The organism is Microbacterium sp. Leaf203 (assembly GCF_001421275.1).
GTDB classification, from domain to species: domain Bacteria; phylum Actinomycetota; class Actinomycetes; order Actinomycetales; family Microbacteriaceae; genus Microbacterium; species Microbacterium testaceum_A.
Genome location: NZ_LMKF01000031.1, coordinates 218623 through 412278 on the forward strand (window position 1 = coordinate 218623; position 193656 = coordinate 412278).

Annotated in this window: 200 protein-coding genes, 5 tRNA genes and 1 pseudogene (1 of these 206 only partly in view); 139 read left to right on the forward strand and 67 right to left on the reverse strand. The window is 69.7% G+C overall.

Annotated elements, in window-relative coordinates; all coding sequences use genetic code 11:
* The 10 genes from ASE56_RS13710 to ASE56_RS13750 form a co-directional block, all read left to right on the forward strand.
* Positions 1-148, forward strand: partial view of a hypothetical protein gene (locus tag ASE56_RS13710; protein WP_056230793.1) — the 3' portion only. It extends 134 nt beyond the left edge of the window; 148 of the gene's 282 nt are visible here — the last part of the coding sequence; its start codon lies beyond the left edge, outside the window; the stop codon is at positions 146-148.
* Positions 145-477, forward strand: coding sequence for a hypothetical protein (locus ASE56_RS13715; protein ID WP_056230795.1), 333 nt, complete (start codon positions 145-147; stop codon positions 475-477). Before ASE56_RS13710 ends, ASE56_RS13715 begins: the two co-directional genes overlap by 4 nt.
* Complete coding sequence (locus ASE56_RS13720) at positions 477-941, forward strand: hypothetical protein (protein WP_056230797.1); 465 nt, start codon at positions 477-479, stop codon at positions 939-941. The genes ASE56_RS13715 and ASE56_RS13720 overlap by 1 nt, the downstream gene beginning before the upstream one ends.
* The gene (locus ASE56_RS13725) at positions 941-1159 is read left to right on the forward strand and encodes a hypothetical protein (RefSeq protein ID WP_056230799.1); all 219 of its coding nucleotides are present in this window, start codon (positions 941-943) and stop codon (positions 1157-1159) included. The genes ASE56_RS13720 and ASE56_RS13725 overlap by 1 nt, the downstream gene beginning before the upstream one ends.
* Positions 1160-1328: 169 nt before the next feature.
* Positions 1329-1760, forward strand: coding sequence for a hypothetical protein (locus ASE56_RS13730; RefSeq protein WP_056230803.1), 432 nt, complete (start codon positions 1329-1331; stop codon positions 1758-1760).
* Entirely contained in the window at positions 1745-1930 is a 186-nt protein-coding gene (locus ASE56_RS17075; RefSeq protein ID WP_156371743.1) for a hypothetical protein, read from the forward strand. Before ASE56_RS13730 ends, ASE56_RS17075 begins: the two co-directional genes overlap by 16 nt.
* Positions 1908-3464, forward strand: coding sequence for a hypothetical protein (locus ASE56_RS13735; protein ID WP_056230806.1), 1557 nt, complete (start codon positions 1908-1910; stop codon positions 3462-3464). The genes ASE56_RS17075 and ASE56_RS13735 overlap by 23 nt, the downstream gene beginning before the upstream one ends.
* A complete protein-coding gene (locus ASE56_RS13740) occupies positions 3461-3817 on the forward strand; it encodes a hypothetical protein (protein WP_056230808.1) in 357 nt (118 codons plus the stop codon). The genes ASE56_RS13735 and ASE56_RS13740 overlap by 4 nt, the downstream gene beginning before the upstream one ends.
* A gap of 57 nt (positions 3818-3874) precedes the next feature.
* Positions 3875-5647, forward strand: a complete 1773-nt coding sequence (locus ASE56_RS13745; RefSeq protein WP_082450705.1) for an AIPR family protein — start codon at positions 3875-3877, stop codon at positions 5645-5647.
* Positions 5648-5722: 75 nt separating this feature from the next.
* Positions 5723-6751 carry a hypothetical protein gene (locus ASE56_RS13750; RefSeq protein WP_156371744.1) on the forward strand — a complete coding sequence of 343 codons (1029 nt, stop codon included), beginning with the start codon at positions 5723-5725 and terminating at the stop codon, positions 6749-6751.
* Position 6752: 1 nt separating this feature from the next.
* Here the strand turns inward: ASE56_RS13750 and ASE56_RS13755 are convergent, their stop codons facing one another.
* Positions 6753-7061 (reverse strand): hypothetical protein, encoded by a 309-nt coding sequence (locus ASE56_RS13755; protein ID WP_056230815.1) that lies wholly within the window; start codon positions 7059-7061, stop codon positions 6753-6755.
* A gap of 24 nt (positions 7062-7085) precedes the next feature.
* Between ASE56_RS13755 and ASE56_RS13760 the strand changes: the two genes are divergently transcribed.
* Complete coding sequence (locus tag ASE56_RS13760) at positions 7086-8123, forward strand: hypothetical protein (RefSeq protein WP_056230817.1); 1038 nt, start codon at positions 7086-7088, stop codon at positions 8121-8123.
* A 330-nt stretch (positions 8124-8453) separates the two neighbouring features.
* Here ASE56_RS13760 and ASE56_RS13765 read toward each other — a convergent pair whose 3' ends face one another.
* A complete protein-coding gene (locus ASE56_RS13765) occupies positions 8454-9530 on the reverse strand; it encodes a DUF4349 domain-containing protein (RefSeq protein WP_056230820.1) in 1077 nt (358 codons plus the stop codon).
* Positions 9527-10081: an RNA polymerase sigma factor gene (locus ASE56_RS13770; protein WP_056230823.1), complete on the reverse strand. Its 555-nt coding sequence runs from the start codon at positions 10079-10081 to the stop codon at positions 9527-9529. The genes ASE56_RS13765 and ASE56_RS13770 overlap by 4 nt, the downstream gene beginning before the upstream one ends.
* A gap of 175 nt (positions 10082-10256) precedes the next feature.
* On the opposite strand from ASE56_RS13770, the gene ASE56_RS13775 reads away from it, so the two are divergent.
* A complete protein-coding gene (locus ASE56_RS13775) occupies positions 10257-11324 on the forward strand; it encodes a TerC family protein (protein ID WP_056230825.1) in 1068 nt (355 codons plus the stop codon).
* Positions 11325-11427: 103 nt separating this feature from the next.
* Here ASE56_RS13775 and ASE56_RS13780 read toward each other — a convergent pair whose 3' ends face one another.
* Complete coding sequence (locus tag ASE56_RS13780; RefSeq protein ID WP_056230827.1) at positions 11428-12741, reverse strand: LLM class flavin-dependent oxidoreductase; 1314 nt, start codon at positions 12739-12741, stop codon at positions 11428-11430.
* Positions 12738-14048 carry an O-acetylhomoserine aminocarboxypropyltransferase/cysteine synthase family protein gene (locus ASE56_RS13785; protein ID WP_056230829.1) on the reverse strand — a complete coding sequence of 437 codons (1311 nt, stop codon included), beginning with the start codon at positions 14046-14048 and terminating at the stop codon, positions 12738-12740. Before ASE56_RS13785 ends, ASE56_RS13780 begins: the two co-directional genes overlap by 4 nt.
* 259 nt (positions 14049-14307) lie before the next feature.
* On the opposite strand from ASE56_RS13785, the gene leuC reads away from it, so the two are divergent.
* The 6 genes from leuC (at position 14308) to ASE56_RS13815 (ending at position 20663) form a co-directional block, all read left to right on the forward strand.
* On the forward strand, positions 14308-15768 hold the full coding sequence (leuC, locus tag ASE56_RS13790) for a 3-isopropylmalate dehydratase large subunit (protein ID WP_056230831.1): 1461 nt from the start codon (positions 14308-14310) through the stop codon (positions 15766-15768).
* A gap of 1 nt (position 15769) precedes the next feature.
* On the forward strand, positions 15770-16366 hold the full coding sequence (gene leuD, locus ASE56_RS13795; RefSeq protein ID WP_056230833.1) for a 3-isopropylmalate dehydratase small subunit: 597 nt from the start codon (positions 15770-15772) through the stop codon (positions 16364-16366).
* Between the two features lie 62 nt (positions 16367-16428).
* Positions 16429-17802: a UDP-N-acetylglucosamine 1-carboxyvinyltransferase gene (gene murA / locus ASE56_RS13800; protein WP_056230836.1), complete on the forward strand. Its 1374-nt coding sequence runs from the start codon at positions 16429-16431 to the stop codon at positions 17800-17802.
* 3 nt (positions 17803-17805) lie between these two features.
* A complete protein-coding gene (locus tag ASE56_RS13805) occupies positions 17806-18546 on the forward strand; it encodes a 1-acyl-sn-glycerol-3-phosphate acyltransferase (protein ID WP_056230838.1) in 741 nt (246 codons plus the stop codon).
* Complete coding sequence (locus tag ASE56_RS13810) at positions 18536-19678, forward strand: NAD(P)H-dependent glycerol-3-phosphate dehydrogenase (RefSeq protein ID WP_056230840.1); 1143 nt, start codon at positions 18536-18538, stop codon at positions 19676-19678. The genes ASE56_RS13805 and ASE56_RS13810 overlap by 11 nt, the downstream gene beginning before the upstream one ends.
* Positions 19578-20663 carry a D-alanine--D-alanine ligase family protein gene (locus ASE56_RS13815; RefSeq protein ID WP_082450708.1) on the forward strand — a complete coding sequence of 362 codons (1086 nt, stop codon included), beginning with the start codon at positions 19578-19580 and terminating at the stop codon, positions 20661-20663. The genes ASE56_RS13810 and ASE56_RS13815 overlap by 101 nt, the downstream gene beginning before the upstream one ends.
* Before the next feature lie 126 nt (positions 20664-20789).
* On the opposite strand, the gene ASE56_RS13820 is transcribed toward ASE56_RS13815, so the two are convergent.
* The gene (locus ASE56_RS13820) at positions 20790-21293 is read right to left on the reverse strand and encodes a DUF3515 family protein (RefSeq protein ID WP_056230842.1); all 504 of its coding nucleotides are present in this window, start codon (positions 21291-21293) and stop codon (positions 20790-20792) included.
* Between the two features lie 25 nt (positions 21294-21318).
* On the opposite strand from ASE56_RS13820, the gene thiL reads away from it, so the two are divergent.
* Entirely contained in the window at positions 21319-22323 is a 1005-nt protein-coding gene (gene thiL / locus ASE56_RS13825) for a thiamine-phosphate kinase (RefSeq protein ID WP_056230844.1), read from the forward strand.
* A gap of 4 nt (positions 22324-22327) precedes the next feature.
* Here thiL and rsmD read toward each other — a convergent pair whose 3' ends face one another.
* Positions 22328-22894, reverse strand: coding sequence for a 16S rRNA (guanine(966)-N(2))-methyltransferase RsmD (rsmD, locus tag ASE56_RS13830; RefSeq protein ID WP_056230846.1), 567 nt, complete (start codon positions 22892-22894; stop codon positions 22328-22330).
* 83 nt (positions 22895-22977) lie between these two features.
* Here rsmD and ASE56_RS13835 point away from each other — a divergent pair, with 83 nt between their 5' ends.
* From ASE56_RS13835 to ASE56_RS13865, 7 genes are all read left to right on the forward strand, one after another.
* The gene (locus ASE56_RS13835) at positions 22978-25152 is read left to right on the forward strand and encodes an ATP-dependent DNA helicase RecG (RefSeq protein ID WP_056230848.1); all 2175 of its coding nucleotides are present in this window, start codon (positions 22978-22980) and stop codon (positions 25150-25152) included.
* Between the two features lie 41 nt (positions 25153-25193).
* On the forward strand, positions 25194-25691 hold the full coding sequence (gene coaD / locus ASE56_RS13840; protein ID WP_056230849.1) for a pantetheine-phosphate adenylyltransferase: 498 nt from the start codon (positions 25194-25196) through the stop codon (positions 25689-25691).
* A gap of 157 nt (positions 25692-25848) precedes the next feature.
* Entirely contained in the window at positions 25849-26343 is a 495-nt protein-coding gene (locus ASE56_RS13845; RefSeq protein ID WP_056230851.1) for a DUF177 domain-containing protein, read from the forward strand.
* Between the two features lie 2 nt (positions 26344-26345).
* The gene (gene rpmF / locus ASE56_RS13850; RefSeq protein WP_013586329.1) at positions 26346-26555 is read left to right on the forward strand and encodes a 50S ribosomal protein L32; all 210 of its coding nucleotides are present in this window, start codon (positions 26346-26348) and stop codon (positions 26553-26555) included.
* Between the two features lie 10 nt (positions 26556-26565).
* Entirely contained in the window at positions 26566-27258 is a 693-nt protein-coding gene (gene rnc / locus ASE56_RS13855; RefSeq protein ID WP_056230854.1) for a ribonuclease III, read from the forward strand.
* Positions 27251-28141: a bifunctional DNA-formamidopyrimidine glycosylase/DNA-(apurinic or apyrimidinic site) lyase gene (gene mutM, locus ASE56_RS13860; RefSeq protein ID WP_056230856.1), complete on the forward strand. Its 891-nt coding sequence runs from the start codon at positions 27251-27253 to the stop codon at positions 28139-28141. The genes rnc and mutM overlap by 8 nt, the downstream gene beginning before the upstream one ends.
* 187 nt (positions 28142-28328) lie before the next feature.
* On the forward strand, positions 28329-28880 hold the full coding sequence (locus ASE56_RS13865) for a hypothetical protein (protein WP_156371745.1): 552 nt from the start codon (positions 28329-28331) through the stop codon (positions 28878-28880).
* Positions 28881-28898: 18 nt separating this feature from the next.
* Here ASE56_RS13865 and ASE56_RS13870 read toward each other — a convergent pair whose 3' ends face one another.
* Entirely contained in the window at positions 28899-29978 is a 1080-nt protein-coding gene (locus tag ASE56_RS13870; RefSeq protein ID WP_056230863.1) for a GNAT family N-acetyltransferase, read from the reverse strand.
* Positions 29979-30046: 68 nt separating this feature from the next.
* A complete protein-coding gene (locus ASE56_RS13875; RefSeq protein WP_056230865.1) occupies positions 30047-30334 on the reverse strand; it encodes a hypothetical protein in 288 nt (95 codons plus the stop codon).
* 454 nt (positions 30335-30788) lie between these two features.
* Between ASE56_RS13875 and smc the strand changes: the two genes are divergently transcribed.
* The 4 genes from smc to ASE56_RS13895 all read left to right on the forward strand — a co-directional run bounded on the left by smc (position 30789) and on the right by ASE56_RS13895 (position 36239).
* Complete coding sequence (gene smc, locus ASE56_RS13880) at positions 30789-34349, forward strand: chromosome segregation protein SMC (protein WP_056230867.1); 3561 nt, start codon at positions 30789-30791, stop codon at positions 34347-34349.
* 4 nt (positions 34350-34353) lie between these two features.
* A complete protein-coding gene (gene ftsY, locus ASE56_RS13885) occupies positions 34354-35226 on the forward strand; it encodes a signal recognition particle-docking protein FtsY (RefSeq protein ID WP_056230868.1) in 873 nt (290 codons plus the stop codon).
* Positions 35227-35305: 79 nt separating this feature from the next.
* Positions 35306-35806 carry a DUF2004 domain-containing protein gene (locus ASE56_RS13890; protein ID WP_056230870.1) on the forward strand — a complete coding sequence of 167 codons (501 nt, stop codon included), beginning with the start codon at positions 35306-35308 and terminating at the stop codon, positions 35804-35806.
* A gap of 4 nt (positions 35807-35810) precedes the next feature.
* The gene (locus ASE56_RS13895; RefSeq protein WP_056230872.1) at positions 35811-36239 is read left to right on the forward strand and encodes an MSMEG_6728 family protein; all 429 of its coding nucleotides are present in this window, start codon (positions 35811-35813) and stop codon (positions 36237-36239) included.
* 1 nt (position 36240) lies between these two features.
* Here the strand turns inward: ASE56_RS13895 and ASE56_RS13900 are convergent, their stop codons facing one another.
* The 4 genes from ASE56_RS13900 to lipB form a co-directional block, all read right to left on the reverse strand.
* On the reverse strand, positions 36241-36567 hold the full coding sequence (locus tag ASE56_RS13900; RefSeq protein WP_056230874.1) for a hypothetical protein: 327 nt from the start codon (positions 36565-36567) through the stop codon (positions 36241-36243).
* Positions 36564-37733 carry an inorganic phosphate transporter gene (locus ASE56_RS13905; RefSeq protein WP_056230876.1) on the reverse strand — a complete coding sequence of 390 codons (1170 nt, stop codon included), beginning with the start codon at positions 37731-37733 and terminating at the stop codon, positions 36564-36566. Before ASE56_RS13905 ends, ASE56_RS13900 begins: the two co-directional genes overlap by 4 nt.
* 127 nt (positions 37734-37860) lie before the next feature.
* Positions 37861-38865: a lipoyl synthase gene (gene lipA / locus ASE56_RS13910; protein ID WP_056232290.1), complete on the reverse strand. Its 1005-nt coding sequence runs from the start codon at positions 38863-38865 to the stop codon at positions 37861-37863.
* Between the two features lie 26 nt (positions 38866-38891).
* On the reverse strand, positions 38892-39530 hold the full coding sequence (gene lipB / locus ASE56_RS13915) for a lipoyl(octanoyl) transferase LipB (protein ID WP_056230878.1): 639 nt from the start codon (positions 39528-39530) through the stop codon (positions 38892-38894).
* Positions 39531-39594: 64 nt separating this feature from the next.
* On the opposite strand from lipB, the gene ASE56_RS13920 reads away from it, so the two are divergent.
* Positions 39595-40143 carry a TetR/AcrR family transcriptional regulator gene (locus tag ASE56_RS13920; protein ID WP_056230880.1) on the forward strand — a complete coding sequence of 183 codons (549 nt, stop codon included), beginning with the start codon at positions 39595-39597 and terminating at the stop codon, positions 40141-40143.
* A gap of 155 nt (positions 40144-40298) precedes the next feature.
* Positions 40299-41843, forward strand: a complete 1545-nt coding sequence (gene ffh, locus ASE56_RS13925; RefSeq protein ID WP_056230883.1) for a signal recognition particle protein — start codon at positions 40299-40301, stop codon at positions 41841-41843.
* 33 nt (positions 41844-41876) lie between these two features.
* Here the strand turns inward: ffh and ASE56_RS13930 are convergent, their stop codons facing one another.
* Positions 41877-42602, reverse strand: coding sequence for an SGNH/GDSL hydrolase family protein (locus tag ASE56_RS13930; protein WP_056230884.1), 726 nt, complete (start codon positions 42600-42602; stop codon positions 41877-41879).
* Between the two features lie 49 nt (positions 42603-42651).
* Complete coding sequence (locus ASE56_RS13935; protein ID WP_056230887.1) at positions 42652-43815, reverse strand: glutamate--cysteine ligase; 1164 nt, start codon at positions 43813-43815, stop codon at positions 42652-42654.
* 233 nt (positions 43816-44048) lie between these two features.
* Between ASE56_RS13935 and rpsP the strand changes: the two genes are divergently transcribed.
* From rpsP to trmD, 4 genes are read left to right on the forward strand one after another with little or no spacing between them, the layout of a single operon-like run.
* Positions 44049-44462, forward strand: coding sequence for a 30S ribosomal protein S16 (gene rpsP, locus ASE56_RS13940; RefSeq protein ID WP_056230889.1), 414 nt, complete (start codon positions 44049-44051; stop codon positions 44460-44462).
* A gap of 5 nt (positions 44463-44467) precedes the next feature.
* A complete protein-coding gene (locus tag ASE56_RS13945; protein WP_056230892.1) occupies positions 44468-44698 on the forward strand; it encodes an RNA-binding protein in 231 nt (76 codons plus the stop codon).
* Positions 44698-45345, forward strand: coding sequence for a ribosome maturation factor RimM (rimM, locus tag ASE56_RS13950; protein ID WP_056230895.1), 648 nt, complete (start codon positions 44698-44700; stop codon positions 45343-45345). Before ASE56_RS13945 ends, rimM begins: the two co-directional genes overlap by 1 nt.
* A 1-nt stretch (position 45346) precedes the next feature.
* Positions 45347-46036, forward strand: coding sequence for a tRNA (guanosine(37)-N1)-methyltransferase TrmD (gene trmD / locus ASE56_RS13955; protein WP_056230897.1), 690 nt, complete (start codon positions 45347-45349; stop codon positions 46034-46036).
* A gap of 70 nt (positions 46037-46106) precedes the next feature.
* Here the strand turns inward: trmD and map are convergent, their stop codons facing one another.
* Positions 46107-46889, reverse strand: coding sequence for a type I methionyl aminopeptidase (map, locus tag ASE56_RS13960; RefSeq protein WP_056230899.1), 783 nt, complete (start codon positions 46887-46889; stop codon positions 46107-46109).
* A gap of 118 nt (positions 46890-47007) precedes the next feature.
* Between map and ASE56_RS13965 the strand changes: the two genes are divergently transcribed.
* The 10 genes from ASE56_RS13965 (at position 47008) to ASE56_RS14010 (ending at position 54978) form a co-directional block, all read left to right on the forward strand.
* A complete protein-coding gene (locus tag ASE56_RS13965; RefSeq protein ID WP_056230901.1) occupies positions 47008-47499 on the forward strand; it encodes a hypothetical protein in 492 nt (163 codons plus the stop codon).
* A gap of 186 nt (positions 47500-47685) precedes the next feature.
* Entirely contained in the window at positions 47686-48033 is a 348-nt protein-coding gene (rplS, locus tag ASE56_RS13970) for a 50S ribosomal protein L19 (RefSeq protein ID WP_056232294.1), read from the forward strand.
* A gap of 144 nt (positions 48034-48177) precedes the next feature.
* Positions 48178-48927, forward strand: a complete 750-nt coding sequence (lepB, locus tag ASE56_RS13975) for a signal peptidase I (RefSeq protein ID WP_056232298.1) — start codon at positions 48178-48180, stop codon at positions 48925-48927.
* Complete coding sequence (locus tag ASE56_RS13980) at positions 48924-49577, forward strand: ribonuclease HII (RefSeq protein WP_056230902.1); 654 nt, start codon at positions 48924-48926, stop codon at positions 49575-49577. Before lepB ends, ASE56_RS13980 begins: the two co-directional genes overlap by 4 nt.
* Positions 49578-49663: 86 nt before the next feature.
* Positions 49664-49987, forward strand: coding sequence for a DUF2469 family protein (locus ASE56_RS13985; RefSeq protein ID WP_055836674.1), 324 nt, complete (start codon positions 49664-49666; stop codon positions 49985-49987).
* Between the two features lie 92 nt (positions 49988-50079).
* The gene (locus tag ASE56_RS13990) at positions 50080-50442 is read left to right on the forward strand and encodes a YraN family protein (protein WP_056232302.1); all 363 of its coding nucleotides are present in this window, start codon (positions 50080-50082) and stop codon (positions 50440-50442) included.
* Positions 50439-51962 carry a YifB family Mg chelatase-like AAA ATPase gene (locus tag ASE56_RS13995; RefSeq protein WP_056230904.1) on the forward strand — a complete coding sequence of 508 codons (1524 nt, stop codon included), beginning with the start codon at positions 50439-50441 and terminating at the stop codon, positions 51960-51962. The genes ASE56_RS13990 and ASE56_RS13995 overlap by 4 nt, the downstream gene beginning before the upstream one ends.
* On the forward strand, positions 51959-53131 hold the full coding sequence (dprA, locus tag ASE56_RS14000; RefSeq protein ID WP_056230906.1) for a DNA-processing protein DprA: 1173 nt from the start codon (positions 51959-51961) through the stop codon (positions 53129-53131). Before ASE56_RS13995 ends, dprA begins: the two co-directional genes overlap by 4 nt.
* A gap of 63 nt (positions 53132-53194) precedes the next feature.
* On the forward strand, positions 53195-54190 hold the full coding sequence (locus tag ASE56_RS14005; RefSeq protein WP_056230908.1) for a tyrosine recombinase XerC: 996 nt from the start codon (positions 53195-53197) through the stop codon (positions 54188-54190).
* 170 nt (positions 54191-54360) lie between these two features.
* Complete coding sequence (locus tag ASE56_RS14010; RefSeq protein WP_056230910.1) at positions 54361-54978, forward strand: DUF3060 domain-containing protein; 618 nt, start codon at positions 54361-54363, stop codon at positions 54976-54978.
* A 14-nt stretch (positions 54979-54992) separates the two neighbouring features.
* On the opposite strand, the gene ASE56_RS14015 is transcribed toward ASE56_RS14010, so the two are convergent.
* Entirely contained in the window at positions 54993-55496 is a 504-nt protein-coding gene (locus tag ASE56_RS14015) for a murein hydrolase activator EnvC (protein ID WP_056230913.1), read from the reverse strand.
* Positions 55497-55810: 314 nt separating this feature from the next.
* Between ASE56_RS14015 and rpsB the strand changes: the two genes are divergently transcribed.
* The 9 genes from rpsB to ASE56_RS14060 all read left to right on the forward strand — a co-directional run bounded on the left by rpsB (position 55811) and on the right by ASE56_RS14060 (position 62594).
* Positions 55811-56707: a 30S ribosomal protein S2 gene (rpsB, locus tag ASE56_RS14020; protein WP_056230916.1), complete on the forward strand. Its 897-nt coding sequence runs from the start codon at positions 55811-55813 to the stop codon at positions 56705-56707.
* Positions 56708-56860: 153 nt separating this feature from the next.
* Positions 56861-57688: a translation elongation factor Ts gene (gene tsf, locus ASE56_RS14025; protein ID WP_056230918.1), complete on the forward strand. Its 828-nt coding sequence runs from the start codon at positions 56861-56863 to the stop codon at positions 57686-57688.
* 144 nt (positions 57689-57832) lie between these two features.
* Positions 57833-58552 carry a UMP kinase gene (gene pyrH, locus ASE56_RS14030; protein WP_056230920.1) on the forward strand — a complete coding sequence of 240 codons (720 nt, stop codon included), beginning with the start codon at positions 57833-57835 and terminating at the stop codon, positions 58550-58552.
* 75 nt (positions 58553-58627) lie between these two features.
* On the forward strand, positions 58628-59182 hold the full coding sequence (gene frr, locus ASE56_RS14035; protein WP_056230923.1) for a ribosome recycling factor: 555 nt from the start codon (positions 58628-58630) through the stop codon (positions 59180-59182).
* A 5-nt stretch (positions 59183-59187) separates the two neighbouring features.
* On the forward strand, positions 59188-60240 hold the full coding sequence (locus ASE56_RS14040) for a phosphatidate cytidylyltransferase (RefSeq protein WP_056230926.1): 1053 nt from the start codon (positions 59188-59190) through the stop codon (positions 60238-60240).
* Entirely contained in the window at positions 60237-60812 is a 576-nt protein-coding gene (locus ASE56_RS14045) for a DivIVA domain-containing protein (RefSeq protein ID WP_056230928.1), read from the forward strand. Before ASE56_RS14040 ends, ASE56_RS14045 begins: the two co-directional genes overlap by 4 nt.
* 49 nt (positions 60813-60861) lie before the next feature.
* Positions 60862-61575 (forward strand): transglycosylase SLT domain-containing protein, encoded by a 714-nt coding sequence (locus tag ASE56_RS14050; protein ID WP_074695091.1) that lies wholly within the window; start codon positions 60862-60864, stop codon positions 61573-61575.
* A gap of 9 nt (positions 61576-61584) precedes the next feature.
* The gene (locus ASE56_RS14055; RefSeq protein WP_056230930.1) at positions 61585-61872 is read left to right on the forward strand and encodes a hypothetical protein; all 288 of its coding nucleotides are present in this window, start codon (positions 61585-61587) and stop codon (positions 61870-61872) included.
* Positions 61872-62594 carry an alpha/beta hydrolase gene (locus tag ASE56_RS14060; RefSeq protein ID WP_056230932.1) on the forward strand — a complete coding sequence of 241 codons (723 nt, stop codon included), beginning with the start codon at positions 61872-61874 and terminating at the stop codon, positions 62592-62594. Before ASE56_RS14055 ends, ASE56_RS14060 begins: the two co-directional genes overlap by 1 nt.
* A 49-nt stretch (positions 62595-62643) precedes the next feature.
* Here ASE56_RS14060 and ASE56_RS14065 read toward each other — a convergent pair whose 3' ends face one another.
* Positions 62644-63720, reverse strand: coding sequence for an AI-2E family transporter (locus tag ASE56_RS14065; protein ID WP_056232310.1), 1077 nt, complete (start codon positions 63718-63720; stop codon positions 62644-62646).
* A 170-nt stretch (positions 63721-63890) separates the two neighbouring features.
* On the opposite strand from ASE56_RS14065, the gene ASE56_RS14070 reads away from it, so the two are divergent.
* Together ASE56_RS14070 and ASE56_RS14075 are read left to right on the forward strand one after the other, a co-directional pair.
* Positions 63891-65702, forward strand: a complete 1812-nt coding sequence (locus ASE56_RS14070; protein ID WP_056230933.1) for a hypothetical protein — start codon at positions 63891-63893, stop codon at positions 65700-65702.
* The gene (locus ASE56_RS14075; RefSeq protein WP_056230936.1) at positions 65699-66649 is read left to right on the forward strand and encodes a tetratricopeptide repeat protein; all 951 of its coding nucleotides are present in this window, start codon (positions 65699-65701) and stop codon (positions 66647-66649) included. The genes ASE56_RS14070 and ASE56_RS14075 overlap by 4 nt, the downstream gene beginning before the upstream one ends.
* 119 nt (positions 66650-66768) lie before the next feature.
* Here the strand turns inward: ASE56_RS14075 and glgB are convergent, their stop codons facing one another.
* The 3 genes from glgB to glgX form a co-directional block, all read right to left on the reverse strand.
* Positions 66769-68907, reverse strand: a complete 2139-nt coding sequence (gene glgB / locus ASE56_RS14080) for a 1,4-alpha-glucan branching protein GlgB (protein ID WP_056230939.1) — start codon at positions 68905-68907, stop codon at positions 66769-66771.
* Positions 68904-70871, reverse strand: a complete 1968-nt coding sequence (locus ASE56_RS14085; RefSeq protein WP_056232312.1) for an alpha-1,4-glucan--maltose-1-phosphate maltosyltransferase — start codon at positions 70869-70871, stop codon at positions 68904-68906. The genes glgB and ASE56_RS14085 overlap by 4 nt, the downstream gene beginning before the upstream one ends.
* 185 nt (positions 70872-71056) lie before the next feature.
* The gene (glgX, locus tag ASE56_RS14090; RefSeq protein WP_056230941.1) at positions 71057-73135 is read right to left on the reverse strand and encodes a glycogen debranching protein GlgX; all 2079 of its coding nucleotides are present in this window, start codon (positions 73133-73135) and stop codon (positions 71057-71059) included.
* A 46-nt stretch (positions 73136-73181) separates the two neighbouring features.
* Between glgX and ASE56_RS14095 the strand changes: the two genes are divergently transcribed.
* From ASE56_RS14095 to ligA, 5 genes are all read left to right on the forward strand, one after another.
* On the forward strand, positions 73182-74366 hold the full coding sequence (locus ASE56_RS14095; RefSeq protein WP_056230945.1) for a cysteine desulfurase family protein: 1185 nt from the start codon (positions 73182-73184) through the stop codon (positions 74364-74366).
* Positions 74367-74375: 9 nt separating this feature from the next.
* Positions 74376-75473, forward strand: a complete 1098-nt coding sequence (mnmA, locus tag ASE56_RS14100) for a tRNA 2-thiouridine(34) synthase MnmA (protein WP_074695086.1) — start codon at positions 74376-74378, stop codon at positions 75471-75473.
* Between the two features lie 79 nt (positions 75474-75552).
* Positions 75553-76011 carry a carboxymuconolactone decarboxylase family protein gene (locus ASE56_RS14105; RefSeq protein WP_056230947.1) on the forward strand — a complete coding sequence of 153 codons (459 nt, stop codon included), beginning with the start codon at positions 75553-75555 and terminating at the stop codon, positions 76009-76011.
* 38 nt (positions 76012-76049) lie between these two features.
* The gene (locus ASE56_RS14110; RefSeq protein WP_056232315.1) at positions 76050-76907 is read left to right on the forward strand and encodes a sigma-70 family RNA polymerase sigma factor; all 858 of its coding nucleotides are present in this window, start codon (positions 76050-76052) and stop codon (positions 76905-76907) included.
* A 50-nt stretch (positions 76908-76957) separates the two neighbouring features.
* A complete protein-coding gene (gene ligA, locus ASE56_RS14115) occupies positions 76958-79405 on the forward strand; it encodes an NAD-dependent DNA ligase LigA (protein ID WP_056230949.1) in 2448 nt (815 codons plus the stop codon).
* A 59-nt stretch (positions 79406-79464) separates the two neighbouring features.
* Here ligA and ASE56_RS14120 read toward each other — a convergent pair whose 3' ends face one another.
* Together ASE56_RS14120 and ASE56_RS14125 are read right to left on the reverse strand one after the other, a co-directional pair.
* Positions 79465-79965 carry a hypothetical protein gene (locus tag ASE56_RS14120; protein ID WP_056230950.1) on the reverse strand — a complete coding sequence of 167 codons (501 nt, stop codon included), beginning with the start codon at positions 79963-79965 and terminating at the stop codon, positions 79465-79467.
* A gap of 134 nt (positions 79966-80099) precedes the next feature.
* Positions 80100-81779: a long-chain-fatty-acid--CoA ligase gene (locus ASE56_RS14125; RefSeq protein WP_056230953.1), complete on the reverse strand. Its 1680-nt coding sequence runs from the start codon at positions 81777-81779 to the stop codon at positions 80100-80102.
* 61 nt (positions 81780-81840) lie between these two features.
* Between ASE56_RS14125 and gatC the strand changes: the two genes are divergently transcribed.
* The 6 genes from gatC (at position 81841) to ASE56_RS14155 (ending at position 87644) form a co-directional block, all read left to right on the forward strand.
* A complete protein-coding gene (gene gatC, locus ASE56_RS14130) occupies positions 81841-82140 on the forward strand; it encodes an Asp-tRNA(Asn)/Glu-tRNA(Gln) amidotransferase subunit GatC (RefSeq protein ID WP_056230955.1) in 300 nt (99 codons plus the stop codon).
* Between the two features lie 64 nt (positions 82141-82204).
* On the forward strand, positions 82205-83725 hold the full coding sequence (gene gatA, locus ASE56_RS14135) for an Asp-tRNA(Asn)/Glu-tRNA(Gln) amidotransferase subunit GatA (protein ID WP_056230957.1): 1521 nt from the start codon (positions 82205-82207) through the stop codon (positions 83723-83725).
* The gene (gatB, locus tag ASE56_RS14140; RefSeq protein WP_056230960.1) at positions 83725-85242 is read left to right on the forward strand and encodes an Asp-tRNA(Asn)/Glu-tRNA(Gln) amidotransferase subunit GatB; all 1518 of its coding nucleotides are present in this window, start codon (positions 83725-83727) and stop codon (positions 85240-85242) included. Before gatA ends, gatB begins: the two co-directional genes overlap by 1 nt.
* A 193-nt stretch (positions 85243-85435) precedes the next feature.
* Positions 85436-86692 carry a DNA polymerase IV gene (locus tag ASE56_RS14145; RefSeq protein WP_056230962.1) on the forward strand — a complete coding sequence of 419 codons (1257 nt, stop codon included), beginning with the start codon at positions 85436-85438 and terminating at the stop codon, positions 86690-86692.
* 63 nt (positions 86693-86755) lie between these two features.
* The gene (locus tag ASE56_RS14150) at positions 86756-87076 is read left to right on the forward strand and encodes a hypothetical protein (protein WP_056230965.1); all 321 of its coding nucleotides are present in this window, start codon (positions 86756-86758) and stop codon (positions 87074-87076) included.
* Entirely contained in the window at positions 87051-87644 is a 594-nt protein-coding gene (locus ASE56_RS14155) for an aminobenzoate synthetase (protein ID WP_056230967.1), read from the forward strand. Before ASE56_RS14150 ends, ASE56_RS14155 begins: the two co-directional genes overlap by 26 nt.
* A gap of 19 nt (positions 87645-87663) precedes the next feature.
* Here ASE56_RS14155 and ASE56_RS14160 read toward each other — a convergent pair whose 3' ends face one another.
* The 6 genes from ASE56_RS14160 to ASE56_RS14185 form a co-directional block, all read right to left on the reverse strand.
* Positions 87664-88146, reverse strand: coding sequence for a DUF2017 family protein (locus ASE56_RS14160; RefSeq protein ID WP_056230969.1), 483 nt, complete (start codon positions 88144-88146; stop codon positions 87664-87666).
* Complete coding sequence (gene clpS / locus ASE56_RS14165; RefSeq protein ID WP_143017876.1) at positions 88143-88448, reverse strand: ATP-dependent Clp protease adapter ClpS; 306 nt, start codon at positions 88446-88448, stop codon at positions 88143-88145. The genes ASE56_RS14160 and clpS overlap by 4 nt, the downstream gene beginning before the upstream one ends.
* A complete protein-coding gene (locus ASE56_RS14170; RefSeq protein WP_056232320.1) occupies positions 88448-88789 on the reverse strand; it encodes a metallopeptidase family protein in 342 nt (113 codons plus the stop codon). Before ASE56_RS14170 ends, clpS begins: the two co-directional genes overlap by 1 nt.
* A gap of 178 nt (positions 88790-88967) precedes the next feature.
* Positions 88968-89043, reverse strand: a tRNA-His gene (locus ASE56_RS14175).
* Between the two features lie 36 nt (positions 89044-89079).
* Complete coding sequence (gene orn / locus ASE56_RS14180) at positions 89080-89706, reverse strand: oligoribonuclease (RefSeq protein ID WP_056230973.1); 627 nt, start codon at positions 89704-89706, stop codon at positions 89080-89082.
* A 35-nt stretch (positions 89707-89741) separates the two neighbouring features.
* Positions 89742-89817 (reverse strand) — tRNA-Arg (locus tag ASE56_RS14185).
* 101 nt (positions 89818-89918) lie between these two features.
* Between ASE56_RS14185 and ASE56_RS14190 the strand changes: the two genes are divergently transcribed.
* Positions 89919-90128 carry a hypothetical protein gene (locus ASE56_RS14190; protein ID WP_056230976.1) on the forward strand — a complete coding sequence of 70 codons (210 nt, stop codon included), beginning with the start codon at positions 89919-89921 and terminating at the stop codon, positions 90126-90128.
* Positions 90129-90175: 47 nt separating this feature from the next.
* Here the strand turns inward: ASE56_RS14190 and ASE56_RS14195 are convergent, their stop codons facing one another.
* Positions 90176-90784 carry a YitT family protein gene (locus tag ASE56_RS14195; protein ID WP_056230978.1) on the reverse strand — a complete coding sequence of 203 codons (609 nt, stop codon included), beginning with the start codon at positions 90782-90784 and terminating at the stop codon, positions 90176-90178.
* A 61-nt stretch (positions 90785-90845) separates the two neighbouring features.
* On the opposite strand from ASE56_RS14195, the gene ASE56_RS14200 reads away from it, so the two are divergent.
* A complete protein-coding gene (locus ASE56_RS14200) occupies positions 90846-92264 on the forward strand; it encodes a PLP-dependent aminotransferase family protein (RefSeq protein WP_056230981.1) in 1419 nt (472 codons plus the stop codon).
* A gap of 48 nt (positions 92265-92312) precedes the next feature.
* Here the strand turns inward: ASE56_RS14200 and ASE56_RS14205 are convergent, their stop codons facing one another.
* A complete protein-coding gene (locus ASE56_RS14205) occupies positions 92313-92570 on the reverse strand; it encodes a hypothetical protein (protein ID WP_056230983.1) in 258 nt (85 codons plus the stop codon).
* Positions 92571-92776: 206 nt separating this feature from the next.
* Between ASE56_RS14205 and ASE56_RS14210 the strand changes: the two genes are divergently transcribed.
* From ASE56_RS14210 to ASE56_RS14225, 4 genes are all read left to right on the forward strand, one after another.
* Positions 92777-93307, forward strand: coding sequence for a single-stranded DNA-binding protein (locus ASE56_RS14210; RefSeq protein WP_056230986.1), 531 nt, complete (start codon positions 92777-92779; stop codon positions 93305-93307).
* A 95-nt stretch (positions 93308-93402) separates the two neighbouring features.
* Entirely contained in the window at positions 93403-93900 is a 498-nt protein-coding gene (locus ASE56_RS17330; protein ID WP_056230988.1) for a hypothetical protein, read from the forward strand.
* A gap of 55 nt (positions 93901-93955) precedes the next feature.
* The gene (gene ettA / locus ASE56_RS14220) at positions 93956-95635 is read left to right on the forward strand and encodes an energy-dependent translational throttle protein EttA (protein ID WP_056230991.1); all 1680 of its coding nucleotides are present in this window, start codon (positions 93956-93958) and stop codon (positions 95633-95635) included.
* Positions 95628-96173, forward strand: coding sequence for a thioesterase family protein (locus ASE56_RS14225; RefSeq protein WP_056230995.1), 546 nt, complete (start codon positions 95628-95630; stop codon positions 96171-96173). The genes ettA and ASE56_RS14225 overlap by 8 nt, the downstream gene beginning before the upstream one ends.
* A 197-nt stretch (positions 96174-96370) precedes the next feature.
* On the opposite strand, the gene ASE56_RS14230 is transcribed toward ASE56_RS14225, so the two are convergent.
* The gene (locus tag ASE56_RS14230) at positions 96371-97240 is read right to left on the reverse strand and encodes an acyl-CoA thioesterase II (protein WP_200914203.1); all 870 of its coding nucleotides are present in this window, start codon (positions 97238-97240) and stop codon (positions 96371-96373) included.
* 53 nt (positions 97241-97293) lie between these two features.
* Between ASE56_RS14230 and ASE56_RS14235 the strand changes: the two genes are divergently transcribed.
* Both ASE56_RS14235 and ASE56_RS14240 read left to right on the forward strand, forming a co-directional pair.
* On the forward strand, positions 97294-97962 hold the full coding sequence (locus tag ASE56_RS14235; protein ID WP_056230999.1) for a hypothetical protein: 669 nt from the start codon (positions 97294-97296) through the stop codon (positions 97960-97962).
* A 276-nt stretch (positions 97963-98238) separates the two neighbouring features.
* Positions 98239-98958: a DUF3106 domain-containing protein gene (locus tag ASE56_RS14240; RefSeq protein WP_235557007.1), complete on the forward strand. Its 720-nt coding sequence runs from the start codon at positions 98239-98241 to the stop codon at positions 98956-98958.
* Here the strand turns inward: ASE56_RS14240 and ASE56_RS14245 are convergent, their stop codons facing one another.
* From ASE56_RS14245 to pepN, 5 genes are all read right to left on the reverse strand, one after another.
* Positions 98959-99408 carry a globin gene (locus ASE56_RS14245; protein ID WP_056231007.1) on the reverse strand — a complete coding sequence of 150 codons (450 nt, stop codon included), beginning with the start codon at positions 99406-99408 and terminating at the stop codon, positions 98959-98961.
* Positions 99405-100649, reverse strand: coding sequence for a mechanosensitive ion channel family protein (locus ASE56_RS14250; RefSeq protein ID WP_056231010.1), 1245 nt, complete (start codon positions 100647-100649; stop codon positions 99405-99407). Before ASE56_RS14250 ends, ASE56_RS14245 begins: the two co-directional genes overlap by 4 nt.
* A 66-nt stretch (positions 100650-100715) precedes the next feature.
* Positions 100716-101519, reverse strand: coding sequence for an ABC transporter permease subunit (locus tag ASE56_RS14255; RefSeq protein ID WP_056231014.1), 804 nt, complete (start codon positions 101517-101519; stop codon positions 100716-100718).
* Entirely contained in the window at positions 101516-102427 is a 912-nt protein-coding gene (locus ASE56_RS14260) for an ABC transporter ATP-binding protein (protein WP_056231016.1), read from the reverse strand. The genes ASE56_RS14255 and ASE56_RS14260 overlap by 4 nt, the downstream gene beginning before the upstream one ends.
* Positions 102428-102557: 130 nt before the next feature.
* Positions 102558-105107: an aminopeptidase N gene (gene pepN / locus ASE56_RS14265; protein WP_056231021.1), complete on the reverse strand. Its 2550-nt coding sequence runs from the start codon at positions 105105-105107 to the stop codon at positions 102558-102560.
* Between the two features lie 126 nt (positions 105108-105233).
* On the opposite strand from pepN, the gene ASE56_RS14270 reads away from it, so the two are divergent.
* The 5 genes from ASE56_RS14270 to ASE56_RS14290 all read left to right on the forward strand — a co-directional run bounded on the left by ASE56_RS14270 (position 105234) and on the right by ASE56_RS14290 (position 110259).
* Positions 105234-106421: a ferrochelatase gene (locus ASE56_RS14270; protein WP_056232326.1), complete on the forward strand. Its 1188-nt coding sequence runs from the start codon at positions 105234-105236 to the stop codon at positions 106419-106421.
* Between the two features lie 89 nt (positions 106422-106510).
* Positions 106511-107053: a ribose-5-phosphate isomerase gene (locus ASE56_RS14275; RefSeq protein WP_056231025.1), complete on the forward strand. Its 543-nt coding sequence runs from the start codon at positions 106511-106513 to the stop codon at positions 107051-107053.
* On the forward strand, positions 107053-108045 hold the full coding sequence (locus ASE56_RS14280; protein WP_056231030.1) for an Fpg/Nei family DNA glycosylase: 993 nt from the start codon (positions 107053-107055) through the stop codon (positions 108043-108045). Before ASE56_RS14275 ends, ASE56_RS14280 begins: the two co-directional genes overlap by 1 nt.
* 97 nt (positions 108046-108142) lie before the next feature.
* On the forward strand, positions 108143-108769 hold the full coding sequence (locus tag ASE56_RS14285; protein ID WP_200914206.1) for an FMN-binding negative transcriptional regulator: 627 nt from the start codon (positions 108143-108145) through the stop codon (positions 108767-108769).
* Entirely contained in the window at positions 108766-110259 is a 1494-nt protein-coding gene (locus ASE56_RS14290; protein ID WP_056231034.1) for an amidohydrolase, read from the forward strand. Before ASE56_RS14285 ends, ASE56_RS14290 begins: the two co-directional genes overlap by 4 nt.
* Before the next feature lie 167 nt (positions 110260-110426).
* Here the strand turns inward: ASE56_RS14290 and ASE56_RS14295 are convergent, their stop codons facing one another.
* From ASE56_RS14295 to ASE56_RS14315, 5 genes are all read right to left on the reverse strand, one after another.
* Positions 110427-110912 (reverse strand): Dps family protein, encoded by a 486-nt coding sequence (locus ASE56_RS14295; protein WP_056231037.1) that lies wholly within the window; start codon positions 110910-110912, stop codon positions 110427-110429.
* A gap of 110 nt (positions 110913-111022) precedes the next feature.
* Complete coding sequence (locus ASE56_RS17245) at positions 111023-112156, reverse strand: signal peptidase I (RefSeq protein ID WP_056231042.1); 1134 nt, start codon at positions 112154-112156, stop codon at positions 111023-111025.
* A 74-nt stretch (positions 112157-112230) separates the two neighbouring features.
* On the reverse strand, positions 112231-112722 hold the full coding sequence (locus ASE56_RS17250) for a hypothetical protein (protein WP_056231045.1): 492 nt from the start codon (positions 112720-112722) through the stop codon (positions 112231-112233).
* The gene (locus tag ASE56_RS17255) at positions 112719-113240 is read right to left on the reverse strand and encodes a hypothetical protein (protein WP_056231048.1); all 522 of its coding nucleotides are present in this window, start codon (positions 113238-113240) and stop codon (positions 112719-112721) included. Before ASE56_RS17255 ends, ASE56_RS17250 begins: the two co-directional genes overlap by 4 nt.
* Before the next feature lie 10 nt (positions 113241-113250).
* Complete coding sequence (locus ASE56_RS14315; protein WP_056231050.1) at positions 113251-113844, reverse strand: alternate-type signal peptide domain-containing protein; 594 nt, start codon at positions 113842-113844, stop codon at positions 113251-113253.
* Positions 113845-114003: 159 nt separating this feature from the next.
* Between ASE56_RS14315 and ASE56_RS14320 the strand changes: the two genes are divergently transcribed.
* Both ASE56_RS14320 and ASE56_RS14325 read left to right on the forward strand, forming a co-directional pair.
* Positions 114004-114582: a gamma carbonic anhydrase family protein gene (locus tag ASE56_RS14320; protein WP_056231054.1), complete on the forward strand. Its 579-nt coding sequence runs from the start codon at positions 114004-114006 to the stop codon at positions 114580-114582.
* A 10-nt stretch (positions 114583-114592) separates the two neighbouring features.
* Positions 114593-114952, forward strand: coding sequence for a hypothetical protein (locus ASE56_RS14325; RefSeq protein WP_056231057.1), 360 nt, complete (start codon positions 114593-114595; stop codon positions 114950-114952).
* Between the two features lie 10 nt (positions 114953-114962).
* Here ASE56_RS14325 and ASE56_RS14330 read toward each other — a convergent pair whose 3' ends face one another.
* Positions 114963-115487: a hypothetical protein gene (locus tag ASE56_RS14330; protein ID WP_143017874.1), complete on the reverse strand. Its 525-nt coding sequence runs from the start codon at positions 115485-115487 to the stop codon at positions 114963-114965.
* 252 nt (positions 115488-115739) lie between these two features.
* Positions 115740-115813, reverse strand: a tRNA-Gly gene (locus ASE56_RS14335).
* 194 nt (positions 115814-116007) lie between these two features.
* On the opposite strand from ASE56_RS14335, the gene ASE56_RS14340 reads away from it, so the two are divergent.
* The 11 genes from ASE56_RS14340 (at position 116008) to ASE56_RS14390 (ending at position 124515) form a co-directional block, all read left to right on the forward strand.
* A tRNA-Pro gene (locus tag ASE56_RS14340) sits at positions 116008-116081 on the forward strand.
* A 72-nt stretch (positions 116082-116153) separates the two neighbouring features.
* The gene (gene tig / locus ASE56_RS14345; protein WP_056231063.1) at positions 116154-117656 is read left to right on the forward strand and encodes a trigger factor; all 1503 of its coding nucleotides are present in this window, start codon (positions 116154-116156) and stop codon (positions 117654-117656) included.
* A 178-nt stretch (positions 117657-117834) separates the two neighbouring features.
* A complete protein-coding gene (locus tag ASE56_RS14350; protein WP_056231066.1) occupies positions 117835-118323 on the forward strand; it encodes a tetratricopeptide repeat protein in 489 nt (162 codons plus the stop codon).
* Positions 118324-118400: 77 nt separating this feature from the next.
* Positions 118401-118985 (forward strand): ATP-dependent Clp protease proteolytic subunit, encoded by a 585-nt coding sequence (locus ASE56_RS14355; RefSeq protein WP_056231069.1) that lies wholly within the window; start codon positions 118401-118403, stop codon positions 118983-118985.
* A 23-nt stretch (positions 118986-119008) separates the two neighbouring features.
* The gene (locus ASE56_RS14360) at positions 119009-119671 is read left to right on the forward strand and encodes an ATP-dependent Clp protease proteolytic subunit (RefSeq protein WP_056231073.1); all 663 of its coding nucleotides are present in this window, start codon (positions 119009-119011) and stop codon (positions 119669-119671) included.
* 428 nt (positions 119672-120099) lie between these two features.
* Positions 120100-121368 carry an ATP-dependent Clp protease ATP-binding subunit ClpX gene (gene clpX / locus ASE56_RS14365; RefSeq protein WP_056231076.1) on the forward strand — a complete coding sequence of 423 codons (1269 nt, stop codon included), beginning with the start codon at positions 120100-120102 and terminating at the stop codon, positions 121366-121368.
* A gap of 41 nt (positions 121369-121409) precedes the next feature.
* Positions 121410-122606: a hypothetical protein gene (locus ASE56_RS14370; RefSeq protein WP_056231079.1), complete on the forward strand. Its 1197-nt coding sequence runs from the start codon at positions 121410-121412 to the stop codon at positions 122604-122606.
* On the forward strand, positions 122606-123109 hold the full coding sequence (locus ASE56_RS14375) for a hypothetical protein (protein ID WP_056231081.1): 504 nt from the start codon (positions 122606-122608) through the stop codon (positions 123107-123109). Before ASE56_RS14370 ends, ASE56_RS14375 begins: the two co-directional genes overlap by 1 nt.
* 17 nt (positions 123110-123126) lie before the next feature.
* Positions 123127-123417 (forward strand): WXG100 family type VII secretion target, encoded by a 291-nt coding sequence (locus ASE56_RS14380; protein ID WP_143017870.1) that lies wholly within the window; start codon positions 123127-123129, stop codon positions 123415-123417.
* 74 nt (positions 123418-123491) lie between these two features.
* Positions 123492-123983 carry a hypothetical protein gene (locus ASE56_RS14385; RefSeq protein ID WP_156371746.1) on the forward strand — a complete coding sequence of 164 codons (492 nt, stop codon included), beginning with the start codon at positions 123492-123494 and terminating at the stop codon, positions 123981-123983.
* A 22-nt stretch (positions 123984-124005) separates the two neighbouring features.
* Positions 124006-124515 (forward strand): GNAT family N-acetyltransferase, encoded by a 510-nt coding sequence (locus tag ASE56_RS14390; protein WP_056232332.1) that lies wholly within the window; start codon positions 124006-124008, stop codon positions 124513-124515.
* A 42-nt stretch (positions 124516-124557) separates the two neighbouring features.
* On the opposite strand, the gene ASE56_RS14395 is transcribed toward ASE56_RS14390, so the two are convergent.
* Entirely contained in the window at positions 124558-126609 is a 2052-nt protein-coding gene (locus ASE56_RS14395) for a M3 family metallopeptidase (RefSeq protein WP_056231091.1), read from the reverse strand.
* Positions 126610-126689: 80 nt separating this feature from the next.
* Here ASE56_RS14395 and ASE56_RS14400 point away from each other — a divergent pair, with 80 nt between their 5' ends.
* Positions 126690-127286: a helix-turn-helix domain-containing protein gene (locus ASE56_RS14400; RefSeq protein WP_056231093.1), complete on the forward strand. Its 597-nt coding sequence runs from the start codon at positions 126690-126692 to the stop codon at positions 127284-127286.
* Positions 127283-127495 (forward strand): hypothetical protein, encoded by a 213-nt coding sequence (locus tag ASE56_RS14405; protein WP_056231098.1) that lies wholly within the window; start codon positions 127283-127285, stop codon positions 127493-127495. Before ASE56_RS14400 ends, ASE56_RS14405 begins: the two co-directional genes overlap by 4 nt.
* A 145-nt stretch (positions 127496-127640) precedes the next feature.
* Here the strand turns inward: ASE56_RS14405 and ASE56_RS14410 are convergent, their stop codons facing one another.
* Positions 127641-127889, reverse strand: coding sequence for a hypothetical protein (locus ASE56_RS14410; protein ID WP_056231099.1), 249 nt, complete (start codon positions 127887-127889; stop codon positions 127641-127643).
* Positions 127889-130456, reverse strand: coding sequence for a valine--tRNA ligase (gene valS / locus ASE56_RS14415; RefSeq protein WP_056231103.1), 2568 nt, complete (start codon positions 130454-130456; stop codon positions 127889-127891). Before valS ends, ASE56_RS14410 begins: the two co-directional genes overlap by 1 nt.
* 259 nt (positions 130457-130715) lie before the next feature.
* Here valS and ASE56_RS14420 point away from each other — a divergent pair, with 259 nt between their 5' ends.
* The 8 genes from ASE56_RS14420 to ndk all read left to right on the forward strand — a co-directional run bounded on the left by ASE56_RS14420 (position 130716) and on the right by ndk (position 141590).
* Positions 130716-132329 (forward strand): ABC transporter substrate-binding protein, encoded by a 1614-nt coding sequence (locus ASE56_RS14420; protein WP_056231106.1) that lies wholly within the window; start codon positions 130716-130718, stop codon positions 132327-132329.
* A gap of 28 nt (positions 132330-132357) precedes the next feature.
* The gene (locus ASE56_RS14425) at positions 132358-133335 is read left to right on the forward strand and encodes an ABC transporter permease (RefSeq protein ID WP_056231109.1); all 978 of its coding nucleotides are present in this window, start codon (positions 132358-132360) and stop codon (positions 133333-133335) included.
* On the forward strand, positions 133332-134147 hold the full coding sequence (locus ASE56_RS14430) for an ABC transporter permease (RefSeq protein WP_056231112.1): 816 nt from the start codon (positions 133332-133334) through the stop codon (positions 134145-134147). Before ASE56_RS14425 ends, ASE56_RS14430 begins: the two co-directional genes overlap by 4 nt.
* Positions 134144-135691: an ABC transporter ATP-binding protein gene (locus tag ASE56_RS14435; RefSeq protein ID WP_056231115.1), complete on the forward strand. Its 1548-nt coding sequence runs from the start codon at positions 134144-134146 to the stop codon at positions 135689-135691. Before ASE56_RS14430 ends, ASE56_RS14435 begins: the two co-directional genes overlap by 4 nt.
* Before the next feature lie 339 nt (positions 135692-136030).
* Entirely contained in the window at positions 136031-139411 is a 3381-nt protein-coding gene (gene ileS / locus ASE56_RS14440) for an isoleucine--tRNA ligase (RefSeq protein WP_056231118.1), read from the forward strand.
* Positions 139408-140760: a folylpolyglutamate synthase/dihydrofolate synthase family protein gene (locus ASE56_RS14445; protein WP_056231121.1), complete on the forward strand. Its 1353-nt coding sequence runs from the start codon at positions 139408-139410 to the stop codon at positions 140758-140760. The genes ileS and ASE56_RS14445 overlap by 4 nt, the downstream gene beginning before the upstream one ends.
* Positions 140757-141170 carry a DUF4233 domain-containing protein gene (locus ASE56_RS14450; RefSeq protein WP_235557008.1) on the forward strand — a complete coding sequence of 138 codons (414 nt, stop codon included), beginning with the start codon at positions 140757-140759 and terminating at the stop codon, positions 141168-141170. The genes ASE56_RS14445 and ASE56_RS14450 overlap by 4 nt, the downstream gene beginning before the upstream one ends.
* Positions 141171-141173: 3 nt before the next feature.
* Positions 141174-141590 (forward strand): nucleoside-diphosphate kinase, encoded by a 417-nt coding sequence (ndk, locus tag ASE56_RS14455; protein WP_013586434.1) that lies wholly within the window; start codon positions 141174-141176, stop codon positions 141588-141590.
* Between the two features lie 201 nt (positions 141591-141791).
* On the opposite strand, the gene ASE56_RS17080 is transcribed toward ndk, so the two are convergent.
* From ASE56_RS17080 to ASE56_RS16710, 7 genes are all read right to left on the reverse strand, one after another.
* The gene (locus ASE56_RS17080; RefSeq protein ID WP_156371747.1) at positions 141792-141938 is read right to left on the reverse strand and encodes a hypothetical protein; all 147 of its coding nucleotides are present in this window, start codon (positions 141936-141938) and stop codon (positions 141792-141794) included.
* A gap of 39 nt (positions 141939-141977) precedes the next feature.
* On the reverse strand, positions 141978-142574 hold the full coding sequence (locus ASE56_RS14460; protein ID WP_056231127.1) for a vitamin K epoxide reductase family protein: 597 nt from the start codon (positions 142572-142574) through the stop codon (positions 141978-141980).
* 325 nt (positions 142575-142899) lie between these two features.
* Complete coding sequence (locus tag ASE56_RS14465) at positions 142900-144318, reverse strand: hypothetical protein (protein WP_156371748.1); 1419 nt, start codon at positions 144316-144318, stop codon at positions 142900-142902.
* A 104-nt stretch (positions 144319-144422) separates the two neighbouring features.
* Positions 144423-144740, reverse strand: coding sequence for a hypothetical protein (locus ASE56_RS14470; protein ID WP_056231133.1), 318 nt, complete (start codon positions 144738-144740; stop codon positions 144423-144425).
* Complete coding sequence (locus tag ASE56_RS14475; RefSeq protein WP_156371749.1) at positions 144737-145186, reverse strand: hypothetical protein; 450 nt, start codon at positions 145184-145186, stop codon at positions 144737-144739. Before ASE56_RS14475 ends, ASE56_RS14470 begins: the two co-directional genes overlap by 4 nt.
* Positions 145183-145482, reverse strand: a complete 300-nt coding sequence (locus ASE56_RS14480; RefSeq protein ID WP_056231138.1) for a WXG100 family type VII secretion target — start codon at positions 145480-145482, stop codon at positions 145183-145185. Before ASE56_RS14480 ends, ASE56_RS14475 begins: the two co-directional genes overlap by 4 nt.
* Positions 145479-146042, reverse strand: a complete 564-nt coding sequence (locus ASE56_RS16710) for a YbaB/EbfC family nucleoid-associated protein (RefSeq protein WP_162234521.1) — start codon at positions 146040-146042, stop codon at positions 145479-145481. Before ASE56_RS16710 ends, ASE56_RS14480 begins: the two co-directional genes overlap by 4 nt.
* Before the next feature lie 150 nt (positions 146043-146192).
* On the opposite strand from ASE56_RS16710, the gene ASE56_RS14490 reads away from it, so the two are divergent.
* Positions 146193-148793, forward strand: coding sequence for an Rne/Rng family ribonuclease (locus ASE56_RS14490; protein ID WP_082450718.1), 2601 nt, complete (start codon positions 146193-146195; stop codon positions 148791-148793).
* Between the two features lie 149 nt (positions 148794-148942).
* Here the strand turns inward: ASE56_RS14490 and ASE56_RS14495 are convergent, their stop codons facing one another.
* Complete coding sequence (locus ASE56_RS14495; RefSeq protein WP_056231145.1) at positions 148943-149218, reverse strand: DUF4031 domain-containing protein; 276 nt, start codon at positions 149216-149218, stop codon at positions 148943-148945.
* A gap of 214 nt (positions 149219-149432) precedes the next feature.
* On the opposite strand from ASE56_RS14495, the gene rplU reads away from it, so the two are divergent.
* The 10 genes from rplU to ASE56_RS14545 all read left to right on the forward strand — a co-directional run bounded on the left by rplU (position 149433) and on the right by ASE56_RS14545 (position 157443).
* Positions 149433-149741 (forward strand): 50S ribosomal protein L21, encoded by a 309-nt coding sequence (rplU, locus tag ASE56_RS14500; RefSeq protein WP_055836929.1) that lies wholly within the window; start codon positions 149433-149435, stop codon positions 149739-149741.
* A gap of 18 nt (positions 149742-149759) precedes the next feature.
* Positions 149760-150020, forward strand: a complete 261-nt coding sequence (rpmA, locus tag ASE56_RS14505; RefSeq protein WP_055836932.1) for a 50S ribosomal protein L27 — start codon at positions 149760-149762, stop codon at positions 150018-150020.
* Between the two features lie 94 nt (positions 150021-150114).
* Positions 150115-151659 (forward strand): GTPase ObgE, encoded by a 1545-nt coding sequence (obgE, locus tag ASE56_RS14510; RefSeq protein WP_056231150.1) that lies wholly within the window; start codon positions 150115-150117, stop codon positions 151657-151659.
* Positions 151656-152501, forward strand: a complete 846-nt coding sequence (proB, locus tag ASE56_RS14515) for a glutamate 5-kinase (protein WP_056231153.1) — start codon at positions 151656-151658, stop codon at positions 152499-152501. Before obgE ends, proB begins: the two co-directional genes overlap by 4 nt.
* Positions 152498-153757 (forward strand): glutamate-5-semialdehyde dehydrogenase, encoded by a 1260-nt coding sequence (locus ASE56_RS14520; RefSeq protein WP_056231155.1) that lies wholly within the window; start codon positions 152498-152500, stop codon positions 153755-153757. Before proB ends, ASE56_RS14520 begins: the two co-directional genes overlap by 4 nt.
* Before the next feature lie 50 nt (positions 153758-153807).
* The gene (locus tag ASE56_RS14525) at positions 153808-154032 is read left to right on the forward strand and encodes a hypothetical protein (RefSeq protein ID WP_056231158.1); all 225 of its coding nucleotides are present in this window, start codon (positions 153808-153810) and stop codon (positions 154030-154032) included.
* Positions 154033-154042: 10 nt separating this feature from the next.
* Positions 154043-154639: a nicotinate-nucleotide adenylyltransferase gene (gene nadD / locus ASE56_RS14530; protein ID WP_056231161.1), complete on the forward strand. Its 597-nt coding sequence runs from the start codon at positions 154043-154045 to the stop codon at positions 154637-154639.
* Positions 154636-155727 (forward strand): hypothetical protein, encoded by a 1092-nt coding sequence (locus tag ASE56_RS14535; RefSeq protein ID WP_056231166.1) that lies wholly within the window; start codon positions 154636-154638, stop codon positions 155725-155727. Before nadD ends, ASE56_RS14535 begins: the two co-directional genes overlap by 4 nt.
* A complete protein-coding gene (gene rsfS / locus ASE56_RS14540; protein ID WP_056231168.1) occupies positions 155724-156104 on the forward strand; it encodes a ribosome silencing factor in 381 nt (126 codons plus the stop codon). The genes ASE56_RS14535 and rsfS overlap by 4 nt, the downstream gene beginning before the upstream one ends.
* A 91-nt stretch (positions 156105-156195) precedes the next feature.
* Entirely contained in the window at positions 156196-157443 is a 1248-nt protein-coding gene (locus ASE56_RS14545; RefSeq protein ID WP_056231171.1) for an LCP family protein, read from the forward strand.
* A gap of 7 nt (positions 157444-157450) precedes the next feature.
* Here ASE56_RS14545 and ASE56_RS14550 read toward each other — a convergent pair whose 3' ends face one another.
* Genes ASE56_RS14550 through ASE56_RS14560 form a run of 3 tightly spaced genes read right to left on the reverse strand, consistent with a single transcriptional unit; the run spans position 157451 to position 160421 of the window.
* Complete coding sequence (locus ASE56_RS14550; protein WP_162234522.1) at positions 157451-158383, reverse strand: TAXI family TRAP transporter solute-binding subunit; 933 nt, start codon at positions 158381-158383, stop codon at positions 157451-157453.
* On the reverse strand, positions 158380-159768 hold the full coding sequence (locus ASE56_RS14555; protein WP_056231178.1) for a HAMP domain-containing sensor histidine kinase: 1389 nt from the start codon (positions 159766-159768) through the stop codon (positions 158380-158382). Before ASE56_RS14555 ends, ASE56_RS14550 begins: the two co-directional genes overlap by 4 nt.
* Positions 159765-160421 carry a response regulator transcription factor gene (locus ASE56_RS14560; RefSeq protein ID WP_056231182.1) on the reverse strand — a complete coding sequence of 219 codons (657 nt, stop codon included), beginning with the start codon at positions 160419-160421 and terminating at the stop codon, positions 159765-159767. Before ASE56_RS14560 ends, ASE56_RS14555 begins: the two co-directional genes overlap by 4 nt.
* Positions 160422-160602: 181 nt before the next feature.
* Between ASE56_RS14560 and ASE56_RS14565 the strand changes: the two genes are divergently transcribed.
* Positions 160603-161967, forward strand: coding sequence for an MFS transporter (locus ASE56_RS14565; RefSeq protein WP_056231185.1), 1365 nt, complete (start codon positions 160603-160605; stop codon positions 161965-161967).
* A gap of 270 nt (positions 161968-162237) precedes the next feature.
* Here the strand turns inward: ASE56_RS14565 and ASE56_RS14570 are convergent.
* The 5 genes from ASE56_RS14570 to ASE56_RS14590 form a co-directional block, all read right to left on the reverse strand.
* Positions 162238-162313: transfer RNA gene (locus ASE56_RS14570), tRNA-Ala, on the reverse strand.
* A 40-nt stretch (positions 162314-162353) separates the two neighbouring features.
* Positions 162354-163235, reverse strand: coding sequence for a 3-methyladenine DNA glycosylase (locus ASE56_RS14575; protein ID WP_156371767.1), 882 nt, complete (start codon positions 163233-163235; stop codon positions 162354-162356).
* Positions 163236-163258: 23 nt separating this feature from the next.
* Positions 163259-163969 carry an SOS response-associated peptidase gene (locus tag ASE56_RS14580; RefSeq protein WP_056231192.1) on the reverse strand — a complete coding sequence of 237 codons (711 nt, stop codon included), beginning with the start codon at positions 163967-163969 and terminating at the stop codon, positions 163259-163261.
* Positions 163970-164133: 164 nt separating this feature from the next.
* Positions 164134-165165 (reverse strand): App1 family protein, encoded by a 1032-nt coding sequence (locus ASE56_RS14585; protein WP_056231197.1) that lies wholly within the window; start codon positions 165163-165165, stop codon positions 164134-164136.
* A gap of 5 nt (positions 165166-165170) precedes the next feature.
* Positions 165171-165851, reverse strand: coding sequence for a DedA family protein (locus tag ASE56_RS14590; RefSeq protein WP_056231200.1), 681 nt, complete (start codon positions 165849-165851; stop codon positions 165171-165173).
* A 42-nt stretch (positions 165852-165893) separates the two neighbouring features.
* Here ASE56_RS14590 and ASE56_RS14595 point away from each other — a divergent pair, with 42 nt between their 5' ends.
* Together ASE56_RS14595 and leuS are read left to right on the forward strand one after the other, a co-directional pair.
* Positions 165894-167132: an anthranilate synthase component I family protein gene (locus ASE56_RS14595; protein ID WP_056231205.1), complete on the forward strand. Its 1239-nt coding sequence runs from the start codon at positions 165894-165896 to the stop codon at positions 167130-167132.
* A 66-nt stretch (positions 167133-167198) separates the two neighbouring features.
* On the forward strand, positions 167199-169772 hold the full coding sequence (gene leuS, locus ASE56_RS14600) for a leucine--tRNA ligase (RefSeq protein WP_143017866.1): 2574 nt from the start codon (positions 167199-167201) through the stop codon (positions 169770-169772).
* Between the two features lie 145 nt (positions 169773-169917).
* Here leuS and ASE56_RS14605 read toward each other — a convergent pair whose 3' ends face one another.
* Positions 169918-170415, reverse strand: a complete 498-nt coding sequence (locus ASE56_RS14605) for a DUF2087 domain-containing protein (protein WP_056231212.1) — start codon at positions 170413-170415, stop codon at positions 169918-169920.
* 108 nt (positions 170416-170523) lie between these two features.
* Here ASE56_RS14605 and ASE56_RS14610 point away from each other — a divergent pair, with 108 nt between their 5' ends.
* The 4 genes and pseudogenes from ASE56_RS14610 to ASE56_RS17785 all read left to right on the forward strand — a co-directional run.
* On the forward strand, positions 170524-171255 hold the full coding sequence (locus ASE56_RS14610) for a ComEA family DNA-binding protein (RefSeq protein WP_326493365.1): 732 nt from the start codon (positions 170524-170526) through the stop codon (positions 171253-171255).
* Between the two features lie 83 nt (positions 171256-171338).
* Positions 171339-173603 carry a ComEC/Rec2 family competence protein gene (locus tag ASE56_RS14615; protein WP_082450828.1) on the forward strand — a complete coding sequence of 755 codons (2265 nt, stop codon included), beginning with the start codon at positions 171339-171341 and terminating at the stop codon, positions 173601-173603.
* Between the two features lie 66 nt (positions 173604-173669).
* The coding region (holA, locus tag ASE56_RS18075; protein WP_369111674.1) for a DNA polymerase III subunit delta at positions 173670-174523 on the forward strand (854 nt) is incomplete at its 3' end.
* 1 nt (position 174524) lies between these two features.
* Positions 174525-174639 (forward strand): annotated as a pseudogene (locus ASE56_RS17785) (DNA polymerase III subunit delta); the annotation flags it as partial.
* Positions 174640-174767: 128 nt separating this feature from the next.
* On the opposite strand, the gene rpsT reads toward ASE56_RS17785, so the two are convergent.
* Both rpsT and ASE56_RS14630 read right to left on the reverse strand, forming a co-directional pair.
* On the reverse strand, positions 174768-175028 hold the full coding sequence (rpsT, locus tag ASE56_RS14625; protein ID WP_056231218.1) for a 30S ribosomal protein S20: 261 nt from the start codon (positions 175026-175028) through the stop codon (positions 174768-174770).
* Between the two features lie 118 nt (positions 175029-175146).
* A complete protein-coding gene (locus tag ASE56_RS14630) occupies positions 175147-175869 on the reverse strand; it encodes an alpha/beta fold hydrolase (protein WP_056231222.1) in 723 nt (240 codons plus the stop codon).
* An 87-nt stretch (positions 175870-175956) separates the two neighbouring features.
* On the opposite strand from ASE56_RS14630, the gene lepA reads away from it, so the two are divergent.
* The 16 genes from lepA to ASE56_RS14710 all read left to right on the forward strand — a co-directional run bounded on the left by lepA (position 175957) and on the right by ASE56_RS14710 (position 192123).
* Positions 175957-177801 (forward strand): translation elongation factor 4, encoded by a 1845-nt coding sequence (gene lepA / locus ASE56_RS14635; RefSeq protein ID WP_056231225.1) that lies wholly within the window; start codon positions 175957-175959, stop codon positions 177799-177801.
* Between the two features lie 25 nt (positions 177802-177826).
* The gene (locus ASE56_RS14640) at positions 177827-178471 is read left to right on the forward strand and encodes a DUF1990 family protein (RefSeq protein ID WP_056231228.1); all 645 of its coding nucleotides are present in this window, start codon (positions 177827-177829) and stop codon (positions 178469-178471) included.
* Complete coding sequence (hemW, locus tag ASE56_RS14645) at positions 178471-179688, forward strand: radical SAM family heme chaperone HemW (protein WP_056231232.1); 1218 nt, start codon at positions 178471-178473, stop codon at positions 179686-179688. The genes ASE56_RS14640 and hemW overlap by 1 nt, the downstream gene beginning before the upstream one ends.
* Before the next feature lie 180 nt (positions 179689-179868).
* Entirely contained in the window at positions 179869-180909 is a 1041-nt protein-coding gene (gene hrcA, locus ASE56_RS14650) for a heat-inducible transcriptional repressor HrcA (protein ID WP_056231235.1), read from the forward strand.
* A gap of 62 nt (positions 180910-180971) precedes the next feature.
* Positions 180972-182096, forward strand: coding sequence for a molecular chaperone DnaJ (gene dnaJ, locus ASE56_RS14655; protein ID WP_056231240.1), 1125 nt, complete (start codon positions 180972-180974; stop codon positions 182094-182096).
* A gap of 2 nt (positions 182097-182098) precedes the next feature.
* Positions 182099-182833: a 16S rRNA (uracil(1498)-N(3))-methyltransferase gene (locus tag ASE56_RS14660; protein ID WP_056231246.1), complete on the forward strand. Its 735-nt coding sequence runs from the start codon at positions 182099-182101 to the stop codon at positions 182831-182833.
* Between the two features lie 65 nt (positions 182834-182898).
* Positions 182899-183246, forward strand: a complete 348-nt coding sequence (locus tag ASE56_RS14665; RefSeq protein WP_056232343.1) for an HIT domain-containing protein — start codon at positions 182899-182901, stop codon at positions 183244-183246.
* Between the two features lie 49 nt (positions 183247-183295).
* Positions 183296-184321 carry a PhoH family protein gene (locus tag ASE56_RS14670; RefSeq protein ID WP_235557024.1) on the forward strand — a complete coding sequence of 342 codons (1026 nt, stop codon included), beginning with the start codon at positions 183296-183298 and terminating at the stop codon, positions 184319-184321.
* Positions 184318-184785 (forward strand): rRNA maturation RNase YbeY, encoded by a 468-nt coding sequence (ybeY, locus tag ASE56_RS14675; RefSeq protein ID WP_056231259.1) that lies wholly within the window; start codon positions 184318-184320, stop codon positions 184783-184785. Before ASE56_RS14670 ends, ybeY begins: the two co-directional genes overlap by 4 nt.
* Positions 184782-186092, forward strand: coding sequence for a hemolysin family protein (locus ASE56_RS14680; protein WP_056231264.1), 1311 nt, complete (start codon positions 184782-184784; stop codon positions 186090-186092). The genes ybeY and ASE56_RS14680 overlap by 4 nt, the downstream gene beginning before the upstream one ends.
* On the forward strand, positions 186089-186982 hold the full coding sequence (gene era / locus ASE56_RS14685; RefSeq protein ID WP_056231267.1) for a GTPase Era: 894 nt from the start codon (positions 186089-186091) through the stop codon (positions 186980-186982). The genes ASE56_RS14680 and era overlap by 4 nt, the downstream gene beginning before the upstream one ends.
* A gap of 71 nt (positions 186983-187053) precedes the next feature.
* Positions 187054-188001, forward strand: a complete 948-nt coding sequence (locus ASE56_RS14690; RefSeq protein WP_056231271.1) for an NADP-dependent oxidoreductase — start codon at positions 187054-187056, stop codon at positions 187999-188001.
* Between the two features lie 44 nt (positions 188002-188045).
* Complete coding sequence (locus ASE56_RS14695) at positions 188046-188597, forward strand: GNAT family N-acetyltransferase (protein WP_056231275.1); 552 nt, start codon at positions 188046-188048, stop codon at positions 188595-188597.
* 138 nt (positions 188598-188735) lie between these two features.
* Positions 188736-190496, forward strand: coding sequence for a 2-isopropylmalate synthase (leuA, locus tag ASE56_RS14700; protein WP_056231278.1), 1761 nt, complete (start codon positions 188736-188738; stop codon positions 190494-190496).
* A gap of 23 nt (positions 190497-190519) precedes the next feature.
* Entirely contained in the window at positions 190520-191308 is a 789-nt protein-coding gene (locus ASE56_RS14705; RefSeq protein WP_081349740.1) for a methyltransferase domain-containing protein, read from the forward strand.
* Positions 191309-191340: 32 nt separating this feature from the next.
* Positions 191341-192123, forward strand: a complete 783-nt coding sequence (locus ASE56_RS14710) for an MOSC domain-containing protein (RefSeq protein WP_056231282.1) — start codon at positions 191341-191343, stop codon at positions 192121-192123.
* Positions 192124-192294: 171 nt separating this feature from the next.
* Here the strand turns inward: ASE56_RS14710 and ASE56_RS14715 are convergent, their stop codons facing one another.
* Positions 192295-192993, reverse strand: a complete 699-nt coding sequence (locus ASE56_RS14715; protein ID WP_143017865.1) for a trimeric intracellular cation channel family protein — start codon at positions 192991-192993, stop codon at positions 192295-192297.
* A 60-nt stretch (positions 192994-193053) separates the two neighbouring features.
* Between ASE56_RS14715 and ASE56_RS14720 the strand changes: the two genes are divergently transcribed.
* Positions 193054-193503 (forward strand): hypothetical protein, encoded by a 450-nt coding sequence (locus ASE56_RS14720; protein ID WP_056231291.1) that lies wholly within the window; start codon positions 193054-193056, stop codon positions 193501-193503.
* Positions 193504-193656: the final 153 nt, after the last annotated feature.

Consider the following 193656-nt stretch of genomic DNA (forward strand, 5'->3'; position numbering starts at 1 on the left):
ATCCATTGTGTTCGCGGTGCTCTGCCCCGTAGCCCTCGCTACTCCGGCAGTTGCGAAGCTCGCGAAGCCGCGGTGCCACCAGACGTTCGTCGCCACGTACGTGGCTCACTCATACGCGGTCGAGCACAACCTCGGCGGTGCACGATGAGCGTCTACTACCAGGACGGCGCCCCCGCACACCGTCGCTTCTCGACGCCCGGCAAGGGCTTCTGGGCGCTGCTCATCGTGAGCCTGGTGCTGTTCGGTGGTCCGGGCATCAGCCCTGCGGTCGTCTCCGCGGCGTCCGGCTACGTCGCGGGCACCGTGGACCAGCGCACGCAGCAGGCTCACGAAGCCTCCCAGGCTCTTGCCGAGACCGGCGATGAGCGCGGCATCGAGGCGGGCGAGCGGTTCGTCTCGAACGCATCCGGCATCCTGACGGAAGTGTCGAACCTCATCGAAGACGTGAAAGCGTCGCTCGCTGGGGAGGTGCGCTGATGGCTACCGACCCCATGCTCATCATCGGAGGCGTCGTTCTGACCGTAGTCACGACCGTTGGTGCCGCCATCGCCATCCCCGCCTGGGCGAACCAGACCGCTGACGCTGTGAACACGGCCTACTCCGTCTGCTACGACCCGCAGACCAACAACCTCGAAACGCTGTCCTCGTCGGCTGAGGCGGCGACCGCTGGCGGCGCCGGAGTGGACGCGAAGACCGCGGAGTGCCAGGCGCTCTACGGTGTCCTCGAACCTGCTCTGGACGCCTACCTGGCGGGCGTTGCCCGGCTGGAGGACTTCGACTTGGAGACCGCGACGCCGGAGCTGCGTGCGGAGGTCGCGAAGTGGCAGGCCGTCCTCACGCCGGGGGTGCTGGAGCAGATGCAGCGCACTGAGTCCACGGACGAGGCGCTCGCGTACTGGCGGTCCATCGTGGCCACTGCTGAGAAGGGCGGTGAGCTGTGATGGTCGGTCCCAACTACCAGCAGTGGTTCATTACCGCGTTCTTCGCATGGTTCGTGCTCGGGTGGTTGCTGACGCCCTGGCTCGGCTTCATGGCGTTCCTGTACGTGCCGCTGTTCGTGTTCTTCGTTTCCGCTGGACTCGTCGCCGTGACGACCATCGAGGGCTGGCTGCGTGAACTTCGGGAAGGGCACCGCTCGCGCGACAGAGGTGTGCGATGAGCGCCCTCGCGGTCGTCGCAGCTCATCTCATCCTGTGGCGTGACCGTCGAGCCGTGGAGCGGAACGCGCAGCGTGATGCTCGCATCGCGACCGCGGCGCGCGCGCTCATCCCCGGATGCGACGGTCTAGACGACCGTGCCGCGGTCCGTGTGGTTCTGGAGGCTCGACCATGAGCGTGTTCGAGACCGTCGCCGACCTGGTGCAGCAGATTCGTGCGGCACGCCAGGGGTGGCAGGGCGAGTGGGATGACAGTCGCGGTGTCCTTGCCTGGATGGATGACGACGGCGCGGACCTCATCGTCATTCCGAAGGCGCGCACGTGTGGCACCCATTCGGAGGACGCCTGGCTTACACATCCGGCTGTCTTCCTCGTGGCCGATGAACCCCGAACGCGCGCGAGTCAGGAGGTCGCGCTGGCTTCATGGGCGCTCGACGACGGAGCGCTCGATGCGGTGCTCGCGGCTGAGGTAGACCCGGAGTATGCGCGTGCCGCGCAACGTGCCGGTGTGACCGATGCGTGGCAGCTCATCGAAGCGTGGCGCGACGGCATCCCAATCGAGTTTCTGAGCGCGCTGGCAGGTGACGTATGGGCGGCACGGTGACGACCGATGCGGAGAGCATCGCGTTCTACGACGCGCTGAAGGCCGCGTGCCCGGACGCCGGTGAAGCCTTCACACAGACCGCCCACGCTGACTCGCTGCGTCAGCTCCGGGATACCGCGACCGAACTCGGCGCAGAAAGGAGCAGCAATGACCTACGTAATCACCGATGAGCGCCCCACGACGCCCGACCAGTTCACCACCTACCTCGACCGGCGGGTGCGCCCAAGCGTCGCCGACCTCTGGCGATTCGTCCTAGCCGCGCTCGCGGACGCGAAGAAGCCGAATCCCGATTGGTACCTCGCGAACGACACGCCGCCGCTTCTCGTAGCTGAGCTAAACCTCGACCCTACGGCGGACGGACGCGACGGACAGGTCATCGCCCATGTTGACGCCGACGGTTCCGTGTTCCTGCACCTTTATGAGCTGTGCGGCTGGGTGAGCGACGACGGGAAGTTCTCCAAGATGGCGACCCGTGAGGACGAGTGGTCCAACTCATACGACTTCGCCGTAAACGCCTTCGGGCGGCATGTCCTGGTCGCGGACGAAGTCGAATACTGGCACTCGCCCGACGAAGGTGGAGTGTTCGACATTCAGCCCGTCCGCTTGAAGCTTGACTATGCGGCACTGATGGCCCTCGTGAATCGCCTGGGAACCGTGGACGCCGATACCATCGCACACGCCGCCGGTCTGCTTCACGGTGTTCAGGACTTCCAGCCAGTTCACATCACCGCAGCGCAAACGTTGACGCACCTCAGTGAGCGCCCGTTCGTGGATGCCGACATGCTTTGGCGCGCTGTCCTGTACCTGGTTGCCCGTGACAATCCCGCGTATCCGGGCGACCATTCGCAGGCGCGCCACTGGCAGTGGTCGGGCCGGGAAACGCCAGACGTGGGCGCGCTATACAACGCGCGCGTTATCTCGGTCGGCAGCGAGCGAGCGACGCTTCACCTGGACGGTATTTTCCGGATGCTGCGATTGTCAGCGGGGGACCAGGCGGGGGAGTCTCCGCGACACGCAGAGCTTGAAGCGTTCGTCCGCTCTCCACTCGTATGCGGTGCTCTGAAATGGGCGCCCGTGAAGAAGTCGCCCTATGACCGTCGTCGGGAGAACCCGACCGAATGGGACGTGGTTTACCCCGAATCGGTTGAGTTGGCGGTTCCTTGGAGCGTACTCGTGAAGGCCATCGGCTACGTGGATGGGCCTACGCCGCAGGTCATCGACCCGGACGAGGTGTGGGCACGGTCGCAAAGCCACGACCTAGATGAGTACAACCGGTACATCGACGAGCTAGTCGAGGCTGAAGTGAGCGGGCCGGGCGGTTGGCGCGCAGCCTTCGAGGCCGGTCTCTCCCCCGATTTTGTGCGCCTCCTGGGGAGAGAGAGATTCCTCTATCCGGCAGACTCCCGAGGGGTCGATTGGCGGACGCACGACTTGCCGAACACCTGCGCGGCACTCCGCGAAGCGATGGAACACGGGATTCCGGCGGAGTATCTCGCGACGCTCACCCGACAGTTCCGGCCTTGGGGGCCAGAGTCGCTGCGACTCGCTACAGAAATCTTCGACTCCGGTGCGCCCGCTGACTACGTAAATGCGTTCGCTGTCCGGTACGGGGGGCTTGCTGATGATTGGGAGCGAGCGCAACCGTATTGGGTGTCGGGAATCCCGCTGGAGTTCGCTGTCGCAATGCTGCCGGAGGCAGCATGACGGTCGTGGTCCGGTTCATGGCGTCGGCCAGCGGGGGCTTCGTCGCCCTCGCGGCCGTCGCCGTGCTCACGGCAACTCCGGGCGCGCCGCTCACGGTACTCGCGTCGCTTCTCGGCATACCGCTCGCGTGGCTGGCGGCGCCGCGCATCGTGCACTCGGTCCGCGAGCGGTTCGCCACTGCGCATCGGGCGATGCGGTGCCGGACGATACTCGCCGCAGTGCCCGAGGACTGGCTGCGACTGGCGACCGGTGCTGACGTGGACGACCTCTCGCTTCCCGCTCGCCGCGCTCAGCAGCTCGTGGTGCAGTACGTATCCGGGGTGCCCGGGGAGATGGTCGGGGTGCGGGTCTGACCGACACGCCGCTCTGCGAGAAGATGCGGCACCGAGTTTCGTCAATAGAGTGACCGCATGGCGCTGACGCAATCTCAGGAAGTTGTGAAGTTCAAGTTCGAAGAGTTCAAGAAACTTCACTTCCCGACACTCAGCGACGGACTCGCCTTCATGCAGTTCGCAACAAGCCTCGCGCTTGCACAGTTTCAGCTCTCGGAGCCGGACATCCAGGCCGGTATCACCGAAGGTCCGCATGACGGTGGCATCGACGGGTTCCACATCATCGTCAACCAGACCGAGGCAGTATCGCAGGCGACAAGCGGGTTGAGCCGCGTGAAGACGGCGCCCGCTGGGGTGGCTAAGAATGTGCCGTTCGACATCGTGGTGGTGCAGTCGAAATCCACGATGGACGGCGCACTCGACGGGAAGGCGCTCCAGGAGCTTCACGGGTCACTGAACCGCATCCTCTCCAACGAAAGCCTGGCCGACCTGCGCACATACCCGCTGAACGAAAAGGTCATCTCCCAGGTCGATGCCTACCGGCGTTACCGCTCGAAGCTTGTGTCGCTCGACCCCATCCGCAGCTTTACTGTCTACCTGATGCAGCCCATCGCTGACACGAAACTCACTCAGCCAGACAAGCGCCGAGCTGGTGACCTAAAGAAGATGATTGAAGGTCACCTCGGGTCTTCGACGAAAGTAGCCGTTGAGTTGTTGACCGCCGACGGCATCGAGAAGCTCCGCAACGCGCCACGCGATGTCGAGGGCATCCTGAAGTTCGCATCCAAGCCCCTTGATGAGAAGCACGGTAAGAGCAGTGCCCTGCTCGGACTGGTCACCGTCGGCGACCTGCTGAGCTTCGTACGCCGGGGAAAGACGGCGGTCCTTCGAGACGAGTTCTTCACCACGAATGTGCGCGAGTTCGCCGGGTCGAGCACCCCGGTCAACGCTGCTATTCGGAACACGCTCTCTACGAACAGCGATACGGCGTTCTGGTGGATGAATAACGGAGTCACAATAATCGTGGACCGTGTCGCTTACCAGAGCGACAGCTCCTGGTTGCTCGTGAACCCACAGATTGTGAACGGGTTGCAGACGACCAACGTCATCCACGAAGCGGCGAACGATTCGGTCATTACGAGCAAGCGCCGCAAGGAGAGTCTGCTGGTCCGGGTCATCAGCGAGCTGGACCCGAAGCTGCGCGAGTCGGTCATCCAGGGCACGAACAACCAGACTCAGGTGAACAGCGTCCAGCTCTACGCGAACGACTCGCGCCAGCTCGAAATCGAGACGTTCCTTGAAACGAAGGGGTGGTTCTACGAGCGGCGCCGGTGGCAGTACCGGAACCGAAAGGTTTCGCGTTCTCGTATTCGCTCCATCCTGGAGTTGGCGCAGGTAATCATCGCCGCCGTTCTGCTGGAGCCGGAGACCGCCCGCGCGCGGCCCCGCGACCGGCTGAAGACGGAGGCGGGCTACCGGCGGGTGTTCTCCGACACGGTGGACATGGCGGTGTATACCAAGCTGCTGGACATGCAGGTCCAGGTCGAGAAGTATCTGACTTCGGCTGCTGCGCTCGCAATCTCCAATGACCCGACTAACGACCGATTCTTCATCCTCGCGGGCGTGGCGCTGCGGCTCTCCGGGGTGAAAGCCAAAGCTGACCATACGCCGGTGGTGCTGAAGGCTCGGCTGACGACGCCCACGGACGCGATGCTCGAAGACGTACACAAGCGTCTTTACGCGCTTGTCGGCGCGAAGAAGGACAAGAAGGAGCGAGACAATGCCTTCAAGAGCCTTGCGCTGCGCGACCAGCTCGTGAACGACATCCTCTCGTGGAACGGGAAGCCGTAGGCGTTACATCGGGATGGTGCTGACCACGTCCCCGACATGCCATTGCGTCGAGCAAACGCTCGATACGCTGACCGCGTGCGAGATACCCGTATGGACCCGTTGCCCTCGGAGCTGATTCGTCGTCGCGAGCAAGCTGCCGCCGAAGCCCAGGCGGGCGTCACCTGGCTGGATGTGTGCCCGCCTTCCGTAGGTAGTGAGGTTTTCGTCGCGGTGGAGCAGCTCACAAACGCGGCTTATCGAGTATGGAACCGTGCGGACCGACGCTTGCTTGCCCCGGAATACCAGGGGTGGTTAAGCCCAAAAGTGCTCCAAGGTGAGGGCACGGATGCGGAGCGATTGGACGTGCTGGCCGCTGTCATCAGCGCGTTCGCGTGGCTCGCGCACAACGACGACGAGCTAATCGAGTCCCATGAGAATCGGCCGGACTATCCGCCTGAGTACAGCCTCGACACACTCATCGAGGTCGTAAACGACAGGCTGTTGCACGCTCGGGTCGGCTGGTCGTTCGAGGACGGCAGATTCCAAGAGAGGGGCAACTTCGTGATGCACTCCGAGGTGCTCCGACCCGCAACCATTCTGCTTGCGGACGACCCGCACTTTAGAACGGCCTCCGAAGCGTTCCAGAGTGCGTTGACGCGTCTCTCCAAAGGAGAGACAGATGTGGCCCTCACTCAGGCGGCGACCTCTCTCCAGGAGTTTTTCCGCGCCCTCGGTGTGGAGGGCAACTCAGTGTCCGACCAACTCGACAAGGCTCAGAGTCAACGCGTCATCAGTCCTGCTGACCGCAACCTTATGAAGCCGCTGATTGGGTGGGTGAACGCCGACAGGTCAGACCGCGGGAATGCTCATCGTCACCGCGAGGGAGATGTGACGAAGGCTGATGCCTGGCTGATGATGCATGTGGTGGGTGCACTCATGGTGCGGTTGTCCGACCGAGAGCCGCGCGACATTGTGGCAGCGCGCGAGAAACGGGAAGCTGATGCTGTCGCAGCGCGGGACGAGCAGGCTCGGCTCGAACGGGAGGCGGCGCAGGTGGTAGTCGCGGTGCAACCGGCTGACCCTTGGGTCGCCCCCGGCCGGTTCGGCGCGGACACCCCGTTCTGACTCACCGCCGATTACTCTGCGATGGGCCGGTGGCGCGCACCCACTCCTGCCAGGTGACGACCGCGGCGAGCTTCAGCCCGCCCGCGTCGTTAGGGAAGTACCCGATGAGCTGACGCTCTGTCGGGTCCGGATAGTACGTGACAGACCGAATCAGCGAGCGGTCGGTCCCACGGATAGGAACGACCCGGAGTATCGCGATGCGCTTCGAGCGGTCGAACATGAACCATGTGCCCTGCTCAATGCCGCGCTGAAGCTGCGACATCGGGGACCAGTGCTGCACTGCGCTGACAATACGGGCGAGCGCCGACATTTGGCGGTGCGATTCAATGGGGTGATGGGGACAAAGAAGGCCTTCCGCAAGCACCTCGTGCGAGCATCATCGGAGATGGCGTGCCTGGCGCTCGACGCCGTCGCTGCGGAGGAACGCGCGGATGTCGCGTCTGCGGCAGTGCGCGCAGGGATGGCGATGGAGTTCGCCCTCCGCGCCGTAGTCGCGACCGTCTCTCCCGCACTCCTCTTCGTGCCGCGCGGGCTGAAACCCACGACCCCCGCGGCGATGGTGCACGCTCATCGAACAGCGACAGTGAGCGTCGAGTGGTTGAGCGCTCAGACCAGTACCGACATGAGCCTGGTGCGCGGTCTCGCCGCGGCAACGGTGGGCGGGCTGACGGACTACAACGACGACATAGAACGCGTCGTCAAACGCCGCGACGCAGTGGTGCACATGTATGCAGTCGAGACCGACGGGCTACGCGAATCGCTGACATCGCTCGCTCGCGTTATCGGCGTTCTTCTCCCGCACCTGAAGGTGACGGGGGAGAAGTTCTGGGGGAGTGGGCGGCTCGCGTTTGTCAGTGAACTCATCGACGAGCGGGCTGGCGCTGTCCGCGCCGACGTAGCAGTGAAGGTCCGCGAGGCGCAGCTTCGAGTGGAAGCGGCAAGCAGCGGCATTCTTCGAGCTGACGCGCGGCACCTGATGTCCGTGCTGGAAGACCAGGGGAGTGTGTTCTTCCCTCCTGGCCCGCTGGAGGTGTTTCGAGAGGATTGCCCCGCCTGCGGCTTCCAGGCGGAGGTACTCGTGAAGACAGAAGACGACATCGACAACCCAGATGACCTTGAACTTGTGGATTGGGAGAATGACGTGCCGACCGCGGTTCTCATCCCACAGGCGCCCCTTTCAGCAAGGCTTCAATGTCCTGTATGTCGTCTCGCGCTGGGCTACGTGGAGCTGCAAGAGACGCAGCCGGGGCTGGCAGACCTCATGCGATACGAACTCGCGCCGCGGCGCGGGACGATGCAGGAGTACGACGAGATTTTGTGGCCCTATCAAGACCAGCCGGGTCGTATCCCGCACGGCCCTCACGTTGGCTAGCAACACTCGGTTGTGATTCGGTTGACCCCCTCGGCGTGGGGTGAAGAACGAACCTGTATAGCGACTTGTATAGCGACTTTGCCCGCTCTGCCGCAGATTGTCCCATGTCCCGCCCGCGATTGGGGGCTTTTCGCGCATATGACTGACCTCCCGCTGGGGTCACCAACACGACGAAGAGCTTCGACCGAATGGTCGGAGCTCTTCGTCGTTGTGGTGGGTGCGGCCGGGGAGAAGGAGCTCGCGGACGCTCGAGCGGACTCGGATGCCGAGACGATCCGGCATCCGATCCCCGGCTCCTTCCGTCGGTCCGAGGCTGCTGAGCGTTGCAGCTCAGCCTTCGCGCGCCTCGCGACGGCGCCGCAGCGCCCGGCGCACGCCCCACGTCACCGCGAGGACCACTGCCGCGACCGCGATCCAGGGCAGCAAGAAGCCGAGGCCGATTACGATGCCGTTGAGCGTGGCCACCAGACCGTTCCAGCCGGCGCCGAGCCCGTCGCCGAAACCGGCGGGGTCGGCGGCGACGGCGGGGGAGCGTTCGACGAGCTGCACGCTGAGCGACGACATCGCGACCTGTGTCTCGACCGACTGCAGCACCTGACGGTCGGAGTCCAGTTGCGCCTGTCGCTCGGCCAGGGCGGATTCCGCCGTGATCAGGTCGGACACCGAGCCCGCCTTCGCCATCAGCTCCGTCAGTCGCGCCACCGAAGCCTCGCCGGCCGCGACGCGCGCGCGCAGGTCGACCGTCTGCTCGGTGACGTCGGAGCGGTTGACGGTCGTGGCCGTGATCACTCCGACCTGGCGCAGTCCGTCCATCGTGCTCGCGAGGGCGGCGGCGGGGACGCGCACGGTGATCCAGCCCGAGGATGCCGCGGGCCCGGTCGCCGAGCCCTCGTACGGCACCGCGCCGATCGCACCGCCCAGCTGCGACGACTCGACGTATCCGCCCGCCCCGGTCGCGGCGGAGCCGATCGCGTCGATCGCCGCGGCGATGTCGTCCACTTCGACCGTGCTGGAGCCGGTGGCGACGATGTCGCGGCTCGCCGCGTCGCGCGCCGCCGCGTCTCCCGCGGCGGCCCCGGACGACGAGGACGACCCCGCGGCCTGCTCGCCCGGGGCGATCGGCGCGACGGGTGGGTTTAGGGCGGATCCGCTCGAGTACTGGTCCGTGAGCCCCTGGCTCTCGGCCCCGGCGACGGTGCTCGATCCGCTGGACCCCGAGGTGGCGGTCAGCGACGGGCCGACGAACGCGGCGACCACGACCACGGCGGCCGCGGCTCCGGCGCCCGTCCAGATCCCGCGACGACGGCGGCGCGTGCGCTCGCGCTCGTCGGCGATCCGGCCGAAGACGGCGGCTTCGATGGCATCCATCCGGTCAGCGGGGAGAGGGGGAAGAGTGGGCGTGGTCATGGGGTCTCCGTCTCCATCGCGGTGGCGCGCACCCGGGAGCGGATGCGGGAGAGGCGGTTGCGAACGGTCCCGTGCGACACGCCCAGCGAGGCGGCGGCGGCTTCGTACCTGTAGCCCTCGGCGGCGCACAGGCGGAAGATCTCGCGGTCGAGGTCGCTGAGCCGATCGACGGCGGCCAGGATCGCGGCCACGGTCTGCGCCTGCACGACCTGAGCCTCGACGTCGACGGCCGAGGGGATCTCGTCGTCGAGCGCCGCGTGCGATCCATGGCGACGACGCGCCCTCAGTCGGTTCTGCGCCTGCAACCGGCAGACGGTCGCGAGCCAGGGCAACAGGGACTCGCCCTCAAGCCGCAGCGACGGAATCTTCCGCCAAGCGACCACGAACGTCTCCTGCACCACGTCCTCGGCGTCCGCGGGCTCGCCGACCAGACCGAAAGCGATCCAGTACACGGGTCGCGCGTACGCCCGATACAGCTCGCGATACGCGACCTCCGACCCGCCGGCGGCGCGCGCCACGAGGGCCCTGTCGTCGATGACTCCGTGGGTCATGGCATCCGTTCCGCTCTCCGGGTGAGCCCCGGGAAGCACTCTCTCACTCAGAGGTGTCCGGCCCGCGCGGATCGTCTCACGGATGTACGCACGTTATGAGCACTAGGTGCACAACCCCGTGCCCGGCGGGAGCGAGCGGATAAACTCGAGCGTTTCCCCGATGAAAGGCCCCGCGATGGAGCTGCAGCTCGACCCCCTCTTCCAGACGATCACGCTCGTCGTGCTCGTGCTGATTCTGGTCGCTGACCTGCTGATCATCCTCAAACGCCCGCACATCCCGGCGGCGAAAGAGTCGACGCTCTGGGTCGTGTTCTACGTGACCCTCGCGCTCATCTTCGCCGGCGTCCTCTGGATCGTCGCCGGGGGAGAAGTCGCGGGACAGTTCGTGGCGGGCTGGCTGACCGAGTACAGCCTCTCGATCGACAACCTCTTCGTGTTCGTGCTGATCATGGGGCAGTTCGCGGTGCCGCGTCGGTACCAGCAGGAGGTGCTGATGGTGGGAATCATCATCGCGCTCATCCTGCGCGGCGCCTTCATCCTGGTCGGCGCGACGATCATCGAGAACTTCAGCCCGATCTTCTACCTGTTCGGTGCGTTCCTGGTCTACACGGCGATCCGCCAGGCGTTCCCGGGCGACGACCACGACGACGACTCGCAGAAAGAGAACCTCATCGTGCGGACGCTGCGTCGCGTGCTGCCGATGAGCGACTCGTACGACGGCAAGAAGGTCATCACGCGCGTCAAGGGCAAGAAGCTCTTCACCCCGATGATCATCGTGTTCGTCGCGATCGGCGTGACTGACCTGCTGTTCGCGATCGACTCGATCCCGGCGATCTTCGGCATCACGCAGAGCCCGTTCATCGTCTTCACGGCCAACCTCTTCGCGCTGATGGGTCTGCGCCAGCTGTACTTCCTGCTCGGCGACCTGCTCGACCGCCTGAAGTTCCTGCACTACGGCATCGCGTTCATCCTCGCGTTCATCGGTGTGAAGCTGATCCTGCACGCGATGCACGTCAATGAGCTCTCGTTCATCAACGACGGTGAGCCCATCGAGTGGGCGCCCGAGATCTCGACGTGGGTCTCTCTCGCGGTGATCGTGGTGTCGATGGCGGTCGCGACGATCGCCAGCCTCATCGCCGCCCGCCGCGAGCCTGCGTCCGTCGACGGCCCTCGGGATGCCGCGGCCGACGTCGCCAACGAGAAGGGGACGCCCCGCACGGTCGAGCAGCCGAAGGGCGACTGAGCCGACGAGGACCCTGCGCGTCGACGACCCGGAGCCTGTCGAAGGGTCCGGGCCCCCGCGACCCCCGCCGGGCTCAGCCACCTGAGGCCACGGCATCCGGAATCTAGAACGCGCGCAGATTCGCCTGAAGTCCGCCGTCGACGTACTCCTCGCGGAGGATGCCACGCCGACGCAGGATCGGCACGAGGTCATCGAGTACGCGATGCACGGTGACAGGGTGCAGGTCGCCCCACAGCAGGACGCCGTCGTTGCCCCACTCGCCGAGTTCTTCGATGCGGTCGGCGAACTCGTCGGCCGTCCCCACGAAGCCGGAGCCGTCGTTCAGGCGGCCCAAGCGTGCGTGCGCGGCGAGGATCGTGCGCAGGGGAGCGTCGTCGTCGTGCTTTCCGACGAGCCGCTTGATGCTGCCCTCCGACACGTGCTCGCCAAAGATCGACCGGTCGAGCGGCTTGTCGAGGTCGAGACCGGTGAGGTCGGTCTCGAGATCGCTCGACTGCTTGCGGGCGATGGCGACGAGCGCCTCGTCATCGGGGTGAGCGGATGCCGCGACCAGGCGGTCGGCTTCCTCCGGCGACGAGACGAGCACGGGCTGGATCGCGAAGAGGATCTTGATGTCTGCCGATGTGCGCCCGGCGGCCTCGGCTGCCGCGTGGATGCGGCCGCGGTAGGCCCGGATGCTCTGTTCGTCGAGAGGTGCGAGCGCGAGCTGCACGTCGGAGTTGTGCCCGGCGAACGACAGGCCGCGGCCGGATCCGCCGGGGGACACGATCGCGGGCGCGCCGTCGGTGAAGGGCACCGCGTTCAGCGGCCCGTCGAAGCCGAAGTGCTCTCCCCGGTGCCGCACCGCCTCGAGCTTCGTGCCGTCGGCATAGACACCCGTCTCTTCGTCGGCGACGAGAGCGCCCTCGCCCCAGCTGTTCCAGAGCTTCCGGATGCCGTCGAGCCACTCCTCCGCCCGGTCGTAGGCCGCATCGTGCCCGAGCTGCGGCGCGGTCGAGAAGTGGCGCGCGCTGCCGGTGTCGGTGACGACGTTCAGGCCGAGACGGTGGCCGCTCAGGTGCTGGAGCGTCGCGAACTGTCGAGCGGCGGTGTACGGCAGGTACGCGGCCGGGTTGACCGTCGGCACCACGCCCAAATGCTGCGTCGCCGCGAACAGGTACGGTGCGAGCAGCAGCGGGTCGTGCTTGGGCCCGCCGAAGGCGTGACGCACGCGCAGGTCGATCGTGTCGGCGCTGCCCAGCGAGGGCGCGTCTTCGATGATCAGCAGGTCGAAGCCGGCCTGCTCGAGCGTGCGGGCGGAGTCCTGGTAGAGGCCGGGCTCGGTCCAGCGGTGGTTCCAGCGCAGGTAGGGGTGGCCCCACCCGTGGGGGCCGAAGCCGCGCGCGAGGAACCAGCCGAAGTGCTGCAGCCGGCTCACAGCACGACCGTCTCGCGCTCGAGCACGGGGACGCGCACGAGCGCCTGTTCGAGGTCGGCGAGCAGGTCGTCGATGTCTTCGATGCCGATCGACAGGCGGATCGTGCCGGGGAAAACGCCCGCCCGCTCGCGCTCGGCGACGGTGCGGGCGGCGTGCGAGGTGCTCTGCGGGTGCAGCACGAGCGAGCGCACGTCGCCGAGGTGGGTCATGTGCGTGATGACCTCGACCGACTGCACGACGTGGCGCGCCGCCTCGAGACCGCCGCGCAGGGTGACGGTGAAGACCGACCCGAAGCCGCGCGTCAGGTAGCGCTCACCGAGACCGTGGTGGGGGTGCGAGTCGAGACCGATGTAGTCGACGCGCTCGACCTCGGGGCGCTGTTCGAGCCAGCGGGCGACGGCGAGGGCGTTCTGCGACTGCCGCTCGACGCGCAGGCTCAGGGTCTCGATGCCCTGGCCGATCAGGAAGGCGTTCAGCGGCGAGGGCGAGGGGCCGAACCGCGGCGCCACGCTCTCGCGGATGTACTGCCCGCGCGCGCGGGCGCCGTACTTCTCGGCGTAGCTCGCCCCGCCCAGACGGTCGGTCTGCACGAGGTGGGCAAAGCGGTGACCGGATGCCGCGGCGTCGAATCGACCGTCGTCGACGATGACACCGCCGAGCACGGCACCCTGACCCGCCAGGAACTTGCTCGCCGAGTGCACGACGACGGCGGCCCCGTGCTCGATCGGGCGAAGCAGGTACGGAGTGGTGAACGTGCTGTCGACGACGAGCGGGATGCCCTGCTCGGCGCCGATGGCCGCCACCGCGGCCACGTCGAGCACGTCGTTGCGGGCGTTCGAGAGCGTCTCGGCGAAGAGGGCCCGGGTCCGGGGCGTGATCGCGGCGCGCCAGGCGTCGAGGTCGTCGGTGTCGACGAAGGTCGTTTCGACGCCGAGGCGCGCGAGGTTGTCGAGCAGGAGGCCGCGCGTGCCCTCGTAGATGTGCTCCGACACGACGACGTGGTCGCCGGCTCCGGCGAGGGCGAGCAGCGCGACGGTGACGGCCGCCTGACCGCTCGAGACGAGCACGGCCTGGTCGCCGCCCTCGAGCGAGGCGAGACGCTCTTCGACCGCGTGCACTGTGGGGTTGCCGGTGCGGCTGTAGCCGAAGCCCGTGCCCTCGCCGAAGTGCGCGGCCGACTCGTCGAGGTCGCTGAACGTGAAGCCCGCCGTGAGGTAGATCGGGGTCGCGCGCGGGCTCGCCTGCGCGGTCGCCGCTCCTGCGTGGACCTGGCGAGTGGAGAAACCGGTGTCGGCGCCTGCGGCCATGGCGCACTCCTTCCTTCGGGTCGGCCCAGATTCGCACGCGCGGGCTCCGGGCGGCGAAACGTGCGTCGCTCTGTGACGCCGCCGACGCGGCATCCGCCACCCGTCCCCGGCGGCGGGGGTGTCGGACGCCGGTGGTATCGTGACGACGTGCGGATCGCTCGCCTCCTCCTTAGCGGCCGCGACGAGACCTTGTTCTAGGCCTCTCTCGTCGCGGAGTTCGTCGCGGGCCTCACACCCCCTTCCGAGGAGAAACGCAAACATGAGCACGATTCCCGAGAACCCTCGCACCCTGGCCGAGAAGGTCTGGGACGACCACCTCGTGGTCAAGGGCGAGAACGGTCAGCCCGACCTCATCTACATCGACCTCCACCTCGTGCACGAGGTGACGAGCCCTCAGGCCTTCGACGGCCTGCGCGCCGAGGGTCGCCCCGTGCGCCGGCTCGACCTGACGATCGCGACCGAAGACCACAACACCCCGACGCTCGACATCGACAAGCCGATCGCCGACCTCACCAGCCGCACGCAGATTGAGACGCTGCGCCGCAACGCCGACGAGTTCGGCGTGCGCATCCACTCGCTGGGCGACAAGGAGCAGGGCATCGTCCACGTGGTCGGCCCGCAGCTCGGCCTCACCATGCCGGGCATCACCGTCGTGTGCGGCGACTCGCACACCTCGACCCACGGCGCGTTCGGCGCGATGGCGTTCGGCATCGGCACCAGCGAGGTCGAGCACGTGCTCGCCACCCAGACCCTGCCGCTCAAGCCCTTCAAGACGATGGCGATCACCGTCGAGGGCGAGCTGAAGCCCGGCGTCACCGCGAAGGACATCATCCTCGCGATCATCGCCAAGATCGGTGCCAACGGCGGCCAGGGCTACGTGCTCGAGTTCCGCGGCAGCGCGATCCGCTCCCTCTCGATGGAGGGGCGCATGACGATGTGCAACATGTCGATCGAGGCCGGCGCCCGCGCGGGCATGATCGCCCCCGACGAGACGACCTTCGCCTATGTCAAGGACAAGCCCCACGCGCCGCGGGGCCAGGACTGGGACGACGCGGTCGCCTACTGGCGCACGCTGCCGAGCGACGAGGGCGCGGTCTACGACGCCGAGGTCTTCCTCGATGCGAACGAGCTCGAACCCTTCGTCACCTGGGGCACGAACCCGGGCCAGGGCGTCTCGCTGAGCGACGTCGTTCCGACCCCGGCCGACATCACCGACCCCAACGAGCGCGCCGCCGCCGAGCGGGCGCTCGAGTACATGGACCTGCAGGCCGGCACCCCGATGAAGGACATCCCAGTGGATGCCGTGTTCATGGGTTCCTGCACCAACAGCCGCATCGAAGACCTCCGCGCCTTCGCCTCGGTCATCGAGGGACGCACCAAGGCCGAGAACGTCCGCGTCATGGTCGTGCCGGGATCGGCGCGCGTGCGCCTCGAAGCCGAGGCCGAGGGCCTCGACAAGGTCTTCACCGACTTCGGCGCCGAATGGCGCTTCGCGGGGTGCTCGATGTGCCTGGGCATGAACCCCGACCAGCTGGCCCCGGGGGAGCGCTGCGCGTCGACCTCGAACCGTAACTTCGAAGGACGCCAGGGCAAGGGCGGGCGCACGCACCTCGTCTCGCCGCTGGTCGCCGCGGCCACGGCCGTGCGCGGAACGCTGTCGAGCCCGGCCGATCTGGACCCCGTTCCCACCGAGACCGTTTCGACCGGGGCGGAGGCCTGACATGGAGAAGTTCACTACGCACACCGGTGTCGCCGCGCCTCTGAAGCGCTCCGCCGTCGACACCGACCAGATCATCCCCGCGGTGTTCCTCAAGCGCGTCACCAAGACCGGCTTCGAAGACGCCCTGTTCTCGAACTGGCGCCAGGACCCCGGGTTCGTGCTCAACCAGGACGCCTACCGCTCGGCATCCGTCCTCGTCGCCGGCCCCGACTTCGGCACCGGATCCAGCCGCGAGCACGCCGTGTGGGCGCTGCGCGACTACGGGTTCCGCGTCGTGCTGAGCCCCAAGTTCGCCGACATCTTCCGCGGCAACTCGGGCAAGCAAGGCCTGGTGACGGGCGTGATCACCGAGGACGAGGTCGAGCAGATCTGGGCCGTCCTCGAGGCGAACCCGGGCATCGAGATGACCGTGGACCTTACCGCGAAGACCGCCACGGTCGGCGACCTCCAGCTCTCGTTCGAGATCGACGATTACACTAGGTGGCGGCTTCTCGAAGGGCTCGATGACATCGGGCTCACTCTGCGTGACGAAGACAAGATCACGCAGTTCGAGGCGCGCCGCGAGGCATGGCGGCCGCAGACCCTTCCGGTCCGCTGAGCCCGATCGACCCGATCGGGTCGATCTGCCGCCCCTCGTCCACGAAGTGAGGTCCACCCCCCATGAGCACACTCGTCACCGACTCCGGAGACCAGAACCCCGGACAGCCCGACTGGGAGGCGGCCGAAACTCTTTCGATCCGCGGCGGTCGGCCCCTGCGCGGGACCGTCGAGGTCAAGGGCGCGAAGAACCTGGTGACGAAGGCCATGGTGGCCGCGCTCCTGGGCGAGACCACGAGCACGCTCCGCGACGTGCCGATGATCAGCGACGTCAAGGTCGTCCGGTCGCTCCTCGAAGTGCACGGCGTCACCGTGACCGAGGGTGACGAGGAGGGCACGCTCCACCTCGACCCCTCGGGCGCGGTCGCCGCGCACTTCGAAGAGATCGACGCGCACGCGGGGGCCTCGCGCATCCCGATCCTGTTCTGCGGGCCGCTGCTGCACCTGCTCGGCGAGGCGCTCATCCCCGACCTGGGCGGATGCCGCATCGGCGATCGCCCGATCAACTTCCACATGGACGCCCTGCGCGCCTTCGGTGCCGTCGTCGACAAGAGCTACGAGGGCATCCGCATCACGGCCCCGAACGGCCTCCACGGCGCCAACATCACCCTGCCCTACCCGAGCGTCGGCGCGACCGAGCAGGTCCTGCTCACCGCCGTCCGCGCGAAGGGCGTCACCGAGCTGCGCAACGCCGCAATCGAGCCCGAGATCATGGATCTCATCGCCGTCCTGCAGAAGATGGGCGCGATCATCTCGTACGAGCCCAACCGCGTCATCTTCATCGAGGGCGTCGACAAGCTCGTCGGCTACGACCACCGCGCGATCTTCGACCGCAACGAAGCCGCCTCGTGGGCCTGCGCCGCGCTGGCCACCGACGGCGAGATCTTCGCCAAGGGCGCCCGCCAGCAGGACATGCTGACCTTCCTCAACGTCTTCCGCAAGGCCGGCGGCTGGTTCGACGTCCGTGAAGACGGCATCCTCTTCCGCCGCGGCGACGCCCTCAAGCCCGTCATGGTCGAGACCGACGTGCACCCCGGCTTCATGACCGACTGGCAGCAGCCGCTCATCGTCGCGCTGACGCAGGCCCCGGGCACCTCCACGGTGCACGAGACGGTCTACGAGAATCGTCTCGGCTTCACCGAGGCCCTCAACAAGATGGGCGCCGACATCGTCGTGCACCCCAAGGGCATCGCCAGCCCCGATCGTCGTGTTCCGCGTCGCTCGCTCGAGCAGGCCGCGGTCATCAACGGACCGACCCCCCTGCACGGCGCCGACGTCGAGGTCCCCGACCTGCGCGGTGGATACAGCTACGTCATCGCGGCCCTGGCCGCCGAGGGCGAGTCGACCGTGCGCAACATCGGCATCATCCGCCGTGGGTACGAGAAGTTCCTCGAGAAGCTGACCGCTCTCGACGCCGACTTCGACGTCGTGGGCTGATCCGTGGCCGCCTCGCCCGAGAAGACGAAGCCGAGCGCCTTCTGGCCGCTCGCGGCGATCATCGTGCCCATCACGGGCCTGTTCGCCCGGATCGAGATCCGCGGGGCCGAGAACCTCCCGAGCGAGGGCGCTTACGTCATCGCTCCGAACCACAACTCGGAGTTCGACCCGGTGATCGTGGCCGTCGCCGTCTGGCGGCTCGGTCGCGCCCCGCGGTTCATGGCCAAAGAGAGTCTGTTCAAGGTGCCCGTCCTCGGTGCGGCGCTCCGTGCCACCGGCATGGTCCCCGTGCCGCGGGCCTCGACCAGCGCGAACCAGTCGATGAAAGCGGCCGAGCAGATCGCCCGCGACGGCCGCGGCGTGATCGTGTACGCCGAGGGAACCCTCACGCGCGACCCCGACCTGTGGCCGATGCGCGGCAAGACCGGGGCGGTTCGCCTGGCCCTCGCCGCCGATCTGCCGCTCATCCCCATGGCGCAGTGGGGCGTGCAGCAGATCCTCCCGCGGTACGGGAAGCTGAAGTTCCCCCGCCGCTCGCACGTCATCGTCGAGTTCGGCCCCGCCATGGACATGAGCGCCTACGCCGCCACGCGCACCCAGCCGGTCACTCTGACGAAGGCCACTGACGCGATGATGAACGAGATCACCGCGATGCTCTCCGGCATCCGGGGTCTTCCCGCCCCCGCGGAGCGCTGGAACCCGTCGCAGCACGGGCAGAACGAGACGGGTCGCCTTGAGCCGTAAGAGCCCCGCGCCGGTCGCCGGACCGAAGGTCGCCGTCGTCGGCGCGGGCAGCTGGGGCACGACGTTCGGCAAGATCCTCGCCGACGGCGGAGCCTCGGTGGTCATGTGGGCGCGCCGCCCCGAGCTGGCCGCAGAGATCACCGAGTCCAAGCGCAACAGCCGCTACCTCTCGGGCATCAACCTGCCGCGGACCATGACGGCCACCACCGACCTCGCCGAGGCGCTGAACGGCGCGGAGCAGATCTTCCTGTCGGTGCCGAGCCAGTCGCTGCGTGAGAACCTCGCCGCCATCCGACCCCTCGTCGAGCGCACCGACGTCCCCCTCGTCTCGCTCATGAAGGGCGTCGAGAAGTCGACGGGCCTGCGCATGAGCCAGGTCATCGAGCAGGTGCTCGAGTGCGACCCGGCCCGCATCGCCGTGGCATCCGGTCCCAACCTCGCCCTCGAGATCGCGCGGGAGCAGCCGACGGCTGCGGTCATCAGCTCGCTGAGCCCCGAGACCGCGGAGGCCGTCGCCCGGCGGGCCCGCAACCGCTACTTCCGCTCGTTCGTGAACACCGACGTCATCGGCACGGAGTTCGGCGGGGTGCTGAAGAATCTCATCGCGGTGGCCATCGGCATCGTCGACGGCGTCGGCTACGGCGAGAACACGAAAGCCTCGATCATCACGCGCGGCCTCGTGGAGATGACCGACTTCGCCGTGGCGCAGGGCGCCCAGCCCGAGACCCTGCAGGGCCTCGCCGGCCTCGGCGACCTCATCGCGACGTGCCAGTCGCCGCTCAGCCGCAACAACACCGCCGGGCGCCTGCTCGGCCAGGGCTACGGCTACAAAGAGGTCGTGACCCAGATGCAGCAGACCGCGGAGGGCTTGGCATCCGTCGCGCCCGTCCTGCAACTCGCGAAGCAGGTCGGCGTCGACATGCCCATCGTGCAGCAGGTCAAGATGGTGCTGGACGGGACCATGGACCCGCGCGACATCGCACCGCACCTGACGACAGACGACGACCAGCCGCAGGGCGAGAGGACGCAGAATGACCAAACCGGTGGTGGTGGTGCTCTTCGGCGGGCGCTCCAGCGAGCATTCGATCAGTTCCGCCACGGCGGGCGGGGTGCTGCGGGCGATCGACCGTGACCGCTTCCGGGTCATCCCGGTCGGCATCACCCGCGACGGCGCCTTCGTTCTCGAAGACGACGATCCCGACAAGTTCGCGTTGATCCCCGACGCGCTACCCGAGGTGCGCGACAACGGCACGCGCGTTCGCCTGCCCGAATCGACGCTCTCGCGCGAGTGGACGGTGACGGATGCCGAGGGCACCCGCTCGCTCGGAGACGTCGACGTCGTCCTGCCGATCCTGCACGGCCGCTTCGGTGAGGACGGCACGGTGCAGGGGCTGCTCGAGCTGCTCGGCATCGCGTACGCCGGCGGCGGAGTGCTCATGTCGGCGATCGGCATGAACAAACACGTGACCAAGCAGGTGCTGCGCGCCGCGAACGTGCCCGTGGTGCCGTGGGTCGCGGTGACCCGCGCCGATCTCGCGCGCGACCGCTCGCTGTGGGAGCGCCGCATCCACGCGCTCGACCTGCCCGTGTTCGTCAAGCCGAACGAGGCCGGCTCCAGCGTCGGCGTCACGAAGGTGTCCCAGTGGGACGACCTCGACGCCGCTCTCGACACCGCGTTCGCCGAAGACGGCCTGGTGCTGGTCGAGAAGGCGATCGTCGGTCGCGAGGTGGAGTGCGGCGTGCTCCCCGGGCGCGACGGCGGACCGGTGCGCGTCAGCGTCGCCGGCGAGATCGTCGTGACGGGACGCGAGTTCTACGACTTCGAGGCGAAGTACCTCGGGGCGGCGGGCGTCGAGCTCGTGTGCCCCGCAGACCTGCGCGACGGTGAGCTCGCCGAGATGCAGCGGATCGCCGCTCAGGCGTTCGAGGCGATCGGTGGCCAGGGCCTCGCGCGCGTCGACTTCTTCTACACCGGCACCGAGTTCTACGTGAACGAGGTCAACACCATGCCCGGGTTCACGCCGATCTCGATGTTCCCGACCTGCTGGATCGCCTCGGGCCTGTCCTACCCCGACCTCATCAGCGACCTGCTCGACGCGGCCCTCGCGAAGGCCTGAGTCGCGGCCCGGCGCGCCGTGCGCAACGGCGGGCCGGGCCGGCGGCGCGCCGTCGCCGGGGTCGGTGACGCCGGTGTGTCGGGAAGAGTCCCGCGGTTGTGCACGCGGGGTCGGACGCGGCGCGCGCTACGGCGTCGGGCTCGGCGAGGGCGCGACGTCGGACGCCGAGGTGCACACGGCGCCCGTCGACGGCAGGTACTGGCTGATCAGCGGTCCGAGGGCCTGGGCCACATCGGCGCTGCTGGCCTCTTTGTAGTCCAGGTAGACCTGGACCGCGGGGCTGCGCCCGAACGTCGTCAGCGTGTACCGGTTGTCGGCCGCCTGCGACTCGTCGACCAGCCAGTCCACGCCGTTGAACGGGCGACACGGCAGGGTGGACGGGCCGGGCGTCTCGAGCCCGCACGTCATGAGGATCGCGGCGGGATCTCCCCACGCACCGGTCGACTGCGCGTCGGTCCAGCGGCGGTTCTGCCCCGAGATTGTCTGGGGCAGTCGCGAGGTGATCTCGGCGCACGCCGGGTCGTTCGCGTCCTTGGCCGGCTGCATCGCGACCGTGGTGCTGCACGCCGCGAGCCCGGGGAGGAGGGCGGCGGCGGCAAGGAGCGCGAGGAGGCGGGAGGAGCGGGGCACCCCTCCAGGCTAATAGCGTGGGGGAGTGACCGACGCCGAGACCACCCGTGCAACCACTGTGCGCGAGCTGTCCGAGGGACAGATCCTGCGCGGCATCCTGGACCGTCTTCCGCCGTCGACCGCCCCGGTCGGGCCCGGTGACGATGCCGCTGTGCTGTCTGTTCCCGACGGGCGGGTCGTCGCGACGACCGACACGCTCGTGCACGGGCCCGACTTCCGGCTGGCGTGGTCGTCGCCGTTCGATCTCGGCTTCAAGTCCGCGGCGGTGAACCTCGCCGATGTCGCCGCGATGGGTGCGCGCCCCATCGCTCTGCTCGTCGCGCTCGCGATGCCCGACGACACTCCCGTCTCGTTCGTCCGCTGGTTCGCCGACGGCCTCGCGGCGGCCTGCGCCGAACTGGCACCGGACTGCGCGGTCGAGGGCGGCGACCTCACGGTCTCGGACACCCTGACCATCGCCGTGACGGCCCTGGGGAGCCTCGACGGCCGCGATCCCGTGCGTCGCTCCGGTGCCCGCGTCGGAGACGGCGTCTACGTGATCGGCGAGCTCGGCGAGGCCGCGCGGGGACTCGAGGTGCTCTTCGCGCGGTTCCGGGATGCCGACGGCACTCCCGTCGTGATCACGTCCGAGGCCCGGGCGGCGCTCGGTGCCGACGACGCGCGCGGACTGGCTCGCCAGCTCACGCCGCGACCGCCGATCGCGGAGGCTTTGCGGGCCGCGGATGCGGGGGCCACCGCGATGATGGACATCTCCGATGGGCTCGTCCTCGACGCCACGCGCCTGGCCGATGCCTCGGGGGTCACGATCGCGCTCGACTCCGCGACCCTCGGCGACGACCCCGACCGCGCGCTCGGCGGGGGAGAGGACCATGGGTTCCTCGTGACGTTCGCTGCCGAAGCGGACCCGCTGGGCCGTCGTGTGGGAACGGTCGTGGCGCGCGGGAGCGAAGCCGTCACCGTCGACGATCATCCCTGGTCGGGCCGGGGCGGCTGGGATCCCTACCGCGACTGGGACGCCGGTCGCGGCTGAGGGATCAGACGCTTCGCGGTCGTCCCCACCACATCGTGGTGTCGCCGTAGGCGCGGTCGCGCTCGGCCTCGAGTCCGGCGGCGGCCCACTCGGGGGCGGCGGATCGCTTCGCCCGCTCGACGATCACCGTGGCGTCGGGGTGCAGGCTCGGCGCGAGCGCGACGAGCGCTTTCGTGAGCTCGTCGTCGGCGAGGTCGTAGGGCGGATCGAGGAAGACGAGGTCCCATTCGAGGGTGGATGCCGAGAGGAACGTCGTGACGTTCGCCTTGTGCACGCGCGCGGGGGCGGTGACGCCGGCCGTCTTCACCCGTTCGGCGTTCTTGCGGATGAGGGCAGCGGCGGGTGCCGACAGCTCGACGAGGTCCGCGGAGGCGGCGCCGCGGCTGAGGCTCTCGAGCCCCAGGGCGCCGGAGCCCGCGAACAGATCGGCCACGCGTGCGTCGTCGAGCAGGCCCGCGGACTCGAGCGCTCCGAAGAGCGACTCGCGGACGCGGTCGCTCGTGGGGCGGGTGCCCTTGGGGGGCACATCGAGGACCGTGCCGCCGGCCCGGCCCGAGATGATGCGCGTCACCTCTCCAGCCTAGGGTCCTCGGTGCGGCGGTCGCGTGCGCGCGAGCGAACGGCGATGTCCGGGGGCCTGCCTAGACTCGGAGTATGCCCGGATTCTCGCTCGCGTCGCGCCTGGACGGCGCCATCGGCGGCAAGACCGCGACGGCATTCGAGAAGGCGTTCGGCGTGAAGACGGTGGGCGAGCTGCTCGAGCACTACCCCCGCCGCTACGCCCGTCGGGGTGAGCTCACGCCCATCGATTCCCTCCCGCTCGGCGAGCCGGTCACGATCGTCGCCGAGGTGGTCAGCGCGAACGAGCGTCGCATGCAGAACCGCCGCGGCTCGCTGCTCGAAGTCGTCATCAGCGACGGAGACGGGCGCATGTCGCTCACCTTCTTCAACCAGCCCTGGCGCTTGAAAGACCTGACTCCGGGGCGCCGCGGCATCTTCTCGGGCAAGGTCGGCGAGTACCGCCGCCAGACGCAGCTGACGAACCCCGACTACGAGCTGTTCGACGACATCGCCGAGGCTCGCGCCGAGGCCGAGGTGACGGCGAAGCGGCCCATCCCGATCTATCCCGCGACGAGCTCGATCCCCAGCACTCTCGTGCAGAAGACGATCTCGCTCGTGCTCGACGGACTCGGAGAGGTCGAGGACCCTCTGCCCGACGACCTGCGAGCTCGCCGCGGTCTCCTCCCGGCGCGCGCGGCGTTCGAGCAGATCCATCGCCCCGAGACCGATGACGACATCCCGCCCGCGATCGCGACCCTGCGCATGCACGAGGCCTTCGTGCTGCAGACCGCCCTGCTCCAGCAGCGGCAGTTCGTGCGGGCTCTGTCGGCGACCAAGCGGCCGGCGGCGCCCGGTGGTCTGCTCGAGCGCTTCGACGCGATCCTTCCTTTCGAGCTGACCGCCGACCAGCAGAGCGTCGGCGCTCAACTCGAGGCCGACCTCGTCGCCGACTGGCCCATGAACCGTCTGGTGCAGGGCGAGGTGGGATCGGGCAAGACGCTGGTGGCGTTGCGCGCGATGCTGCAGGTCGCCGAATCCGGCGGGCAGTCCGCCCTCATCGCCCCGACCGAGGTGCTGGCCGGTCAGCACCTGCGCTCGATCGCCCGCATGCTCGGTCCCGAGCTCGCCCCCGAGGTCATGCCGACCCTGCTCACCGGGCAGATGCCGGCGGCAGAGCGTCGCCGCGCAGCCCTGCGGGTCGCCTCAGGCCAGGCGCGCATCGTCGTGGGCACTCACGCGCTCCTGAGCGCGACCACCACCTTCGCCGACCTCGGCTTCGTCGTCGTCGACGAGCAGCACCGTTTCGGCGTCGACCAGCGCGAGGCGCTGCGCGCCAAAGGCAGTTCTCCGCACACGCTCGTGCTGACGGCGACCCCCATCCCGCGCACCGTCGCCATGACCGTGTTCGGCGACCTCGACGTCTCGACCATCCGCACCATGCCGGCCGGGCGAGCCGGCATCCAGTCGTTCGTCGCTCCGCTCGCCGAGAAGCCCGCCTGGTTCGCCCGCGTGTGGGATCGCATCGCCGAAGAGGTCGCCCTCGGGCGCCAGGCGTTCGTGGTGTGCGCCGCTATCGACTCCGACCAGCTCACCGCCGACGAGAAGACCGACGAACCGGCGGACGCACCGGCCGCCGCCGCCGAGGGCGCCCGCACGCGGTGGGGTGTCGTGCAGGTCGAGGCGTTGCTGTCGCGATTGCCGACGTTTAGCGGCATCCGCGTGCAGATCCTCCACGGCAAGATGCCCTCCGACGAGAAAGACGCCGTGATGCAGGCCTTCGCGCGCGGAGACATCGACGTTCTCGTCGCCACCACGGTGATCGAGGTCGGCGTCGACGTGCCCAACGCCTCCACGATGGTCATCCTCGAAGCCGATCGCTTCGGCGTCTCGCAGCTGCATCAGCTGCGCGGACGCGTCGGGCGAGGGGGGCTCCCGGGCCTCTGCCTGCTGGTGACCGAAGCCTCGCCCGGAACCTCGGCGCGCTCACGCGTCGAGGCGGTGGCAGCGACCCTCGACGGCTTCGCCTTGGCCGAGGTCGACCTCGACCTGCGCGGAGAGGGCGACGTGCTCGGCGGCGCGCAGTCGGGAGCGCGTTCGTCGCTGCGTCTGCTGCGAGTGGTCACCGACGCCGACCTCATCACCGAGGCCCGCGCTGAGGGCGAGAGACTTCTCGCCGACGATCCGGCTCTGCGCCGGCATCCCGGGCTCGCCGCCGCCCTCGATCGCCGTGTCGGAGTCGAGGAGCGCGCTGCCCTGGCGAAGTCCTGACCGTCGGGTCGCTGCCCCGGTCGCATCGGTAGGCTGGCGGCATGAACCCCCGGATCGCCGTCGTTCCCGGCTCGTTCGACCCCCCCACGCTCGGTCACCTCGATGTGATCCGGCGCGCGGCGGGTCTCTTCGACCAGCTGCATGTGCTCGTGGTCCACAACCCGGGCAAAGAGGCGATGCTCCCCATCGCTCAGCGGCAGAGTCTGCTCGAGCAGTCGATCGCCGAGGCGGGCGTCGACGGCGACGTCATCGTCGCCGCGTGGAGCATGGGCCTGCTCGTGGACTACTGCACCGAGGTGGGAGCGAAGGTGCTCGTGAAGGGCATCCGGTCGCAGGTCGACGTGGCGTACGAGACGCCCATGGCGATCGTGAACCGCGACCTCGCCCACGTCGAGACGGTCTTCCTGCTCCCCGATCCCTCTCATGCGCTGGTCTCGAGCTCGCTCGTGCGTCAGGTGGCGGGTCTCGGTGGCGATGTCTCGCCGTACGTCCCGCCCGCGGTGGCGCGGTTCCTCGACACCGGCGCTCGCGGCATCTGACTCGCTCGGGCCTCGGTCAGGCGACCGCACGGCCGCGCCGACGGGCGACGCCCGGCCCCCGCCCAGGAGCGCACGGGTAGCATTGACGACCGTGAGAACTCGCCGACCCGGACCTTTCCAGCTCCCCGTACGCGACATCGAGCGCCACCCGGGCGAGATGCGCGAACACACGCTCGACCTGCCCACCCCCGAGAAGTGGGGCGAGGGACTGCTCGCGATCCCCGAGGGCGAGATCCTCGAGCTCGACGTGCGTCTCGAGTCCGTGCACGAGGGCATTCTCGTCTCGGGCACCGTCGACACCACTGCCGTCGGAGTGTGCGGACGCTGCTTGATCGACATCGCCGAGCCTGTCGAAGTCGAGTTCCAGGAACTTTTCGCGTATCCTGGGGACGAAGCGAACGACTTCGACGTTCAAGACGACCACGTGGATCTTGAAAATCTGGTCCGGGATGCCATTGTCCTTTCGCTTCCGTTCCAGCCGGTGTGTCAGCCGGACTGCCCCGGGCTCGACCCGAACACGGGCGAGAGGCTGACGGAAAGCCCCGGCACCACGGAGCAGACGCCTGTCGATCCTCGATGGGCTGCGCTCCAGCAGTACACCCCAGACGACGGCGATGCGCCCCGCGCCGCCCCCAAGACAGAGAAGAGCTAGTCATGGCAGGTAACCCCCCGAAGCGGAAGGTCTCCCGCTCCAACACCCGCTCGCGTCGTGCGCAGTGGAAGGCTGAAGCCCCCGCGCTGGTCAAGACCATCGAGAACGGCAAGGTCGTCTACAGCCGCCCCCACCAGGCGAAGGTCGTCACCGACTCGCAGGGCACCGAGCTCTTCCTCGAGTACAAGGGCCGCAAGGTCGCCGACGTCTGATCGGCGATTCGTGACGCGTAACAACGTCGAGCGCGCAGCGCTCACCGAGAAGCTCGGGGTCGAGATCGACCCCGAGCTTCTTTCTCTTGCTCTGACCCACCGTTCGTTCGCGTACGAGAACGGCGGCATTCCGCACAACGAGCGCCTCGAGTTCCTCGGCGACTCCGTGCTCGGCCAGGCCGTCACGGTCCGGCTGTTCACGCGGCATCCCGATCTCGACGAGGGAAGCCTCGCCAAGCGGCGCGCGAGCGTCGTGTCGACGGTCGCGTTGGCCGAGGTCGCCCGCACGATCGGACTCGGCGACCACGTGCGGCTGGGTCGCGGCGAGATCCTCACCGGTGGGCGCGACAAGGACTCGATCCTCGCCGACACCATGGAGGCGCTGATCGGCGCGACCTTCCTGTCGGCCGGCCCCGACGCGGCGACCGGCATGGTGCTGCGCCTGGTCGAACCGCTTCTCGCGGACCCCGAGCGGTACGGCGCGGCGATGGACCCGAAGACGAGCCTGCAAGAGATCGCGGCCCGACTCGGTCTCGCGGCTCCTGTCTACACGGTCGAGGCGACCGGGCCCGATCACGACCGCCGGTTCACCGCCACCGTCACCACGGGCGACGTCGTGACCACGGGCGTCGGCTCCAGTAAGAAGCACGCCGAGATGGCTGCGGCTCTCACCGCGTGGCGCGAGCTCGACGCGCGTGCCTGAGCTTCCCGAGGTCGAGGTCGTCCGCGCCGGTCTCGAACCCGCCGTCACGGGCGCCCTCATCTCGTCTGTCGATGTGCGCGACGACCGCGCGCTGACCCGTCACACCGGGGGAGCCGCGCACTTCGAGGCGGAGCTGACCGGCCGACGCATCGCGTCCGCCGTGCGCAGAGGCAAATTCCTGTGGATGCCGGTGGCCGACGACGAGGCCATCGTCACCCATCTGGGAATGAGCGGCCAGATGCTCCTCCGTGCCCCCGGAGCGCCGGAGGAGCGACACGAGCGCATCCGCATCGAGCTGGAGCACCCGGTGCACGGGCCACTGTCGGTCGTGTTCGCCGATCAACGCACGTTCGGTTCGCTCGCGATCGACAGCCTGGTCGACACGCCCGACGGCGCTGCCGGCGGCCGCGGCTCGGATCTCGCCCGCGTACCGACGCAGGTCGCGCACATCGGCCGCGATCCCCTCGACCCCGCATTCGACGCCGTACGATTCCGCGCGCGATTGGCGCGTACCTCCTCGGGGATCAAACGCGTGTTGCTGGATCAGACGGCGGCGAGCGGCATCGGCAACATCTACGCCGACGAATCGCTGTGGGCTGCGCGCATCCACCCCGAGACCACGGCATCCGATCTTCCGACGCGCGCGGTGAACCGCCTGCTCGCCGAAGTGCAGGCGGTGCTCGAGAAGGCCCTCGCCGAGGGCGGAACGAGCTTCGACGCCCAGTACGTCAACGTCAACGGGCAGGCCGGCTACTTCGCGCACTCGCTCAATGCGTACGGGCGCACCGGCCAGCCGTGTCCGCGGTGCGGGCGACCGATCGTGCGCGTGTCGTTCATGAACCGGTCGAGCCACTTCTGCCCGCACTGCCAGAAGCGGCGTTGAGAGTAGAGGCGTCATGTGGTTCTCGCGTGCACGTTCCGATACCTCACGGCTCGCGAGGGACATCCGCCCCGCGCAGCAGAACGCGTGACCTCCGGCACCCTACGATGAAGGGATCGCTGGGGGCGGCGAGACGGGAGACCTTTTCCGCGGCGTCCGGCACGGCAATGGTCGAGGGACGGGGTGCGAGTTGACGCGTTACCGAAGAGGGATCATCGCGGTCGTCGTCGCCGCAGGAATGGTCGGACTGACGAGCTGCGGCCCGTCTCGGGCTGACCTCATTCCGCACGACGCTCCCAGCGGTGGCCAGACGCTCAGCGAGGCGCGGTCCGCCATCGCACGGATCCCGGGTCTGACCGTCGACTTCCAGGGTGGGGAACGCCCGAACATCAAGGGAAACACCGGCTACGACATCGCGGTCACGGTCGATCCCGGTTATCGGATCGTCGATGGTCCCGCGCTGGTCACCTTCCTGACCGAATCGGCGTGGTCGGTGCGAAACGGATACCTGCCCAACGCCCAGATATCTCTGACGGTGACGGACGACCCCGCGAACGGTTTCGACGTCGCGAAGGCGGCCGCTGCGGCGGAGTGGATCGAACCGAGAGACCCTGTTCCGGAATCGGAGGGCTTCACCGTGGCCAACGTCGACACTGTCGAGGGATCGCCTGCCCGCGTACGGTTGGGCGATTGGCCGGGCGAGGTGCCGGCCGTCCCGACCGGGGTCACCGCCGCGCGATGACAGCGCCCCTCCACTGCGTCACAGCACCTTCTTCCACACCCCTTCGTACGAGATCGGTGCGAAGCCGATGGCCTCGTTGATCGAGAGCATGGGGCGGTTCTCCTCGGCGTTGTAGGTCAGCACGCGGGGCGACCGGGGAGCGACGTCGTTCCAGGCCAGGAGCCCGGCGCACTTCACGAGCATTCCGAGCCGGTGGCCTCGGTGCGACGCGACGACGAGGGTGTCCTCCTGGCTGGTCGCCGCGGTGCGGTCCTTGCCGATGACCAACTCGTTGAAGGCCGCGAGCTCGCCGGTGTCGACGTGCTGGGCGGCGGTGACGAGCATGTGCCGCCCCGCGTCGGTGTAACCCGCTTCGTAGCGGCGGACGCGAGCGGCATCCCAGACCTCCTCGTCGAACTCGAGGTCCGCCGAGGGGGCGTCCGTCACCATGCGGGACTTCATCCACGCGAAGGAGTCGACGAACTCGTCGGGAGTGGGGAGCGCCCACTGAACGATCCGGTACCCGACGGCCGCCCGCTCCGCCTCGGCGAGAAGTTCCTCGAGACGCGGTCGTGCCCCGGCGAGATCGAGCGCGCTCACCCGCACGATCTGCTCGAGCGAGAATCCGGATGCAAGGAGGAACCGCGCCGCTCGATCCCGGGGAATCGAGCCGAACCCCGTCGGCGCCTCGAGGCGCGGTCCATCAGCGGCGGGGTGCTCGGCCCACGACTGCAGGACGGTACGCCCGTGCTCGCGCGCGATGCTCTCGATGAGCGCGTAGGCGGCGCGCCCGATTCCGTGCCCCCACGCGGAGCGGCGCAATTCGATGAGCCAGAACCCGGTGCGGGCGCCTTCCTCCTGCGGGAAGTCGAGACCCACGCGCCCGACGACCTCGCCGTGGTGAACGGCGATCCACGCGAATCGCTTCATCTCGGGTCGGGGGTGGTAGAGCGGGAGGAGTTCGTCGGCGGGCATCGACGAGTCGTCGTGGCCCGAGATCTCGGAGGAGATCAGGTTGCGGAGGCGGACCATCTCGCGGAAGTCCGTGGCATCCGGAGCATCGATCCGGGAGGGGATGTGAAGAGGGCGCAGCTCGAGGCCGGCGGGGAGGGAAGTCACTGGAAGGTCTTTCGTCGGATGAGAAGAGGGTGGGGGTGGGGTCGACCCGAAGGCCGACCCCACCGGGATCAGAACGGCGGGCGGCTGAACGCCGCGGCGCTCTGCCAGGCCTGCTCGCGGCGGGCGCGCTCGGCGGCCGCGTCGCGGGCTCGAAGAGCCTCGACTGCTCGGGTGTCGAGGGCGCGGGCTCTGTTGGCATGCCGGTTCAGCAGCCAGAGACCCAGACGCAGCGACAGGCGGTCGAGCAGACCCAGCGGCCGGTACGCCGTCGTGTCGAACGTGATCGTCGAGGGGGTGGGCAGGGGGGAAGGCGCGGCCGAGGAGTGCTGCGGCGCGCGCGTGAACAGGGCGTTCATGCGGAAGCTCCGTAAGAAGATCTAGCGGGGGAGAGACGCGTCGAGCAGACAGCTCACGCGGGGGCGGACGCAGAGGGTCCGGGTGGCCGACGTCGAGAAGACGGGGCTCACGAGAAGCGGAGACGACGAGGCGTCTCGACGCGACGAACTAGCCCTGACGAGGGGGCATGCCGACGGCGGTGGTCACTCCCGTGGCGTATGCGGAGAGCACGGGGACGGCGGTGAAGCCTGGGGCGGTGAAGCCGGTCGTGGTGCGAATCATGGAAGTAACCTCCTTTCGACGTCGGTTGCGACCTCAGACGCTAGCGAAGGCTGTCAGCGAATGTCAAGCTCTCGCTCAGATTCGGATGGACGCCGGGCGCGTCGAACTCCGCGCACCGGCCCGCCGCCGCGGAATCCCGCGGTTTCTCGGCTACCGTGAACACGCGGGTCGATCGAGCGGAAGGCGGGTGACATGCACCTGAAGAGCGTGACGCTCAAGGGCTTCAAGTCGTTCGCCCAGTCGACCACCTTCGCGCTCGAGCCGGGGGTGACGTGCATCGTCGGTCCGAACGGCTCGGGCAAGTCCAACGTCGTCGATGCGCTCGCCTGGGTCATGGGGGAGCAGGGGGCGAAGACCCTCCGCGGCGGCAAGATGGAGGACGTCATCTTCGCCGGCACGTCGACGCGAGGCCCCCTGGGTCGCGCCGAGGTGCAGCTCACCATCGACAACGCCGATGGGGCCCTTCCGATCGACTACAGCGAGGTGACGATCAGCCGCACGCTGTTCCGCACCGGCGCGAGCGAGTACGCGATCAACGGGCAGACGTGTCGACTTCTCGACGTGCAGGAACTCCTCAGCGACTCCGGCCTCGGCCGCGAGATGCACGTCATCATCGGGCAGGGACGCCTCGACACCGTGCTCCAGGCGTCGGCGGAAGACCGGCGAGGCTTCATCGAAGAGGCCGCGGGCATCTTGAAGCACCGCCGCCGCAAAGAAAAGACCGTCCGCAAGCTCGAGGCGATGGAGACGAACCTCACGCGCTTGAGCGACCTGGCAGGCGAGCTGCGTCGGCAGCTGAAGCCACTGGGCAAGCAGGCCGAGATCGCTCGCGAAGCCGCCACGATCGCCGCCGTGGTCCGAGACGCGAAAGCGCGACTGTACGCCGACGAGCTCGTCCGTCTGCGCGCCGAACTGGCTGACGCCGCACGCGCCGAGAGCGAGCGCCACACCGAACGCCTGGGCCTGCAGGAGCAGTCCGAGGGACTCCGCGGACGAGTGGAGCGCCTCGAACACGACCAGCGTTCGGACGCCGTCGATCGTGCGCGCAGCGTTGCCTTCGCCCTCGAGCAGGTGCAGGAGCGACTCCGCGGGCTCTATACGCTCGCGGGCCAACGACTGACACTCCTCGGCGACGACGAGACCGACGGAGCCGGGTTCTCGCCCACCGTCACCCAGTCGATGATCGACGACGTCCGCGCCGAGATCGACGAGATCGCGGCGGGCCTCGGAGATGCGCAGGATGCCGCGGCTGAGGCGGCACGCGCCGTGACGCGCGCCCGCAGCGACCTCGACTCGCTCGACGTCGACATCGCCGCGCAGAGCGCCCTCGTGTCGGAGCACGACATGAAGATCACGAGCCTGCGGGGCGCGGCGGACGCCGCGAACTCCGCCCTCGCCGCCGTGCGCGCCGGGGTCGAACGCCAACAGCGGGCGCTCGACGCCGCTCTCGTTCGACGGGCCGAGGCGGAGAAAGCGCGAGCCGAGCTCGACCCCGACGTCGTTCCCGAAGCCTCTACCGCCGAGCACGCGGCCGCCTACGAGCGCGCGCAGCGCGACGCGAACGACGTCGAGGCGCGAGTCGCCGCACTCCGCGAACGGCTTCACGCGGCCGAGCGAGAGCGCGACGCGCTCACGGCCCAGACCACGGCGCTCGGCCGTGCTCTGGATGTCCGCAACGCGGCCGCCGACCTGATCGCGGCCGGGGGTGCCGGCATCCGGGGTCTGGTCGGCGACGACGTGAAGGTCAGAGCGGGGTACGAGGCGGCGGTGGCCGCGGTGCTGGGCACCCTCGCCGAGGGACTGCTCGTCGACGACGCGGTGTCCGCCTTCAGCGCCGCGCACACCGCGGCCGAGGCCGATCTGGGTCTGGTCGAGATCGTCTTGGCAGACGCCCCCGGGCCGGATTCGTCCGGGCCCGTGCTCAAGAGCGCGATCGCCGCGGCGGATGTCGTGACGGCGTCGGCCGGGGTGCTCGGCATCCTGTCTCGCGTTCTCATCGTCGACGATCTCGACGCCGCGCGCGCGGCGCAGTCGAACCTCGCGAACGACGTGACGGTGGTCACGCGCGCCGGCGAAGTCGTGACCGCGCGGACCGTCCGCGCCGGCTCGGGATCGGGGCGCTCACGCCTCGAACTCGCCGCCGAGAGGGATGCCGCCGCCGAGCGACTCGACGAGATCGTCGTGATCGCCGACTCGCTCCGCGAGGCGCTGGCCGACGAGCAACGCGCCCAGGTCGATGCGCGTCAGCGCACGAAAGACGCACTCTCGACGCTGCGCGCCCACGACGCGGCCCTCGCGGCCCACGCCGAGAAGGTCAACCGGGTGACCGTACGCCACGAGGCGGTGGTCGCCGAGTGCGATCGCCTGGCCGCGGGTCTTGCGCAGACCGAGACGGCTGTCGCCGAGGCCGAGGAGGCGGCGCGCCGCGCCGACGAGACCCTCACCCGCGCGCTCGAGGCGCCGCGTCCCCTGCTCGACGCGTCGGCCCGCGAAGGTCTCGCGGCCGAGGTCGACGCCGCGCGGGAGGGCGAGATGCGCGCACGGCTCGACATCGAGACGCTGAAGGAGCGTGTTCGCGCGGGGGAGGCCCGTATCGTCCAGCTCGAACAGCAGCGCGAGCGCGAGCGCTCCGCGGCCGCGGAAGCCGCACGGCGTGCGGTGCTGCGTCGCGCGCAGCGAGAGATCGCCGCCGAGGTCGCAGGTCACCTCCCGGCCCTGCTCGACTCGGTGGACCGCTCGGTCAGCCAGGCGCGTGTCGAGCTCGCGGCCGCGGAATCCGCCCGCACGGCGATCACCGCAGAGCTCGCGCGGGCGCGCGCCGACGAAGCCCTCGTGCGCGAGCGTCTCGCGCGGTTGACCGAGAGCGTGCACGGGCTCGAACTTCAGATGCACGAGAAGAAGCTGCACGTGACGGGGCTGCTCGAACGCGTCCAGTCCGAACTCGCCCTCGACGAGAACATTCTCGTTTCGGAATACGGTCCCGACCAGCCGATCCCCGCCGAAAACACCGAGGCGGGGGTCCCGTTCGAGCGGGCCGCGCAGAAGCGCAGGCTGCAGGATGCCGAGCGCAAGCTCTCACAACTCGGCAGGGTGAACCCGCTGGCGCTCGAGGAGTTCGCCGCTCTCGAACAGCGGCACGCCTTCCTCACCGAGCAACTGGCGGATCTGCAGCAGACCCGCGCGGATCTGCAGACGATCATTGCCGACCTCGACGAGCGCATGCAGACGATCTTCGTCGCGGCCTTCGAGGACACGCGGGCCGCCTTTACCGAGATCTTCCCGATCCTCTTCCCCGGAGGCGCGGGGAGCATCTCGCTCACCGACCCCGACCACCCGCTGACGACCGGCATCGAGGTGGCGGTGCGTCCGGTGGGCAAGAAGATCGAGCGGCTGTCACTGCTGTCGGGCGGGGAACGCTCGCTCGCCGCCGTGGCCTTCCTCACGTCGATCTTCACGGCGCGACCGAGCCCCTTCTACATCCTCGACGAAGTGGAGGCGGCACTCGACGACGCGAACCTCGGCCGCCTGCTCGGGGTGTTCGAGAAGCTCCGCGCGAGCAGCCAGCTCATCGTCATCACACACCAGAAGCGCACGATGGAGATCGCCGACGCGCTGTACGGGGTGTCGATGCGTCAGGACGGGGTCTCAGCCGTCGTCGGTCAGCGTGTCGGCGATCGCGCCGCCGCCGGCGCCGAGGCGACTCCCGCGGCATCCGTCGACGCCGCCCGTGACGAAGCCACCCCCGTAAGCTGAAGCAATGGCTGAGAACTCCTGGTCGCTGGGCCGCGCGCTGCGCGGACTGTTCGTCAAACCCACGATCGACGAGACCACGTGGGACGACCTCGAGACCGCTCTGCTGACGGCCGACTTCGGCCCCGACGTGACCGAGCGCCTCGTCGACGAACTCCGCGAGAAGGTCGAGCGCTTCCGCACGACCGACCCGCGCGACCTGCAGCGCATGCTCCGCGAGACGCTCGAGGAGCACTTCGCGAAGTTCGACACGACGCTGCGGCTCACCGAGCGCCCCGCGGTGGTCCTGGTCGTCGGCGTCAACGGCGTCGGCAAGACCACCACGATCGGCAAATTCGCGAAGTTCCTGCAGCGCTACGGCCGCACCGTCACGGTCGGGGCCGCCGATACGTTCCGCGCCGCCGCCGTCGATCAGCTGGCGACCTGGGCCGAGCGCGGGGGAGCGACGATCGTCCGCCCCCAGCACGAGGGTCAGGACCCGGCATCCGTCGCCTTCCAGACCGTCGCCCACGCCAAGGAGACCGGCACCGAGATCGTCCTCGTCGACACCGCCGGCCGCCTGCACACCAAGGGCGGCCTCATGGACGAGCTCGGAAAGATCAAGCGCGTCATCGAGAAGCAGGCGCCCATCAGCGAGGTGCTGCTCGTGCTCGACGCGACGACCGGTCAGAACGGCCTCATGCAGGCCCAGGCCTTCCTCGACAGCGCCGGGGTCACGGGACTGGTGCTCACCAAGCTCGACGGTTCCGCGAAGGGCGGCTTCGTCCTCGCGGTGCAGGAGCGCACCGGCATCCCGGTGAAGCTCCTCGGCCAGGGCGAGGGCATCAACGACCTCACCGGTTTCACCCCGCACGTCTTCGCGGCCTCGCTCGTCGACTGAGCCCCGCGCGCCTTTACCGCACGCACCGACCGTGGCGGGTCGTCTTCCCGAACACCGGGCGGACTGCTTACATGGAGGCATGGCGATCGAGCACGACTTCTTCGGACTCCTCGAGTCGGGCCCCGACGGGTCGATCTTCTGGAGCGAGAACGTCGAGTTCGGCGACCAGAGCGTGACCGTCGATCTGACCGCACCCGACCAGGACGACGTGTCGGTCGAGGCGCTCGATGTCGCGGCATCCATGGTCTCCTCACTCGAGTCGATCGACCTCGCCGCGCGCAACGCCATGGTGAACGAACTCGATTCGCGCACCAGCGAGGTGACCGAGTACATCCTTCAGCAGCAGGCGACCCTCGGCGAGGAGCTCGAGGACCTTCTGACGGACGTCTCGGGCGACACGCACATCGACGTCATCAAGGCGCTGCAGTTGATGAGCATGACGATCCTCGCCGACGAGCACGGGGGTGCCGACCCCTTCGCCGTCCTCGAGTACGCGCTGGACCCCGACGCGACCGACGACGTGCTCCTGGTGAACCTCGCCTCCGACGGCAGCGTCCAGTCGGTCACCAGCGCCGACTGAGCGCGTGCAGACCTTCCTGCCGTACCCCTCGTTCACGGCATCCGCCGCCGCCCTCGACCTCAAGCGCTTAGGCAAGCAGCGTGTCGAGACGTTCCAGCTGTTGCGCGCGTTGACCGTACCCGACCATGGCTGGCGTCATCATCCGGCGGCGAAGATGTGGGACGGACACCTGCCGGCGCTCGTGTCGTACGGCCTCGTCATGACGGACGAGTGGATCGCCCAGGGTCGAGCCGACACCGTCCGAGAGAAGATCCGCGTCTTCGCGCCCGAGGTCGACGGCCTCACGCAGAACGAGCTCGACCTCCCGCCCTGGATCGGAGACGAGGCGTTCCACCTCGCGCACCGCTCCAACCTCGTGCGCAAGGACCCCGAGTTCTACGTCCCCCGTTTCGGGGACGTCGCCGACGACCTGCCGTACGTCTGGCCGGTCTGATTCACTTCCCGTGGAAAAGCGGGATCACCAGGTAGATCCCGTAGACCACCGCGGCGGCGACGCCGGCGAAGCAGACGAGACCGGCCATGGTGGCGGGCAGCGGTCGCGGCGTCTCGCGCGGCGCGACCACCGCGGTCGGTCCTTCGGGGTCGTCTCCATCCGGCACTCGAACGTCGGGGGCGCCGACGGCGAAGAATCGGATGCCGAGGGCGTACAGCCCCACGATGATGAGGGTGGCGGCCAGCCCCACCACGAAGACGAGCAGGATCGACCCTGCTTCGGTGCCGAGCCAGCCCGAGGCGCCGGCGCTTTCAAGGGGAGTGATCACGCGCGTTCTCCTTCGGTCTGGCGCTGGCCGATGCGATCGGCATCCACCGCCTCATCGTTGACGTTCTCGGCCGACACCGGGCGTCGGCGAGCGAGCAGGAACAGGCCCACGCAGACGGCCAGGCCGCCCACCAGCACGACCACGAGGCCGGCGATGCCCGACGAGGCCGCCCATGCGGCGCCTCCGCCGACGACGGCGGCCGCGGGCAGCGTGACGACCCACGCGAAGGCGATCCGGGTGACGACATTCCAGTGCACCGACGCGAGACGCTTGCCGAGCCCCGAGCCGATCACGGCGCCGGAGGTGACCTGCGTGGTCGAGAGCGGGAAGCCGAGGGTCGACGAGATGAGGATGGTCGAGGCGGCGCTCGTCTCGGCTGCGAAGCCCTGCGGAGGTTTCACATCGGTGATGCGCTTGCCGACCGTGCGCATGATGCGCCAGCCGCCCAGGTAGGTACCGAGGGCGATCGCGAGGCCCGCCGACAGGATGACCCACGGCTGCGGACCGGTGCCCGCCTCTTGGAAGCCGGCGACGATGAGGGTCAGCGTGATGACACCCATCGTCTTCTGGGCGTCGTTGGTGCCGTGCGCCAGCGACACGAGCGAGGCCGAGACCGTCTGGCCGTGACGGAAGGCGGTGGACGATCCGGCGACGGTCGCCATCTTCGTCACGCGGTACACGAGATAGGTCGCGGCGAGGGCCACGATCCCCGCGATGAACGGCGACAGCAGCGCGGGCAGCACGATCTTCGACAGCACCCCTCCCCACTCGACGGTCTGGACGCCGACGCCGATCACCGCGGCGCCGATGAGGCCGCCGAAGAGGGCGTGGGTCGAGCTGGAGGGCAGCCCGAGCCACCAGGTCAGCAGGTTCCACACCACGGCGCCCATGAGCCCCGCGAAGATCATCGGCACGGTGATCTGCGGAAGCCCCTGGTCGTTCTGAGCGAGGATCCCCTCCGACACCGTCTTGGCCACCGCGGTCGACAGGAACGCGCCGACGAGGTTGAGGATCGCGGAGATGAGCACCGCGACTTTGGGTTTCAGCGCGCCCGTGGCCACTGACGTCGCCATGGCGTTGGCGGTGTCGTGAAAGCCGTTGGTGAAGTCGAAGAAGATCGAGAGGGCGACGACGAGAAGGACGGGGACGAGGACGGTGAGATCCACCGCGACTCCGATCGAGGGGTGATACCGGAAGCGGGTCGGTTGGCCCGGCGACACGGTAGACCTCGGCGGTGAACGAAGTGTTCCCTATCCCGTGGGAGCGGAGAGGTCTACTCTCCGGTCTGCGCGCTCACACCGCCTGCGCGAAGCCCGCGTCGACGGACGCGATGTCCTTGGCCAGGTGCGCGAGGTGCGGAGGGATCTCGCGGCCCTTGGACACCATCGACTGCGCCCACAGGCGTCCGGCGCGGTATGACGACCGCACCAGGGGCCCGGCGAGCACGCCGAGGAAGCCGATGCGCTCGGCCTCTTCCTTGAACTCCACGAACTCGGCCGGCTTCACCCAGCGCTGCACGGGGAGGTGGCGCGGGGTGGGGCGCAGGTACTGCGTGATCGTGATGATGTCGGTGCCCGCCGCGTGCAGGTCTTCGAGGGCCTGGACGACCTCTGCGGGCTCTTCGCCCATGCCGAGGATGAGGTTCGACTTGGTGATGAGTCCCGCCTCTCGCGCCGCGGTGAGCACGCCGAGGGAGCGTTCGTATCGGAACGCCGGGCGAATGCGCTTGAAGATGCGGGGCACGGTCTCGACGTTGTGCGCGAAGACCTCGGGTCGCGACGAGAAGACCTCTTCGAGGTGCGCCGTGTTGCCCGAGAAGTCGGTCGCGAGGATCTCGACCCCGGTACCCGGGTTGTCGGCGTGGATGCGGCGCACGGTCTCGGCGTGCAGCCACGCGCCCTCGTCCGGCAGGTCGTCGCGGGCGACGCCGGTAACGGTGGCATAGCGCAGCTGCATCCGGGTGACGCTCTCGGCGACGCGGCGCGGTTCGTCGCGGTCGTAGTCGGCGGGCTTACCGGTGTCGATTTGGCAGAAGTCGCAGCGGCGCGTGCACTGCGAACCGCCGATGAGGAAGGTCGCCTCGCGGTCCTCCCAGCACTCGAAGATGTTGGGGCAGCCCGCCTCCTGGCAGACCGTGTGGAGTTCCTCGGTCTTCACGAGGTTCTGCAGGGCGGTGTACTCGGGGCCCATCTTGGCCTTGGTCTTGATCCACTCGGGCTTGCGCTCGATCGGCGTCTCGGCGTTGCGCACTTCGAGGCGCAGGAGCTTGCGGCCGTTCGGAGCGGTGGATGCCGGCACCCCGGCGTTCCCGGTTCCGCAGGCGCTCACGCGGCCACCACCGCGTCCTCGGCGCGGAAGACGCGCTCGATAGCGGGGACGAGGTCGGCGGGGGAGACGTCGGCGCCGAGCACCTCGCTGACGGTGGTCACTCCGGCATCCGTGATCCCGCAGGGGACGATGTGGCGGAAGCCCGCGAGGGTGTTGTCGCAGTTGACGGCGAAGCCGTGCATGGTCACTCCTTTTTCGACGCGGACTCCGATCGCCGCGACCTTGTCCACGCCGAGGGGGCGCCGTACCCAGACGCCGCTTCGTCCCTCGACGCGGAAGCCGTCGACGCCGAGGGCGCCGAGAGCGTCGATGAGCAGGGCTTCGAGGCGCCGGACGTGCGCGACGACGTCGATGGGTTCGGGGAGTCGCACGATCGGATACCCGACGAGCTGGCCCGGGCCGTGCCACGTGATCTTCCCGCCGCGGTCGACGTCGATCACGGGGGTGCCGTCGTCGGGGCGTTCGTGCGCCTCCGTGCGCTTTCCCGCGGTGTACACCGCCTCGTGTTCGAGAAGGAGCAGGGTGTCGACGCGGGCTCCCGCGACGACGTCGGCGTGGATGCGACGCTGATGCGCCCAGCCGTCGAGGTAGGGAACGTAGTGCGGGGACAGGCCCACCTGCTGGATGTCGATCATCGACCGCCTCCGATGTTGGATCGCGTCCAACAATACACGCGAGGTGCGCCCGTAGGCTGGGGCCGTGACCCCTGAGCCTCGAAGCGGACGACCGCGCGCCTCCTCGCGCGAAGTGCTCTCCGAGGCGGCCTGCGAACTGTTCCTGGAGCAGGGCTACGACGCGACCAGCGTGTCCGACATCACCCGCCGCGCGGGAGTGAGCCGGTCGAGCTTCTTCAACTACTTCTCCGCCAAGAGCGACGTGCTCTGGTCGGGATACGACGAGCAGGCGGATGCCGCGATCGAGCGCCTCCGCGAAGGCCAGCCGGTCGCCGAGTGCCTGCTGGCGATCGGCGCGGGTCTCGCACCCGACGCGCTCGCCCTCGCGATCACCAACGCCGACGCCATGGGCATCTCCGTCGAGCTCGACCGCGACCGGGCCGTCCGTCAATTCCGGCTGCAGCGGGAGCTCGCGGCGCGGTTCGTGCGCGATGGCACGCCGGAGCTGGCCGCCCAGGTCCGCGCGGGCGCGCTCGCGGCCGCCGTCCTGGCCGCCGTGTGGGCGTGGGCGGACCGCACCGCCGCCGGGCGGCCCCTCGCCGAAGTGCTGGACGCCGCGCTCGCTCTCGCGTGACGCGACAGGGCCGTCCACCCCACCCCCGAGAGATGGCCGGGGTCAGCGGCATCCCTCCGCGGAGGGTCCGGGTTCGGCGGATTGCCCGCGTCGCGCGCCCGGCGGGTGAGTGCGCGGCGGCGAACGCGGCGCGCCCCGCGTAAACTCGTCACATCATGGCGACTTTCGGCACCCTCTCCGACCGGCTCACAGAGACCTTCCGCAACCTCCGGAAGAAGGGCCAGCTCACGCCCGCCGACGTCGACGGGACGGTGCGCGAGATCCGCCGCGCCCTCCTCGACGCCGACGTCGCGCTGCCCGTGGTCAAGGAGTTCACCGCCGCGGTCCGCGAGCGCGCCCTGGGCGATGAGGTCAACCGGGCGCTGAACCCCGCGCAGCAGGTCGTGCAGATCGTCAACGACGAGCTCATCGGCATCCTGGGCGGTCAGCAGCGTCGCCTGCAGTTCGCCAAGAACCCGCCGACGGTCATCATGCTCGCCGGCCTCCAGGGATCCGGTAAGACGACCTTCGCCGGCAAGCTCGCCAAGATGCTCGAGAAGGACGGCCACACCCCGCTCCTCGTCGCGTGCGACCTCCAGCGTCCGAACGCCGTCAACCAGCTGCAGGTCGTCGCCGAGCGCGCCGGAGCCGCGATCTACGCTCCCGAGCCCGGCAACGGCGTCGGCGACCCGGTCAAGGTCGCCCGCGACGGCGTCGCGTACGCCACGCGTCAGCAGCACGACATCGTCATCATCGACACCGCCGGTCGCCTGGGAGTCGACGCCGAGCTGATGAAGCAGGCGTCCGACATCCGAAAGGCCACCGAGCCCGACGAGGTGCTCTTCGTCATCGACGCGATGATCGGTCAGGACGCGGTGAACACCGCGAAGGCGTTCCAGGACGGCGTCGACTTCACCGGCGTCGTGCTGTCGAAGCTCGACGGCGACGCCCGCGGTGGCGCCGCGCTGTCGGTCGCCTCGGTCACGGGTCGCCCCATCATCTTCGCCTCGACCGGTGAGGGTCTCGACGACGTCGAGCCCTTCTACCCCGACCGCATGGCATCCCGCATCCTCGACCTCGGTGACATCCTCACCCTGATCGAGCAGGCGCAGTCGGCCTTCGACGAGGCCGAGGCGATGAAGGTCGCCGAGAAGCTCGCGACCGAGACCTTCACGCTCGAGGACTTCCTCGAGCAGATGCAGCAGATGAAGAAGATGGGCTCCATGAAGAAGATGCTCGGGATGCTCCCGGGCATGGGAAACATGAAGCAACAGCTCGAGAACTTCGACGAGCGCGAGATCGACCGCACCGAGGCGATCATCCGCTCGATGACTGTCGCCGAACGACGCAACCCCAAGATGCTCAACGGCTCGCGCCGCCTGCGCATCGCCCGCGGTTCGGGCATGACGGTCACCGACGTCAATCAGCTCGTCCAGCGATTCGACCAGGCCGCCAAGATGATGAAGACCGTCGCGCGCGGCGGGGTGCCCAACATCCCCGGCATGGGACCTGTCGGCGGCAAGCCCGGCGCGTCGTCCAAGCGCGGCAAGCAGCAGAAGGCGAAGGGTTCGCGTTCGGGCAACCCCGCCAAGCGCGCGGCCGAGAACGCCGGTATCACGGCATCCGCACCGGCTACCGGCTCGGGCTTCGGCCTGGGCGGGCAGGCGGCGCCGAGCGAGGCCGATCTCGCCGAGCTGCAGAAGATGCTCGGACGCGGCTGACGCCATTGCCCGGGGGAGACCCCGGCGTCCGCCTCAGGGCAGGACGTCGGCGTCCTGCAGGGCGGACATGACCGTTTGCTCGATCGCGCGCTGACCGCGCGGGGTGGGGTGGACGTCGTCCTCCTGCATCCACTCCGGGTGGCCCGCGAGGGGCTGCCCGACGTCGATGAAGGTTCCCCCGACCTTCTCGACGGCGTCCTTGAGCGCGTCGGAGGTCACCTTCGTGTCGGTGGGGACGTCGGCGTCGTCGTTCCAGATCGTGCTCAGGCCAATGATGCGGGCATCGGGAGCGGCCCCGTGCAGCTGGTCGACGGTGTCGGCGGTGTCGGTGCGGATCTCGTCCTCGTCCTCCCAGAAGTCGTTGCTGGAGGACTCGACGACGAGCAGCTGCGGCTGCAGAGCGGCGACAGCGGGAACCAGGCCGGCGTAGGCGGTTCCGCAGTCGCCCTGCGCCACGAAGCCCATGCCCGGGCAGGCGAGGTTCGTCAGCGACACGTGGGCGCGTGCGGAGAGGAGTGTCGGCCACGCCTGCTGCGGTTCCAGGCCGAAGCCCGACATGAGGGAGTCTCCCAGGGTGACCACCCGCAGGGGCCCCGTCGGCGTCGACGACGGCGACGGGCTCGCCTCGAGCGCGGGGGCGGCGAAGGTGGGCAGGGCAGCGGGGTCGGCGGGGTCGGCGGCGCAGCCGGCGAGCATCGCGACCACGCCTGCGGAGAGGGCGGTCAGCGAAGCCACGGTGGCGCGGCGTCCGAAGGTCATGACGCGATCCTAGGTTCGCGCACCTATGAACGAGCGCGGAGGTTCACCTCTAGACGCGCAGGGCCGCGAGGTGCTCGCGCAGGGTCGGGCCCCCGCGGAACTCGCGGATGAGGTGCTGCACCACCTCGCGCAGATCGCCGTCGGCCGCGTCGGCGACCGCGATCTGCCGCGCCGAGCTGCCGCCCGTGGCGAGGATCGTCTCGAGGCTCGCGAACTCCTTCGCGCACTTCAGCTCGAGGGCGATGTCGGCGAGCTCCTCCATCGTCTCGCGCAGGTGCTCGACCACGGGGCGCTGCGTCCCCTCGCGGTCGACGATCACGCGCGCGTCGAGACCGTAGCGGGCCGCGCGCCACTTGTTCTCGCGGGCGTACCAGGGCGGGATGCCGGGAAGTTCGCCCCCCTCGTCGAGCAGCCGCGAGAAGTGCTCGACGAGCGTCTGCGCGAGCGAGGCGACCGCGGCCAGCTCGGGCAGGGTCGACATGCCGTCGCAGGCGCGGATCTCGATCGTGCCCCACTTGGGCGCCGGACGGATGTCCCAGCGCACCTCGCTGGCATCCGCCATCACTCCGGTACGGACCATGTCGTCGAGGTAGCTCTCGAAATTGCCCCACGAGTCGAGCTGCCAGGGCAGGCCCGCCGTGGGGAGCTGCTGGAAGACGAGAGCGCGATTCGATGCGTATCCAGTGCGCTCGCCCGCCCAGAAGGGGCTGGATGCCGACAGCGCCTGCAGATGGGGGAGGTAGACGTTCAGTGCGTTGACGATCGGAATGACCTTCTCGACGTCGTCCACGCCGACGTGCACGTGGATGCCCCAGATCATCATGTTGCGCCCCCACCACTGGGTGCGCTCGATGAGCGAGTGGTAGCGCGTCTTGTCGGTGACCTCCTGGTCGAACCACTGCGCGAAGGGGTGACTGCCGGCGCACAGGATCTCGACCCCGCGCGGCTCGGTCTCGTCGCGCAGGGCGCAGATGGCGTCGGCGATGTCGTCCACGGCCTCGGCGACGGTGTGCCCGACGCCGCTGGTCACCTCGACGGTGTTCGTGAGCAGCTCACCGGTGACCGTGAACCGCTCGAGCGCGGTCTTGTCTTCGAGCTGGTCGAGGATCTCGGGCGCGCGGGGGACCAGATCGCCCGTCTCGCGGTCCGCGAGCATGAGCTCCCATTCCAGACCCACGGACGAACGCGTCGATGCAGCGAACGGCAGCCTCATGCGGCTCAGTCTGACATGGGGGTCGGATGCGGGGATCCTCCGCTACCCTTCGAGACGCCGCGTGTCGCGGCGCGTCGCGTGTCATTGCGAGGCCCGGGGATCTGGCAGAATAGAGGGCTGGACCCGCTACTCGACCCTCTATCCAGTATCGGTCCACCCTTTTGAGCTTCCGCCGGGTGTGCACCCCACTCTCCAGGCGTTCGGTTCGTTCGTTTTCATCATTTGGAGTCATCGTGGCTGTCAAGATCCGTCTCAAGCGCCTCGGAAAGATCCGCGCGCCCTACTACCGCATCGTCGTCGCCGACTCGCGCACCAAGCGCGATGGTCGTGTCATCGAGGAGATCGGCAAGTACCACCCGACCGAGGAGCCCTCGTTCATCGAGGTCGACTCCGAGCGCGCGCAGTACTGGCTCTCCGTGGGCGCGCAGCCCACCGAGCAGGTCGCCGCCATCCTCAAGCTCACGGGCGACTGGGGCAAGTTCAAGGGCGACAAGAACGCCGTCTCGACCGTCAAGGTCCGCGAGCCCAAGGCCGCGTTCGAGGCCGACGCCTCGAAGAAGTCGGTCGTCAAGCCCAAGGCCGAGAAGAAGGCCGAAGCTCCCGCCGAGGCGCCCGCTGAGGACGCCGCCGAGACCTCGGCCGAGTAATTCCCGTGCTGTCTGCCGCGCTCGAACACGTCGTCAAGGGGATCGTCGATCACCCCGATGCCGTGACCATCCGTTCCAGCTCTTCGCCTCGCGGCGACGTGCTGGAGGTTCGCGTGCACCCCGATGACCGGGGTCGCGTGATCGGGCGCGGCGGACGCACCGCCAAGGCACTGCGCACGGTCGTGTCGGCTCTCGCCGACGGACGTCGCGTGCGCGTCGACGTCGCCGACGACTGATGGCGAACGGCGACACCGCGGGCGCGCAGCCCGCCAAGACCCAGCTCCGCGTCGGACGACTCGTCAAGGCCCACGGCCTGAAGGGTGCGTTCAAGCTCGAGCTGTACACCGACGATCCCGACGGGCGCTTCACACCGGGGAGCACCTTCACCCTGCAGGTTCCGGAGTCCTCGCCGTGGCACGGACGCGAGCTGACGGTCCGTGAATTCCGGTGGATGAACTCGCACCCGGTCGCCTTCTTCGAGGGCGTCGACGACCGCAACGCGGCCGAAGAGCTCGTCAAGGCCATTCTGTGGATCGACCAGGATGCCGAAGCCGCTCCCGCCGAAGACGACGCCTGGTACGACCACCAGCTCGTCGGTCTCGACGTCGTGCGCGACGGCGCCGTCATCGGCCGCGTCGTCCGCGTCGACCACTTCCCGGCGCAGGACCTCTTGATCGTCCGCATGGCCGGCGAAGACCGCGAGGTCCTCGTTCCTTTCGTGGGCGCCATCGTCCCCGAGGTCGACATCGCGGGTGGCCGCGTCGTCGTCACTCCGCCCGCGGGGCTCTTCGAAGAGCTCCCGGCCGACGCTGACGACGAGCCCGAACCCGTCTCGGCGTCGGACAAATCCGACGGCGAGACGCCCGACACCTCCGAGGACTGACGTGCGCATCGACATCGTCTCGATCTTCCCGACGATCTTCGATGCTCTCGAGGTGTCGCTGCTCGGCAAAGCCCGGCAGAGCGGTCTGCTCGACGTCCGCATCCGCGATCTGCGGGACTACACGCACGACCGTCACCGCACCGTCGACGACACCCCGTACGGCGGCGGCGCCGGCATGGTCATGAAGCCTGAGCCCTGGGGTGAAGCGCTCGACGACGTGACGAGCGACGCCGAAGCGCGCCCGGTCATCATCTTCCCCTCGCCCGCGGGCGAGCGGTTCACGCAGGCGACGGCGCGAGAGCTCTCCACCGCCCCGCACCTCGTCTTCGGCTGCGGCCGGTACGAGGGCATCGACGAGCGCGTCTTCGACTACGCCGCCGAGCGGGGCGACGTGCGCCTGATCTCTTTGGGCGACTACGTGCTCAACGGGGGAGAGGTCGCCGTCATGGCGATGGTCGAGGCGATCGGACGACTGATCCCCGGCGTCGTCGGCAACCCCGAGAGCCTTGTCGAGGAGTCGCACGAGGACGGCCTGCTCGAATACCCCTCGTTCACCAAGCCGGCCGTGTGGCGCGAGCGAGAGGTGCCGCCCGTGCTCCTGAGCGGCAACCACGGCGCCGTGGCGACCTGGCGTCGCGCGCAGCAGATCGAGCGCACGCGCGAGCGGCGGCCCGACCTGCTCGCTGACTGACGCGGCAGAGCTCTTCCGTCGCTGCCGGGAGGATGCCGCGACCTCGGGCCGCGGCATCCGGGATCATCCGTCAGTCGACGCCCAGGAACGAGCGATCGGTCAGGACGATGGGACCGTCGGCGGTGATCGCCACGGTGTGCTCGGAGTGCGCTCCGCGCGATCCATCGGCGCTGCACAGGGTCCATCCGTCGGGGTCGGTGATCAGCTCGTCGGTGGTCTGCAGGAACCACGGCTCGAGCGCGAGCACGAGGCCGTCGCGGAGCGGGTAGCCGCGGCCGGCCTTGCCGTCGTTGGCGACGTGCGGGTCGCCGTGCATGGTGCGGCCGACGCCGTGGCCGCCGAAGTCGGTGTTGATGCTCAGGCCCTCGGCGTGGGCGACGGCGGCGATCGCGGCGGAGATGTCGCCGATCTTGCGGCCCACGCTCGCGGCCTCGATCGCGGCGGCCAGCGCGCGCTGCGAGGTGTCGATGAGGGCGAGGTCTTCGTCGCGAGCGGTGCCCACGACGAAGGAGACGGCGGAGTCGGCGACCCAGCCGTCCACGGACGCGGCGAAGTCGAGCGAGACGAGGTCGCCGTCACGCAGCACGTAGTCGTGGGGGAGTCCGTGCAGCACGGCGTCGTTGATCGACGTGCAGAGGACCTTGCCGAAGGGGCTCGCGCCGAAGGACGGGTGGTAATCGATGTAGCACGACTCCGCGCCGGCCGAGCGGATCATGTCGTGCGCGCGACGGTCCAACTGCAGCAGGTTGGTCCCCACCTTGGTCTCGGCGCGCAGCGTGGCCAGCACCTCCGCGACGAAGCGTCCGGCGGGGCGCATCGCGTCGATCTCGGCCGGGGTGCGCAGTTCGATCATGGGTGGTTCCTCTCGCGTCGAACCTCCATTGTCTCCGATCCGCGGCGCCGCCGCCCGATGCGCGTGCGCCATAGCCTTCTCAGAGGCGAAGCACATGCGCGAGCCCTAGTCTCGGGTCATGGCGTTGCGACGGATGTTCCTCCACTGGCTGTTCCCGGCCGCGTTCGTTCTGCCGCTGTGGCTGTTCGTCGGGTGGATCGTCTTCTCGGGAGGCAGCGCGTGGGGCCTGCTCTGGCTCTTCGTCGCGGTTCCGGCCGTCTTCATCTCGCAGCTCGTCCTGACCCTCATGGTGCGAGCGCGGGGGAGTGTGCGCGAGAACCGCGCGGTGTCGTGGCGGGATCTGGCGGGCCTGGGCATCTGGCAGGTCGTGATCGTCGCCCTCGGATTCTTCGACTCCCGGGTCTTCTTCCCGCTGCTCGTGCTGTCGATCGCGGGAGCGCTGGTGTTGTTCTGGTCGTCTCTCGCGCAGCTCTGGAACGAGGCGCGCGGCGCGGTGACGGTGCTGCACACGACCGACGGGACCGCGTACATCCCGCCGCCGCGCGAGAGTCGCGAACAGACACGGGATGCCGAGGTCATCGTCGTTCCGGAGACGCGGCGCCCCGACTGACGTCGTCGCGTGCCCGCGGCGGAGCGCACCGTTTTGGCGGGTCGGCCTGCGCGTGGCAGAATGAACGCTTGTGCCCTGACCGGCTCTGCCTCAGGGGAGTCAGCTGCTTCGGCGGCTTCGGGCACGCCTCACCTTTTTCCCTCTTATCGTGCGATCGACCTGTGGCGGTCGCAGGAAGTGATGATCATGCAGATCCTCGACTCCGTCGACGCGGCTTCGCTCCGCTCCGACATCCCCGTCTTCGGCCCCGGCGACACCGTCAAGGTGCACGTCAACATCACCGAAGGCAACCGCTCGCGCATCCAGGTGTTCCAGGGCGTCGTCATTGGCCGCTCGGGCGACGGCGTGCGCGAGACCTTCTGCGTCCGCAAGGTCAGCTTCCAGGTCGGCGTGGAGCGCACGTTCCCCGTCCACAGCCCCGTGATCGACCACATCGAGGTCGTCACCCGCGGTGACGTGCGTCGCGCCAAGCTGTACTACCTGCGCAGCCTGCGTGGCAAGAAGGCCAAGATCAAGGAGAAGCGCGACCGCTGAGTCCGCTCTCTCGAACGCCCCGTGGGTTTCACCCGCGGGGCGTTCGGCGTTCTCACGGCGTCGTCGGTCACGGGGCGGCTCCTCGATGTGCGACCCTGGTTCCTGCGGTTCGCTCGGTGTGCGTCGAACCCGGTGAAGGAACACATGAGCGACCAGACCGCCTCGACCCCGGATGCCGTGGCATCCCGCTCCGCCGGACGGCGTCGACGCGGATGGGGGGCGTTCTTCCGCGACCTGCTCGTGATCGTGCTGATCGCGCTCGTGGTGTCGTTCCTCGTCAAGACCTTCGTCGTCCGCTCGTTCTACATCCCGTCGGCGTCGATGGAGAACACGCTGCTGATCAAGGACCGCATCCTCGTGGACGAGCTGACCCCGAAGTTCGGTCAGTACTCGCGGGGTGACGTGGTCGTGTTCCGCGACCCCGGTGGATGGCTGCCGCCGAGCCCCACCGAGCAGCGGTCCCCGGTGGTCGAGGGCGCCGACTGGGTGCTGTCGCTCTTCGGGCTGTCGGCTCCCGACAGCGACGATCACCTCATCAAGCGCGTGATCGGCACGGCGGGCGACCACGTCGTCTGCTGCAACGCCCTGGGGCAGACGACGGTCAACGGCGTCCCGCTCGATGAATCGTACGTGCGGCTCGCTCCGGGGGCGACTGCGCCCGAGCCCGTTCCCTACGACATCACGGTTCCCGACGGCTCGCTCTGGGTCCTCGGCGACAACCGCAACAGCTCGCGCGACTCGCGTTTCAACCAGGACCAGCCCGGGCAGGGCTTCGTCCCCGTCGACAACGTCGTGGGACGCGCGTTCCTCATCACGTGGCCGTTCACGCGCTTCGGTCTGATCGACTTCCACCACGAGGTGTTCGCGGGGGTCCCCGCGCCGGGAGCGCAGTGATCGAACCCACCCTCACCCTCGAGCGCCGTCTGCTGAAGGATCATGCGATCGTCATCGCGTGCGACGAGGTCGGGCGCGGGGCCCTCGCGGGGCCGGTGGCGGTCGGCGCCGCGGTCATCGACCCGGCGCGTTCGCGCAAGCGGGTTCCCGCCGGCCTGCGCGACTCCAAGCTCGTTCCCGAGGCGCGACGGCCCGAAGTGGCCGCCCGGGCGGCCGCGTTCGTCCAGCACAGCGCCGTCGGGTGGGCGAGCTCGGTCGAGGTCGATGAGATCGGCATCATCCGGGCTCTGGGTCTCGCGGCCGTCCGCGCGATCGCGGATCTGCGCGCGCACGGCGTCGTGCCCGAAGAGGCCCTCGTCATCCTCGACGGCAACCACGACTACATCACGCCGGCGGGGGAGACGGGGCTGACGGTGCGTCCCATCATCAAGGCCGACCGTGACTGCGCGAGTGCGGCCGCGGCATCCGTCATCGCCAAGGTCGCCCGCGACACCCTCATGACGGGACTGCACGACGATCACCCCGCCTACGGGTGGGCGCGCAACAAGGGCTACGCGAGCCTCGATCACCGCGAGGCGATCACCGCGCACGGAATGAGCGCGCACCACCGGCACTCGTGGGCCATCGCCGCGGCCCCGACGCTCTTCTGACCCCGCTGCGGACACGGCGCCCGAACGCGCCCGGGCGGCTGCACCGTGCGGCCGGGGCGACGGCGCGCGCCTAGGATGAAGAAACCATGGATGACGACGTCTTCGAGGACTACGACCGCGAGCTCGAGCTGGCCCTGTACCGCGAGTACCGCGATGTCGTGCGCCAGTTCACCTACGTGATCGAGACCGAGCGCCGGTTCTATCTCGCGAACGACGTGAACGTCGTGCGGCGCGACACCGAGCACGACTTCTACTTCGAGATCTCGATGACCGACGTGTGGGTGTGGGACATCTACCGCGCCGACCGCTTCGTGAAATCCGTGCGCGTGCTCACCTTCAAGGACGTCAACGTCGAGGAGCTCTCGCGCCACGACTTCCAGTTGCCCGACGAACTCTCGCTCGACAACTGAGGTCCCTCCCCAGTCGGATCTTCCCCCGGGTTGTCCACCGATAGGTCCCTCCGCTCCGCGCGAGGGGGAGGGTGGATGCCACGCTCTCGGGCATGGCAGCGAAAGACGAGCTCGGCAGAGCAGGCGAAGATCGCGCCGTCGCGTACCTGAGGGACGACGGCTACCGCATTCTCACGCGCAACTGGCGGTGCGATCAGGGCGAGATCGACATCGTCGCCGCGCGCGACGACACTCTCGTCGTGGTCGAGGTGAAGACCCGACGCACCGAGGACTACGGCCACCCCTTCGAGGCCATCGACGCCCGGAAGGCGCAGCGGCTCTGGCGCCTCGCCATGGCGTGGTTGGCGGCCCATCCCGAAGAGGCGAGGGGGCGACGCCTCCGGGTCGACGCGATCGGCCTCGTCGGTCCCGATCCCGCGCGGGCGCGCCTCGAGCACCTTGAGGACGCCTTGTGACCCTCGCGCGGACCTGGGCCGTGGCGTTGTCGGGGCTGCACGGCGATCTCGTCGAGGTTGAGGCCGACGTGTCGTCTCAGACCCCGGAGTTCTCGATCATCGGTCTCGCCGACAAGGCCCTGGGCGAAGCCGGTCGGCGCGTGCGGGGCGCGTGCACCAACCGCGGCCTCGACCTGCCCAAGCGTCGGATCACCGTCAACCTGTCGCCCGCGAGCCTGCCGAAGCGCGGATCGGGGTTCGACGTGGCGATCGCCGTGGCCGCCCTCGCGACGTCGGTGCGGATGGATGCCGCCCGCGTCGCGCGGACCGTGCACATCGGCGAACTGGGACTCGACGGACGACTCCGACCCGTTCCCGGGGTCCTGCCGGCGGTCGTGGCCGCGCAGCGCGCCGGTCATCGGCGCGTGGTGGTCCCGGCGGCCAATGCCGCGGAGGCGGGACTCATCGAGGGGATCGAGGTGTTCGCCGCCACGTGCCTCGCCGACGTGGTGAGGTGGCACGGCGGTACGAGCGACGCGCCCGACCTCGAGCCGGTCGAGGCGCCCGCCACCCGTGCAGACGACGAGGAGCAGCTCGACCTCGCCGATGTCGTGGGGCAGGGGGACGCCGTGGATGCCCTCGTCGTCGCCGCGGCGGGCGGGCACCACCTGCTCATGAGCGGCCCGCCGGGCGCGGGCAAGACGATGCTGGCGCGCCGGCTCCCCGGCATCCTTCCGCCCCTCGATGACGAGGCGGCCCTCTCGGTCGCGTCGGTGCGCTCCCTGTCCGGCGAGGCGGTGACTCGGTTGTCGCGCACGCCCCCGTTCGAGAGCCCACACCACGGGGCGACCGCCGCGGCGCTGATCGGGGGAGGCTCCGGCGTGGTGCGTCCGGGTGCCATCGCCCGCGCGAGCGAGGGAGTACTGTTCCTCGACGAGGGCGGCGAGTTCCCGGCCTCCGTTCTCGACGCCCTTCGTCAGCCCCTCGAGAACGGCGTGATCCAGGTGCACCGCTCCGGGGTCTCGGCGACGTACCCCGCGCGGTTCCAGCTCGTGGTGGCCACGAACCCCTGCCCGTGCGGCCAATACGGCGTCCCGGGTGGATCGTGCGAGTGCGCTCCGCAGGCGATACGCCGCTACACGCGGCGCCTCTCGGGCCCGCTTCTCGATCGGATCGACATCGACCTGCGGCTGCAGCGCGTGTCCACCGCCCGGCACGAGTGCAGTTCCCGGACGGTGTCCTCGGAACGCGCGCGCGAGATCGTCGCCGTCGCTCGTGCGCACGCCGCTCGACGGTGGGCCCAGACGCCCTGGAGACGCAACGCCGATGTGCCGGGCACGTGGCTGCGCGGCCCGGCCGCCCCGTCGCCCGAGGTCCTGCGTCCGCTCGACACCGCCCTTCGCCGCGGCGCAGTGACCTTGCGCGGATACGACCGCCTGCTCCGTGTGGCGTGGACGGTTGCCGACATCGCGGGCCACGAACAGCTCCGGTCCGACGATGTGGGCCGCGCCCTCTACCTGCGCCGAGGTGGGGGCGCATGACGCCCTACGAGGTCGACGAGATCGAGGCCGCACGCGCCCTCCGGGGCCTGCGGGACGACGATGACCATGGGGGTGCCGTGGAGGCGTTCGCGCGGGCGGTGTGGAGTGTGCTGACCGAGCCCGGAGACGGGGTCGCCGGGAAACTCATCGCGGAACACGGACCGGTTCGGGCCCTGAGCGTGGCCACGTCCGCGGGGCGTGAGGATCTCGGGGCGGCGCGTGCCCGGTGGCTGCCCCGGCTCCATCCCGACGCGATCGCGGCAGCGCTCGACGCCGCGCGGCGGTCGGGAACCTCGCTCGTCGTTCCGGGAGACGCCTCGTGGCCCGCCCGCCTCGACGATCTGGGGGAGCACGCGCCGGTCGTCCTCTGGCGCCGCGGAGCCGGCATCGAGGACGATTCCCCCACGGTCGCCCTCGTGGGCGCGCGAGCTTCGACGGCGTACGGGGAGGGGGTCGCGGCGGATCTCGCCGCCGACCTGACGGCGGCCGGTGTGATCGTCGTCTCGGGGGCGGCGTACGGGATCGACGGGGCCGCTCATCGGGCGGCGCTGTCGACGGGCGGATCGACGGTCGCGTTCCTCGCCGGCGGCGTCGATCGGGCGTACCCGCGCGGTCACGAAGGTCTCCTTGCCCGGATCGCGGGAGCCGGCGCGGTCTGGAGCGAGACGCCCTGCGGGACGACGCCCACCAAGTGGCGCTTCCTCGCGCGCAACCGGTTGATCGCCGCGATCGCGGACGCCGTCGTGGTCGTCGAGGCGGGGTGGCGCAGCGGCTCGCTCAACACCGCCGCGCACGCCGCGAGCCTCGGCCGCGCCCTCGGCGCGGTGCCCGGTCCCGTCACCAGCGCGGCGTCGGCGGGGTGCCACCGTATCCTCCGCGAGTACGGCGGAGTCTGCGTGACGGGCGCTGCCGACGTGCTCGAGATGGTCGGCGCGGGAGGACCCGGCGAGCACGGCGCCACCGATCGCACCGACGACATCACCCGACTACTCGACGCCCTCTCGGCGCGCTCCGGTCGGTCGACGCGGGAGGTCGCCCGCCGAAGCGGGATGTCGAGCGAGGAGGCCGGGGTGCTCCTCGGCTTCGCGGAGCTCGAGGGGAGGGTCGTCCGCGACAGCGAGGGGCTGTGGACGTCCGCCGGTCGGGGGGACGGGCGATCTCCGCGATGAGGGAAACGCCGTTCGGCGCGCGTCGTCGCGCACGCGCGGCCGGCCTGCGGGCACTCTGGGGGGATGCAGTTGTCGGAGGCCGTCGCGGGATATCTCTCCCACCTGTCCGACGTGCGCCGACTCTCTCCGGCGACGGTGCGGGCCTACCGCGCGGATCTCGCGGACCTGATCCTGTGGGTCGGCGATCGCCCCCTGGGCGAGGTCGGCGTGGAGGATCTGCGCGAATGGCAGTGGCAGTCGGCCAAGTCGGGGCAGTCCAAGGCGACCGCCGCGCGTCGCGCGTCGACGGTACGGGGGCTGTTCGCCTGGGCCGTCGAGGAAGAGCTGGTCGGGGTGGACCCCGCGCGGAGGCTGGTGTCTCCGAAGCGCGGGCGCACCCTCCCCGCCGTCGCGACCACCGACGCGCTCGACGACGTCCTGACCGCGGCGGCCGAGCGCGCGGCGAGTGGCGATGCCGTGGCGCTCCGAGACCACGCCCTCCTGGAGGTGCTCTACGGATCGGGCGCGCGGGTCTCCGAGGTGTGCGGTCTCGACCTCGACGACATCGATCACGATCGACGCACCCTGTTCCTGCGCGGCAAGGGCGGCAAGGACCGCGTCGTGCCGTTCGGACTCCCCGCCGCTCGCGCGCTGCAGGCCTACCTGGTGCGGGCCCGTCCCGTCCTGCAGGCACGCCGGGTCGAGGCATCCGCATCTCTCGCATCCGGGTCGCGCCACGACGGAAGGGGGAGCGGCTCCCGCATTCCCGCCCGCGAAGCCGGGGGTGCGACGCGCCCGCACGAGCGCGCCGTGTTCCTGGGGGCGAAGGGCTCGCGTCTCGGGCCGAGGGCCGTGCACGCCCTCGTGTCGAGAACCGTGGCGCCGAGTGTGGGGGCGGACGTGCTCGGGCCGCACGCTCTGCGGCACTCGGCCGCGACCCATCTGCTCGACGGGGGCGCCGATCTGCGCTCCGTGCAGGAGATCCTCGGCCACGCGAGTCTGGGCACCACGCAGATCTACACCCATGTCTCCGCCGAGCGCCTCCGCGAGGCCTACCGACTCGCGCACCCGCGCGCTTGAGGGGTCGGCGCGGGCGACCCGGGTGGCGCAGCGCCTCGTGCCGAGGAGCCCGTCCTCGGCCAGCGCTCCGGCAGGCCGCGCGGCTCACCTCGCCGTCGGGTTCTCGCCGGGCGGCCCGTGAAGTGTCCCGTATGCGTGCGCATGCGCGCCGGACCCCCTAGCGTGGAACCGTGATCTCCCGCCGCCTGGTGCCCGCCGCGATCGGCGTCGTCGCGCTCGTCGGGGTGCTCAGCGGGTGCAGCCTCGCCCCGGAGCCGGTCGAAACCCGTCTTCCTCCCGGGCTCGTCGCCTCGAGCCCTCCGCCCACGGTCGCCGTGCCCTCGCCCTCCGTCGTCACAACGTCTCCCGCGCCGGTCTCGTCGACGGGCCCGTCGACTCCCGCCGCAGGATCCGGCACCGACGCCGTCTCGTGCGGCGACGGGGGAAGCCAGACCGTCTCGGGGGCCGAGCAGAGCGTCCGCATCGTCGGAACGTGCGCCGAGCTCACCGTCTCGGGGTCGGCCCTCACCGTCGACGCCTCGGGGGCCTCGATCGGTACCCTCCGCATCTCCGGCGACCGCGCCCGCATCGACGCCGGCTCGATCAATGCCCTCATCCTGCAGGGCAATGACGGCTCGGTCCGTTCCTCGGGGGCGATCGGCAGCGCCGACCTGAGCGGCGATCGGTCCTCGATCCAGGCGGGCGGTGCGATCTCGGCCGTCACGGTCCGCGGGCAGGACAACATCGTGAGCGCCACGGGCGGCATCGGCACCCAGACCGTCGAGGGCCGCGGCAACCGGATCGGATGAGCGGGCCCGCCGAGTCACCTCTCGCAGCAGGGCAGCAGCACCGCTCGCGGGACGCCGCCCAGCAGGCGCAGCGGATTCACGTACTCACCGTTCCACCGCACCCCGAAGTGGACGGTCGCGGGGCCGGCGTGCCCACCGGCGGCCACCCGCCCCACCGGTGACGCGCGCGCGACGACCGCACCTACATCCAGGTCGGTGACCACGGGTTCCAGCGTCGTCACGAGGCCGTCGCCGTGGTCGATGGTCACGATGTCGCGCCCGGCTACGGCCCCCACGAAGGCGACGCGGCCGTCCGCGGGGGACCGGACCGAATCTCCCGCGAGATCGAGCCCGCGGTGACCCGGACCGTACACGTGAGCAGGGGCGACGAACGGCCGCACCACCCGGGCCGGAATCGCGGGCCACACCCAGGCGAGGTCGCCGAGCGGGTCGCCGTCGGACGCTTCGGCGGGCGACGATACGAGGAGCGTCGCCGTCAGAAGGGCGAGAGTGACGAGGCGGGCGGATGCCGGGATCATCAGCGAAGTCTTCTCTCCCCGGGTCCGCGCCGAGCGCGGTGGAGGCGAGACGGGGGAGAGTTCGCGCCCGCACGCGGGTGGGGAGGAGCAGTCCTGTATGCTGGAGGACGCATCTCGCATGTCGGGATGACTCCGCGTGCCCACAGCGCATCGCGCCGCCCTCCGGGGCAGCGCACCGCGTGGCATCCACACCCCCTGGTCCTCCGCTTCGGCGGATGGCGGGTGTGCGCCGGGTACCAGGCTCGTCAGACGGATCGTCTGGCGCGAACAACCACAACCACGGCGCGAAAGCGCCCAGAAACAGGAGTACGACCATGGCCGTCGTCACCATCCGCCAGCTGCTCGACAGCGGCGTTCACTTCGGACACCAGACCCGCCGGTGGAACCCGAAGGTGAAGCGCTTCATCCTTACCGAGCGCTCGGGCATCCACATCATCGACCTCCAGCAGTCGCTCGGCTACATCGACAAGGCGTACGAGTTCGTCAAGGAGACCGTCGCGCACGGCGGCACCATCCTCTTCGTCGGCACCAAGAAGCAGGCGCAGGAAGTCCTCGCCGAGCAGGCGACCCGCGTGGGCCAGCCCTACGTCAACCAGCGCTGGCTCGGTGGCCTTCTCACCAACTTCCAGACGGTGTCGAAGCGCCTCGCCCGCATGAAGGAGCTCGAGGAGCTCGACTACGAGAACCCGGCCGAGAGCGGCTTCACCAAGAAGGAGCTCCTTCTCAAGAAGCGCGAGCTCGACAAGCTGCACAAGTCGCTCGGTGGAATCCGCAACCTGCAGAAGACCCCCTCGGCGATCTGGGTCGTCGACGCCAAGCGCGAGCACCTCGCGGTCGACGAGGCCAAGAAGCTCGGCATCCCCGTGATCGGCATCCTCGACACGAACGCAGACCCCGACGAGTTCCAGTACCCGATCCCCGGTAACGACGACGCGATCCGCTCGGTGAGCCTGCTCACGCGCATCATCGCCGACGCCGCCGCCGAGGGCCTCATCCAGCGCCACCAGCCCGCCGGTGAAGAAGAGGCCGCCGAGCCCCTCGCCGAGTGGGAGCGCGAGCTGCTCGAGACCCCCGCCGAGTCGACCGACGCCCCCGCGGCCGAGTCGACCGACGAGGCTCCCGCCGCTGAGTCGACCGAGGCTTCGGCCGGCGAGTCGACCGAGGCCGTCGAGACCGAGGCCACTGACGCCGAGGCCACCGACAGCAAGTAAGCCGCGAGGCGTTCCGTTCTCCTCCGCGTGAACGGCCCGCTACCCGCACAGGCTACGATCCGGCGGGGTCGTGACAGCCCCCTCTTCGGAGGGTGGCGACACGGCCCCGCCGGGCTCACATCTAGAACGCAAACGACAAGGAGACGCCACACCATGGCAAACTTCACGATCGCCGACATCAAGGCGCTGCGCGAGCAGCTCGGCACGGGCATGGTCGACACCAAGAAGGCGCTCGAAGAGGCTGACGGCGACGTCGAGAAGGCCGTCGAGATCCTGCGCCTCAAGGGCGCGAAGGGCAACGCCAAGCGCGCCGACCGTTCGACCAGCGAGGGCCTCGTCGCCGCCCGCGAGAACAACGGTTCCGTCACGCTTCTCGAGCTCGCCTGCGAGACCGACTTCGTCGCCAAGAACGAGCGCTTCATCGCTCTGGCCGACAAGGTCGTCGACGCAGCCGCCGCCGCCGGTGCCGACTCGGTCGAGGCCGCCCTGGCCGCCGACGCCGACGGCAAGACCGTCGAGCAGCTCATCTCGGACGAGGCCGCGATCATCGGCGAGAAGGTCGAGCTCCGTCGCGTGCGCACCATCTCGGGCGACAAGTTCGAGGTCTACCTGCACAAGACCAGCAAGGACCTGCCCCCGCAGGTCGGCGTCGTCCTCGCCTACTCGGGCGATGACGCCGAGACCGCTCGCTCGATCGCGCAGCACATCTCGTTCGCCAACCCCTCGTACCTCACCCGCGACGCCGTCCCCGAGGCCGACGTCGAGAAGGAGCGCGAGATCGTCACCGAGATCTCCCGCAACGAGGGCAAGCCCGAGGCTGCGCTGCCGAAGATCGTGGAGGGTCGCGTGAACGCGTTCTTCAAGCAGGTCTCGCTGCTCGACCAGGACTACGCGAAGGACAACAAGCTGTCCGTCGCCAAGGTCGCGTCCGACGCCGGTCTCACGCTGACCGACTTCGCCCGCTTCAAGGTCGGCGCGTAACCCTTCGACAGGCTCAGGGCCCGTCATGAGGCCCGGGATGCCACGGCATCCCGGGCCTTTTCCCTGCCCGCGTCCCATATCGGTTCCTGCGTATCGGTCGCGGGTGCGGGGGGATAGTTTGTTCAAGACGAGAGGACATCACACGTGATCGATGAAGCCACCAAGCGCCGCCGAGTTCTGCTGAAGCTGTCGGGGGAGGCGTTCGGCGGCGGCCAACTGGGCGTGAATCCCGACGTCGTGGGCCAGATCGCCCGTGAGATCGCCGAGGCCGTCGACCGCGTCGACATCGCCATCGTCGTCGGCGGGGGCAACTTCTTCCGCGGCGCCGAGCTCAGCCAGCGCGGCATGGACCGCGGGCGGGCCGACTACATGGGAATGCTCGGCACCGTGATGAACTCCCTCGCGCTGCAGGACTTCCTCGAGCAGGCGGGGGCCGCCACGCGCGTGCAGTCCGCCATCTCGATGACCCAGGTCGCGGAGCCCTACATTCCGCGTCGTGCTGTCCGTCACCTCGAGAAGGGTCGCGTCGTGATCTTCGGCGCCGGCGCCGGACTGCCGTACTTCTCCACCGACACCGTCGCCGCCCAGCGCGCGCTCGAGATCGGAGCGACCGAGGTCCTCGTCGCGAAGAACGGCGTCGACGGGGTCTACACGGCCGACCCGAACGTGGATCCGACGGCCACGAAGCTCGACCACGTCACCTACAACGACGCCCTGCAGAAGGGTCTGAAGGTCGTGGACTCCACGGCGTTCAGCCTCTGCATGGACAACGGAATGGATATGCGCGTGTTCGGCATGGAGCCGGCCGGAAACGTCACCCGGGCCCTTCTCGGCGAGACGATGGGCACCCTCGTCACCGCATGACGCGCCGCGCGGGCCCGGGGAGCCGGGCCCGCGCGCGACTAGACTGAACAGTCAGTCCCAACGAATGGAGTCACCGTGATTTCCGATGTCCTCGCCGATGCCGGAGCGCGTATGGATCGCGCCGTGGAGGCCGCCAAGGAAGACTTCGCGACGGTCCGTACCGGACGCGCGAACCCCCAGATGTTCCAGAAGGTGCTGGTCGACTACTACGGCTCGCCCACCCCGCTGGCTCAGCTCGCCTCGCTGAACAACCCCGAGGCGCGCACTCTCGTCATCAACCCGTACGACAAGTCGGCGCTGAAGGCGATCGAGCAGGCGATCCGCGACATGCCGAACCTCGGGGTGAACCCGACGAACGACGGCAACATCGTCCGCGTCACCATGCCCGAGCTCACGCAGGACCGCCGCAAGGAGTACGTCAAGATCGTGCGCGGCAAGGGCGAGGACGCCAAGGTGCAGGTCCGCAACCTGCGCCGCAAGGCCAAGGACGACCTCGACGCGCTGAAGAGCGACGTCGGCGAGGACGAGCTGGTCCGCGCCGAGAAGGAGCTCGACACCGTCACGCGCACGCACGTCGACCTCATCGACGAGGCGCTCAAGCGCAAAGAGGCTGAGCTCCTCGAGGTCTGACCCCCATGCCCGACGCTCCCGAGATCGGCGACAGCGAGCCGGTCGATCCGTCCGCCTCGTCGCGCCGGGCCGATTCAGCGCGCCGTTCGCCGACCACGGGTGAAGGGGTGACCGCGATCGAGTCGCAGCTGCGCGCGATGCGGTCGGACGCCGATCAGCGGATCGCGCACGCCCGCGCCGAGTTCGACCAGGCGAACGAGCGGATCAAGCAGCGCACGGGGCGCGACCTCATCGTGGCGACCCTGATCGGGGTCGGCATCGGCGTGATCGTCATTGCCTCGCTGATCTTCGTCAAATGGCTGTTCGTCCTGTTCGCGGCCGCCGCGATGGTGCTGGGCGTCCTCGAGTTCTCGCGCGCCCTCCAGGTGGCCGGGCGTCGCGTCGATGTGGTCCCGCAGCTCGTCATGGGGTTCCTGCTCCTGCTGAGCGGGTTCTTCCTGGGCCCGTGGGTGCACTGGATCGCCACCCTCGTCGCCGTCGTCGTCGTGATCGTCTGGCGCCTGACGGCCCAGATGTTCGCGTCCGACGGTCGCGCTCACATCGAGGTGATCGGCGACGTCCTCGTCGCGAGCTTCGTGCAGCTGTACGTGCCCTTCCTGACGAGTGTCGCGATGATCCTCCTCGCGCAGCCCCGCGGGGAGTGGTGGGTGCTCGCGTTCCTCATCCTGGCGGTGGCGGCCGACACCGGCGCGTACGTCTCGGGCTTGACGTTCGGCCGGGGTGGTCGGCATCCGATGGCCCCCCGCATCAGCCCCAAGAAGACCTGGGAGGGCTTCGCGGGAGCGTGCGTCGCGGCGCTCGTGGCGGGCGCGCTCCTGGCCGCCTTCATGCTGCAGGTGCCGTGGTGGGCCGGTCTCATCTTCGGGGCCGTGGTCCTCGCGACCGCGACCGTGGGCGACCTCGGGGAGTCGATGCTCAAGCGGGACCTGGGCATCAAGGACATGAGTTCGTGGCTTCCGGGTCACGGGGGAGTGCTCGACCGCCTCGACTCGATCCTGCCGTCGGCGACCGCCGCCCTGGTGATGTTCTATCTGCTGTCCCCCCTGGGAGTGTCATGACCGAGACGCCGATCCACGACACCGTGGCCGCGACGCCGTTCCCCACGACCTCGGGTCGCACCAAGGGGTACGAGAAGCGCGCGGTCGACGTCTTCCTGGCCCGCGCGCGCGAAGCGTTCGAAGCCGACGAGGTCGGGGCCCTGCGTTCCTCCGAGGTTCGCGCCGCCGCCTTCCCGCTCGTCAAAGGCGGCTACAAGGTGGAGGCCGTGGACGCCGCTCTCGGCCGTGTCGAGGACGCCTTCGCCGCGCGCGAGCGCGAGCACGCCCTGTCGCGTCTCGGCGCCCGCGCGTGGGTCGCCGAGACCCGGGACACGGCGCAGGTGGTGCTCGACCGTCTTCGTCGCCCGCGGGGTTCGCGCTTCGACCGTGTCGGCCTCCTGCGCTACGGCTACCGGGTCGACGAGGTGGACGTCGTCGCCGATCGCGTGGCCCGCTACCTCGCGGCGGGTGATCCGGTGACACCCGATCAGGTGCGTTCGGTCGCGTTCCGCATGCAGCGCGGGGGATACCGCGAGACCCAGGTCGACGCCGTCCTCGACGCCGTCGTCGAAGTGATGCTCGCGGTCGGATGACCCCGACGCGTGGCATCCGGCCTCGGGCGTCGGTAGAATCGAGCGCACTGTGACTTCTGGTTCGGAACTTTCGCGCGCATCCACGTCCCGTGTCGCCCGCCGGGGCGCCTCGGTCGACGTGGTCCCGCCGTCTCTCCCGCACCGTTCCAGCCCCCGCTGGTCGCGTCGTCGCGGTGTGGTCGGCGTCTTCGGGGCTGCGGCCGCGGTCTTGTTCGTCGGTGCATACGTCGGCCCGATGGGCGCCTCGCTGCTGCCGGCCCAGGCCGAGGAGCCGCACACGGTCACCCTGTACGCCGAGGGTCTCGGCGACACGCAGGCCGTGTCGACCTCGGGCGAGAAGCAGGCGCCGCAGCTCGACCGGGCCAGCTACAACGTCTACGTCAAGCCGAAGCCCACGCCCACCCCGACGCCGACGCCGTCCCGCGAGAAGGACTCCGGCTCCGGCTCGTCCTCGGGCAACGCCGGTCCCATGCTCTACACCGGTGGTGGCGCTCCCGCCGAGTGGATGGCCGCTGCCGGCATCTCCGAATCCGACATGGGCTTCGTGGACTACATCGTCAGTCGCGAGAGCGGTTGGAACCCGAACGCGACGAACCGCTCGTCCGGCGCCTGCGGCCTCGTGCAGGCCCTGCCGTGCAGCAAGGTCCCCGGCAACGGCTACGACCCGGTCGACAATCTGCGCTGGGGAACCGGCTACGCCACCGGGCGTTACGGCGGATGGGCCGGCGCCTACGCGTTCTGGTCCGCCAACCACTGGTGGTGAGCGGCATCCATGCCCCGCTCCCGTAAACGGCGCCCGGACTCCTCCCGAGGCGACGAGTCGCTCGATCGTCTGATCGCCGGGTGGAAGCGCACCGAGGTCAAGCGCGGCGGGGAGTGGACGGTGCAGCCCATCTCGGGCCCACAGGCGGTCAAGGACTACCTGTGCCCCGGGTGCGGTCGGACCGTGGAGGCCGGAACCGCTCACGTGGTGGTCTGGCGCGCCGACGGCGTCCTCGGGGACGCAGCCGATCTCGCCGCCCGTCGTCATTGGCACACGCACTGTTGGAGGATCGCCTGATGGAGATTCGCGGACCCGTTCTTCTGCCCGCCCGTCGCGAGGACGTCGAACTGCGCACCGTCGACGAGCTGACCCTGGTGGGCGAGCTGGCGCTGCCGGCCGATCGCGACCCGGTCGCCACCCTCGTCACGCTTCACCCCCTGCCCACGGCGGGCGGTTTCATGGACTCGCACATTCTGCGCAAAGCGGCGGGCCGGTTGCCGGCGCTGGCCGACCTCGCGGTGCTGCGTTTCAACACGCGGGGAACGACGTCTCCGCGCGGGACCAGCGACGGGGCATTCGACGGGGGTGCGAACGAGTGCTTCGACGTCGCGGCCGCCGTCGATTTCGTCCGTGAGCGCGGTCTTCCGCGGCCGTGGCTCGTCGGCTGGTCGTTCGGCACCGAGCTGGCGCTGAAGTACGGTCGCGATCACGACATCGAGGGCGTCATCCTGCTCTCGCCCCCGCTGCACCGCGCGACGGCCGAAGAGGTCGCCGCCTGGGCGGGCGACGAGCGCCGCATGGTCGTGCTCGTCCCCGAGTTCGACGACTACCTGCGTCCCGACGAGGCCCGCGAGCGGTTCTCGTCGGTACCGGATGCCACGCTCATCGCGGTCGAGGGCGGCAAGCACCTGTGGGTCGGCGAGACGCAGACCCGTCGCGTGCTCACCGAGATCGTCGCGGCGGTCAACCCGGACGCCCTGCCGCTCCCCGTGGAGTGGGACGGCGAGATCGCGGGCTGAACCCGCGCGCCGGGGCTCCTGAGTCGCCCCCGGGTGTTCGCGGAGGGGCTCAGCGTTCGTTCTGCCGCGGGATGATCACCTCGCGGTAGATGATGAGGATGCTCGCGGCGACCGGGATGGCGATGAGCGCGCCGAGCAGGTTCAACAGGGCGCCGCCGGCCAAGGCCGAGATCACGACGACGGATCCCGGCACCGAGACCGCGCGGTTCATGATGCGCGGCGAGATCACGTACGCCTCGATCTGCATGTACACGAGGTAGTAGATCGCGGCGGCGAGGATCGCCCACGTGGGGGTGCCGAGGCCCGGGATGAGGCACGTCAGCACGATGATCGTCGACCCCGTGAGGGTGCCCACCAGGGGGATGAGCGAGAAGAAGAAGGCGATGACCGCCAGCACGGCCGGGAACGGCGCGTTGATGATCGACAGGAAGATGGCGCTCAGGACGCCGTTGATGACTCCGAGACTGACCTGCCCCATGACGTAGTAGCCCACGGAGTCGGTGATCTTCTCGGCCAGCTCGATGAATCGGGCGCGCTTCGAGGCCGGGACCAGCTGGTAGACGGCCGACTTCAGCGAGGGAGTGGATGCCGTGAAGTAGATCGTGAGGATCAGCACGATGAACGCGCCGCCCAGGCCGGCCGCGACGGCGCCGCCGATGGTGAGGAGGCTGTTGCCGATCATCGTGGAGATGCTGCCGACGTCGAGCGTGGAGAACCAGTGCTGGATCCCCGCCCACACCTCGTCGATCTTCAGCCAGGGGAGGGTCTGCGACACCCAGGCCTGCACGTCGGTGACGATCTCGTTCCACCGACCGGGCTGTAGCAGCTGCTCGATCTGGGACACCAGCTGGGCGATCTGGCTCACGATGATCGGGACGACCATGAAGATGATCCCGGCGAAGACGCCGAGCACCGCCAGGATCGTCACCAGCACCGCCGCCCAGCGGGGGAGACCTCGACGCTCGAGGAACGACACGACGGGGTCGAGGCCGAGAGACAGGAACAACGCCGTGCCCACGTACAGCAGGATCGTCGACAGGTTCTGGACGCTGCCGATGAGCAGCAGGCCGACTCCGACGCCGAGCGTGGCGAGCAGAGCCACCCGGAAGGGATTGTGAATCTTCATGCCGAACGACTCCCGCATCAGCCGGGCTGACGTGCCCGTGTCGTCAGGATACTGAGCGGATGGCCCGACCGAGCGCGCGACGGGCCTCGCCGAGAACTTTCAGGCGCCCTCGGATAGTCTGAAATGTCGATTCGGTGGCGCCCGAGCCACCGGTGGGGATGGTGTGAAGCGTGAGATTCGTCTGGGCCGTGGTGGCATTCGTCATCGCTGCCGCCATGATCGGTGCCGGTATCGCCCAAAGGACCGTGTTCCACGGCCCTTCGGAGACCTCGGCCAACGTGCAGACCGACGGCTCGACGGCGTTCACGCTGATCGACGGCGCAGTGCTGACGAGCGTCCCCGGGGCGCAGACCCTGCGCGTCCAAGGCGATGGGGCGGTGTTCGTCTCGTACGGACGCACCGCCGACGTCACCGCGTGGCTCGCCGACGTCCCCTACACCGCGGTGACCCTCGACGGCGCCGGCACCGTCCAGACCTCCGAGGTCGCGCCGACGGTCACCCCCGCCTCGGGCGCCGCCACCACCGGACGATCGCCCGTGGACTCCGACCTCTGGCTCGACGAGTTCGAACAGACCGGATCGCTGTCGACCACTCTGCAGCTCCCGTCCGACATGAGCGTGCTCGTCGCCTCCGACGGAACGGCCCCCGCCCCCTCGACCGTCAGCCTCACCTGGCCGATCGACGACTCCACGCCGTGGGCCGGTCCGCTCATCGTCGGCGGCGGAATCGTCCTTCTGGCCGGTCTGGTGCTCTACCTGCTCGGCATCCGCCACGTCCGTCGTCAGCGTCGTCCGCGCCGCAAGGGGCTGCCCCTTCCGGTCACCGAGCCGATTTCGACGGTCGACGCGGATGCCGAGAGCAAAGGCGTCGTGAGCCAGAGCCCCGGTCGCCGCGGAGGGTCGCGAGTCCGTGGGGCCCTGCGCGGTCGCCGCGCTCTGGTCGCCGTCCCCGCGCTGGGCGTGTCGATCGCTCTGCTGGCGGGATGCTCGGCTGACGCGTGGCCGCAGCTCGCGGCGACCGAGTCGCCGAGCCCCACTCCGACGGTGATCGTCCCGGAGGGGCAGTTCCCGCCGGCGGTCACCGAGGCGCAGGCGCAGCGCATTGTGGCGAAGGTCTCGTCGACCGTCGCGCAGGCCGATGCCTCGCTCGACGGGAACGTCGTCGCCGAGCGGCTGTCGGGCCCGGCTCTCGCGGAGCGGCAGACCAACTACAAGCTGCGCGCCGCGATCCCCGACCGACCCGCCCTGCCCGCGATCCCGGCGGAGCCCGTGCAGATCGTGCTGCCGCAGACCACGGGAACGTGGCCGCGCACCCTCATGACGGTGGTGGAGTCGGCGGATGCCGCGACCCCCACGACCACGATCATGATGATGACGCAGCAGACGCCGTGGGAGGAGTACAAGGCCTCGTACGTCGGCAACCTCGAGGCCTCGACGAACCTTCCCGAGCTCGCGGCGCCCTACGTCGGTGCCACGCAGGTTCCGCCGGACTCGTCCTTCCTCGTCATGGCGCCCGAGAAGGTGGCCGCCGCCTACGCGGATGTCATCAACAACGGCCAGAACAGCGCCTCGTTCGCGAAGTTCGACACGGCGAACGACCTGCTGCTCTCGGCGATCCAGGACAACAAGACCAAGCGCACCGACGAACTCAACCAGACCGGTGCGGGAACGGCGGAGATCAGCTTCTCGGCCTCCGCGGGAGCCGCGACCCCCATCGCGCTGGCGACGCTCGACACCGGTGCGATCGTCGCGGTCAACGTGTACGAGAGCGACACCGCGAAGCCCACCAACAAGGACGCCGTGATCAAGCTGGACAACAATCCGGCGGTCAAGGCCCTGACCGGTGTCGACCAGTCGGCGACAGGCTTCACCACGACATACTCCGACCAGGTGTTCTTCTACGTGCCCAGCCAGGGCTCCGACGATCAGATCCGCCTGCTCGGCTACCGATCCAGCCTCCTCGAAGCGAAGGTGTCCCCGTGAGCACTCCCGCCCCCGGTTCCGTGATGCGCGGTGCCGTCGACCTCTCGTCGTTGCGCAACCGTCCCCAGCCGCCGGCGGCACCCGCCTCCGGCGCCCCCGCGACGCCCCCGCGCCCCGCCGGCGCGCTGCCCCTGGTCTTCGACGTGACCGATGAGACGTTCGGTGAGGTCCTCGAGCTCTCGCGCACGGTCCCGGTCGTCATCGATCTGTGGGCCGAGTGGTGCGGGCCGTGCAAGCAGCTGAGCCCCGTGCTCGAGAAGGTGGTCACCGAGCTCGCCGGCCGCCTGGTGCTCGCCAAGGTCGACGTCGACGCGAACCCGCAGCTCGCGCAGGGCTTCCGCGCGCAGTCGATCCCCATGGTGCTCGCGCTCGTGGCGGGTCAGCCGGTGCCCCTGTTCACCGGAGCCGTCCCCGAGCAGCAGGTGCGCGACGTGTTCGCCCAGCTTCTGCAGCTCGCCGCTCAGCACGGCGTAACCGGTACCGTCCCGGTCGAGGGCGCCCCCTCCGCCGATGCCCCCGCCGCGGAGCCCGAGCTGCCCCCGCTGCACGCAGAGGCGTTCGCCGCGATCGAAGAGGGCGACTACGCCCGCGCCATCACCGCCTACGAGAAGGCCCTCGCCGAGAACCCGCGCGACGCCGACGCGCGCGCCGGTCTCGGACAGGTGCGTCTGCTGGACCGCGTCCAGGACGCCGACCTCCAGGCGGCCCGTGCCGCGGCGGCCGCCGACCCGACGGGGCTCGAGGCACAGTTCCTCGTCGCGGATCTCGACGTCGTGGGCGGGCATGTCGACGACGCCTTCGGCCGTCTGCTCGACCTCTTCGCCGCGCTTCCCGGGGATGAGCGCGCCCCGGTGCGCGAGCGTCTGCTCGAGCTCTTCGGCCTCGTCGGCGACGAGGACGCGCGGGTGATCCGCGCCCGCTCGCGACTGGCCTCGTTGCTCTTCTGAGCCCGGACATCGCACGGCCCCGTCCTCCCCAGGGGGGACGGGGCCGTCGTCGTTTGCGCGTGTGTCAGACCCGTGGATCCGGCGCGGATCACCCCGCGCAGGGGCCGAGACGCCCGGGGTCAGCTCCCCGAACGGTGGTGGAGCCACAGCACCCCGAGAGGGGGAAGGGTCAGCGTCGCGCTTCCGCGACCATCCGTCTGTACCGCACCGAAGTTGCCCTGCCCTGAGCCGCCGAAGGCCTCGGCGTCGCTGTTGAGGATCTCGGTCCAGGTGCCCGATTCGGGCAGGTCGAGGGGGTAATCGGTCAGCGGAACGCCCGAGAAGTTGCACACCACGGCGATCGTGTTGCCGTGGTGATCGCGACGGGCGAAGGCGAGGACGTTCGTGTTCCAGGCCGGGGCACCGAGGCGCGAGAATGCCGCGCCGTCGTGATCACGCGCCCACAGGGCCGCCTGATCCTTGTAGACGCGGTTCAGCTCGGCCACGAAGGAGTGCAGCTGCGCATGCGAGGGCTGGTCGAGCATCCACCAGTCGATGCTGCGCGACTCCGACCACTCGGACATCTGCCCGAACTCCTGGCCCATGAACAGCAGTTGCTTGCCGGGGTGCCCCCACATGTACGCCAGGAACGCGCGCATATTGGCGAGCTTCTGCCAGTGGTCGCCCGGCATGCGACCGAAGAGGCTGCCCTTGCCGTGCACGACCTCGTCGTGGCTGATCGGCAGGACGAAGTTCTCACTGAACGAGTACACGAACGAGAACGACAGCTCACCCTCGTGGTGCGAGCGGTACATGGGATCGCGCCCGATGTACTGCAGCGAGTCGTTCATCCAGCCCATGTTCCACTTGAAGCCGAAACCGAGGCCCGCGTGCGAGGTGGGCGCCGTGACGCCGGGGAAGCTCGTCGACTCCTCGGCGATCAAGGCGATACCGGGGTAGCGCTTGTACGAGGTCGCGTTCACCTCCTGCAGGAACCGGATCGCCTCGAGGTTCTCGCGACCGCCGAACTGGTTCGGCGCCCACTCGCCCTCGTTGCGCGAGTAATCGAGGTAGAGCATGGAGGCGACGGCATCCACTCGCAGACCGTCGACGTGGAACTCCTCGAACCAGTACAGCGCGTTCGCGACGAGGAAGTTGCGCACCTCGTTGCGGCCGTAGTCGAAGATGAGCGTGCCCCAGTCCTTGTGCTCGCCGCGACGGGGGTCCGGGTGCTCGTACAGGGCCTCGCCGTCGAAGCGGGCGAGCGCGAAGTCGTCCTTGGGGAAGTGGCCGGGGACCCAGTCCATGATCACGCCGATGCCGGCCTGGTGCAGACGGTCGATGAGGTAGCGCAGGTCGTCCGGCGAGCCGAAACGGCTCGTCGGGGCGTAGTAACCCGACACCTGGTACCCCCACGAGCCGCCGAAGGGGTGCTCGGCCAGCGGGAGGAACTCGACGTGGGTGAACCCCTGCGCGCCGACGTAGTCGATGATCTCGTCGGCCGCGTCGCGGTACGACAGCCCCTGCTTCCAGGAACCGAGGTGGAGTTCGTAGATCGACATCGGGCGGTCGATCGGCGCGGTGCGCGAGCGCTCGTCGATCCACTCGTCGTCCGCCCACGCGTAGGTCGAATCGGTGACCACGGATGCCGTGGCGGGAGGAACCTCGGCGAGTCGCGCCATGGGATCCGCCTTCTCGATCCACTGGCCGGCGCGGGTGAGGATCTCAAACTTGTAGCGCGTGCCGACTCCGATCCCGGGGACGAACAGTTCCCAGACGCCGCTGCCGCCCATCGACCGCATGGCGTGGCCGGCGCCGTCCCACCCGTTGAAGTCTCCGATGACGCGCAGGGCGCGCGCATCGGGAGCCCAGACGGTGAACGCGGTGCCCGTCGACCCGTCGAGTTCGCGCACGTGTGCACCGAGGATGCGCCAGAGCTCTTCATGACGCCCCTCGGCGATCAGGTGCAGGTCGAGCTCGCCGACGGACGGCGCGTGGCGGTACCCGTCGTCGGAGACGTGCTCCGAACCGTCGTACGACGCGCGCACCGTGTAGGCGCCAGGGTAGGCCGCGACGGGCGCCTCCCAGATCCCCCCGCGGACGTGCTCGAGGGCGACCGAGGTGCCGTCGGCCAGTTCGGCGACCACCTCGCGGGCAAGGGGCCGGCGCGAACGGATGACCCATCCCTCGCCGGTCTCGTGCACGCCGAGCACGCTGTGCGGGTCATGGTGGGCGCCGTGGGCCACGGCATCCAAGATCTCGGAGGGAAGGGAGGTCATCGGTTCTCCTTGACGTGCAGGATGTGCACCGGCTCGACGAAGGCGTCGAGGCGCACGAAGTTGTGGTCGGCCCAGGTCCAGACCTGTCCGGTGACGAGATCCTCGACCTCGTACGTGGCGCCGGGTTCGATGCCGAAGACCGTGGTGTCGAGGTGGACGGTCGTCTCACGGGCGGAGTGCGGGTCGACGTTCGCGACCACGATGATCGTGTCGCTGCGACCATCGGGCGAGAGGGCGGCGTCGAGGTGCTTGGAGTACACGAGGATGCTGTCGTCGTCGCTCCAGTGCACGCTGAGGTTGCGCAACTGCCCGAGCGCCGGATGCGCGCGCCGCGCGCCGTTCAGCATGCGCAGGTACGGCGCGAGCGAGTCACCCGCGGCTTCGGCGGCGGCCCAGTCGCGGAACTTGTACTCGTACTTCTCGTTGTCGATGTTCTCTTCGGACCCCGGGCGCGCGACGTTCTCGTACAGCTCGTAGCCCGCGTAGACGCCGTAGGTGGGAGCCGCGGTCGCCGCGATGGCGGCGCGGATCTTGTACGCCGGTCGCCCGCCGAACTGGAGGTACTCGGTGAGGATGTCAGGGGTGTTGACGAAGAGGTTCGGGCGGAGGAAGTCGTCGGTCTCGTGGGCCAGACCGGTGAGGAACTCCTCGAGCTCGTCTTTCGTGTTGCGCCACGTGAAGTAGGTGTAGCTTTGCTGGAACCCCGCCATGGCCAGGCCCTGCAGCGGCGCGGGGCGCGTGAAGGCCTCGGCCAGGAACACCGCGTCGGGCTCCTCGGCGCTGACGGTCGCGATGAGCCACTCCCAGAATTGCAGGGGCTTGGTGTGCGGGTTGTCCACGCGGAAGATCGTGACCCCCTGCGCGATCCAATGGCGGACGATGCGCAGCACCTCGGCGCGGATGCCCTCGGGGTCGTTGTCGAAGTTGACCGGGTAGATGTCCTGGTACTTCTTCGGGGGGTTCTCGGCGAAGGCGATCGAGCCGTCGGGAAGGGTGGTGAACCACTCCGGGTGCTCGGCGACCCACGGGTGATCGGGCGAGGCCTGCAGCGCGAGGTCGAGTGCCACCTCGATGTCGTTCTCGCGCGCGGTCCGCACGAAGGCGCGGAAGTCCTCGAGAGTGCCGAGGTCGGGGTGGACGGTGTCGTGCCCGCCTGCCGCGCCCCCGATGGCCCACGGCGAGCCGGGGTCTCCGGGCTCGGTGACGAGGGTGTTGTTCGGCCCCTTGCGGTTGGTCTGGCCGATGGGGTGGATCGGCGGCAGGTACAGCACGTCGAAGCCCATTCCGGCGACGGCCGGGAGCCGCTCGGCGGCGGTGCGGAACGTGCCGCTGACGATCGAGCCGTCCTCCGCTCGTCGTGCCCCTTCGGACCGGGGGAAGAACTCGTACCAGGCGCCGGCGCCGGCGCGCTCTCGTTCGACGAGCAGCTCGGCATCCCGCCCGACAGAGACCAGGCCCATCATGGGGCGGGCCTCGAACAGCGCCGCGATCTCGGGGTCGCGGACGATCTGGAGCGCGGTGTCGTCGTGCACGTCGGGATCGCGCAGGGCGCGGGCGGCGTCGTACAGGCGGTCCTTGTCGGTGCCGGGCCGCTTCTTCTCGCCGCGCGCCCGATCGAAGAGCTGCGCGCCCATCTCTCGCATGAGGGCGACATCGACGCCCGCCGCGATCTTGACCTCGGCGGCGTGCTCCCACGTCGCGAAGTCGTCGGCGAAGGATTCGAAACGGAACCGCCAGACGCCCTGCTCGAGCGGAGCGACGAGCGTCGACCAGCGATCGAAGCCGTCGTTGAGGGGACTCAGGCGGTGCAGCGATTCGTCGCCGGACGGCGAGAACAGGCGCACCTGCACGCCGATGCGGTCGTGGCCCTCGCGGAACGCCGTCACCGTGAACGGCACGGCCTCACCGACGTACGCGGAGGGGCGGAATCTGCCGCCGGGCACGCTCGGGTGCGGGAGCGCCAGCGGGATGCGCGGGGTGACCACGCTGCGCGAGGTGGGCGTCGGCTTGACCGGACGCACGGGAATCGAGGCGGCGCTGCGCCAGGGCAGCTCGGGCGAGGGAGTCGTCGTGGTGGCCACGGTCCGAACCTATCGCGGGCCACCGACGTTGCCGTACGGTTTCGCCCGGCCTTGACAGCGGGGCCGGATCAGTCGACGCGGAACAGTCGCATCGAGGCGCCGGCGAGGGAGACGACGTCTCCGGGCGCGAAGCGCTCCTCGTCATCGGACGGCGTCTCGTCGGCGCTCGACCAGAGCGAGACGTAGACCGCGTCCTCGAGATCGGGCAGGACGATCTCGGTGGCGTCCTCGGTGCCGTGGATCACGAGGAGGACGCGGTTCGGGTCCTCTTCTTCGGGCGTCGAGGTCGCGAGGTACTGCAGGGTCCGGTGCGCCGGGTCGTTCCAGCGCTCGCTCGACATCGTCTCGCCGTTCTCGTCGAACCACTCCATGACCGAGGCCGAGGGGATCACCTCGCCGAGCCGGGCGAAGCGCTGGGGCCGCAGCGCGGGATTGTCGCGGCGCAGCCGCAGGAGGCGCTGCGTGTGCGCGAACAGGTGCTCCTGCCACGGGGCGAGGTCCCACGACAGCCAGGTGAGCGCGGAATCGTGGCAGTAGGCGTTGTTGTTGCCGCGCTGCGTGCGTCCCATCTCGTCGCCGGCGGTGATCATCGGCACCCCCGCCGACAACAGCAGCGTGCCCATGAGGTTGCGCATGGCCTTGCGGCGGGTGGCGAGCACGCGTTCGTCGGTGGTGCGACCTTCGGCGCCGTGGTTGAACGAGCGGTTGGTGTCGGCGCCGTCGCGGTTCTGCTCGCCGTTGCCGAGGTTGTGCTTGACGTCGTACGAGACGAGGTCGCGCAGGGTGAACCCGTCGTGCGCGGTGACGAAGTTGACGCTCGCGAGGGGCCCGCGGTCTTCGGAGAAGGTGTTCGAAGATCCCGCCAGACGCGTGGCGAAGCCGCCGATCCCGACCGGGGCGGTGGCCGCGCGCCGGGCGTAGTCGATGTCGCTCAGCCAGAAATTGCGCACCCGATCGCGGTAGCGGTCGTTCCACTCCAGCCAGCCCTCGCCGAAGTTGCCGGTCTGCCAGCCGCCCATGCCGACGTCCCAGGGTTCGGCGATCAGCTTGGTGCCCGACAACGCGGCATCCTCTCGGATGGCCGTGAGGAGCGGGTGATCGGGCGTGAAGGAGTGGTTCTCGTCGCGGCCGAGGGTGACGGCGAGATCGAAGCGGAAGCCGTCGATCTGCACCTCGTCGCTCCAGTACCGCAACGAGTCGAGGATGAGTCGTGCCGCGGCATCCGTCGAGGTGTTCACCGCGTTGCCGCAGCCGGTCTCGTCGATGTACGCGCCCTCGGCGGTCTGGCGGTAGTAGGCCTTGTTGTCGATGCCGCGCAGGCTCGTGCGCGGCCCCCCGATGCCTTCTTCGGCGGTGTGGTTGTAGACGACGTCGAGCAGCACCTCGAGGCCGGCCTCGTGCAGGAGCTTCACCATTCCCTTGAACTCGCGCAAAACGGCCTCGGGACCCTCGGCGCGGCTGGCGGCCGTGGCATACGGCGCGTGCGGGGTGAAGAAGTTGAGCGAGTTGTAGCCCCAGTAGTTCGACAGGCCCAGCTGCAGCAGGCGAGGCTCGGTGGCGAAGGCGTGGACCGGAAGCAGCTCGACGCTGGTGACGCCGAGGGAGAGCAGATGATCGATCATCGCGGGGTGCGCCAGTCCCGCGTACGTGCCGTGCAGAGCGGGCGGAATGAAGGGATGCCGCTTGGTGAGGCCCTTGACATGTCCCTCGTAGATGACCGTGCGGTCCATCGGCACGCGGGGCTTGGTGGAGGTGCCCCAGTCGAAAGAGCCGTCGACGACCACGGAGCGCCAGTCGCCGTAGCTGCCCGAGACGAGCCCCCGCGAGTACGGCTCGATCAGGAGCGACTGCGGGTTGAACGTGTGTCCGGGGCCGTGCGGCCCTCCGACGCGGATCGCGTATCGCGCGCCGGGTCGCAGCAGGGGAGTGGTGGCCTCGAACACGCCCCCGCCCACGGGGGTCATGGTGATGGTCTCGGTCGCCCAGTCGAGGTCGACGTCGTCGAAGACGAGCACTTGCATCGCGTCGGCGGAACCCGACCAGACGCGCAGGGTGCCCCCGTCGGGGCCGAGTCGCACGCCCAGATCGTCGAGCGACGAGCGGAGCAGGGCGGGGCGGGCGGGCAGGACAGTCTCGGGTCGGACCATGCGTCTTAGGGTAGTGAAAGGCGCTGGAGATACCGGGAGGGCGAGGATGCGGGTATACCTCGATCACGCGGCGACCACCCCGTTGCGCCCGGAGGCGCGAGAGGCGTGGCTCGCCGCCCACGACGTGCTCGGCAACCCGTCGTCGATCCACGGCGCCGGTCAGGACGCGCGTCGCCTGCTCGAGGACGCTCGCGAGGCTCTCGCGACCGTGCTCGGGTGCCAGCCGATCGAGGTCGTCTTCACGTCCGGCGGCACCGAGGCGGCCAATCTCGCGCTGAAGGGCCTGTGGTGGTCGCGCTCCGCCGACACCGACGCGATCGTGCTCCCCGACGGCGAGCACCACGCCACGCTCGATGCGGTGGGGTGGCTGTCCTCGACGCAGGATGCACATGTGCGCCCGGTACCCCTCGATCCGCTCGGCCGCATCGACGCGGAGGCGTTCTCTGCGGCTCTTCCGGGAGCCGCCCTCGCGACGGCGCTCGTCGCGAGCAACGAGGTCGGAACGATCCAGGATGCCGCCGACCTCGCGCGGCGCGCGCTCGACGCCGGGGTGCCCCTGCACCTCGACGCCGTGTCGGCGCTCGGCCAGATCCCGGTGTCGTTCTCGGCGTGGCGGGGCTCGGGGAGCGCGCCCTCGGGCCTGGTGGCGATGTCGGTCTCGGCGCACAAGGTCGGCGGTCCCGTCGGCGTTGGCGCCGCGGTCGTCTCGCGACACGCCCGGCTCACACCCCTCGTCCACGGCGGCGGCCAGCAGCGGAGTCTGCGCGCCGGGACGCAGGACGTCGCGGGCGCCTCCGCCTTCGCGGCGGCCCTCACGGCGGCCGAGGCCGAGCGCCACGGCGAGGCGGAGCGGCTCGCCGCACTCCGCGATCGCCTGGTGACCGGCATCCTCTCGTCCATCCCTTCCGCCCGGCTGCTCGGGCACCGGACCGAGCGTCTGCCCGGCAACGCGCACGTGCTGTTCCCGGATGCCGCGGGCGAGACGCTCCTGTTCCTGCTCGACATGGAGCAGATCGCCGTGTCGACGGGGTCGGCGTGCCAGGCCGGCGTGGCGGAGCCGTCGCACGTGGTGCTCGCTCTCGGGCTCGACGATCGCGCGGCGCGATCGGTGCTGAGATTCACCCTCGGACACACCTCCACGGACGCCGACGTCGACGCCGTTCTCACCCGCCTCCCCGACGCGTACGCCCGGGCCGTGGCATCCGGCGCCCGTTCAGACCGACGTTCGTAGACTGGGACGATGCGAGTTCTTGCGGCGATGAGCGGTGGAGTCGACTCCGCGGTGGCTGCGGCCCGCGCGGTCGAGGCGGGTCACGACGTGGTCGGCGTGCACCTGGCGCTCTCGCGCGCCGGGGGAACGCTCCGCGCCGGCAGCCGCGGCTGCTGCACGATCGAAGACGCGATGGACGCCCGCCGTGCCGCCGACAAGCTCGGCATGCCCTTCTACGTCTGGGACTTCTCGGAGCGCTTCCGCGACGACGTGATCGACGACTTCGTCGCGGAGTACCGCGCCGGGCGCACGCCCAACCCCTGCATGCGCTGCAACGAGAAGATCAAGTTCGCGGCCCTCCTCGAGCGGGCCCTCGAACTCGGCTTCGACGCCGTCTGCACCGGCCACTACGCCACTCTCGTCGACACGCCCGGGGGGCGCGAGCTGCACCGCGCCTCCGACAACGCCAAGGACCAGTCGTACGTGCTGGGTGTGCTCACCGCCGAGCAGCTCGCGCACACCTACTTCCCGCTCGGGTCCACCCCGTCGAAGGCGCTCGTGCGCGCCGAGGCGGAGGAGCGCGGGTTGTCCGTGGCGCAGAAGCCCGACAGCCACGACATCTGCTTCATCCCCGACGGTGACACGCGCGGCTGGCTCGCCGACAAGGTGGGTGCCGAGCGCGGCGAGATCCTCGACCGTACGGGAGCCGTGGTCGGCACGCACGAGGGGGCGCACGCCTTCACCGTCGGGCAGCGCCGCGGCTTGCAGCTCGGGGTTCCCGCGGCCGACGGCAAGCCCCGCTTCGTGCTCGAAGTGCGTCCCATCACCAACTCCGTGGTCGTCGGGCCCAAAGAGGCGCTCGCGTGCTCCGAGATCGCGGGGGAGCGCTACACCTGGGCCGGACGCGCACCCGAGGGCGAGCGCTTCGACTGCGACGTGCAGATCCGCGCGCACGCGGACCCCGTGCCCGCCGTCGCCGAGTTCGTCGACGGCGTGCTGACGGTGCGTCCCGAGACGCCTTTCGACGGGGTCGCCCCCGGGCAGACCGCTGTGCTCTACGACGGCACGCGCGTGCTCGGACAGTTCACGATCGACCGGACGGTGTCGGCGGTCCCGGTCGAGGCCTGAGGCCCGTCACACTCCGCCGTCGCCGTTCGACTCCTCTGATGGACGCGATCTTCGCGTCCCTTACCGCGAGGAGTCCCCGATGACCCGTATCGACCTGTCCCGCACCAACCGCGGCGGTTACGCCGCCGTCCTCGCGCTCGAGGGGTATGCGCGCACCCACGTCGACAAGACCCTCTACGAGTTGCTCAAACTGCGGGCGTCGATCCTCAACGGGTGCGGGTTCTGCGTCGACATGCACGCCACCGCGGCGGCCGCGCACGGCGTCCCCGCGCGGACGCTCCACGCCGTCGCGGCCTGGCACCACGCCGGCGACCTCCTCGACGACCGGCAACGCGCGGTACTCGCCCTCACCGATGCCGTGACCCTCGTCGGGCCGGAGAGCGTGACCGACGAGGTGTGGGAGCGCGCGGCCGCGTTCTTCTCGGAGAAGGAGCTCGGCTCCCTCGTGGTCGCCATCGCGACGATCAACGTGTGGAACCGCATCGCCCTGGCGACCGGGATGACCCCTCCGGTCGATGCCGCCCACCCCGTCGCATGAGCGTCGCCCGTCCTGCCGGTAGCCTCGGCGAGGTGACGATGGCCAGCCTCGCGTGGAGCACGGAGCGGGACCGACTCGTGGGGATCGCCTATCGGATGCTCGGAGACTTCGGTGCCGCGGAGGACGTCGTCTCGGACGTCGCCCTCGACGCACTGCGGGCGGAGGGCGACGGCGATGAGGTGCGCTCGTGGGCGGCCTGGCTGACGACGGTCTGCGTCAGACGATCCATCGACCAGTTGCGTCGAGTGCAGGCCGCTCGCGAGGATTATCCGGGACCGTGGTTGCCGGAGCCGGTCGCCACCGAGCGTCTGCCCGACGACGTGGTGGCGGACCGCGAGATGCTGTCGCTGGCGGTCCTGCACCTCGCGGAGCAGCTGGAACCCGCGGCTCGTGCGTCGGTGGTGTTGCATCGGGCGTTCGGGATGACGTCCGTCGAGATCGCGGAAATCCTCGATCGCTCACCCGCGTCGGTGCGCCAGCTGATCTCGCGTGGAGAGAGGAGGCTTCAGCTGCGCGCCGAGCCGTCGTCGTCAGGCGCCGACCGCGGGGCTGTCCGCGCTCTCGTCGCCGCGATCGAGACCGGAGACGTCGCGGGCGTGGCGGGCATCCTCACCGATGACGCGATCCTCTGGGCGGACGGAGGCGGGCGGGTCAAGAGCGCGCTCAACCCCATCTTCGGCGCCGAGAGGATCGTCCGCTTCTTCGCCGGAATTCTCGAGAAGGCGGCCGCAGCCGGAGCCGTGATTTCGGCGCGGGAGGTGGACGTCAATGGCGAGATCGGGCTCTCGCTCTCGGTGGGCGCCGTCACGGACGTCATCTCGCTGGAGATGAGGGGTGGGCTCGTCGCCGGCGTCCGACGGATATCGAACCCCGACAAGCTCTGGAGGGCGTGGTGAGCGGCGACCCGCCCGCGGCCGATGTCGGAACCCCTCCCTAAGCTGGATGCGTGACCGAGCACGATCAGCTTCCCGACCTCACCCTCGACGAGGCGCGCGCCGAGGCCGCGGACCTCACCCAGCGGATCGTCGGTGCGCGCGACGCGTACTACGGCCGAGACGCCGAGGTCGTCGACGACGCGACGTACGACGGATGGATGCACCGGCTCGAGGCCCTCGAGCGTCTGCACCCCGAACTCCAGGGGCAGGACAGCCCGACCCTCTCGGTGGGAGCCGCCGAGGCCACCGACCTCGCGACGATCGAGCACGCCGAGCGCATGCTCAGTCTCGACAACGTCTTCTCGCCCGAAGAGCTGCGCGATTGGGCCGTCAAGACCGAGGCCGCCGCGGGGCGCGCGGTGCACTGGCTCAGCGAGCTCAAGATCGACGGACTGGCCATCAGCCTGCGCTACGAGAACGGCGTGCTCACCTCCGCCGCGACCCGCGGCGACGGTCGGGTCGGAGAAATCGTCACCGAGAACGCCCTGCGTCTCGCCGACATCCCGCACGAGCTCGCGGGAGAGGGGCACCCGCCGATCGTGGAGGTGCGCGGAGAGGTCTTCATCCCCGTCGCGAAATTCGAGAACCTCAACCGACTTCAGGGCGAGTTCCGCGAGCGGGCGCTGGCTGAGGCTCGAGAGCGGGCCGCCGGCCGACGTGGGGGCCGCGCCTTCGACGAAGAGAAGGCCGAGGTCGCGGCGGCTCGACGCTTCCCCGCGTTCGCGAATCCCCGCAACGCGGCCAGCGGCGGACTGCGTCAGCAGATCGAGAAGAAGACGGGCCTCGAACTCGAGGCCGGTCTCGCGCGCATCGACTCCCTCAAGCTCTACGTGCACGGCATCGGTGCGTGGCAGAACCCTCCCGTGGCCGCACAGAGTGAGATCTACGACCTGCTGGCGTCGTGGGGACTGCCCACCTCGCCGTACAGCCGCGTCGAGTCGACGATCGACGGCGTCCTGGCCTTCGTCGCGCATCACGGCGAGCATCGTCACGACGTGGAGCACGAGATCGACGGCGTCGTCGTCAAGGTCGACGAACTCGCCCTGCACGACGAGCTCGGTGCCACGAGTAGAGCGCCGCGATGGGCGATCGCGTACAAGTACCCTCCCGAGCAGGTGAACACGAAGCTGCTCGACATCGTGGTGTCCGTCGGCCGCACCGGACGGGCCACCCCCTTCGCGGTCATGGAACCCGCGAAGGTCGCCGGCAGCGTCGTGCGCCAGGCCACTTTGCACAACCAGGACGTCGTCAAGGTCAAGGGAGTGCTGATCGGCGACACGGTCGTGCTGCGCAAGGCCGGCGACGTCATCCCCGAGGTCCTCGGTCCGGTGGTCGAGTTGCGCGACGGCAGCGAACGCGCGTTCGTCATGCCGGCGGACTGCCCCGAGTGCGGGACACCGCTGCGCCCCGCGAAAGAGGGCGACGTCGACCTGCGGTGCCCGAACGCGCGCTCGTGTCCCGCCCAGGTGCGCGGTCGTGTGGAGCACATCGGGTCCCGCGGAGCGCTCGACGTCGAAGCCCTGGGAGAAGTCACCGCCGCCGCCCTCACCCAGCCCGAGGTGCCCGACCGGCCGCCGCTCGACACCGAGGCGGGGCTCTTCGACCTGACGGTCGACCAGCTCGTGCCGATCGAGGTCGTCGTGCGCGACTCCGAGACGGGGGAGCGCAAGGTCGATCCCGATACCGGCGAGCTCGTGCGACGACTGCCGTTCCAGAAGCTGTCGCCGGCGTCGTACCCGCCGGGCACCGAGGACCTCGACCCGGCCGAGCGCCGCCGCCGCGGCATCCGCAAGGACTATCGGCAGGTCCTGCCGTCCGAGCAGGCGACCAAGCTCATCGCCGAGCTCGACAAGGCCAAGACCAAAGACCTCTGGCGGCTGCTCGTTTCGCTGAACATCCGGCACGTCGGTCCGGTCGCGGCCCGCGCCCTCGCCCAGTGGTTCGGCTCCCTCGACGCCATTCGGGCGGCCTCGCGCGAAGAACTCGCGGCCGTCGAGGGCGTCGGCGGCATCATCGCCGACGCCGTCATCGACTGGTTCGACGTGGAGTGGCACCGCGAGATCGTCGACCGCTGGGCAGCCGCGGGCGTGCGCTTCACGATCCCCGGCCATCCCGGACCCGGGGCGGCGGCCGCTGCGGGCGGGGTCCTCGCGGGCCTCACGGTGGTGGCGACCGGATCACTCGAGGGCTACACCCGCGAGGGCGCGCAAGAAGCCATCCTCTCGGCCGGCGGCAAGGCGGCATCGAGCGTGTCGAAGAAGACGGACTTCGTGGCGGCGGGCCCGGGGGCCGGATCCAAGCTCGCGAAGGCCGAGGAGCTCGGACTGAGAATCCTGGATGCCGCGCAGTTCCGCATCCTCGTCGAGCAGGGCCCCGCGGCACTCGACGCGGCGACGGGCGACACCTCAGCCGACGCCGACATCGACGCCGCCGCGGAAGAGACCGCCGCCGACGACTGATCGAACAACGGAAGGGCGGGGGCCGAGGCCCCCGCCCTTCCGTTCGTTCTCGGTATCTGTCAGCCTGCGCAGACCGTGGCGGCCTCCGTGAAGCTCGCCTGCAGAGTGCTCACCTGGCCGCTCAGGCCGCTGGCCTTCGACGGGTCGGCGACGACGGTCTCGAGGAACGCGGCGTAGTCGTTGAGAGCGCCGCTGGCCTTCTTGGCCGCGGGCGCGACCTCCGCGTTGGTGATCGAGTCGAACTGCGTGCCGACGTCGGACGCGAGCTTCTTGAACGCCGCCAACGTCGCCTGCGGGTCGGAGCTGTCGACCGTGCTGCCCGCACCGCTGACCTCCTGGAACTGCGTCCGGACGATGTCGCAGGCGTCGGCCTTCGACTGATCCCCGGCGGGTGCGGCGGGCGACGCGGGCGCGGTGGTCTCCTGCGTCGTGGTGGTGCCGCTGTCGGTCATGCTGTCGTCGCTCGACTCCGCGGTGTTGCTGGCACCGCCGGAGCAGCCGGCGAGAAGAAGCAGCGCGGAGGCTGCGACGAGAGCGAACGGAGTGCGCTTGATGATCATGTGATTCCCCCCAAAGGTCACACCCGGGCACGACGCGGCCCGGAATGCCCCCACGCTACCGAGCGCACGCGTGCACCGACCAATTCGGCCCCGGGTCTTGCGCGCCGAGGTCTGCGTGTAGCAGGGCGGTGGCGTCAGTCGGCGAGCAGGCGATCGCGCACCTGACGTCGGAGCACCTTGCCGATGAGCGAGCGGGGCAGTTCATCGACGACGACGATCTGCTTCGGAACCTTGTAGGGCGTCAGGATGCCGCGCGCGAAGGCCCGCACGGCTTCGGCGTCGAATTCGCCGGGGGTCGAGGGCACGACCGCGGCGACGACCTCTTCGCCCGAGTGCTCGCTCGGAAGGCCGACCACGGCGACATCGGCGATCGAGGGGTGTTGGCGCAGGACGTTCTCGACCTCGGTGGGGGCGACGTTGAAGCCTCCCGTGATGATGAGCTCTTTGATGCGGTCGACGATCCGCACGAAACCGCCGTCGTCGATCGTCACGATGTCACCGGTGCGGAACCACCCGTCGACGAAGACCGCGTCGGTCTCTTCGGGCTTCCCGTAGTAGCCGGAGAAGACCTGCGGGCCGCGGACGAGGAGTTCACCGCGCTCGACGTCGGTGCGCGGGTCGTCGGGGTCGACGACCCGGCACTCGGTGCCGGGGAGGGGGAGGCCGACGGTCCCCGCGACGCGGTTGTCGGCGACGGGGTTGGCCATCAGCACGGGGGAGCACTCGCTCAGGCCGTAGCCCTCGACGAGATAGCCTCCGGTGGCTTCCTCGAACGGCACGACGAGATCGTGCGGGAGGGCCATCGCGCCCGAGATCGCGACGTCGGTACCGGTCAGCGAAACGCCCTTCTCGGTCGCCGCGGCGAGCAGCCGCTCGGCGATCGGGGGGACGAGGGGGAGGAAGGTCGCGGGGTGCTTCTTCGTCACGGCGAGCACGAGGTCGGGATCGAACTTGGGGAAGAGGACGAGACGCGCGCCCATCGACATCGCGAAGGTCACGCACAGGGTCAGCCCGTACGCGTGGAACATCGGCAGCACGGCGTAGACGACGCACCCCTCGCCGCGGACGATCTGCGGCACCCAGGCGCGGGCCTGAGCGGCGTTGGCGAGCAGGTTCGCGTGCGTGAGCATCGCCCCCTTGGGGGTGCCGGTCGTCCCGCTCGTGTACTGGATGATCGCCAGGTCGGTCGACCCCGGTCGCGGGTGCGACGAGGGGAGGGGCGCGTGACGCACCAGGTCGGCCCAGTCGGCGGCATCCTGGGTCTTCGTCGTCAGAGCCGCGCGGGCCTCTCGCGCCTTCGCGAGGGGCAGGCGGAGGGCGAGTCGGGTCCGCAGGGGCATGGCGGTGGTCACATCGACCGAGATGAGCGTGTCGACCGTCAGGTCGGCCGGGAACTCCTGGACCGTGGCGACGACTTTGCTCCACACGATCGCGTGCTTCGCACCGTGATCCTCGAACTGCTTGCGCAGCTCCCGCGGGGTGTAGAGGGGATTGTGCTCGACCACGACGGCGCCCAGGCGCAGGACCGCGTAGAACGCCACGATGTGCTGCGGGCAGTTGGGCAGCACGATCGCGACCGGGTCTCCCGCTTTCACCCCGCGCTCGGCGAGGGCTCCCGCCACGCGGGCGATGTCGGCGGCCATCTCGGCGTACGTCGTCTCGCGGCCGAAGAACTGCAGGGCGGGGGCGTCGGGGTAGTCGCGCACCGAGGCGTCGACGATGTCGACGAGCGAGCCGCTCTGGGGGTCCAGGTCTTCGGGGACACCCGGGGCGTAGCTCGAGGTCCAGGGCCGCGGGGGATCGAAGCTCGTCACCCCGTCAGCCTAGAGGTGGTGCTCGGCGGGGACAGGACCGCGCGCGAACTAGACTTGCGGGGTGTCTGAAATCACTCCTGATCTCGTGCGCCATCTCGGTGTGCTCGCCCGGATCCAGTTGAGCGACGAGGAGGTCCAAAGCCTCACCGGCCAGCTGGATGCCATCGTCGACAACATCGCGAAGGTGTCCGAGGTGGCGACCCCCGAGGTCGTCGCCACGAGCCACCCGATCCCGCTCGAGAACGTCTTCCGCCCCGACGTCGTGCAGCAGCAGCTCACGCGCGAGCAGGTGCTGCAGAACGCGCCCGACCAGGCCGACGGCCGATTCCGCGTGACCGCGATCCTGGGAGAAGAGCAGTGATGCGCACCGTGCCGACCGATTTCCGGGGAGTCTCCACCTCCGACGCGACGAAGGAGCAGGGACGATGACCGATCTGACCCGCCTCACCGCCGCCGACCTGGCCTCCGCGCTCTCGAGCAAAGAGGTGTCGAGCGTCGAGGCCACGCAGGCCCACCTCGACCGCATCGCGGCCGTCGACGGCGACGTGCACGCGTTCCTGCACGTGAGCGACCACGCCCTCGAGGTCGCGGCCGACATCGACCGCCGCCGCGCGGCGGGCGAGCAGCTGCACGAACTCGCCGGCGTTCCGCTCGCGGTCAAGGACGTGCTCGTCACCACCGACATGCCCTCCACGAGCGGATCGAAGATCCTCGAGGGCTACATGTCGCCCTACGACGCCACGGTCGTCGCGCGCTCGCGCGCCGCGGGCCTGGTGCCGCTCGGCAAGACCAACATGGACGAGTTCGCGATGGGCTCCTCCACCGAGTTCTCGGCGTACGGCCCCACCCGCAACCCGTGGGACCTCGACCGCATCCCCGGCGGCTCGGGAGGCGGGTCGGCTGCGGCCGTCGCGGCCTTTGAGGCGCCGCTGGCCCTCGGCTCCGACACGGGCGGCTCGATTCGTCAGCCCGCGCACGTCACCGGCACGGTCGGCGTCAAGCCCACCTACGGTGGAGTGAGCCGTTACGGCGCGATCGCCCTGGCATCCAGCCTCGATCAGGTCGGCCCGGTCACCCGCACCGTGCTCGACGCGGGTTTGCTCCACGACGTCATCGGCGGACACGACGCGAACGACTCGACCTCGCTGTCCGACGCGTGGCCCTCCTTCGCTGCCGCGGCTCGCGAGGGTGCAACCGGCGAGGTCCTGAAGGGCCTCAAGATCGGCGTCATCCGCGAGCTCGACGACCGCGGCTTCCAGAAGGGCGTGTCGGACTCGTTCCGCGCGTCGCTGGCGGCCATGGAGGCGCAGGGCGCCGAGATCGTCGAGATCAGCGCCCCGCACTTCGAGTACGGCGTCGCCGCGTACTACCTGATCCTCCCCGCCGAGGCCTCGAGCAACCTTGCGAAGTTCGACTCGGTGCGCTTCGGCATGCGCGTGAACCCGCAGGGCGCCGCCACCGTCGAGAACGTCATGGCCGCCACGCGCGACGCGGGCTTCGGCCCCGAGGTCAAGCGCCGCATCATCCTCGGCACCTACGCCCTCTCGGCCGGATACTACGACGCCTACTACGGCAGCGCGCAGAAGGTCCGCACGCTCATCCAGCACGATTTCGACGCCGCGTTCTCGCAGGTCGACGTCATTGCGACGCCGTCCGCGCCGACCACGGCCTTCCGCCTCGGCGAGAAGATCGACGACCCGCTGCAGATGTATCTCAACGACGTCACCACGATCCCCGCGAACCTCGCGGGCGTGCCCGGCATCTCGGTGCCGAGCGGTCTCGCCGCAGAGGACGGCCTGCCCGTCGGCATCCAATTCCTCGCCCCCGCTCGCGAGGACGCCCGCCTCTACCGTGTCGGTGCGGCCCTCGAAGCGCTGCTCGTCGACCAGTGGGGTGCCCCGCTGCTCGACAAGGCCCCCTCTCTCACGAACGGAGCGTCGCTCTGATGGCGAAAGATGCCCTGATGGACTTCGACGAGGCGCTCGAGATGTTCGAGCCCGTCCTCGGTTTCGAGGTGCACGTCGAGCTCAACACCGCGACCAAGATGTTCTCGGCCGCGCCCAACCCCGCCAACGAGGCCCACCACGGTGCCGAGCCGAACACGCTCGTCGCCCCGGTCGACATGGGCCTTCCGGGCGCTCTGCCGGTGGTGAACGCCGAGGCCATCCGGTCGTCGATCAGCCTGGGCCTCGCCCTCGGTTGCTCGATCGCCCCGTCCAGCCGTTTCGCGCGGAAGAACTACTTCTACCCCGACCTCGGCAAGAACTACCAGATCTCGCAGTACGACGAGCCGATCGCCTTCGAGGGCTCGGTCGAGGTCGAGCTCGAGGACGGCACCATCGTGACCGTGCCGATCGAGCGCGCGCACATGGAAGAAGACGCCGGCAAGCTCACCCACATGGGCGGGGCGACCGGTCGCATCCAGGGTGCGGAGTACTCGCTGGTCGACTACAACCGCGCCGGCGTCCCGCTCGTCGAGATCGTCACGAAGCCGATCTTCGGTGCCGAGCACTCGGCGCCTGCACTGGCGAAGGCCTACGTCGCGACGATCCGCGACATCGTGCGCGGCCTCGGAATCTCGGAGGCCAAGCTCGAGCGCGGAAACCTCCGCTGCGACGCCAACGTCTCGCTGCGCCCGCGCGGCCAGGAGAAGCTCGGCACCCGCACCGAGACCAAGAACGTCAACTCGATGCGTTCGGTCGAGCGTGCGGTGCGCTACGAGATCCAGCGTCAGGCCGCGATCCTCGCCAAGGGCGGGACCATCACGCAAGAGACCCGTCACTGGCACGAGGACACCGGTCGCACGTCTCCGGGGCGCCCGAAGTCGGATGCCGACGACTACCGTTACTTCCCCGAGCCCGACCTGCTGCCGGTGGTGCCCGCGCCCGAGCTGATCGAGGAGCTGCGCGCCGCGCTCCCCGAGCCGCCCGCGGCCCGTCGTCGTCGGCTCAAGGGCGAGTGGGGCTTCACCGATCTCGAGTTCCAGGACGTCGCCAACGGCGGCCTGCTCGACGCGGTGGCCGACACGATCGCCGCGGGAGCCGCTCCCGCCTCGGCCCGTAAGTGGTGGACGGGTGAGATCACCCGCGTCGCGAACGCGCAGGAGCGCGACGCGGCCGACCTCGTCTCTCCCGAGAACGTCGCCGCTCTGCAGAAGCTGATCGACGCCGGCACCCTCACCGACAAGCTCGCGCGCCAGGTGCTCGAGGGCGTCATCGCCGGAGAGGGCACCCCGCAAGAGGTCGTCGACGCCCGCGGTCTCGCCGTGGTCTCGGACGACGGGGCGCTCATCGCCGCGATCGACGAGGCCCTCCTCGCCCAGCCCGACGTGCTCGCCAAGATCCGCGACGGCAAGGTGCAGGCCGCCGGCGCCGTCATCGGCGCGGTCATGAAGGCGATGAAGGGCCAGGCCGACGCCGCGCGCGTGCGCGAACTCGTGCTGGAGCGCGCCGCCGCTCTGTAATCGACACCGGATGCCACGGCACCGCGCCCCGCGAGGGGTGCGGCCGTGGCATCCGTCGTTCCCGGCCCGGGACGTGTGCACAGCCTCGGCGGTTGACGCGAGATTCGCGAGACGACGGTCGAGGATGCGCGGATCGCTGACCTCGCGCGGGCGCCGAGGACCGATGTCGGAGGTCCGGGGGAGAATGGATGCCATGGGACGAGGTGACGGAACGGGGCGCATCGTCTCGCGCCCCGACGCCGATGACACGGGCACGGGCATCCTGCACGTCGACATGGACGCCTTCTTCGCCTCGGTGGCCGTGCTCGACGATCCCTCTCTCGCGGGCAAGCCGCTCATCATCGGCGGGTCCGAGGGGCGCGGCGTCGTCTCGAGCGCTTCGTACGAGGCCCGCCGCTACGGCGTGAAGTCGGCGATGCCGGTCGCGATCGCCCTGCGGATGTGCCCGACCGCGATCGTCGTCAACCCGCCGTACCACCGCTACACCGAGATGTCGCGACAGGTTATGGCGATCTTCCATGACGTCACCCCGCTGGTCGAACCCCTCTCGATCGACGAGGCGTTCCTCGACGTCCGCGGTGCGCGGCGGCTGTGGGGGAGTCCCGGCACGATCGCCCGCGACCTGAGGGCCCGGGTGAAGGCCGAGACCGGGCTGACCTGCAGCATCGGGGTCGCCGCGACCAAGCACGTCGCGAAGATGGCCTCCACGATCTCCAAGCCCGACGGGCTGCTCGTGGTGGCCGAGGCCGACACCGAGGCGTTCCTTCGCCCGCGTTCGGTTCGCGCGCTGTGGGGAGTGGGTCCCAAGGCCGCCGAGGCGCTCGAGTCTCGCGGCATCCGGCTCATCTCCGACATCCTCGACACCCCGCGGCCTGCGCTCGAGCGGGTGCTCGGTCCCGCGATGGGCGAGCGCATCTGGCATCTGTCGCGCGGCATCGACGCCCGCGAGGTGCACACGGGGCGCTCCGAGAAGAGCGTCGGTCATGAAGAGACGTTCCACACCGACATCTCCGACACCCGCACGCTGCACGTCGAGCTCCGCCGCCTCGCCGATCGCGTGGGAGCGCGCCTGCGCGCGCAGCGGTACGAGGCGTCGACGATCTCGATCAAGGTGCGCTTCTCCGACTTCACCACGCTCAGCCGTTCGCGCACGCTGCCCGAACCGACCTCGGTCGGCCAGCGCATCGGCGACGCGGCCATCGAGCTGTTCGACGGGATCGATCGACGCCAGGCCGTTCGCCTGGTCGGCGTGCGGGGCGAGAAGCTCAAGCCGGCGGCGATCGCGGCCACCCTGTGGGATGACGACGCCGAATGGCGCCGCGTCGAGGGAGCGCTCGACGACGCCACCACTCGCTTCGGCCGAGGGGCCGTCACCCGTGGATCGCTGCTCGGGCCGTCGCGCGGTGGGGGAGCCCTGCCCACGAACCCACGGCCGTCGTACGACCACTGACACGCCGGTCCCGGTCGCGCAACGCCCCTCGATGGTCCGAGGCCGGGCCGCTACGGTGGAGCCATGCCCAACATCGCTTTGGAACTCGGCAAGCAGGCCACCAGCTTCGGCGTCACCTCCGCCTACGGGGAGCAGCAGGACGTGAACGGCGTCAAGATGATCCCCGTCGCCCTCACCTGGGCCGGGTACGGCGGCGGCTCCGACGAGCAGGGCAACGGTGGCGGCGGGGGCGGTGGCTACACGCTGCCCCTCGGCGCCTACATCCGCCGTGGTGACGATCTGCGGTTCGACCCGAACCTCGTCGCGTTGCTCGCCGTCGGCATCCCGTTCGTGTGGGTGGCCGGTCGCGCCCTCAGCCGTGTCATCCGCGCCCTCAAGAAGTAACGCGGACCCGGTCGCCGACGCCCTCACTGCGGCTGTTGCCGCGGTGTCGGCGCGCGTCGTCGCGGTCGGCGCCGCGAACCCCGTCGTCGCCCTCGACGGGCGTAGTGGCGCGGGGAAGAGCTCCTTCGCTCGACGCCTGGTCGCGGCATGGCCGGGCCACGGATGCGTGCAACTCGTCGCCCTCGACGACGTCTACCCCGGCTGGGACGGCCTCGCCGACGGCGTCGACTACGCCCGGCGGGTCATCCTCTCACCGCACGCGCGGGGGCTGATCGGCGTCTGGGAGCGGTGGGACTGGGAAGCGAGCGCGCGAGCCGAGGCATACGCCGTCGACCCCTCGCTGCCGCTGGTGGTCGAAGGATCGGGACTTCTCACCCCTGAGGTCGCGCGACTCGCCGACGTGTCGGTGTGGGTCGAGGCTCCGTTGGCGTCCCGCAAGGCGCGCGCCCTCGACCGCGACGGCGACACCTACCGTCCGCATTGGGACCGCTGGGCCGCGCAGGAGGACCGGCATCTCGAGGCGCACCATCCGGAACGGCTGGCCGATCTGGTCGTCTCCGTCCCGTAAGGTACGTCGACGACGCCGCTCACGCGCGATCGAGAGTTGCGACGAGACCGTCGAGGCGATAGCCGATCCAGTCGTACACGCCGTAGCGCGGGTCTTCGGGATCGTGATCGTCGTCGTTCTGGATGCCGAGACGGGTCGCCATGACCAGTCGCAGCGCCGAGAGCGTGCGCATCCACGCCAGGGCCTCGGTTTCGCCGAGGGCGACGGCGATCGTCGCGTCGGGATCGCTCTCGGGGTCGAGGTCTGCGCCGTCCAGGCCGAGGGTGTGCAGAACCGTGGCGACGTCCTGCGATCGACGCTCGAGGAGGTCCCCGCCGGTCAGACGCCGGAACTCCCGACTGGCAGCTGCGTCGTCGGGGTAGGCATCCGGAAGCAGGCGTTCCACCGCGGGGTCCTCGCCCGCGCGGGGGTCCGCCAGCAGATCGCGGAACTGTCCCACGATGCCGGCCAGATGCAGGGCCTCGAGCCCGCTGATCTCGAGCACGACGACGCGCTCGCTCACGCGGGATCCTTCCTGACGGTGGCCCAGAGGCCGAAGTCGTGCATCGCCTGCACGTGGGCTTCCATGACTTCGCGTGGCCCTCGGGCCACCACGGCGTGGCCGTCGTGGTGCACGGCGAGCATCAGCCGGTTCGCGGTCGCGGCGTCGTAGCCGAAGTAGGTGCGGAAGATGTGGGTGACGTAGCTCATGAGGTTCACGGGGTCGTTCCACACCACGGTCTGCCACGACGCCGGCGGAGCCGCCGTCAGATCGGTCTCGAGGTCGACGTCGAGATCGAGGTCGGGACTCGCCACGCCCGCCATCACGCCCACCCCAGCTCGTGGAGGCGTTCGTCGTCGATGCCGTAGAAGTGAGCGATCTCGTGGACGAGCGTCGTGTGGATCTCGTCACGCAGTTCGGTCTCGTCGTGGCAGGCGGCGAGGTGCGGCTCCCGGTACACGATGATGCGATCGGGGAGCTCGCCGACGCCGTAGCGCTCTCGTTCCGTCAACGCCCAGCCGTCGTACAGCCCGAGGAGATCCAGGGACCCGTCCTCGGGGCGGTCCTCGACGACGAAGACGATGTTGTCGAGACCGTCCACCATGTCGTCGGGGAGCTGATCCAGCTCGTCGACGACCAGTTCTTCGAACGCAGACGCATCCATCTCGAGGGCCGGGCGCGCGTCGACGCGGTCGTTCACGGCGGGCCTCCCGGGGGTCTCGAGCCGTCCATCGGATGCCGACAGATCACGCCGACGTTCCGTGTCGATTCTACGGCGCGGGGGAGCGCCGGTCGCGAATGACGAAGGCCCGGCGAGCGATGCTCGACCGGGCCTTCTTCGTTGGGGTGGCTAACGGGACTTGAACCCGCGACCCCCGCGACCACAACGCGGTGCTCTACCGACTGAGCTATAGCCACCATGTGTCTGCCGCAGCAGACAACTGAACGATTATGTCATACGTCCAGCGTGAACGACGACACGGCCGAGGCCGAGACGGCCTTCGCCTCGTCGCTCGTCGGGCCCGGCTGGGGCACGAACACCGCGGCGCGGTAGTAGGCGAGCTCGCGGATCGATTCGCGGATGTCGGCGAGCGCGCGGTGTCCGCCGTTCTTCGCCGGGGCCTGGAAGTAGGCGCGTGGATACCAGCGACGCGAGAGCTCCTTGATGCTCGACACGTCGACGTTGCGGTAGTGGAGCCAGCGGTCGACGCGCGGCATGTACTTCGCCAGGAACATGCGGTCGGTGCCGATCGTGTTGCCGGCGAGAGGAGCCTTGCCCTCGACGGGCGCGAACCGCTGGATGTATTCGAGGGTCTGGAACTCGGCATCCGCAAGGCTCACCCCGTTCGGGATCTCGTCGAGCAGACCCGAGGAGCGGTGCATCTCGGTGACGAACTCGCCCATGTTGGCGAGGGCCGAGGCGTCGGGCTTGATCACGATCTGGAAACCGGGGTCGAGCACGTTGAGCTCGAAATCGGTGATGACGACGGCGATCTCGACGAGCTCGTCGACGGCCAGGTCGAGCCCGGTCATCTCGCAGTCGATCCAGACGAGCCGGTCGTTCTCGGAGGCGTTTACCATCCCCACATCCTAGTGAGGGGTGCCGATACCGGCTCTGGTCCCCCAGACACGATTCGAACGTGTGACCGGCGGATTAGAAGGCCGCTGCTCTATCCACTGAGCTACTGGGGGTCGATCTCAGGATATCGCCCGAGGCGTTCCCGCCGCGCCAGCCCCTGGCACATCTGCCGCGGCGGCTGTACATTCCGGCGAAAGAGAGCAAAGGAGCACTCATGTCCGAGACTGCGACGCGACGCATCTGGGTGGCCTACGGTCCGAACGGCGTCGTCGGGAAGATCCAGAAAGACAGCGACGGCTACCGCGTTCACATGGCCGGCAAGGACGAGCCCCTGGGCGTGTACCCCTCCATGGAAATCGCGAAGAACGCCGTGCACTCGCACCTCAAGCCCGGCAGCGAGCGGCCCGAGTTCCGCGAGCACTGAACGGTGGGGCGGCTCCCGGTGCGCGGGAGCCGCCCCACCGCGGTGACTCAGGCGGATGCCATCGTCCGCGCGGGCGCCGCGGGCTTCGGAGTGGCCAGCAGTGGCAGGGCGAGGTGGACCAACGGCCCGATCCCGAGCGCGAAGACGACGGTCCCGATGCCGACGGTGCCGCCGAGCAGCCACCCGAGGACGAGCACCGACCCCTCGACGCCGAGGCGGCACGCCCAGATCGGCCAGCCGAAGCGCGCGTGCATTCCGGTCATGAGGCCGTCGCGCGGGCCGGGACCGAAGTGTGCTCCGATGTAGAGCCCGGACGCCACGGCCACCAGCACCACGCCGGCGACGAGCATGAGGGCTTGCAGCCAGAAGGTGTCGGGGTGGGGGAGCAGCCCGAGCGAGAGCTGGAGGCTCGTGCCGACGAGCAGGATGTTCGCCACGGTTCCCACCCCCGGCTTCTGACGCAGGGGGATCCAGAGCAGCAGCACGCCGAGGCCGACGATGTTCGTGATCCAGCCGATGCCGATCCCCGTCACTCGCGAGAGGCCCTGCGCGAAGACCGTCCACGGGTCGACTCCCAGGCCGGCCGCGACGGTGACGGCGCAGCCGAAGCCGTAGAGCACGAGTCCGAAGAAGAGGCGCAGGATCCGAGAAGACATGTGGTGATCCAATCACGGGATTGGCTTTGGGGCACGATGCCAATTCGACTACGGTGGCCGCATGGACTCGCGCGTATCGGCCCGTACCCTCGCTGCTTCTCTTGGTGGCTGGCGGGGAAACGGCCCCGCCTATGAGGCACTCGCCGACGGCGTCCGCCTTCTCTGCTTGGACAATCGCCTCGCTCCGGCCACGGCCCTCCCCGCCGAGCGTGAGCTGGCGGCGATTCTGGGAGTGAGTCGCACCACCGTCGCCGCCGCCTACCAGAGCCTGCGCGACACCGGACACATCGAGAGCCTGCGCGGGAGCGGGAGCGTCACCCTGCCCCTGCGTCGGACCGACCCGGGCCGGCACGAACCGGACGCCGAGACGATCGATCTGCAGCAGGCGAGCCCCGCGGCCTGGCCCGGGCTTCCGGGGATCATGGCGGAGGTCATCCAGGACGCTCCGGCACTCGTCGCGCGGATCGGATACGACGTCGTCGGCGATGTGGGCCTGCGTACCGCGATCGCCGAGCACTACCGCGCGAGAGGTCTCGCCACCTCCGCCGACCAGATCCTCGTGACGACGGGGGCGCAGAGTGCGATCCACCTGATCGCCTCGGTGCTCCTGCACCGCGCCGACCGGGTCATGATCGAAACCCCCACCTACCCTCACGCGGCGGATGCGTTCCGTCGGGTCGGGGCACGCCTGGTGGGCGTGCCGGTCGACTCCACCCACGGATGGGACCTCGAGCGCGCGGAGCAGACGTTCGCGAGGGCGCTGCCCTCGCTGGCGTACCTGATGCCCGACTTCCACAACCCGACGGGACGCACCATGACCGCGGACGAGACGGATGCCTTCGTCGTGGGCGCGCGCTCGGTCGGGACTCTCCTGGTCCTCGATGAGACCACCGCACAGCTCGACATCGATCGGCGATCGCAGTCGGCGGCATTTCCCGAGGATGAGCGCGTGATCCGCGTCGGCTCCCTCGGCAAGACGGTGTGGGGTGGACTGCGCGTCGGGTGGGTGCGCGCAGCGCCCGACATCGTGCGGCGCCTAGCCAGCGGTCGACCCGTGCACGATCTGGGGACTCCCGAGCTCGAGCAGGCCATCGCGGCGCGCCTCATCCCGCGACTCGACGAGATCGCCGCGCAGCGCGGCACCCTGCTGCGTGCGGGTCGCGACAGCCTGGTCGAGGAGCTGAGGCGACTGTTTCCGGAGTGGGACGTGCCCGAGGTGCACGGCGGTGTGTCGCTCTGGGTGGGGATCGGCGAGCCGCTGAGCACGCCGTTGGTGATGTCGGCGCGGGCACGAGGGCTCGCCCTCTCCGCCGGATCGCGATTCGCCGTGGAGGGCGGCCACGACCGTCGTCTGCGCGTGCCGTTCACCGCGTCGCCGTCGACGCTGCGGCGGGCGGTCGGCATTCTGCGCTCAGCGTGGGACGACGTGCGCGGCGGAAGCGCGATCCCTTCTCGAACGGACTTCACCACCGTCGTCTGAGCACAGCCCGACCGCACCGGGAGACCGGATGCCGAGCGCCGCACGGTTCTACCGGAGGTACCGCAAACACTCGACGGCGTCGGCGGACGACCAGAACTCGCCGAGGCGACGGAAGCTGCCGGAGGCGGAGTGGAACCGCTCGGCGGCGTAACGCCACCCCCCGTCGGCGGAGATCGCACGGATATGACCGACCACGATGCCGCGCGGATCGGCGATGCGCCACAGGCCCGCGGCGACGTGCGTCGCCGCTCCCCACCCGGCCGGACGCGGTGCCGGAGCGAGGTCGTTCCACAGTGCGGTGCTCATGGGATGACGGTAGAACCAACCTCCGACATCGACGCCGGTCGTCCCCGGGGTCCGTCCTCCCCAGGCGCCTGATCGTCCGAACCATCCACGGAACGGCCGGATCGACCCGCGGCGTACGCGTCGATCCGGTCATTCTGAGCGTGGCTCCGGCATCCGTCGGGCACACGGATGCCGGAGCGCACACCACGTCGAGAGGAACAACGGATATGAGCGATCACATCACCCTGGTGGGCAACATCGTCGGCGAGCTGGAGCAACGCGCCACGCGCGGAGGCGGGCCGATCGCGGCCTTCCGGATCGCCGTCGGCGAGCGCAGACTCGATCGCGAGCGCGGGGAGTGGGTGGACGGGCACACGAACTACTACAACGTCTCGGCGTTCGGAGACCTCGGGGCTCACGCGCTGCACTCCCTGCGGAAGGGGCAGCGGGTCGTCCTGACCGGCCGTCTGCGGCTGCGCGAGTGGGAGAACGACGTCAAACGCGGGGTGAGCGCCGACGTCGTCGCCGACGCCATCGGCCACGACCTGCGGTGGGGCACCACGCGGTTCGAGAAGGCGGCGCGGTCGTCGGGCGCCCCGAGCGTCGCGGCCTCAGAGGCGGCGGGGCAGGAGGCGGACGAGCAATGGGCGATCCCCGGGGCGTCGGAGGGGCTCGCCGGTGATGTCGAGATGGTCGGCGCGAGCGCCGGGGGCAGCGGGGGATCGTCGCCGGACGCGGACGAGGCCGGTCCGTTCTGAGTCGGGGTTCCACGGCGGCGCGGGGGACGGTCGCGGCGCGGGCGATCGCGTCGTCCGGAGCGGGGTGGGGCGGAGGGGTCCGTAGACTCGGACGCGTGTCCCGCCTCCTCGGTCGTCCCCTCGCCGCCCTGACCATCGTCGCGGTGCTGGGCCTCGCCGGGTGCACCGGCGAGTCGCCCGCTCCCGGCCCCGTCGATTCCGCCACGCCGTCGGTGTCGGCCTCACCGTCGTCCACGTCCACGCCGACAACGCCGGCCGCTCCCGCGCTCGTACCCGGGGGGACCGCCGCGCAGAACCTGCCGTTCTTCACCCAGGTCGTCTCGGGGGTCTGGTCGGGCCCCGACCAGGTGGCCGGTCGCGCCTACATCGACGCTCTCGTGGCCGCGGGCTTCGACAAGGCCGCGATGCAGGTGACGCCCGACCGGACCACGGTCGACAACCCCGCCGAGAGCATCGAGTTCTCCGTCCGCATCGGCGATCAGTGCCTGGTGGGTCAGGTCGGCCCCTCGATCGGCAACCCCGTCACCGCGGTGCTGCCCGGCCTGTCGTCCGGCGGGTGCCTGATCGGGCAGACGCGCGCCATCGACTGGTGACCCGAGGCCGTCTCACGTCGGCGAGATGGCGCATCGCCCCTAGACTGGACGGGTTATGGCGGAATACATCTACTCCATGGTCCGCGCTCGCAAAGCTGTGGGCGACAAGCTGATCCTCGACGACGTCACCATGTCGTTCCTCCCCGGTGCCAAGATCGGCATGGTCGGGCCGAACGGTGCGGGTAAGTCGACGATCCTGAAGATCATGGCGGGGCTCGACAACCCCTCCAACGGCGAGGCCCGACTGAGCCCCGGCTTCACCGTCGGCATCCTCATGCAGGAGCCCGAGCTCGACGACAGCAAGACCGTCCTCGAGAACATCCAGGATGGCGTGGCGATCAAGCCCAAGCTCGACCGCTTCAACGAGATCTCGGCCCTCATGGCCGACCCCGATGCGGACTTCGACGCCCTGCTGGCCGAGATGGGAACGCTGCAAGAAGAGATCGACGCCGCCGACGGCTGGGACCTCGACTCGCAGCTCGAGCAGGCGATGGACGCGCTGCGCACCCCGCCGGCCGACGCCTCGGTGGTTCCGCTCTCCGGTGGTGAGCGTCGTCGCGTCGCCCTCGCCAAGCTCCTCCTGCAGAAGCCCGACCTGCTGCTCCTCGACGAGCCCACCAACCACCTCGACGCCGAGAGCGTGCTCTGGCTCGAGCAGCACCTCAAGGCGTACAAGGGCGCGGTCATCGCGATCACCCACGACCGGTACTTCCTCGACAACGTCGCGGAGTGGATCGCCGAGGTCGACCGCGGCCACCTCTACCCCTACGAGGGCAACTACTCGACCTACCTCGAGAAGAAGGGGCAGCGCCTCGACGTCCAGGGCAAGAAGGACGCCAAGCTCGCCAAGCGCCTCAAGGAGGAGCTCGAGTGGGTCCGCTCCAACGCCAAGGGCCGCCAGGTCAAGTCGAAGGCGCGTCTCGCCCGCTACGAAGAGATGGCAGCCGAGGCCGAGCGCACGCGCAAGTTGGACTTCGACGAGATCCAGATCCCCGCGGGCCCGCGCCTGGGCAGCATCGTCATCGACGCCAAGAAGCTCGAGAAGAGCTTCGGCGACCGCTCGCTGATCAGCAACCTCAGCTTCAACCTGCCGCCGAACGGCATCGTCGGCGTGATCGGTCCGAACGGTGTCGGAAAGACCACGCTGTTCAAGACGATCGTCGGCCTCGAGCCCCTCGACGGCGGCACGCTGAAGATCGGCGAGACCGTCAAGATCAGCTACGTCGACCAGTCGCGCTCCAACATCGACCCCGAGAAGACGCTGTGGGAGGTCGTGTCCGACGGACTCGACATCATCACCGTCGGCAAGACCGAGATCCCCTCGCGTGCCTACGTGTCGAAGTTCGGGTTCAAGGGCCCCGACCAGCAGAAGAAGGCGGGCGTTCTCTCCGGCGGTGAGCGCAACCGCCTCAACCTCGCCCTCACCCTGAAGGAGGGCGGCAACCTGCTCCTCCTCGACGAGCCGACCAACGACCTCGACGTCGAGACCCTGAGCTCGCTCGAGAACGCGCTGCTCGAGTTCCCCGGTTGCGCCGTGGTCATCACGCACGACCGGTGGTTCCTCGACCGCATCGCGACGCACATCCTCGCCTACGAAGGCACCGAAGAGCACCCCGACCAGTGGCACTGGTTCGAGGGCAACTTCGAGGCCTACGAGGCGAACAAGATCGAGCGCCTCGGTGCCGACGCGGCCAACCCCTCGCGCTCGACGTACCGCAAGCTCACGCGTGACTGACAGCCGCGCGGAGCACACCCCCGACGAGGGTCCGGCGGTCGCCGGACCCTCGCGGGTGCACGTGCCCATCCACCTCCGCTGGGGCGACCTCGACGCCCTCGGGCACGTCAACAACACCTCGATGTTGAAGCTGCTCGAAGAGGCGCGGTTGCGCGCGTTCTGGCACAGCGACGGCGAGGGAGAACCGCTCCCGACGGCGGTGTTCGACATGGACGTGCTCGAGAGCGGCGGCGATCGCGCCACGCTCATCGCCCGTCAAGAGATCGAGTACCTGCGCCCGGTGCCCTACAGTCAACGCCCCCTCGACGTGCGCATGTGGATCGGCGCGATGGGCGGGTCGAGCGCCGACATCTGCTTCGAGGTCTACAGCCCCGTCGGTGACGCCGAGCCCGTGCTCTACGCCCGCGCCACGGCCGTCACGGTCCTCGTCGACACCGCCAGTGGTCGACCCATCCGCTGGACCGAAGCGGAACGCACCGCCTGGGCGCCGTACATCGGCGACCCGATCGAGTACCGCCGGGGCCGTTCGCGCGGGTGAGCCCGCTCCACGGGACCCCGCGTATTCCGCGTCCGTCGTAAGACGCCGGAGCCCGGTGACGTCACTCGCGGGCCCGGGAGGTTCCCTCCCGCCGGGAGCCGACTCTCGTCAGCGCCCTGCGGAACCCGGCCCGCGCACGCCGCCGCCGACCCGCGCGACCTCGCCCGGCGAGGGTCGCCGGGTGTCGGCATCCGGGATCATCCGCGTGGGACGCGCACCATGACCTCTTGCGCGACGCTGGCCACGAGCGCGCCGTCGCGCGTGTAGATGCGTCCGGTGGCGAGTCCTCGGCCCCCGCGGGCGTTCGGGGACTCCTGCACGTACAGCAGCCACTCGTCGACGCGTCCCGGGCGGTGCCACCACATCGCGTGGTCGAGGCTTGCGACCTTCAGCCCCGGGGCGTTCCACGCGACGCCGTGCGCACGCATGATCGACTCCTGGATCGTGAGGTCGCTGAGGTAGGCGAGGGCGGCGCGGTGGACGGCGGGATCGTCGCCGACGGGGCGACGCAGCTTCATCCAGACCGCCTGCCGGGGCACGTGCGGGCCCTCGACCGAGGCGTACAGCGGCGAGGTCACGTGGCGGACGTCGACAGGGCTCTCGGAGAGGATCCTGCGGCTGATCGGGTGCAGGGTCTCGACCTCGAGCGAGGGGGCGTCCTCGGGCTGGGGAATCCCCTCCGGCATCGGCTCGAAGTGCTCGAGACCCGGGTCTTCGTCCTGAAACGAGGCGATCATCGAGAAGATCGGGACGCCGGACTGGAACGCCTGGGTCCGTCGGGTCGAGAACGAGCGGCCGTCGTGAATGCGGTCGACGGAGAAGGTGATGCCGTCGGAGGGATCACCCGGGCGCAGGAAGTATCCGTGCATCGAGTGGACGGTGCGCTCAGCCGGGAGGGTCCGAGACGCTGCGACGATGGTCTGTGCGAGCACCTGACCGCCGTACACGCGCCCGGTGGGCATGGCCTGCGACACCCCCGTGAAGATGTCTTCGGTCGTGCGCGCTCCGGCATCGCGGAGGTCGAGCACGCTCAGCAGCGACGCCACGGGATCGATGGCCTCGGACACACTGACTCCCGTTCCGGTACGGCGAACCCGCACCGCTTGATAGTTTAGGGCGGGTGTCCGCGCGCCTGTTGTTCCCCGACCCGCAGGCGGCAGCCGACCTGCTCACCTTCGCCGCCCGAACGATCCGTCTCGGTGACGGCACCGTGCGACTGCGAGCCGACGGGGGAGTGCTGGTCGCCACGGCGGCCCCTCTCGCCCCCCGCGGACTGCTCGATGCCACGCCGACCGTTCTGGGCCTGCGCGTCTCGGCGATCGACCCCGAGCTCGAGTGCGACCTGGTGGTCGAGGCGTCCGCCCTGCTCCCCGCCCCCGACGACGCGTCCGCGGTCGTGCTGCCCGAGACCGCGACCTCGCCGGCCTGGGCGGGCATCTCGCCCCCGCGCGGAGGATGGGAGCAGACGGATGCCATCGACTCGGCCGTACTCGCATCGCGAGCGCAGTACGGGGTCGCGGCCGTCGCCGACGCCCTTCCCGCCGACGCCGGCGAGGACATCGTGCGCCTCGTGCGGGCACAGGTGTGGGGTCAGCCCGATGAGGCACTGGGGGGACTTCCCCTGGGCACGGCATTCGCGGCCTTCGCTCTGGGCTTCATCGCCGGGTCCGAGCAGGCGCCCGTGCGCCGCAGCGGTGCCTGGACGCGCATGAGTCTCGCGCGCGGCCACGTGCTGGTGCGCGGCCCGGTGCGTTCGGGTCTCACCGCGGTGCGCGCCACGGGGAGCTGATCCAGCAAGCGCACAGGTGGCCTCCATACGCTGAGTGCACGCAAGGGGAGTACTCCCGACGCGACGTATCCGTCATCACGAGTCCACGATTGGATTCCGGGTACGTCGGTCCGAAAGGGCGGAGGAGACCTTGACGCCGCGGCCGCGTGCCGCCCGTCGAGAGGTCCTTCCATGGTCTCGTTCTCCCGTCTGTTCGATCTCGCCTCCAAGGCCGCCGGAAAAGCCGCATCCTCGTCGCGCCCCCCGGGTGCCTCCGGAGGAAAAGACTGGCGCGACATGGTGCGCTCCGCGGCCGACGCCGTGACCGGCGATCGCGGAGCGAGCACCCCGCCCGCCGCAACCCGCGGCCCCGCGTCGAACGGGCGGTACGCGCCGCCCGCGGCATCCCGTCCCTCGTCCGCTCTGCCGGACGCCGACCGTGCCGCCATCGCCCGCTACGACTACCTCCTGCGCACGGCCGACCCCGACAGGGTCGAGCAGATGCACCGCGAAGCGTTCGCCCGCCTCACACCGGCGCAGCGCGCGCACGTGAAGGAGCGGATGGATGCCGATCTGGCCCCTGACGAGCGCCCGCGCACGGACACCGCGGACGACCTCGCGCGCACGGCTGCGCGTGCCGAGGCGGCGCGTCCCGGACGCATGTCCGGGCTGCTCGCCAAGGCCGGGCGCGGCGGTCTGATCGGTGCCGGCGTCGTGGGCGCCGGGGGCCTCCTCGCGGCGGTCGCCGGGGGAGCCGTCGTCAGCGCCGTTGCGGTGCCCCTGCTCGCGCAGGCCGGGCAGATGGGCGTCGACTTCGCGGGGCTCGCAGAGGGCGTCGACCTCGAGGCGATGGCATCCGGGGTCGATCTCGTCTCCCTCGCCGAGGGCACCGGTCTCGGCGAGTGGGCCGGAGGAGCTCAGGATGCCGTGTCGGGCGCCGGGGAGCAGATCAGCGGTTTCGGCGAGGGACTGTCGAACCTCGACATCCCCGGGTTCGGGGACTTCCTCGGTCGGTGATCAGTCGTTCGCGCGGACGGGCAGGCCCGTATCGGGGCGCCCGTCCTGGCGCGGGCCGATCCCGCGCGACTCGAACGTGTTGACCATCGCGTAGGCCGCCCGCTCGAGGTAGTCCCACAGGGGCTCTTCGAACGCGGGCGGCAGGGCGATCTCGTCGACGGCGGCGCGCATGTGCCGCAGCCAGCGGTCGCGGGCGTCGGGGTCGACGTGGAACGGCATGTGGCGCATGCGCAGTCGCGGGTGTCCGCGCGTCTCGCCGTAGGTCGTCGGGCCGCCCCAGTACTGCGCGAGGAACAGGGTGAGGCGTTCGGCGGCCGGGCCGAGGTCCTCTTCGGGGTACATCGGCTTCAGCACCTCGTCGGAGGCGACGCCGCGGTAGAACGCGTCGACCAGCCGACGGAACGTCTCCATCCCGCCCACCTGGTCGTAAAAGCTGACGGGCTCGGTCATGACTCGTCCTTGTCGTCGGCGCGGACCGCCGGAGGAGTGGGCTTGGGCGCGTCGGCGCCGGGAGCCGGGGGCAGGTCGACGATGGCCGTGGGGGTGTCGTCCTGAACGGTCTTCTTCTTCACCTTGGCAGGGGGCGCTTCGCCGGCGTGCTCGTCAGCGGTCTCGGATGAGTCCATCTTGCTGCGGCGCGGGCGCCAGATCGGGCGGCTCGCGCCGACCGCGACCTGGGTCTCTTTGGTCTTCGGCGGGTGCGCTCCGCGGACGCTCTGCGCGCCCTCCGCGCCCGTCAGCACGATCGAGTTGAGCTGGGGGAGCGCGATGCCCATCGCGTCGATGGCCTTCTTCAGGCGCGCGCGCAGCTCGCGGGCCACGTCGTCCTTCGCGCTCGAGCGGGTCTTCATGACGAGGCGGATGACGAGGGCGTCGCCACTGATCGACTCCAGGCCCCAGATCTCGGGCTGCTCGATGATGCGCGAGCGCCACTTCGTCTCTTTCGCCATCGTCTTGGCGGCGGACAGCATCGCCTTCTCGACGTCGTCAATGTCGGCATCGACCGGCACGGCCAAGTCGATGATGACGCGCGACCAGCCCTGCGACATGTTGCCGATGCGGGTGATCTCACCGTTGCGCACGTACCAGAGCGTGCCGTTGACGTCGCGAACGTGGGTGATGCGCACGCTGACGAACTCCACGATGCCGGTCGCGAGCCCCAGGTCGACGACGTCGCCGATGCCGATCTGGTCTTCGGCGACGATGAAGATGCCGTTGAGCACGTCTTTGACGATGTTCTGGGCGCCGAAGCCGAGGCCTGCACCGATTGCGGCGGTGAGCAGCGTGAGCGAGGCGAGCGCGTCGGGCGCGACGATGCTGGCGATCCACACGAGCGCGACGATCACGAGAATGACGTTGACGATGTTCTGCAGGATCGTGCCGAGGGTGCGGGTGCGCTGCACCAGCCGTACCGCGCTGAGCGGCGAGCGATCGAGCGCCTGCGTGTCGTCGACGCGGGCCTTGCTCTTCGCCCCGTTGACGATCCGATCCACCACGCGGCGGATGATGACGCGAAGGATCCAGGCGGCGACGGCGATCCCGATGATGATCCCGAGCACTCTCAGCAGCACACCGCCGAAGCCGAGCAGCTGATCGCCGATCCAGGCCCAGGTGTCGGGGTTGGCCAGATCGCTCGGCGACGTGATGGAGGGTGACGGGGCGGGCGAGGGATTTTCGGCGAGAACGGACATCGGATTCAGCCTAACGACGGATGCCTCGGCGCCGGCTGAGCGTCGAGGCATCCATCGGGGATCGGATCAGGCGTCGCGCGAGCGGAGCGCGATCCACCCGAGCAGAAGGGGACCGATCACCCACCCGGCCATCGTGAGCGCGGGCTCCACCAGGTCGGTCGCTCCGGCCCGGGTGAGGCTGCCGGCCGCGCTGACCGGAAGGTACGTGCCCGCCTCGACGACCCACATCCAGTCGGGGCCGGCGATCGAGAACAGGCTCAGCATGATGGGCAGCACGAAGAGCACTCCCACCGTGACGGCGATCGCACCGGCGCCGCTGCGCAGGACGAAACCGAAGCCGACGCCCATGAGGGTGAAGCAGGCCATCGAGAGCACGCCGAGGGCGAGGGGCACGATCGAGTCGGCGGGCGTCGCCCAGTCGATGCCCGTGCCGCCCAGCAGGGGAGCGGTGGCGGCGATGGCGACGGCGTAGATGATCACGGTGGTCACCATCATCGTCACGGCCACGACGAGCGCCTTCGCCAGCAGCACGGCACCGCGACGGGGCTCCGCGGTGAGCGTCGAGCGGATCATTCCGGTGGAGTACTCCCCGGTCACGACGATCGCGCCGAGGATGCCGGCCACGAGCATCGTGAACTGGGTGGGCGCGAGGATGACGTTCGTCGGCTCCATCCCCCCGCCCATGCCGCTCGTGGCGAGCGCGATGAGCAGCGAGATCCCCACCGACAGTGCGGCGGTGACCCCGAGCGACCACCAGGTCGAGCGGAGCGTGAGGATCTTGATCGCTTCGCTCTTCAGCAGGTGCGCGAAGCTCAGGCGCGGGGTGTTCGGGTGCGTCGCCCGGCGGGGCGCGGCGGCGAGGGCGGTCATGCGATCTCCTTGGTCTTGTACTCGACGGAGTCGTCGGTCAGGGCGAGATAGGCGTCCTCGAGTGAGCCGACGCGCGGGCTGAGTTCGTAGAGGGGGATGCCGCGGGCGGCGGCGATGTCGCCGACCGTTTCGGCCGTGATCCCGGTGATCTGCGCCGCGCCCGGCTCGACGGCCGAGACGGTGGCATCCGGGATCTCGAGGGCGGTGACGAGTTCGCCGAGGCGGGGGGAGCGCACGAGCAGGGTGGTCGTGGTCCAGGTGCGGACGAGGTCGGGGAGGGCCGCGTCGGCGAGCACGCGCCCGCGCCCCAGCACGATCACGTGATCGGCGGTCTGCGACATCTCGCTCATCAGGTGGCTCGACAGCAGGACCGTTCGACCCTCGCCCGCGAGATGGCGCACGAACTGGCGCACCCAGCGGACGCCCTCGGGGTCGAGGCCGTTGACGGGTTCGTCGAGGATCAGCGTGTGCGGGTCGCCGAGCAGGGCGGCCGCGATGCCGAGGCGCTGACCCATGCCGAGCGAGAAGCCGCCCGCGCGCTTGCCGGCCACGGATCCGATGCCGGTGAGCTCGATCACCTCGTCGACGCGGGCGTTCCCGATGCCGTGCGTCGCGGCCATGGCGCGAAGGTGATTGCGCGCCGATCGGCCGGTGTGGATGGCCTTCGCGTCGAGCAGGACGCCGACCTCGGTGAGGGGAGAGCGGAGGTGCCGGTAGTCCTGGCCGCCCACGGTCACGCGGCCGGCGGTGGGGCGGTCGAGCCCGACGATCATGCGCATCGTGGTGGACTTCCCCGCACCGTTCGGTCCGAGGAAGCCGGTCACCCGCCCGGGGGCCACCGTGAACGAGACGCCGTCGACGGCGGTCTTGTCGCCGTACCGCTTGGTGAGGTTGTCTGCAACGATCATGCCTCCACGCTAGGGACGGCGACCCGGTCGCCGCGTCCTCCGTCCGGATGATCGCGAGCGACGGGAGGATGACCCCGCAACGACGGATGCCCCCTCCCGAGGGGGAGAGGGCATCCGACGCAGACGCGGACTACTGGGCGTCACGCTCCTGGACCGCCAGCGCGCGCTCGACGCCGGCGAGGTTCTCTCCGACGAGGCGACGAAGCGCGGGGGCGGCGTCGGCGTTCTGCGACAGCCACTGACGCGTCGCATCGCGCAGCGCCTTGTTCGCCAGGGCGGCGGGGTACAGGCCCACGATCAGGTACTGCGCGATCTGGTAGCTGCGCGACTCCCAGATGGGCAGCAGCATCGCGAAGTACGGCTCGACGAAGTCGGCGAGCACGTCGACCGTCGTCGGGTTCGTGAAGCCCGAGGCCGTCGACCGAACGATCGTGTTCGGCGCGTCGGCGCGCTCGATGAGCGAGTCCCACGCCTCCTGCTTCGCCGCATGCGAGGGGAGCGACGCCTTGGCCATGGCCGCGAACTCCCCGCCCTTCGCCGTGTTGTCCGCGGCGCGCGCCTCGTCGATGTCGGCCGCCGTGACTACGCCCGCGGAGGCGAGCGAGACCAGCAGCTGCCACGACAGGTCGGTGTCGATCTCGAGGCCCTCGAGTGTGGTGTCGCCGTCGCGGAGCGCACGGACCGTCTCGGCGTGAGCCGGGGTGGAGGCCGCCGAGGCGAACGCCGTCACGAACTGCAACTGGCTGTCGCTGCCGGCCTCGGCCTTCTGCGCCAGCTCCCACAGGCCGTCGGCCACGCGCTCGCGCGCCGCGTCACGGGTCTCGGGGGCGACGTACGAGTTCGCGGCGAGCTGCAGCTGGCCCAGCGTCGTGCGCACCGTGGTCGACTCGGTCTCGGAGCCGATGTTCTGCAGGACGAGGTCGAGGTAATCGGTGGCCGAGGCCTCGGCATCCCGCGTCTGATCCCACGCCGCACCCCACACGAGCGAACGCGCGAGCGGGTCGGAGATGTCCTTCAGGTGCGCGATCGCGGTGGCCAGCGAGCGCTCGTCGAGACGGATCTTCGCGTAAGCGAGGTCATCGTCGTTGAGCAGCACGAGGTCGGGACGACGGATGCCACGGAGCTCGGCGACCTCGGTGCGGTCGCCGTCGACGTCGATCTCGACGCGGTGGACGCGCTCGAGCGAGCCCGACTCGGTCACCGAGTAGAAGCCCACGCCCAGTCGGTGCGGGCGGATGGTGGGGTAGTCGGCCGGGGCGGTCTGCACGATGGCGAAACGCGTGATCGTGCCGTCCGCTCCCTCTTCGATGAGCGGGGTGAGCGTGTTGACACCCGCCGTCTCGAGCCACTTCTTGGCCCAGTCGCCCAGGTCGCGACCGCTGGTGGCCTCGAGCTCGACGAGCAGGTCGCCGACCTCGGTGTTCGACCACTGGTGCTTCTGGAAGTACGCGGCCACACCCGCGAAGAACTGCTCGATACCCACCCACGCGGCGAGCTGCTTCAGCACGGAGCCGCCCTTGGCGTAGGTGATGCCGTCGAAGTTCACCTGCACGTCTTCGAGGTCGTTGATCTCGGCGACGACCGGGTGGGTCGAGGGGAGCTGGTCCTGGCGGTACGCCCAGGTCTTCTCCATCGCGTTGAAGGTCGTCCAGGCGGCCTCCCACTCGGTGGCCTCGGCGGTGGCGATCGTGGAGGCCCACTCGGCGAACGACTCGTTCAGCCAGAGGTCGTTCCACCACTTCATGGTGACGAGGTCGCCGAACCACATGTGCGCGAGCTCGTGGAGGATCGTCACGACGCGACGTTCCTTCACGGCATCCGTCACCTTGCTGCGGAAGACGTAGGTCTCGGTGAAGGTGACCGCACCCGCGTTCTCCATCGCGCCGGCGTTGAATTCGGGCACGAAGAGCTGGTCGTACTTGGCGAACGGATAGGGGAAGCCGAACTTCTCCTCGAAGTACGCGAAGCCCTGACGGGTCTTCTCGAAGACGTAGTCGGCGTCGAGGTACTGCCACAGGCTCTTCCGAGCGAAGACGCCGAGGGGGATGACGCGTCCGTCGGCGCTCGTGAGCTCGCTGTAGGTCGCCTCGTAGGGACCCGCGACGAGAGCGGTGATGTACGACGAGATGCGCGGGGTGGCGGGGAAGTCCCAGCGGGCGGTGTCGTCCGAGACGGCGACCGGCTCGGGCGTGGGGGAGTTGGAGACGACCTTCCAGCGCGCGGGGGCGGTGACCGAGAAGGTGAAGGCGGCCTTGAGATCGGGCTGCTCGAACACCGTGTACATGCGGCGCGAGTCGGGCACCTCGAACTGCGAGTAGAGGTAGACCTCGCCGTCGACGGGGTCGACGAAGCGGTGCAGGCCCTCGCCGGTGTTGGTGTATTCGCAGTCGGCCTCGACGACGAGCTCGTTCTCGGCCGCGAGGTCATCGAGCGCGATGCGCGAGTCGGCGAAGACGGCGGCGGGGTCGAGCGAGCGGCCGTTGAGGGTGATTGCGTGCACGGTGCGCGCGATCAGGTCGATGAAGGTCGACGCGCCCTCGGTGGCGGCGAAGGTCACGACGGTGCGCGAGGCGAAGACCTCGTCTCCGCGCGTGAGGTCGAGCTGCACGTCGTAGGAGTGCGTGTCGACGATCGCGCGACGCTCCTGCGCTTCGATGCGGGTGAGGTTCTCTCCTGGCACTGGCGTTCTCCCGGGGATCTGGGTGGTTTGTCGCAGGTGACGCGGTTGACGTCGGTGACAACCGTATAAGCCTAGTAGCGAGATATCTCGCGTCCGCGCCTCGCGCGGGAGTGCGAGGATGTGATCGTGAGCACGACCGACACGGACACCAGCCCTGAGACCGTCCTCTACGCGTCGCCCGCTGCGGCGTGCGGACCCAAGTGGGTCGAGACGCCGGTGGCGTACGACGGCATCCTCCTCGCCGGCTTCGGCGGGCCCGAGGGTCAGGACGACGTCATCCCGTTCCTGCGCAACGTGACGCGTGGGCGCGGCATCCCCGATGAGCGACTCGAAGAGGTCGCCCACCACTACCGTCACTTCGGCGGCGTCAGCCCGATCAATCAGCACAATCGCGAGCTGAAGGCCGCCCTCGAGGCCGAGATCGCCAAGCGCGGACTGGGTCTGCCCGTGTACTGGGGCAATCGCAACTGGTCGCCGTATCTCGAAGAGGCCGTCACCGAGGCGGCCGAGGCGGGCGACACGACCCTCCTCGCGATCGCGACGAGCGCCTACAGCTCGTTCTCGAGCTGCCGTCAGTACCGCGAAGACTACGCCCGTGTGCTTGAGGCGACCGGTCTCGGTGAGACGGTGACGATCGACAAGGTCCGTCAGTTCTTCGACCACCCGGGCTTCGTGAGCACCTTCGTCCGGGGCGTGACGGATGCCGTCTCGGCCTACGTCGCCGACGGGATCGCGCCCGAGAAGATCCGCGTGCTCTTCTCCACGCACTCGATTCCGAGCGCCGACGCGGAGCGTTCCGGCCCTCGCGACGTCGAGTTCGGAGAGGGCGGTGCCTACGAGGCGCAGCACAAGGCCGTCGCCGCCTTCGTCATGGCCGAGGTCGCCGCCGCCGTCGCCGACGTCGAGTGGGAGCTCGTCTACCAGTCGCGTTCGGGCCCGCCCACGCAGCCCTGGCTCGAGCCCGACGTCAACGATGTGATCGCGGAGCTTCCCGGCCGCGGCGCCGAGGCGGTCGTCATCGTGCCCCTTGGTTTCGTCAGCGACCACATGGAGGTGCTCTGGGACCTCGACACCGAGGCCATGGAGGCCGCTGAAGAGGCGGGCATTCGCGCGGTGCGCACGCCGACGCCGGGCATCGATCCTGCGTACGTCTCGGGTCTGATCGACCTGGTCGAGGAGCGGCTCAAGGGCACGCCGAAGGCGGAGCGCCCGCACCTGACCGACCTGGGCCCCTGGTACGACGTGTGCCGGCCGGGGTGCTGCGAGAACATCCGCGCCGGTTTCAAGCCGGTCGCCGCAGGTCTGCGTCCCTGACGACCTCGTACGCCGCCCGTTCCTCACCCGGAGCGGGCGGCGTCGTCATGTCCGCCCGCGATGCCGGAGCCGCTCAATAGACTTGCCGCATGCGCATCCACATCGGCACCGATCACGCCGGTCTCGAGTTCTCCACCCAGATCCAGCACCACCTCGCCGCTCAGGGGCACGAGGTCGTCGACCACGGCCCGGTCGAGTACGACGCCCTCGACGACTACCCGGCCTTCTGCATCCGCGCCGCGCAGGCGGTCGTGCGCGACCAGGCCGCGGGCGTCGAGGCCCTCGGTGTCGTGTTCGGCGGCTCGGGCAACGGCGAGCAGATCGCCGCGAACAAGGTGCTCGGCGTGCGCGCGGCGCTCGTGTGGAACATCTCCACGGCTGAGCTCGCCCGCGAGCACAACGACGCCAACGTCATCTCGATCGGTGCGCGACAGCACACCTTCGACGAGGCCGCGTCGTTCATCGACCGCTTCATCGCGACGCCCTTCTCGGGTGAGGAGCGCCACGCCCGTCGCATCGGGCAGCTCGCCGCCTTCGAGCAGGACGGGGTGCTGCTGCCCGACCCGCGCGCCGGCCAGAAGCCGAACACCATGACCGACGCGAGCGACTCGTTCGACCCTGAGGCAGGCTGATGCCCGAAGGGCATTCCGTCCACCGCATCGCGCGGCAGTTCGACCGCAACATCGTGGGACGCACGGTCTCGGCATCCAGCCCCCAGGGGCGTTTCGCCGAGGGCGCCTCGGTCATCGACGGCCGCGAGGCGCTCGAGGTGCGGGCCGTGGCGAAGCAGATGTTCCTCCGCTTCGACGGAGACGTCTGGCTGCGCGTGCACCTCGGCATGTACGGCGCCTGGGACTTCTCGGGCGAGGTGGTCGTCGATGCGACCATCGCCTCGGCCAACGGCCGCATGGGCCAGACGAATCAGCGCGGCACGGTCGTCGACGACGAGCCGATCCTGGATGCAGCGGGCGAGAACTCCTTGACCTCCATCGGCGCACCACGTCGCACGCGCGTGCGCATGTCGGAGCAGACGACGGGCCTCGAGGAGCAGAACGAGTGGCCCCCGCCGGTGGTCGGCCAGGTGCGCCTGCGCCTGCTCACCGACACCACGTGCGCCGACCTGCGCGGGCCCACCGCCTGCGTGCTGCAGACCCCCGACGAGGTGCAGGCGACCATCGCGAAGCTCGGGCCCGACCCTCTCGTTGACGACTTCCCCGAGGGCGAGGAGCGCTTCACCGCCACGGTGCGCAAGAAGCCCACGCCCATCGGCCTGCTGCTGATGGACCAGGCCGTCGTGAGCGGCATCGGCAACGTGTACCGCGCCGAGCTGCTGTTCCGCGCGCGGCAGAACCCCCACACGCCGGGTCGCGACGTGCCCGAAGAGGTCGTGCGGGGCATCTGGCGCGACTGGGCGACGCTGCTGCCGATCGGCGTCGAGACCGGTCAGATGATGACGATGGACGGGCTCGACCCCGCCGCCTACCGCCGCGCGATGGCGCGCCGCGCCGACCGGCACTGGGTCTACCACCGCGAAGGACTGCCCTGCCGCGTGTGCGGAACCGCGATCGTCATGGAAGAAGCCGCCGGACGCAAGCTGTACTGGTGTCCGAAGTGCCAGGCGTGAGCGAGCGGGTTCCGGGCTCTGCGACGGACTCAGGGACCGGGGCGGGAGGCGGCTGAGCCTGTTCGAGCCGCCCGGCGCCGCGTTCTAGGCTGATCCGGTGCGTCAGAATCCGAGCTTCGCGATGACCGATGTCGGTGAGATCCGTCGTCTCATTGACCTCAACCCCTGGGTCACCCTCGTCAGTCAGACCGACGACGGCCTCGTTGCCTCGCACTACGCGGTCATGCTCGACGACACCCGGGACGACCTGACGATCGTGGGCCATGTCGGCAAGCCCGACGACGCGATCCTCGGTCTCGGCGACCGGGAGCTCCTCGTCGTCGTCCAGGGCCCCCACGGCTACATCACTCCGCGGTGGTACGGGGACGTCCCTGCCGTGCCGACGTGGAACTTCGTGTCGGCGCACCTCAGCGGCATCCCGGAACTCCTCTCTCCGGAGGAGAACCTGCGGGTCCTCGAGCGCCTGGTGGAGCGTTTCGAGGGTGATGGTGACGACGCGAGAGGGCTGTACGCGGTGCCCAACGACGCCGCCTTCGTCGAAAGGCTCGAGCGCGGAACCATGGGGTTCCGCCTCACGCCGACGCGGGTGACGGCGAAGCGCAAGCTCAGCCAGAACCGTCCCGCGGAGGTCGTCGAGACGATCATCGACGGTCTGACCGCCGAGGGGCGCCACGAGCTCTCCGCTGAGATGCGTCGCGCCGCCGACGCGCGGGTCCGCCCGTGATCGGCGAGAACGTCGGGTTCCTCCGCGCGGTGCGTGTCGCCGGACCCGGACGCGAATTCCTCCCGACGTCCGAGCCCGTCGACATCGTCATCTCCGACGGACGGATCGCCGATATCGCGCCGACGGGCAACCTGCGGCCCACCGGCGCCGTCCTCGAGGGGGAGGGCGGGTGGCTTCTCCCCGGGCTCTGGGACCACCACGTGCACGTGCTCCAGTGGGCCCTCGCGGCGGATCGTGTGCCCCTCGGCGAGGTGGCGAGCGCGCGCGACGCCGCGACGATCATGGCGCTCGCCCCCGAGTCCGACGGCCGCCGCGTCGGTTCCGGATTCCGTGACGGGCTCTGGTCCGACGAGCCGAGCCTGGAGTTGTTGGATGCCTCCACCGGGGGCGTGCCGACGTACCTGATCAACGCCGACGTCCACAGCGTGTGGATGAACACGGCGGCTTTCCGACGCGAGGGCTTCGAGCCCGTGGCATCCGGGATGCTCGTCGAAGAGGACGCGTTCGAGATCTCGCGCCGTGTGAACGCCGTCGAGGCCGACGTCGCCGACGCCGCCGTGGAGCGCATGGCCCGCGCGGCCGCGGCTCGCGGGGTCGTGGGTCTCGTCGACCTCGACATGACCTGGAACGACGAACCCTGGCAGCGGCGAGCGGCGCGCGGATTCGACACGCTGCGCATCTCGTACGGCACGTACCCGCAGGACCTGGATCGGGCCATCGCCGAGGGTCTTCGCACGGGCGACCCCGTGAGGGGATCGTCGAACGGTCTCGTGCGGGTCGGGCCGCTCAAGGCGATCACCGACGGCTCGCTGGGCACCCGCACCGCGGCGTGCGCCCACCACTATCCGGGCGACACCGGCAACCACGGATTGCTGACCGTCCCGCCGGAGGAGCTCGTCGACCTGATGACGCGGGCCACGGCGGCTGGACTCGAGTGCGCGATCCACGCCATCGGCGACGTCGCGAACGCCCACGCGCTCGACGCGTACGCCCTCACCGGCGCGGTGGGCACCATCGAACACGCGCAGCTCGTCGCTCACGCCGACATTCCGCGCTTCGCCCGTCTGAGGGTCGCCGCGAGCGTGCAGCCCGAGCACGCGCTCGACGATCGGGACATGACGGATGCCATCTGGGCCGAGCAATCCGCCCAGCCCTACCCGCTGCGGGCCCTGGCCGACAGCGGCGCGAACCTCCGCTTCGGTTCCGACGCGCCCGTCGCACCCCTCGACCCGTGGGCCGCGATGGCGTCGGCGGTGTTCCGCACGCGCGACGGACGCGACGCGTGGCAGCCGCACCAGCGGGTCGACATCGACACGGCGATCGCCGCCTCGACGGCGGGGGGATCGACCGCACCCGCCGAGATCTCACCGGGCGCCCTCGCCGATCTCGTCATCGTCGGGGCCGACCCGCTGATCGCCGACGAGCGTGGACTGCGCGCGATGCCCGTGCGGGCGACGCTGCTCGCGGGTCGCGTCACGCACGGCGCCTGACGCACGATCGTTCTTTTCCGCGTGAGGGGTCACTTTCTGTCGCTGGGCGCGTCTCCTGGCGACAGGAAGTGACCCCTCACGCGCGCGGTGGAGGGGCGGGGGAGCGGGAGACGTGCCGGAACGACGAAGGGGGCGGTGCCGAAGCACCGCCCCCTTCGAGGAACGTCTTACGCGGCGAGGTGCGCGAACAGGAACCAACGGTCCTTGTCGAGGCCGCGCTTGATCTCGATCGCCACGTCCTGGCTCGACATGTCGATCTCGTCGAGACCCTCGATGGCGGCTTCGATGTCGACGAGCACCGCGTCGATGTCGGCGATCACGGCGCGGATGACGACATCGGACTGCGCGAAACCGGCCGGGACCTCGGTGGCCTTCGCCTTCGCGGCGACGGTCGACAGGCGCGAGTCGATGGGAAGACCCAGGGCGACGATGCGCTCGGCGGCCAGGTCGGCCCACTCCTGCGCGTGAGCGACGACCGAGTCGAGCAGCTCGTGCACGCCGATGAAGTTGGCGCCGCGGACGTGCCAGTGCGCCTGTTTGCCGTTGACGACGAGCGCCTCGAGGCCGATGACGACGGGGGAGAGGAACTGGGCGGTGCCGGCGGCCATCGTCGGGTCGACGGTGGTGGCGGCGGGGGTCTGGACGGTGCTCATGTGTGCTCCTTAGGCGACGTTCGAAGTCTCGATGGATGCAACGCTACTCACGTGGCGGCATTCCGCAAGCAAGATGAGGCTCGGCTAAATCCCTGGTGAATAGGCAATCCTCACCTTCCTTGATCGCGTCTCAGCCCCACGGCGAGACCGAGGGTCACTACCGCGGCGGCTCCGGCGACGAGCATTCCCCAGGGCGTGGAGCGGATGCCGGTCCACGCGAGGGATCCTCCGGTCTGGGCCGGATCCGCGAGGGACGGACCGGGTTCTCCGGTCGGAGGGGCGCTCGCCGTCGCGTCCGTGAGCCGGACGACGGGAGTCACGACGGCGTCAGCGTTACGCGAGATGTTGCCGGAGTCGGCATCCATCCTCACTCCGAGGTCGATGCGCAGCGTGTCACCCGGCGCGATCACCGAGCTCACCCACTGGTCCCCCTGCGGCACCGGGCTCGAGGCCACGACCAGGGTGAGCGAGCGCGCGAACGAGGTGTCGCCCGGGTCCGAGCCGACGGGGGCGGTATCGAGGCGCAGGCCCGCCCGTGCCGGATCGGGACTCGCGTTTCGGATCCACAGGGTGGAGGTGAGCGTGCCACCAGGGACGATGCGGTCCGGCTGGTCGAACAGGCGCACCGCTCCGTCCGAGACGAAGCGCGCCCCATCGTCGCTCACGAGCAACTGGCTGGACGAAGCCGATGCGGGAGTCGGCGTCAGCAGGGGAGCGGATGCCGTGACGAGGATCAAAGCGCACGCCGTCGTCGTTCTCCGGTGGCGATGCGAACGGACGAGATCGAAGATGAGCAGGACCAGGCCGTAGCCGACGACCGCGACGCCGACCGCCGCGATGACGATCCCGCGCTCCTGTCCTCCGAAGACGATCCCGGGATACCCGAGATACGGCACCGCGAAGACCACCGTTCCGCGAAGTTGCTCGCTCTGCACCGGGGGATCGTCGGCGTCGTTGGCGTCCCCTCGCGTGATCAGCAGCCGCGCGCCACCGGTGCTGCTGGTCGTACCCACGACGCGGTGCGTGACCACGGCGGGCTCGCCCGAGCGCAGTTGATAGGTCACGACATCTCCGACCGAGACGTCGTCTATCGAGGACGGGCGGACCGCGATCAACGTCCCCGGTGGCATGCCCGGCTGCATGCTCGCGGTCAGGACGGTGTACGTCTGCGCGCCGAGGAGCAGAGGGATCACCACGGTGATCAAGCCGAAAAGCGACACCGCGACGAGAACGATGCTGCCCACGATGGCGCGCGTCCGAGCCCACCCCGGCCGTTCCGGCGGCGGAGTGGTGGAGCCGGGAGTGCGGGGATGCTCGATCAGTTCTGACACTTGACGCCCCCGAGCAGTCCGCCGACCAGGCTGGAGAGGACGACCGGCTGTTCGTTGCTGGGCGGTGACGTCCACTTCTGGGTGACGGCGGTGACGGTGATCACGACAGTGCCGCCGTCGAGCAGCGCCCTCACCACCGACGCCAGGAGCGATGTCAGCACCGAGCCGGTGATGTCGATCGTCGTGGCGGTCACGCCCGTCGCGACCACCTGGGCGGCGCCGTTCGCGGAGTTCGTGGCGGTCACGGTGTACGACGTCGCGTCGGTGATCGGGGACCACGAGATCTGCGCGTACGACGACAAGCCGAGTACCGCCGGCTTCGACGTGCACGTCGTGACGGGCGCCGCGAGTGCGGACGTGCTGAGCGAGAACGCCGGCGCGGAGGTGGACGCACGCCACGCGGCCGCGGCGGCGGTGGGCACGGTGAGCGCCAGGGCCAGGGCGGCGGCTACGGCGACGACCGCACGACGACGGCTCACGATGTCGCCTGATCGACGGTGATGGTGATCTGCGGGGTGAGAGCGATCGCCTGGGTCGTGGACGGAGCGCTCGGGTCGAGAGTGACGCGCAGGCACAGGTCGACCGACGCTCCGAGCGCGTATCCGCCGGCTGGGGCGTACCCACCCGCGGGCAGGGGCGTTCCCGTCCCGCAAGCCCCGACGAACACCTGTGTCGAGACGTACGGCGCGAGCGCTGCCGACACCGACGCCGCAGCGTTCACTCGCCAGCGCAACGTGTCACCCGACCCGGTCGCGCTCACGCGCAGGGCTGCGGTGTCGCTGGAGCGCCCCGGTAGGAGCGGTTTCCACGCACTCCAGCTTCCCGTCCAGCTCGCCGCGGCTCCGAGCGAGCCGGTCGAGGTCACCCCAGCGGTGAGCGGGCGGCGGTCCGACCAGACGGCGTGTGCCGCCACGGTGCCGGGGCCCAGCACGAGCGCTGCGACGAGGACCGCGGTCCACCGGACGCGCCGTGGAACGCGATCGTCGCGACGGTGCATTGTCAGTCCCTCAGCTGGAGGCCTGGGTCAGCGAGAACGCGAGCTGGTTGAGGTCCACGGGCGTGTTCACGCCCACGAGGTTGGGCGTCGTCGAATCGAAGGTGACCGTGACGGTGGCCGTCAGGGTTCCGGCCGTGGCGGGAGTCACGCGATAGGTGTTGGTCCCCGTCTGCGCTCCCAGTCCGGTGATGTTCACCGCGACCTTCACGTAGGGGGCTGCGGGACCGGTGACGAAGCTGGCGCCCTGGGTGACCGCGAGGTCGGCGGCGAGGGTGTCGCCGACGAGGGTGACGGTGACCGGCTGCGTGAGCGTGAGTACGTCGCCCGGGACGATCTTGACGTTGGTGAGGTTCGACACCGACGTCGCCTGCCCGAGGACGCCCTTCAGGCTCCACGAGCCCGTGCCGAGCGACAGGGCGAGGTTTCCGGAACCTACGGTCCCCGCGGTCAACGCGGTCTGCGTGGTCCAGAACGCGTAGGTGCCGCCCCCGCCGAGAAGCAGGGCGGTGCCGGCCGCGATCGCGAGGATCGCCTTGGTGCGGCGGTGTCGTCGGGCCGGGCGGGCGGTGCGGGTGCGGGTAACGGGTTCGGTCGACTGCGACATGAGGTCTCCAAGGGCGATGCGGCTGTGGTGGGACCGAAACTATGAGCCGTGATCAGGATCGCCGCTACTGATCCGCGGGCCGGAGCTACGGTGTTCGCCCACCCTCGGTAGTGCTCTCGCGCTTCTCGGTAGCTCCTCGGTAGGGCTAGCCTCGGGCTCATGCCGATCGCCCCCGATGCCTCTGTTCTCGCCCTCAGCGGAGCCGCTCCGAGCCTGGACGACACCGCGTTCGTGGCGTCCGGTGCGCGCATCATCGGCGATGTCACGCTCGGCGAACAGGCCAGCGTCTGGTACAACGCCGTCGTCCGCGGTGACAGTGCGCGCATCGTCCTGGGCGCGCGCAGCAATCTGCAGGACAACGTGTCCGTGCACGTCGACGCCGGGCGCCCGGTCACCATCGGTACCGACGTCTCGGTGGGGCACAACGCCGTCGTGCACGGCTGCACGATCGGTGACGGCTCGTTGATCGGTATGGGCAGCGTCGTCCTGTCGGGCGTCGAGATCGGTCCCGGGTGTCTGATCGCCGGGGGAGCTGTCGTGCTCGAGGGCACCGTCATTCCCGAGGGATCGCTGGTTGCGGGCGTCCCCGCGAAGGTGCGGCGCGCGCTCACGCCGGAGGAACGGGCGAAGATCCTCCGCAACGCGCAGACGTATCTCGCGCACGTCGAGCGCCACGGCTCGGCGAGGCGGATTCAGGATGCCGCAACCCCGGCGGACGGCGACAGTTCCGGCGCGTAACCTCGCGCGCATGCACATCACATCGCTCGCCCCGAGTGAGATCTTCGTCTTCGGCTCGAACTCGTCGGGGGCGCACGGCGGGGGAGCGGCGCAGTTCGCGATGGACCGCTTCGGCGCGATCTGGGGTCAGAGCGAAGGCCTGCAGGGGCAGTCGTACGGGATCGACACGATGTCGGGACTCGACGTCTTCGAGGAGCAGGCGCGGCGATTCGTGGCCTTCGCCGCGGAGCATGCCGAGCTGCGCTTCCTCGTGACCGAGGTGGGCTGCGGCATCGCCGGTTACCGACCCGCGCAGGTCGCGGGCTTCTTCGCGGGAGCGGGCGAGAACGTGGTCCTGCCGGAATCGTTCACGAGGGAGCTCGAGCGCTGATTCGCCGGCGTCAGCGTCCGAATTCGAGCGCTCCGCCGGCGAAGCTCACGCCGTCGGGCAGTCGGGCGTCGGTAGCCTCAGGGCTCACGGGGAAATCCAGGTCGAAGGCGTCGACGTCGTCTGCCGTCGCGGAACCCGAGAACGCGACGCTGTATCGCGCCGGGAGCAGCGAGGCGTAGGTCGACTCGGCCCCCAGGTCGAGGGTGAGCGCGCCCGAGATCACCAGCCGGCCGTCTCCGCCGCCGGAGCGGAGAATGGTCGGCATGCCCGACCACTGCTCGATTCGCGGCGGATCCGCCTGGTCGAGCATCAGATTCAGCTCACGGTCGTCGTCACCGAGGCGGAAGTCGACCTGGACGGCGACCTTGTCGTCGATATCCGTGGCGACGGAGATGCGCGCGTCGGCGGGGTGTTCGACTGCCTTCGCGTAGAACTCGTCGGTCATCGCCTCTCGTGCGAACGACGTGGTGTCGGAGAGGTACGTGGACGCCTGCTGCGCGTCACCGCGTTCGAGAGCGGTCATGAACGCGGTCACCGTCTCACGCTGCGCGCTGAAGTCGCCACCGGAATCGGGACTGCCGGCGCAGCCAGCGAGACCGGCCCCCATGATCGCTGCGAGCGACAACGCGAGAGCTCGCCGTGTGACCGTCGTTCCGCGCATCGTCCGCCCCGCCCTCCGCCAGCGTGTGCGCCCCCGCGCACGGCAGAAAACGTAGCAAACACCAAGGCGTCAGCGAGAAAGTCGCGAATCGATGCGCGATGCGCTAGCAACGGCTCGGACAGGAATTGGAGGGGCTGACGAGAATCGAACTCGCATCATCTGTTTGGAAGACAGAGGCTTTACCACTAAGCTACAGCCCCGGAATTCCGCGGTTTTCTGACGAACCGCGGAGTCGGACGACACCCACTCTACGACACCCTGAGGCCCGTCGCGAACGCGGGGGAGTCGGCATCCCTCCGCTCTCGTACGCAAGGGGGTCGGCAAAATCGGCGCAGCCAGGGGGATCGACTAGACTTTCAGCGGTCGTTTCGTCGGCGCGTGCCGCGCGCCGCCCCGGGGCGTAGCTCAGCTTGGTAGAGCGCCCGCTTTGGGAGCGGGAGGCCGCAGGTTCAAATCCTGTCGCCCCGACGAACGGCCCCACAGACCACAGGCCCAATCGGCCCCCGCGTGCGCGCGGGCCACACGAGGAGAACGAACCGCATGGTCAACAGCACCGTCGAGAAGCTCAGCCCCACCCGGGTCAAGCTGCACATCACGGTTTCGCCCGACGAGCTCAAGCCGAGCATCGCCCACGCCTACGAGCACATCGCCCGCGACGTGCAGATCCCCGGCTTCCGCAAGGGCAAGGTGCCCGCGCCGATCATCGACCAGCGCATGGGCCGCGGCGCCGTCATCGAGCACGCCGTCAACGAGGGGCTCGACGGGTTCTACCGCGCGGCCGTCGAGGCCAATGACCTGCGCGTCATCGGTCGTCCGAACGCCGAGATCGTCGAGCTCCCCGAGCTCAAGGACTTCTCGGGCGACCTCATCGTCGACGTCGAGGTCGACGTGCGCCCCGAGTTCGACCTGCCCGCGTACGACTCGATCACGGTGACGGTCGACGCCGCCGAGCTCGACGAGGCCGGTATCGACGCCGAGCTCGACCGCCTGCGTGCGCGCTTCGGCACGCTCATCACGGTCGACCGTCCCGCCAAGACCGGTGACTTCGTCGAGCTCGACCTGGTCGCCACGATCGACGGCAACGAGATCGACCGCGCCGAGGGCGTGTCGTACGAGATCGGCTCGGGCGAACTGCTCGAGGGCATCGATGAGGCCATCGAGTCGCTCACGGCCGACGAGCAGACCACGTTCCGTTCGAAGCTGGTCGGCGGCGAGCACGCCGGTGAAGAGGCCGAGGTCTCGGTCACCATCACCGCCGTCAAGGAGCGCGAGCTCCCCGAGGCCGACGACGACTTCGCGCAGATGGCGTCGGAGTTCGACACCATCGCCGAGCTGCGCGAGTCGCTCAGTGAGCGCGTGTCGCAGCAGTCCGTCTTCACGCAGGGCTCGGCCGCGCGCGACAAGTTCATCGAGGCGCTCCTCGAGGCCGTCGAGATCCCGGTTCCGCCGCAGCTCATCGAGGACGAGGTGCACCAGCACCTCGAGGGCGAGAACCGCCTCGAAGACGACGAGCACCGCGCCGAGGTCACCGAAGCGAGCGAGAAGCAGTTCCGCACGCAGATGGTGCTCGACAAGATCGCCGAAGACGCCAACGTCCAGGTGTCGCAGGACGAGCTGACCCAGTACCTGATCCAGTCGGCTGCGCAGTACAACATGGCGCCGCAGGACTTCGTCAACGCGCTGCAGCAGGGCAACCAGCTGCCCGCGCTCGTCGGTGAGGTCGCCCGCAACAAGGCCCTCGCGATCGCGCTCGGCAAGGTCACCGTCGTCGACACCGACGGCAAGCCCGTCGACCTGACCGGTTTCGTCGCCGTCGAGGGCGAAGAGCCCGTCGAGGGTGACGACGCTGCGGACGAGGCTCCCGCCGAGGAGGCCGCCGCTGAGGAGGCTCCCGCGAAGGCGCCCGCCAAGAAGCGCGCCCCCGCGAAGAAGAAGGCCGACACTGACGAGGCGCCCGCCGCGGAGGAGGCTCCCGCTAAGGCTCCCGCCAAGAAGCGCGCCCCGGCCAAGAAGAAGACCGACGAGGCCGCTGACAGCGAGTAAGTCGTGACGAAGGGGGCGGATGCCGTGGCATCCGCCCCCTTTTCCGTCCCCGGGCGCCGTCCGGGGGGAACGGCCCCGTTGAGTGTCCAGAACACTCGGACCGCGTCTCGAAGCGTCCGAGTGTCGTGGACACGCAGTGCGTGAGCATGGGGTCAGAACGATGATGAGGATGCGACACATGAACGACTGGCAGAGCAGAGTGGATGCCGTGTGGGCCGATGACACGCTCAGCCCCGAGCACGTGATCGAGCGGATCGACGAGCTCGCCACCGAGCGCCCGGCGGACGATGCGGTGGCGCTGTTCGAACGCGCCGGGGCGCGTGACTCGGCCGGCGTCGAAGACGAGGCGGAGGTGCTGTACCGCCGCGCCCTGGAGATCGGGTTCGACGACGAGCGACGCACGCGGGCGACGATCCAACTGGCGAGCACGATCCGCAACCTCGGCAAGACCGAAGAGTCGCTCGCGATGCTCGAGGCGGAGTACGAGCGCGAACCGCGCGGGCCTCTCCACGACGCGGCCGCCGCCTTCTACGCCCTCGCGCTCGTGTCGAACGGAAAGCCCGAGCGGGCGGCATCCATCGCCCTTCAAGCTCTCGCCCCGCACCTGCCGCGCTATACCCGTTCCGTCACGGGATATGCGCGAGAAATCGCCGACCAGGCGCGCTGATCCGCCCGCGGCGAACACGGCATCCCGCTCCGGAACGCGCCGGTAGATTCATTTCAGATCACGGAAGAGGAGCACACATGCCCGAACCCCTTATGGCAACGAGCGTCTTCGACAGACTGCTCAAGGACCGCATCATCTGGCTCGGTTCCGAGGTGCGCGACGACAACGCCAACGAGATCTGCGCCAAGATCCTGCTGCTTGCCGCAGAAGACCCGCAGAAGGACATCTACCTCTACATCAACTCGCCCGGCGGCTCGATCACGGCCGGCATGGCGATCTACGACACGATGCAGTTCGTGCCGAACGACATCGTCACCGTCGGCATCGGCATGGCGGCCTCGATGGGCCAGCTGCTGCTGACCAGCGGTACCAAGGGCAAGCGCTACATCACGCCGAACGCGCGCGTGCTGCTGCACCAGCCCCACGGTGGCTTCGGCGGAACGTCGAGCGACATCCAGACGCAGGCGCAGCTCATCCTCGACATGAAGCGCCGTCTCGCCGAGATCACCGCGGCCCAGACCGGCAAGAGCGTCGAGCAGATCAACGCCGACGGTGACCGCGACCGCTGGTTCACCGCTCAGGAAGCCCTCGAGTACGGCTTCGTCGACCACATGCGCGAGCACGCCACCGACGTCACCGGCGGCGGCGGAACCGCGGCCTGAGCCGAGAGGAAAAGGACACCATCATGAACATCCCCACTTTCGGCGGCGCCGCATCGCACATGCCCTCGAGCCGCTACGTCCTTCCTCAGTTCGAGGAGCGCACGGCCTACGGCTACAAGCGCCAGGACCCGTACAACAAGCTGTTCGAAGACCGCGTGATCTTCCTCGGCGTGCAGGTCGACGACGCGTCGGCCGACGACGTCATGGCGCAGCTGCTCGTGCTCGAGTCGCAGGACCCCGACCGCGACATCATCATGTACATCAACTCGCCCGGTGGCTCGTTCACGGCCATGACGGCGATCTACGACACGATGCAGTACGTCTCGCCGCAGATCCAGACGGTCGTGCTCGGTCAGGCCGCCTCCGCGGCATCCGTGCTGCTGGCCGCCGGCGCCCCCGGCAAGCGTCTCGCCCTGCCGAACGCCCGTATCCTGATCCACCAGCCCGCCATGGGCGAGGCCGGACACGGACAGGCGTCCGACATCGAGATCCAGGCGCAGGAGATCCTCCGCATGCGCACCTGGCTCGAAGAGACCATGGCGCGTCACACCGGTCAGGACGTCGCGAAGGTCAACAAGGACATCGACCGCGACAAGATCCTCTCCGCCGCCGAGGCGATGGAGTACGGCATCGTCGACCAGGTGCTCACGACCCGCAAGCGCACCCCGGCGGCCCTCACCGCCTGACGCGCTCGCGACACGACGAAGCCCCGCAGACCCGTTTCGGTCTGCGGGGCTTCGTCGCGCATGGGGCGTGAATACGGTCGGTGCTCGCGCAGGGTCGGGGATTCGCGCAACCTCAGTTCGACGGGGCGGATGCCGACGGAGGTTGTGCAGATCGCGGAGGTTGTGCGCGCGGCGACGAGAGCTCCGCACAGGATCAGGGATTCGCGCAACCTCAGCTCGCAGGGAGAATTCGAGCCTGAGGATGTGCAGATCACGGAGGCTGCGCGGCAGGGAAGGTCCGCGCCCTCCGCGGAAGCGCGACGGGACGCCGTGTGTCCGCCGTGGGCGATCACGACACCGCCGCGCGCGCGAATGCCCTTGGATCACCCGGGCTCGGGTTAGGCTCGGGTAACACACCGGCGGGGGCCGGGTGACGGGAGGAACCGGCCATGGCACGTATCGGTGAGAGCGCCGACCTGTTCAAGTGCTCCTTCTGCGGCAAGAGCCAGAAGCAGGTACAGCAGCTGATCGCCGGTCCGGGCGTCTACATCTGCGACGAGTGCGTCGAGCTCTGCAACGAGATCATCGAAGAGCGCATGGCCGAATCGTCGGCCGGCGAGGTCGCCGAGTTCGACCTGCCCAAGCCGCGCGAGATCTTCTCGTTCCTCGAGGAGTACGTCGTCGGGCAGGAGCCCGCCAAGCGCGCCCTCGCCGTCGCCGTCTACAACCACTACAAGCGCGTGCGCTCGCACGGCACCCTTCAGCCCGCGGAGCAGCGCGCCGAAGAGATCGACATCGCCAAGAGCAACATCCTGCTGCTCGGGCCCACCGGTTGCGGCAAGACCTACCTCGCCCAGACCCTCGCGAAGCGCCTCAACGTGCCGTTCGCGGTCGCCGATGCCACCGCCCTCACCGAGGCCGGCTACGTCGGTGAAGACGTCGAGAACATCCTGCTGAAGCTCCTGCAGGCCGCCGACTTCGACGTCAAGCGTGCCGAGACCGGCATCATCTACATCGACGAGGTCGACAAGATCGCCCGAAAGGCCGAGAACCCCTCGATCACGCGCGACGTGTCGGGCGAGGGCGTGCAGCAGGCGCTGCTGAAGATCCTCGAGGGAACGGTTGCTTCGGTTCCGCCGCAGGGCGGCCGCAAGCACCCGCACCAGGAGTTCATCCAGATCGACACGACGAACGTCCTGTTCATCGTGGCCGGTGCCTTCGCGGGCCTCGAAGAGATCATCTCGGCACGCGTCGGCAAGCACGGCGTCGGTTTCGGCGCACCGCTGCAGCGCAAGGAGGACGCGCCCGACCTATTCAGCGAGGCCCTGCCCGAGGATCTTCACAAGTTCGGCCTGATCCCCGAGTTCATCGGTCGCCTGCCCGTCGTGGCATCCGTCTCGCCCCTAGACCAGGACGCGTTGATGGAGATCCTCACGGCACCGCGCAACGCGCTGGTCAAGCAGTACCAGCGGATGTTCGAGCTCGACGGTGTGCAGCTCGAGTTCGAAGAGGACGCGCTGCGCGCGATCGCCGACCTCGCCGTCTTGCGGAAGACCGGCGCGCGCGGTCTGCGCGCAATCCTCGAAGACGTCCTGGGCCCGATCATGTTCGACGTGCCCTCGGCCGACGACATCGCTAAGGTCGTCATCACGCGTGCGGCCGTCGAAGACCGCGCGCAGCCGACCATCGTGCTGGCGCAGAAGCGACGGAGCGCGTAACCCGCTTCGCTCACACCTCACCTACGGACCGGGGGGACCGAATGGATGTCGACACCGACCAGCTGTCACTTGCGCAGCAGGTGCTGGAGAGGCAAGCCGGACACGGGCAGGCGATCGGGGAGCACCTCGAAACGTACGCCCGCCTGAACGCGGGAGAGCTGGGCCTGATCCTGCAGCTGTTCCAGCCGATCAGCGACGGCATCGTCGACGTCGGAAAACGCGTCGCCGACATGTCGTCGCAGGCCTTCGGCATCGGCACCGAGCGGATGGGCGAGACGGTCGCGGCGTATCGCGCTGCCGAGCAGACGGCTCACGACGCGATCGCTCAGGTCGCCGCGTCGCTCGGCGTCGACACGCCGCCGTATTCGCCGGGCACCGCGCCGACTCTCGGCGCTGCACAGGGCGGGGCCTCGAGTCGCTACGGCGAGCCCGACGGGAACCTGTTCAACCAAGCCTTCTGGGACGGTTACTCCGCCGTCGAGTGGGCCGACGGGACGGCATCGGGAATCTCCGACCGCGTGGGAGACGGACTGTCCGCGTCTCGAACGGTCACCGAGAAGCAGGACGTGCGCTCGTACCTCCCTCGACCCCAGGGCGAGGATCCCGAGATCGAGAGCATCCGTTGGAAGGCGGGTCCGATCTTCGGCGGAGTGGACTGGCTCTTCGAGGAGCTCGTCGGCTACTCACTCCTCGAAGAGGTGACGAAGCCCTTCTCGGGCGACTGGGAGCGCATGCGCGAGGCGCAGTTCGCCTGGACGCACGCGGGGGATGCCATGAGCGCGATCGGTCAGAACGCGATGGGGCTTCTGCCGCCCCTCGCGTCATGGACCGGCAAGGGCTCCGAGGCGTTCGTCGCAGCGGCCGGCGTGATGTCGCAGGCCCACACCGTCGTGGCAGGACCCGCGGGCACCGTGGCGACGGCGATCAAGGTGCTGATCCTGTTGTGCAAAGAAGCCGTCGGTAAGATCCTGAAGATCCTCGACCGTCTCGCGCAGAAGCTTCTGCGGATCGCGGCCGAAGCTGCGGTTCCCGTGGCGGGTTGGCTCGTGGCGGCCGTCGAGGCGGGAATCGCCGTGTACGACCTGATCCAAGATGCGCGGTGGGCGTACAAGTGGATCAACATGATCTACGACCTCGTCTCGGGGATGGTCGGAAATATCGGCACGATGACCGACAGTGCGATGCGCATGGCCGACCTGTACGAGGGTCTGGCGCGCGGAGCGGCGGCGCGAGTCTGATGGCACGCATCGACGACCCGATGATGGATCACGTTCCCGGCCCCGACGACGATCGGCTGGTCGGCGACTTCCGCACGATGGCGGAGACGTTCGCACGACTTCTTCGCGAAGACGACGAGCGCGAGAACGCGCGCGCCGCGATCGAGGCGGAGGAGCGCCGAGAGGCCGACGAGCATCGTGCCGCCCGTGCTCGTGCCGGCGAGATGGGCGCGGAGTGGCGCACGGTGCAGTCGCGCATCGACCTCGGCGAGACCAGCCTTGAAGCGGTCTTCCGCGGCGAAGATCAGACTTCTGCCGCCCAGGCTCTGCGGAAGATGTCATCCGAGAATCTCCGCGCACTGCGGGAGTCGTGGGACGAAGTCGACGACGACGTCACGGAGGACGACGATCGTCCGTCACCTGACGCTGAGTTCGACGCCGCCGCCCGCCAATCGCACGAGCGCTACACCGAAGCACTGGCGAAGATCCGCGACGCGCTCGAACTCGCGCGTCGCGACGTGTGAAGGGAGAGTCCTCGCTCATGACGTCTTTTTCGATCAAGCCCGATCGGCTCGTGGAGACGGCCTCGTCCATCGACGCCGCCGTTCAGCGCACCGCAGCCGAGACCGCGACGCTCGCCTCTGCACGCAACACCCTTCTCGGGGGGTGGCAGGGCGACGCGGCTGACGCGTACGCCGCCAAGCAGGGGGACTGGCTCTCGGAGATGACCCGCTTGGCCGATGTCGGCCGCGCCGCCGCCGACGCGGCCCGGACGGCGGCCCAGGCCTATCGCGAAGCCGATGACGCCGTGGGGAGGGCGTGGTCGCTGTGATCATGCGCGGATCCGGAGAAGACGCCCACATCGGTCCCGTCCGATGGAACGGATTGACGCGGGGCGGGGCGCGGATGCTCGTTCGTGAAGAGCCCTCCAGCGCGGTCCGCCGCGCCACGGATGCGCTCATCGCGGCGGGATTCTCCGACGGGGGCGACGCCTTCGCCACCGCGATCCGGGAGAGCGGGTCGGAGTGGACCGCCCATGACGTCCGCCTCGGCGACGTGGCGAAGTCGTGGAAGCGCGGAGTCGTCGAGTTCTTCGCGGAGGGAACGGGCTTGGAGTTCTTCCCCAAATTCTGGAGAGGGGCGACTCCGACGGTGGTTGTCGCCTGTGCGCGACAGATAGACGAGGGGACCGAGTTGCTCGTCTACCCCCACTATTCGGTACGCGGCGGCGCCGATCGCAATGACGCGGCGCCTCTCGTCCGTCAGGCGGTTCAGGGGCTCTCGGACGCGTACGGAGCCTCGGGGGCACTCGTCTCCAGCGAGAAGCTGCTCTCCATCAAAAACGACGGTTCACCGGCGTCGCAAGCCGTCGTGCGCGAGGTGCTCGGCTGGCGCTGACGCGCACGGCAAGATGGAGAGCGTGCTCTCCGACCTCGATCTGCCCACGACGGTGACCGCCCGCATCTCAGAGGTGACCGTCCGCCGGGCGAAGCCGACCGACCTGCCCGCGTTGATGGCGCTCCTGGCAGATGACCCCGTCAGTGCGGCACGGGGCGATCGAGCCGATGCCTCGGACGAGGGAACGTACGCCACCGCATTGCGAAGCGTCCTCGAGGCGCCGTTGAACGATCTGATCGTCGTCGACGACGCGGCGGGGGAGGTGATCGGCACCCTGCAACTCACCGTCATCCCCGGCATGGCGCGTCAGGGGGCCACCCGGCTGCTCGTCGAGGCGGTCAGGGTGTCTTCGAGTGTGCGTTCCGGCGGGATCGGCAGCGCGGTGATGCGCTGGGTGATGCACGTCGCCGCACCCGCGACCGGCGCGGCCCTCGTGCAGCTGACCTCTGACGCTGCGCGCGTGGACGCTCACCGGTTCTACACGCGTCTCGGTTTCGCCGACTCGCACGTCGGCTTCAAGTACGCGGTCTGAGCCTGCGTGCCCGGACGCCGAGAGCGGCCGGGCACGTCGACCTCAGCCCGCGAGACCGCGGCGCTGCAGCAGCGGCTGGATCTCGGCATCCCGGCCCCGGAAATCCCGGTAGGCGGCGAGAGGGTCGCCGGAACCACCGACCCCCAGCAGCTTCTGGCGGAACCGGTCGCCGTTCTCGCGCGTGAGGCCGCCGTTCTCGCGGAACCACTCCACGGTGTCGGCGTCGAGTACCTCGCTCCAGATGTACGAGTAGTACCCGGCGCTGTAACCGCCCGAGAACACGTGGGCGAAGTACGTCGAGGCGTAGCGGGTGGGGATGGCGGGGTTGTCGAGCCCGATGTCCGCGAGGGTCGCCGCCTCGAAGGCCGCGACGTCGATGTCGGCCGACGCCTCCTCGACGGAGAGGCCGTGCCACGCCTGGTCGATCCATGATGCGGCGAGGTACTCGCTCGTCGCGAAGCCCTGATTGAACGCCTCGGAGGCGTGCAGACGCTCGACGACATCGGCCGGCAGCGGCTCGTCGGTGTCGATGTGCCGCGCGTAGTTGGTCAGGATCTCGGGCCACAGGATCCACATCTCGTTGACCTGGCTGGGGAACTCGACGAAGTCGCGGTAGACGGCCGTTCCGCCGAAGTGCGGGTAGGTCACGGTGGCGAACAGTCCGTGCAGGGCGTGTCCGAACTCGTGGAAGAGTGTGGTGACCTCGTCCAGCGTCAGCAGCGTCGGGGTGCCGGGGGCGGGCTTGTTCACGTTCAGGTTGTTGACCACGACGGGGGCGGTGCCGCGGAGGGCCGACTGCGTAACGATCGAGTTCATCCACGCGCCACCGCGTTTGCTGTCGCGCGTGTACAGGTCGAGCAGGAACAGCCCGAGCTCGCTGCCATCAGCGTTGTGCACCTCGAAGACGCGCACGTCGGGGTGATAGCCCTGAAGGTCGTGGCGTTCGGTCATGCGGATGCCGTAGAGCTTCTCGGCCGCGAAGAACACGCCGTCGCGCAGCACCCGCTCGGCCTCGAACCACGGACGCAGGGCCGCCCGATCGAGGTCGTACCGCTCGGCGCGGACTTTCTCGGTGTAGAACGCCCAGTCGTGGGCTTTGATCCGGATGCCATCGGCCTCGGCGATCTTCTGCAGAGCCTCTTGCTCGGCCCGGGCGTTGGCGGCAGCGGGGGTGGCGAGTCGGCGCAGCAGGTCGCGCGCGGCATCCGGAGACCCCGCCGTCTGATCGGCGAGGACGGCGGCGGCGTGCGAGGGGTAGCCGAGCACCGCGGCGCGCTCGGCGCGCAGACGCACGATCTCGCGGAGGACCCCGCGGTTGTCGTTGTCGTTGCCGCGCGTGGCGCGCGAGCGCGAGGCCTCGAGCAGACGGCGACGGCTCTCGCGGTTCGTCAGCGACGCGAGCAGAGGGTGACCGGTGTACAGCGTGAGGTTCACGATGTAGCGCCCGTCCAGGCCGCGACTCGTTGCCGCCTGCGCCGCCGCCGAGAGCTCCCCGTCGCTCAGGCCGTCGAGCTCGTCGGCGGAGTCGAACACCACCGCGAGCTCGTTGGTGTCGGCGAGCAGGTTCTTCTCGAACGTGGTCGTCAGCACCGACAGACGCTGGTTGAGCTCGGTGAGCGTCCGCTTCTGCGCGTCGTCGAGACCGGCGCCGGCCAGCGACATCTCGCGGTGGTACCGCTCAACGAGGTAGCGGCTCTCGGCGTCGAGGTCGAGGTCGTCGAGCTGCGCGTGCACGGCGGCGATACGGGCGAACAGACCTGCATCGAGCTGGATCGCGTCGCGGTGCGCCGACATGAGGGGAGCGAGTTCCTCTTCGACGGCCTGGATCGCCAGGGTGCCGTCGGCGGATGCCACGGTGTAGAAGGTGCGCGCGACCCGGTCGAGCAACTGCCCGCTGCGCTCCAGAGCGACGAGGGTGTTCTCGAACGTGGCCGCGTCGCTCTGCGCGGTGATCGCATCGACCTCCGCCCGCTGCGCGGCGAAACCGGCGCGGAACGCGGGGAGGTAGTGCTCGACGTCGATGCTGCCGTAGGGCGGCAGGTCGTAGGGGAGCGAGGGCGGCGCGAGGAGGGGATTGTTCACGGCATCCGTCATTCATCCAGCCTAGGCGCAGTCGTGGAGGGGGTGCAGAGAAGATGTTGCAAAGTAACCCGTGCAAAGGTATCTTTGTATTCATGGTCGACAGGTCGAAGCCCCGCGAAGAGCGTGTTCTCGATGCCGGCGCGCTCCGCGCCCTGGCGCACCCGCTGCGCGTGCGGCTCTACGACATCCTCAGCCAGTACGGCCCGCAGACCGCGAGCAGCCTCGCGGAGCTGACGGGGGAGTCCACCGGAGCGACGAGCTACCACCTGCGGGCGCTGGCCCGTCACGACCTCATCCGCGAAGTCGCCGATCGCGGAACCGCCCGCGAACGCTGGTGGGAGCGCCCGGCCGGCAGCGTCACGCTGACCAACCCCGAGCTCGAGCACACGCCGTCGGGACGCGCCGTGATGGAGGCCGTGCACTCCGAGACCCTGACGCTGCGTCACCAGCAGCTCATGCACTTCGCCACGCACGGCTGGGACGAGGACGAAGAGTGGCGCGACGCGTCGGTGATCTCGACCGCGACCGCGCGCCTGACCGCCGAGCAATCGCGGGATCTTGTGCAGCGCATCGGGGCGCTCATCGATGAGACCGTCCAGCGTTACCGCGATCAGGAGGGCGAGGGCGTCCGCCCCGTGACGATCCGCAACGACGTCTTCCCGCTGCCGACCGAGAGGGGCTCCGCATGACCGCCGTCACCCGCACCATCGCCCTGCCGGTGCGCCCCACCCGACTCGAGGCCGCGCTGCTCGCGCTGTCGCGAGCGATGGCCCTCGCCGCCGAAGAGCGGATGCGCCGTCGCGCGTGGGCCGTCGAGGCGGAGCCCGCGCGGCGAGCCGGACGTGCCGCGTCGCAGGCGATGTCGGCGGATGCCGCGCGATACCTGCTGCCGCGGTGACGCCTCAGGCCCCGGGGCTTGTCGAGGCCCGCGACCGGTGGACCGCCGGTGGCTTCGACAGGACCGGCCACCTGAGAACCGCAACGCACAGAGCCCGCCGACGCGCGAAGGCGTCGACGGGCGCTGCGATCCCGAGCGGTGAGGCTCAGGCGAACTCGGCGTCGTCGTCGTAACGCACGACGACCTCGCCCGCGGCATCCTGGCTCACGATAACCCCGGTGTCGAGCTCGGCGACGGGGCGTCCCTCGAGGAAGGTCAGCGTCCACTTCGGAGCCGGAGCGCTGAGCCCATCGGGGTTCAGCGCGGCTTCGACGGCGGCGATCTGGGCATGGAGCACCTCGGGAACAGCCTTCGGCGGCTGTTCACGGGCGGTCCAGCGGGTTCCGAGTTGCATCAGGCCTCCTGGGGTGCGAACACGATGTCGGTCACGGTGGTGGTGTCGGCCTCGGCGAACGAGATCGTCTCGATGCGGCCCACGGCGCGCAGGTCGCCCTCGGCGAGGCGCAGGGCCTCGACGTGCGGCCCCGACACGGTGAGCGAGGTCACCGGCGTCTTCTGCGAGGCCTTCGCCTCGGTCTTGGCGCGACGGATGCCGATGAGTGCGGCGCTCACAGCGGTGAGCACGGCCGGGTCGCCCTCGATGCCGAGCGGCGCGGGCCAGGCCGCGGTGTGCACCGAGCCCTCTTCGAACCACGACCACACCTCTTCGGACGCGAACGACAGCACGGGCGCGAACAGACGGACGAGCGTCGACAGAGCCGTGCGCAGGGCAAGGGCGGCCGAGGCCTGGCCCACGTCGGACTGGTCGTACGCGCGCTCCTTGACGAGCTCGAGGTAGTCGTCGCAGAACGTCCAGAAGAACGACTCCGTGATCTCGAGCGCCCGCGCGTGGTCGTACGCCTCGAACGCGGCAGTCGCGTCGCGCACCACGGCATCCAGGGTCGCGAGCATCGACGCGTCGAGCGCGTGCGTCACCTCGGCGCCCTCGGGCACGGGGAACGACAGCACGAACTTCGCCGCGTTCAGCAGCTTGATCGCGAGGCGGCGACCGATCTTCACCTGGGTCGGGTTCTGCGGGTCGAACGCCGCGTCGGTGCCCAGCCGGCTCGACGCCGACCAGTAGCGCACCGCGTCGGAACCGTGCTGCTGGAGGATGTCGGCGGGCGTGACGACGTTGCCCTTCGACTTCGACATCTTCTTGCGGTCGGGGTCGACGATGAAGCCTGAGATCGCGGCATCCGTCCACGGACTGCGGTCGTCTTCGAGGGCGCTGCGCAGCATGGTCGAGAAGAGCCACGTGCGGATGATGTCCTGACCCTGCGGGCGGAGGTCGAACGGGGCCACGAGGTTCCACAGCTCCTCGTCGCGCTGCCAGCCACCGGCCAGCTGCGGGGTGAGCGACGAGGTCGCCCACGTGTCGAGGATGTCGCGCTCGGCGTCGAAGCCGCCGGCCACACCCCGCTGGTCCTCGGTGTAGCCCGGGGGCACGTCCACCGTCGGGTCGACCGGCAGCGACGCGAGGTCAGGCGTCAGCACGCGCGAGTAATCGCGCTCACCGCTGTCGTCGAGGCCGTACCAGACCGGGATCGGCACGCCGAAGAAACGCTGCCGCGACACGAGCCAGTCGCCGGTGAGGCCGCTGGTCCAGTTCTCGAAGCGCACGCGCATGAAGTCGGGATGCCACGACATCTCGCGACCGAGAGAGATGAGGCGCTCGCGCAGCTCGGCATCCCGAGCCCCGTTGCGGATGTACCACTGGCGCGTCGACACGATCTCGAGCGGGCGGTCGCCCTTCTCGAAGAACTTCACGGGGTGGGTGAAGAGCTTGGGAGCCCCCTCCATGGCGCCGGATTCCTGCAGCAGCTCGACGATGCGCTTCTTGGCGCTGAACACGGTCTTGCCCGCGAGCTCGTCGTAGGCCGCCTTCGCGGCGTCCGTCACGATCACGTCGGGGGCCTCGGCCACGATGCGGCCGTCCTTGCCGATGATGGTGCGGTTGGGCAGGTCGAGCTCGCGCCACCAGATGATGTCGGTCACGTCGCCGAAGGTGCAGATCATGGCGATGCCCGATCCCTTGTCCTTCTGCGCGAGGGGGTGCGCGAGCACCGGCACCTCGACGTCGAACAGGGGGGTGCGCACGGTCGTGCCGAACAGCGGCTGGTACCGCTCGTCGTCGGGATTGGCCACCAGCGCCACGCAGGCCGGCAGCAGCTCGGGGCGGGTCGTTTCGATGAACACGTCGCCCGAGCCGTCGGCCTTCGCGAAGCCCACGCGGTGGTAGGCGGCGGGCTGGTCGCGGTCTTCGAGCTCGGCCTGGGCGATCGCGGAGCGGAAGTCCACGTCCCACAGCGTCGGCGCCATCGACTGGTACGCCTCACCGCGCTCGATGTTGCGCAGGAACGCCAGCTGGCTCGTGCGGATCGAGTCGTCGGAGATCGTGCGGTACGTCTGGGTCCAGTCGACGCTGAGGCCCAGCTCGCGGAAGAGGTCTTCGAACTGCTTCTCGTCTTCGACGGTCAGCTGCTCGCACAGCTCGATGAAGTTGCGGCGGCTGATGGGCACTTGGTCGGCGGCCTTGCTGCTCTTGTTGTCGCCGCCCGCGAACGGCGGGGTGAAGTCGGCGTCGTAGGGGAGCGAGGGGTCGCAGCGCACGCCGTAGTAGTTCTGCACGCGGCGCTCGGTCGGCAGGCCGTTGTCGTCCCACCCCATGGGGTAGAACACGGTCTTGCCGCGCATGCGCTCGAAGCGCACCTTCACGTCGGTGTGCGTGAACGAGAACACGTGGCCGATGTGGAGGCTTCCGGATGCCGTCGGCGGCGGGGTGTCGACGGAGTACACGCCCTGGCGGCCGAGCTCGGCTGCGCGCAGGCGGTCGAAGACGTACGTGCCGCGTTCACGCCACGCGGCGTCCCACTTCTGCTCGAGGCCTTCCAGGGCGGGCTTGTCGGGAATGGTGGCCATAGGAGTACTCCTCGAGCGATATGGGCGGCACTGTGTGAGCGTGCCTGATGGGTTCTGCGTCCACGATACCGGGGGTCTCGCGTGAGCGCGCGTCGTGGCGCGCTCTTCGAGGTCCATACGGGTGAGACGTCTCAACCGACTTCGGCGTGGGCCTGCAGCCGTTCGCTCTCAGCACGCGTCCGACCGCCGACTTTCCGCACCCGGTCCAGGAACCCCGGTAAGCTGAAAGCCTTCCCACCAGAGATTCCGAGGTTTCTCCATGCCTTCTTCGCTTTCGCGCCGCGTGCTGTCGGCTGTCGCCGTCGCGGCCGTCGCCGCCCTCTCGCTCTCCTCCTGCGCCGGGTCGGACCCTGCCGCGCAGGGCGACGGCGAGGTCGTCTGGGCGATCGAGGGAGCGAACCTCTCGGCCGGGCACATGGATCCGCAGACCAGCCAGCTCGACGTGTCGGCGATGGTGCAGCGCGCTGTGCTCGACTCGCTCGTGTTCCAGGAGGCCGACGGCACGTTCTCGCCGTGGCTCGCCGAGTCGTGGGACGTCGAGGACGGCGGCGCGAGCTACCTCTTCCGTCTGCGCACCGACGTGACCTTCCACGACGGCACGCCCTTCGACGCGGCCGCGGTCAAGGCGAACTTCGACCGCATCGTGAACCCCGACACCGCGTCGGCGCAGGCCGCCAGCATGCTCGGCGGCGAGCTGTACGCCGGCACCGACGTGGTCGACGAGCACACCGTGCGCGTGCGCTTCACGCAGCCCTACGCTCCGTTCCTGCAGGCCGCCAGCACCGCGCTTCTCGGCTTCTACTCGCCGAAGGTGCTCGAGACCAAGGCCGACCAGCTGAAGGCCGGCGGCCCCGACGTGACCGTCGGCACCGGCCCGTTCGAGCTGACCGAGTACACGCCCGACCAGGACATCGTGTACACCCGCAACGACGACTACACCTGGGGTCCCGACGGCGGCGGTAAGCCGAGCTTCAAGACGCTGCGCGTCGACATCCTGCCCGAGGCGTCGGTGCGCGTGGGCGCGCTGTCGAGCGGCCAGGCCGACGTGGTCACCAACCTGCCGCCGAACCTCGTCGAGCAGGTTCCCGCTGACGACACCGTGAAGTCGATCGCTTACCCGGGACTGCCGTACTCGCTGTTCCTCAACGAGAAGTACGGCGTGTTCGCCGACCAGAAGGTGCGTCAGGCCTTCACGCGCGCGATCGACGTCGACGCCGCGGTGAACGAGATCTTCTTCGGTCAGTACCCCCGCGCTTGGAGCGTCCTCGGCGCGACGACCCCCGGCTACGACGCGAGCCTCGAGAACTCGTGGCCCTTCGACCAGGCTCAGGCCAACGCCCTCCTCGACGAGGCCGGCTGGACGGGACGGGATGCCGACGGCATCCGGACCAAGAACGGTCAGCGTCTCACCGCGCGCTGGATCGCGTGGACTCCGGTTCCCGACGACCGCGCCGCGCTCGCCAACGCCGTGCAGAGCGACCTGAAGGCCGTGGGCTTCGACCTGCAGCGCGAGGTGCTCGAGCCGGGCGCCTACAACAAGCAGTACGGACCGAAGACCTACGACGTCACCGACTGGGGCTTCTCGGGCGTCGACGCCGATCTGCTGCGCAGCCACCTCGCCACCGACGGGTTCCAGAACGCCTCGCAGGTGAGCGACCCCGCGCTCGACGCGCTGCTCGAGCAGGGCGCCTCGACGACCGACCCCGCCGCGCGCAACGCGATCTACGCCCAGGTGCAGCAGTGGAACGCCCAGCAGGCGGCAATCGTGCCGCTCTACAGCCCGGCCCTCATCAGCGCCGTGACCCCGAAGGTCTCGGGCCTGACGTTCGACCTGTACGGCCGCCCGCTGTTCGCGACCGCCTCGGTCGGCTGAGCCGCCGGGTATCGGACAGACTGATCGGATGTCACGTTCTCGCTCGCGCGCCCTGCTGAGGCGCCTCGGCGGGATCGTGGCATCCGTCTTCCTGGTGCTGTGGGGAGCGGCGACGCTGGCGTTCGTGGCGTTGCGGATCATCCCGGGCGACCCGGTCGACGTGCTGCTCGGACCGCAGGCGCAGGTGAGCGAGGCGGTCAAGGCGGGCATCCGCAGCGACCTGGGGCTCGACCGGCCCGTGCTCGAGCAGTACGCGACGTTCCTCGGCCGACTCGTGCGCGGCGACCTCGGCGAGTCGTATCAGCTGCGTCAGCCGGTCGTCGAGGTCATCGGGCGCCAGCTCGCCCCGACCCTGCAGCTCTCGGCGCTCGCGCTGGTCATCGCCGTCGTGCTGGCCCTCGCCTCGTCGCTGCTCGTGCGCGGGCGGACCGGTCGGGCCGTGGCATCCGGAATCGAACTCGTCGTGCTCTCATCGCCGGTGTTCTGGACGGGGCTGCTGCTGTTGAGCGTGTTCTCGTTCCAGCTGGGGTGGTTCCCGGTATCGGGGGCGCGTTATGCCGCCGCCATTGTGCTGCCCGCGGTGACCCTCGCTCTGCCGGTCGCGGCGCTGCTGTCGCAGGTGCTGCGCGACGGGGTCGAGGCGGCCGAGCGCGAGCCGTTCCTCACCACCGTGCGCGCCCGCGGCGCGACGCCCCTTCGCGAGAGCGTGCACCACACGCTGCGCCACGCGAGCGTCGGGGGAGTGACGCTCGCCGCCTACCTCGTCGGGTCGTTGCTCGGCGGTGCCGTGCTTGTCGAAACCGTGTTCGCCCGCCCCGGCATCGGGCGCGTGACGCTGACCGCGATCACGGACCGCGACCTGCCGGTGATCACCGGCGTGATCCTCCTGAGCGCGCTCGTCTTCGTCGTGGTGAACACCGTGGTCGACCTCGTGGTGCCCCTGATCGACCCGCGGCTGCGGACCGCAGCCGCGGCGCTGGCCGCTCGAGCGGCGGTGCCCTCGTGAAGCGCCGCGGCCAGGCCGTGGCGCTCGGGATCGCCGGTGCCGTGCTCGCCGTCATCGCCGTGGGCGCGGTCGCCCCGGGGCTGCTCGCCACGCACGACCCGCTGCTGACCGACGTGCGCGCGACCCTGCAGCAGCCGAGCGCGGCGCACTGGTTCGGCACCGATCAGAGCGGCCGCGACGTGTACTCCCGCGTGGTCTACGGCGCCGGGCGGTCGGTCGGCATCGGCCTGCTCGCCACCGGACTCGCTTTGGTCGTCGGGGTGATCGCCGGTTCGCTGTCGGCCGTCGCGCCCAGATGGGCGGATGCCGCGGCCATGCGCATCGTCGACGTGCTGCTGGCGTTTCCCGAGTTCCTGGTCGCCCTACTGGTCGTCGCGGTACTCGGCCCCGGCCCGGTCAACGTCGCGGTCGCGGTGACCATCGCCGCGGTACCCGTGTACATCCGCCTCGCGCGGGCACAGACCCGAACCCTTGCCGCCGCCGAGCACGTGGAGGCAGCGCGAATCATCGGGGTGCCGACCGTGGTGGTGCACGTTCGGCACGTTCTCCCCGGCGTGCTGGGCGCGGTGAGCGTGCTGGCCACGATCGGCATCGGCACCTCGATCCTCGCGGCGGCCGGGCTCAGCTTCCTCGGCCTCGGCCCGACCGAGCCCACCGCCGAATGGGGCCTCATGCTCTCGGCCGGACGCAACCTGCTGCTGCAGGCGCCGTGGGTCGCCGTGTTCCCCGGGCTCGCGATCACCGCGACCGTCGTGAGCGTCAGCGTGATCGGCCGCATCCTGCGGGCTCGAGCCGAGGAGCGCGACGCATGAGCGGATTGCGGCTGCGCGGCCTGCGCATCGACGGCCCGACCGGTGCGATCGTGCGCGGACTCGACCTCGACGTCGCCCCGGGCGAATGCGTGGCGATCGTGGGGGAGTCGGGCACCGGCAAGTCGGTCAGCGCCCGTGCCCTCCTCGGGCTCGTGCCCGCGGGCCTCACGGCGCGCACCGACGAGCTCGAGATCGACGGCGTCGACGCTCGCTCGTTCGGTGAGCGGCAGTGGCGCGGGCTGCGCGGCGACCGGATCGCCCTGGTCTCCCAGGACGCCCTCGTCTCGCTCGACCCGCTGCGACGCATCGGCGCCGAAGTGGCTGAGCCCGTGCGCATCCACGAGCCCGAGGTGCGCGGAGCGGCGCTCGCCGCGCGCGTGCGCGACAGCCTCGAGCGCGTCTCGCTACCGGAGCCCGACGCGCGAGCACGGCAGTACCCCCACGAGCTGTCCGGCGGTCTGCGGCAGCGCGCTCTGATCGCCTCGGCGCTTGCCGCGAACCCCGCCGTACTGGTCGCCGACGAGCCCACTACCGCGCTGGATGCCACCGTGCAGGCCCGCGTGCTCGATCTGCTGCGCCGCATCGCCGACGACGGTGTGGCCGTGGTCTTCATCAGCCACGACCTCGGGGCGGTCGCGCGTGTGGCGGATCGCGTCGTCGTGATGCACGAGGGACGCGTCGTCGAGACCGGGCCGACCGCCGAGGTGCTGGCGTCGCCACGTGATCCCCACACGCGCGCGCTCGTCGAGGCGGTCTCGCACGAGCCGCTCCGCCGGGCACCGCGCACCGACGCCCCGATCTTCACCGCCGACGCGCTGATCAAACGTTTCGGCGACCGGGCCGCGGTCGACGACGTGTCGATCGAGGTGCGCCGCGGTCGGACCCTCGCGGTCGTGGGGGAGTCGGGGTCGGGCAAGACCACCCTCGCGCGCCTGATCGTCGGAGTGGCGGACCCCGATGCCGGGACCATGACGTTCGCGGGACGACCCTGGTCGTCCGGGGTCGCCCGCGGCGCCGCGCGCACCCGCGTGCAGCTCGTGCAGCAGAACCCGTGGGGCGCCCTCGACCCCCGCTGGACGGTGGGCCGCACGCTCACCGAGGCCGTAGCCGCCGGAGGAGTCCCGCGCTCCGAGCGTCGCACTGCCGTCGCCGCCCTGCTCGAAGAGGTGGGCCTCTCGCCCGCGTTCGTCCGGCGCCGACCCGCGCAGCTGTCGGGAGGACAGCGCCAGCGCGTCGCGATCGCCCGCGCCCTCGCCGTGACGCCGGCGCTTCTCGTGCTCGACGAGCCGGTGTCGGCGCTCGACGCGTCGGTGCGCGCACGGATCCTCGACCGCCTGCGCGCCCTGCAGGCCGAACGCGACCTCGCGATGGTGTTCGTCACGCACGACCTCGACGTGGTCGCCGGCATCGCCGATGACGTGATCGTGATGAAGGACGGGCGCGTCGTCGACTCGGGCACCGTGTCGTGCGTGTTCGCCGCCCCGCGGCATCCGTTCACGCGGGAACTGCTGGCCGCGGCCGGTCTGGGCGCGCCCGGTGCGTGAGCCGAGGGTCGCGTCCGGCCCCTCTGTCTGCGCTGAGTGTCCATGAAACCCGGACGAGTCCGCCCTTGCGTCCGTGTTTCTCGGACGCTCGACGACCGCGCACACCCCGCTGCGCGCCGCGCGCGGCTCGCGTAGACTGGACGTACACGCACCGATCCGGCCATCACCGGGGAGCACGCGGAAGAAACGGGTCCAGGCCCGGAGTAGAACCGCGCGGGGCAGGCCCGTCACAGCCGCAGTGAGAGTGGCACCGGTCCCGAACGGGGGCGGCGCAAGGCGGGGTGGTACCGCGGTCCGCACGGATCGTCCCCGCAGGTGGATCCCAACCTGCGGAGAGACATGACCTACCCACGCCCCTCATCCTTCGGCCCGGCTGCCGACGCGGCATCCGTCGTTCCGAGCCCCCGCTTCCCGTCGATCGAGAATGACACGCTCGACTTCTGGGCGCACGACGACACCTTCCGCGCCTCGATCGCGAACCGCGAGGGCGCCGAGGAGTGGGTCTTCTACGACGGCCCGCCCTTCGCCAACGGCCTTCCGCACTATGGGCACCTTCTCACCGGGTACGCGAAGGACGTCTTCCCGCGCTTCCAGACGATGCGCGGCAAGAAGGTCGACCGCGTCTTCGGGTGGGACACGCACGGCCTGCCCGCCGAGCTCGAGGCGATGAAGCAGCTCGGCATCACCGAGAAGGACGAGATCGAGTCAATGGGCGTGGCGACCTTCAACGCCAAGGCCCGCGAGTCGGTGCTCGAGTACACGCGCGACTGGCAGGACTACGTCACGCGTCAGGCCCGCTGGGTCGACTTCGAGCGCGGCTACAAGACGCTGGACACGACCTACATGGAGAGCGTGCTGTGGGCGTTCAAGACGCTCCACGACAAGGGCCTCGCCTACGAGGGCTACCGCGTGCTGCCGTACTGCTGGCGCGACGAGACGCCCCTGTCCACGCACGAACTGCGCATGGACGACGACGTCTACAAGATGCGTCAGGACCCCTCGGTCACCGTGACCTTCCCGCTGGTCGGGGCCAAGGCCGAGGCGCTGGGTCTCACCGGCGTCCGCGCGCTCGCGTGGACGACGACGCCGTGGACGCTCCCGACGAACCTCGCGCTGGCCGTGGGTCCCGGCATCCGCTATGCCGTGATCGAGGGCGGACCGAACGGCGCCGCCGACGTGCACCGCGCTCCCGACGGCACGCCCGACGAGGCCTTCGAGGCCGTCGCCCACCGCTACCTGCTGGCCGAGGACCTGCTGCCCGGATACGCCAAAGACCTCGGATACGAGAGCGCGGATGCCGCCCGCGAGGCCGTCCAGTCCACGATCCTGGGCTCGGAGCTTGAGGGCGTGTCGTACGACCGCCTCTTCGACTACTACGCCGACGCCTCCGTCTGGGGCACGCAGGACGCGTGGAAGATCCTCGTCGACGACTACGTCACCGTCAGCGACGGCACGGGCATCGTGCACCAGGCTCCCGCCTACGGTGAGGACGACAAGCGTCTCGCGGATGCCGCGGGCCTGCCGACGATCATCTCGCTCGACGACAGCTGCCGCTTCCTCTCCGCGGTCACCGACGTCGCCGGCGAGCTGTGGATGGAGGCCAACCGCCCCCTCATCCGCCTGCTCAAGCAGGACGGCCGACTGCTGCGCGAAGCCTCGTACGAGCACTCGTACCCGCACTGCTGGCGCTGCCGGAACCCCCTCATCTACAAGGCCGTGTCGAGCTGGTTCGTGCGCGTGACCGATATCAAGGACGACCTGCTGGCGAACAACCAGCAGATCACCTGGGTGCCTGAGAACGTCAAGGAGGGCCAGTTCGGCAAGTGGCTCGAGGGCGCGCGCGACTGGTCGATCAGCCGCAACCGCTACTGGGGTTCGCCGATCCCGGTGTGGAAGAGCGACAACCCCGACTACCCGCGCGTCGACGTGTACGGCTCGCTCGCCGACATGGAGGCCGACTTCGGCCGCCTGCCGGTGAACGCCGACGGCGAGGTCGACCTGCACCGTCCCTACATCGACGACCTCACGCGTCCGAACCCCGACGACCCGACCGGCGCGTCGACGATGCGTCGCATCGAAGACGTGCTCGACGTGTGGTTCGACTCCGGATCGATGCCGTTCGCGCAGGTGCACTACCCGTTCGAGAACCACGAGTGGTTCGACGAGCACGCCCCCGCCGACTTCATCGTCGAGTACATCGGGCAGACCCGCGGCTGGTTCTATGTGATGCACGTGCTCTCGACCGCGCTGTTCGACCGCCCGGCCTTCACCGGGGTCTCGTGCCACGGCATCGTCCTCGGCAACGACGGACAGAAGATGTCGAAGTCGCTGCGCAACTACCCCGACGTGCGTGAGGTGTTCGATCGCGACGGCTCGGATGCCATGCGCTGGTTCCTCATGTCGAGTTCGGTGCTGCGCGGGGGCAACCTCGTCGTGACCGAGGAGGGCATCCGTTCGGGCGTGCGCGAGTTCCTGCTGCCGCTGTGGAACGCGTGGTACTTCTTCGCGACCTACGCGAATGCCTCGGGCGCAGGCGGGTACGAAGCCGAGTGGCGCACCGACTCCACCGACGTGCTCGACCGCTACATCCTGGCGCTCACCGGCGACCTCGTGACGAACGTCGCGGCCGACCTCGAGGGGCTCGACTCCACAACGGCGGCCGAGCGTCTGCGCGACTTCGCCGAGGTGCTGACCAACTGGTACATCCGCCGCTCCCGCGACCGCTTCTGGGTGGGCGTCACCGACGACCCGCGCAGCCGCGAGGCCTTCGACACGCTCTACACCGTGCTCGAGACCCTGACCCGCGTCGCGGCCCCCCTGCTGCCGCTGGTCACCGAGCGCGTGTGGCAGGGCCTGACAGGCGGGCGCAGCGTCCACCTGACCGACTGGCCCGACGCCTCGGCGTTCCCCGCCGCCGAAGACATCCGCACCGCGATGGACACCGTGCGCGAGGTCTCGAGCGTCGCGAACGCGCTGCGCAAGCGCGAGGGCAAGCGCGTGCGCCTGCCGCTGCCGCGTCTGACGGTGGTGACTCCGGATGCCGCGGGCCTGGCCCAGTTCGACGACATCCTCCGCGAAGAGCTCAACGTGAAGAGCGTCGAGCAGGTCGCCCTGCAAGACGGGACGGCCGCCGAATACGGCATCACGCACCGCCTGTCGGTCAACGCGCGCGCGGCCGGACCGCGCCTGGGCAAGCAGGTGCAGCAGGCGATCAAGGCTGCCCGCGAGGGCGACTGGAGCGAGGTCGACGGACAGGTCGTCGCGGGCGGCATCGCCCTCGAGCCCACCGAGTACGACCTGGTCGTCGAGACCGCGGGTCGCCCCGAGGGCGAGGCGCTGGCCGTGCTCGCGGGCGGCGGCTTCGTGCTGCTCGACACCGTCACCACCCCCGAGCTCGAGGCCGAGGGCTTGGCGCGCGACATGATCCGCGGCATCCAGGACACCCGGAAGGCCGCCGGCTTCGACGTGAGCGACCGGATCTTCCTCTCGCTAACCTTCGTCGAAGACGCCGACGCGCAGGCCGTCGCCCAGGCGTTCGACGTCGCGGGCGTGGCATCCGAGACCCTCGCCGAAGCCGTCGTGCTCGCCGGTCCCGAGGGTCGCCTCGTCGAGCGTGGCGATTTCGCGCCCGCCGAGTACGAGACGGTGATCACCGCCAAGACCTACGCGAACGTCGGCGCCGTCACGGTGGCCGTCGCCCGGATCGGAGCCCCCGCATGAGCGATCGCACCAGGGCGGATGCCGTCTACGCGGCGCTGCTCGAACGACAGGGCGAGCAGTGGGTGCAGCCGCGCGTCGAGCGCACGCGCCGCGTGCTTGAGCTGCTCGCCGACCCGCAGCGCACGTACCGCGTCATCCACGTGACCGGCACGAACGGCAAGACGTCGACCAGCCGCATGATCGAGAGTCTGCTGCGCGCGATGGGCCTTCGCACGGGCCTGTTCACCAGTCCCCACCTCGAGCGCTTCACCGAGCGGATCCTCATCGACGGAGAACCCGTGGCCGACGCCGCGATCGCCGACGCGTGGGACGAGATCCAGCCGTTCGTCAGCATGGTCGACGGCGAGCTCGAGGCCGCCGGAGACGCCCCGCTGACGTTCTTCGAGCTGCTCACGGTGCTCGCGTTCGTCGTCGCCGCCGACGCGCCGATCGACGTCCTCGTGCTCGAGGTCGGCATGGGCGGGGAGTGGGACTCCACCAACACCGCCGACGGAGACGTCGCGGTCTTCGCACCGATCGACATCGATCACACCGACCGCCTGGGGTCGACGATCGCCGAGATCGCGACGGTGAAGGCCGGCATCATCAAGCCGGGCGCCGCCGTCGTCTCGGCCGCCCAGCCCGACGAGGCCCTGCGCGCGATCCGCGCTCGCGCCGAGAAAGAGGGAGCGACGGTCGCGGTGGCCCCGGACGGCTTCGCCCTCGAGGGCCAGACCCTCGCCGTCGGCGGGCAGCAGCTCGACATCCGCGGAGTCGCGGGCACGTACCGCGAGGTCTACCTGCCGATGTACGGCGCGCACCAGGGTTCGAACGCGGCCCTGGCCGTCGCGGCGGTCGAGTCGCTCATCGGCGGCGGCACCCAGTCCCTCGCCGCCGACGTCGTGGCCGACGGCCTCGGCAACGCGACTTCTCCCGGCCGCCTGCAGCTCGTCGGCACCGCGCCGACGGTGTTCGTCGATGCGGCGCACAACCCGCACGGCGCGCGGGCCCTGGTCGCCGCCCTCGACGAGTCGTTCGACATCGACGAGTGGGGCGCGGTGGTCGGCATCCTCGACGGGAAAGACGCTGTCGGCATCATGTCGGCGCTCGTGCCCGCCGTGGCCAGGGTGTTCGCGACGGCGCCCGACAGCGACCGCGCGACCGACCCCGACGTGATCGCCGACGTGGCCGAGGCCGCCGACCTTCCCGTGACGGTGCACCCGACCCTTGAAGACGCCGCCGACGCGGCGCGCGCGTGGGCCGCGGAGTCCGACCGCCGTGCGGTGGTCATCGCCGGATCCGTCGTCCTCGCCGGTGAGGCCCTGCGCTTGTCGGAGCTCGAGGACTGGAAGTCGGGGTGGCAGGCGTGAGCCCGCGCGAACCCCGTGCTCCCCGCGTTCGTCGTCAGCGCGGTGCGCAGGAGTCGCTCGGTGCCGTCGTCCTCGGCTTCGAGTCGATCATCGTCTTCCTCGGCGGTCTCGTCGTCTACGGCCTCAAGGTGCTCCCCGCGGGCATCGAGCCGTGGTGGGGGATCGTCGGCGGTGTCGTCATGGCGATCGCGATGGTGGCGGTGTCGGGATCGCTCCGGCACCGGTGGGCGTTGTTCGCCGGGTGGGCTCTGCAGGTGATCCTGCTGCTCGGCGGTCTGCTCGTTCCGGCCCTCGCCGTGGTCGCCGTCATTTTCGGTGGCATGTGGGCGTATGCGACGATCAAGGGAGCGGCGCTCGATCGGCAGAACGCACGACGCGCCGCTTCCCCCGACCTCTCGAACGGAGAATGACCCATGGCTACCGAAGAGACCCTCGTCCTGGTCAAGCCCGACGGCGTCGCCCGCGGCCTGACCGGCGCCATCCTGGCCCGTATCGAGGCGAAGGGCTACGCCCTCGTCGACATCCGCCTCGTCGAGCCCGACCGCGAGACCCTCGCCCAGCACTACGCCGAGCACGAGGGAAAGCCGTTCTACGAGCCGCTGCTCGAGTTCATGATGTCGGGCCCCTCCGTCGCGATCCGCCTCGCCGGCAACCGCGTCATCGAGGGCTTCCGCTCGCTCGCCGGCACGACCGATCCCACCACCGCCGCCCCCGGCACGATCCGCGGCGACTTCGGCCGCGACTGGGGCCTCAAGGTGCAGCAGAACCTCGTCCACGGATCCGACAGCGTCGAGTCGGCCGAGCGCGAGCTCGCGATCTGGTTCGCCTGATCCCGGATGCTGTGAAGGCCGCCGCCCCGCGTGGGGTGGCGGCCTTCGTCGTTCGAGGGCGAGGTGGCTGCGCTCCGCGAGGTCGCCGAGCCTGTCAGAGCAACGGGCCCCCGCGGGGCAGGTCCGTCAGGAGCGCGAGACGCGTGCCCGGCGTCCCGCCGCCAACCATGACACCGGGTCCGAGTACGGGGACCACCGAGATCACGAGCGCCCACCCGTCGACGGGAGGTGTCTCGCGCGCCGGGAGAGGCTCACGATGGCCCACCCGGCCAGACCGAACGCCACGAGCGCGACCGCCGACCAGACGAGGTCGTACGCGGCGGGCATCAGTGGGTCCACAGCATCCATGCCCTCGACGCGAGGACACGAGGGGCCGCGCCCACCAGGTCATAGCTGGGCGAGAACGTTCAGCCGCACCTGCGCGATCACCGCGACCACCGCGAACGCCACGATCGTCATGAGCGGCACCCATGCCATGAGCCGGTCGGCGATCTCGCGGACCCGCTCTCGAGGGATCACGCCCTCGCGCAGCACGTGCAGCGTCACGACGAAGAACGACGGGATCACGACAGACCACGTCACCATGCACCAGGGGCACAGCGTCGACAGGACGAAGAGGCTCTGCGAGATGAGCCAAATCACAAAGGTCAGGGCGAAGGCGAAACCGACCCAGAACAGCGCCCAGAACCACCGCGCGAACCGCGCGCCGGCCAGCAGCGCCATTCCGACGACGATGGGAGCGATCCACGCGGCGAGTCCGATGATCGGGTTGGGGAAGCCGAACACGCTGCCCTGTGACGACTGCAGATTCGTCGAGCACTGGACCAGCACGCTGAAGTCACAGGATGCCGCGCTGCCCGGGTTCTCGAGCTGGTGGAAGCGCTCCATGGTGAGGGAGAACGCCGCCCACCAGCCCACGACCCCCGCGAAGATCAGCCAGATCGCGACCACGACCGGACGGCGGGGGGTGACGGTTTCACTCATGCCGTGATTCTCTCACCGACGCCCTATGGGGTCGCTTTGAAGGCGGTCGCTCCACCTTGGTTCGTCTGACGATGGACTCGCGCCGTCGCGGGGCCGGCAGGCGATGTCGCGTCCGAGCGCAGCAACGGTCCAGGAGCGCTCGCTCGTGAGTGCGGTGAACGATGTGGTCTACGACCTGCGCCGAGAGGCCGGCTTACGTGGTCACCGTTGCGCCGACTCCGATCTCCTCACGCCTTCGTCTTCGGAGGGTGCACACGTGGGCGTGTCCGCTTCGCCCATGCCGCGACTCTCTCACCTGGCCGCCACAGGGGCACTTCGGGCAGGTTCACTCATGTGTCGTGAAGACACTGTGGTCGACGACCTCACCCGTGAACAGGTCGAGACTGGGAGGAGGCCCGCCGTGCTCCGCGGCATATTGGGCCTCCCACGCCGTCACGGAGTTCGTGTACGCCTTGTTGTTGTGGGCGTCGATCGGGTTCAAGGGCCCGGGCATGAGCACCCGGTTCACGTTGGGCGGCGTTTCGTCGAACGTGTTCCCGTCGAGGTTAGGCACAACGTCTGTGAGGTGCTGGAAGGCATAAACGGGAATGTGCTCGGGGATGTCGAAGGAGTCGATGGGCGACCCGTTCGTCACGACACCGACGGTGTTGTAGGGGAACGTGCGATCAGAAGCGAGGTTGGCGGCCATGATCCCTCCCTGGCTGAATCCCGTAAGGACCACGTCGCTTCCCGGAGGGATACCTGCGTCGCGCATCGCCTCGAGGACGGCCCGCTCGTAGGCCGTCCGCAATGCCGGGTTGTCCATCATCAACGCGACATTGGAGTCGCGATCGTTGAGTGCGCCCTCATCCGGACCAAGTTGCCAGTCCTGCGTGGAGGGCAGCGAGACGACCCAGCGTTCCACCCCGTCGGGCCCCACAACCTTCTTGATATCAACGACCGTCTGGTCGGCGCCACCCATCGTGTCCGTCGTACCGTTCACCGAAACCAGGTCGGCTAGAGAAGAAATTCGCGTGACTTCCTGCGACCTTTCCCATGCCTCGAGTCGGTCTCCGGTCAGTGTCGCGGGGTCGAGCTCTTCGACGTCCGTCGAGTTCTGCAGGAAGTTCTGGGCCGCCCCGCCGAGAACAAGACCGACAGCGCTGCCCAAGTAACCGAACGGTGCCCCGGAAAGAGACGCCATCGAGGGGAGCATCTGCGAAATGACCTGCCTGAGCGCGTCGAGTCCCTCGGCGATGATGGGCAAGAGCTTCTGAAGAAGTGACCCGAGGGCTGCGAGAGCCTCGAGAAGGTCGGTGACGAGACGGCCGGTCGCTTCGATGAGGTCGTACGCACTACGCGCAAAATCCTCGACGCGTTCGGCGACCTCGAACGGGTTCAGGGTGAACGAAAAGAGTTCGTCAGCGAAGCGCGCGAGTTGCACGAGAGCGTCGCAGACAAACGACCGAGTGGCCTCGACGATCCGAGACGCGAGGCGGAGCGCAGCTGCCGTCGCGGCCGTCCATTCGGCGGCGTCGAGGGCGACCTGGTGGAGGTCCTCGTGGCGCTCCCGCAGCGCCCTCACCGTCCGTCCATCAAGTTCACCGAGTGAAGATCGTGCGTGCTGGACGGTTTCGGGAATGCTCACCAGCGATCGCGAGGCGTCTTCCCATGCCGCGGCTACAGCAGCCGTCGCAGAGGGGTTCCCCACCAACTCGTCGAACCATTCGCGCAGAGGTTGCACGTACTGGAGGACGACGCCCACGACTCCTGGAATCTGAGCGCAGGCATCTCCGCCCGGGCCGCTGGTCGGGAGGCCTCTCGTCCAATTGCCACTGGCGAGTTCCGAACTGACAGCGGATGCCGCGGTCATCCGTCGCTCCGGGCGAAAGCGTCCACCGCGTCCTGCTCCACTGTGGAGAAGACCATCGAGGCGTTGTCCACCCCGTCGGCAACTCGATCTGCCAGATCCTGCGCCGACGTCAGCAGTTCCCGCGCTCGAGCGGCGACCATGTTCGCAAGGGGCACGACGAAGCCTCTGTTCAGAAGACCGAAAGCGTCCTCGGGTAGATCCGCTCGCACGTCGTGCCCCGCCGAGTTGAAGGCACGGGATGCATCACGAGCCAGCGCGGCCTGCTTCTTCAGGACGCCACCGTCGACCTCGATGTGTTGATTCGCTGCGGTCATCGTCCCGCCTCCTCGGAAATCGTCCTGGCCTCGTCCATGGTGATGCTGCTGCCGTCGTAATTGGGCGCTGCGCCCAGACTGGTCAGGGCCGACTTCACGTCGATCCTCTTTTTGTCGCTGTCTCGGAAGGCCAGATCGACATACTTCATGTTCAGAACGCGCCCGTCGAGTGCAACACTGATCACGTCGCGCACGAACTCCGGCGATGCCTTCGTCTCCTCGGCGGCCGGGAGGTCGACGGTTCCGCCGATCGTCAGCGTCTCGGTGAACCCGTCCAGGCTGACGTCGGCGTAGGCATTGGAGATCCCGAGATTGGCCGCTTCCAGTGCGGCGGGGATGTCGGTCTTGTACGAATCGTCGTGAGACGGCAGTTGGCTGCACCCGGCCGCAACGCTTGCGACCAATGCCAGGCCGACGATCGCAGCGATCCGCCCCCGACGTATCACGCTGTCAGCCCCAACCCGCGTGCCCCGGCGAGGTCGGCATCGCTGTATGCGGTCGCGAGGTCGTCCAATGCGCCGCACATTTTCGTCAGCAATGCGGTGCGGCTGGCCAGGCTCACCCCGAACCGCCCCTGGGCCAACGCGTAGGCCTGTTGGGCATCCCCGCTCCACTGCGTGCTGAGCATCGCCGCTTCGCGCGTCAACGCCTCGATGAGCGCATCGATCTGGGCACCAGCGGCCTTGACGTTCTGTGCGGTGCTTGCGAGTCGAGCTGGCGTCACCTCCAGGTGATCGATCATGCGTTGCCCCTCCCGTTCGTCGGCCCGGCGTACTCCTCGTCGACACGTCGCCGCGTTGACTCGACGAGCGGGGAATCGGCGCCGAGGCTCTCCGACATCCGTCGGACGGCGGCGTCCGCCGCATCCCGCTGCGCCTCGCGAACCGTCTCCGTGATGATGCGCGAGAGCGTCGCCGCATCGAGGTCCATCGCGCTCGACGAGACATCGATGCGATCGACCCGTCCGCCCGCAGCAGCCGATACACGCACTTCGCGCCCTAGGGAGCTACGCGTTGCGGTCACCGTCCGCACGTCATCGCCCATCCGAGCAGCATCGTGCGACAGTGCTCTCGCTTTCGCCGTCTGGGCTTGCACACGTGCGCGTGCCTGCTCCAAGGCGGTGAGTGAGTCGTCGGACAAGGTCATGGTGGCCCCCTTCGCCAGAGCTTCGACCGTATCGGGCCCCCGCTTGGTGCGGGAAGTCTCTGTGGATAAGTGCAGGTGACCGCGCCGTCGTGGGCGTTCTCGGCGGTTCGTGCGATAATGAAGGCTGATGTGACCGCGGCCGCGCCGCAGGAACATCACCCAGAAGACTTCGGGCGATGACCGCCCTTCGCAGCACGAGCCGCAGGCCGGCTGCAGACCGAGTGAGTTCGCGGCCCCGCCGGGTGCGGCGCTGCATGAGATTTCGTCGGACGACGCGCGGTGTCGTCCGCCAGGGAGTACCCCGACATGGCCGATGTGACAGACGAACAGAACCCCACCGACGAGACGCCGATCTCTCCGGACACCGCTAGCTCCGACGTCACCCCCGCGGTCGACGAAGAAGAGGCGGCGGTCCAGGATGCCGAAGACGCGGCCGCCGACGACACCGATGCGCCCGCGGTGCTCGACGTGGAGGACATCCCCGCCGCCACGGACGACCCGTCCGAGGTGGACGCGTCGGAGCAGTCCGCAGCGGCCGCGGACAAGGTCGAGCCGATCGCGGAGTCCGAGGTGCCGGCATCCGCTTCCGTTTCGGATGAGTCCGCGTCGGCCGAGGCGGCGACGGAGCAGCCCGAGGTCGCTCCCGCCCCGGCCGAGACCCCCGCCGAGGCCGAGACTCCGGCTCAGCCCGAGACCCCCGCGGAGCCCGAGAAGCCCGCCCGTCCGACCGCCGTGTCGCTCGGCCTGCTCCCCGAGAACTTCGTGTCCGCCGTCTCGACGGCCTTGCACTTCTACGCGCCCGCGCTTCCGCCCGTCGTAATCCGCGATGACTTCGATGACCGCGACGACGAGGGCCCCAGCGAGCGCGTCTCGGCGAACGCCCGCCGTCGCAACCGCCGCCGCGGGGGACCGAACGACAACCGTGACGATGCCCCCGAGGCTCCCGCCGCGCCCCCCGTGCGTCAGCGCGCGGTCGAGGTCATCACCGAGCCCCAGCGGATCAAGGGTTCCACGCGCCTCGAGGCGAAGAAGCAGCGTCGCCGCGACGGTCGCGAGGCCGGGCGCCGTCGCCCCGTCGTCACCGAGGCCGAGTTCCTCGCCCGCCGCGAGGCCGTTGACCGCGTCATGGTCGTACGGTCCAAGGCCGGTCGCATCCAGATCGCGGTGCTCGAAGACAACGTGCTCGTCGAGCACTACGTCGCCCGCAACCAGGACGCCTCGCTCATCGGCAACGTCTACCTCGGCCGCGTGCAGAACGTGCTGCCCAGCATGGAGGCCGCGTTCGTCGACATCGGTCGCGGCCGCAACGCCGTGCTGTACTCCGGCGAGGTCGACTGGGACGGCGTGGAGACCAACAACCAGCCGCGTCGCATCGAGCTCGCCCTCAAGTCGGGCGACCGCGTTCTCGTGCAGGTCACGAAGGACCCCGTGGGCCACAAGGGCGCGCGTCTGACGAGCCAGATCTCGCTCCCCGGCCGCTACCTGGTCTACGTGCCCAACGGCACGATGAACGGCATCTCGCGCAAGCTCCCCGACACCGAGCGAGCGCGCCTGAAGAAGATCCTCAAGGAGGTGCTCCCCGAGTCGTCGGGCGTGATCGTGCGCACGGCCGCCGAAGGCGCCACCGAAGAGCAGCTGACCCTCGACGTGCAGCGCCTCACCTCGCAGTGGGAGCACGTCTCGAGCCAGGTCAAGACGATCCAGGCGCCCGCCCTGCTGCACTCCGAGCCCGATCTGCTGGTCAAGATCGTGCGCGATGTCTTCAACGAGGACTTCACCCGCATGCTCATCCAGGGCGACGAGGCGCTGCAGACGATCTCGTCGTACCTGCAGGGCGTCGCCCCCGACCTGCTCGAGCGGGTCGAGAAGTACGAGGGCGAGCAGGACCCGTTCGACGCGTTCCGCGTGACCGAGCAGATCGAGAAGGCGCTCGACCGCAAGGTCTGGCTGCCCTCGGGCGGCTCGCTCGTGATCGACCGCACCGAGGCCATGACGGTCGTCGACGTCAACACCGGCAAGTTCGTCGGCTCGGGCGGAAACCTCGAAGAGACCGTCACCAAGAACAACCTCGAAGCGGCCGAAGAGATCGTGCGCCAGCTGCGCCTGCGCGACATCGGCGGCATCATCGTCGTCGACTTCATCGACATGGTGCTCGAGTCCAACCGCGACCTCGTGCTGCGCCGCCTCATCGAGTGCCTGAGCCGCGACCGCACGAAGCACCAGGTCGCCGAGGTGACCTCGCTGGGGCTCGTGCAGATGACCCGCAAGAAGCTCGGTCTCGGCCTGCTCGAAACCTTCAGCGAGGCGTGCGAGGTCTGCGCCGGTCGCGGCGTCATCGTGCACCACGACCCGGTCGTCAAGCACCGTCCCGCGGGTTCGTCGAGCAACGGTGGCGGCAACGCGAACGGCGGATCGTCGAACCGTCGCGGACGCGGCGGCAACGGCGGCTCGAACGGCAACGCGTCGACCGGTGGCGGCAACGGCGTTAGCGCCGCGCAGGGCAACGGCGGGGCGAACGGCAACGGGGGAGCGGCGGCGCAGGCCGGCGGCACCCACGTCATCACCGAGGGCGTCAAGTCCGCTCTCGCGCAGATTGCCGCGTCGACCGTCAAGCCCACCATCGACGACCCGGCCCTGGTCGAGGCGGCGGTCGTGGCATCGGTCGAGGCCGTCCTCGAGGCGAAGACCGAGTCGGCGTCCGAGGCGCCCGCCCCGGCTCGCGAGAAGCGCCCCCGCAAGAAGCGCGAGCCCAAGGCGCCCCGCACCGAGAAGGACGCCCTGCTCGAGTCGGTCCTCGAGGCTCTGCCCGAGCCCAAGGCGCCCGGCCAGGGACGCTCGCGTCGTCGCGTCACCACCGCGGCCCTCACCGGCACCCCGGTGAACGCTCAGCCTTCGTCGGAGGCCTGAGCCCCGCTCATCCCGCGTGAGGGGTCGCTTTCCGTCGCCGAGCATCGCTCCCGGCGACGGAGATCGGCCCCTCACGCGTGTATGCGGACGGGGACGGATGCCGCGGACTCGCTCCCGTCGTCAGGGATGAAGCCCGTGGAGCCGGACGCTCAGGGGCGAGGGCGCCGCTCGCGTGCGGTGATCCGCAGTCCCGAGGCGCGCAGACGCCGCACGAGCTCCTTGCCGCCGACGTGCTCCGCCCCCGCGCGGACGAGGTCGGCGTGACGCTCGTCGGGCACGTCATAATGGTCGAGGTCGAACGCGCGGCGCGGGATCCCGGCCGCTGCGGCGAAGGCGTGCAGTTCGTCGAGATCGCTGTCGCTGACCAGGTGAGCCCACAGACGTCCGTGCGCGGGCCACTGGGGATCATCGATCAGGATTGCCATTCCGCGATCCTACGGTCGACACGCGGGTCGAATGCTTTTGCCGGATGCCTCCGGGTGAGCTAAACTTGACCCTTGGTGCGTCGCGTCCACTCCTGACAGGAGCGTGACCCCGCGGGCTCTGCTCGCCGGATCGCACCGAGACTTGGGTCGTCAGACCCTCCCGACGTCATCAGACAACCGGAGCTCCGCGCTCCCGAACGAAAACAGGTGTGAAGTGGTTTACGCAGTTGTGCGCGCCGGCGGCCGCCAGGAGAAGGTCCAGGTCGGCACGGTCGTCGTGCTCGACCGCCAGAAGGCGAAGATCGGCGAGAGCATCCAGCTGCCCGCCGTCCTGTTCGTCGACGGCGACGCGGTCACGACCGACGCCGACAAGCTCGCGAAGGTCTCGGTCACGGCCGAGGTGCTCGGCGAGGAGCGCGGTCCGAAGATCGTGATCCAGAAGTTCAAGAACAAGACCGGCTACAAGAAGCGCCAGGGCCACCGTCAGGACCTCACGCGCGTCAAGATCACCGGCATCAAGTAAGAGCCAGGAGACGCAGAGATGGCACACAAAAAGGGCGCAAGCTCCACCCGTAACGGTCGTGACTCCAACGCACAGCGCCTCGGCGTGAAGCGCTTCGGCGGCCAGGTCGTCCTCGCCGGCGAGATCATCGTCCGCCAGCGCGGCACGCACTTCCACCCCGGCGCCAACGTCGGCCGTGGTGGCGACGACACGCTGTTCGCCCTGGCACCCGGTGCGGTCCAGTTCGGCGCGAAGGGCGGCCGCAAGGTCGTCAACATCGTCACCGCAGCAGCGGAGTAATTCCCGCGCTTCGGCGCACGAGGGGGTGGGCGGCTGCCCACCCCCTCTTCTTTTTTCGAGTCGGCTTCGCCGGCCACACCCGGAAGGACCCGCCATGGTCACCTTCGTCGACCGCGTAACCCTGCACCTACGTGCAGGAAAGGGCGGCAACGGCTGCGTCTCGGTGCGCCGTGAGAAGTTCAAGCCGCTGGCCGGTCCCGACGGCGGCAACGGAGGCAGCGGCGGCGACGTCGTGCTCGTCGCCGACCCGCAGACCACGACCCTGCTGTCGTACCACCACTCGCCGCACCGTTCCGCGGGCAACGGCGGGTTCGGCATGGGCGACCACCGCTCCGGTGCGCTCGGTGAGGACCAGGAGCTTCCGGTGCCGCTCGGCACGGTCGTCAAGGACGTGGACGGAAACGTGCTCGTCGACATGCTCACCCCTGGGATGCGCTTCGTCGCCGCTCCGGGTGGTCTGGGCGGTCTGGGCAACGCGGCGCTGTCCTCTCCGAAGCGCAAGGCACCCGGTTTCGCCCTGCTCGGAACCCCGGGATACGAGGGCGACATCGTCCTCGAGCTGAAGACCGTCGCCGACGTGGCGCTGGTCGGTTTCCCTTCCGCCGGCAAGTCGAGTCTGATCGCCGCGGTCTCTGCCGCGCGCCCCAAGATCGCCGACTATCCGTTCACGACGCTGCACCCGAACCTCGGTGTCGTGCAGGCGGGCGACGCGCGCTTCACGATCGCCGACGTGCCCGGACTCATCGAGGGCGCCAGCGAGGGCAAGGGCCTGGGCCTGGAGTTCCTGCGCCACGTCGAGCGGTGCACGGCTCTCGTGCACGTCCTCGACTGCGCCACTCTCGATCCCGGCCGCGACCCGCTGAGCGACCTCGACATCATCCTCGCCGAGCTCGCGGCTTACCCGGTTCCCGAGGGCCAGGTTCCGCTGCTCGACCGCCCGCAGATCATCGCCCTGAACAAGGTCGACGTCCCCGAGGCGCACGAGCTCGCCGACTTCGTGCGTCCGGATCTCGAGGCCCGCGGTTTCCGCGTGTTCGAGATCTCGACCGTCAGCCGCGCGGGCCTGCGCGAACTCACGTTCGCTCTCGGTGAGATCGTCGAGGAGCACCGCCTCGCCACGATCGATCAGACGCCGCCCGAGCGCGTCGTCATCCGCCCCCGCGGCGCCGAGAAGGACTTCACCATCAAGGTCGAGGGCGGCACGTACGGGCCGGTCTACCGGATCCTCGGCGACAAGCCCGTCAAATGGGTGCAGCAGACCGACTTCCAGAACGAAGAGGCCGTCGGCTACCTCGCCGATCGTCTCGCCCGTCTGGGCGTCGAGGATGGACTGTTCCGCGCCGGGGCGGTCGCGGGTGCGACCGTCGTCATCGGCCCCGGCGACGGCATCGTCTTCGACTGGGAGCCCACGCTCACCTCGGCCGCCGAGCTCATGACCGCGCCGCGCGGCACCGACCCGCGTCTCGTGCAGAACCCGCGCCGCACCTCGTCGGAGCGTCGCGAGCAGTACCACGAGCGGATGGATGCCAAGGCCGACGCCCGCGCCGAGCTCGAGGCCGAGCGCCGCGCGGCGCGTGCCGCGGGCATCACCCCCGACGGCGACTCCTCCCGGCTCGAGTTCGAGGACGAGGAGCGGTGACTGCGACGACGCGCGCCGACATCCCCGGCGCGGCCCGCGTCGTGGTGAAGGTCGGTTCGTCGTCGATCAGCGGCGACGGTGCCCACCGCATCGACACGATCGTCGAGGCCCTGTCGCGTGCGCACGGCGCGGGCACCGAGGTCGTGCTCGTGTCGTCGGGTGCCATCGCCACCGCACTGCCCCTGCTCGATCTCGAGGGCCGTCCGAACGACCTTGCAACGCAGCAGGCTGCGGCGGCGGTCGGTCAGAACGTCCTCATGTGGCGCTACCAGACCTCGCTCGACCGCTTCGGTCTGCTCGCGGGTCAGGTGCTGCTGACGGCGGGCGACCTCGAGAACGCCACGCACCGCTCCAACGCGCGCCGCGCGATGGAACGCCTGCTGGGTCTCGGCATCCTGCCCATCGTGAACGAGAACGACACCGTCGCCACCCACGAGATCCGTTTCGGCGACAACGACCGACTGGCCGCCCTCGTCGCCCAGTTGATCGGTGCCGACGTCCTCGTGCTCCTCAGCGACATCGAGACGCTCTTCACGCTCCCGCCCAGCGAGCCCGGCGCCCGACCCATCACCGACGTCGCGTGGGGCGATGACCTGTCGCAGTTCGAGTTCGGCGCGGGAGTGGTCAACGGCGTCGGCACCGGGGGAGCGGCGACCAAGGCGTCCGCGGCCAAGCTCGCCTCGACCGCGGGGGTGGGCGTGCTAGTCACGAGCGCCGACCTGGTGGCATCCGCTCTCTCGGGCGAGGCTGTCGGCACCTGGTTCGCTCCCAATCCCGACCCTGTCACCCTGGCGACCGGCCCCGTGGGCGCCGTGACCCGCGCCGGTACACTGAGCGCATGACCGTGATCGCCGCCTCCGTCGACGAGCGCCTGCGTCTGGCCAAGGACGCGGCGCGAGAGATCGGTCTGCTCCATTCCGCGCGCAAGACGGCGCTCCTGCACGCCGTCGCCGACGCGCTCGAGACCTCTTCGTCGGAGATCGTCGCGGCCAACGCCGAGGATCTCGACAGAGGGCGCCACGATGCCATCGGTGAAGCGCTCCTCGACAGGCTGCGTCTCGACGACACGCGCGTGGCCGCCCTCGCCGCGGCGGTCCGCGACGTCGCGGAGCTTCCCGATCCGGTCGGCCGCGTGCTCGACCGCCGGACCCTGCCCAACGGCCTGCAACTCGAGAAGGTCGCGGTGCCCTTCGGTGTGGTCGGGTCGATCTACGAGGCCCGACCCAACGTGACCGTCGACATCGCCTCGCTCGCCCTCCGTTCCGGCAACGCCGTGGTCCTGCGCGGAGGATCGGCGGCGCAGAGCAGCAATGCCACGCTCGTCCGGGTCATGCGCGACGCGCTCTCGCAACACGGGGTGAGCCCCGAGGCCATCCAGAGCGTCGACGACTTCGGTCGAGACGGGGCGAAGGCCCTGATGAACGCGCGCGGGCTCGTCGACGTGCTCGTGCCGCGGGGGAGCGCCGGTCTCATCGAGACCGTCGTCACCGAGTCGACCGTGCCGGTGATCGAGACCGGCGCCGGGGTGGTCCACGTCTACCTCGACGCCACGGCCCGCGACGACTGGGCCCGCGACATCGTCCTCAACGCCAAGACGCAGCGGCCGAGCGTCTGCAACGCCGTCGAGACCGTGCTCGTACACCGCGACGCCGCCGACCGGTTGCTGCCCGAGCTCCTGGCATCCCTCGTCGACGCCGGCGTCACGGTGCACGGCGACGCCGACACGCGCGCGCACGATGCGCGGGTCGTGCCGGCCACCGACGAGGACTGGTCGCTCGAGTACGGCACCCTCGACCTCGCCGTCCGCGTGGTGGACGACCTCGATGACGCCCTCGCGCACATCCGTCGCTACTCGACCCACCACACCGAGTCGATCATCACCGACGATTCCGCGGCCGCCGATCGTTTCCTCGCTGAGGTCGACTCCGCCGTGGTCCTGGTGAACGCCTCGACGCGCTTCACCGACGGAGGCGAGTTCGGCTTCGGGGCCGAGGTCGGCATCTCAACCCAGAAACTTCACGCCCGCGGACCCATGGGCCTCGCCGAGCTGACGAGCACCAAGTGGCTCGGGCGCGGCGACGGCCAGGTACGCGCCTGACCGCCTAAAATGAGACGCGCGCCTCGCGCAGACCTCTGATCGGAGCACTGATGACTTTCGTCGCACTTCTGGCCCAAGCCGCAGAAGAAGGCGCCCACCACGGTGGCAACGTGCAGGCCCAGACCTTCTGGTACGGCGCCGTCGCGTTCCTCACCTTCGTGGCCCTGAGCCTCGTGACGCTGTCGTACCGCAACGTGTCGAACCGTCACGCGCACAAGGCGGCGGCGTACACCCAGAAGCACGGGACGCCCACCCCCGAGGCGCACGGCCACTGAGGCCCACCGTATGTCGGTGACGCGCGCCCCTCGCATCGGGGTCATGGGTGGGACGTTCGATCCCATCCATCACGGTCACCTGGTCGCCGCCAGCGAGGTCGCCCAATCGTTCGATCTCGATGAGGTCGTCTTCGTGCCGACGGGGCGTCCGTGGCAGAAGGACGACGTCACCGAGAGCGAGCACCGCTACCTCATGACGGTGATCGCCACGGCATCCAATCCCCAGTTCACGGTGAGCCGCGTCGACATCGATCGCGCGGGGCCCACATACACGATCGACACCTTGCGCGACCTGCAAGAGCAGCGTCCCGGTGCGGAGCTGTTCTTCATCACCGGCGCAGACGCGGTCGCGCAGATCCTCAGCTGGCGCAACCACCAGGAGCTCTGGGATCTGGCGCACTTCGTGGCGGTGTCCCGGCCGGGTCACGTCCTCACGACCGAGGGGCTCCCATCCCAGAACGTGAGCCAGTTGGAGATCCCCGCCCTGTCGATCTCGTCCACAGACTGCCGCGCCCGTGTGCGCCGAGGCCACCCCGTGTGGTACCTCGTGCCCGACGGCGTCGTGCAGTACATCGCGAAGCACCACCTCTACCGGAGCACAGCATGAGCACTCCCGAGAACCCCGAGACTCCCGCGCTGACCCGCCGTCAGTTGCGCGAGCTCCGCCAGACCGGCGCGACGCCCATCATCGTTCCGCAGCCCGAGGGCGAGACTCCGGATGCCGAGACCCCGGCCGCTCCGATCGAGTCGGCCGAGGCGCCGATCGTCGATCGCGTGCCCGAGCGCGGCGCCGACGAGAGCGCGGGCGAGGAGCACGCCGCGTCGGACCACGCCGAGGCCGAGCCCGCGACGCCAGAGCACGAGCCCGCCGTGTCCGAGGAGCCCGCGCCCGTCGAGCAGCGCGACGAACCCTTCGCGCCCGCTCTGCGCCCCGACGCGTTCGACGGGTCCTTCGGCGACGGCGACTTCGGTGTCACCGGTCTCACGCGTCGACAGGTCCGTGCGCAGGAGAAGATCCGCACGGCCGCGGTCCCCGTCATCAGCTCCGACCTCGAGTCGTCGATGTCGCGCCAGAACACCGCTCCGGCACCGCAGGCCGAAGAAGAGTCCGCTCTGCCCGCCATCTTCCGTCCCGCCGCCCCCGACACCGCCGAGAGCCCGATCTCGTCGGACGAGACCGGACCCGGCGCCTCGGTCGTCAACCCCGCGCTCGGCTCCGAGCTGCTGGACGGGGCAAACCCCGAGGTCTCGCTCCCCGCGTCCTTCGATCAGCTCATCTCGCGCAACGCCGCAGCGAGCGGCGCCGTGTCGACCCCGAACGCGCTGATCCTGTCGCAGACCCCCGCCGGCGTTCCTCTGGTCGGTCCCGTCACGGCGACCGGTGAAGTCATGATCACGGGCACGTTCGAGCTGCCCGAGGGTCTGGGCTCGGTCGGTCACGCTCCCGGCACCACCGACGGCCGCGACGCCGACGCCGTGCTCCTCGACGGCGAGCTTCCGCCCGCCTCGTCCCCCACCCCGATCGCGGCGAGTGCCGCGATCAGCACCGTCAAGCAGCCCGGCGAGATCATCCGCCCGCCGGCGCCCGAGAAGGGGAGCAAGCTCCTCATCGGGCTCATCATCACGACCGGTGCTCTCTTCCTGGCGGTGGCCGTCACCCTCGGCCTCGCCTTCACGACAGGAGTCTTCCGATGACAGCCACCGACAACGGTCGCGAGATGGCGCAGATCGCCGCTCTCGCCGCCGACGCGAAGGGCGGCGACGACATCGTCGCGCTCGACGTGTCCGAACCCCTCCCGCTCGTCGACATCTTCCTCCTCGTCACCGGTCGCAACGAGCGCAACGTCGCCGCGATCGCCGACGAGGTCGAAGAGAAGCTCCTCGAGCACGGCCACAAGCGCGTGCGTCGCGAGGGCCGACAGGAGTCCCGCTGGGTCCTGCTCGACTTCGGCGACCTTGTCGTCCACGTCTTCCACGAGGAAGAGCGTGTCTACTACGGCCTCGAGCGGCTCTGGAAGGACTGCCCGGTCGTCCCGATCGAGCTGCCGACCCCGGCGAACGCCACCGACTGACGATCCTGCCGTCGACGCCCTCTGCCCCCGCGGCAGGGGGCGTTCTCGTTCGTACGCCGGATTCATAGACGCGACAGCGCATGCTGGGTCGGTGTCACCGACCTCGCACCGCGTCCGCCGCAACCGGCGTCGGCTCCTGCTCATCGTCGCCGCCGTCGTCACCACGGCCGTCGTGAGCGCCGTGGCCTTCGTCGCGTTCAATCTCGCCGGCGCGGCCAACGGCATCCATCATTCCGATGCCGAGCTGCCCACCGCCGCTCCGGGAGTCGCCCAAGACGAGGGCGAGCAGAACATCCTCATCATGGGCCTGGACAGTCGGGTCGACGAGGACGGCAAGCCGTACCCCCAGGAGATCTACGACGCGATCCACGCCGAGGACGCATCGGTGGGCGGCTACAACACCAACGTGCTGATGTACGTGCACATCCCCGCGGGCGGCGGGCAAGCGGTCGCCGTGTCGATCCCGCGCGACGACTACGTCGACTACGCGGGCGCTCCCGGTGGGACGACGAAGGGCAAGATCAAAGAGGCGTACGGGCGGGCTTTCGCCGCGAAGAACGACGAGCTCCGCGCGGCGGGCGTCGCGGAGGACGACGCCTATCAGCAGGCCCGCGACGCCGCACGCACCGAAGAGATGCAGACCGTGTCGCAATTCTCGGGCGGCGTCCCGATCGACCACTTCGTCGAGGTGACGATGGCGGCGTTCTACCGGGTCGCACAGGCCGTCCAGCCGATCTCGGTGTGCCTCAACCACGCGACCGCCGACACCTACTCGGGAGCGGACTTCGTCGCGGGGGAGCAGCAGATCGACGCTGCACAGGCGATGGCGTTCGTCCGCCAGCGTCGCGACACGAAGTACGACGACGTCTTCCTCACCGACCTCGACCGCACGCGCCGTCAGCAGGCGTTCATGGTGTCGCTCGCGTTGAAGCTGCGCGACGCGCAGACCTTCACCGACTTCGGGCGCCTGCAGGACCTGCTCGACACCGCGAAGCAGTACGTGGCCGTTGACAAGGGCTTCGACCTGCTCAGCCTCGCCTCGACGGCCCAGCGCCTCGCCGGGGGAGACGTGACGTTCCAGACGCTCCCGGTCGAGCGCTTCGGCACGGTCGACGGCGAGAGCGTGAACATCGTCGACCAGAAGGCCATCGCGGCTCAGGTCGGTGCCCTGCTCCACCCGGCTCCCGCGGCGACGACGGATTCCGGGACGGATGCCACCCCGGACCCGACCGATGCGCCCGCGACGAGCGCTCCCGCGGCGTCTCCTTCCCCGACGTCGTCGGTGTACACCGACTCGCAGCAGCCGATGCGCGCGGGGTTGGTGCCCTGCGTGAACTGAGGCGTGCTCAGCCGTACCGCTCGCGGTACCGGAGCTCGGCGGCCGGGTGCAGGGCGATCGGCGACGTGTCGATGAGACTCGCCGGCGTCAGATATTGGATGCCGAGCGCATCGGGCGCAACGAGCTCGGGGGCGTCGTCGATGAGTGCGTCGACGAGGGCGCGAGCGAGCGAATCGGCGAGGTCGGCGCGCGCGAGCAGGAGGTTCGCGACGCCGATCGTGGGGACGGCCCTGGTGGCGCCGTAGACGCCGGAGGGGATCGTCGTGGCGGCGTACACGTCCGGGAACCGCGCGCTGAGCGCCGCGAGAGCGGGGGTCGTGTCGATCACCGAGACCGGGACCTGCTCGGCGAGGGCGGCGATCTGCGGGGTCGGCACCCCGCCCGACCAGAAGAACGCGTCGATCCGTTCCGCGGCGAGATCGTCGACGGCACCGCGGAACGTGCGTTCCACCGTCCGGGGCCCCGCGCCGCTCGACGGGTCGAGTCCGGAGGCGTCGAGCACCCGTCTCGCCGTCGCCGCAGCGCCCGACCCCGGGGCGCCGAGCGACACCGTGCGCCCCGCCAGGTCGGCGAGCCGCGAGATCCCCGCGTCCGCGCGCACGATGCACTGCAGGTAGTTCTGGTAGACGCGTCCGATCGCGACGATGTCGTCCGCGGCATCCGCTGCCGAATCCACCAGCGAGAGCCCGAGGTCCACGCGGCGCTCCCGCAGAAGACGGAGGTTGTCGATGCTGCCCTCGCTCTGCAGCGGCGAGACCGAGACCGCGGTCGACGACGCGGTCGCGGCCGCGAGCAGTTGACCGAACTCGAGGTAGCTGCCGCCCGGCTCGCCGCAGCCGAGGACGAGGGGCGTCGATGCGGGCGTGGAGCACGCGGCGAGCGAGAGGGCGCCGGCACCCGCGACGACCGAGAAGAATGCGCGTCGGGTCAGAGCCGTCACCGCCGCCTCCACTCGAGTCGCGCGGCGAGGCCGCCCCTGGCCGAGCGCTCGAGGTGCAGGGTGCCGCCGGCCGCCCGCATCAGCTCGGCGACGATCGCCAGGCCCAGGCCGGTCCCCGGTGTCGACCGGTGGGCGCCCGCGCGCCAGAACCGGGTGCCCATGCTCTCGAGGTCGGCGTCGGCGAGATGCGCGCCCGAATCGTCGACGCGCAGTGTCACGCCCTCACCGTCGTCGTCCAGGGTCAGACCCACACGGGCTCCTCGCCCGGCGTAGTTGGCGGCGTTGTCGAGCAGCACCTGCACCATCTCGTCGAGGTCCGCTCGGCCGCACGGCACCGCGACGACCGTGTCGTCCGCGTCCTCCAGCGTCACGCCCGCCTCGTCGAGCCGCCACCGGTGCAGATCCCCGAGCTCGGATGCCGACACCCGGCACTCGCGCTCCGCCCCCTCGTCGCGCGCGGCGTCGTACCCCTGCCGCGAGGCCGAGGCCCGGTGCTCGGCGTTCGCGAGTGTCAGCATGCGTTCGACGGTGTGCTCCAGCCGATCGAGGTCGTGGTCGACCGCGGCAAGGTCGTCAGCGGCATCCGGATCCCGGGGAATCGAGTCCACGCGCAAGCGGATGGCGGCCAGGGGAGTGCGCAACTGGTGCGACGCGTCGGCCACGAAGCCGCGCTGCTGCTCGAGTGTGTTCTCGACCTCGTCGGTCATGGTCGTGAACGCCCGGCTGAGCCGGCGGAGCTCGGGCGGCCCGGTCGGACGAAGGGGAACGGGCTCGCGGTGGGCGGTGAGCGCCGCGACCGCCGAATCGAGGGCGCGCACCGGCCGCAGGATCCACCGCGTCCACAGCAACGATGCCCCCATGAGCGCGGAGAGCAGGAGGAAGCCGACGACCGCCACGAGCGCCCACGCGGCACCGACATCGGCCTTCGCGCGTGCGAGGTCGACCTCGATCACCACCACACCGGTCGACAGATCGCCCGCGGCGATGACGGGGACGGCGACCAGTGCGGTGTCCGGCGCCCACGGGGTGACGCGCGGAAGAGACACCTGCGGGATGGCCCGCGACGCCGCCCCGGCGATGGAGCGCACATCGACGTCGGGCGAGAGGCCCCCGGCCGAGGCCACCGCGTCACCGCTCTCGTCGAGCACGAGCACGGCCTCGCCGTACACCGCGTGGAACCGGTCGACGTAGGTCTGCAGGCTCGATGTCCCGCCCTGCACGAGAGCCGTTCGGGCGCGCTGCACGACCTGATCGAGCGACGCCTGGCGCTGCAGGGCGACCTGCTGCGTCCGCGAGTCGGCGATCGACTGGGCGACGGGGATGAGCACCGCGATCACGGCGATGAGCCCGAAGACCAGCAACGGGAGCAGGACGCGCAGCTTCACCCGGCATCCTCGAGGCGGTATCCGAACCCGCGGACCGTCGTGATCGTGACCTCGGGGAGCTTCTGCCGCACCTGGCCCATGTGCACGTCGAACGATCGCGACGACGCCGCGTACGCGTCGCCCCACACCTCGTCGAGGATGACCCGGCGACTCACCACGGTCCCCGCGCGACGGGCGAGGGACAGCAGGATGCCGAATTCGTTGGGCGTGAGCGACACCTCGCGGTGTGCGACGCGGACGCGGCGGGCGTCGACGTCGATCGATACCTGGGAGGTCTCGACGCGCATCGGCTCCTCGGGCGGGCTGTACCGGCGTGTGACGGCGATCAGTCGGGCGAGGAGTTCGTGCAGACGCACGGGCTTGACCAGGTAGTCGTCGGCGCCGAGTGACAGCGCGCGGACCGTCGAGCGTTCGTCGCCTCTCGCTGTCACGACGATCACCGGGATCTGGGTGACCTCGCGCAGGTCGCGGAGCACATCGAGTCCATCGCGATCCTCGAGACCGAGGTCGAGGAGCACCGCCTGTGCGTCTCGGTGACGGAGGAGCACATCGCTGCCGCGTGACACCCGGGTGCACGTGTGACCGGCGCGGCCGAGGGCCGAGACGAGGGCCGCGGCGACGGAGCCGTCGTCCTCGGCGACGAGTACGTGCATGCTCCATCGTAGGCACAGGCTCCGCGGCCTCGCGGCCCACGAATGTAAGGCGACTGTAAGGATCTCGCCCGGCGGCGCCGGCGGCAGCCACGATGGCCGATACGTCTCGTCACCGCTGCCGGAGGCCTCTTCCGCCAGCGGTGACGAGACGACCAACGTCCCTCGACCGATCGGATTCCTCATGTCAACGACGACGACGATCCCCACGAGTCTGCGGCGTTCGATCTCGAACACGCTCAAAGGCTCGGCCGGCAACCTCGTGGAGTGGTACGACGTCTACGTCTACTCCGTGTTCGCGGTGTACTTCGAGTCGCAGTTCTTCAGTTCCGACGACAAGAACTCCACCATCTACGTGTGGGCGATCTTCGCCGTCACCTTCCTCATGCGGCCGATCGGTTCGTGGTTCTTCGGCCGCTTCGCCGACCGGTACGGTCGCCGTCTGTCGTTGACGGTGTCGGTGTCGCTCATGGCGTTCTGTTCGCTGGTGATCGCTTTCGCCCCCACGGCCGAGATGATCGGCGTCGGTGCCGTCATCATCCTCGTCTTCGCCCGTCTCGTTCAGGGCTTCGCGACCGGAGGCGAGTACGGCACGAGCGCGACCTACATGTCCGAGGCCGCCATGCCCGGTCGCCGCGGCTTCCTGTCGTCGTTCCACTACGTCACCCTCGTCGGCGGTCACGTGCTCGCACAGACCACGCTGCTGATCATGGTGCTCACCCTCGATGACGAGGCCATCACCGCGTGGGGCTGGCGCGTCGCCTTCGCGATCGGCGGTGTCGCCGCCGTGGCCGTGTTCTGGATGCGCCGCACGATGGACGAATCCCTCGAGAAGCACGTGCTCGACGACAACAAGGCGGGCCGCGCGAAGGACTCGGGCTCGATGCGCGATCTGCTCGTCAACAACTGGCGCCCGCTCCTGCTGTGCTTCGCGGTCACGGCCGGCGGCACCGTCGCTTTCTACACGTACTCGGTCACGGGGCCGAACATCGTCAAGACCGCGTTCTCGGGCGGCGATGTCGTCACCGGTACCGTGATCAACCTCATCGCGCTGACGGCCCTCATGCTCATGCAGCCGCTGGGCGGCTGGCTGTCCGACAAGGTCGGTCGCAAGTCCCTGCTCGTCTTCTTCGGCGTCGGCGGCGTGCTCTACACGTGGTTCCTCATCACGATGCTCCCGCAGCAGACCAACGAGTTCGCCGCCTTCGCGATCCTGCTCGGCGGCTTCGTCATCCTAACCGGCTACACCTCGATCAACGCGCTCGTGAAGGCGCAGCTCTTCCCAACGCACGTGCGAGCCCTGGGCGTCGGCCTCGGGTACGCGCTGGCCAACTCGCTCTTCGGCGGCACGGCGCCCCTGCTGTACGCCGGAGCGCAGTCGACATCGCAGGTGCCGATGTTCATCGTGTACGTCACGGTCATCATCGCGGCGTCGCTCGCGGTCTACATCTTCGCCCTTCGCAACAAGGCGCCCAACTGGCTCGACGACGAGCTGGTCATGCGCGAGACGCACGAGGCGAAGTCCCGCGAGACGGTGTCGTCCCGCTGACACCTCCATGAGGGGCGCCTTCTCCGTCGAGGGGAGGCGCCCTTCTCCGTGCGCGTGCCGGTGAGGCGGTTGTCGCGGGATGCCGCGTGCCCGGCGCGCCGCGTAACCTCAGCGATCCGCACAAAGATGGAGGCATCCCGCGCCTTCGTGCTGAGGGTGTGCGAATCGCCGAGGTTGTGCGGAGGGGAAGGATGCCGTGAGCTCCGCCCACCGGGACAGGCCGTCTCCGGAAAAGACGAAAGCCCCCGCCGAAGCGGAGGCTTTCTCTCGTGGTGGACCTGAGGGGACTCGAACCCCTGACCCCCTGCATGCCATGCAGGTGCGCTACCAGCTGCGCCACAGGCCCGTTTTTTGTTTTCCGCCCCGTTTGAGGCAACTCCATGAGCTTACAACACAGATCGCGGAGGCAAGAAATCGGCGCCGTCGGGCGTGTCGCCCGCTTCCGTTGCGGCGTCGACGACCGCCCGTCGAAGGGCCTGCCCGCGCTCGCTCAACGCGCGTTGGCGCACGACGTACTCGGCTTTACCCTCGGGGGTCTCGATCGCCACCGGCGCGTACCCCCAGTCGATCAGATCGTAGGGCGAGGCCTGCATGTCGAGCGTGCGGATGTCGCGCGCGAGCTCGAACGCGTCGAGCAGCACCGACCCAGGGACCAGGGGCCCGAGCTTCACCGCCCACTTGTAGACGTCCATCCCCGCGTGCAGACAGCCCGGCTGCTCCCTCGCCACCTGGTCGTCGCGACTGAGGGAGGTGCGGTTGAGCGGGACGGCCTCGGGCGTGAAGAAGCGGAACGCGTCGAAGTGCGTGCACGTGAGGTCGTGGGCGTCGACCACCGCGTCGGTGCCGCCGCGACCGAGGCGCAGGGGCACGGCGTGCCGCACCTCGTCGGCGCGGTAGGCCATCGCCCACTCGTGCAGACCGAAGCACCTGAACTTCGCGGGTCGATCGAGGGTGGCGCGCAGCAAGTTGACGATGCCGCGGTACATCGAACCCTTCTCGGTACGGAAGCGTTCGGCATCCACTCGCATGCCCTCGGGCTCGGCCCGATACCACCTCCACGCGGCGCGTTCGTCGGCCCCTTCGAGCACGACCCCGGGACCCGGGTGCCACCGCCGCAGGATGGCGGGCTTGTACGAGTAGTACGTGAAGAGGAAGTCTTCGACGGGATGCTTCTGCGCGCGGCTCGCGCGGGCGCGGTGATCGGCGGTGAGCGCGTCAGCGCGATGCGCGTGCTGTTCGGCGGCGTCCGTCCACTCCGCGCGCGTCAGGACGGTTCGGGTCGCGACCAGGGTCACTCGACCGGCTCGATGAGGTCGGGGGAGTCGTTGCGGACGTTGCCCACCGCCGCCGAGACCACGTGGTCGTCGAGCGTCTCGGCCATGTCGGGCGCGGCGTCGATGGCCGCGTCGAGGACGTCTCCGACGTTCTCGGTCGTGGGGTCGAGCCAGGCGTCGGCGAAGTCGGGATCCATGAACAGCGGCATGCGATCGTGGATGGACCCCAGTCGTCCGATCGCATCGCGCGTGAGGATCGTGCAGCTCAGCACCCAGCGGGCGGGGTCGTCGTCGGCGAGGGCGGGGTTCTTCCACCACTCGTAGAGCGCCGCGAAGAAGAGCGGCGAACCGTCGGCGGGGTGGATGTAGTGGGGCGTCTTGCCCTCGTCGGTGGTCTTCCACTCGTAGTAGCCGGATGCCGGGATCACGGCGCGTCGCTTGATGAGGGCGTTACGGAACATGGGCTTGTCTTCGACCTCTTCGGACCGCGCGTTGAAGGCCCGTGCGCCGATCTTGACGTCTTTCGCCCACCCCGGGATGAGCCCCCAGCGCGCGACCTCGAGCCGGCGGACCGGGGGCTCGCTCTTGATCGAGTCGAGCACGATGCCGACCTGCGACGTCGGGGCGATGTTGTACGAAGGCCGGGGCAGCTCGTCGGCCTCGACGTCGACGCGCAGCACCCCCACGAGCTCGGAGGCCACATTGGCTACGACGAAACGACCGCACATGCTTCCACCGTACGCGCCACCTCCGACATCGGGCCTCGCGCTCGATGGCCTCCGCGCACATCCTCAGCGTTCCGCGCATCCTCAGCCGTGAGGCGCGGGATGCCGCTGACTTTGCGCGAATCGCTGACGTTACGCCGGACGCACCGAGGCCGCGGCATCCGGGATCAGGCCTCGTTGGATATGACGCCCGTGCTGCGCAGCCGCTCGAGGAGACCCGCGCCGTCCGAGGCCGTCACCCAGGGCACTTCGGCGGCGGAGTGGTCGTCGACGACCGTCCGCCCACCCGCGAGCACCGCTTCGGCGGGGAGCAGTCGCCGGATCGCGACGGCCGCGACGTTCTCGGGGTGCTCGATCGCGAAGCCGGTGTAGATCGCGTCGTCGTGCTGGCCGTCGTCGCCGACCAGGAGCCACTTCACGTCGGGGAACTCTGCGGCCAGGCGTCGGAGGTTCTGCTCCTTGTGCTCTCGGCCGCTGCGGAACCACCGGTCGTGGGTCGGCCCCCAGTCGGTGAGCAGGAACGACCCGGCGGGGAAGAGGTGGCGGCGCATGAAGCGGGTGAGCGTGGGCGCGACGTTCCAGGCACCGGTCGACAGGTAGACCACGGGTGTTCCCGGGTGTTCGCGCGTGAGGCGCTCGAGCATGACCGCCATCCCGGGGACGGGCTGTCGCGCGTGCTCGTCGACGACGAAGGAGTTCCACGCGGCGAGCAGGGGGCGTGGGAGCAGCGTCACCATGACGGTGTCGTCGATGTCGCTCACCACGCCGAAGCGCACGTCGGACCCCACGATGAACACGCGCGTCTCGGCCGGCTCGCTGCCTTCGACCGACATCGTGATGCTCTGCCAGCCGGGGCTGAGCGTCGCGGGGAGCTTGGCGTCGATCACTCCACCGCGGTCGGCGACCACACGATGTGTGACGCCGTCGATCGTGACGTCGACCTGTCCGAAGCCGACCGGCACGGCCGCGAAGCTTCGCCACCCGCGCAAGCTCGCGAACTCACCCGTCGACGTGCGCTTGATCGGCGGGGCGATGAGCACGCGGCCCAGCACGCGGACCCATTCCTCGGTCCCGTACCCCGGGAAACCCGTGACGGCGGGACGCAGTCCGCGGGCGCGCGCTCGACGTTCGCGCCAGCGGTGGAAACGGCGCTCGAGTCGGGCGAACCAGAGCACTTTGGCGCGAGGGGAACGAGGCATCGCCCTCAGTCTTTCACGTCACCGTCCACCGGTTCGAGAGGAGCGGTCTCGTCCGCGAGATGGCGACGTTCGAGCCGCTCGATGATCTTCTTGCCGACGAAGACCAGAACGATGAAGGCGACGAGGATGCCGACGAAGATGTACCCCGCACCGTGGATGCGGTCGGACAGCTCGCGGTACGTCCCCGCAGCGGATGCTGCGACCGTGACGTACAGGCTCGCCCACACGGCGCACGCGGGGGTGGTCCAGGCGAGGAAGCGGCGATAGCTGTAGCCGCTCATTCCGACCGTGAGAGGAACGAGCGAGTGCAGCACGGGGAGGAAGCGCGACAGGAAGATCGCGGGTCCGCCGCGACGACGGAGGTACCGGTCGGCCCGCTCCCAGTTGCGTTCGCCGAGCTTCTGCCCGAGGCGCGAGGCGCGGATACGCGGACCGAAGTAGCGACCGAGCCAGAACCCGAGGCTCTCACCGAGCAGCGCGCCCACCACGATCGCCGCGGCCAGCACGACCCCTTCGACCGGGGAGGCGACGGCGGTGCCGGCCACGATGACCATCGTGTCGCCCGGGACGACCAGCCCCACGAGCACGCTGGTCTCGAGCATGACCGCGATCCCGGCGATGATCGTGCGCAGCACGGGGTCGACGTTCTGGACGACGTCGAGCAACCAGGTGAGGATCTCGTTCACCTCCGTCAGCCTAGGGCCGGATCCCCGCTCTAGCCTGAGAGCGTGCCCCACTCCGCCCCTCCGTTCACCCTGCCGCGGTGGGTCGACCCCGAGGCGGCTTTCCTGCACGTGTTCGCGACGGGCGGGGACGCGTTCTGGCTGGACGCCGGACGCGAGGCGCCGACGGGGTGGAGCTGGATGGGCTCGGGTCGCCTCGACGACGCGTCAGCACCCCTGCAGAGGGATGCCGCACCCGCCGGCGGACCCACGGATGACAGCGGCCCGTTCCGTGGCGGCTGGGTCGGCTGGCGCTCGTACGAAGGACGGGACGCCTGGCTGCGCGTCGCGGCCCTCGTCGCATTCGACCACGCCCGCCGCCGCGTCCACGTTTTCGGCGACGCCGACCTCGCCGCGCGGGTCGCGGGCGCACCGCCCCCGGTGACCGTGGGCGCGGCGGAGCCCCGGGGCATGGCATCCGGCCGAGTGGAGCCCGAGCGGTACGCCGACCTCATCGGCGCCTGTCGCGAGCGGATCCGCGAGGGCGACGCGTACCAACTGTGCCTCACCACCCGCTTCACCGTGCCCGGGCGGCACGACGCGGTCGCCGTGTTCCGCCGGCTGCGGCAGGCCTCGGCCTCGCACCACGCGGGTCTCATCCGCATCGGCGGCACCACCCTGGTCAGCTCGTCTCCCGAGCGCTTCCTCGAGGTGCGCGACGGTCGCGTGCACACCCACCCCATCAAGGGCACGCGTCCTCGCTCGACCGACCCGGACCGCGACCGGGCGCTCGCCGAGCACCTGCGAGCGGACCCCAAGGAGCAGGCCGAGAACGTCATGATCGTCGACCTCATGCGCAACGACCTCTCCCGGGTGTGCGACCCCTCGACGGTCGGGGTCGACCGGCTGCTCGAGGTCGAGACGTATCCCACCGTGCACCAACTGGTGAGCGAGGTGTCGGGGCGGCTCGTGCCGGGCACCACGATCGGCGGGCTGCTCGATGCCGCGTTCCCCGCCGGGAGCATGACGGGCGCGCCCAAGCAGTCCGCGATGCACATCCTCGCCGGGCTCGAAGGGGAGGAACGGGGGATCTATTCGGGAGCCTTCGGCTGGATCGGCGACGACGGGGCGGCGGATCTCGCGATGGTCATCCGGAGCGTCGTCGTGGAGCAGGATGCCGCCTGGGTCGGGGCCGGAGGCGGCATCACGTGGCGCTCGGTCGCGGCATCCGAAGTCGCCGAAGTGGGGATCAAGGCCCGGGCTCCGTTGGCGGCCCTGGGAGCCGAGGTCCCGCCCGGGTGGTGACCTGCGCGTCCGATAGCCTGGAGGTTGGCCCCCGCGGCCTCCCGACCTTCACGATTGGCTTCATCCGTGTCTCAGAACTCCGCACCAGACCCCCGCGAGGGGGGCTTCGACACCCACGCCATCCAGGCGAAGTGGCAGCAGGCTTGGGCCGAGAAAGACCCGTTCCGCGCCGGTGGCGACGACGACACGCGCCCTCGCAAGTACGTGCTCGCGATGTTCCCGTACCCCTCGGGCGACCTGCACATGGGTCACGCCGAGAACTACCTCTACTCCGACATCGTGGCGCGCTTCTGGCGCCACCGCGGGTACAACGTGCTCAACCCCATCGGGTGGGACTCGTTCGGCCTGCCCGCCGAGAACGCCGCCATCAAGCGCGGCGCCGACCCCGTCGAGTGGACCTACGCGAACATCGCCCAGCAGAAGGCGAGCCTGAAGGACTACGGCGTCTCGTTCGACTGGAGCCGCGTCCTGCACACGAGCGACCCCGAGTACTACCGCTGGAACCAGTGGCTGTTCCAGAAGCTGTACGAGAAGGGCCTCGCCTACCGCAAGGACGCCCTGGTCAACTGGGACCCGGTGGACCAGACCGTGCTCGCCAACGAGCAGGTGCTGCCCGACGGCACGAGCGAGCGCAGCGGCGCCGTCGTCGTCAAGAAGAAGCTGACGCAGTGGTTCCTGCGCATCACCGACTACGCCGACCGCCTGCTCGACGACCTCAACCAGCTCGAAGGCTTCTGGCCGAGCAAGGTCATCCAGATGCAGCGAAACTGGATCGGCCGTTCCGTCGGCGCCGACATCGCGTTCGAGATCGAAGGTCGCGACGAGAAGATCACGGTCTTCTCCACGCGCCCCGACACCCTGCACGGCGCGACGTTCTTCGTCGTGGCCCCCGAGTCCGACCTGGCCGCCGAGCTCGCGGCATCCGCTGATCAGGGTCTGCGCGAGAGCTTCGAGGCCTACCTCGCTCAGGTGCAGCGCGCGACCGACATCGAGCGCCAGGCGACCGACCGCCCGAAGACCGGCGTGTTCCTGGGCCACTACGCGATCAACCCGGTCAACGGCGAGAAGCTGCCCATCTGGGCCGCCGACTACGTGCTCGCCGACTACGGTCACGGCGCGGTCATGGCCGTGCCCGCGCACGACCAGCGCGACCTCGACTTCGCCCGCGCCTTCGACCTGCCCGTCAAGGTGGTCGTCGACACGACCGCGCCGATCACCGGCGCGATCCCGGTGATCGAGCTCGACGACGAGGGCGTGCCGATCGACCCGCTCGGCGACATCGACGACCTGGATCCCGTCAAGACCGGCATCGCGCTCACCGGAGACGGTCGCATGATGAACTCGGGCTCGCTCAACGGGCTCTCGAAGCGTCACGCGATCGCCCGCATGATCGAGGAGCTCGAGGCCAAGGGCGTCGGCCGCGCCGCCAAGACGTACCGCCTGCGCGACTGGCTCATCTCGCGTCAGCGCTACTGGGGGACGCCCATTCCGATGCTGCACGGCGAGGACGGCTCGATCACGCCCGTTCCCGCCGACCAGCTGCCGGTGACGCTGCCCTCGGTCGAGGGGCTCGACCTGAAGCCCAAGGGAACCTCGCCCCTCGGCGCGGCCACCGACTGGGTGCAGGTGACCGACCCCGAGACGGGCCAGACGCTGCTGCGCGACCCCGACACGATGGACACGTTCGTCGACAGCTCGTGGTACTACCTCCGCTTCCTCTCGCCGAACAGTGAGACCGAGGCGTTCTCGGCCCGCGAGGCGAACAAGTGGGGCCCCGTCGACTTCTACATCGGCGGCGTCGAGCACGCGATCCTGCACCTTCTGTACGCGCGCTTCATCACCAAGGCGCTGTTCGACATGGGTCTGGTGGAGTTCACCGAGCCGTTCTCGAGCCTCATCAACCAGGGCATGGTCATCCTCGACGGCACGAAGATGTCGAAGAGCAAGGGCAACCTGGTGCTGTTCCAGGAGGAGCTCGACGCCCACGGCGCCGACGCCCTGCGCGTGGCCCTGGCCTTCGCGGGTCCGGTGGAGGACGACAAGGACTGGAACGACGTCTCGACCACCGGTGCGGCGAAGTTCCTCGCCCGCGCCCTGCGCATCGCTCACGACGTCGACAGCGAGACCGATGTGGTCTGGGCCGAGGGCGACGCGTCGCTGCGCCGAGTGACGCACCGCCTGCTGGCCGATGCCGCGAACCTCGTCGAGCAGACGAAGTTCAACGTCGTCGTCGCGCGCCTGATGGAGCTGGTCAACGCCACCCGCAAGGCCATCGACGGCAAGCCCGGTGCGAGCGACCCCGCCGTGCGCGAGGCCGCCGAGGTCATCGCGATGACCCTCGACCTGTTCGCCCCGCACACCGCCGAGGAGATGTGGGCGACGCTCGGCTACGACGGATTCGTCGGGCTCGCGACCTGGCGCCAGGCCGACCCCACGCTGCTCGTCGAGGACACCGTCACCGCGGTTGTTCAGATCGATGGCAAGGTGCGCGGCACGCTCGAGGTCTCGGCCAAGATCGGCGCCGACGAACTCGAGGCCATGGCCCGCGCCGACGAGAAGGTGCTGCGCGCGCTCGGCGACCGCGAGATCGTGCGCGCGGTCGTGCGCCCGCCGAAGGTGGTCAGCTTCTCGACGAAGTAGGTTCTCTGATCCCGGATGCCACGCCACCGGCGCTCTGCGGAGTGCGGGGGCGTGGCATACGGCGTCTTCTGACCGTGTGGAGGCGCGGCGCTCGAAGAGACGTGCGCCTCGCCGAAACGTTGCGAGGTGAGTGCGCGCGGAGCGGTCAGCGGGCGCGAGAGTAGGCGCCACCGTCGCGGGAGCGCTCGAGGAGCCCGGCGTCGACCAGATACCGGCGCATCGCCGCGACGTCGTCGACGATCGCCGCCAACCGGTCGTTGACCGCCCGTTCGGTGAGGATCTCGCCCGGCTCGGTCATTCGCCCGACGATGTGGAGGAGCACGGCGTCGCGGTCGGCGGCTCGAGAGGGGTAGACCGTGAGGCGGCCGTCGACGAAGAAGCGGTCGACGCCCGCCGCGCGGGGCGCGGCCGGTGCGGAGCGGAGGGCGTCGCGGAATACCTCGGGCTCGGTTCGCCATCCTGCGCCGTCAGGGGAGATGAGCCCTGCCGAGAGCAGCGTGTCGAGGACGCGTCGACGCTTTCCGGGTGACAGGGCGTCGAGGGCTTCACCGACCGGCTGGGCGAGCACGATCCGCGCGTACACGTCGCGTGCGCGATCGTCGGCGAGGGCTGAGATTACGGCGCGCCACGTGTTCGTAGACATCGCTCCAGGGTAGATGCGGGTTCTGCACAGCGCGGGGATCCTTCCGGTTGTCCACGAAAGAGCGATCTCGCCCCGCGCGACGGCAGCCTCGGTGCCTAGCGTCGTGGCGTGACCGAACCGTCCTCTTCCTCCCATCGCGAGGAGTCGCAGCGCACGGTGATGCGGGGAGCGTCGATGAAGCAGTCCCGTTCCCCGTCGAACGCGGGTGGCACGGAACCGGAGGAGCGCGACGCTGCGAATCCACTCCCGAGCGCTCTTCCCCCGCGAGCGCGCCTCGGCATCGGCGCGGTCATCGTCCTGGTGCTGCTCGCCTTCGCCGTGACGATCGGCATCGGCATGCTGCGGGGCGCCACCGGTGCCGAGATCGTCGACGAAACGGCATCCCCCTCGACGTCTTCCGCTGCCCTGCCCGCAGAGGCGGGACTGTACGTCCACGTCGCGGGAGCGGTGCGCGAGCCCGGGCTGTACCGACTCGATGCCGGTGACAGGGTCGCCGACGCGATCGCCCGGGCGGGAGGCTTCGCCGACGACGCGCAACGCGACGGGGTCAACCTCGCCAGGCCCGTGGCCGACGGTGAACAGATCGTCGTCCCGGTGGTCGGGGCAGAGGCTGCTTCACCCGCCTCGGGCGGCGGCGGCAGCACGGGTGGCGCGCTCGACCTGAACACCGCGACGCGCGAGCAGCTCGACGAGCTCCCGCGCATCGGGCCGGCGATGGCCGACCGCATCCTCGCGTGGCGCGAAGCGAACGGTCGTTTCACGAGCGTGGACGATCTGCTTTCGGTGCCGGGGATCGGGGAGAAGATGCTCGCGGGCATCCGAGACCTGGTGCGCGTGTGAGGGGGCGTCCCGGCGCGCGCCGCCGATCCCTTCGGGCGGTCTCGGTCGCCGCGGCGACCTGGGCGACCGCGGGTGCGAGCACGATGATTTCGGATCCCACCCCGCTCGCGGTGGTCCTCGCCCTCGCTGCGTGCGCGACCACCGCGCTCGCGTGGCGGCGGTCGGCGGTGCTCGCGATCGTCGCGGTCGCGCTCGCCTGCTCGGCCGCGGCGGCGGGGACCGTGGCGACGGCGGGATCGACACGGGCGCAGATCGCCGCCCTCGAGGCCGACGGAGGGCGCCACCTCGAGCTGGAGGTCACCGTCACCGGGCGCATCGACGGCTCTCCTGACGGCGGCGCGTGGTTCGACGCCGTCGCCACGCGGGTGCGCGCGGGCGCTCTCGCCGTCACGGGGAGGGTCCCCGCGCGGATCCTCGTCGATGCCGAGGGACGGTCGGCGCTGGAAGCGGCGAGCATGGGCAGCGAGGTGCGGCTGAGGGGGCGAGCCGTCCCCTCCGACCCGGGGGAGCGCGCCGCCCTCGTCGTCCGGACGAGTTCCGTCGAGTCGGCTTCGACCCCGGCGGGCGTGTGGGCGTTCTTCGAGGGACTGCGCGACGGCCTCGTCGCCTCGACCCGCGGCCTGCCCCAGCCGGGAGCGGGTCTGGTGCCGGGGCTCGCCGTGGGTGACACGACGAGCCTCGACCCCGACACAGAGGCCGCGATGAACGCCTCGTCGCTGTCGCATCTCACGGCCGTGTCGGGGGCGAACTGCGCGATCGTCGTGGGTGCGGCGTTCGCCCTGCTGGCGCTGTGCGGTGCGTCCCGCGGCGGGAGGGTGATGGGGGCGATGCTGGTGCTGGCGGCGTTCGTCGCGCTGGTGACCCCCGAGCCGAGCGTCATCCGCGCGGCCGCGATGGCGGCGGTGGCGATGCTCGCGCTCGCACTCGGGCGACCGGCGATCGGCGTGGCCGTCCTGTCCCTCGCGGTGACGATTCTGCTGATGGTGGACCCGTGGCTCTCCCGCTCGCTCGGCTTCGCCCTCTCGGCCGCAGCGACCGGGGCCCTCCTCGTGCTCGCGCGCCCCCTGGCCGGCGGATTGGAGCGATGGATGCCGCGCGCCCTCGCCCTCGCCCTCGCGGTGCCCACGTCGGCCCAGCTCGTCTGCGGCCCGCTGATCGTCCTCATCGACCCGCACGTTCCCCTTCTCGGTGTCGCGGCCAACCTCGTCGCCGACCCCGCTGCGGCGCCCGCCACGATCGCGGGAGCCCTCGCCTGCATCGCCCCGTTTCCCTGGCTGAGGGACGGTCTGACGGCCCTCGCCTGGGTGCCGGCCGCGTGGATCGCGGCCGTCGCGCACACGACCACGGCGGTGTCGGCCCAGAATCTGCCGTGGCCCGACGGTCTCGTCGGGGCGGCGTTGCTCGCCGGCGTCGGCGCGGCGGTCAGCGTCGCCGTCGTCAGACCGCGCCGGTTGCCCCGGATCACCGCGATCTCGTCCGCCGCCGTCGCCGTGGTCGTCGGCCTCGTCCTGGGGCAGACGACGGTCCGCACCGTCGCGGGGCCCCTCACCGTGCCCGCGGCGTGGCAGGTGGCCATGTGCGATGTCGGTCAGGGCGACGCGACGCTCTGGCGGTCCGGAGACGCCGTGGCGCTGGTCGACACGGGACCCGAACCCGAGGCACTGACCCGATGCCTGCAGACGTTCGGGGTGGACCATCTCGCCCTCGTCGTCCTGACGCACTTCGACCTCGACCACGTCGGCGGGTCCGCGGCGGTGATGGGGCGGGTCGATCTTGTGGTGCACGGGCCGCCCGACGAGGCGGCCGACCGACGACTCCTAGACCGGTTCTCGGACGCCGGAGCGCACCTGCAGAAGGCGACGATCGGCATGACGGGCACACTCGGCGGCACGCGGTGGCAGGCGCTCGGTCCCGCCCCGAACGCCGAGGCCGGAAACGACGCCTCCGTCGCCCTCGACGTCGCCGGCGCGAGCTTTCCTCGCACGGTGCTACTCGGCGACCTCGGCGAGCAGGCGCAGTCCGCCCTCCGACGGCGGATCGATGTTCCGCGTGTGCAGGTCGTGAAGGTCTCCCACCACGGCAGTGCCGACCAGGATGCCGCGTTGTACCGGGCGCTGCACCCGGCGGTCGGGCTCATCGGGGTCGGTGCAGACAACGACTACGGGCATCCGACCGCGACGCTCCTCGACATCCTGGCGGCTCTGGGAAGCACTGCGGCGCGCACCGATCGGGACGGTGCGCTGGCGGTCTGGCTCGACGAAGAGGGGAGACTCACCCTGTGGCGCGAGCGCGCGGGGACGGGGGAAGGGGCTCGCGACCCGACCGGCGATGTCGGAGCCGGTCGGTAGGCTGGAGGAGTGACTCCGGCTCCCCGACGCTCCGCCCCCGCCAAGGCGAAGTCGGCCATTCCGCAGGTGTCGTGGCGTTCCCCTCAGCCCGCGCCGATCGTTCTGGTCTCGGGCCCCGAAGAGGTCTGCGCCGAGCGCGCGATCGCAGGCATCCGATCGATGCTCAAGAGCGAGGACCCGAGCCTCGAGGTCACCGACATCCGGGCCGACGACTACGCCGCCGGCACCTTGCTCAGCGTCACGTCGCCATCGTTGTTCGGCGAGCCCCGACTCGTCCGCGTCAGCGGCGTCGAGAAATGCAGCGACACCTTCCTCACCGAGGCGGTGTCGTACCTCGCCCACCCGCAGGACGGCGCGACGGTCGTCCTGCGCCACACCGGAGCGAGCGTTCGCGGTAAGAAGCTGCTCGACGGCATCCGCGCGGGTCAGGGCAGCGGCATCGAAATCGCCTGCCCCGCGGTCAAACGCGACTCCGACCGATTCGATTTCGCGGTCGGCGAGTTCAAGGCCGCGCAGAAGCGCATTGCCCCCGTCGCCCTCAGGTCGCTGGTCTCGGCCTTCGCCGACGACCTCACCGAGCTGGCCGCGGCATGCCAGCAGCTCATCTCCGACGTCCCCGGCGACATCGACGAGCGGATCGTCGAGCGCTACTACGGGGGGCGCGTCGAGACCTCTGCCTTCACCGTGGCCGACACCGCCATCGCCGGGCAGTACGGCCCCGCCCTGCTCGCGTTGCGACACGCGCTGGCATCCGGGGCCGATCCCGTGCCTCTCGTCGCCGCGGTCGCCATGAAGCTCCGCACCATGGCGCGCGTGGCGGGCACCCGCGAGTCGTCGTCGATGCTCGCTCAGCGCCTGGGCATGAAGGACTGGCAGGTCGACCGCGCCCGCCGCGACCTCGTCGGCTGGACCGGCAACACNGATCCATGCCACGGCTCGAGCCGACGCCGAGGTCAAGGGCGCGTCGAGAGACCCCGTGTTCGCCCTCGAGCGCATGATCACCATCATCGCCACCCGCGCGCCCTACGGGGGCTGAGCGGCAACCGAAGAGGCTTCGCCTGCCGCGCCGGCTCCGCACGCGGACCGTGCGCAGAGGTCACCCCACTCCGAGAACGACGAAGCCCGCCCCGCGATGCGGGACGGGCTGTCGAGAAGAGCTGCGGCTCAGAGAGCGGCGACCGACTTCGCGATGGCCGACTTGCGGTTCGCGGCCTGGTTCTGGTGGATGACACCCTTGCTCACGGCCTTGTCGAGCTTCTTGGTCGCGGTGGCGAGCGCCTTGAGGGCCGCTTCCTTGTCACCGGCCACGACGGCCTCCTTGGTGCGACGCACGTGCGTGCGGAGCTCGCTCTTGACGGCCTTGTTGCGCTCGCGCGCCTTCTCGTTGGTCTTGTTGCGCTTGATCTGCGACTTGATGTTCGCCACGTCGACGGTCTTTCGTTTGAGTGAGTATGGGATGTGCCGGGCGAGCGGTAGAGGGGCGCTGCACCGACGATCGTGGAGGTCGGGAAAAACCCCACACGCAAGCCAAGGACCGAGTCTATCAGGTCGATGCCTCGATCGTGGTGAGCGCCACCTCCAGCAGCGCGTTGAAAACACGCGGACGCATCGCCGTGACGAGATGCGTCGTGTGCGGAACCACGATGAGCTCCGCGTGCGGGGCGACGGCGAGGAACATCCGCTCGTTCGTGCGGAGCTGATCCCACTGCCCGTTCACGAACCACAGGGGCACGTCGATCCGGCGAAGGGATGCCACGATGTCGAGCTCCGCGAGAGACGACAGGGCCGTGTCCTGCGCGTCGAAGGCGTAGCCGCCGGCGCCGAAGTCGGGGCGCGTCTCGGGAGGGAGGGTGCGGTCGAGCACGCGGTTCGTGAGTCCCAGACCGCGATCGGGGAGGCTATCGAAACGCCGCGTGAAGAAGCGGTAGGCCGCCAGCCCGATGCCGCGGGGCAGGGACGTGCACGATGCCGCGACGAACCCGGCGACCGGGGGACGAGGCGCGGCGCCGACGTACTCGATCGACAACAGCCCGCCCATGGAGTGCCCCACCAGCAGCACGGGACCGCGGGTCGCGGCATCCTGTACCGCGTCATCGATCGTCACGAACGCCCCGTCGAGCGTGAAGGCCTCGTCGCGGCGCGTTCCGTGCCCCGGCAGGTCGACCGCGGTGACCGGGGTGCCTCGCTGTCGCAGATGCGCGACCTGCGCCCGCCACATCGTGGCGGACGTGCGGATGCCGTGCACGAGCACGACCTGGACCGCCATGGCATCCACTGTAAAAGCCTCCGGATGCCGTGGTGCCGAGCCTCCGGGGACGGCGATGTCGGCGCACCACCGTAGAATCGACGGAACATGTCACCGCGCGCCCTGAAGCCCCTCGAGCCGTCTGCCACTCCGCCGGAGCAGATCCGCAACTTCTGCATCATCGCTCACATCGACCACGGCAAGTCGACGTTGGCCGACCGCATGCTGCAGATCACCGGCGTCGTCAGCGACCGCGATATGCGGGCGCAGTACCTCGACCGCATGGACATCGAGCGCGAGCGCGGTATCACGATCAAGTCGCAGGCGGTGCGGATGCCGTGGGGCACCGGTGACGGCACGTTCGCCCTGAACATGATCGACACGCCCGGTCACGTCGACTTCACGTACGAGGTCAGCCGATCGCTGGCGGCGTGCGAGGGAGCGATCCTGCTCGTCGACGCGGCTCAGGGCATCGAGGCGCAGACCCTCGCCAACCTCTACCTCGCGCTCGAGAACGATCTGACGATCATCCCGGTGCTGAACAAGATCGACCTTCCCGCCGCCGACCCCGACAAGTACGCGGCCGAGCTCGCCGGTCTCATCGGCGGCGACCCCGCCGACGTGCTGCGCGTCAGCGGCAAGACCGGCATGGGCGTCGAAGAGCTGCTCGACCTGATCGTCGAGAAGATCCCCGCCCCCGTCGGCAGGGCCGACGCTCCGGCCCGCGCGATGATCTTCGACTCCGTGTACGACGCCTACCGCGGCGTGGTCACCTACGTCCGCATGATCGACGGTGCCCTGCAGCCGCGCGAGCGCCTGCAGATGATGTCGACGGGCGCGACGCACGAGGCCCTCGAGATCGGCGTCTCGAGCCCCGAGCCCGTCCCCACCAAGGGTCTCGGCGTGGGCGAGGTCGGCTACCTCATCACCGGCGTGAAAGACGTGCGCCAGTCGAAGGTCGGCGACACGATCACCACGCACCGCAAGCCCGCGACCGACGCGCTGCCGGGCTACACCGACCCGAAGCCCATGGTCTTCTCGGGCATCTACCCGATCGACGGCAGCGACTACGCCGAGCTGCGCGAGGCTCTCGACAAGCTCAAGCTCTCCGACGCCTCGCTGCAGTACGAGCCCGAGACCTCGGTCGCCCTCGGCTTCGGCTTCCGTTGCGGCTTCCTCGGCCTTCTGCACCTCGAGATCATCACCGAGCGCCTCTCGCGCGAGTTCGGTCTCGACCTCATCACCACCGCTCCGTCCGTGACGTACGAGGTCACGACCGACACCGGCGAGACGGTGTCCGTCACCAACCCGAGCGAGTACCCCGACGGCCGCGTCGCCTCGGTGTCGGAGCCGATCGTCAAGGTCGGCATCCTGCTGCCCAAGGACTACGTCGGCACGGTCATGGAGCTCTGCCAGACGCGCCGCGGCACGCTGCTCGGCATGGAGTACCTCAGCGAAGACCGTGTCGAGCTGCGCTACCACATGCCCCTCGGCGAGATCGTGTTCGACTTCTTCGACCACCTCAAGAGCCGCACGCAGGGCTACGCGAGCCTCGACTACGAGCCCGCGGGTCAGCAGACCGCCGATCTGGTCAAGGTCGACATCCTGCTGCAGGGCGACAAGGTCGACGCGTTCAGCTCGATCGTGCACCGCGAGAAGGCGTACGCCTACGGCACGCTCATGGCCGAGCGCCTGCGCAAGCTCATCCCGCGCCAGCAGTTCGAGGTTCCCATCCAGGCCGCGATCGGTGCGCGCATCATCGCGCGCGAGACGATCCGCGCCATCCGCAAGGACGTCCTCGCCAAGTGCTACGGCGGTGACATCACCCGAAAGCGCAAGCTCCTCGAAAAGCAGAAAGAGGGCAAGAAGCGCATGAAGATGGTGGGCCGTGTCGAGGTTCCGCAGGAGGCGTTCATCGCCGCCCTGTCGGGAGACGTCGAGACCAAGAAGTAACGCACCACACCGAGAGGGGTGAACCATGCGCAGGCAGAACTTCACCGATGACACGGTCGACTACGCGGCTGTCGGAGCCACTCAGGCGCACGATCTGATGCAGTACCCGCCCGACAACTCGCTGCCGGCAGAAGACTCCTGGCGCATCGGCAGCGGCGAGGAGCGTTTCGCCGCGGCCGGAGAGCTCCTGCTGTCGTGGGCGCCCCTGCGCACCGGCGAACTGAGCATCAGCGACGTGCGCCCGGCGTCGGGTGAGGGCTACTCGGGCGTCGGCTTCGACGCCGACGGTGCTCCCGTCGCGCCCAGCAGCCTCGAGGCCGAGCAGCGCTTCGCCGCCGACGGAACACCGTTCGTGAGCCCCGGCACCGGCGTGCGCCTGCACGGCAAGGTCGACGGCCACCGCGCCGACGCCGAGCTGCGCGTGATCTCGGTCTTCGAAGAGCCCCGTCGCGTGGGCTTCATCCTCGGCACCGTCGGACACTCGATCGTCAGCGGCGAAGAGCTGTTCGCGGTGGAGTGGCGTGACAACGACGAGGTGTGGTTCGTCGTGCGCGCCTTCGACCGCCCGACGGCCCCGTCGTACCGCCTGTTCTCGAGCCGCGTGCGCCGTCGGCGCAAGGCGCTGTTCGCCCGCTACCTGCGCGCGATCTCGCCGCTGTACTCGTCCTGATGGGCGGTCCGCTCCCGCTCGGAGACCCGGCCCCCGCCGACGGACACCTGCCCGCCGACCTCGAGATCGACCCGACCGCCGATTTCGGTGTCTACCTGCACGTGCCGTTCTGCCGCGTGCGGTGCGGCTACTGCGACTTCAACACCTACACCGCCAGCGAGTTGCGCGGCGCCCGCCAAGACGACTTCGCCGACACGCTGGCCGCCGAGGTGCGTCTGGCGGGTGGAGTGATGGATGCCGCGGGTGGCCGCCGCGCGGCATCCACCGTCTTCTTCGGCGGAGGCACGCCCACCCTGCTGCCGCCGGGGGACCTGGCGCGCATGCTCGACGCGGTCCGCTCGGAGTTCGGAATCGCCGACGGGGCCGAGGTCACCGTCGAGGCCAACCCCGACACCGTCGACGACACGGTCGCCCGCACGCTCGCCGAAGCCGGTGTCACCCGCCTGTCGATCGGCATGCAGTCGGCCCGGCCGCACGTGCTCGCCGCCCTCGACCGCACCCACGATCCCGCGAACGTCGCCACGGCCGTCGCCGCGGCCCGCCGCGCGGGTCTCGACGTCTCGGTCGACCTCATCTACGGCGCGCCGGGAGAATCGCTCGACGATTGGCGTGCCTCCCTCGAGGCCGCTGTGGCCCTCGAACCCGACCACATCTCGGCGTACGCCCTGATCGTCGAAGACGGCACGAAGCTCGCACGCCAAATCCGCTCCGGGGTCGTGGCGATGCCCGACGACGACCTGCAAGCCGACATGTACGAGCTGGCCGACGACCTGCTCGCCGCCGCCGGATACGACTGGTACGAGGTGTCGAATTGGTCGCGCGACGTCGCGCACCGCTCGCGTCACAACCTCGCCTACTGGCGGGGGACCGACTGGTGGGGCTTCGGGCCGGGCGCGCACAGCCACGTCGCGGGGCTCCGCTGGTGGAACGTGAAGCACCCCGCCGCGTACGCCCAACGTCTGGCCGCGGTCGAATCGCCCGCGGCCGCGCGCGAGCGGCCCGACGAGACCGCGCGCCGGCTGGAGTCGGTGCTGCTGCGCAGCCGCATCCGCGAGGGTCTGGCCGTGTCCGAGATCCTCGGCGAAGGGCGGAAGGCCGTGGCATCCCTCATCGCCGACGGTCTGATCGAGGGCCGGGATGCCGTTCACGGGCGCATCGTGCTGACGCTCCGGGGACGACTCCTGGCGGATGCCGTGGTCCGGGCGCTCACGGTCTGACCGGCGACGCGGCCGGCGGACGAGTTCGTTCCGGTGCTCGCGTGCCGACCTCGATGAGGGGCTCTCGGGCGTTGAACGACGCGCCGCAGGGCGACTCCGCGAGCCGCCCGGCACCGTGCCGAGGCGATCCCGTAGAATTGGCACTCCGCAGATGCGAGTGCCAGACGGGAGGAGCAGCTCATGGTGTCGGAACGTGGCCTTCAGGTGCTCCGTGCGATCGTGCAGGACTACGTCGACACGCGCGAACCCGTCGGCAGCAAGGCGATCGTCGATCGACACGCCTTCGGGGTGTCGGCGGCGACCATCCGCAACGACATGGCCCTGCTCGAGGACGAAGAGCTCATCGTCGCCCCGCACACCTCGTCGGGGCGCGTCCCCACCGACAAGGGATACCGCGTCTTCGTCGATCACCTCGCCGAGCTCCGCCCGCTCTCGGGAGCACAGCGCAGCGCCATCACGTCGTTCCTCGACGAAGCGGGCGACCTCGACGACCTGCTCGCCCGCACCGTCCGCGCGCTCACGCAGCTGACCGGACAGGTCGCGATCGTGCAGTACCCGTCGTTCGCCCGCGCCAATGTCAGTCACGTCGAACTGGTCGCCCTCGGCGGCCCGCGTGTGCTGGTGATCCTGGTGACCGACACGGGCCGGGTCTCGCAGCGCATCGCCCTCGTGCCCGCAGAACCCGGCGAGACCGACATCGTGCAGCTGCGCGCTCGCGTCGGCGCGCTGCTCGTCGGGCGCAGCGTCGCCGACAGTTCGCAGCAGGTGCAAGCCGTGCTGACCGACGGGCCGCGCCCGGGTGTCACGCTGGACGTGCTCGCCGACGCGGTGCTGCGCATCGTGGGGGAGGAGCTCGAGGAGTTCCGTCAGGATCGCCTCGTCATGGCCGGCGCCGCGACCCTCGCCAAGCGCGAGTCCGACTTCCGCGGGAGCATCTACCCGCTGCTCGAGGCGATCGAAGAGCAGGTGACGCTCCTGCGTCTCATGAGCGAGATGGTGGCCGACGAGAAGGGGCTGTCAGCGAGCATCGGTCGTGAGAACGAGCCGTTCGGACTCATCGAGGCCTCGGTGCTCGCCAGCCGGTACGACGGATCCACCGGCGGGGCCCGCGTCGGGCTGCTCGGTCCCACCCGCATGGACTACTCCTCCAACCTCGCGGCGGTCCGTGCCGTCGCGCACTATCTGACCCGGATGCTCGAAGACGACGACGCGTCTCGCTGACGTCGAATCCCGCGAGCACCCCACCCGAGAACGACCCCGCGCAAGCGGACAGGAAGGCGATTGTGGCTGACCACTACGAGGTCCTGGGCGTCGAACGCGATGCCAGCCCCGAAGACATCAAGAAGGCGTACCGCCGACTGGCACGCCAGCTGCACCCCGACGTGAACCCCGGAGAAGACGCCTCCGAGCGCTTCAAGCTGGTCACCCACGCCTACGACGTGCTGAGCGACCCCGAGCAGCGCCGCCGGTACGACATGGGCGGCGACCAGAACCCCTTCGGCGGCGGGGGAGCGGCCGGCTTCGGCGGGTTCAGCGACATCTTCGAGACGTTCTTCGGTGGGGGCGGCCAGGGCGGCGGCGGACGGGGTCCGCGTCCGCGGTCGCGCCGGGAGCGGGGCCAAGACGCCCTGGTCCGTGTGACCCTCGACCTCGGCGACGTCGTGTTCGGCACCCACCGCGACCTCGAGGTCGACACCGCCGTGCTGTGCGAGACGTGCCAGGGCGCGTGCACGCAGCCCGGGACCAGCGAGGTCACGTGCGACATCTGCCACGGCTCCGGCCACGTGCAGCGCACGGTCCGCAGCCTGCTCGGGAACGTCGTCACCAGTGCCCCCTGCAGCGTCTGCCAGGGTCACGGGACCACCATCCCCTACCCGTGCGGGACGTGCCAGGGTCAGGGCCGCGTTCGTGCGCGCCGCACGGTCTCGGTCGACATCCCCGCCGGTGTCGAGTCGGGCCTGCGTCTGCAGCTGCCCGGGTCGGGCGAGGTCGGTCCTGCCGGCGGCCCCAACGGCGACCTGTACCTCGAGATCACGGTCGAAGCGCACGAGGCCTTCAGTCGCGAGGGCGACGACCTCGTCGCGACCCTCGAGGTGTCGATGCCGGATGCCATTCTCGGGACGAACACGTCGATCGAGTCCCTCGACGGCAGCGTCGACCTCGAGGTGCGCCCGGGCGTGCAATCGGGCGACGTCCTGACCATCAAGGGCCGCGGGATCACGCCGCTGCGCGGAACTCAGCGCGGCGACCTGCGCGTCGGCGTGCACGTGGTGACCCCCACGCGTCTCGACCACAAGGAGCGCGCCCTCATCGAGGAGTTCGCCAAGCGCACGAAGGCCCCCAAGCCGCGGCTTGCCGAGCACCAGCAGGGCATGTTCAGCAAGTTCCGCGACCGCTTCCGGCACTGACCGTGGTGCTGCACTTCGTCACCGACGACGCCGGGAACGCCCACGCGGGCGACTCCGTCGTGCTGACCGGCGCCGAGGCGCACCACGCCGCCGCCGTGCGGCGCGTGCGCGTCGACGAGGGGGTGACACTGGGCGACGGTCGCGGAGCGTGGCTCACGGGTGTCGTCACCGCGGCCTCGCCGAAACAGGTCGAGGTACGGGTGACGGGGCGCGAGGTCATCCCCGGACCCTCGCCGCGCTTCGTGCTCGTCCAGGCCCTGGCCAAGGGCGACCGCGACGAACTCGCCGTTCAGGCGGCGACCGAGCTCGGCGTCGACGCGATCGTGCCCTGGCAGGCCTCGCGCAGCGTCTCGCGCTGGGATGCCAAGGCCGACAAGGGCCTCGCCCGCTGGCGAACGATCGTCCGCGAAGCGGCCAAGCAGGCGCACCGGGCCTGGATCCCCGAGGTCGAGGGCGTGGCCCGCACGGCCGACCTCGTGCGTCTCGCCGCGACCTCGCTCGTGCTGGTGCTGGAGCCCTCGGCATCCGACCGTCTCACGTCCGTCGCGACGGAAGGCTCCCGCGGGCGCGACGTCGTGCTCGTGGTCGGCCCCGAGGGCGGCATCGCGCCAGAGGAGCTCTCGGCCTTGGCCGATGCCGGCGCCCGACTCGTACGCCTGGGCGACACGGTTCTGCGCACCTCCACCGCGGGGGCCGCGGCCATCTCGGTGCTGTCGGCGGCGCACGGGCGCTGGTGATCCGGGCCGCGCCTCGGCGCAACGGCCCCGCCTCGATGTCGGAGGCCCTCACTAGAATGGATGCCATGAGCGAGCCGTCGATCTTCACGCGCATCCTGCAGGGCGAGATCCCCGCCGAGATCGTCGCCGAGACCGAGAACGCCTTCGCGATCCGCGACATCGCGCCCCAGGCGCCGGTGCACCTGCTGGTGATCCCCAAGACGCAGCAATACCGCAACGTCGTCGAGCTGGCCGCGGGCGACCCCGACCTGCTCACCGAGGTCATCGGGCTCGCGAACTCCGTCGCCGCCGAGCACTCCGACGGCGACTTCCGTCTGATCTTCAACACCGGCGAGGGCGCCGGTCAGACCGTCTTCCATGTGCACGCCCACGTCCTCGCGGGCGGCCTGAACGAAAAGAGCCTGGGTGGCTGATTCCCCCGAAGAAACCGTCTCCGACCGCATCGAGGTCGACGGCGTGGCCATGGTGCAACTGCTCGGCCCGCAGGATCGCCTGCTGCGCGTCGTCGAAAAGGAGCACCCCGACGTCGACGTGCACGTGCGCGGCAACGAGATCACCCTCTCGGGCACGCCCGACGCGGTGCGCGCGGCCCGCGGCCTCGTCGACGAACTGCTCAGCATGACCCGCTCGGGTCACGGACTCGACCCGGCCGACGTGACCAGCTCGAATCGCATGCTGCGCTCCGACGGCGGACCCCGTCCGTCCGAGGTCATGGGCGAGGCGATCCTGTCGTCGCGCGGAAAGACCATCCGACCCAAGACCGCGGGTCAAAAAGAGTACGTCGACGCGATCGACGAGAACACGATCGTGTTCGGCATCGGCCCCGCCGGTACCGGCAAGACCTACCTCGCGATGGCGAAGGCCGTGCAGGCGCTGCAGCGCAAAGAGGTCAACCGCATCATCCTCACGCGTCCCGCCGTCGAGGCGGGGGAGCGGCTCGGGTTCCTCCCCGGCACGCTCACCGACAAGATCGACCCGTACCTGCGGCCGCTCTACGACGCGCTCAACGAGATGATGGACCCCGACATCGTCCCCAAGCTCATGGCGACGGGAACGATCGAGGTCGCCCCGCTGGCCTACATGCGCGGGCGCACGCTCAACGACTCGTTCGTCGTGCTCGACGAGGCGCAGAACACCACGCCCGAGCAGATGAAGATGTTCCTCACGCGCCTGGGCTTCGGCACGCGCATGGTCGTCACCGGCGACATCACGCAGGTCGACCTTCCGCAGGGCGCCTCGGGCCTGCGCCTCGTCACGCGGGTCCTCGACGACATCGACGACATCCACTTCTCGCGCCTGACCAGCGACGACGTCGTTCGACACAACCTCGTCGGCCGCATCGTCGACGCGTACAGCGAATACGACGAGAAGCGCCTGGCCGCTCGACGCGAACGCGACGAGGCCTCAGAATTCGCCACCCGTGCGGAGCGACGCGGCCCCGGTGCCGCCGGTCCCCGCGATCACCTCCCGAGACGAAACCGCTCATGACGATCGAGATCAACAACGAGTCCGACCACCAGATCGACGAACAGGTCCTGCTGCGTCTGATGGAGTACAACCTCCAGGAGCTGCACGTCAGCCCTGACGCCGACGTGGCCATCGTGCTCGTCGACGAGGGCGCCATGGAGGCTCTGCACGTCCAGTGGATGGACGAGCCCGGCCCCACCGACGTGCTGAGCTTCCCGATGGACGAGCTGCGTCCGGGCTCCGAAGACGCCCCGACCCCCGCGGGCCTGCTGGGCGACATCGTGCTCTGCCCGGCCGTCGCCGAGACCCAGGCGGTCGCCGCGAAGCACTCGACGCAGGACGAACTGATCCTGCTCACGACGCACGGCCTGCTGCACCTCCTTGGCTTCGACCACGCCGAGCCCGATGAGGAGCGCGAGATGTTCGGTCTGCAGCGCGAGCTCATCGACGGCTTCCAGGCCGTCGAGCGCCAGCGCCGCGCATGACCGAGGCCCTCCTCCTCGTCGCCGCGTTCCTGCTCGTCGCCTTCGGCGGGCTGATGGCGGCGTTCGAGGCGGCCCTGGGCGTGACCTCGAGAGTCGATCTGATCGAGCTCGGATCGGGTGGCCGTAACGCTCGGGCACTGCGCCGCATCGGCGACGACACCAATGCCCACGTCACCGCCGTCTCGTTCATCCGCGTTCTGGCCGAGACGACCGCTGCCGTGCTCGTCGCCGCCGCGTTCATGCTGATCTTCGACAACATCCTGCTCGCCGTTCTGGCCGCGGCGGTGCTGATGACGGGCATCTCGTTCGTCGCCGTCGGGGCGAGCCCCCGCTCGGTCGGACGCCAGCACGCTCGGGGACTCCTCCGAGGCGGCGCGCCCGTCATCCGGGGGATGCGAATCCTGCTCGGACCTCTCGCACACGGGCTCGTGGCCGTGGGGAACCGCGTCACGCCGGGAGTCGCGCACTCGACGTCGTTCGCGTCGGAAGAGCAGTTGCTCAGCATCATCGACGAAGCGGCCGAGAACGAACTCATCGAAGAGGACGACCGCGAACTCATCCACTCGGTCTTCGACTTCACCGACCGCTACGTGCGCGAGGTCATGGTGCCCCGCACCGACATGGTGAGCGTGGACGCGGCCGCCACCTCGCGCGAGGCCCTGGCCCTCTTCCTCGAGAAGGGCGTCTCGCGCATCCCCCTCGCCGATGACGAGGCCGACGATGTCGTGGGCGTGCTGTACCTGAAGGACCTCGTCCAGTTCGGCTTCCGCGACGAGGCCGGGTGGCGTGATGCTCCGATCCGTCGCATCGCGCGGCCGGCCGTCTTCGTCCCGGAGTCGATGAAGGCCGAGACGCTGCTGCAGCAGATGAAGAAAGATGCCGTGCACGTGTGCCTCGTCGTCGACGAGTACGGCGGGGTCGCGGGTCTCGTGACCCTTGAAGACCTCATCGAGGAGCTCGTGGGCGAGATCGCCGACGAGTACGACGCTCCCTCGACCGAGATCGTGGAGCTGCCCGACGGCCGATACCGCGTCAACGCGCGGCTGGGCCTCGACGAGGTCGGCGACCTGTTCGGTCTCGAGCTCGACGACGAAGACGTCGACTCGATCGGCGGGCTTCTGGGGAAGGCGCTCGGCCGTATCCCGCAGCCCGGCGCCACCGCCGAGCACTCCGGCCTCGTGATGACCGGCGGGGCCTCTCGCGGCCGCAACCGGGGCATCGCGACGGTGATCGTCGAACGGGCTGAGACGATGGACGATGAAGACGTCGAGGCCGACGCCTCGTCGCGTGAGAGGAACGACAGATGACCGACACCCGATCCGGTTTCGTGACCTTCGTGGGCCGGCCGAACGTCGGCAAGTCCACGCTGACCAACGCCCTCGTGGGCGAGAAGGTCGCCATCACGAGCGACAAGCCGCAGACCACCCGCCGCGCCATCCGCGGCATCGTCAATCGCCCGGGCGGCCAGCTCGTGGTCGTCGACACCCCCGGCATCCACCGCCCCCGTACCCTGCTCGGCCAGCGGCTCAACGACCTCGTCGAGCAGGTGCTCGGCGACGTCGACGTGATCGCGTTCTGCGCACCCGCGACCGAAAAGGTCGGCCCCGGAGATCGCCGGATCGCCGAGTCGCTCTCCGGCTACCCGCGGGCCAAGAAGGTCGCTCTGGTGACCAAGACCGACGCCGCGACGCGGGATCAGATCACCGAGCGCCTCATCGAGGTCGACGCCCTGCGCGAGGACTGGGCCGCGGTGATCCCGCTCTCGGCCGTGACGAACGACCAACTCGACGTGCTGAGCGATGAGTTGCTCGCCCTCATGCCGGTCGGGCCCGCTCTGTACGACGACGATGTGGTCACCGACGAGGCCCTCGACGACCGCATCGCGGAGATCATCCGCGAGGCCGCCCTCCACGGCGTGCGCGACGAGCTCCCGCACTCGATCGCCGTGACCGTCGACGACGTCGCCAAGCGCGAAGACAGCGACCTCACCGACGTGTGGGCCAACATCGTCGTCGAGCGCGACAGCCAGAAGGCGATCATCATCGGCAAGAAGGGCTCGCGCCTGGCCGACGTGGGTGCACGCGCACGCGCCGGCATCGAGCCGCTCGTCGGCGGACGCGTCTACCTCTCGCTCCACGTCCGCGTGGCCAAGGAGTGGCAGCGCGACCCGAAGCAGCTCGGCCGCCTGGGCTTCTGACCGACCCGGGCAGCACACCTCACGCCGGGGGCTACGCTCAGCGGCGACGACGCGAAACGAAAGGCGTGACCATGGCGAAGAGGTGGACGGCTCCGGCTCCCGGGCCCATCGATCAGTGGAGCTTCGACGAGGTCGAGGTCGCACCCCCCGGCTCGGGTGAGGTGACGATCCGCGTGCACGCGGCGGGCGTGAACCCGGCCGATGCGAAGCACGTCGCCTCGGCGCGTCCCGGCGCGGAGTTCCCCGTGCCGATCGGCTACGAGCTGTCGGGCGAGGTGACGGCCGTCGGTCCGGATGCCGTGGGCGGCTCGGGGGAGCTGACGATCGGCGACGAGGTCGTCGCCTTCCGCGTGCAGGGCGCCTACGCGACCGACATCACGGTTCCGGCCCGCGACGTGTTCGCCAAGCCCGCGACCCTCTCGCACGCCGAGGCGGCGAACCTGCTGCTCGCGGGCACGACCGCGGCCGAGATGATCCAGGTCACCCGCGTCACCGAGGGCGAGACGGTTCTGCTGCACGCGGCCTCGGGCGCGGTGGGCGTGAGCCTGCTCCAGCAGGCGCGCGAGCTCGGCGTCCGCGTGATCGGCACGGTGGGGCCGGATGCCGAGGCCTCGGCCGAACGCGTCCGTCGCTACGGCGGTATCCCGGTGGCCTACGGCGACGGCCTGCGCGAGCGCGTCGAAGAGGCGGCCGACGGCGCCCCGATCGCCGCCGCGTGGGATGCCGTGGGCAGCGACGAGGCCATCGACGTCTCTCTCGCCCTCGTGTCGGAACGCGACCGCATCGTCACGATCGTCGATCCCGAGCGCGCGAAAGCCGACGGGTTCCTCTGGATCGCCGGAGCGCGGCCCGAGAGCGCCCGTTTCCGCGACATCGCGCGTGCGCGGGTGCTCGAGCTTGCGGCATCCGGAGTCCTCGAGGTTCCCGTCGCGCGCACCTACCCCCTGGCCGAGGCCATCGCCGCTGTGCGCTTCGTCATGGACGGCCACCCCGGCGGAAAGGTCGCCCTGCTGCCGTGAGCGCGTCGCCGTTCGTCCTGCCGCCAGCGCCTGAGACCCTTGAGGTGACCAGCGAGCGGGTGCGCCTGCGCCCGTTCGAAGAGCGTGACCTCGAGGCCATGGCTGCGTACCGCGGTGACGCCGAGGTCTGCCGTTTCCTCCCGTTCGAGCCGCAGTCGCCCGACGACATCCGTGCCCGGAACGGCCATCTGATGGGCGGAACGAGTCTCGAGGGCGAGCGCGGCGGCGTGATGCTCGTGATCGAGCGCGTCGACGACGGCGCGGTGATCGGCGACCTCGTGCTCTTCCACCTCGATGCCGGAGCCGGGTCGGCCGAGGTGGGCTGGGTGGTCAGCCCCGCGGCATCCGGTCGAGGCCTCGCCACCGAAGCGGTGCGCGCGCTGATCGACACCGCATTCGACGTGTACGGACTGCGTCGGCTGACGGCGCAGATCGACGCCGACAACGTCCGCTCGGCGGCCCTCGCTGAACGGCTCGGCATGCGGCGCGAAGCGCACTTCGTCGAGAACGAGTGGTTCAAGGGCCGGTGGAGCGACTTGCTCGTCTACGCCGTGCTCGACCGCGAGTGGGCGGCCGCCCGACGGAGCGCCTCGTGAGGGACTGCTACGATCGCTCCATGCGCTTCGGTGGCCAGCTTCTTCTTAGTTGCCGCGACGAGTCCTCGATCTAAGGGCCTTCCTCGTCGCGGAGATCGTCGTCGGCCCCACCGAACGAATCTAAAGAAGCGACACATCATGAAGAACACCCAGAAGCCCACGTCCGCTCCGGTGCACAAGTACCGTCCCTTCCACGAGCAGATCCAGGTCGACCTGCCCGATCGCACGTGGCCGTCCACGCGCATCGAGGCCGCACCCCGCTGGTGCGCCGTCGACCTGCGCGACGGCAACCAGGCGTTGATCGACCCGATGAGCCCCGAGCGCAAGCGCGTCATGTTCGACCTGCTCGTGAAGATGGGCTACAAGGAGATTGAGGTCGGCTTCCCGAGCGCGAGCCAGACCGACTTCGACTTCGTCCGTCAGCTCATCGACGAGAACCTGATCCCCGACGACGTCACCATCCAGGTGCTGACCCAGGCGCGCGAGCACCTGATCGCCCGCACCTACGAGGCGATCGCCGGCGCCAAGCAGGCCATCGTGCACCTGTACAACTCCACGAGCGTGCTGCAGCGCGAGGTCGTGTTCCGCACCGACGAGCAGGGCATCGTCGACATCGCGCTCGAGGGCGCGCGCCTGTGCAAGAAGTACGAGGCGACGATTCCCCAGACCGAGGTCTACTACGAGTACTCGCCCGAGAGCTACACGGGCACCGAGCTCGAGTTCGCCCTGCGCATCTGCAACGAGGTGCTCGAGGTCTTCGAGCCGACCGCCGAGCGCAAGGTCATCCTGAATCTGCCCGCCACGGTCGAGATGGCCACGCCCAACGTCTACGCCGACTCGATCGAGTGGATGTCGCGCCACCTGAACCACCGCGAGAACGTCATCCTGTCGCTGCACCCCCACAACGACCGCGGCACCGCCGTGGCCGCCGCGGAGCTGGGCTACATGGCCGGCGCCGACCGCATCGAGGGCTGCTTGTTCGGCAACGGTGAGCGCACCGGCAACGTCGACCTGGTCGCCCTCGGCATCAACCTGCTGACGCAGGGCATCGATCCGCAGATCGACTTCAGTGACATCGACCAGGTCAAGCGCACGGTCGAGTACTGCAACCAGCTGCCCGTTCCCGAGCGCAGCCCCTGGGCCGGCGACCTCGTCTTCACCGCGTTCAGCGGGTCGCACCAGGACGCCATCAAGAAGGGCTTCGAGGCGATGGAGGCCCGCGCGACCGCCGAGGGAAAGACCGTCGACGAGATCGAGTGGGCCGTTCCCTACCTGCCGATCGACCCGAAGGATCTGGGCCGGTCGTACGAGGCGGTCATCCGCGTCAACTCGCAGTCGGGCAAGGGCGGCGTCGCGTACCTGCTGAAGGCCGACCACGCGATCGACCTGCCCCGCAAGCTCCAGATCGAGTTCTCGGGCGTCGTGCAGGCGCGGACGGATGCCGAGGGCGGCGAGGTCTCGAGCGCGCAGATCTGGGACATCTTCAACGACGAGTACCTGCCGTCGACCGTCGACGACCAGCGCTGGGGCCGCTTCGAGCTGCTGTCGACGCGCTCGTCGAGCGACATGTCGGGCGACGTACACCTCGACGTCTCGCTGCGCGACGGCGACACCACGCACCCGGCCTCGGCCGTGGGCAACGGTCCCGTCGCAGCCTTCCTCGAGATCGTGCGCGCACAGGGGTTCGATGTGACGCTGTACGACTACGTCGAGCACGCTCTCAGCTCGGGCGGCGACGCGCAGGCCGCGGCCTACGTCGAGCTGCAGGTCGACGACCAGCGCCTGTGGGGCGTGGGCATCGACGGCGACATCTCGACCGCGTCGCTCAAGGCGATCGTGTCGGGCGTGAACCGCGCGATTCGCACCCGTCAGGACTCCGGCGCCCTGGCCGGCGTCTGACCCGCGCGAAAGAGACGAAGACCGTGGCCTACGCCCACGGACACCACGAGAGCGTGCTGCGTTCCCACGCCGTGCGCACCGTCGCCGATTCGGCGGCCTATCTGGTGTCTTCGCTGTCGGCCGGCACCCGCATCCTCGATGTGGGCGCCGGCCCCGGCTCCATCACCGTCGACCTCGCCGACCGGGTCTTCCCGGGAGAGGTCGTCGGGGTGGATGCCTCGTCGGGCGTCGTCGAGGTCGCCCGCGCCGCCGCGGGGGAGCGCACGAATGTGACCTTCCGCACCGGCGACGCCTACGCCCTCGACGTGCCCGACGCCTCGTTCGACATCGTCCACGCCCACCAGGTGCTGCAGCACCTCGAGCGTCCCGTCGACGCCCTGCGGGAGTTCCGCCGCGTCGCCGGGCCCGACGGACTGGTCGCGGTGCGCGACGTCGATTACGGCGGCGTGATCTGGCATCCGCTCATCCCCGCCCTCGACGACTGGCTCGAGATCTACCACGGCGTGCACCGCGGCTCGTCGGGCGAGCCCGACGCGGGTCGGCGGCTCAAGGCGTGGGCCCGCGAGGCGGGGTTCACCCGCATCGAGGCCAGCGCGAGCGTATGGGTGTTCGACACCCCCGATAAGCGCGCGTGGTGGGGCGGCATGTGGGCCGATCGCGTTCTCGCCTCCGCGTTCGCCGGACACGCGAAGCGCCTCGGCCTGGCCGACGACGCGCAGCTGCAGCGCATCTCGGACGCGTGGCGCGAGTGGGCCGAGCACCCCGACGGGTGGATCCTGCTGCCGCACGGCGAGGTTCTCGCCCGCTGGTGATCGCGAGTGGGCGTCGATGCGAGGATGAGACCGTGATCCGCGTCGACGCCCTCTACCGCTACCCCGTGAAGGGCTTCACGCCCGAGGAACGCGACAGCCTCGTCATCCAGGACGACGGCCGTGTTCAGGGGGACCGCTCGCTCGTGTTCCGCTTCGCCGATGCCCTCGAGCCGGCGGATGCCACGTTCCCCAAGAGTCGCGGACTCGCGCTCATGACCTTCCCGACGTTGGCGCGCGTCGAGCTCGCCCTCGACGATGAGGCGCTGACGCTGCGGCTCCGGGTCGACGACATCGACGTCACCGCCGATCTCAGCGACGAGGGCCGCGCCCGACTCAGCAAAGCGGTCACCGCCTATCTGCGCACGACGAGCGATGCGAAGCTGCTCGAGGCCGACGGCATCCTGCCCCTGGGTCTTCTCGGTGACGGTCGCACCGCACGCTTCCAGGACCGCCCGCGCGGATTCATCTCGCTGCATGGCGCCGCCTCGGTCGAAGAGGTGGATGCCGCGGTGCCCGCGCCCGTCGACGATCGCCGCTTCCGCTCGAACATCGTCGTCGGCGGCACCGCGCCGTGGGCCGAACTCGAGTGGCGGGGCCGCGTGCGGATCGGCGAGGTCGAGTTCGAGGTGCAGAAGCCGATCGAGCGCTGCGCCGCGATCACCGCGAACCCCGACACGGGGGTGCGCGACGCCCGGCTGCTGCGCGTGCTGACCACGGAGTTCGGTCAGTCCGAGCCGACGCTGGGCATCCTGCTGCTGCCGGTCGCCGACGGCGGCACGATCCGCGTCGGCGACGAGGTCACGCCCCTCGCCTGACGGCGCATCCCCGCGTGAGGGGTCGGAAACTGTCGCTTCCGCCTGTTCCAGGCGACACAAGATGACCCCCCGCGCGCGCAGGCCCCGCCGCATCGCGTGAGGGGTCGAAAACTGTCGCTTCCGCCCGGGCCAGGCGACACGAGATGACCCCTCACGCGCGCGGCGCCTGGCTCACTCCGACTCGTCGACCCGGATGATCGGAATGCCGGTGGTCTCGACCGCGACCTTGCGGCGGTAGATCTTGCGCTGCTCGGGTAGCGAGAGGTCGAAGATCACGGCGAGAACGCGGATGATCGTCGTCACGATCACGCCGATCACCGCCGCGACCGGAAGCGGCACCCCGAACGCCGCGGTGGTCGCCAACACGACGCACCCGCCACCGGCGGCGACCGCGTACAGCGAACCGACGTGCATGATCGCGACCGGCAGCCCCATCAGCACGTCGCGCAGCACGCTGCCCCCGGCCGCGGCGAGCACGCCGACGAACACCGCGGGAACCGCCGGCATGCCGAGGGCGAGCGCCTTCGACGTGCCGAAGGCGCCGAACAGGCCGATCACCACGGCGTCGAGCATGACGATCGCGCGGTTCAGCCGCTGGAAGATCCCCGACAGCAGCATGCCGACGATCGAGGCGAGCGTCGCGGTGATCAGGTACCAGTTGCTCTGCAGCGTCGCGGGGGTGAGCCCCAGCAGCAGATCGCGGATGAGACCACCGCCCATGCCGAGCAGGATGCCGATGATCGCCACCCCGAGCAGATCGAGGCGCCGCTGCCCCTGGAAGCCAGACGCGAACAGCGCGCCCTGCACACCACCCAGGGCGACGGCGGTGAGATCCGCCCACAGGGGGATGACGAAGACCGAGGCGTTCACGGCATCCATTCTCCGGGAAGGGGTTCGAGCACGGGGGGAGGCGCGGCATAGTCTCGGCGAATGGACCCCGCGTGCCTCCGCTCGGATGCGGCGACCCTTCTCACGGCGCTGACACCAGGGAAGAAGCGCCGATCGACGATTCGCGGCATCCTCTCGACGTGGGACATGGTCCAGGTGGGCATGCCGAGCCGGGAAACCCTCGAGGCCACCGCGGGAGCGCTCAGCGCGGCGAAACTGATAACCATCGATGACGACTGGCGGCTCAGTCTCACCGCCGAGGGTGCCCGGATACGGGCGATCCCCTCCGGATGGGCGGGGATGCGCACATTGCCTTCGGTGATCGAGAAGCACCTCCCGCCCCTCGCCACCGACCCGCGCGTGACGCTGCCCGCCGAGCTGTACGACAGCGCTCGCGCCGATCACCTGCGACCGAGGCGCGGAACGCCTCGCGGGCTGCGATGGTTCCTCGAATGGGGTCAGCCCAGCTGGCGGCGCAATCGCGACCGCTGAGCAGCGCGCGTTAGCACCGCGCGCGAGCCCACGTCCAGCGGCGACGCGCGTGACGAGGATGCGGTTGTATCGGTGAGAGGGCTGATCCGATGCGCCTGGAGTGTCGAGGCGGTCAGCAACCGCGGAAAAGGAACGCACATGCACGGGGGGGGG

Bases quoted from the DNA above. Each gene is read 5' to 3' on its own strand.
- ASE56_RS13715 (WP_056230795.1), top strand. From the start codon at position 145: ATGAGCGTCTACTACCAGGACGGCGCCCCCGCACACCGTCGCTTCTCG.
- ASE56_RS13720 (WP_056230797.1), top strand. From the start codon at position 477: ATGGCTACCGACCCCATGCTCATCATCGGAGGCGTCGTTCTGACCGTA.
- ASE56_RS13725 (WP_056230799.1), top strand. From the start codon at position 941: ATGGTCGGTCCCAACTACCAGCAGTGGTTCATTACCGCGTTCTTCGCA.
- ASE56_RS13730 (WP_056230803.1), top strand. From the start codon at position 1,329: ATGAGCGTGTTCGAGACCGTCGCCGACCTGGTGCAGCAGATTCGTGCG.
- ASE56_RS17075 (WP_156371743.1), top strand. From the start codon at position 1,745: ATGGGCGGCACGGTGACGACCGATGCGGAGAGCATCGCGTTCTACGAC.
- ASE56_RS13735 (WP_056230806.1), top strand. From the start codon at position 1,908: ATGACCTACGTAATCACCGATGAGCGCCCCACGACGCCCGACCAGTTC.
- ASE56_RS13740 (WP_056230808.1), top strand. From the start codon at position 3,461: ATGACGGTCGTGGTCCGGTTCATGGCGTCGGCCAGCGGGGGCTTCGTC.
- ASE56_RS13745 (WP_082450705.1), top strand. From the start codon at position 3,875: ATGGCGCTGACGCAATCTCAGGAAGTTGTGAAGTTCAAGTTCGAAGAG.
- ASE56_RS13755 (WP_056230815.1), bottom strand. From the start codon at position 7,061: ATGTCGGCGCTCGCCCGTATTGTCAGCGCAGTGCAGCACTGGTCCCCG.
- ASE56_RS13760 (WP_056230817.1), top strand. From the start codon at position 7,086: ATGGGGACAAAGAAGGCCTTCCGCAAGCACCTCGTGCGAGCATCATCG.
- ASE56_RS13765 (WP_056230820.1), bottom strand. From the start codon at position 9,530: ATGACCACGCCCACTCTTCCCCCTCTCCCCGCTGACCGGATGGATGCC.
- ASE56_RS13770 (WP_056230823.1), bottom strand. From the start codon at position 10,081: ATGACCCACGGAGTCATCGACGACAGGGCCCTCGTGGCGCGCGCCGCC.
- ASE56_RS13775 (WP_056230825.1), top strand. From the start codon at position 10,257: ATGGAGCTGCAGCTCGACCCCCTCTTCCAGACGATCACGCTCGTCGTG.
- ASE56_RS13785 (WP_056230829.1), bottom strand. From the start codon at position 14,048: ATGGCCGCAGGCGCCGACACCGGTTTCTCCACTCGCCAGGTCCACGCA.
- leuC (WP_056230831.1), top strand. From the start codon at position 14,308: ATGAGCACGATTCCCGAGAACCCTCGCACCCTGGCCGAGAAGGTCTGG.
- leuD (WP_056230833.1), top strand. From the start codon at position 15,770: ATGGAGAAGTTCACTACGCACACCGGTGTCGCCGCGCCTCTGAAGCGC.
- murA (WP_056230836.1), top strand. From the start codon at position 16,429: ATGAGCACACTCGTCACCGACTCCGGAGACCAGAACCCCGGACAGCCC.
- ASE56_RS13815 (WP_082450708.1), top strand. From the start codon at position 19,578: ATGACCAAACCGGTGGTGGTGGTGCTCTTCGGCGGGCGCTCCAGCGAG.
- ASE56_RS13835 (WP_056230848.1), top strand. From the start codon at position 22,978: ATGCCCGGATTCTCGCTCGCGTCGCGCCTGGACGGCGCCATCGGCGGC.
- coaD (WP_056230849.1), top strand. From the start codon at position 25,194: ATGAACCCCCGGATCGCCGTCGTTCCCGGCTCGTTCGACCCCCCCACG.
- ASE56_RS13845 (WP_056230851.1), top strand. From the start codon at position 25,849: ATGCGCGAACACACGCTCGACCTGCCCACCCCCGAGAAGTGGGGCGAG.
- rpmF (WP_013586329.1), top strand. From the start codon at position 26,346: ATGGCAGGTAACCCCCCGAAGCGGAAGGTCTCCCGCTCCAACACCCGC.
- ASE56_RS13875 (WP_056230865.1), bottom strand. From the start codon at position 30,334: ATGAACGCCCTGTTCACGCGCGCGCCGCAGCACTCCTCGGCCGCGCCT.
- smc (WP_056230867.1), top strand. From the start codon at position 30,789: ATGCACCTGAAGAGCGTGACGCTCAAGGGCTTCAAGTCGTTCGCCCAG.
- ftsY (WP_056230868.1), top strand. From the start codon at position 34,354: ATGGCTGAGAACTCCTGGTCGCTGGGCCGCGCGCTGCGCGGACTGTTC.
- ASE56_RS13890 (WP_056230870.1), top strand. From the start codon at position 35,306: ATGGCGATCGAGCACGACTTCTTCGGACTCCTCGAGTCGGGCCCCGAC.
- lipB (WP_056230878.1), bottom strand. From the start codon at position 39,530: ATGATCGACATCCAGCAGGTGGGCCTGTCCCCGCACTACGTTCCCTAC.
- ffh (WP_056230883.1), top strand. From the start codon at position 40,299: ATGGCGACTTTCGGCACCCTCTCCGACCGGCTCACAGAGACCTTCCGC.
- ASE56_RS13930 (WP_056230884.1), bottom strand. From the start codon at position 42,602: ATGACCTTCGGACGCCGCGCCACCGTGGCTTCGCTGACCGCCCTCTCC.
- ASE56_RS13935 (WP_056230887.1), bottom strand. From the start codon at position 43,815: ATGAGGCTGCCGTTCGCTGCATCGACGCGTTCGTCCGTGGGTCTGGAA.
- rimM (WP_056230895.1), top strand. From the start codon at position 44,698: ATGGCGAACGGCGACACCGCGGGCGCGCAGCCCGCCAAGACCCAGCTC.
- map (WP_056230899.1), bottom strand. From the start codon at position 46,889: ATGATCGAACTGCGCACCCCGGCCGAGATCGACGCGATGCGCCCCGCC.
- ASE56_RS13965 (WP_056230901.1), top strand. From the start codon at position 47,008: ATGGCGTTGCGACGGATGTTCCTCCACTGGCTGTTCCCGGCCGCGTTC.
- rplS (WP_056232294.1), top strand. From the start codon at position 47,686: ATGCAGATCCTCGACTCCGTCGACGCGGCTTCGCTCCGCTCCGACATC.
- lepB (WP_056232298.1), top strand. From the start codon at position 48,178: ATGAGCGACCAGACCGCCTCGACCCCGGATGCCGTGGCATCCCGCTCC.
- ASE56_RS13985 (WP_055836674.1), top strand. From the start codon at position 49,664: ATGGATGACGACGTCTTCGAGGACTACGACCGCGAGCTCGAGCTGGCC.
- ASE56_RS13990 (WP_056232302.1), top strand. From the start codon at position 50,080: ATGGCAGCGAAAGACGAGCTCGGCAGAGCAGGCGAAGATCGCGCCGTC.
- dprA (WP_056230906.1), top strand. From the start codon at position 51,959: ATGACGCCCTACGAGGTCGACGAGATCGAGGCCGCACGCGCCCTCCGG.
- ASE56_RS14005 (WP_056230908.1), top strand. From the start codon at position 53,195: ATGCAGTTGTCGGAGGCCGTCGCGGGATATCTCTCCCACCTGTCCGAC.
- ASE56_RS14015 (WP_056230913.1), bottom strand. From the start codon at position 55,496: ATGATCCCGGCATCCGCCCGCCTCGTCACTCTCGCCCTTCTGACGGCG.
- rpsB (WP_056230916.1), top strand. From the start codon at position 55,811: ATGGCCGTCGTCACCATCCGCCAGCTGCTCGACAGCGGCGTTCACTTC.
- tsf (WP_056230918.1), top strand. From the start codon at position 56,861: ATGGCAAACTTCACGATCGCCGACATCAAGGCGCTGCGCGAGCAGCTC.
- ASE56_RS14040 (WP_056230926.1), top strand. From the start codon at position 59,188: ATGCCCGACGCTCCCGAGATCGGCGACAGCGAGCCGGTCGATCCGTCC.
- ASE56_RS14045 (WP_056230928.1), top strand. From the start codon at position 60,237: ATGACCGAGACGCCGATCCACGACACCGTGGCCGCGACGCCGTTCCCC.
- ASE56_RS14055 (WP_056230930.1), top strand. From the start codon at position 61,585: ATGCCCCGCTCCCGTAAACGGCGCCCGGACTCCTCCCGAGGCGACGAG.
- ASE56_RS14060 (WP_056230932.1), top strand. From the start codon at position 61,872: ATGGAGATTCGCGGACCCGTTCTTCTGCCCGCCCGTCGCGAGGACGTC.
- ASE56_RS14065 (WP_056232310.1), bottom strand. From the start codon at position 63,720: ATGAAGATTCACAATCCCTTCCGGGTGGCTCTGCTCGCCACGCTCGGC.
- glgB (WP_056230939.1), bottom strand. From the start codon at position 68,907: ATGACCTCCCTTCCCTCCGAGATCTTGGATGCCGTGGCCCACGGCGCC.
- glgX (WP_056230941.1), bottom strand. From the start codon at position 73,135: ATGGTCCGACCCGAGACTGTCCTGCCCGCCCGCCCCGCCCTGCTCCGC.
- ASE56_RS14095 (WP_056230945.1), top strand. From the start codon at position 73,182: ATGCGGGTATACCTCGATCACGCGGCGACCACCCCGTTGCGCCCGGAG.
- mnmA (WP_074695086.1), top strand. From the start codon at position 74,376: ATGCGAGTTCTTGCGGCGATGAGCGGTGGAGTCGACTCCGCGGTGGCT.
- ASE56_RS14105 (WP_056230947.1), top strand. From the start codon at position 75,553: ATGACCCGTATCGACCTGTCCCGCACCAACCGCGGCGGTTACGCCGCC.
- ASE56_RS14110 (WP_056232315.1), top strand. From the start codon at position 76,050: ATGGCCAGCCTCGCGTGGAGCACGGAGCGGGACCGACTCGTGGGGATC.
- ASE56_RS14120 (WP_056230950.1), bottom strand. From the start codon at position 79,965: ATGATCATCAAGCGCACTCCGTTCGCTCTCGTCGCAGCCTCCGCGCTG.
- gatA (WP_056230957.1), top strand. From the start codon at position 82,205: ATGACCGATCTGACCCGCCTCACCGCCGCCGACCTGGCCTCCGCGCTC.
- gatB (WP_056230960.1), top strand. From the start codon at position 83,725: ATGGCGAAAGATGCCCTGATGGACTTCGACGAGGCGCTCGAGATGTTC.
- ASE56_RS14145 (WP_056230962.1), top strand. From the start codon at position 85,436: ATGGGACGAGGTGACGGAACGGGGCGCATCGTCTCGCGCCCCGACGCC.
- ASE56_RS14150 (WP_056230965.1), top strand. From the start codon at position 86,756: ATGCCCAACATCGCTTTGGAACTCGGCAAGCAGGCCACCAGCTTCGGC.
- clpS (WP_143017876.1), bottom strand. From the start codon at position 88,448: ATGGCGGGCGTGGCGAGTCCCGACCTCGATCTCGACGTCGACCTCGAG.
- ASE56_RS14170 (WP_056232320.1), bottom strand. From the start codon at position 88,789: ATGGATGCGTCTGCGTTCGAAGAACTGGTCGTCGACGAGCTGGATCAG.
- orn (WP_056230973.1), bottom strand. From the start codon at position 89,706: ATGGTAAACGCCTCCGAGAACGACCGGCTCGTCTGGATCGACTGCGAG.
- ASE56_RS14190 (WP_056230976.1), top strand. From the start codon at position 89,919: ATGTCCGAGACTGCGACGCGACGCATCTGGGTGGCCTACGGTCCGAAC.
- ASE56_RS14195 (WP_056230978.1), bottom strand. From the start codon at position 90,784: ATGTCTTCTCGGATCCTGCGCCTCTTCTTCGGACTCGTGCTCTACGGC.
- ASE56_RS14200 (WP_056230981.1), top strand. From the start codon at position 90,846: ATGGACTCGCGCGTATCGGCCCGTACCCTCGCTGCTTCTCTTGGTGGC.
- ASE56_RS14205 (WP_056230983.1), bottom strand. From the start codon at position 92,570: ATGAGCACCGCACTGTGGAACGACCTCGCTCCGGCACCGCGTCCGGCC.
- ASE56_RS14210 (WP_056230986.1), top strand. From the start codon at position 92,777: ATGAGCGATCACATCACCCTGGTGGGCAACATCGTCGGCGAGCTGGAG.
- ettA (WP_056230991.1), top strand. From the start codon at position 93,956: ATGGCGGAATACATCTACTCCATGGTCCGCGCTCGCAAAGCTGTGGGC.
- ASE56_RS14240 (WP_235557007.1), top strand. From the start codon at position 98,239: ATGGTGCGCTCCGCGGCCGACGCCGTGACCGGCGATCGCGGAGCGAGC.
- ASE56_RS14245 (WP_056231007.1), bottom strand. From the start codon at position 99,408: ATGACCGAGCCCGTCAGCTTTTACGACCAGGTGGGCGGGATGGAGACG.
- ASE56_RS14250 (WP_056231010.1), bottom strand. From the start codon at position 100,649: ATGTCCGTTCTCGCCGAAAATCCCTCGCCCGCCCCGTCACCCTCCATC.
- ASE56_RS14255 (WP_056231014.1), bottom strand. From the start codon at position 101,519: ATGACCGCCCTCGCCGCCGCGCCCCGCCGGGCGACGCACCCGAACACC.
- ASE56_RS14260 (WP_056231016.1), bottom strand. From the start codon at position 102,427: ATGATCGTTGCAGACAACCTCACCAAGCGGTACGGCGACAAGACCGCC.
- ASE56_RS14275 (WP_056231025.1), top strand. From the start codon at position 106,511: ATGCGCATCCACATCGGCACCGATCACGCCGGTCTCGAGTTCTCCACC.
- ASE56_RS14280 (WP_056231030.1), top strand. From the start codon at position 107,053: ATGCCCGAAGGGCATTCCGTCCACCGCATCGCGCGGCAGTTCGACCGC.
- ASE56_RS14295 (WP_056231037.1), bottom strand. From the start codon at position 110,912: ATGAGCACCGTCCAGACCCCCGCCGCCACCACCGTCGACCCGACGATG.
- ASE56_RS17255 (WP_056231048.1), bottom strand. From the start codon at position 113,240: ATGCACCGTCGCGACGATCGCGTTCCACGGCGCGTCCGGTGGACCGCG.
- ASE56_RS14315 (WP_056231050.1), bottom strand. From the start codon at position 113,844: ATGTCGCAGTCGACCGAACCCGTTACCCGCACCCGCACCGCCCGCCCG.
- ASE56_RS14320 (WP_056231054.1), top strand. From the start codon at position 114,004: ATGCCGATCGCCCCCGATGCCTCTGTTCTCGCCCTCAGCGGAGCCGCT.
- ASE56_RS14325 (WP_056231057.1), top strand. From the start codon at position 114,593: ATGCACATCACATCGCTCGCCCCGAGTGAGATCTTCGTCTTCGGCTCG.
- tig (WP_056231063.1), top strand. From the start codon at position 116,154: ATGGTCAACAGCACCGTCGAGAAGCTCAGCCCCACCCGGGTCAAGCTG.
- ASE56_RS14350 (WP_056231066.1), top strand. From the start codon at position 117,835: ATGAACGACTGGCAGAGCAGAGTGGATGCCGTGTGGGCCGATGACACG.
- ASE56_RS14355 (WP_056231069.1), top strand. From the start codon at position 118,401: ATGCCCGAACCCCTTATGGCAACGAGCGTCTTCGACAGACTGCTCAAG.
- ASE56_RS14360 (WP_056231073.1), top strand. From the start codon at position 119,009: ATGAACATCCCCACTTTCGGCGGCGCCGCATCGCACATGCCCTCGAGC.
- clpX (WP_056231076.1), top strand. From the start codon at position 120,100: ATGGCACGTATCGGTGAGAGCGCCGACCTGTTCAAGTGCTCCTTCTGC.
- ASE56_RS14370 (WP_056231079.1), top strand. From the start codon at position 121,410: ATGGATGTCGACACCGACCAGCTGTCACTTGCGCAGCAGGTGCTGGAG.
- ASE56_RS14375 (WP_056231081.1), top strand. From the start codon at position 122,606: ATGGCACGCATCGACGACCCGATGATGGATCACGTTCCCGGCCCCGAC.
- ASE56_RS14380 (WP_143017870.1), top strand. From the start codon at position 123,127: ATGACGTCTTTTTCGATCAAGCCCGATCGGCTCGTGGAGACGGCCTCG.
- ASE56_RS14385 (WP_156371746.1), top strand. From the start codon at position 123,492: ATGCTCGTTCGTGAAGAGCCCTCCAGCGCGGTCCGCCGCGCCACGGAT.
- ASE56_RS14395 (WP_056231091.1), bottom strand. From the start codon at position 126,609: ATGACGGATGCCGTGAACAATCCCCTCCTCGCGCCGCCCTCGCTCCCC.
- ASE56_RS14400 (WP_056231093.1), top strand. From the start codon at position 126,690: ATGGTCGACAGGTCGAAGCCCCGCGAAGAGCGTGTTCTCGATGCCGGC.
- ASE56_RS14405 (WP_056231098.1), top strand. From the start codon at position 127,283: ATGACCGCCGTCACCCGCACCATCGCCCTGCCGGTGCGCCCCACCCGA.
- ASE56_RS14410 (WP_056231099.1), bottom strand. From the start codon at position 127,889: ATGCAACTCGGAACCCGCTGGACCGCCCGTGAACAGCCGCCGAAGGCT.
- valS (WP_056231103.1), bottom strand. From the start codon at position 130,456: ATGGCCACCATTCCCGACAAGCCCGCCCTGGAAGGCCTCGAGCAGAAG.
- ASE56_RS14420 (WP_056231106.1), top strand. From the start codon at position 130,716: ATGCCTTCTTCGCTTTCGCGCCGCGTGCTGTCGGCTGTCGCCGTCGCG.
- ASE56_RS14425 (WP_056231109.1), top strand. From the start codon at position 132,358: ATGTCACGTTCTCGCTCGCGCGCCCTGCTGAGGCGCCTCGGCGGGATC.
- ASE56_RS14435 (WP_056231115.1), top strand. From the start codon at position 134,144: ATGAGCGGATTGCGGCTGCGCGGCCTGCGCATCGACGGCCCGACCGGT.
- ileS (WP_056231118.1), top strand. From the start codon at position 136,031: ATGACCTACCCACGCCCCTCATCCTTCGGCCCGGCTGCCGACGCGGCA.
- ASE56_RS14445 (WP_056231121.1), top strand. From the start codon at position 139,408: ATGAGCGATCGCACCAGGGCGGATGCCGTCTACGCGGCGCTGCTCGAA.
- ndk (WP_013586434.1), top strand. From the start codon at position 141,174: ATGGCTACCGAAGAGACCCTCGTCCTGGTCAAGCCCGACGGCGTCGCC.
- ASE56_RS17080 (WP_156371747.1), bottom strand. From the start codon at position 141,938: ATGGATGCTGTGGACCCACTGATGCCCGCCGCGTACGACCTCGTCTGG.
- ASE56_RS14460 (WP_056231127.1), bottom strand. From the start codon at position 142,574: ATGAGTGAAACCGTCACCCCCCGCCGTCCGGTCGTGGTCGCGATCTGG.
- ASE56_RS14470 (WP_056231133.1), bottom strand. From the start codon at position 144,740: ATGACCGCAGCGAATCAACACATCGAGGTCGACGGTGGCGTCCTGAAG.
- ASE56_RS14480 (WP_056231138.1), bottom strand. From the start codon at position 145,482: ATGATCGATCACCTGGAGGTGACGCCAGCTCGACTCGCAAGCACCGCA.
- ASE56_RS16710 (WP_162234521.1), bottom strand. From the start codon at position 146,042: ATGTTCCTGCGGCGCGGCCGCGGTCACATCAGCCTTCATTATCGCACG.
- ASE56_RS14490 (WP_082450718.1), top strand. From the start codon at position 146,193: ATGGCCGATGTGACAGACGAACAGAACCCCACCGACGAGACGCCGATC.
- ASE56_RS14495 (WP_056231145.1), bottom strand. From the start codon at position 149,218: ATGGCAATCCTGATCGATGATCCCCAGTGGCCCGCGCACGGACGTCTG.
- rpmA (WP_055836932.1), top strand. From the start codon at position 149,760: ATGGCACACAAAAAGGGCGCAAGCTCCACCCGTAACGGTCGTGACTCC.
- obgE (WP_056231150.1), top strand. From the start codon at position 150,115: ATGGTCACCTTCGTCGACCGCGTAACCCTGCACCTACGTGCAGGAAAG.
- ASE56_RS14520 (WP_056231155.1), top strand. From the start codon at position 152,498: ATGACCGTGATCGCCGCCTCCGTCGACGAGCGCCTGCGTCTGGCCAAG.
- ASE56_RS14525 (WP_056231158.1), top strand. From the start codon at position 153,808: ATGACTTTCGTCGCACTTCTGGCCCAAGCCGCAGAAGAAGGCGCCCAC.
- nadD (WP_056231161.1), top strand. From the start codon at position 154,043: ATGTCGGTGACGCGCGCCCCTCGCATCGGGGTCATGGGTGGGACGTTC.
- ASE56_RS14535 (WP_056231166.1), top strand. From the start codon at position 154,636: ATGAGCACTCCCGAGAACCCCGAGACTCCCGCGCTGACCCGCCGTCAG.
- rsfS (WP_056231168.1), top strand. From the start codon at position 155,724: ATGACAGCCACCGACAACGGTCGCGAGATGGCGCAGATCGCCGCTCTC.
- ASE56_RS14560 (WP_056231182.1), bottom strand. From the start codon at position 160,421: ATGCACGTACTCGTCGCCGAGGACGACGGCTCCGTCGCCGCGGCCCTC.
- ASE56_RS14565 (WP_056231185.1), top strand. From the start codon at position 160,603: ATGTCAACGACGACGACGATCCCCACGAGTCTGCGGCGTTCGATCTCG.
- ASE56_RS14580 (WP_056231192.1), bottom strand. From the start codon at position 163,969: ATGTGCGGTCGTTTCGTCGTAGCCAATGTGGCCTCCGAGCTCGTGGGG.
- ASE56_RS14585 (WP_056231197.1), bottom strand. From the start codon at position 165,165: ATGCCTCGTTCCCCTCGCGCCAAAGTGCTCTGGTTCGCCCGACTCGAG.
- ASE56_RS14605 (WP_056231212.1), bottom strand. From the start codon at position 170,415: ATGTCTACGAACACGTGGCGCGCCGTAATCTCAGCCCTCGCCGACGAT.
- ASE56_RS14615 (WP_082450828.1), top strand. From the start codon at position 171,339: ATGATTTCGGATCCCACCCCGCTCGCGGTGGTCCTCGCCCTCGCTGCG.
- ASE56_RS14630 (WP_056231222.1), bottom strand. From the start codon at position 175,869: ATGGCGGTCCAGGTCGTGCTCGTGCACGGCATCCGCACGTCCGCCACG.
- lepA (WP_056231225.1), top strand. From the start codon at position 175,957: ATGTCACCGCGCGCCCTGAAGCCCCTCGAGCCGTCTGCCACTCCGCCG.
- ASE56_RS14640 (WP_056231228.1), top strand. From the start codon at position 177,827: ATGCGCAGGCAGAACTTCACCGATGACACGGTCGACTACGCGGCTGTC.
- hemW (WP_056231232.1), top strand. From the start codon at position 178,471: ATGGGCGGTCCGCTCCCGCTCGGAGACCCGGCCCCCGCCGACGGACAC.
- hrcA (WP_056231235.1), top strand. From the start codon at position 179,869: ATGGTGTCGGAACGTGGCCTTCAGGTGCTCCGTGCGATCGTGCAGGAC.
- ASE56_RS14665 (WP_056232343.1), top strand. From the start codon at position 182,899: ATGAGCGAGCCGTCGATCTTCACGCGCATCCTGCAGGGCGAGATCCCC.
- ASE56_RS14670 (WP_235557024.1), top strand. From the start codon at position 183,296: ATGGTGCAACTGCTCGGCCCGCAGGATCGCCTGCTGCGCGTCGTCGAA.
- ybeY (WP_056231259.1), top strand. From the start codon at position 184,318: ATGACGATCGAGATCAACAACGAGTCCGACCACCAGATCGACGAACAG.
- ASE56_RS14680 (WP_056231264.1), top strand. From the start codon at position 184,782: ATGACCGAGGCCCTCCTCCTCGTCGCCGCGTTCCTGCTCGTCGCCTTC.
- era (WP_056231267.1), top strand. From the start codon at position 186,089: ATGACCGACACCCGATCCGGTTTCGTGACCTTCGTGGGCCGGCCGAAC.
- ASE56_RS14690 (WP_056231271.1), top strand. From the start codon at position 187,054: ATGGCGAAGAGGTGGACGGCTCCGGCTCCCGGGCCCATCGATCAGTGG.
- leuA (WP_056231278.1), top strand. From the start codon at position 188,736: ATGAAGAACACCCAGAAGCCCACGTCCGCTCCGGTGCACAAGTACCGT.
- ASE56_RS14720 (WP_056231291.1), top strand. From the start codon at position 193,054: ATGGACCCCGCGTGCCTCCGCTCGGATGCGGCGACCCTTCTCACGGCG.